Raw genomic sequence first — 226,754 nt, forward strand, 5'->3', positions numbered from 1 at the left:
GACCTGCGGGCCGCATGCGCCGAGCACGGCCTGTGGTACCCGCCGGACCCGGCGAGCGCGCCGTGGTCGACCATCGGCGGCAACGTGGCGACCAACGCGGGCGGCCTGTGCTGCGTGAAGTACGGCGTGACCCGCGACTACGTGCTGGGTCTCCAGGTCGTGACGGGCACGGGCGAGCTGGTGCGGCTGGGCAGGCGCACCGCCAAGGGCGTCGCGGGCTACGACCTCGCCGGGCTCATGGTCGGCTCGGAGGGCACGCTCGGCGTGATCACCGAGGTGACCGTGCGGCTGCGCCCGCTGCGCGACCCCGAGCACACGGTCGCCGGGTACTTCTCCTCGGTCGTCGACGCGGGCCGCGCGGTGTCGGCCGTCGCGGCGGCCGGGCTCACGCCCTCGGCGCTGGAGCTGATCGACAGGCACTGCCTCGCCGCGGTGGACCAGTGGAAGAACATGGGCCTCGCCGTGGACGCCGACGTGGTGCTGCTGGGCCGCACCGACGCGCCCGGCGCCGCGGGTGAGCGCGAGGCCGCCGCGATGCTGGAGTGCTTCGAGCAGGCGGGGGCGAGCTGGGCCGCGCGCTCGACCGACCAGGAGGAGGCCGACGCGCTGTTCGCCGCGCGGCGCCTGGCCTACCCCGCGCTGGAACGGCTCGGCCCGGTGCTCACCGAGGACGTGTGCGTGCCGAAGGCGGCCGTGCCCGAGATGCTCGCGCGCATCGAGGCCGCGGCGACCCGCCACGACACGCTCATAGCCAACATCGCGCACGCCGGAGACGGCAACCTGCATCCGCTGCTCATCACCCCGCCCGGCGACGACGACGCACGCGTGCGCGCACAGCGGGCGTTCCACGAGATCATCGCCGACGCGATCGACCTCGGCGGCACGGTGACCGGCGAGCACGGGGTGGGGCTGCTCAAGCGCGACGGCCTCGCCGGGGAGCTGGCGGAGCCCGTGCTGGACCTGCACCGCGCCGTCAAGGCCGCGCTCGACCCGCACGGCATCCTCAACCCCGGCAAGGTGATCCCCTAGGAGTGGGCTGAACGACCCCGCCCGCAGCGAGCGGCGATCAAGACGGTCGCCCCGTAAGGCGGAGGGAAGCCCTCGTACCGGGTCGTCGGGCTTTCCGGCAACGCGGCGAGGCGCCGTCTGGGCGTCGCGCAGGCAGGGCAGCGGTTGTGCAGCGCGCTCCTAGAACTCGAAGCGGGGCTCGCCGGCGGTCAGCAGCGCCGTTTTCGGTGCCACGCCCCAGATCGCGGTCAGCTCACCGGCGAGCGTGGTGACGAGCCGCGCGACGTCCTCGGCCGCGGTCGGGTGCACGGCCTCGGCGACGATCAGCACCGACGTGGTCGAGTCGCGCACCACCGAAAGCCCGCTCTGCCGGTTGGTCCAGCGTCGCGCGTGCGCGTTGCCCTCGGCGTCGGCGAACGTCACCTCCCCCTCGGCCGGGTGCTCGGGCTGCCCGGACAGCGTCAGGTACCGCTCGCCACCCGTGGCGTGCCGGACCTCCAGCCCGCCGCCGATCGCGGCGCGGTCCAGCACCGCGACGGGGATCGCGAAGGCCATCGACACCGCGTTGCACAGGTCCACCAGCGGATGGATCGCGGGCAGCGCGCCCTCCTTGCGGAGGCGGCGCAGCAGCGACTCCGCCGCACAGCGGTACTGCGTCGGCTTGAGGCCCATCCGCGAGAACGTCCGCCGCCACGCCTGGATCTCGGGCAGGCCTGCCTCCGTGCCCGAGGCCAGCCTGCGGGTCGCCACCGCGGTGTGGGCGGCGACGCGGCCTGCCACGTCGGCGTCGGCCCTGATCCCGTCGGCGACGATCGCTCCGGCGGCGAGCTCCGGGTGCCGGGCCCGGATCTGCGGTGAGTGCTGGAAGTACACGCGGTTCTCGCTAGCGGTCGGTGAGGGCGAGGCTGGTGGCGAGCCCGGCGAAGGAGCCGGCGAAGACGCGACGGGTCCACGTCAGTACGCGCGGCCGGGAGATCACCTGGTCGCGCACGGCCGCCGCGCAGAGCCCGTACGCGGCGAACACGAGGAACGTCATCAGCATGAAGATGCCGCTCAGCTCCAGCAGCGTCGGCAGCGACCGCGGGTCGTCCGGGCTGACGAACTGGGGAAGGAACGCGACGAAGAAGATCGTCAGCTTCGGGTTGAGGACGTTGATGAGGACGGCGGAGGTGATCACCTTCGCTGCGGACTCGCGCGGCGCCTGCTCGCGTACCACGAGCGCGCGTTTGTCGCGCAGCGTCGCCACGGCCAGGTACAGCAGGTACGCCACACCGAGGTAGCGCAGCACCTCGAAGGCGAGCGCACTCGTGTGCAGCAGCGCGGCCAGCCCGGTGAGAGTGGCGACGATGTGCGGGACCACCCCGAGGGTGCAGCCGAACGCCGCGACGAGCCCGGCGCGCCCGCCCCGCGAGACGCCTGCGGAGAGCGTGTAGATCGCGCCGGTGCCGGGGATGGCGGCCACGACGAGCGAGTTCAGCAGGAATGCGGCGTTCATGCCTTCACTGTGCTGCCACAATGGTCCGATGAGTAGGGCCAAAGCGAGCCCATCGAAGGGGTCCATAACGTCGCCGGGCTCCGACTTCCTGCAACTCGACATCGCCGACGCGCCACCGGGCGGCAGGGCGGCGTGGCTCGCCGAGCGGCTGCGGCTCGCGATCGCCGACGGCCGTCTGCCCGTGGGCGGCAGGCTGCCCGCGTCGCGCGTGCTCGCGGCGGACCTGCGCGTGTCGAGGGGCGTCGTCACCGAGGCGTACCAGCGGCTCGCCGAGGACGGTCACGTCGCGGGGCGCGGCAGGGCCGGCACCATCGTCGTGTCGGCCCCGGTGGCGGCGGTGCCGTCGGCACCCCCACCGGAGCCGCCGGCGCCGTTCCCGGTGACGCCCGGCGTCGACGTCTTCGACACGCTGCGCGCCGCGCGAGCGCGAATCGACCTGTCGTCGGGAGTGCCCGATCTCGCCGCGTTCCCGCGTTCGGCGTGGCTGCGCGCGGAACGCGCCGTGCTCGGCCGCCTGGTGCCCGCCGACTTCGGCTACGGCGACCCCAGGGGAACGCCCGTGCTGCGGGCCGCCGTCGCGACGTGGCTCGCCCGCAACCGCGGTATCCGCGTCGACCCGCGCGAGGTCGTGATCGTCGCCGGCGTGTCACAGTCACTCGGCCTGCTCGCACAAGTGTTGCGGGACAACGGGATCACCACCGTCGCCGTGGAGGACCCCTGCTCGCTCGGGGTCCGCCAGCACCTGCGGAACTGGCGGCTGGACACGCCGCCGGTGCGGGTCGACGACGCGGGGCTGTGCGTCGACGAGCTGAGCGCGGCGGGCCATCCGGCGGTGCTGCTGACCCCGGCGCACCAGTTCCCGACCGGCGTCGTGCTCGACGGTGTGCGGCGGCGCGCCCTGCGGGGGTGGGCCGAGGCGGGCGGGCTGATCATCGAGGACGACTACGACGCCGAGCACCGCTACGGCCGCCCGCCCGTGCCCGCGCTGCGGGCGACGCTGGCCGAGCACGTCTGCTACGCCGGAAGCGTGTCGAAGCTGCTCGCGCCCGCGTTGCGAATCGGCTGGCTGCTCGTGCCGGCGCGCTACCGCGAGGCGGTGACGGCGGCCAAGCGCGACGCGGACCTCGGCAACGCCGCGCTGCCGCAGCTGGTGCTGGCCGAGCTGATGTCGTCGGGCGCGTTCGAGCGGCAGCTGCGCCTGCTGCGCCGCCGTCATGTCCGCCGCAGGGACGCCATGATCGCGGCGATCGAGCGGCACCTGCCCGGTGCGGTCGTGCACGGTGCGGCGGCCGGGCTGCATCTGATGGTCACCTTCGCCGGGTCGTTCTCCGACGTCGACCTCGCCGCGGCGGCGTTCGCGCGCGGCGTCAAGGTGCAACCGCTGTCGTGGCACAGCCAGCGCGAAGGGCCGCCGGGCCTGGTGCTCGGCTACGCGGCCAGCGCGGTGGGCGACATCGAGGAGGGCATCGCGGCCGTCGGCGCCGCGTTGCGCGCGCTTTAGGGCTTCTTGCTCATGGCCCACGTCCTCGGCCCGTGGTGGGGCAGCTCGATCTCGGCGACCACGTCGAAGCCGAACCTGCGGTAGAGGGCGACGTTGCTCTCCAGCGAGGTCTCCAGGAACGCGGGCACGCCCTCGGCCTCGGCGGCGCGCAGCCCCGGCTCGATCACGGCCCTGCCGAGGCCGCGGCCCTGCTGTCCTGGCCGCACTCCCACGGTGCCGAGGAACCAGCTGGGCGTGGTGGGCCGGTGTGGTGCCAGCGCTGCCTCGGTGGCCGCCGCGATCGCGGCCCGGTCGCCCGCGATGGCGCCGAGCTCGGGAGCCAGCTCGGTGAACACCCGCTCCAGGCCCGTCGAGGCCGGTGTGGTCCAGACCGCGACGGCTGCGGCGTCGTCGCTCACCCACACGCGGCCGTGGGGCAGGCCGATCCGGGCGAGGAACAGCCGCTGCATCCGGGCGAGCCGGCCGAGGTGGTCGTCGGCGGCGATCGTGTGGCGGGTGAACGGGTAGTCGGCGAACGCGTCGCGCAGGGTCTCGGTGGCGGGATCGATGTCGGCGGAGGTCGCCTCGCGGATCAGGGGTTTCATCACCCCCGACATTACCGGCCCGCGCCGAGTTCGAGCGTCTCCGCGAAGTGCGGCGCCATCGGCAGTTCGCGCGCGTCGCCGCGGGAGAGCCACGCGTGGCCGTCGTGTTCGGCGGGGTTGAGCACCACCTCCGCCCGGCCCGTTTCGCGTGACTCGTAGACGACGGCGTGCACGCGCAGCGCCCGCCCGGTGATGTCCATCCACGTGTACCTGCCGCGCTCGCCGGTCACCGTCACCGCGAGCCCGGTCTCCTCGGCGATCTCACGGACGGCGGCCGACTCGGGGGCCTCGCCCGGCTCGACGGTGCCGCCCGGGAGTTCCCAGTTGCCCCCGAGGAAGGTGCCGGGCGCGCGCCGCAGCAACAGCACCGCTCCCGCGCGTTCGAGCCAGCAGTACACCAGGTGTTTCTCCGCGGTCACGGCCATGCGGCACATTCTCGCGCGGACGTCTGCCGTCAGCGAACAGGCGCCCGTCACGCGCCGATCGCGGCTACTTTCCCAGTATGACCGCAATGATGGAGGCACTCGAGGGGTCCGTGGGCAACGCCGACTCGGTCTACGACCGGCTCCTGGCCGAGCGCATCGTGTTCCTGGGGTCCGAAGTGGACGACGCCGTCGCGAATCGGATCTCCGCGCAGTTGTTGTTGCTGGCGGCGGAGGACCCGGACACCGACATCACGTTCTACATCAACTCGCCTGGCGGGTCGGTGACGGCCGGGATGGCGATCTACGACACCATGCAGCTCATCAAGCCCGACGTCTCGACGTGGGCGCTCGGCTTCGCCGCGTCGATGGGCCAGTTCCTGCTGTCCTCCGGCACGCCGGGCAAGCGGTACGCGCTGCCGAACACGCGGCTGCTCATGCACCAGCCGTCGGCGGGCATCCGGGGTACCGCCACCGACATCAGGATCCAGGCGAGCGTCTTCAGCCAGATGAAGCGGCACGTCGCGGAGCTGACGGCGGCGCAGACCGGCCAGCCGGTGGAGCGCATCGTCGCCGACGCCGACCGCGATCGCTGGTTCACCGCGACGGAGGCGCTGGAGTACGGCCTCATCGACCACGTGGTGGCCAAGACCGTCGCATGAGGACGATTCCTGGCGGTCCTTCGGCAGCACGACGATGCCGCTCGAGGTCGACGGCCAGCCCGAGCTCCATCCGCTGGGTGCCGTAGAGCATCGCCGTGAACTCGTTGACGTAGGTCGTCGCGAGCGGGGTACGCCTGCGCCTGCGGTGTCGATGCCGGACGAGTTCGTACCCGGCCACGGCGACCCAGGATCACCGACCCGGGGATGCTCCACTCGAGCGCCGTTGGGCGAACCGCCACTAGTAGACAAGTCCACTAGTCTGGTGTCATGCTGAGGGCATGGTGCTGGCGCGCGTGATACTCGGCCTGCTCGATCTGTCGCCCATGACCGGATACGAGGTCAAACGGCACTGCGACACGACGATCAGGTACTTCTGGCAGGCCGACAAGGCGCAGATCTACCGGACGCTGTCCCAGCTGACCGGGGACGGCCTCGCCGCGGTCGAGACCGCTCCCGGCGTCGGCGGCCCGGCCCGTCAGGTCCACCACATCACCGACCGGGGACGCGAGGTCCTGAACGACTGGCTGACGTCGAGGCTCGACCCGCAACCGGAACGCGACGTGTTCCTGGCGCGGCTGTTCTTCTCCGGCGGCCTGCCTGAGCCGGAACTGGCGGAACTGCTCGCGACGCGGCGGAAGACCGCCGAGTCCCTGCTGGTGGAGCTGGAGGACATGCGGCGGTCGGCGCCGGATCCGGCCGACCGGCGGGCTCGGCTCCGTCTGGCCACTTTGGACCACGGCATCGCGCAGGTGCGCACGGAGCTCGACTGGCTCACCGAGGTGGAGAAGGAGCTGACGTGACGGGCTTCGCGGAGCTGCACGAGCCGGCCACAGACACGGCGGCCCCTCCGGTGTTGCTGCTGCACGGCAACGCCGCGGCGAGCTGGATGTGGGCGCCGCAGGTGGAGGCATTCGGCGACCGGCTCGTCGTGACGCCCGACCTCCCCGGCTTCGGCGAGCACGCCGGCGAGGTATGGCCTGGCCTGCCGGAGGTCGCCGACCGGGTAGCTGATCGACTCGCGGCACTGGGGATCACCACACCGGTCGACGTCGTCGGGCTCTCGCTGGGCGGGATCGTCGCGCTGCACCTCGCTGCCCGGCATCCAGGACTGGTGCGTTCCCTGTTCGTCACCGGTGCGATGGTGACGCCGCTCGGATCGACAGTGCGGGCGACGGCGAAGCTGCAACTGCTGCTGTGGAACGCTCCCTGGTTCTGGAAGGCGCAGGCCGCGGCGTTCCGGCTGCCCGAGGACGGCAGGAAGACCTATGTGGAACACGGGCTCAGCGTGTCGAGGGAGACGGCCCGGCGCGTGCTCGCCGACGTGACCACGGGCGGAGTTCCCGATGGGCTGAAGCACTTCACGGCTCCGCTGCTGGCCGTGGTCGGCGAGCGGGAACCACGGTCGACGCGTCGCTCGCTCCACGCCGTCCGGGCCGCCGCCCCGCACGCGAAGGTCCACGTGGTCCCGGGGATGCACCACATCTGGAACGTGGAGGACGTGGCCCTGTTCAACGCGACGATGCGACACTGGCTCGACGGCGAAGTGCACCCGCGATTGACCGGGATTCCATGAGGGGTGGAGGTTCAGGTGGCTGGGACGACGGTGGACGAGGTGCTGGCCGAGCTGGCCGCGCTCGAGGACCCGAAGGCACGCGCGGTCAACGAGAGGCACGGTGACGATCACGGCGTGAACCTCGGGAAGCTGCGCGCGCTCGCGAAGCGGCTCAAGACCCAGCAGGACCTCGCGCGCGAGCTGTGGGGGACCGGGGACACCGCGGCGAGGCTGCTGGCGCTCCTGGTCTGCCGGCCGAAGGCGTTCGAGCGCGACGAGCTGGACACCATGCTGCGCGAGGCGCGCACCCCCAAGGTGCACGACTGGCTCGTGAACTACGTCGTGAAGAAGAGCCGGCACTCCGAGGAGCTGCGCCTGGCGTGGTTCGCCGATCCGGACCCGGTGGTCGCGAGCGCGGGTTGGGCCCTGACCACCGAACGCGTGGCGAAGAAACCCGAGGGGCTCGACCTCCCGGGACTGCTCGACGTCATCGAGGCGGAGATGAAGGACGCGCCGGACCGCCTGCAGTGGGCGATGAACCACTGCCTGGCCCAGATCGGGATCGACCACCCCGAATACCGCGCGAGGGCCATCGACATCGGCGAGCGCCTCGAGGTGCTCAAGGACTACCCGACCCCGCCGAACTGCACGTCCCCGTTCGCGCCGGTCTGGATCACGGAGATCGTGCGCAGGCAGGTCGAGACCACCGGCTGAGACTTTAAATGCCGGAGTGATCGGCTTCGGATAACGAGCATTCACGCTCTGTTCGAACTCTTGCGTCACCGATGCGCCCACCTCGACCCGCGTCAAGGACCGGTGGAAGTAAAGGCGCGGTTCCTGGGCGGGGTGAGTACCGGGTCAATGCCTGGGCAGTGAAGATCTTGGTAGGCCGCACTTGGTCACCGGTTCTGAGCGTGTCCAAGCCTTGTCCACGGCTCGCGTCAGCGTGGCCGGGCATTGGCCGGAACTGTCCGTAGATCGCCCGTGTTGGCCGGACGTCGCCGGACAACACGTTAAAGGGCCTCGACCGGCGTTTCCGCTGGTCGAGGCCCTGCACCCGCAAAACGATCTGGGCGCCCTCGGCAGGATTCGAACCTGCGACACCTGCCTCCGGAGGGCAGTGCTCTATCCACTGAGCTACGAGGGCCCATCGCCGTGCGACCGGTGAAGCTTAGCGCACCCGCCCACCCGGGTTCACCGGCGGCCCCGGTTCGAGGGCCGGGAGGGTGCGGATGCCGAACTCCTTGCGCAGGACGGCGCGTGCCGCGTGGTAGCCGGCCATGCCGTGCACGCTCGGGCCCGGGGGCGTCGACGCCGAGCACAGGTACACGCCGGGCAGTGGCGTCGCGTACGGGTTCACGCGCAGCGCCGGCCTGGCCAGCATCTGTGGCACCGTGACCGCTCCGCCCGCGATGTCGCCGCCCACGTAGTTGCGGTTGTAGCTCTCGAACTCCGGCGCGGTGATCGCCCTGCTGGCCAGCACCGTGTCGCGGAAACCGGGCGCGTACCGCTCGATGCGGGCCGTGATGGCTTCCGTCGGGTCCACCGGGTCGCCGTTCGGTACGTGGCAGTACGCCCAGAGCGGTCGCCTGCCGGAGCGGGCCCGGTCCGGGTCGGCCACCGCCGGGTCGACGAGCAGTACGAACGGCTCGCCGCGCCGTTCCCCGCGCTGCACCGCGGACTCGTAGGCGAACACCTCGCGGTCGTCGCCGCCGACGTGCACGGTCGGCGCACTGCCCACTTCAGGGTCGCGCCACGGCACGGGCTCGGAGACGAGGAAGTCGACCTTCGCCGACGCGGGGCCGTGGTCGAACCGGCCGAGGCGGCGCCGGTAGCGATCCGGCAGGCGCGGGCCCGCCAGGGCGAGGAACACCTTCGGGCTCACGTTCAGCAGCACGGCCTTCGCCCGCTCCACCTCGCGCAGGTCCTCGATCGGCGTCGCGGCGTGACACGTGCCGCCGTGCGCCTCGATGTCGGCCACGAGCGCGTCGGCGAGACGCTGGCTGCCGCCCCTGGGCAGCGGCCACCCGCTCGCGTGCGCCAGGTGGCCCAGCAGCATCGCCACGGCACCGCCCGGCAGGCTCGGCAGCCTGCCGAGCGAGTGGGCGGCGACCCCGGCGAGCAGGGCGCGCGCCGTGCGGCTCGCGAGGAGCCTGCTCGTCAGCGGCGATCCGCCCAGCAGGGCTCGCGGCGCGAGCAGCAGGGGAGCGAGCACGTCCCTCGGCAGGTGCCGCTGGTCGGAGAGCACCAGGTCGACGACGCTTTGGCTGTGCTCGACCAGCGGCTCCATGAGCCTGCGCCAGCGTGGGCCGTCGCGGCCCAGCCGTTCGCAGGTGCGCTCCAGGTCGCGGTAGGCGACGCCCGCTTGCGCGCCGTCGAGCGGGTGCGCGTAGCTCGCCTCGGGTACGCACAGCTCCACGCCGCGGGCCTCGAGATCGAACTCGCGGAAGAACCGGGACGCGGCGCCGAGCGGGTGCACCGCCGAGCAGATGTCGTGCACGATCTCGGGGTCGAAGAGCGGCTTCGAGCGCAGCCCGCCGCCGAACGTGTCCCCGGCCTCGAAGACGTGCACGGACAGTCCGGCTCTCGCCAGGACCACCCCGGCGGCCAGTCCGTTCGGTCCGCTTCCGACGATGGCGACATCCACGCGAGGTGACGGTACGCGTCGTTTGCTCCCTCAGGCGCGGGGGAATTCCGCAGTACAGTATGCGAGGTTAGGCTCACCTGTATTGCACTTATGCGCATGTGACTATATGTTTCGTGCGGCGGAACGAAACCGGAGGTGACGCTATGGGGCATGGGCACGGCCACGGGCACGTCGGCCCGGCGAGGTCGGGCAGCGCCTCGGCCCGTCACGTGCGCAGGCTCGCCGCCGCACTCGCCATCGGTGCCGCGTTCATGGTGCTGGAGTTCGTGGTCGGGTTCGCCACGTCCTCGCTGGCCCTCATCTCCGACGCGGCCCACATGTTCACCGACGTGCTCGGCGTCGCGATGGCGCTCGTGGCCGTCGCGCTCGCCCGCCGCAGCGGCCCCACGTACACGCGCACGTTCGGCCTCTACCGGGCCGAGGTGCTCGCCGCGCTCGGCAACGTGCTCCTGCTCTTCGGCGTCGCCGCCTACGTCGTCTACGAGGCGATCGAGCGGATCGGCGATCCGCTCGTGGTGCCCGGCCTGCCGGTGCTGCTCGCGGGGCTCGCGGGGCTCGTCGCCAACCTGGTGGCGTTCTTCCTCCTGCGCTCCGGCGCCAAGGAGAGCCTCAACGTGCGCGGTGCCTACCTGGAGGTGCTGGCCGACCTCGTCGGCTCGGTCGGCGTGCTCGTCAGCGCGGCCGTCACGATGCTCACCGGCTGGCGCTACGCCGACCCGATCGTGGGTGTCGCGATCGGGTTGTGGGTGCTGCCGAGGACCGCGTCGCTCGCCGCGCGCACGCTGCGGATCCTCTTCCAGCACGCCCCTCGCGGCATCGACGTCGCGAAGCTCAGCGGCCAGCTCACCGAGCTCGACGGCGTCGAGGACGTCCACGACCTGCACGTCTGGACGCTCACCTCGGGCATGGAGGTGGCCTCGGCGCACCTCACCGTCGCGCCCGACGCGGAGACCTCGGACGTGCTGGCCGCGGCACAGCGGCTGCTCGCGCAGGAGTACTCGATCGAACACGCGACGCTGCAGATCGAGCCGAGGGAGTCGGCGCGGCGCTGCGAGGAACTGACCTGGTGAGGCTCAGGGGAAGGGCAGGGGCTCGGCGTTCCGCTTCGCGAGCAGCTGCCGCATGAGGTTCGCCTCCGGAACCTGCGACGCGAGGATGCTGTTCGCGAGCGTCCGCACGGCGCCCACCTGGGCGTGCTCCTTGCCGTACTCCGCCATCTCGGTGCCGCCCTGGTGGTGGCGGAGCATGAGCTGCAGGAAGTAGACGTCGAGCTCACGGCCGGACAGCGAACGGAGCTTCTGCAGCTCCTCCTCAGTGGCCATGCCGGGCATGGCGCCACCGGAGTCGTCCTCGCCGGAGGAGCCTCCGTGCTGGTGCCCGCCGGGCTCGGTCATCCACGTCATGTACTCGCCGAGCGGCTCCTCCGGCTGCTGCCACAGCATCAGCCAGCCCTTCATGCGGCCGACCTGCTCGGTCTGGGTGCTGGCGATGTCGAAGGCCAGCTGCTCGATCGCGGGGTCGGTGCTGTGGCTGCGCGCCCAGTTGGCCATCGTGACGGCCTGCAGGTGGTGCACCGACATGTCCTGCGCGAAGCCGACATCGACGGAGCCCGCGGTCGGCACCGGCTGTTCCTCGTCGCCGACCGCCTGGGCGAGTACGAGCCCGATCGTCGCGCCGATCAGCAGCACCGCGAGCGTGGCGGCGCCGAAGATCAGCACGCGCGACCAGCCCGCGGTTTCGGCCTCCTGATCGACGGGCTCGTCGTGCTCGTCGGGTGCCACGGATCAGCCGCCGGTCGGGGCAGCGGACGGGGTGCCGCTCATCGACTGGTCCTGCTGCGCGCCCTCGGAGCCCTGGTAGTTCATGGGCTTCGCGTCGGGACCCGGCTTCGACGGGTCGAACGGCGGCGGGTTGTCCGGGTCGAAGGCGCCGGGGCCGAGCGCGTCGCAGGACGCACCGACCTCGGGGTAGGTGTTCGGGTTGCGCCGCAGCGCCGCGATGAACTGGTCGATGCGCTGGTCCTCGGCGCTCTCGAGCTTGAGCTGATGACCCCACGACTGCAGTGAGATCGGCGTGTCGAGGCCGGGGTAGGGCGACATCATCGTGAACGGCTTGCCCTCGGCGCGCACCCGCAGCTTCTCCAGCTCGTCGCCCTGCACCCGGTCGGGGTTGTAGGCGATCCACACCGCGCCGTGTTCGAGCGAGTGCACCATGTTCTCGGTGCGCACGGCGTTCGGGTAGACGATGCCCGTGCACGCGGCCCAGAAGCCGTCGTGCGGGCCGCCGAAGGGCGGCGTCTTGTCGTAGGCGACGCGCTCGTTGGGCAGCACGTGCGCACCCGCGGCGTACTCGCCGGTGACGACGCCCTCGATGTCCTTCGACGGGTCCGGGTTCTGCTGCGACGGGGCGAAGGCGGCCGCCGCCTCTTCGCGGTCGCGCTGCTCCCGCTGGTCGCTCGAGGCGATCCAGTAGTAGCCGAACACGCCCGCCGCGAGCAGCAGGATCGCGACGACGGAGAAGATCGTCCCCCACGGCGTGTGCTTCTTGGTGACGACCGATCCACGGGCTGCCTTGACCGCGTTCTTCTTCGGGCTGCCCTTTTTCTTCGTGCCGCTGGCCATGGCTCCCGTGTTTCCCTCGAGGACGGACGCGTACCGGCTGTGAAGTGTAGGGAAGAAGATGTGAGGGGCGCGTAGCGCCTCCTTGGGGGTGGTGGTCGGGCTGGCGGGAGGGCGTGAGGGGCGCGTAGCGCCTCCGTGGGGGGTGGTGGTCGGGCTGGCGGGAGGGCGTGAGGGGCGCGTAGCGCCTCCTTCGGGAGCCTTGGGTGGTGGACGGGGCGCGGGGTCTCCGGCCGTACACTCGGCTGGTGACTCCCTCCGCCCTTGCTGACCTGGTGCGTTCGTCCGCGGTAGAAGTGCTGTCGGCGCGTGGCCTCGACCACGGCGTCCTGCCCGACCCGGTCACGGTCGAGCGACCCCGCAACCCCGAGCACGGCGACTACGCGACGAACGTGGCGCTGCAGGTGGCGAAGAAGGTCGGGCTGAAGCCGCGCGAGCTGGCCGAGGCGCTGGCGGAGACGCTCGCGAAGGCCGACGGCGTGGAGGCCGCCGAGGTCGCGGGCCCCGGCTTCCTCAACCTGCGGCTCGCCGCCGACGCGCAGGGTGAGCTCGTGAGCCGCGTGCTGAGCGAGGGTGACGCCTACGGCCGGGGCGACTCGCTGGCCGGTGTCAAGATCAACCTGGAGTTCGTGTCGGCCAACCCGACGGGCCCGATCCACCTCGGCGGCACCCGCTGGGCCGCGGTCGGCGACGCGCTCGGCCGCCTGCTCAGCGCGCAGGGCGCCGACGTGACCCGCGAGTACTACTTCAACGACGCCGGCGCGCAGATCGACCGGTTCGTCCGGTCGATGATCGCCGCCGCGAAGGGCGAGCCCGCGCCCGAGGACGGCTACGCGGGCGCCTACATCAACGACATCGCCGCCGAGGTGATCCGCAAGGAGCCCAGCGCGCTCTCGCTGCCGGAGGACGAGCGGCACGAGCTGTTCCGCCGCATCGGCGTCGGCCTGATGTTCGACGAGATCAAGAAGAGCCTGCACGAGTTCGGCACCGACTTCGACGTGTACTTCCACGAGGACTCGCTGCACAGCTCGGGCGAGGTCGAGAAGGTCGTCGGGGAGCTCAAGGAGTCGGGCAGCCTCTACCACGCCGACAACGCCTGGTGGCTGCGCTCCACCGAGCACGGCGACGACAAGGACCGCGTAGTCATCAAGAGCGACGGCAACCCCGCCTACATCGCGGGCGACCTCGCCTACCTGCGGGACAAGATCGGGCGCGGCTTCGAGCTGTGCATCTACATGCTCGGCGCCGACCACCACGGCTACATCGCCAGGCTCAAGGCCGCCGCCGCCGCGATGGGCCACAGCCCCGACGTGGTCGAGGTGCTGATCGGCCAGATGGTGAACCTGGTCAGTGGCGGCAAGCCCGTGCGGATGAGCAAGCGGGCGGGCACCGTCGTGACGATGGAGGACCTGGTGGAGGCCGTCGGCGTCGACGCGGCCCGCTACGAGCTCACCCGGTACTCCGTGGACTCCTCCCTCGACGTCGACCTCGACCTGCTGCGCAAGCACAGCAACGAGAACCCGGTGTACTACGTGCAGTACGCCCACGCGCGGCTCGCGTCGCTGCAGCGCAACGCCGCCGAGCTGGGCATCGAGCGCGCGGCCGACGTCGAGCTCGGTCTGCTCACCCATCCCAGGGAAGGCGACCTGATCCGCACGATCGGGGAGTTCCCGTCCGTGCTCAAGAAGGCGGCCGAGCTGCGCGAACCGCACCGCGTCGCCCGCTACCTCGAGTCGCTCGCGTCGGCGTACCACAAGTTCTACGACGTGGCTCGGGTGCTGCCCCAGGGCGACGAGGAGGCCACGCCCCTCACCCACGCCCGCCTGGCGCTGTGCGAGGCCGCCCGTCAGGTGTTCGCCAACGGACTGTCGCTGCTCGGGGTCTCCGCCCCGGAACGGATGTAACGATCTAGATGTGTGCTCACCCCGCGGGGCCCCGCCACGCCGAGGTCTACCCGCACGTCGACCAGGCGGGGTTCCCGCCCTCCACCTCGGCCGAGCTGGACAAGCTGTACCCGAAGGTGTGGCCGCGCAACACCTACCGCGCCCCGGACGGCGTCGTGCGCATCGCCGGCGTCGACGTCCGTGAGCTGGCGCGGACGTACGGCACGCCGCTGTTCGTGGTGGACGAGGCCGACTTCAAGGCCCGCTGCGCCGAGTACGCGGAGGCGTTCGACGACCCGGCGCTCGTGCACTACGCGGGCAAGGCGTTCCTGTGCACCGAGGTCGCGCGGTGGGTCGCCGCGCAGGGCCTCAGCCTCGACGTGTGCAGCGGCGGCGAGCTGGCGATCGCGCAGCGCGCCGGGTTCCCGCCGGAGCGGATCACCTTCCACGGCAACAACAAGTCGGTCGCCGAGCTGGAGGCCGCGATCGAGGCCGGGGTCGGCACGGTGGTGCTCGACTCGTTCTACGAGATCGCCCGGCTCGCCGACCTCGCGGCCAAGCACGACGTGGTGCAGAAGGTGCTCGTGCGCGTCACGGTGGGCGTCGAGGCGCACACGCACGAGTTCATCGCGACCGCGCACGAGGACCAGAAGTTCGGTTTCTCGCTCGCAGCGGGCGACGCCGCCGAGGCGGTGCGCAGGGTGCTCAACGCGCCGTCGCTGAGCCTCGTCGGACTGCACAGCCACATCGGCTCGCAGATCTTCGACGCCGACGGCTTCGAGGTGGCCGCGCGCCGCGTGATCGGGCTGCTCGCCGAGTTGCGCAAGGAGCACGGCGCCGACGCGCTCGCCGATTTGTCCATTGTGGACCTCGGTGGCGGGTTCGGCATCGCCTACACCGACAAGGACAACCCGCCGCCGCCCGCGCAGCTGGTCACGCAGATCCGCGACATCGTGCGCAAGGAGTGCGCGTTCGCCGACATCCCGGTGCCGCGCATCGCGGGCGAGCCAGGCCGGGCGATCGCGGGCCCCGGCACGGTCACCCTCTACGAGGTGGGCACCATCAAGGACGTCGCGCTCGGCGACAACGAGACGCGCCGCTACGTGAGCGTCGACGGCGGGATGAGCGACAACATCCGCACCGCCCTCTACGACGCCGCCTACGACGTCCGGCTGGTCTCGCGCTCCAGCGACGACGGCCAGCCGGAGCCCGTGGGCGCCGTGCTGTCCCGAGTCGTGGGAAAGCACTGTGAGTCCGGCGACATCGTGGTCCGCGACTGCTGGTTGCCCGACACCCTGGCACCTGGCGACCTGCTCGCCGTCGCGGCGACCGGCGCCTACTGCTACTCGATGGCCAGCAACTACAACCGGCAGCCCCGGCCGGCGGTGGTCGCCGTGCGCAACGGCAACCACCGGCTGCTGCTGCGGCGGGAGACGAACGAGGACATGTTGCGACTGGAGGTGTCATGAGCGTGGCCACGCTCGACGGGCGGACGGTCCGGGTAGCGCTGCTCGGCTGCGGCACGGTCGGCAGCGAGGTCACGCGCATGCTCATCGACGACGCCGACGAGCTCGCGGCAAGGGTCGGTGCCCCGGTGGAGCTGGCCGGTATCGCGGTGCGCCGTCCCGACAAGCACCCCGAGCTGCCGCAGCACCTGCTCACCGCCGACGCCGGGAAGCTCGTCGAGTCCGATGTGGACGTCGTCGTGGAGCTCATCGGCGGCATCGAACCGGTGCGGGGCTGGCTGCTGACGGCCCTGCGCAAGGGAAAGTCGGTGGTCACCGGCAACAAGGCGCTGCTCTCCGAGTACGCGGCCGAGCTGGCGGAGGCCGCCGACACCTCGGGTGCCGACCTCTACTACGAGGCGTCCGTCGCGGGCGCCATCCCGCTGCTGCGCCCGCTGCGCGAGTCGCTCGCCGGTGACCGCATCACGCGCGTCATGGGCATCGTCAACGGCACCACCAACTTCATCCTGTCCGCAATGGACTCCACCGGCGCGGGTTACGCGGAGACCCTCGACGAGGCGACGCGGCTCGGCTACGCCGAGGCCGACCCCACCGCCGACGTCGACGGCTACGACGCGGCGTCCAAGGCGGCGATCCTCGCGTCGCTGGCCTTCCACAGCAGGGTCACCGCCTCCGACGTGCACCGCGAGGGCATCGCGGGCATCAGCGCGTCGGACATCGGCGCGGCGAAGCTGCTGAACCGCACCGTGAAGCTGCTGGCGATCTGCGAGCGGGTGACCGCCGACGACGGCACCGAGTCGGTGTCGGCGCGCGTGCACCCGGTGATGATCCCGCGCAGCCACCAGCTCGCCGGGGTGGGCGGGGCGTTCAACGCCGTCTACGTCGAGGCCGAGGCCGCGGGTGAGCTGATGTTCTACGGCCAGGGCGCCGGCGGTGCCCCCACGGCGAGCGCGGTGCTCGGCGACCTCGTCGCCGCGGCCCGCAACCGCGTGGCGGGCGGCCGGGGGCCGCGCGAGTCGGCGCACGCGGCGCTGCCGGTGCGGCCGATGGGCCAGACGCCGACGCGCTACCACATCAGCCTCGACGTGGCCGACAAGCCGGGCGTGCTCGCCCAGGTCGCGCAGGTCTTCGCGGTCCACGGCGTCAGCATCGCGGCGGTCCGCCAGCGCGACCGCCTCTCCACGGCGAGCCTGGTGATCGTCACTCACCTGGCCCCGGACGCCGCACTGCAGGCCACGGTGGAAGAGATCAGCAAGCTGGACGTCGTTCGCGAGGTCGTCAGCGTCATGCGGGTGGAAGGCGAGGACTCGTGAACACGGTGAACGCTCCGGTCAAGGCGGGCTGGCCCGGCATCATCAAGGCCTACTCGGCGCGGATCCCCATCCCGGCCGGCGCCGAGGTGGTGACACTGGGCGAGGGCAACACCCCGCTCATGCCCGCGCCGCACCTGTCGGAGCTCACCGGCTGCACGGTGTACCTGAAGGTCGAGGGCGCCAACCCCACCGGCTCGTTCAAGGACCGTGGCATGACCGTCGCGATCACGCACGCGCTCGCGAGCGGGCTGCAGGCCGTGATCTGCGCGTCCACCGGCAACACCTCGGCGTCGGCGTCGGCCTACGCCGCCAGGGCCGGGCTTACCAGCGCCGTGCTGGTGCCGCAGGGCAAGATCGCGCTCGGCAAGATGGCGCAGGCCGTGCTGCACGGCGCCCGCATCCTGCAGGTCGACGGCAACTTCGACGACTGTCTCGAACTCGCCCGCAAGACGGCGGCCGACTACCCGGTGACGCTGGTCAACTCCGTCAACCCGGTGCGGCTCGTGGGCCAGAAGTCCGCCGCGTGGGAGATCTGCGACGTCCTGGGCACCGCGCCCGACATCCACTGCCTCCCGGTGGGCAACGCGGGCAACATCACCGCCTACTGGGCCGGCTACACCGAGTACGCCGCCGACGGTGTGGTGGAGAACACGCCGCGCATGTTCGGCTTCCAGGCCGCGGGCAGCGCGCCGCTCGTGAAGGGCGAACCCGTCGCCGAGCCCGAGACGATCGCGACGGCGATCCGCGTGGGCAGCCCCGCGTCGTGGGACCCCGCGGTGAAGGCGAAGAACGCCAGCGGCGGCCTGTTCGAGGCCGTCACCGACGAGAAGATCCTCGCCGCCTACCGGCTGCTCGCCCGCAAGGAGGGCGTGTTCGTCGAGCCCGCCTCGGCGACCAGCGTCGCGGGCCTGCTGCTGACCGCGGCCGACGGCCGCATCCCGCGCGGCTCCACCGTCGTGTGCACGGTGACCGGGCACGGCCTCAAGGACCCGGCCACGGCGCTGGAGGGCAACGTCGAGGTCGAACCCCTCGCCGTGGACCCGCGCGCCGTCGCCTCCGCGCTCGAACTGTCATGAGGCTGCGGGTCACCGTCCCGGCGTCGACGGCCAACATCGGCTCGGGGTTCGACACCTTCGGCATGGCGCTCGGCCTGTACGACGTCGTCGAGGTCGACGTGACCGAGTCGGGGCTCAAGGTCGAGGTGATCGACGCGGGCGCAGGCGACATGAGCGGCGTGCCCACGGACGAGAACCACCTCGTGGTGCGCGCGCTGCGCACGGCGTGCAGGCACCTCGACGTGCACGTGCCCGGGCTGCATCTGCGGTGCCACAACGCGATTCCGCACTCGCGGGGCCTCGGCTCGTCGGCCGCCGCCGCGGTCGCGGGCATCGCGGCGGGCTATGCGCTCGCCGGCAAGGCGCTGGACGACACCGCGCTGCAGCTGGCCGCCGGGTTCGAGGGACACGCCGACAACGCCGCCGCGAGCCTGTCCGGTGGGTTCGTGATCGCCTGGCAGGCCGATGACCGCTTCCACGCCGAGCGGCTGGAGCCGCATTCCGCCATCCGCCCCGTGGTCGCCGTTCCCGCGACGCGCTCGTCCACCAAGGAGACGAGGGGCCTGCTCCCGGACAGCGTGCCGCTGGCCGACGCGGCGTTCTCCGCCGGCCGCACCGCGCTCGCGGTGCACGCGATCACCGCGAGGCCCGAGCTGCTGCTCGCGGCCACCGACGACCGGCTGCACCAGGGCTACCGGGCGCCCGCCTACCCCGCGACCGCCCGGCTCGTGCGGGAGCTGCGGGAGCGTGGCGTGGCGGCCGCGGTCTCCGGCGCCGGGCCGACCGTGCTCGCGCTCACCACGACGGGAATACTTCCCCAGGGAGTCGGCGTTGATGAGTTCGACGTCTCCGAGCTGGCCGTTGATCTGACCGGGGTCCAGGTGGAAGCCAGGTCACAATAGGCCACAACAGGCACAGTGAGGCACGCCACGCAGGGGGTGGTTGTTGCACCACGACCTCGGGCGGTCTACCCTCGGGGGCGTTCGGTCACCGTGCATTTCCGCACCCGGTGATGGTCCTGGGATCTTTTCCCGGTCGCATCTTCCGTTTATTCGAAGCGGGTTCCCGGTAGACACGGTGGTCGTTCCCACCTCGTGCAGGCGGCTCCGCCGCTGCGACTCGCATGTCTCAGCCGGATCGCTCGCACCAGGTACTACAACGCCGTCTCGCAATTCGGACGCGGGCGGCGGTCCGCTGGTCCACCGTGGAGGCGTGGACCGGTCAGGAAGGACATGTGTGAGCAACACCGATCTTTTGAGCGGCGACGTGAATGCCCAGGCCGAGGCGCCGGGCACCGGGGAGCAGACGCCGCAGGCTGGTGGTGCGGCCGCGGCGCCCAAACGACGTCCGGGCGGACTGTCCGGGATGGTCATCGCCGATCTTCGTGCCCTGGCCGGTGAGCTGGGCATCGGCGACACCACGGGAATGCGCAAGGGCGACCTGATCGCCGCCATCCGCGAGCGTCAGGGCAAGTCCAAGCGCGGCAGGTCCGCCTCGGCCGGTGCCGACACGCTGCCGCTGGACGGCATCAGCGAGGCCAAGGCGCCCGAGAAGGCCCCGGCGGAGAAGCCCGCCAAGGCCGAGAAGGACACGCCCGAGAAGGCGCAGGCGGACAAGGGCGCGCAGAAGGCCCCCGCCAAGCAGGACCAGTCGGACAACGGCTCCGGCGACGCGCCGCAGCAGCAGCCCGACGAGGGTGGCCGCCCGAGCCGCCGTCGCCGTAGCTCCAACCGCCCCGCGGGCAGTCCCGACGGTGGCGGCCAGCAGAAGGGCGACGACGAGTCCGCCCAGCGTGGCGGCGAGCAGCCCTCCTCCGAGCAGCAGCGCGGCGGGGGCAACGCGGGCGACGAAGGCCGCAGGCAGAACAACAACAACCAGCGCGGCCAGCAGCAGAACAACAACAGCAACAACAACGCGGGCGGTGGCCAGGACGACGACGAGCGCGGCGGGCGCCGCGGTCGCCGGTTCCGGGACCGTCGCCGCCGCGGTGGCCGCGGTGAGGGCGGCGGCAACGCCGACACCGAGATCCGTGAGGACGACGTCCTGCTTCCGGTCGCGGGCATCCTCGACGTGCTGGAGAACTACGCGTTCGTCCGCACCTCGGGTTACCTGCCCGGCCCGAACGACGTCTACGTGTCGCTGTCGCTCGTGCGCAAGTACGGCCTTCGCCGCGGTGACGCCATCACCGGTGTGGTGCGCCAGCCGCGTGAGGGCGAGCAGCAGCGCCAGAAGTTCAACCCGCTCGTCCGGGTGGACTCGGTCAACGGCCTCGAGCCGGACGTCGCCAAGAAGCGGCCCGAGTTCACCAAGCTGACCCCGCTCTACCCCAACGAGCGGCTCCGGCTGGAGACCTCGTCGAACAAGCTCACCACACGCGTGATCGACCTGGTGATGCCGGTCGGCAAGGGCCAGCGTGCGCTGATCGTGTCGCCGCCGAAGGCGGGCAAGACCACGATCATGCAGGACATCGCCAACGCGATCACCACCAACAACCCCGAGTGTCACCTGATGGTCGTGCTCGTGGACGAGCGCCCGGAAGAGGTCACCGACATGCAGCGGTCGGTGAAGGGTGAGGTCATCGCCTCGACCTTCGACCGCCCGCCGTCGGACCACACCTCGGTCGCCGAGCTCTCCATCGAGCGCGCGAAGCGGCTCGTGGAGATGGGTCACGACGTGGTGGTGCTGCTCGACTCGATCACCCGCCTCGGCCGTGCCTACAACCTGGCGGCCCCGGCGTCCGGCCGGATCCTCTCCGGTGGTGTCGACTCGACCGCGCTGTTCCCGCCGAAGCGGTTCCTCGGCGCGGCGCGCAACATCGAGGACGGCGGCTCGCTGACGATCTTCGCCACGGCGATGGTCGAGACCGGTTCCACCGGTGACACGGTGATCTTCGAGGAGTTCAAGGGCACGGGTAACGCCGAGCTCAAGCTCGACCGCAAGATCGCGGAGCGCAGGGTCTTCCCCGCGGTGGACGTCAACCCGTCCGGTACCCGCAAGGAGGAGCTGCTGCTCTCGCCGGACGAGCTCGCGGTCACGCACAAGCTGCACCGGGTGCTGCACGCGCTCGACTCGCAGCAGGCGATCGACCTCCTGCTCGACCGACTGCGCAAGACGAAGACCAACATCGAGTTCCTGATGCAGGTCTCCAAGACCGCACCGGGCAACGACGACGACTGAGGTACGGAATAGCCGCCAGGTGGGGCGCGTTCAACCGAGTGCTGCCCCATCTGGCAGAATCATTCCGCTGACGTCCGGCTCCGGTTCACCTCCCAGCGAGGACCCGGCGGCCACCGAGAGAGGACCCCATGAAGAGCGGTATTCACCCCGAGTACGTGGTCACCGAGGTGACCTGCGGTTGTGGCAACACCTTCACCACCCGCAGCACCAAGGGCTCCGGCAAGATCCACGCCGAGATCTGCTCGAACTGCCACCCCTTCTACACCGGTAAGCAGAAGATTCTGGACACCGGTGGCCGGGTCGCGCGGTTCGAGGCTCGCTACGGCAAGCGCAAGAAGAGCGACGCCAAGTAGCTTCACCGACGGCGCCCGCATCTGCCTCACCGGCAGGGCGGGCGCCGTTTGCTTGAGCAGTGTTCGTCCGGCCTCCGGCCGGTTCGCGAGAGGAAGCCAGTGGAATCGAGTGCTCTGCAGGGGCTGCTCGACGAGTACGCCGAGCTGGAGGAACAGCTCGCGGACCCGTCGGTGCACGCCGACCAGGCCCGGGCACGCAAGCTGGGCCGTCGCTACGCCGAGCTGGCTCCCATCGTGAAGGCCCGCAAGGAGCTGGACGGTGCCCGTTCGGACCTCGCGGCGGCGAAGGAGCTCGCGGCCGAGGACCCGGCGTTCGCGGAGGAGGCCGAGGAGCTCGAGGCCCGTATCCCGGCGCTGGAGGCGCGGCTGACCGAACTGCTGCTGCCCCGCGACCCCTACGACGGCTCCGACGTCGTCATGGAGATCAAGTCGGGTGAGGGCGGCGAGGAGTCGGCCCTGTTCGCCGGCGACCTGCTGCGCATGTACCTGCGCTACGCCGAACGGCACAACTGGAAGGCCGAGGTGCTCGACGCCACCGAGTCCGACCTCGGCGGCTACAAGGACGTCACGGTGTCCATCAAGAGCAAGGGCGCCGAGGCCGACGGCGTGTGGTCGCGGCTGAAGTTCGAGGGCGGCGTGCACCGCGTGCAGCGCGTGCCCGCTACGGAGTCACAGGGCCGCATCCACACCTCGGCCGCGGGCGTGCTGATCTACCCGGAGCCGGAGGACGTCGAGGTCGAGATCGACCCGAACGACCTGCGCATCGACGTGTTCCGCTCGTCGGGCCCCGGCGGGCAGAGCGTCAACACCACCGACTCCGCCGTGCGCGTGACCCACCTGCCCACCGGCATCGTGGTGTCCTGCCAGAACGAGAAGTCGCAGATCCAGAACCGGGCGAGGGCGATCCAGGTGCTCCAGGCCCGGCTGCAGGCACTCGCGGAGGAGGAGGCCGCCGCGAAGGCGGCCGACGCCCGCCGCTCGCAGGTCCGCACGGTCGATCGCTCGGAGCGCGTGCGCACGTACAACTTCCCGGAGAACCGGATCTCCGACCACCGCGTGAACTACAAGGCCTACAACCTGGACCAGGTGCTCGACGGGGAGCTGACCGGCGTGCTCGACGCGCTCCGCGACGCCGACCGCGAGGAACGCCTCGCCGCCCAGTCCTGAGCCAACTGCCTTCCAGCCCGCGTGCCTGCTGGCCCGCGTGCCTGACCGCAGTGAAGGCCACCTTCACTGCGTTGGTTGAACACAGCGGCGCGCAGCGTCTCCGTGTGGGTGGTGGTGGGAGACGGGTGGGCGCAGGCATGGTGGCCTTCACTGCGGTCAGGGGTCAGCCGCTCAGGGCGTGCGTGAACTCGCCGAGGCGGGTTCGGGTGCCTTCGGCGGGGCCGAAGTGGACGGCCACCGCGTCGGCTCCCGCCTCGGCGAAGCCGCGCACGTCGGCGACGGCCCTCGCCAGCTCCGCCGCGCCACCCCGCCAGTCAAGGCGGGCGGTGACCCTGATCCGCCGGCCGGTCAGTTCCCGCAGGCGTGACACGCCTCGCGCGAACCCGGCGGGCGTCACGCCCACCGCCTGCCACTCGTCGGCGAACCGCGCCGCCCTCCGCAGCGCGGGCCCCGACACGCCGCCCACCATGATCGGCAGCGGCGCGCGCGGCACCGGTTCGAAGACGCCTCGGGACGGCTCGCCCGCGAACAGGTCCCGCAGCAGTGCGAGCGCCTCGTCCGTACGGGCACCCCTCGTGGAGAAGTCGGCGCCGACCGTGGCGAACTCCGCGCGGTCCCACCCCACGCCGACCCCGAGGGTGAGGCGCTCGCCGGAGAGCCGGTGCAGCGTCGCGGCCTGCTTGGCGACGGCGAACGCGTTGCGCATCGGCAGCACCAGCACCGACGTGCCGAGCCGGATCGCCGACGTCCGCGCGGCCAGGTACGACAGCGTCACGAGCGGCTCGTACACGCCGCCGTAGACCCCGCCGAACGGCCCCGGCGGCAGCAGGTGATCGGGCAGCCACGCCGTGCGGTAGCCCAGCTCCTCCGCGAGCCCGGCGAGCTCCACGAGCGTCGCCGGGTCCATTGTGGGCTCCTCGTCGGGGAGCACGACCTCCAGTTCCACGCTCAGCCCAGCCCGTCGAGGAAGGATCGGATCGCGGCGAGCCACTCGTCGCGCGCCTCGGTGGCGATGTCGTGGCCCGCCTCGATCTCGACGAGCTTCGCGCCGGGGATCCCGTCGGCCAGCTCGCGGGACAGCGACGGCCGAACCAGACCGTCCACAGTGGTCGCGACGACGAGTGTCGGCACCGCGATCGCGGCCAGTTCCGCCCTCGTGTCAACGGATTCGACGAGCGCGACGTGCTCCGGGGTGCCCTCCGGAACGGTGGCCGCGAGCGCGTCGACAGCGGCGTCCAGCTCGGCGGGGGCCAGCGATTCGAGCCGCCGCTCACCCGCCGCCATGAGCAGCAGGAACCTCGCGAGCAGCGTGCGATCGCCCTTCAGCAGGCCGGCCCAGACGCTCGCGGCGAGGCGCAGCCGGTTGTCCGGGTACGCGAACCCGGACGTGAGCACCAGCCCGGTCACCCGGCCGGGATGGCGGGTCGCCGCCCGCACGGCCACGCCCGTGCCGAGCGAGTAGCCGAGCATCGCGAAGCGCTCCAGCCCGGCCTCGGTGGCCGCGTGCACCAGCTCGTCGGCCACCTCGTCCAGCACGAGGGGCTTGCGGCTGCGCGGGGTCGCGCCGGTGCCGGGGTAGTCCGCGCCGACGACGGTGTGGGTGCGCGCGAGATCGTCGAGTATCGGCCCGTAGTTGGCGGCGACGCCGCCACCCCCGCCGTGCGCGAGGAGCAGCCCTGGCCCGCTGCCGAGGACGGTCGTGGCGAAATGTTCGGTCATGCCGCGACGTTAGGAACTGACATCGATGTGAAGGTCAACTTCTGGTGGGGTGCGTCATATGTTGATCGGTGAGCTGTCCGGACGGACCGGGGTGAGCCCGCGGCTCCTGCGCTACTACGAGGAGCAGGGCCTGCTGGCGGCCCGCCGCGGCGGCAACGGCTACCGCGTCTACGACGAGGACGCGGTGACCACCGCGCGCCAGATCCGCGCGCTGCTCGGCGCCGGACTTTCCACGGAGGTGATCCGGGAGGTGCTGCCGTGCGCGGTCGGGGAGCTGCCGAGCTGGGACGTGTGCCCCGAACTGGTTCACACGCTCCGCCAGGAGCTGGCGAGCATGGACGAGAAGATCGACACGTTGCGGCGAACGCGCAGCACGCTGGCGACCTACGTCCCCGGCCAGGGGCAGGGGTTGTGCCAGTCTTGACGTCGTGAAGAGACAGCCGCTGCGCCTCGCGATCCTGGAGGCGACCCGCATCCTCGACCAGGCAGGTGTCGCCTCGCCGAGGACCGACGCCGAGCTCATCGCCGCGCACGTGCTCGGCGTGGAGCGGGGGCGGCTGCCATTGGTGCCGCTGGTGGACCCGTCCGTCGTGGAGGCCATCGGGCAGCTCGTGAGCCAGCGCGCCAAGCGGGTGCCGTTGCAGCACCTCACCGGCTGGGCCGCGCTCGGCGACATCACCGTGTCGGTCGGCACCGGTGTGTTCGTGCCGCGCCCGGAGACCGAGCTGCTCCTCGAATGGGGAGTCAAGCTGCTCAAGGGCAGGGAATACCCGGTGGTGGTCGACCTGTGCACCGGCTCGGGCGCGCTCGCGCTCGCCGTGGCGCACGCGCGACCCGACGCCGTGGTCTACGCCGTGGACAACGACACCAACGCCCTCGCCTGGGCCCGCCACAACGCCGACGCGAGGACCGCGGCGGGGGACACCCCGATCCGGCTCTACTCCGGCGACGTCACCGATCCCACCGTGTTCGCCGAGCTGGACGGGCTCGTGGACCTGGTGCTGTGCAACCCGCCGTACGTGCCGGAGGGCACGCCGGTGCCGCCGGAGGTCGCCGACCACGACCCGCCGCAGGCCGTGTTCGCCGCCGAGGGCGGGATCGACGTGATCCGGCACGTGGTGGCCACGGCGGCGCGGCTGCTGCGGCCCGGCGGGGGCGTGGCGATCGAGCACGACGACACCCACGGAGCGGCGGTGCCGGCCCTGCTGCGCGCGCGCCGCGTGCTCACGGACGTCCGGGACCATCCGGACCTCACCGGACGTCCGCGATTCGTCACAGCGCTGCGGGGCTAAGCTCACGGGCCATGAGCGCGGTGTACGACTGCAGCAATCCGGACACCAGGGCCGACGGCCTGCGCGCGGCGGCCTCCGCGGTGCGGTCGAGCAGGCTCGTGGTCCTGCCCACCGACACCGTCTACGGCATCGGCGCCGACGCGTTCGACGCGGGCGCCGTGCGCTCGCTGTTGCAGGCGAAGCACCGGGGGCCGGACATGCCGGTGGGCGTGCTCGTCGGCTCCTGGTCCACAGTGGACGGGCTCGTGCTCGGGGTTCCCCAGCAGGCCCGCGCGTTGATCGAGGCGTTCTGGCCCGGCGACCTTTCCATCGTGCTGCCGCACGCGCCGAGCCTGAACTGGGACCTCGGCACCACCAGGGGCACCGTGATGCTCCGCATGCCGCTGCACCCGGTGGCGATCGAGCTGCTGCGCGAGGTCGGTCCGATGGCGGTGTCGAGCGCGAACGTGTCCGGGCAGCCGCCGGCGGCCACCGCGCAGGAGGCGAAGGACCAGCTCGGCGAGTCGGTGTCGGTGTACCTCGACGGCGGCCCGAGCGGTGACCCCGTTCCCTCCACGATCGTCGACCTCACGGGCGAGTCGCCGGTCCTGCTGCGGGAGGGGGCCGTGAAGGCCGAGGCGGTGTCGGAGGTTCTCGGCGTCGAGGTCGGCCCCCGCCAGTGACGGGGCCTGGTAACGATAGCGTTGCGCGCTGTGACCCCGCAGCACTTCCTCCGCAGGGGATGAACACCCGATGACCCCCACCGTCTCCGCCGGTCTCCCCATCCGCGAGTACATCCTCGTCGGGCTCGTCTCCGCGGCGCTGACCTTCCTGCTGACCGCCGTCGTCCGGCGGTTCGCGATCAAGGTCGGTGCCGTCGCCGTTCCGCGCAAGCGGGACGTCCACGTGATCCCCATCCCGAGGATGGGCGGGCTCGCGATGTACATCGGCGTGCTCGGCGGCATGGCGATGGCCCACCAGCTGCCGGTGCTGCGCCGCGCGTTCGACTACTCGTACGACCCGGTGGCCGTGCTGATCGGCGGCGCGGTGATCGTGCTGATCGGCGCACTCGACGACCGGTTCGAGCTCGACGCGTGGACCAAGCTCGCCGGGCAGGTCATGTGTGCGGGCATCCTCGTGCTGTTCGGCCTGCAGTGGGTGTCGTTCTGGGTGCCGTGGGGCGGTGACGGCGAGACGCTCGGCCAGGTGCTCATCCTCGACCGTAACCAGGGCGGCCTGCTGGCCGTGCTGCTGGTGGTGGTGATGGTCAACGCGATGAACTTCGTCGACGGCCTCGACGGGCTGGCCGGCGGGCTCGGCCTCATCGCGGCGGCGGCCACGTGCGCGTTCTCGCTCGGCCTGCTCGCGTCGTCCGGCGGCGACGTCGGCACGTACCCGCCCGCGCTCATCGCGGCGACGCTCGCCGGCGCGTGTCTGGGCTTCCTGCCGCACAACTTCCAGCCCGCGAAGATCTTCATGGGCGACTCCGGCTCGATGATGATCGGGCTGATGCTCGCCGCGGCGAGCACGTCCGCGTCGGGCAAGATCAACTACACGTCGTTCGACGCGACCGACGTCGTGGCGTTGCTCTCGCCGCTGTTCGTGGTCGCGGCGGTGCTGTTCCTGCCGCTGCTGGACCTCGTCATGGCCGTCATCCGCAGGACACGGCGCGGCGAGAGCCCGTTCGCGGCCGACAAGATGCACCTGCACCACCGGCTCCTGGAGATCGGGCACTCCCAGCGCAGGGCCGTGCTGCTGATCTACCTCTGGGCAGGGCTGCTCGCGTTCGGGGCCGTCGCGGTGACCCTGTTCGACACCGCGGCTGTGTTCTGGATCACCTGTGCGGGGCTGGTGGTGGCCGCGCTCATCTCGGTGGTCCCTAGACTGAAGTCGCGAAACCAGCAGGGAGCCCCATGAGCGAGCAGGCAGAGACCCGGAACAACAAGCACGCCGAGCAGGTGACGAAGCTGGCCGACGCCATGCTGCGCACCGCGCTGTGGCCTGCCGTCGGCATCGTCGTGATCGGTGCCGTCGTCGGACTGGTGTGGGTCGGCACCGCGGGGCTCTTCGGTGCGTTCGTCGGCGGCGCCGTCGCGTTCGCCTCGTCGCTGGCGACCCTGTTCATGATGCGCAAGTCGGCCGCGATGGACCCGATGGCCGTGATGGCCGTCGCGCTCGGTGGCTACGTCTTCAAGATGCTGGTGATCTTCGGCGTGATGACGCTGCTCCGCGGCGTCGACGCCCTGCACACCCTCTCGCTCGCCATCACGATGATGGCCGTCATCCTCGTCTGGGCCGGTGCCGAGATGGTCGCGTTCAAGCGGACCAAGGTCCCGACCATCATTCCCTGATCCGGGACATGCCTCCCGAGAAGACAGGACCTTCGTCCCGTTAAGGAGTACGGGCGTACGGAGTGAATCGGACGACTGGTATCGTCCGCGCCGTGGAGGCGGCGTCGATCGTGCTCCCCGGTGTGGTGGTCCGTCAGGGCTCCGGGTGGCCCGGTCGAGTCCTACGCAACGTGGTAGCCGCCTCCGAGTACTCGATCTGTATCGGGTACGTTAAGTCCCGATCGTGACGATTCCCCCGGCGGAGTGAACGCCGGCCGGGAGAACCGGAAGGAGCCCAGTTGGGCGCGCTGGTACTGGCCCAAGGCGACGAGTTCGTCGCGCCGGGCGCGAAGGACTTCAACCTCGGTCCTATCTTCGGCGAAGGAACTTTCGTTACCAAGCCGATGGTTCTCGCCGTGCTGGCGGCAGTCATCGTGGGTGCGTTCTTCCTGCTCGCCACGCGCAACCTCAAGATCGTGCCGACCAGGTTCCAGTTCGCGGCCGAATCCATTTACGACTTCGGGCGCAACAACATCGCGCGGGAACAGATCGGCGCCAAGGACTTCCGTCCGTTCGTGCCGCTGATCCTCGCGCTTTTCAGCTTCATCCTGGTGAACAACATTTTCGGGATCATCCCGGTGATCCAGTTCCCCGTGATGTCGCACATCGGCTTCCCGCTCGCGCTGTCGGTGCTGGTGGTCTACCCCGTGTACCACTACGTCGGCTTCAAGCGGCACGGATTCGTCGGCTACCTCAAGAAGGAGACGGTGCCCGCGGGCGCCCCCGGTTTCATCCTTCCGCTGCTGACGCCGATCGAGTTCCTGCAGAAGTTCCTCATCAACCCGGTCACGCTGGCGCTGCGAGTCTTCGCCGCCATGTTCGCGGGTCACCTGCTGCTGCTGGTGTTCACGCTCGGCGGTGAGTACCTGCTGCTCGAGGCGAGTGCGGCGCTCAAGCCGGTGTCGGTGGTGAGCTTCGCCTTCGCGATCATCCTGACTTTCCTGGAAGCACTGATCCAGGTGCTGCAGGCCTACATTTTCGCGCTGCTCTCTGCCAACTACATCGGTGCCGCACTGGCTTCCGAACACTGAGTAAGTAACGCCGGCAACAAACCCAAGCCCCCCGATCCGCGTAGTCGCGGACCGAGTCGAAAGGGAAATCGCAAGTGAGCAACATCGTTCTCGCCCAGGCCGCGGAGGCCGCGTCCAACATCAACCCGGGTCTCGCCGCGATCGGTTACGGTCTCGGCGCCATCGGTCCCGGTATCGGTGTGGGTCTGATCTGGTCCGCGGTCATCAACGGCACGGCCCGCCAGCCCGAGGCCCAGGGCAAGCTCATGGGTATCGCCTGGACGACCTTCGCCCTGGTCGAGGTGCTCGCGCTGTTCGGCATCGTTATCTACTTCATCGCTTCCGGTGGCTGAGTCTTTCCGCTCATCGCTTTAGGGAGAAGCCGTGCTGAACACCCAACTGGTCCTAGCGGCCGAAGGGGCGCCGAACCCGGTCGTCCCGCACATCTCCGAGATCATCCTCGGCTTCGTCGCGTTCCTGCTGCTGTTGTGGGTGCTGCGCAAGTTCGCGGTGCCGCGCTTCGAGAAGCTGTACGAGGAGCGCACCGCGAAGATCGAGGGCGGCATCGAGAAGGCGGAGAAGGCCCAGGCCGAGGCCGAGCAGGCGCTGGAGCAGTACAAGGCGCAGCTCGCCGAGGCGCGGACCGAGGCCGCCAAGATCCGCGACGACGCCCGGCTCGAGGCCGAGCAGATCAAGGAAGAGCTGCGGGCCGACGCCCAGGAAGAGGCCCGTCGCATCGTCGCCCAGGGCGAGGCCCAGCTGCAGGCGCAGCGGGCGCAGATCGTCGCGGAGCTGCGGGCCGAGCTGGGCCGCAACTCCATCGAGCTCGCGAGCCGCATCGTCGGTGAGGCGCTCGAGGACGAGGCCCGCCGTCGCGGCACCGTGGACCGGTTCCTGGCCGAGCTCGAGGCCAGCGGCAACGGTGCGGCCGGAGCCAGGAACTAGGAGTAGTCGTAGATGACGCTGCATGCTGCGAGCCGGGAGGCTCTTGGCTTCGCCGAGAACCGTCTCGACGAGGTGCTCGGCGACGCGGGCAACGACCCGTCCGCCGTCGGGGAAGAGCTGCTCTCCGTGGTGGACCTGTTCGCCAGGGAGGTCGGGTTGCGGCGGGCCGTCGGTGACGGTTCGTCGGACCCCGAGGCCCGTAAGCGGCTCGTCAGGACCTTGCTGCAGGGCAAGGTGTCGGAACCCGCCCTCCAGGTGCTCGACGCCGTGGTGGGCAGCCGCTGGTCCAGCCCTCGCGAACTGCTCGACGGCCTGGAGTCCGTCGGGCGCACCGCGCTGCTGGAGAGTGCCGAGCGAACCGGCAAACTGGACACCGTCCAGGACGAGCTGTTCCGGCTCGCACGTATCGTGGAGGGCGAGCCGGAGCTCGAGCGGACGCTGTCCGACCGGGTGGGGCCCGTCGAGGGCAGGCGGACCCTCGTCCGCAACCTCACCTCGGACAAGGTCGACCCGGTCACCCGGGTGCTGGTCGAGCAGGTCGTGGCGCGGCCTCGCGGCCGGAGCATCGCCTTCGGGATCGACGAGCTGGTCAGGCTGGCCGCCGCGAGGCGTGAGCGCTCGGTGGCCTACGTGACCAGCGCGACCGAGCTGACGAGCGACCAGCGGGACCGGCTCGCCGAGAAGCTCGGGCAGATCTACGGGCGGTCGATCGCACTGCACGTGGAGCTCGATCGCGGGATCGGCGCCGGAATCGTGGTGCGGATCGGCGACGAGGTGATCGACGGAAGCGCGGCCGGGCGCCTCGACGCACTGCGCAGGCAGCTCGCGCGCTGACGCGAGCGCCCACATAACACATACTTTGCACAGTGGCAAGAACGAAGTGAGAGCGGGAACGACATGGCGGAGCTGACGATCTCCTCGGATGAGATCCGCAGTGCGATCGAGAACTACGTCTCGAGTTACTCCCCGGATGTGAGCCGGGAAGAGGTCGGCGTCGTCGTCGACACCGGTGACGGTGTCGCCCACGTCGAAGGCCTGCCGTCGACGATGGCCAACGAGCTGCTGGAGTTCCCCGGCGGCGTCCTCGGCGTCGCGCAGAACCTGGAGCCGCGGCAGATCGGTGTCGTGCTCCTCGGCGACTTCGAGAAGATCGAAGAGGGCCAGGAGGTCAAGCGCACCGGCCGGATCCTCTCGGTCCCCGTCGGCGAGAGCTTCCTCGGCCGCGTCATCGACCCGCTCGGCAACCCGATCGACGGTCTCGGCGAGATCACCGCGGACGAGACGCGTGCCCTCGAGCTGCAGGCCGCCAGTGTGGTCGAGCGCCAGCCGGTGTCCGAGCCGATGCAGACCGGTATCACCGCGATCGACGCGATGACCCCGATCGGCCGCGGCCAGCGCCAGCTGATCATCGGCGACCGCAAGACCGGCAAGACCGCGGTCTGCGTCGACACGATCATCAACCAGAAGTCCAACTGGGAGAGCGGCGACCCGAGCAAGCAGGTCCGCTGCATCTACGTCGCGATCGGCCAGAAGGGCTCCACGATCGCCGCGGTGCGCAAGTCCCTCGAGGACGCAGGCGCGCTCGAGTACACGACGATCGTCGCCGCCCCGGCCTCCGACCCCGCGGGCTTCAAGTGGCTGGCCCCGTACTCCGGCTCCGCCCTCGGCCAGCACTGGATGTACCAGGGCAAGCACGTCCTCATCGTCTTCGACGACCTCAGCAAGCAGGCCGAGGCCTACCGGGCGATCTCGCTGCTGCTGCGCCGCCCGCCGGGCCGCGAGGCGTTCCCCGGCGACGTCTTCTACTTGCACTCCCGCCTGCTGGAGCGCTGCGCGAAGCTGTCCGACGAGCTGGGTGCGGGCTCGCTCACCGGTCTTCCCGTGATCGAGACCAAGGCCAACGACATCTCGGCCTACATCCCCACCAACGTCATCTCGATCACCGACGGCCAGTGCTTCTTCCAGTCGGACCTGTTCAACTCGGGTCAGCGCCCCGCGGTCGACGTCACCACCTCGGTCTCCCGAGTCGGTGGTGACGCGCAGATCAAGGCCATGAAGACGGTCTCCGGCTCGCTGCGTATCGACCTGTCCCAGTACGAGGAGCTCAAGGCGTTCGCCGCCTTCGCCTCCGACCTGGACGCCGCGTCGCGGGCGCAGCTGGACCGCGGTGCCCGGCTGTACGAGCTGCTCAAGCAGCCGCAGTACTCGCCGGTGCCGGTCGAGCAGCAGGTCATCACCGTGTTCCTCGGCACGAACGGCCACTTCGACGAGGTGCCGATCGAGGACACCGCCCGGTTCAACAGCGAGCTGCTGGAGAACCTGCGGCACAAGCACGACGACATCCTCGCCGAGATCCGCGACAAGGGTAAGTGGTCGGACGAGCTGGCCGAGCGCGTCGTGAACGCGGTGGCCGAGTTCAAGAAGGGCTTCACCACCTCGGAGGGTCGCACCCTCGTCGAGGCGGAGGCCGACGCGATGGACGCCGAGAAGGTCGGCCAGGAGTCGGTCAAGGTCCACCGTCCGGCGCCGAAGAAGTAACGGGCGGAGGCCATGGCACAGCTTCGTGAGCTCCGGTCGAAGATCCGGGCGACCAAGTCGATCGGCAAGATCACCAAGGCGATGGAGCTCATCGCCACCTCGCGCATCAGCAAGGCGCAGGCGCGCGTCGAGGCGTCCCGGCCGTACGCCGGTGAGATCACCAACGTGCTCTCGGCGCTCGCGGGCGCGGCGGCCAACCTCGACCACCCGCTGCTCGTCGAGCGTCCCAACCCCGGCAGGGTCGCGGTGCTCGTCGTCACGAGTGACAAGGGGCTGTGCGGCGGCTACAACGCCAACGCGCTGCGGGCCACCGAGGAGCTGCTGTCGCTCCTGCGTGAGCAGGGCAAGGACCCGCAGCTGTACGTGATCGGCGGCAAGGGCGTGAACTACTACCGGTTCCGCGGCCGCGAGATCGCGGGCAGCTGGACCGGGTTCTCCCAGCAGCCGAGGTACGAGAACGCCGCCGAGGTCGGCGAGGCACTGGTCCAGGCGTTCCTCGCGGGCGCGGACGACGAGGGCGCCTCGCCGGGCGCCGACGGCGTGCTCGGGGTCGACGAACTGCACATCGTCTACACCGAGTTCCGCTCGATGCTCACCCAGACGCCGGTCGCCAAGCGCATGGCGCCGCTGGAGGTCGAGTACACCGAGGAGCAGCCCGCCGAGGGCATCCTCCCGGCGTACGACTTCGAGCCCAGCGCCGAGACGCTGCTCGGCGCGCTCCTGCCGAAGTACATCAACACGCGGATCTTCGCGGCGTTGCTGGAGTCGGCGGCCTCCGAGCTCGCGGCGCAGCGCAACGCCATGAAGTCGGCGTCGGACAACGCCAGCGAACTCGTGGAGACCTACACCCGGCTGGCGAACCAGGCCCGCCAGGCCCAGATCACCCAGGAGATCAGCGAAATCGTCGGTGGAGCTGATGCGCTCGCCGCTGTAGGAAGTGATGACTGAGCTATGACTAGCACTGAAGCTGCCATCAAGGGGCGCATCGTCTCCGTGACCGGGCCGGTCGTCGACGTGGAGTTCCCGCGCGGCCACATCCCGGAGCTGAACAACGCGCTGAAGGTGGACATCTCGTTCGCCGAGCTGCAGAAGACCGTGACCCTCGAGGTCGCGCAGCACCTCGGTGACAACCTGGTGCGCACGATCTCGCTGCAGCCGCAGGACGGTCTCGTCCGTGGCGCGGAGGTCACCGACACCGGTTCCGCGATCTCCGTCCCGGTCGGCGACGAGGTCAAGGGCCACGTCTACAACGCACTCGGCGACTGCCTCGACAAGCCGGGCCACGGCGCGGACCTCGAGCGGTGGAGCATCCACCGCAACCCGCCCGCGTTCGACCAGCTGGAAGGCCGCACGCAGGTCCTGGAGACCGGCCTGAAGGTGATCGACCTGCTCACCCCGTACGTGCAGGGTGGCAAGATCGGTCTGTTCGGTGGTGCCGGTGTGGGCAAGACGGTGCTCATCAAGGAGATGATCACCCGCGTCGCCCAGAACTTCGGTGGTACGTCGGTGTTCGCCGGTGTCGGCGAGCGCACCCGTGAGGGCACCGACCTGTTCCTGGAGATGTCCGAGGACGGCGTCATCAACAACACCGCCCTCGTCTTCGGCCAGATGGACGAGCCGCCGGGCACCCGTATGCGCGTCGCCCTGTCCGCGCTGACCATGGCGGAGTACTTCCGCGATGTGCAGAACCAGGACGTGCTGCTGTTCATCGACAACATCTTCCGGTTCACCCAGGCTGGTTCCGAGGTGTCGACCCTGCTGGGCCGCATGCCGTCGGCCGTGGGTTACCAGCCGACGCTGGCCGACGAGATGGGCGTGCTGCAGGAGCGGATCACCTCGACCAAGGGCCGTTCGATCACCTCGATGCAGGCGATCTACGTGCCGGCGGACGACTACACCGACCCGGCCCCCGCGACCACGTTCGCGCACCTCGACGCCACCACCGAGCTCTCGCGGTCGGTGTTCCAGAAGGGCATCTTCCCCGCGGTGGACCCGCTGGCCTCGAGCTCGACGATCCTCGACCCGGCGATCGTCGGCGACGAGCACTACCGCGTGGCCTCCGAGGTCATCCGGATCCTGCAGAAGTACAAGGAGCTGCAGGACATCATCGCGATCCTCGGTATGGACGAGCTGTCGGAAGAGGACAAGCTGACGGTGCAGCGGGCTCGCCGCATCGAGCGCTTCCTCTCGCAGAACATGCTGGTCGCCGAGGTGTTCACCGGTCAGCCCGGTTCGACCGTGCCGGTGGCCGAGACCGTCGAGGCGTTCGACAAGATCGCGAAGGGTGAGTTCGACCACTACCCGGAGCAGGCGTTCCTGGGTATCGGTGGGCTCGACGACCTCGAGAAGAAGTACAAGGAAATCACCGGTAAGTGACTCCTGGTGAGCGACGGGGCCGGTCCATTGTGGATGTGGCCCCGTCGTTCGCTTACTCACACCCTTGACTGACGGCGCGCCTATTACACTGGTGGGACGCGCGATTCGAAGGAGACCTACGTGGCTGAGATGTCCGTCGAGCTGGTGGCCGTCGAGCGTCGTCTGTGGTCCGGTACCGCCTCGTTCGTCGTCGCGCAGACGACCGAGGGTGAGATCGGTGTCATGCCCGGCCACGAGCCGGTGCTCGGCCAGCTGGTCGAGGGCGGCATCGTGAAGGTGACGACCACCGACGGTGACACGATCACGGCCGCGGTGCACGGCGGCTTCCTGTCGATCACGCACGACTCCGTGAGCGTGCTCGCGGAGTCGGCCGAGCTCGGCGAGGAGATCGACATCGAGGCGGCCAAGCAGGCGCTCGGCGCCGAGGACGAGGCCGAGAGGGCGAGAGCGGCCGCGAGGCTCCGGGCGGCAGGCCAGTCGGCCTAGCGGCGACGACGAGCGGGAGCCGGCCATGGACATCGCCCTTGTGGTCCTCGCCCTCCTGCTCGTGCTGCTTGTGGTCGCCGTGATCTACGCGTGGCGCTGGGTGCGCATGCGCCGGCACGGCGGCGTGAGCGTGGCGCTGCGCTGGCAACCGGACCGGGACCGCTCGGGCTGGCACCTCGGCATCGGCCGCTACCAGGGCGAGGAGTTCGTCTGGTACCGCGTGTGGAGCCTGCGCATCGCCCCTGACCGCGTCTTCCGCCGGGACGACCTCGAGATCGCCGACCGGCGCGAGCCCATCGGCACCGAGTCCTACGCCGTCCCGGCGGGCTCGACCGTGCTGCGCTGCGAGCCCGGCCGCCAGGAGGCCATCGAGATCGCGATGGGCCCCGGCGCGCTGACGGGCTTCCTCTCCTGGCTCGAATCGGCCCCTCCCGGCCGCCGGATCCCCCGTAGCTGATCGGCCAGGGCTCGAACGCGGCGTAGCGATCGACAAGGAGCTGCGCCGATGGCTGTGCCACGGGTGGATGCGCGCCGGCTGCGCGAGAATGAGTTGCGGCCTGGAGCTCGGCTCGGCTGGGAGATCGAAGAAGACCTGAACGACGACTTGTCCGCCCTCTTCGGCCGCCCCGTCGATCTCGTGTCCAGAAGGTCACTCCACCCGTTGCTCAGGGACACCGCGGCGGGACGCGCCGACTCTGGAACCTTCGCTACCACAAGAGAGCATCTGCCGGGCCTCGTCAAGGCGCTCCGCGCCGTTCTCGACACGCTCGCGTGACTTGGCCATGCACCAAAGGCGGTCCCCAAGGCCACCTTTGTTGCGCTCAACGCACCAAAGGTGGCCTTGGGGGATGTTGGCTCAGGCTCGGTCGCCGCCGGGCTTCCAGAGGACGTCGCCGTCCGGGTTTGCCAGGCGGGCCAGGATGAACAGCAGGTCCGAGAGGCGGTTGAGGTACTTCACCGCGAGCGGGTTGGTCCGCTCCGCGTCGGCCTCCACCAGCGCCCAGCCGGAGCGTTCCGCACGGCGCGCGACCGTGCGCGCCTGGTGCAGCAGCGCGGCTCCCGCCGTGCCGCCGGGCAGGATGAACGACGTCAGCTTTCCCAGCCGCTCGTTGAATTCGTCACACCAGCCCTCCAGGCGCTCCACGTACGTCTCCGTGATGCGCAGGGGCGGGAACTCCGGGTCCGGCACGATCGGCGCGCACAGGTCCGCTCCGACGTCGAACAGGTCGTTCTGCACGGCGCGCAGCACGTCCGCCACCTCGTCGGTGAGACCACCCAGGGCGATCGCGACGCCGACCACCGAGTTCGTCTCGTCCACGTCGGCGTAGGCGCCGAGCCGTGGGTCCGTTTTGGGCACTCGGGAGCCGTCACCGAGCGCGGTCGTTCCGGTGTCGCCGACCTTGGTGTACACGCGATTGATCCGAACGGGCATGCCCGGAGTCTAGGCCGGATTTCCCTTGCCCGGGATGGGACTCATCGCCGCTGCCTGCCGAGACGTTTCAGCGCGGGCCGGAATTGTGATGGCGCTCAACGGTTGGCGTGCCCCTGCGCGAGTCCGCCGGACCCGGCGGGCATTATTGGCGTCCATGAGCGAGCACTTCGACGTGCATGGCGGCGCGCGGTTGGTCGGTGAGGTCGAGGTTGTCGGCGCGAAGAACAGCGTGCTCAAGCTGATGGCGGCTGCACTGCTCGCCGAGGGCACGACAACCATTACCAACTGCCCGCAGATCCTGGACGTCCCGCTGATGGCCGACGTGCTGCGCAGCGTCGGCTGCGAGGTCAGGCTCGACGGCGACACCGCGCACATCACGACGCCGTCCGAGCTGTCGCACCGCGCGGACTCGCCCGCGATGGGCAAGCTGCGCGCGTCGGTGTGCGTGCTCGGCCCTCTGGTCGGCAGGCTGAAGAAGGCCGTCGTCGCGCTCCCAGGCGGTGACGCGATCGGTTCGCGGCCGCTGGACATGCACCAGAACGGCCTGCGCAAGCTCGGCGCCACCAGCACCATCGAGCACGGTTGCGTGGTCGCGGAGGCCGACGGCCTGCACGGCGCCCAGATCTGGCTCGACTTCCCGAGCGTCGGCGCCACCGAGAACATCCTCATGGCCGCCGTGCTCGCCGAGGGCACCACGGTGATCGACAACGCCGCGCGCGAGCCGGAGATCGTCGACATCTGCACGATGCTCACCGAGATGGGCGCCAAGATCCAGGGCGCGGGCACGTCCACGCTGACCGTCGAGGGCGTCGAGTCGCTGCACCCCACCGAACACCGCGTCATCGGTGACCGCATCGTCGGCGCCACGTGGGCCTTCGCCGCCGCGATGACTCGCGGTGACCTGACGGTGACCGGCGTGAACCCGCACCACCTGGAACTCGTGCTGGAGAAGCTGCGGCTCGCCGGTGCCGACGTCACGACGTTCGACGGCAAGGGCTTCCGCATCGTGCAGCCCGAGCGGCCGCGCTCGGTGGACTTCGTGACCCTGCCGTACCCGGGCTTCGCGACGGACCTCCAGCCGTTCGCGGTGGCGTTGTCGTCGGTGTCCGACGGCACGTCGATGATCACGGAGAACGTGTACGAGGCGCGGTTCCGGTTCATCGAGGAGATGGTGCGGCTGGGCGCGGACGCGCGCACCGACGGCCACCACGCGGTGGTCAGGGGCGTCGACAAGCTCTCCAGCGCCCCGGTCTGGGCCTCCGACATCAGGGCGGGGGCCGGGCTCGTGCTCGCCGGCCTGTGCGCGGACGGCGTCACCGAGGTCTGGGACGTCTTTCACATCGACCGCGGCTACCCGCACTTCGTGGAGAACCTGAACCGGCTGGGCGCGCGCATCGAGCGCGTCGCCACCGAACCGGAACGGGCCTAGCTAAAGCCCGACCGCAGTGAAGGCCACCATCACTGCGTTCAACGCAGTGATGGTGGCCTTCACTGCAGGTGGCGGCTCAGGGCGAGCTAGCCCTCGGCGGCCAGCGCGGCGCCGAAGCCGAACAGCGTGGTGCCGGTGACCGCGTCGAGCGTCCTGCGCACCTTCCTTCGCGCCAGCCAGCCCCGGACCCTGTTGACGAACAGCAGCAGGAGCACCAGCCACAGCGCGCCGAGCACGGCGACGGTGTAGGCGAGCAGCAGCGCGTCGAACGGGGTGCTGCGCACGGGGTCGAGGAACTGCGGCAGCACCGACAGGTACAGCGCGAGCACCTTGGGGTTGGTGACGTTCGACAGGAAGCCCTCGCGGAAGCGGCGGAACCCGCTTGAGCGCGCCCCCAGCTCGTCCAGTGAGCCGTAGTCGCCGCGCCACGCGGCACGGAACGCCTGGAAGCCGAGGTAGCAGAGGTAGGCGACCCCGAGCCAGCGCACCGTGTGGAACACCGGCTGCGACCGCACGATCACGGCCCCGAGCCCGAACGCCACGGCCGTGCCCTGCAGCAGGTTGCCGACGGCGATGCCGGACGCCGCCAGCAGCCCGCCCCGGAACCCGCCCGCGAACGAGTTCTTGAGCGTCACGACCGTGTCCGGCCCTGGCGCCAGCACCACGAGGATCACGAAGACCAGATAGCTGCCGTACGAACTCCACGTCACGTCTACCCACGATATCGGCCGTTGCCGGACGCGGGCTCGCGGTTTTCGGACCTGGCGTCCGGCGCAAGGTAACCCCCCGTGACGTGGTGCGTTACACGTCGCGGGCCTGGTTACCCCAAGTACGCTGAACCATCAGCTGTCCCGAGGAGGTGCATCGGCGTGCCGTACCCGACCGACCGTGAGCGTGACCGGCCGTGGGTGATGCGGACCTACGCGGGGCACTCCTCGGCCGCGGCCTCCAATGAGCTGTACCGGCGCAACCTCGCCAAGGGGCAGACCGGCCTCTCGGTGGCCTTCGACCTGCCGACGCAGACCGGCTACGACCCCGACCACAAGCTCTCCAGGGGCGAGGTCGGCAAGGTCGGCGTGCCCGTGGCCCACATCGGCGACATGCGCAGGCTCTTCGACGGCATCCCGCTCGCCGAGGCCAACACGTCGATGACCATCAACGCGCCGGCGATGTGGCTGCTCGCGCTGTACGTCACCGTGGCGCAGGAGCAGGCCGAGGCCGAGGGCCGCGACCCGGCTGAGGTGCTGGGGAAGCTCACGGGCACGACCCAGAACGACGTGATCAAGGAGTACCTCTCCCGCGGCACCTACATCTTCCCGCCGGGGCCGAGCCTGCGGCTGACCACCGACGTGATCGCGTGGACGGTGAACAACGTCCCGAAGTGGAACCCGATCAACATCTGCAGCTACCACCTGCAGGAGGCGGGCGCGACGCCGACGCAGGAGGTGGCCTACGCGCTCAGCACCGCGATCGCCGTGCTCGACGCCGTGCGCGACTCGGGTCAGGTCGGTCAGGAGGACATGGCGAGGGTCGTCGGCCGCATCTCGTTCTTCGTCAACGCGGGGGTGCGGTTCGTCGAGGAGCTGTGCAAGATGCGCGCGTTCGCGGCGCTGTGGGACGAGCTGACCCGCGAGCGCTACGGCGTCACCGACGCGAAGGCGAGGCGCCTGCGCTACGGCGTGCAGGTGAACTCCCTCGGGCTCACCGAGGCCCAGCCGGAGAACAACGTTCAGCGCATCGTGCTGGAGATGCTCGCGGTGTCGCTCTCGCGTGGCGCGCGGGCACGGGCCATCCAGCTGCCCGCGTGGAACGAGGCGCTCGGCCTGCCGAGGCCGTGGGACCAGCAGTGGGCGCTGCGCATGCAGCAGGTGCTCGCGTTCGAGACCGACCTGCTGGAGTACGAGGACATCTTCGACGGCTCGCACGTCATCGAGTCCAAAGTGGAGGACATCGTCACCGGTGCGCGCGAGGAGATCGCGCGGGTGCAGGACATGGGCGGCGCGGTGGCGGCCGTCGAGAGCGGATACCTCAAGTCGCAGCTCGTGTCGTCGCTCGTGGAGTACCGGCGCAAGGTCGAGTCGGGTGAGCGCGTGCTCGTCGGCGTCAACCGGTTCGAGACCACCGAGCCGAGCCCGTTGCAGGCCGAGGGTGCCAAGGCGATCGAGACGGCCGACCCGGTGGCCGAGAAGCAGGCCATCGCCGCGCTCGAACGGTGGCGGGAGAGCCGCGACGACGAGGCTGTGCGGGCCGCGCTGGAGACGTTGCAGACGCAGGCCGCCACCACCACGAACCTGTTCGAGGCGTCCCTCGCCTGCGCGCGGGCCGGCGTGACGACCGGTGAGTGGGCGGGCGCGCTGCGTGAGGTCTTCGGCGAGTACCGGGCGCCCACCGGGGTGTCGGCGGCGTCCTCGCCCGGCGAGGGTGCCGAGGAGATCGCCCGCGTGGCGGCACGGGTGCGCGCGACGAGCGACGAACTGGGCGAGCGGCTGCGCATCCTCGTCGGCAAGCCGGGACTCGACGGGCACTCCAACGGCGCGGAGCAGGTGGCCGTGCGCGCCCGCGACACCGGGTTCGAGGTCATCTACCAGGGAATCCGGCTCACGCCGGAACAGATCGTGGCCGCGGCGGTGCAGGAGGGCGTCCACGTCGTCGGGCTGTCGGTGCTGTCGGGCTCGCACCTTGAGGTCGTGCCGGAGGTCGTCGACGGGCTGCGGGCCGCGGGAGCCGGCGACGTGCCGGTGATCGTCGGCGGCATCATCCCGGCCGACGACGCCGCCGTGCTGCGGGAACGTGGCATCGCCCGCGTGTTCACGCCCAAGGACTACTCGCTGACGGAGATCATGGCCGAGATCGTGGCCGTGATCAGGCACGCTCGGGGTTTGCCCGAAGACTGACTCCCCCGATCCGGTCAGGTACCGGATCTCATGATCTCGTTATGGTAACAGCCTGTGGTCAGAGTTTTGCGATCCTTTGACCCGACCGGGCGGCACACCTACTTTCGGTGATTACGCCCCTGTGCGCGAGCACGTACCGGGCTTCGCATGGGGATTGACGACGAGGTCAATCGAAATGAGGTGCCGTCATGGCGCACAGCGAGTGGACCCGCAGAGAGTTCTTCAGGCGTTCGGCGGTCATGGGAGCGGTGGCGATCGGGGGGCCGACCTTGTTGTCCGCCTGCGCGGGCACCGGCGACGGCGACACGCTCCAGAGCGCGCGCGATTCCGGCATGATCCGCATCGGCATCGCCAACGAGCAGCCGTACGGCTTCGCCGACGCCTCGGGCAAGGTCACCGGCGAGGCGCCGGAGGTGGCCAGGGCAGTCTTCAACGCGATGGGCATCCGCAACGTGCAGAACAGCGTCGTCACCTTCGACCAGCTGATCCCGGCGCTGAACGCCCGGCAGTACGACGTCGTGTCGGCGGGCATGTTCATCACCCCGGAGCGGTGCAACGCGGCGAGTTTCTCCACACCGGACTACACCGCGCTCGCCGCACTGCTCGTCCCGAGGGGAAATCCCCAGCAGGTCAACACTTTCGAGGACATCGCACAGAAGAACGTGAAGGTCGCGGTGCTCTCCGGCGCGGTGGAGAAGGGCTACGCGACGGCGGCGGGCGTGCCCGAGGACAACATCACGACCCTGGACACGCAGGACAGCATGCTCCGGTCCGTGATCGACGACCGCGTGTACTGCGCCGCGCTGACCGACATCTCGCTGAAGTGGCTGGTCAAGCAGAACCCCGACGCACCCGTCGAGGTCACCGAGAGCTTCCAGCCCGAGGAGGACGGCAAGCCGGTGATCTCCGCGGGTGGCTTCGTCTTCCGGCAGGACGACACGTCCCTGCGCGACGCGTTCAACGAGCAGCTCAAGAAGCTGCACGACAGTGGCGAGTGGGTCCGCATCGTGGAGCCGTTCGGCTTCAGTGAGGTGAACCTGCCCAAGCCCGACGTCACCACCGAAAGTCTCTGCGGCGCGTAATCGGGAGGCGCCGTGTCCGACAACCTCGGCCGGATCATCTCCACGCTCCTCGAGGGAGTTCCGGTCACCATACAGGCGACGCTCGGCGGGATCGCGCTGACGATCGTGCTCGCGCTCATCGCGGGGCTGGCGCTGCTGTCGAAGTCGCGCACTGTCCGGTTCTTCAGCCGGGTCTACGTCGAGGGCTTCCGTGGCACGTCCGAGATGGTGCAGCTGTTCTGGCTCTACTTCGTCCTGCCCGCGCTCGTCGGGCTGCAGATCGTCCCGCTGTTCGCGGGAGTTCTCGTGCTCGGCCTCAACCACGGGGCCTACGGCGCCGAGATCGTGCGCGGTGCCGTGCAGTCGGTGCCCAAGGCGCAGCACGAGGGTGCGGTCGCGCTCAACCTCGGGCCCGTGGACCGGATGAGAAGGGTGATCCTGCCGCAGGCCGTCGTGGAGATGCTGCCGCCGTTCAACAACCTGTTCATCCAGCTGCTGAAGAGCACCGCGCTGCTGTACTTCATCTCCGCGCAGGAGATCACGCAGAAGGGCGAGGAGCTGCGGCCCGCGCTGCCGATGGGTGACCTGACGGTCATCTACGCCGTCGAGCTGATCATCTACCTGTTGCTCGCCATCGCCATCACGATCGTGATGCGGGCTCTGGAGCGGGCAGGCGCCCGCAGGCTCGGTCGCAAACCGCCACCGCGCAGGAAGGTCTTCTCCTCGGCCACGGCGGGAGGTGTGTGATGGATTGGGACTGGGAGTACGCGATCGACTCGCTGCCGCTGCTCGCGGAGGGCATGCTCGTCACCATCGAGCTGACCGTGCTCGGCGCGCTGTTCGCCTACCTGCTCGGGCTCGTGTTCGCCATGATCCGCAGGGTGGGCGTGCCGGTGCTCAGCCAGTTCGTCTACCTGTTCGTGGAGTTCATCCGCAGCACCCCGCTGTTGATCCAGGTGTTCGCGTTCTACTACCTGCTGCAGCCCGCGATCGGGGTGAAGCTGTCGCCGTTCCTCACCGGTGTGATCATGCTCGGGGTCCACTACGCCACCTACACCTCCGAGGTGTACCGGGCCGGCATCGAGGCGATCCCGAAAGGACAGTGGGAAGCGGCGAGGGCGCTGAGCATCCCCCGTAGTCGCGTGTGGACGGGCATCATCCTGCCGCAGGCGGTTCCCCGCGTGCTGCCCGCGCTCGGCAACTACACGATCTCGATGTTCAAGGAGACACCGCTGCTGCTCGCCATCGGCGTCGTGGACGTGCTGAACAGCGCCAAGGAAGCCGGTGCGGAGACCTTCCGGGTCATTGAGCCGTACACGCTGGCCGGCGTGTTCTTCCTACTGGTGAGCTACCCGGCCTCGATCCTCGTCAGAAAGTTGGAGCGCCGTGTCGGAACCGTATAGCAGTCCCTCGTCGGACGTGATGATTCAATTCGACCGGGTGGTCAAGAAGTTCGGCGACCACGTGGTGCTCCGCGAGCTCGACTTCTCCGTCAAGCCGGGCGAGTTCGTGACCCTGATCGGCCCGAGCGGTTCGGGCAAGACCACGATTCTGCGCCTGCTGATGACGCTGGAGCTGGTCGACGGCGGCACGATCCAGGTCGGCGGCGAGTACCTCAGCCACATGGAGCGCGGCGGCAGCCTCGTGCCCGCCGACGAGCGGCATCTGCGCACGCAGCGCAAACGGATCGGCATGGTGTTCCAGCAGTTCAACCTGTTCCCGAACATGAGGGTGCTGCAGAACGTCACCGAGGCACCCGTTCGCGCGCTCGGGTTGTCCAAAGCGGAGGCCGAGCAGCGGGCACGGGAACTACTCGACATGGTCGGGCTTTCCGACAAGGTCGACGCGCACCCCACGCAGCTGTCGGGCGGGCAGCAGCAGCGCGTGGCGATCGCGAGGGCGCTCGCGATGCGGCCTCAGGTGCTGCTGCTCGACGAGGTCACGTCGGCGCTGGACCCCGAGCTGGTGGCCGGAGTGCTGAGCGTGCTCAAGGAGATCGCCCGCACCACGGACATCACGTTCCTGTGCGTGACGCACGAGATGCAGTTCGCGCGGGACGTGTCGGATCGCGTGATGATGTTCGACCAGGGCCAGGTGATCGAGGACGCGCCGCCGGACCAGCTCTTCACGCAGCCCGCGCACGAGCGCACCCGCTCGTTCCTGCATGCCGTGATCGACAGGGCGGTCTGAACCGCCGTCCGTGATCGACACCGCGACTCGCCGATTTAACGTGCATGTCGCCGGTGTTGAATCCGCACGTCGTCGTGGCCGGCGGGGTAGCCGAAGGTGTTGCCGCCGACGGAAATTTTCTGTTCCGATTGCGCCCGAACAGGTGAATTGCCTAGGGTGAGTCCAATCGAGTCCGCGCTGACGCCTTCGCCGCGGACGCGGGTGTCGGCTGACAGGAGCTACGAGTACGTGAACAACTCCAGCCTGAGCAGGCGCGGTTTTCTGCGTGGTGCCACCGGGGTGAGCCTTGGTCTCGCTGTGGGCGGCGGTGCGCTGGCCAGCGGATGCACGTCGATCAGTGTCGCGGCGGGAGGTGAAGGCGGCAACCTGCTCGACCGGCTACGCGACTCGGGCACGGTGCGCATGGGCTTCGCCAACGAGCGCCCATTCGGCTTCATCGACGCCGAGGGCAATCTCACCGGAGAGGCCCCGGAGATCGGCAAGGCCGTTTTCCGCAGGCTCGGCATCGATTCGTTCGAGCCGAAGCTCGCCGACTTCAGCTCTCTCATCCCCGGGCTCAAAGCGGGCCTGTTCGACGTGATCGCCGCCGGGATGTACATCACGCCAGAACGCTGCGCCGAGATCGAGTTCACCAACCCCGACTACAACGCCCCCGCGGCCTTGCTGCTGCGGCAGGGAAACCCGCTCGATCTGTCCGATTTGGACAGCATCGTCGAGAAGCGGGCGCGGATCGGGGTGCTGACCGGTTCGGTGGAGCAGGGCTACGCCGCCGAGGTGGGCGTGCCCAACGGGCGGATCATCGTCTTCCCCGACCAGTCCTCCGGCATCGACGGCGTGCGCGCGGGCCGCGCCGACTGCCTCATGCTGACCCGGCTCTCGCTGGTGTCCGCGCTCGGCGAGCGGCCCGGTTCCGGGTTGGAGATCGGCGAGACGTTCATCCCGGTGGTCAAGGGTGAGAAGCAGTTCGGCGCTGGCGGTTTCGGGTTCCGCAAGGGCGAGACCGCCATCGTCCGCGAGTTCAACCGCGAGCTGGCCGCCATGCAGGACAGCGGCGAGGTGCTGAGGGCCGTCCGTCCGTTCGGGTTCTCCCAGGACGAGATGACCGGCCTCACGGCACAGCAGCTGTGCACGGGTACGGCGGGCTGAGGGGGAGCGGTCGATGTCTTCTGGCTTGATGTCCTATGTCTGGGAGGGACTGGGCAACACCCTCCTGCTCACCGTCTTCGGTGCTCTGCTCGGGCTGGTCTTCGCGTTCATCGCGGGACTCGCGCGGTCGAGCGAGCGCAAGTGGGTCCGCGGGATCGCGATGGTCTACACGGAGGTCTTCCGCGGTTTCCCCTCGCTGGTGCTGCTGTTCGCGCTGATCTTCATCGTCCCGACCTTCGGCTACCAGCTGAACCCGCTGTTCGCCGGCATCCTCGCGCTCGCGCTGAACATCGGCGCCTACGCGGCGGAGGTCGTGCGTGGCGCGGTGAAGGCCGTGCCGCCGGGGCAGATCGAGGCGGCGATCGCGCTGAACTTCACGCCGTTGCAGCGGTTGCGCAAGGTGATCCTGCCGCAGGCGGTGGTCGCGATGATCCCGCCGTTCACCAACAACCTGATCGAGCTGCTCAAGGCGACCTCGCTCGTGTCGCTGGTCTACATCTCGGACCTGACCTTCTCGGCACAGCTCATCCGCGCGTCGACGGGAGAGACCGCGCTCGTGTTCTTCGGTCTGCTCGTCGGCTACGGCGTCATCGCGCTGTTCTTCACCGCGATCATGAAGCTGCTGGAACGGATGGCGGCCCGCGCGCTCGGGCGCACCGTCCCGTCGGGATTCTTCGGGCGTAAGGAGGTCGCGGCGTGAACTTCGAGTGGAGCGGCGTGTGGGACGCGATGCCCACGATGCTCGACGGGCTGCTCGTCGCGCTCGCGGCCACCGGTATCGGCTACGTGATCGCGCTGATCCTGGGGCTCGTGTTCGCCTTCCTGCGGCGAAGCGGCAACCGCTGGGTCAGCATGCCGGTGGGGTTCCTGGTGGAGTTCATCCGCTCGACCCCGTTGCTGGTGCAGCTCTTTTTCTTCTTCTACGTGCTGCCGCTGATCGGGATCAGCGCCTCGCCGCTGGCGACCGGTGCGTTCGCGCTCGGCCTGCACTACGCCACCTACACCTCGGAGGTGTACCGGTCCGGCATCGACGGTGTCCCACCGGGACAGTGGGAGGCGGCGACCGCGCTCAACCTGTCGACGCGGCGCACGTGGACGAACGTGATCCTGCCGCAGGCGATCCCGCGCGTCGTGCCCGCGCTCGGCAACTACGTCATCGCGATGTTCAAGGACACCCCGCAGCTGCTGGCGATCACGGTGGTGGAGATGCTCGGCGGTGCGATCGCCATCGGCTCCGAGACGTTCCGCTACTCCGAGCCGATCGCCGCCGCCGGGCTGGTGTACCTCGTCGTCGCGCTGCTGATGGCCTGGGTCGCTCGCATCGTCGAGCGCCGCTACGGCCAGGTCCGCGTCTGAGACTGCTAGAGAGGAACGACCTTGACCACCACCAACGGTGAGTTCATCACCTTCGACGGGGTGCACAAGAGCTTCGGCAAGAACGTGGTGCTCGACGACCTGTCCTTCTCGGTCGGCGCGGGCGAGCGCGTGACGCTCATCGGGCCGAGTGGCTCGGGCAAGACCACGATCCTGCGGATGCTGATGACGCTGACCCGGCCCGACCGCGGCACGATCGGCGTCGACGGCGACTACCTGTACCACGAGAAGCGCGGCGAGGCGCTCGTCCCGGCGAGCGACGCGCACATCCGCAAGGTGCGCAGCCGGATCACGATGGTGTTCCAGCACTTCAACCTGTTCCCCAACATGAAGGTGCTGCGCAACGTCACCGAGGCGCCGATCCACGTGCTCGGCAAGCCGAAGGACGAGGCCGAGGCCAGGGGCAGGGAACTGCTCGAGATGGTGGGCCTCGGCGACAAGCTCGACGCGCACCCCTCGCAGCTCTCCGGCGGGCAGCAGCAGCGCGTGGCGATCGCGAGGGCGCTGGCCGTCGACCCGGACGTGCTGCTGCTGGACGAGGTCACCTCGGCGCTCGACCCGGAGATCGCGGCCGAGGTGCTCGACGTCCTGCGGGACATCGCGAAGACCACCGACGTGACGATGCTGCTCGTGACCCACGCGATGAAGTTCGCGCGCGACGTCTCGCACCGGGTGCTGATGTTCAACGAGGGCAGGATCATCGAGGACGCCTCGCCCGAACAGCTCTTCAACGAACCCGAACACGAACGCACAAAGAGCTTCCTGCGCTCGGTACTCGACGAGACCTGACGAACGGGGTCCAACAGAGTTACGGTCAGGGGATGGGCGAGTACGAGCATCTCCTGGTCAAGCGAGAGGGCGACACGGTCACCATCACGATGAACCGTGCGTCCCGGCGCAACTCCCTGTCCGAGGATCACCTCAGAGAGCTGCTGGCGGCGTTCGAGGAGGCGGGTGCGTCCGACGCGACCGGCATCGTGCTCGCCGGTGCCGGGCCCGTGTTCTCCGCGGGCCACGACTTCGGTGACGTGGCCGCGCGGGACCTCATGGGCGTGCGCGAGCTGCTGCGCGTGTGCACGGACCTGATGCGGACCATGCACGCGGTGCCCCAGGTGGTGATCGCACGCGTGCACGGCCTTGCCACGGCGGCGGGTTGCCAGCTCGTGGCTTCGTGCGACCTCGCGGTGGCGGCCGAGTCGGCGGGCTTCGCGCTGCCGGGCGGCAAGGGTGGCTGGTTCTGCCACACCCCCGCGGTGCCGGTCGCGCGCTCGGTGGGCCGCAAACGGCTGATGGAAATGGCGCTCACGGGCGACGTGGTGGACGCGGCGACCGCGCTGGACTGGGGCCTGGTCAACCGCGTGGTGCCCGATGCCGAACTGGACGACGCCGTCGCGGAGCTGCTCGGGCGTGCGACGCGGGGGAGCAGGGCGGCGAAGGCGATGGGCAAGCAGACGCTCTACGCCCAGCTCGACCGCCCCGAGGAGGACGCCTACGCCATCGCGATCGAGGTCATGGCGAGCGCGTCCCAGCTGCCGGGCGCCCGCGAAGGCATGGCCGCCTTCCTCGAGAAGCGCAAACCCTCCTGGCCCGACTGATCGCTCCCCAAGGCCACCTCCGAACCGCAGTGAAGGCCACCATGCCTGCGTTCAACGCAGTGAAGGTGGCCTTCACTGCGGGTGGCCGGCGGCGCTCTGCGGTCGGTTAGCGGCGCTCGTGGAGGAGCAGGAGTGCGTAGGCGGCGAGGGACTGGGCGTCGGTGATGTCGCCGTTGGCGACCATCTTCTCGAAGTCCACGCGGGAGAAGGACGCCGTGCGCATGTCCTGCTCCTCGTGCTCACGCTCGTGCGGGCCCGCGCGCAGGTCCGTCGCGAGGTAGGCGGTGCCCCGCTGGCTCGACATCCCCGCCGCGACGTCGAGCACGCCCAGCTCGGCCATCGACCCGGCCTCGAGCCCCGTCTCCTCCCGCAGCTCGCGCGCGGCCAGCTCCAGCGGGTCCGTGTCGGCCCGGCCCGGCGCCGTTCCCTGCGGGAACTCCCATCGCCGCATCCCCAGCGGGTAGCGGAACTGCTCCACCAGGTGCAGGCGGTCACCGTCGAGCGGGACGATCAGGGCGTAGTGCGGTTTGTCGACGACGCCGTAGACGCCGTCGGAGCCGTCGGGCCTGCGAATGGCGTCCTCGCGGACGGTCATCCAGTCGTTGCGGTACACCTCGCGGCTCGACACGCGTTGTATGGGGTCCACCACCCCAGTCTGCCAAGTCCCTTAATCTCACCCCTGTGCGCTTGGTAATCGCTCGCTGCCAGGTCGACTACGCCGGCCGGCTCACCGCCCACCTGCCCATGGCCACGCGGCTGCTGCTCGTCAAGTCCGACGGGTCCGTCTCGGTGCACTCCGACGACCGCGCCTACAAGCCGCTGAACTGGATGAGCCCGCCGTGCTGGCTGATCGAGGACGGCAACCTCTGGATCGTGGAGAACAAGGCGGGCGAAAAGCTCGTGATCACGATCGAGAACGTGATCGACGAGGTGGAGCACGACCTCGGCGCGGAGCCCGGCCTGGTCAAGGACGGCGTCGAGGCGCACCTGCAGGAGCTGCTCGCCGAGCACATCACGACGCTGGGCGAGGGCTACTCGCTCGTGCGCCGTGAGTACCCGACCGCGATCGGTCCGGTCGACATCCTCGCCCGTGACGAGGGTGGCGCCGCGGTGGCCGTCGAGATCAAGCGGCGCGGCGAGATCGACGGCGTCGAGCAGCTGACCCGCTACCTCGAGCTGCTCAACCGGGACCCGCTGCTGGCTCCCGTGCAGGGCGTGTTCGCCGCGCAGCAGATCAAGCCGCAGGCCCGCACGCTCGCCGAGGACCGCGGCATCCGCTGCATCACGCTCGACTACGACGCGCTGCGGGGCATCGAGTCCGACGAGTTCCGTCTGTTCTGACCGCCGCGACCGGCGTCATTCAGTCACCAACCCATGCCGATTTGCCGTGTGGGATTCACCCGCGCGAAATCGTGCGGTAATGTGCGCCCGCAGGTTGATCCCTGATGGGTGTTGTTGACTGGTGTTGATTCCGGAGGTGGGCTGGTGACCGTCCTTGCCCAGGCGGATCTGCGGCTCGATGCGAACGCGATCGACTACGTACTACTGGCCTTCTACTTCCTGCTGGTCCTCGGAATCGGCTACCTGTCGCGAAGGCAGGTGTCGACGAGCCTCGACTTCTTCCTGTCCGGCAGATCGCTTCCGGCGTGGGTGACCGGGCTCGCGTTCATCGCGGCCAACCTCGGTGCCATCGAGGTCATGGGCATGTCGGCCAACGGCGCCCAGTACGGCATGCCCACCGCGCACTACTTCTGGATCGGCGCGGTGCCCGCCATGCTCTTCCTCGGCATCGTGATGATGCCGTTCTACTACGGCTCCAAGGTGCGCAGCGTTCCCGAGTTCATGCTGCGCCGCTTCGGTAAGCCCGCGCACCTCGTCAACGGCATCAGCTTCGCGCTCGCGCAGATCCTCATCGCGGGGGCGAACCTGTTCCTGCTCGCGAGTGTGGTCAACCTGCTCCTGGGCTGGCCCATCTGGGTGTCGATCATCCTCGCAGCCGTGATCGTGCTGTCGTACACGGCGCTCGGCGGGCTCTCGGCCGCGATCTACAACGAGGTGCTCCAGTTCTTCGTGATCGTGGCCGCGCTGCTGCCGCTCACGATCGTCGGCCTCTACAAGGTGGGCGGCTGGGAGGGCCTCGTCGACAAGATCAGCGGCGGCGCCGGGGGTGCCGAGCAGCTCGACTCGTGGCCCGGCAACCAGCTCACCGGATTCGGCAGCAACTTCCTCTCCGTGCTGGGCCTCGTCTTCGGCCTCGGCTTCGTGCTCTCCTTCGGCTACTGGACGACCAACTTCGTCGAGGTCCAGCGCGCGATGGCGTCGAAGAGCATGTCGGCCGCGCGGCGCACCCCGATCATCGGCGCGTTCCCGAAGATCTTCATCCCCTTCATCGTGATCATCCCGGGCATGATCGCAGGCGTCACCGTCACCGAGCTGGCGGGCGAGAACAAGGAAGCGCTGCTCAACGGCGACGCCGCGCCGAGCGGGGCGACGTTCAACGACGCGCTCCTACTGCTCATGCGCGACCTGCTGCCCAACGGCATGCTCGGCATCGCGATCGCCGGTCTGCTCGCGTCGTTCATGGCCGGCATGGCGGCGAACCTCAGCTCGTTCAACACGGTGTTCACCTACGACATCTGGCAGGCGTACCTCAGGAAGGACCGGCCGGACGACTACTACCTGCGTACCGGCCGGGTGGTGACCGCCGCGGCGACCGTGCTCGCGATCGGCACCGCGTTCATCGCGTCCACCTACAGCAACCTGATGGACTACCTGCAGCAGCTGTTCTCGTTCTTCAACGCGCCGCTGTTCGCCACGTTCATCCTCGGTATGTTCTGGAAGCGGATGACGCCCACCGCGGGCTGGACGGGCCTGGTCAGCGGCACCGCGGCGGCGGTGATGGTGTTCCTGCTCGCCGAGACGGGGGTGTGGGACCTGCCCGGCCAGGGCGCCTCGTTCGTGGGCGCCGGCGCGGCCTTCGTGGTCGACATCGTGGTGAGCGTCGTGGTGACCTACGCGACGCAGCCCAAGCCCGAGCCGCAGCTCGTCGGCCTGGTCTACTCGCTGACCCCCAAGGAGAACCTGCGGCACTCGACGACGGGTGAGGACGCGGGCTGGTACCGCAACCCGGGCCTGCTCGCCGGGATCGCCCTGGTGATCACCATCGTGCTGAACTTCATCTTCTAGGAGGAGCGGACCATGGCACACGAGTCGCGCTCGCGCCGCGCGGGCGTCTTCGACATCCGGCTGATCATCGCGCTGCTCATCGGCGTCTACGGAGCGGTGCTCACCGTGCTGGGCATCGGGTTCACCACCGACGAGGACATCGCCAAGGCCGCGAACGTCAACATCAACCTGTGGGCCGGCCTCGCGATGCTCGTGTTCGCCGCCCTGTTCGTGCTCTGGACCTGGCTGCGCCCGCTCCGCGTGCCCGAGGACGTGCAGGCAGCGCAGCAGGAGAGCGCGCAGTAGGAATCGGCTCCCCACTCCGCGAGTCGTGCACTCAGGGCCGCGAGTCGTGCGCTCCGGACCGCGAGTCGTGCGCTGAGGACCGCGAGTTGTGCACTCCGGACCGCGAGTTGTGCGTTCGGGGCCTGGGCCTTCGTTCCGGTCCGCGAGTTGCCGCCCGAAAGCGCACGACTCGTGCCCGGGAATGCACGACTCGCGGTCGGGAATGCACGACTCGCGCGCGGGAGCGCACGACTCGCGGGGAAACGCAGGTTCCGTGCACGGAGTGCGTGGCGTCCGGCTAACGTGCACTCGTGCTGAATCGTGTGTCCCGGCGTCCGGCTTTCGTGCTCGGCATCGTCCTTCTCGGACTCGTGAGCGGGTGTGCGGGCGAGGACCTCTCCCGCTCCAACTACCAGCGCACCACGGTCACCGCCGAGGCGGGCAGCGGGCAGGGCGAGGTCCCCTCGGGGCCGATCACCGACCCCGCGTTCGGGCTCTCCGCGCTGCGCTCGGTGGACCCCTGCGCGCTGCTGTCCGGCGACGTGATCGGCGACCTGGGCACCGTCTCGGACGAGCCGTACGAGTCGGAATGGGGCTCGTGCCGCGTCGACGTGCAGGACGCGGGCGGCAAGACCATCGAGGTGGGCGTCGACCTCGGCGGCTCGCCGATGGGTAGCGACCCGACCGGGGCGATCGAGGGCCTGCCGTTCCTGGAGAACAAGCTCGACGACACCACCTGCTACAGCACCGCGATCTACTCACAGCAGCCGCCGCTCGGCGTGACGGTGCAGACCGGCTACGAGGGTGGCAACCCGTGCGACGTCGGCTACACGACCCTGCAGCAGGTGGTGCGGGCGCTGCGGGCGGAGCCCGCGAAGTACGACGTGCCCGCCGGCTCGCTGCTGGAGGCCGACCCGTGCGCGAGCGCGGACGAGGGCGTGCTCGCGCAGGTGCTCGGCGGCAGCCCGAGCCGGATGGCGATGGGCCTGCACGCGTGCGACCTGTCCTTCGGGACCGACCCCACCATCAGCGTCCGGTTCCGCGCCGGCTACCCCCCGGACACCAGCGACGGCGGCACCGAGGTCGACCTGGGCGGCGGGGTGAAGGCCATCCAGGAGCCCGGCAGCACCGACACGGCCGAGTGCAGTGTCGAGTGGGTGCACCTGCCCGGCGAAGACGACGCGAACGAGCTCGCGACCGTGGACTACTACGACTACAACGACGGGGCGAGCAAGGATGACGCCTGCGCCCGTGCGCTGGAGGTCGCCAAGAGCGTCGCCCCCAAACTCCCCAAGGCTTAGATCTTCCGGGTCTTTCGCCACTTGGCGTCACCCTGCCCCCGGCAAGTAGGTTGAACCTGCTACCCGCACATAGCCGTGGCTGGGAGGTACGCATGAAAAAGATCATCAACGATCCGGGGACCGTGGTCACCGAGTCACTGCGAGGGCTCGCCGCCGCGCATTCCGATCTGCTCCGCGTCGGCTACGACCCCGACCACGTCGTGCGTGCCGACGCGCCCGTGAGCGGCAAGGTCGCGGTCATCTCCGGTGGCGGTTCGGGGCACGAGCCGCTGCACGGCGGGTTCGTCGGACACGGGATGCTGCACGCGGCGGTGCCGGGCGCCGTGTTCACCTCGCCGACCCCGGACGGGGTGCAGGCCGCCATCTCGGCCACCACCGGTGAGGCTGGTGCGCTCCTGATCGTCAAGAACTACACCGGCGACGTGCTCAACTTCGAGACCGCTGCCGAGCTGGCCTCTGCGGAGGAGCTGGACGTGCGCAGCGTCGTGATCGACGACGACGTCGCCGTGGCCGACTCCACGTTCACCGCGGGTAGGCGCGGCGTGGGCGGCACGGTGCTGCTGGAGAAGCTCACCGGCGCCGCCGCCGAGCGCGGCGACCGGCTCGACGACGTGGAGGCGTTGGCGCGCAAGGTGATCGGCCAGGTGCGCTCGATCGGCGTCGCGCTCACGGCGCCCACCGTGCCGCACGTCGGTGAGCCGAGCTTCGACCTCGCCGGCGACGAGATCGAGTTCGGCATCGGCATCCACGGTGAGCCGGGCCGGGAACGCATCAAGGCCGAGCCCGCCGACGCGCTGGTGGAGCGCATGATCTCGGCCGTGGCCGAGGACCTGCCCTACGGCGACGGCGACGAGGTGCTGCTGTTCACCAACTCGATGGGCGCGACCCCGCTCATCGAGCTCTACCTCGCCCACGGCATCGCGGAGCGGCTGCTCGCCGAGCGCGGGATCAGGGTGACGCGCAGACTGGTGGGGCCGTACATCACGAGCCTGGAGATGCAGGGGATCAGCGTGACACTGTTGCGAATGGACGACGAGCTCACCGAGCTGTGGGACGCACCGGTCAACACGCCGGCGCTGCGGTGGGGGATGTGATGGGCTGCGGTGCCGCTGACGTCGCGGCCCTGTTGCGGGCCGGGGCCGCCACGATCGCCGAGCACAGGGTGGAGCTGACCGACCTCGACCGGCCGATCGGCGACGCCGACCACGGCGAGAACCTCAACCGCGGCTTTACGGCCATCGTGTCCACGTTGGACACGGCGGTCCCGGAGACGCCGGGTGGCGTGCTCAAGGTCGCGGCGACAACGCTGATCTCCAAGGTCGGCGGTGCCGCGGGCCCGTTGTACGGCACGGCTTTCCTGCGCGCGGCGACGACGCTGGGCGACAAGTCCGAACTGGACGCCGCCTCCGTGGTCGCCGCGCTGCAGGCCGCGCTCGCCGGGGTGGTCGCGCGGGGCAAGGCCGACGTCGGCGACGCCACGATGGTCGACGCGCTGAGCCCCGCCGCCGCGGCGGCGGAGGCCGGCGAGAACAACGGGATCGCCGGGTTGCTGGCGGCCGCGGCCGACGCCGCCGACCAGGGCGCGCGGTCCACGGTGCCACTCGTCGCGCGCAAGGGCAGGGCGTCCTACCTCGGTGAGCGCAGCATCGGGCACCTCGACCCCGGTGCGCGCTCGACGGCGCTGCTGCTGCGGGCCTTCGCCGAGGCGGTGCGATGAGGGTCGGTCTCGTGATCGTCTCGCACAGCGAGCGGCTGGCCGAGGGCGTGGTGGAGCTGGCGGCGCAGATGGCGCCCGACGTGACGGTGCTGGCCGCCGGCGGCCTGCCCGGCGGCGGTGTCGGCACCGACTTCGACTCCGTGGTCGCCGCCGTGCAGCGCGCGGACGCCGGTGCCGGGGTGGTGCTGCTCTACGACCTCGGCAGCGCGCAGATGACCGCCGAGCTGGCCGTGGAGACCCTGGCCGATCCCGGTTCGGCCGTGGTCGTCGACGCCCCGCTCGTGGAGGGTGCCGTGGCGGCCTCGGTCGCCGCCCAGGGCGGCGCCGATCGCGCCGCGGTCGCCGAGGCCGCCGCCTCGGCGGGGGCACCGCCCGCCGCCGACACGGGGCTCGCCCCCGAAGCGGGCGCCGCGCAGAGCACACGCCTGACCCTGCGCAACGAGGTCGGCCTGCACGCGAGGCCCGCGGCGCTCCTGGTGCGCAGCATCGCCGGGCTCGACGCCGACGTGCGTATCCGGCTCGGCGACGACGAGGCGGACGGGCACAGCGTGCTCGCGCTCATGTCGCTGTCGGCGCGCAAGGACGACACGATCGACGTCAGTGCCACCGGCCCCCAGGCGGGTGAGGCCATCCGGCGGATCGAGGCGCTCGCCGAACGGAACTTCGACGAGTAACGGCAGCCCCGGGGTGCGGAGCCCGGCCTGATTCGATTCGGTACTGCTTCCCCGCGGGAGACGTGGGACCATCGGAAACTCTTACCCATCGGTAACCCTCGTGGAGGCGGCCGTGGCACGTGAGTTCTCGACCGTGGGAGTCGTCGGCCTCGGCACGATGGGCTCGGGCATCGCGGAGGTACTGGCCAGAAGTGGCCTGTCGGTCGTCGCCGTCGAGCTCGACGACGTGAGCCTCGCCAGGGGCCGCGGCCACCTCGAGCACTCCACCGCACGTGCGCTCGCGCGGGGCAAGCTCGACGAGCAGGGCCGCGGCGAGCTGCTGGACCGCGTCCGCTGCACCACGTCCCTGACCGACCTGGCCGAGGCGGACCTGGTGATCGAGGCGATCCCGGAGAGCCTGGAGCTGAAGGCCGACGTGTTCGCCCAGCTGGACAAGATCACCGGCCCCCGCACGATCCTCGCGTCCAACACCTCCTCGCTGTCGGTCACCGAGATCGGCGTGCACACCTCGCGGCCCGGAAAGGTCGTCGGGATGCATTTCTTCAACCCGGCGCCGGTGCTCAAGCTCATCGAGGTGGTGCGCACGGTGGTCACCGAGCCGGACGTGGTGGCCGACGTGGTCGCGTTCGCGCACCGGCTCGGCAAGACGCCCGTGGTGATCGGTGACCGTGCCGGGTTCATCGCCAACGCACTGCTCTTCGGCTACCTCAACCACGCCGTCGAGATGTACGAGCAGCGCTACGCCACGCGCGAGGACCTCGACGCGGCGATGCGGTACGGCTGCGGCTACCCGATGGGCCCGCTCGCGCTGCTCGACCTGATCGGCCTCGACACGGCCTACGAGATCCTCGACACGATGTACCACCAGTCGCGCAACCGGCTGCACGCGCCGGCCCCACTGCTCAAGCAGATGATCACCGCGGGGCTGCTCGGCAGGAAGACCGGGCGCGGCTTCTACACCTACGACAAGCCCGACTCGCCCACGGTCGTCCACGACGGCGCGACCCCCGCATCCTCCACAGTGGACTCCGCGGCGGTGCGGCCGGTGCGGACGGTCGCCGTGATCGGCACGGGCACGATGGCCACCGGCATCGTCGAGGTGTTCGCCAAACGCGGGTACGACGTCGTGCTGCGGGCGCGAAGCCACGAGAAGGCGCAGGTGTCGATCGGTCGCGTGCGCAAGTCACTCGACAAGGCCGTGGTCAAGGGCAGGCTCACCGAGGGCGACGCCGAGGCCGCGCTCGCGCGGATCACGCCCGCCGTGGAGTTCGCGGAACTGGCGCGCGCCGACCTGGTGGTCGAGGCCGTCGCGGAGGAGCTGTCGGTCAAGCAGGCGGTGTTCGCGGCGCTGGACGAGGTGGCCAGGCCCGGCGCGGTGCTCGCCACCACCACGTCGTCACTGCCGGTGGTGGCCTGCGCGGCCGCCACCTCACGGCAGCGCGACGTCGTCGGCCTGCACTTCTTCAACCCGGCACCGGTGATGAGGCTCGTCGAGGTGGTGAGCACGATCGCGACCGCGCCCGACGTGGTGGCCACGGCCCACGCCGTGTGCGCCGACCTCGGCAAGCACCCCGTGCACTGCGGCGACCGCGCGGGCTTCATCGTGAACGCGCTGCTCTTCCCGTACCTCAACGACGCGGTGCGGATGCTGGAGGCCCACTACGCCGAGGCCGACGACATCGACACCGCGATGAAGGTCGGCTGCGGCGTGCCGATGGGGCCGTTCGAACTGCTCGACGTGGTGGGGCTGGACGTGTCGCTGGCCATCCAGCGCACCCTGTACAACGAGTTCCGGGAGGCCGGCTTCGCCCCGGCACCGCTGCTGGAGCACCTGGTGACCGCGGGCAGGCTCGGCCGCAAGACCGGCAAGGGGTTCCGGGACTACACCTGAGCGCCTCGCTCAGCCGCAGCCGCAGGCCCCGCCACAGCAGCCGCCCCCGCCTGCGGGCACGGGCGCGCTCGCCGAACCGGTCAGCGCCACCGTGGTGAGCAGCTTGACCGTGTCGTCGTGCCCCTCGGGGCAGCTCGCCGGTGCGCTGGACTCGCTCATCGGCCGGTTCAGCTCGAAGGTCGACGTGCACTCGCGGCAGCGGTAGGCGTAGGTCGGCATGCGAACGATTATCGCCGCGCGCGCCCGCGGTGGGAAGCTGTCCCGGTGGAGCTTCCGGTCATCGAACACGACACCCCTCACCTGAGCCGGGTCACGCCGTCGCTGCTCGCCGCGCTCGGCGTGCGAGGGTGCGCGGGCTCACTGGACCTGCCGCCGGTCTCGCGCGCGTGCGTGCTGCTGATCGACGGCCTCGGCTGGGAACTGCTCGACGCCCACGCCGGGGACGCGCCCGTGCTCACCGAACTGCGGCGTACCCCGCTGCGCGTCGGCTACCCGGCCACCACCGTCGCCGGGCTCGCCGCGATCGGCACCGGCGTCGCCTCCGGCGAGCACGGCATGGCCGGGTACACCTTCGAGGTGCCGGGCGTCGGGGTGCTCAACGCGCTGCGCTGGTGCCGCCACCCCGAGGGCGGTGACCTGAGCGGGGAGCTGTCCGCCGAGCAGGTGCAGCCGATGCCGACGACGTTCGACCGCGCGGCGGCCGAGGGGGTCGCCACCAGCGTGGTGTCGTCGGCGAAGTTCGCCGACACGGCGCTGACGAAGGCCGTGCTGCGCGGCGGCCGGTACGTCGGCGTGTACGCGCTCGGCGACCTGGCGGCCGCGACACTCGACGCGCTGCGACCCGCGCGTGCGTTCTGCTACGCCTACCACAGCGAGCTCGACATGCTCGGCCACCTGTACGGCCCCGGCTCTCCCGCCTGGCGGATGCAGCTGGCGCAGGTCGACCGCCTCGTCGAGTCCATTGTGGATGGCCTGCCGCCCGGGTCGGTGCTCGCCGTCGTCGCCGACCACGGCATGGTGCGGCTCGACGACACGGTGCTCGACCTCGACGCGGTACCGGCACTGGGCGACGGCGTCCGCGCGCTGGCGGGCGAGGTGCGGGCCCGCCACGTGCACACGCGCAACGGCGCCACGGCCGACGTGCTCGCCACCTGGCGCGAGCTGCTCGGCGACCGGGCGTGGGTCATCGAGCGCGAGGAGGCGATCGAGCAGGGCTGGTTCGGCCCGCGCGTGGCCGACCACGTGCGCCCCCGCATCGGCGACGTGGTCGCCGCCGCCAGGGGCAGCTCGGGCCTGCTGCGCCGCACGGCCGAACCCCTCGAATCGGCGCTCGTCGGCCAGCACGGCTCGTTCACCAGCGCGGAGCAACTCGTGCCGCTGGCGCTCGCCTTCGGGTGAAGCACAACCCGGAGCAGGACACGCCCGCCACCGTCCACCCGGCCGGCCTTCCTCCGGCCCGGTGACACCCGCCGCGCACCCGATACCGTGGCGGTCATGCCCCGACGGAACCGCCAGCGGCGAGACGCGCGCACACTCGGCGCCTCCACCGGCTGGGCGCAGGCTGAGTCGGCGGACGACGGCGACTGGCTCGTGCGCACCGTGCCCGGCTCGCAGGCGACCAAGGTCTACCGGTGCCCCGGCTGCGACCACGAGATCCGGCCGGGTGTTCCCCACGTCGTGGCCTGGCCCGCCGACGAGACCGGCTCGGTCGCCGACCGGCGGCACTGGCACCGCGCGTGCTGGCAGGCGCGCCGGCGGCGCAGGCCGACCCGCATGCGCTGACCCCGTCCCCAGGCTTCGAGCACACCCGTCGATATGCGATTGTCCGGCCCTCACGGCCGGCTGCGGTAGAACTTGGCAGCCACCCCCTCGTAGTAGTCCTCCTTGTACTCGGCGAACCCGAGCTTGTGGGCGATCCGCTGCGCGGGCACGTTGCCGACGTTGGTGACGATCACGACGGGCCGCTCCGGCACCGCCCGGCTCGCCCAGCCGACCACCGCGTTCGCCATCTCCGACGCGTACCCCCTGCCCCACGCCTCCGGCCGGAACCGGTAGTACAGGTTCAGCACCGGCTCGCCCTCGAGGTCCTTGGCCTGCACCCCGCCGACCCCGATGACGCGACCGGACCCCGCCTCCACCACCGCGACGTAGCCGAACCCGTGCTCGGCCCAGTGCCGCTGCCACACCGCCACCAGCGCGCGGGCGTGCTCGGTGGTGGCGGGGAACGCGTCGTGCGGATGCGTCGCCGGGTCGGACTGGATCTCGACGACCGAGGGCAGGTCGGCCTCACGGAAGCGGCGAAGCACGAGCCGCTCCGTCCGGATCTCGCCCAGCTCGGGAGCCATGCGCTGACGCTAGCCGCCACCTCCGACAGAATCCGGGGATGGCAGATCTCCCGCTCGTGCTCCTGCACGCCTATCCCGTCGACGCCCGGATGTGGAACGCCGTCCGCGAACCCCTGGCCGCGAGGACCCGCGTGATCACGCCCGACCAGCGAGGACTCGGCCGGACGCCACTGCCGGACCCGGACCGGGAGCCCAGCCTCGACGACGCCGCCCGCGACGTGCTCGCGCTGCTCGACAAGCTGGAGCTGGAGCGGGTGGTGCTGGGGGGCTGCTCGATGGGCGGCTACGTGACGCTCGCCGTGCTGCGCGCCGCGCCGGAGCGGGTCGGCGGGCTCGTGCTCGTCGACACCAAGGCGACCGCCGACACCGACGAGGCGAGAGCCAACCGGCTGACCGCCGCCGAACGCGCCGAGACCGAGGGCACGGCCGTCTGGCTCGCCGAGGCCATGCTGCCCATCCTCCTCTCCGAGGAGACCCGTTCGTCCCGGCCCGGGGTCGTCGCCACCGTGCGCGAGCTCATCGAGTCGCAGCCGCCCGGGGGCGTGGCGTGGGCGCAGCGGGCGATGGCCGCGCGCCCGGACTCCACCGAGGCACTGCGCGAGGCGCGCGTGCCCACGCTCGTCGTGGTCGGTGAGCACGACACGGTGACCCCACCCGAGGCGGCCAGGGAGATGGCAGAGACCGCGCCGGACGGCACGCTCGTCGTCCTGCCCGGCGCTGGGCACCTGACGCCGCTGGAAGCCCCCGAGGGCGTCGCCACGGCCATCCTGGACTGGCTGCCCGGTCAGGCCAGGTAGGCGGCCAGCGCCTCGCGGGCCTCGCCGAGCCGGTCCGGGAAGCGGCGCGCCACCACGAACCGCCAGCACACCCCGAACAGCCGCCGCAGCTCGGCGAACGGCGCCAGCTCCGCCGGGTCAGGGCGGCCAGGGTAGGCGGCGAGCGCGGCGGCGCCGTCGAGCAGTGACGTCCGCGCCAGCACCGCGAGGTCCCACGCCAGCGGACCACGCCAGGTGTCCTCGAAGTCGGTCCAGAGTGGGCCCTCGTCGGTGAGGAGCAGGTTGCCGGGGTGAGCGTCGCCGTGCAGCGGCTGCACGGGCCCTGTCGCGCGGGCGACCGACCCGGCGACCTCGCCGGCACGGGCGCGCAGCGCGTGCAGCGCGTCGCCGAGATCGCCCGCGAGCAGGCCGAGCATGCGGTGCAGCTCGGCGACGGGGCCGTCCGAGGGCAGCTCGCCGGGGTAGCCGCGCAGGGCCTCGTGGACCTGCGCGAGCGACGTCGCGACCTCCGCCGGAGCCGGGCTGCGCGCGGGATCGTGACGGACGTAACGCCAGAAGGTGAGAGGCAGGCCTTTGCCCAGGTGAGGGCCGGGCGGAGGGTCCGTGCTCGGCGGGACGACCGGTGCGCCGAGCCCGGAGAGGAACGTGGCCAGCCGCACGTCCCGCGCGAGCCAGCCGGCGACGCCGGGCCGGGTCAGCAGGGTCGTCGCGGGCACCCTCGCGACCACGTGACCCAGCCTCACCAGCACATTCGAGCGATCAGCGAGCACGACGGGAGCCACCGAGGGCAGGCCGAGCCCGCGGGCCGTCTCGACGGCGGCGGCCACAGCCCGGGTGACGTATGGATCCCGCACGGGCCGATCTTTGCAGGCGGCTGGCAGGCCCCGAATCGCTCCGGGCTACGATCCCCCTAGCCAACGTGGGTCCCCCGCCCATGGCTGAGGAGCAAGGATCACGGGGTTCGAGAGCAGGAGGCAGGAGTGACGGCCGTAGCCCCCAAGCCGATCGCGACGCGTCCATACCCGGCGCACGAGTCGGCGAAGGGTTCGTACCTGCTGCGGTTGTTCCGCACGACGGACCACAAGCAGATCGGCATCATGTACCTGGTCACGTCGTTCGCCTTCTTCATGGTGGGCGGCGCGATGGCGATGCTGATCCGCACCGAGCTCGCCAGGCCGGGGCAGCAGTTCCTGTCGCAGGAGCAGTACAACCAGCTGTTCACCATGCACGGCACGGTGATGCTGCTGCTGTACGCGACCCCGATCCTCTTCGGCTTCGCCAACTTCGTGCTGCCGCTGCAGATCGGCTCGCCCGACGTGGCGTTCCCGAGGCTGAACGCGTTCTCGTACTGGCTGTACCTCTTCGGCGGGATCATCGTGATCTCCGGCTTCCTCACGCCGGGTGGGGCGGCCGACTTCGGCTGGTTCGCCTACACGCCGCTCTCCGACGCGATCCACTCACCGGGAGCGGGGGCCGATCTCTGGATCTCCGGGCTGATCGTGTCCGGTCTCGGCACCATCCTCGGTGCCGTCAACATGATCACGACGATCGTGTGCCTGCGTGCGCCCGGCATGACGATGTACCGGATGCCGATCTTCACCTGGAACATCCTGGTCACGAGCATCCTGATCCTGCTGGCGTTCCCGATCCTCACGGCCGCGCTCATGGGCCTGCTGGCCGACCGGCACATCGGCGCCCACGTGTTCGACCCCGCCAACGGCGGCGTGATCCTCTGGCAGCACCTGTTCTGGTTCTTCGGCCATCCCGAGGTGTACATCGTCGCGCTGCCGTTCTTCGGCATCGTGTCCGAGATCTTCCCGGTGTTCAGCCGCAAGCCGATCTTCGGCTACAAGGGCCTGGTCTGGGCGACCCTCGGCATCGCGGCGCTGTCCGTGGCGGTGTGGGCGCACCACATGTACGCCACCGGCGCGGTGCTGCTGCCCTTCTTCGCCTTCATGACGTTCCTCATCGCGGTCCCGACCGGTGTGAAGTTCTTCAACTGGATCGGCACGATGTGGAAGGGGCAGCTGTCCTTCGAGACGCCGATGCTGTTCTCGGTCGGCTTCATCGTCACGTTCCTCTTCGGTGGTCTGACCGGCATCCTGCTCGCCGCGCCCGCCATCGACTTCCACGTGTCGGACAGCTACTTCGTGGTCGCGCACTTCCACTATGTGCTCTACGGCACGATCGTGTTCGCCACGTTCGCCGGCATCTACTTCTGGTTCCCGAAGATCACCGGCCGGATGATGGACGAGCCGCTCGGCAAGCTCCACTTCTGGACCACGTTCATCGGCTTCCACGCGACGTTCCTCGTCCAGCACTGGCTGGGTGCCGAGGGCATGCCGCGCCGCTACGCCGACTACCTGGTGACCGACGGCTTCACCACGCTCAACACGATCTCCACGATCGGCGCCTACATCCTCGGTGCCTCGACGCTGCCGTTCATCTGGAACGTCTTCAAGAGCTACCGCTACGGCGAGGTCGTCACCGTGGACGACCCGTGGGGCTACGGCAACTCGCTCGAGTGGGCGACCAGCTGCCCGCCGCCGAGGCACAACTTCACCGAGCTGCCCCGGATCCGGTCCGAGCGCCCGGCGTTCGAGCTGCACTACCCGCACATGATCGAGCGGATGCACAACGAGGGCCACATCACCTTCACGGGTAAGGCGCTGCCGCACCCGGAGGCGAAGGACGCGCCGTCGGAGGTCCTCACCGAGGCCGCTGTCCCGGGACGGCACGACAAGGACAACGCGAGCGAACAGTGAGCGCGACCCCTGTCCTGATCACCGCGACGGGGCCGGACAAGCCTGGCGTCTCCTCGGTCCTGTTCGCCGCGTTGACGCGGCACGGTGTCGAGGTGCTCGACATCGAGCAGGTGGTGATCAGGGGTCAGCTCGTGCTGGGCGTGCTCGTCGGGGTCGACAGCGACCCGGAGGGGCTGCAGGAGGCCGTCGAGCAGGCCATGGCCACGGTGTCGATGAACGTCGAGGTCCGCATCGGCTCGGCGATCGGCACCGACCCGTTCGCACCGGGGCGGCAGGGTTCGACCCACGTCCTGGTGCTGCTCGGCCGCCCGGTGACGGCGCGGGCGTTCACGGAGGTCGCGGGCAGGCTCGCGGCGGTGGGCGCCAACATCGACACCATCCGCAGCATCGCCGACTATCCGGTGACGGGCCTCGAAGTCCACGCCTCGGTCGTGCAGGACACTCCCGAGGCCGACGCGGAACTGCGTTCGATGCTCGCGGACGTGGGCTCGCGCGGCGGTCTGGACGTCTCCATCGAGCGCGCCGGGCTGTCGCGCCGCGCGAAGCGGCTCGTCGTGTTCGACGTGGACTCCACCCTCATCCAGGGTGAGGTGATCGAGATGCTCGCGGCGTACGTGGGCGTCGAGCCGCAGGTGCGGGAGATCACCGAGGCCGCGATGCGCGGGGAGCTGAACTTCACCGAGTCGCTCGAACGCCGGGTGGCCCTGCTCGAAGGGTTGCCCGAGTCCGTGCTCGACGAGGTGGCCGACGCGATCGAGCTGACGCCGGGTGCGCGCACAACTGTGCGGACACTCAAGCGGCTGGGCTTCCGATGCGGTGTCGTGTCCGGTGGGTTCACGCGCATCATCGACCGGCTCGTCGAGGACCTCGGGCTCGACTTCGCCGCGGCCAACGAGCTGGAGGTCGTGGACGGCAAGCTCACGGGGCGGGTCACCGGCGACATCATCGACCGCGCCGGCAAGGCCGTGGCGCTGCGCAAGTTCGCCTCCGGCTACGGGATCCCGGTCGGACAGTGCGTCGCGGTCGGCGACGGCGCCAACGACATCGACATGCTGTCGGCCGCGGGCATGGGCATCGCGTTCAACGCCAAGCCCGCACTGCGCGAGGTGGCCGACGCCGCGCTGTCGTACCCCTACCTCGACGCCGTGCTGTTCATGCTCGGCGTGACCCGTGCGGAGGTGGAGGCGGCCGACGCCGCCGACGGCCTTCCGCTCGTCCGGCCGTGACGTCGATCCTCGAACCACTCGCCGCGCGCTACGCGTCGTGGCTCGGCCTTCCCGCGGAGCAGACCTCCGAGCCGGAAGCCGCCCCCGGCGAAGTGCGGGCGATGCCCGTGGTGCTGCGCATGGAACGCGCCGAACCACCCGCCCGTACACCGATGCTGGAGGCCGCGGCGACCGCCGCGCTGGCCGTGTGCCTCGACGAGCGCGCCGCCGAGGGCGGGGCGTGGCACGAGGCCGTGAGCGCGTGGGTCGGCGGGCACATCCGCAAGGTCGCCAGGAGGGCGCGAGGTGCGCACTGGCAGGCCGTGCAGGAACTGCCCGGCGTGACAGTGACAGTGGACGGTGCGCAGGCGCGCGCGTTGCTGCCCGGCCGGGTCGCGGACGTGCCGAAGGAGGTCGCGCGGCTGCAGATCTCCGGCAGCGACCTGCCTGCCGACGAGCCGGGCGAGCCGCCCGCGGACCTGCCGCTGCTGTTGCTGAACCCCGGCATCACGATGACCGTCGGCAAAGCCGCCGCACAGGTCGGCCACGGCACGATGCTGCTGGCTTCCCTGCTGGGCAAGGAGGAACTCGCGCACTGGCAGGAGCGGGAGTACCGCTGCGCGGTACGCACGGCGACCGAGGCGGAGTGGACGGAGCTGTACCCCCGCGATCCCGCGGCCGCCTGGCGCGACCGTGAGGTGATCGCCGTGCGGGACGCGGGCTTCACCGAGATCGCCCCTGGCACGGTCACCGTGCTCGCCCAGTGGCGAGGCTGAACCAACTGCCCCCAAGGCCACCTTTGTTGCGTTGAGCGCAACAAAGGTGGCCTTGGGGAGCGTTTGTCAGGCGGGCTGCCGATCGCCCCTGAGCGCCCTGGCTGCAGTGAAGGCCACCTTCACTGCGTTCAACGCAGTGAAGGTGGCCTTCACTGCAGTCGCAGGGGCTGCCTACTGCGCGGGCTGGTTGTCGGCCTTCCAGACCACGTAGGCCTCGTCGGCATCGGTGGTCATGGCCTCCACGAACTTGTCGTGGTCGAAACCAGGCAGGGTCTGCAGCCGCTCGATGAGCGCGTTCGCCGCAGGGTCGCCGCTCGGCACCGCGGTGCCCGTTCCGTCGGCCGCGGCCAGCATCAGGAAGACGTCTTCCTTCCACGGGCCTTCCGGGATGACTCTCACCACCACGGCGGTCAGCTCCGACCAGGTGATGGACTCCTCGCTGCCATCGGCGAGCTGGCGGCGCACACCGGTGTCGTCCACGCTGACCGACCGGGATTGCGCGCTGGATGAGTCGGGGAACAAGACTTCTCCCTTGCCTCGGGTTCCGTTCACCGTAGCGCCTTCTTCCCCGGCGCTCAGGACGGGGCGGCGGCGTCCAGCCTGCGCAGGGCGTCCCGTGCGACCTTCGGGTCGTGCGTCGGCCACAGCGGCGGCAGCGACGCGCGCAGGAATCCGCCGTAGCGCGCCGTCGCCAGGCGAGAGTCGAGCACCGCGACGACACCCTTGTCGGTGACGGACCGATGCAGCCGCCCCGTGCCCTGTGCCAGCAACAACGCGGCGTGGGTGGCCGCGACGGTGAGGAAACCGTTGCCGCCACGGGCTTCCACGGCCCGCTGCCGCGCCGACGACACGGGGTCGTCTGGGCGCGGGAAGGGCAGCCGGTCGACGATCACCAGCTGCAGCGAGGGGCCGGGAACGTCGACGCCCTGCCACAGCGAGAGCGTGCCGAACAGGCACGTGCGCGGGTCGTCGGCGAACTTGCCGACCAGCAAGGACGTGGAGTCGTCACCCTGGCAGAGGATCGGGTGCTTGACCCGGTCACGCAGCTCCTCGGTGGCTTGTTTCGCCGCGCGCATGGACGAGAACAGCCCCAGCGCGCGCCCGCCCGCCGCGTCGATCAGCTCGGCGATCTCGTCGAGGGTGCGCTCGCCGAGCCCGTCGCGGCCCGGCGGCGGGAGATGCTTGGCCACGTACAGGATTCCGTGCTTGCGGTAGTCGAACGGCGAGCCCACGTCGAGCCCGCTCCAGCGGGGACCGTCGTTGTCCGACGGCGCGGGCTTGTCCGTGGCTGTGCCCTCCGCCTTGACCGTCGGCTTCGGCGACGGTGGTAGCCCCCACTGCCTCGCCAGCGTGTCGAACGCGCCGCCGAGCGCCAGTGTCGCGGACGTCAGCACCGTGGTGCTGCGCGCGAATACCCGCTCCCGCAGCAGCCCGCCCACCGACAGCGGTGCGACGTGCAGCGCGGGCGGCCGGGGCGAGGCCGAGTACTGATCACCGGAGAGCCACACGACGTCGAGCCGGTGTGCCTGGTCCTCGTCGAAGGCGTCGAGCAACCGCACCGCCGTGTCGTGCACCTCGTCGAGCATCGAGCGGGCGAGCTTGCGCGCCGTGGCCTCCTCGACGTCCTCCTTGCGCTCGGAACCGAGCGCGGTGAGGCACGCGTGCGCGGCGTCGCGGACGACGGTGAGCGCACCGCCCAGCGGCGTCGGCAGCGTGTCCATGCGGCCCGGCGGCAGCTCGTCGAGCACCAGTGCGAGCCCGTCGCCCGCCTCCAGCAACCGGTCGGCGATGTCGGCGTCGATGAGCCTGCCGCAGCGCCGGGTGGCCGCGGAGATCAGCGACGTGGTGAGCTCGGACGTCGCGACGGAGGTCACGCGGTCGACCAGCTCGTGCGCCTCGTCGATCACCACCAGGTCGTGCTCCGGCAGCACCTGGTACTCCTGCAGCGCGTCGATCGCGAGCAGCGCGTGGTTGGTCACCACCACGTCAGCGCGGCCCGCCTCGCCCCGTGCGCGCTCGGCGAAACAGTCGGTGCCGATGGGGCAGCGGGCGACGCCGAGGCATTCGCGGGCCGTCACCGACACCTGCCGCCACGCCTGCTCGGACACACCGGGCACGAGCTCGTCGCGGTCGCCGGTCTCGGTGTCGGACGACCATTCGTGCAGGCGCTTGACCTCCCTGCCGATGCGGGAGACGGCGAACGCGTCGAACAGCCCGGTGTCCTCGGGCTCCTCGGGGGCGCCGGTGTGCACGCGGTGCATGCAGAGGTAGTTGCGCCTGCCCTTGAGGATCGCGAACGTGGGTTCCCTGCCGAGCGGCTTCTTCAGCGCCTTCGCGAGCCTCGGCAGGTCCCGGTCGACGAGCTGGCGCTGCAGCGCGATCGTGGCCGTGGAGACCACCACGGTCGCCTCGTGCTCCACCGCGTACCGGATCGCGGGCACGAGGTACGCCAGCGATTTCCCGGTGCCGGTGCCCGCCTGTACGGCGAGGTGCTCGCCGGTGCGGATCGCTGTGGCGACCGCCTCCGCCATCCGCACCTGGCCCTCGCGCTCGGCTCCGCCCACGGCCTCGACGGCGTGCGAGAGGAGATCGCGGACGCTGGGCAGCGTGGAGATGGAGGTGGGCACGATCGAGACGTTACCGCCCGGGTGCGTCAGTTCCGGGCTCGGTGCGCGCCAACTGGTCGCCCATTGATCACGAACGGTCCATTCACGTCTCATCGATCCTTCGCGAACCGGTCATAACGTCTGCCGGATGAGACGCATCCGATCCCGCATCCTCGCCTGCCTGCTGGCGGTCGCCACGGTCGCCGTCGCGGGCCCGGCCCTGTCCCCGGTCGCCGTCGCCGAGCCCGGCGACGTCGTCGTCGACGAATCCTTCGACGGCACCGCGCTGCCCGACGGCTGGCGGCCCGTGGCGGGGCAGTGGCAGGTCACCGGAGGCCGCCTGGTCAACACCGAGCCCGGCAGCCTGTCGAGGATCACGTTCGGCTCGCACCTGCGCGACTTCCGCGCCGAGGCGACCATCCGGTTCGAGTCCGTCAACAACACGAGCCGCTGGGCCGGTCTCGTGCTCGACACCGACCCGTCCGGCGCCGTGCCGTGGAGCCAGGCGATCATGCGCTCGGCGTCGACCGCGAGCAACGGCGTCGAGTTCGCGGGGCGCACCGAGGGCAACACCTGGAACGTCACCAACGCGGGCGCCGCGCCGTACGACGCGGGCACCGGCCGGGACATCCGGGTGGCCATCGAGGTGCACGGCAGCCGCGCGACGTGGTCGTTCGACGGGCAGACCGTACTCACGTCGACACAGGTGCGGCGCAGCACCGACGGCGTGCTGGGCCTCATCGCCGACGGCGCGCGGATCAGCGTCGACGACGTCAAGGTCACCGAGCTGGAACCGCTGCCCGTGACGCAGCCCGACGGCGCGCTGCCGCTGACCGTCGCCCACCGCGGCTACTCCTCGGTCGCGCCGGAGAACACGCTCGCCGCCGTGGAGGCCGGGATCAGGGCGGGCTCCGAGTACGTCGAGATCGACGCGCAGACCACCGCCGACGGTGTGCCCGTGGTGATGCACGACAACACCGTCGACCGCACCACCGACGGCACCGGCGACATCTCGAAGCTCACCGCCGACCACGTCACCGGTCTCGATGCGGGCTCGTGGTTCTCGCCCGCGTTCGCCGGTCAGCGCGTGCCGACGCTCGGCGAGGTGCTCGACCTCGTCAAGGGCAGCGGTTCGACGCTGCTGCTGGAGGTGAAGGGCCCGGAGACGCGCGCCGAGACCGGGGGCATCCTCGCCGAGGTCACCGAGCGCGGCATGTCCGAGCAGGTGCTGCTGCAGAGCTTCGATGAGCGGGTGCTGCGTGACGCGCGCGAGCTGGCGCCGGAGATCCCGCTCGGCCTGCTGCGGGGAACGCTGGACGCCGATCCGCTCGCCACGGCACGCGACCTCGGCGTGGTCGCCTACAACCCGTCGTCGGCTGCGCTGCTGACCAGGCCCGGCACGGTGGCCACGCTCAATGACGCCGGCATCGCCGTGATGCCGTACACGATCGACGACGCCGGGACCTGGGCGCGGCTGGCGGAGATCGGTGTCGACGCCGTCATCACGAACAAGGCCGGTGAGCATTTCGGCTGGCGGCAGCGGGCCGGGCAGGACACGCCCGCGAAGCCGGCCGTGTCGCTCGTCGCGCCCGCCGACGGCGCGCAGCTGCGGCGCTACTCCACGGCCGTGGTCGCCGTGGACGCCCGCGACGCCGACACCGTGACCGTCACGCTCGACGGCGAGCCCGTCGAGGCGGGCGCCCCGCTGGACCTGCGCGGCCTCGCGGCGGGTGAGCACAAGCTGACCGCCGTCGCCGAAGGGCCCGGTGGCACGGCGGAGACGAGCACGACGTTCGACCTCGTCGTGGACGTCACGGGTGTGCGGGTGCTGGTGGCCGAGGCCGGGATCGCGGCACACGACACCGCCACGATCCTGCGGCACCTCGACGAGGGCCGCTGGCGGCTCGCCGAGCAGGCCGTCCGCAAGGCCGGGTTCACCGACGAGCAGGAGGCGGTGATCCTCGCCGACATCCGCACCCTCTCGCGGCGCTGACCGGCAGGCCGCGGAGTCACACGAGCGAGTGACTCCGCGGCGACCGGGTCAGGTGACGGCGCGGCTCCGCCGATGTCGTGTGCGGGTCAGCAGGCGATCTCGGAAGGAACGCACATGGCGAAGATCAACAGGGCTGTGGTGGTGGCCGTTCTCGCGGCCGGAGCCCTCGCGCTGCCGGGACAGGCTCAGGCGCAGACCGTCTCGACCGCGTCGGCGTCACTCGGCTCGGCGGACCTGGTCGTGAACGGGGAGGTCACCCAGGCGGGGCCGATCGCCGCGTGCGACGTCGCGGGACCGGCGGCCGGCGCCTCGGACGGCGTGGACGTCGGCGCCGACACCGAGTTCGGCAGGGGCGAGACCAGCTGCACGCGCGCCGGCGACGGCGTGTCCAGCGCCAAGGCGACGGGCCAGCGGTTCGAGACGTCCGTGCTCTCGCAGTTCGGCGGGCCGACGATCCGGGTGCGCACGTTCTCGGCCGAGTGCCGCACCACCACCAACGGCAGCAGCGGCTACGTCGAGCTGGGCGGCGTCTCCGGATTCACGCTGCCGCAGGACATTCCGCCGAACCACACCATCACGATCCCCGGCAGGGTGCAGGGCGACCCGCCGCTGGCCGAGCTCGTCCTCAACGAGTTCACCGCGCCGACCCCGCCCGACGGCAGCCTCGCCACGACCGCACTGCGCATCAAGCTGTTCCCGCAGGGCGGGCCCGCCAGCGGTGACATCCGCGTCGGCACGGCGAGCTGCGACCCCTACGGCGGCTAGCGAGGCCGGGAGAGCTGCGTCAGCTCCTCCCGGTCGGGCAGGCCTTGCCAGTCGCCCTCCACGGACAGCGCGAGCGCACGGCACGCGGCGGCCGTGCGCACGCGCCGCTCCGGCGGCGCTCCGGTGAGGAAGTCCGCGAGGTAGCCGGCCACGAACGCGTCGTCGGCGCCGTCGGCGTCGACCGCGCGGACCGGGTAGGAGGGCACGTCGTAGCGCGAGCCGTGCAGCTCCGCGACCGCGCCCCTCGGCCCCAGCCGCACCACCACCTCGTCCGGCCCCAGCCCCGACAGGCTCTCCGCGAGCTCCTCAGCGGTGCCGTCGAAGCCGAGCAGCCGCGCCTCGTCGTCGCCCGCGAACACGATGTCGGCCTTGGCCACCAGGTCCAGCAGCACCGGACGCGCCTCGTCCGGCGACCACAGCGCGTGCCGGTAGCCGAGGTCGAACGACACCGGAACGCCCTCGGCGTTCGCGACCTCGATCGCCGCGAACACCGCCTTGGCCGCGGTGCCGGACAGCGCGGGCGTGATCCCGGACAGGTGCAGCACACCCGCGTCGGCGACGCGGTCCTCGCAGATGTCCTCGGGACACAGGCGGGAACCCGCGCTGCCGTGCCGGTAGTAGGCGACGCGCGGCGAGTCGGGTGTGCGGAAGTCCTTGAGGGCCAGCCCGGTCGGCGCCTCCTGGTCGGTGACGGCCGCCGAGGTGTCCACACCTTCCTCTCGCAGCCGCGAGAGCACCAGCGCTCCCGGCTCGTCGGCGCCGACGCGGCCCGCCCACGCCGACTCGATGCCGAGCCTGGCCACGCCGATGGCCACCGTGGACTCCGACCCCGTGATGCCGACGTCGGCCGTGGTGGCGTGCCGCAGCTTGCCCTCGGAGACGCTGAACCCGGCGAGGCTCTCGCCGAAGGTCAGCAGACCGGGAACGGTCACGAAGCGACCCGGGGACTTCCGCCGACCTCGACGCCCTCCGACTTCAGCTCCGCGAGCGCTTTGTCCACAGTGGACGCCGAGACGCCCGCGGTCAGGTCGGCGAGCACGCGTACGGTGAAGCCCGCCCTCGCCGCGTCGAGCGCCGTGGCACGGACACAGTGGTCGGTCGCGATGCCGGCCACCTCCACCTCGGTCACGTCCCGTTCGCGCAGCCAGTCCGCCAGCTGCTCGCCGGAGTCGGTCGCGCCCTCGAAGCCGGAATAGCCGTCGCTGTACTGGCCCTTCGAGAACACCGCCGTGATGGGGCCGACGTCGAGCTGCGGGTGGAAGCCCGCGCCCGCCGTGCCCGCCACGCAGTGCCGGGGCCACGAGCGCACGAAGTCGGGTTCGTCACTGAAGTGCGCGCCCGGATCGATGTGGTAGTCCCTCGTGGCCACCACGTGCGCGTAGTCGTTGTCGCGCAGGTGCCGCGAGATCGCCTCCGCGACCGCGGCACCGCCGGTCACCGCGAGCGCACCGCCCTCGCAGAAGTCGTTCTGCACGTCCACCACGATCAGCGCGGTCGTCATCTCGTCCTCCTCAGCTGAAGGTCGTGGGGATGGCCGGGTCGCCGCCGGAGAGCTTGAGCCCCTCCCACGGCAGGCTGACCAGCGCGCGCCGCAGCCGTTGCCTTCCGTCCTCAAGGGTGGGCAGCTCGTCCACCGGTTGTCCAGCGCGCATGAGGGGGATGAGCAGCTCGCGGTCGTGCTCGGCCGGCTCCGGCGGCTTCGCGGTCGGGTAGACGACCTCCTCCAGTGCGGTCCCGGTCGGCTTGTGCCTGCGCAACGCCGACTTGCGGCCCCCTCGAGATGCCTTGTGCTCGCTGCGTTTCGCGACCGGCTTGCCGTCGACCTCGACCAGCTTGTACACCATTCCGGCCGTCGGCGCGCCCGAACCGGTGACCACCGACGTGCCCACTCCGTACGCGTCGACGGGTTCGGCCCGCAGCGCGGCGATCGCGTGCTCGTCGAGATCCCCGGACACCACGATCCGGGTGTCCTTGGCGCCGAGGGAGTCGAGCTGCTCGCGGGCCTTGCGGGCGAGCACACCGACATCACCGGAGTCGATGCGGATCGCCCCGAGCTCGGGGCCCGCCACCCGCACGGCCGTCTCGATACCCGCGGTGATGTCGTAGGTGTCCACCAGCAGTGTCGTGTCCACGCCCATCTTCTCGATCTGCGCGCGGAACGCCGCCTCCTCGGTGTCGTGCAGCAACATGAACGCGTGCGCGACCGTACCGCGCGTCGGGATCCCGTAGCGGCGGCCGGCTTCCAGGTTGGACGTCGTCGCGAACCCGGCGAGGTACGCGGCCCGCGCGGCCGCGACGGCGGCCTGCTCGTGGGTGCGCCGCCCGCCCATCTCGATGATCGGCCTGCCGTGTGCCGCGCTGGACATGCGCGCCGCCGCCGAGGCCACCGCACTGTCGTGGTTGAGGATCGAGAGCGCCACCGTCTCCAGCACCACGCATTCGGCGAACGAGCCCCGCACCGTGAGGATCGGGGAGCCGGGGAAGTACAGCTCGCCCTCGGGGTAACCGTCGACGTCGCCGGAGAACTCGTAGTCGGCGAGCCACGACAGCGTGTCGCCGTCCACCACCGCCGTGGTTTCCAACTGGGCGATCTCGGCGTCGGTGAACCGGAAGTCGGTGATCGCGTCGACGACCCTGGCGGTACCGGCGACGACGCCGTACCTGCGGCCCGAGGGAAGCCTGCGTGCGAAGACCTCGAACACACAGTCCCGCTCGCCCGTGCCGTCGGCGAGCGCACTGCCGAGCATGGTCAGTTCGTAGTGGTCGGTCAGCAGCGCTGTGCTGTTGTCGCTGTTGCCGCTCTGTTCGGCCATACCGGGAAGACTATTCACCCACACGGCCCGACCGGTGCCGCACCGCCCCTTCAAGGCGTGACAACATGGAGCCATGACCACGCCTGTCGAGGCCGAAGAGACACTCGGTGCGGACGCCGCAGCCGGGGACAGTCCGTGGCAGACCATCGTCTGGAACGACCCGGTGAACCTGATGTCGTACGTGACGTACGTGTTCCAGAAGCTGTTCGGGTACAGCAGGGACCACGCCACGAAGCTCATGCTCGACGTGCACCACAAGGGAAAGGCCGTCGTGTCGTCCGGTACCAAGGAGAAGGTGGAGGGCGACGTCGCCAAGCTCCACGCGGCAGGCCTGTGGGCCACGATGGAACAGCCGTGAAGGGCTGGCGCCGCAAGGGCGGCAAGGTGCTCGCCGGTTTCGAGCAGCAGGAGGCCGCGGTGCTGCGCGGCCTCGTCAGCCAGGTCGACGACATGCTGCGCGCCCGTGCGCAGGAGGCGCCGGAGGACGAGCTCTCGGAGCTGACCGGCATCAAGACGGGTCCCTCGGAGAGCCCCAACGACCCGGTGCTGTCCCGGTTGCTGCCCGACTTCCACAAGCTGGACCCCGACAATCCCTCGACCGAGGACCTCGACTCGGTCGCCGCGCTGCGCTCGCTGCACGAGCCGGAGGTGCTGGACGCCAAGGTCGGCGTCGCCGCCGTCGTCATGGACACCCTGCCGCCCGAGGGCGGCGACATCCGGCTGACCTACGAGCAGGCCGACGCGTGGCTGTCCGCCCTCAACGACGTGCGGCTCGCGCTCGGCACCGCGCTCGACGTCACCGACGACATGCCGGACGAGCTGCCCGAGGAGGACCCGAGGGCGCCGCACCTGGGCGTCTACCACTGGCTGACCTGGGTGCAGGAGAGCCTCGTGCAGGCGCTCACCGAGTGATGCTGAACGCCATCACGGACGTGCCGGGCGTGCTCGTCGGCCACCACCACCGGGTGGGCGACGGCTGGGCCACGGGCACCACCGTGGTGCTCGTGCCCGGTGAGGCCGTCGCCGCCGTCGACCAGCGGGGCGGCGCGCCCGGCACGCGGGAGACGAACCTGCTGGAGCCGGAGAACCTCGTGCAGCGGGTCAACGCCGTGTGCCTGTCAGGGGGCAGCGCGTACGGGCTCGCCGCCGCGGACGGCGTGATGCGCTGGCTCGGCGAGAATGAGCTGGGCTTTCCCGCCGGCACCGAGCCCCACCAGGTGGTCCCGATCGTGCCAGGGGCCGTGATCTTCGACCTGCCGCGCAGCGCGTGGGGCAACCGGCCCGACGCCTCGTTCGGCTACGCGGCGTGCGAGGCGGCCGCGGACGGCCCCGTCGAGCTGGGCACGGTCGGCGCGGGGGCCGGTGCGCAGGTCGGCTCCCTCAAGGGCGGCGTCGGCACGGCGAGCGAGGTGGTCGACGGGTTCGTGGTGGGCGCGCTCGCGGTGGTGAACGCCTCCGGCGAGGCCGTGCGCCTCGGCACCGGGGAGCCCTTCGCCGCGGATCACGAGGTCGACGGCGAGTTCGGCGTCGCCCGGTGGCCGGGCAGGCCGGGTGACCTTTCCTCGGCGCGGGCGAAGGACCTCAACACCACGATCGGCGTGGTCGCCGTCGACGCGGCGCTGTCGAAGGCGGAGTGCCGCAGGCTCGCCGTCGCCGGTCAGGACGGGCTCGCGCGTGCCGTGCGCCCCGCGCACACCATGTTCGACGGCGACACCGTGTTCGCGCTGGCCACGGGTGAGCGGGAGCTGCCGAGCGAGCGCGGCCGCATCGGCGAGGCGAGCCGCATGGTGTCCCTCGACACGCTCTGTTCCGCCGCCGCGAGGGTGTTCACCCGCGCGATGGTGCGTGGCCTGCTCGCGGCGACCGGCGTCCCCGGCCTGCCCGCGTACCGCGACGTCTGGCCGGAGGCCTTCAAGCCGTAGCCGGCCCGCGAGTCGTGCGTTCCCGTGCCGCGAGTCGTGCGTTCCGGTTCGCGAGTCGTGCGTTCCGGTTCGCGAGTCGTGCGTTCCGGTTCGCGAGTCGTGCGTTGGCGGCGCGGGTACGTGCGGGAACGCACAACTCGGCGTCGGGAACGCACAACTCGCGGTCCTGAGTGCACGACTCGCGGTCCTGAGTGCACGACTCGCGGTCCTGAGTGCACGACTCGCGAGGTGTGACGTTCGTGGCTCGTCTCACGGTGTGAACACCCGGTATCCAGCCCGTAAGATGTTCACCGTGCTTCGGATCCGCCGTGACCTCGTGGACGCGATCGTCGCGCACGCCCGTCGTGACCACCCCGACGAGGCGTGCGGTGTCATCGCAGGCCCCGACGACGGCAGCGACCGTCCCGAGCGGTTCATCCCGATGGTGAACGCCGCGCGCTCGCCGACGTTCTACGAGTTCGACTCCGGTGACCTGCTCAAGCTGTACCGCGAGATGGCCGCCAACGACGAGACGCCCGTCGTGATCTACCACTCGCACACCGCGACCGAGGCGTACCCCTCCCGCACCGACATCAAGCTGGCGCAGGAGCCGTTCGCGCACTACGTGCTGGTGTCGACCAGGGACGCGGACGAGCACGAGTTCCGGTCCTACCGCATCGTCGACGGCGTCGTGACCGAGGAGCCGGTCGAGGTCGTCGAGTCGTACATGTTCGCCAACACCGGTAGCGACGACGTACCCGACGCGTAGGTCACAGGCGGGAATTTCCCCGTCCTCGTGAACGCTTGTCCTGTCATAACCACTTGCGGAGGTAACTCATGGCCGTGACCGTGTCGATCCCGACCATCCTGCGTACGCACACCGGCGGCGAGAAGTCCGTCGAGGCGTCCGGCAAGACGGTGCTGGAGGTCATCGACGACATCGAGGCCAGGCACGGAGGACTCAAGGCTCGCCTGGTCAAGGACGAGAAGCTGCACCGCTTCGTCAACGTCTACGTCAACGACGAGGACGTCCGGTTCTCCGGCGGGCTCGACGCCGAGGTCAAGGACGGGGACACCGTGACGATCCTGCCCGCGGTCGCCGGCGGCGCGCGCTGACCATGGCTCGCTACGAGTCACTGCTCGACGCGCTCGGCGGTACGCCGCTGGTGGGGCTGCCCCGGCTGTCCCCGTCGGACGACGTCCGGCTGTGGGCCAAGCTGGAGGACCGCAACCCCACCGGTTCGATCAAGGACCGGCCCGCGCTGGCCATGATCGAGGCCGCCGAGCGCGACGGCCTGCTGCGCCGCGGCTCCACGATCCTGGAGCCGACCTCGGGCAACACGGGCATCTCGCTCGCGATGGCCGCCAAGCTCAAGGGCTACGGCCTGGTGTGCGTGATGCCGGAGAACACCTCCGCCGAGCGCAAGCAGCTGCTGCAGGCCTACGGCGCGCGCATCGTCTACTCGCCCGCCGCGGGCGGGTCGAACGAGGCCGTGCGCCGCGCGAAGGAGCTGGCCAAGACCAACCCGGACTGGGTGATGCTCTACCAGTACGGCAACCCGGCCAACGCCGACGCGCACTACTACGGCACCGGCCCTGAGCTGCTCAAGGACCTGCCGACGCTGACCCACTTCGTCGGCGGGCTCGGCACCACGGGCACGCTCGTCGGGGTCGGCCGCTATATGCGGGACCACAAGCCGGACGTGCAGATCGTGGCCGCCGAGCCGCGCTACGGCGAGCTGGTGTACGGGCTGCGCAACCTCGACGAGGGGTTCGTGCCCGAGCTGTACGATCCCGACGTGCTGAGCGGCCGGTACTCGGTGGGCGCCTACGACGCGCTGCGCCGGACCAGGGAGCTGCTGGAGCACGAGGGCATCTTCGCGGGCATCTCCACGGGCGCCGTGCTGCACGCCGCACTCGGTATCGCCGAGAAGGCGGTGGCCAAGGGGCAGAAGGCGGACGTGGCGTTCGTCGTCGCCGACGCGGGCTGGAAGTACCTCTCCACCGGCGCCTACAGCGGCTCCCTCGACGAGGCCGCCGAGCGGCTCGACGGTCAGCTCTGGGCCTGACCGGCGAGGAACCGCTCGTGCTGGGCGACCACCGTGCGCCACAGCCGGGCACGTTCCTCGCCGGTGAAGCCGGCCGCCGGGATTCCGAAGACGTCGCCGAGTGCGGCCCACCAGTCGTGCTCGGTCTCCAGCACCGTCCGCGTGCCGGGGGTTCTGGTGAGGGTGAGCGCGCGCAGGACGTCGACGCCGCCCGCGTCGCGGCGCTGCACCGTGCACGTCCGCACGAACCCGGAGTCCGGCGAGGTGGACAGGTACTCGTGGCGGTCGGCGAAGTCGCCCATCTCGGCCGGTCCGGGCGCGAAGTCCAGTGCGAAGAAGCTGCCGCTCGGGTCGTGCGCCATGCGCCAGCCGCCCGGTGCGATCCGTGACGGCTCGAGCCCGTAGGTGAACGGGCCCTGCCGGTAGGTGCCCGTTCGCAGCGGCAACGGCGTGTGCAGGCCGTCGCCGAGCCCGACGTCGGTGAACCACGCCGTCTCGGGATCGCCGGGCAGGGCGTCGACGGTCAGTGCCAGGTGCTCGCGGGTGATCTCCGCACGGTCCGCCGCGGACATCTGCGCGCCGCCGAGGTGCCGGGTGACGCGGTAGCCGAGCTGCCGCAGCAGCGCGGAGAACGCGCCGTTGAGGTGGAAGCAGTACCCGCCGCGGCCCGCGACGATCCGGCGCGCCGATTCGGCCGGATCGAGCGAGGTCGGCCTGCCGAGCTGGATCTCCAGCGTCTCGTACGGCACCCGTTCCACGTGGGCGGCGTGCAGGCGGTGCAGCGCCGCCACGCTCGGCGGTTCGGCCTCCTCGATCCCGAGGCGGGCGAGGTAGGCGGCGACGTCGATCTCGATCACCCGGTCGAACCTAGCGAAAACACACCGCCGGGCCGACCGATTTTGGCACTTGACGAGCCGGGAGTGGACGCTGGGAAAGATTCAGATCACCGCGGGTCACAGCGCTGGCGAATCCCAGGGTTTTTCACCGAGGTGAGCTCCTCCGCCCGCGACGTAGCCTGAAACCGTGAGCACGCAGCCCCAGCCACCCTCCACGCAGGGACCGAAGAAGAGCCCGGCCCGGATCGTGCCGCCGAAACCGCTGGCGGCGGGCATCGTCGCGGTGTCGTTCACGGTGGTGCTCTACCTCGTCGAGCTGCTCGACGTGCTGCTGCCCGCGGATCTCGACCAGGGCGGCATCCGGGCGCGCTCGCTGTCCGGGCTCGACGGCATCGCGTGGGCGCCCGTGCTGCACGACGGCTGGAGCCACCTGTTCGCCAACACCGTCCCGGTGCTGATCTTCGCGTTCCTGGCGATGGCGGGCGGTATCGGACAGTGGATCGCGGTGACGGCCACGATCTGGGTCGTCGGCGGGCTCGGGGTGTGGCTCACGGCGGCGCCGGACGTGGTCACGGTAGGCGCGTCGGGGCTCGCGTTCGGCTGGCTCGCGTTCCTGCTGGTCCGGGGCCTGTTCAACCGCAGCTTCGGGCAGCTGGCCGTGGCGGCCGTGCTGCTGTTCGTCTGGGGCGGGATGCTGTGGGGCGTGCTGCCCGGCAACCCCGGCATCTCCTGGCAGGGGCATCTCTTCGGCGCGCTCGGCGGTGTGTTCGCCGCGTGGCTGGTGGCCAAGTCCGACAACGCCCGCGCCCGCAAGGCGAAGGGCACGCCGGGGGCCGCCGGTACGCTCGGGGCGTGAGTCACGCTGACGCCCCCATCGGAATCTTCGACTCCGGCGTCGGCGGGTTGACCGTCGCTCGCGCCATCGCCGACCAGCTTCCCGGCGAGAGCCTGCGCTATGTCGGCGACACCCGCCATGCCCCGTACGGCCCGCTTCCCATCGCCAGGGCGCGCGAACTCGCGCTGGCGGCGCTGGACGGGCTCGTCGAGGACGGCGTGAAGGCGCTCGTGATCGCCTGCAACACGGCGTCGGCCGCGTGCCTGCGGGACGCGCGAGAGCGTTACGACCTTCCCGTGATCGAGGTGGTGCTGCCCGCGGTGCGCAGGGCCGTCGCCGCCACGCACACCGGGCACATCGGACTGATCGGCACCGAGGGAACCGTGCGATCCCGCGCCTACGACGACGCGTTCGCCGCGGCGAACGGCATCCGCCTCTCCAGCGTCGCCTGCCCCCGGTTCGTCGACTTCGTCGAGCGCGGCATCACCTCGGGCAGGCAGGTGCTGGGGCTCGCGCAGGGCTACCTCGAACCGCTCGTGCGGGCCGACGTCGACACGCTCATCCTCGGCTGCACGCACTATCCGCTGCTCACCGGCGTGCTGCAGATCGTGATGGGTCCCGACGTGACGCTCGTGTCCAGCGCGGAGGAGACCGCGAAGGACGTGGTGCGGGTGCTCACCGAACGGGATCTGCTGGCCGAGCACGGCGAGCCCCGGCACCAGTTCGTCGCCACCGGTCCCGCGGAGCCGTTCGCGAAGCTGGCGAGCCGGTTCATGGGCCTGTCTCCGGGAGTGCTCGCCGCCACGTGACCCTGGGCGCGCGGCGCGCTCGCGTGGCAGGGTGTCGATCGTGCGACTGACCATCCTGGGCTGTTCCGGCAGCATCCCCGGCCCGAACGCCGCCGCGTCCGGTTACCTCGTCGAGGCCGACGGCTTCGTGCTGGGGCTCGAGCTCGGCAACGGCACGCTCGCGCAGCTGCAGGCCGTGCGCGACCCCTTCGATCTCGGCGCGCTCGTCCTGTCGCACCTGCACCCCGATCACTGCGCCGACTTCAGCGCGCTGACCGTGCTGCGCCGCTACCATCCGGCGCCGCCGTACGACGTGACCGCGCACAGGCTTCCCGTGTTCGGCCCGGTGGAGGCGCCCGCGAGGCTGGCCAACGCGTACGCCCCGCACGAGGCCGAGCGTGTGCGGACCGACCTGACCGACGTGTTCGAGTTCCATTCGCTGTCGCACGCCCCGGTGCGGGTGGGCCCGTTCGAGCTGAGCGCCGTGCCGATGGACCATCCGACGGAGGCGTTCGGCCTGCGGCTCTCGCACGGCGGCCACACGCTCGCCTACACCGGTGACACCGGGCCGTGCGAGGCACTCGACAAGCTCGCCGCCGACGCGGACGTGCTGCTGGCGGAGGCGTCCTGGACCGACGCGCCGGACCGGCCAGCGGGCGTGCACCTATCCGGCAGGCAGGCGGGTGAGCTGGCCGCCCGCGCCGGGGCAGGGCGGCTGCTGCTCACCCACATCGCGCCGTGGAGCGACCGGGACGCCATCCTCGCCGAGGCCCGCGCCGCCTTCTCCGGGCCCGCCGACCTCGTCGAGCAGGGCGCCTCCTACGACGTGTGAGCGCAGGAGCAGCCATGCCAGCAGGCCGACGGGGATGATCAGCCAGCACGACAGGAGCCGGTAGACCAGCACCGCCGCCGCGGCGGCCGGCTCGGCGGCTCCCGCGGACACGAGGCCCGTGAGCAGGCCGACCTCGATCACGCCGATGCCGCCGGGCGTCAGCGGGATCTGCCGGACGAGCTGCACGGTCACGTAGATCGTGGCCAGTTCGAACGCGCCGAGCCCGACGCCGAACGCGTTGGCGGCGGCGAGCAGGCACAGCATGTCGGTGAGCCAGTTCGCGACGGCGGCGCCGAGCGCGAGCAGCCAGTGCCGGGGCGCGACCGCGCGGGACGTCGCGGCCGCGTCGGTCAGCGGCGTCACCACCGTGGCGAGCCACGGCCACCGGGGCGGTCTGCGTGGCCGGTTCGGCCTGGCAGGGGTGTGGTGCGCCGCCACCAGCCGGTACGCGATCCAGCCGAGCGCCGCGAGCACCGCGAGCGCGCCCGCCAGGGTGAGCGCCGGGTGGGTGTGCCACGCGCGGGCGAGGTGCACGGCGCCCGTGCTGAGCGCCCCCGACGCCCACAGCAAGGCCAGACCGATCGCGGAGACCACTCCCGAGAGGACCATGACCGCCGTCGCGGCAGCGCGGTCGGCTCCGCCCGCGCGGAACTCGCGGAAGGCGTAGGCCGCCGACACGGCCGACCCGGCGGGCAGGCTGATCGAGATCGCCGAGCGGCTGTAGGCCAGCGCGAGCGCCCTGCGGCGCCGCATGGTGACGCCGAACGCGGTGAGCAGCCTGCGCTGCTGCCTGGCGAACATCGCCATCGAGACGAACTCGGCGAGCCCGGCGGCGAGCAGCCAGCGGGTGTCGGCGTGCCGCAGTGCGCCGAGCACGTCGGCGGGCCGCGGCACCCGGTCGTGCAGGGTCCAGGCCATGAGCGCGAGCACCACCGCCACGGCGCCGACCTGCACGAGCCTGCGCATCGTGACCCCTTAATTCACCCTGGGTTGAATTATGCGCGCGCGAGGAGCTATGTCAACAGATGTTGAATAAGGTCACGCCCTGACGGCGGCCAGGTAGTCGGGTGCCAGGTACACCGCGTAGGCGTGGAGCACGACGAGTCCGCTGCCCAGCCCGCCGGCCGCGTCGAACTCGGCGAGGTCGAGCGCCAGCTCGGCGCCGCGCCGCGCCGGGACCGGGTTGGTGACGTCGGTGAACCAGTCGACGAACGTCAGCTGGAACCGTTCGCCCGGCCGTGCGCCGGGGGAGACCACGTCGAGCAGGGTGGGCCGGTTGCGCAGCACCCACCGGTAGAACTCGGAGTAGGCGAAGAACCGCTGCTCCATGCCCGAGGGTGCGAGGCCGTGCACGCGTTCGGCGACGGTGACGCCGTGGTCGGTCGCCGCCTGCTCGGCCTCGCTCCACGCCCGGTCGTGCGCGGCGCGGCCGGTGAGCTCGCCGTCGCGCAGCCGCATGAGGTAGCTCGCCCACAGGGCCGAGCCAGGGTTGCCGAACGTGTCGGTGCCGCGGCCAGCGGCGATCGCGATCCCGCGCTCGATGCCCTCCAGGATCCCGGCGTCGACGTAGGACACCCACGTGCCCGGCTCACCCATGTCGTGCGCGGCGAAGAAGGTGATGATGCCCGCGATGTTGCCCCAGCGCGGCGCGTAGCCGGGGGCTAGCTCCGCCGCGGGGCCCTCGGACATCGCGGTGAGGAACTCCAGCCGCTCCGGCATGGTCATCAGGTCGATCTCGGCGAGCGGGCAGTCGAGCGTCGCCGCGCACGTGAGCGGGTCACGCGGTTGCCGGGCCGCCGAGGCGGGCGCTGGCACGACGGACAACAGGAACAGAGCCACGATGCCCACGGCGACGGCGCGCATGCGACGGCACGCTAGCAGCACATGACCACGCCGAGCTTCCGCGACGCGGCGCTGGCACTAGGCTCTGCCCTCGTGGTGCGAAAAGACGGCAGGAACGACGACCAGCTCCGCGAGGTGCGGATCACCCGCGGTTTCCAGCAGTGGCCGGCCGGATCGGTGCTCATCGAGTTCGGCAACACCAGGGTGCTGTGCGCCGCGAGCGTCACCGAGGGCGTGCCGCGCTGGCGGCAGGGCTCCGGGCTCGGCTGGGTCACCGCCGAGTACGCGATGCTCCCCTCGGCGACCCACACGCGCAGCGACCGCGAGTCCATCAAGGGCAGGGTCGGCGGCCGTACCCACGAGATCAGCAGGCTGATCGGCCGGTCGCTGCGCTCGTGCATCGACCTCTCGGCGCTCGGCGAGAACACCATCCAGATCGACTGCGACGTCATCCAGGCCGACGGCGGCACCCGCACGGCCGCCATCACGGGCGCCTACGTCGCGCTCGCCGACGCAATCACCTGGCTCGGCGCCGCGGGCAGGCTCGCCGACCCGAAGCCGCTCTCGGCCGCCGTCTCCGCGGTGAGCGTCGGCGTGGTCGACGGGCGCGTGCGCCTCGACCTGCCCTACGAGGAGGACTCCCGCGCTGAGGTCGACATGAACGTCGTCGCCACCGACGTGGGCACGCTCATCGAGGTGCAGGGCACCGGGGAGGGCGCCACGTTCACCCGGTCCACACTGGACAAGATGCTGGACCTCGCACTGGGCGGCTGCGCCGAGCTGGCCCGCAAGCAGGCCGAGGCACTGGAGGCGCCCTACCCGTACGAGCTGCCGACGCCCGCGCCCGACAAGAAGTCGAAGGGCTCCAAGTGACCACCAAGGTCCTGCTCGCCACGCGCAACGCCAAGAAGCTCGAGGAACTGCGCCGGATCCTGCTCAAGCGCGGGCTCGGCGAGATCACGGTGCTCGGCCTGTCCGATGTGGACGAGTTCCCCGAGGCGCCGGAGACCGGGGCGACGTTCGAGGAGAACGCACTCGCGAAGGCCTACGACGCCGCGATGGCGACGGGCCTGCCCTCGGTGGCCGACGACTCCGGGCTCTCCGTCGACGAGCTCAACGGCATGCCGGGCGTGCTGTCCGCCCGCTGGGCGGGACAGCACGGCGACGACGAGGCCAACCTCCGGCTCGTGCTCTCCCAGCTGAGGGACACCCCCGACGAGCGGAGGGGCGCGGCGTTCGTGTGCGCCGCTGCGCTCGTGGTGCCCGACCGTCAGGAGGTGGTGGTGCGCGGCGAGTGGCGCGGCACGATCACCCGGGAACCCCGTGGTACCAACGGATTCGGCTACGACCCGATCTTCGTGCCCGAGGGCGGGCAGCGGACCTCGGCGGAACTGGAGCCCTCGGAGAAGGACGCCGCGTCCCACCGAGGCCGTGCGCTGCGCTCCCTGCTGCCGCACCTGCGCGACCTCGTTCAGGACTGACTCAGGATTGCTCAGGACTGATACAGCCAGTCGACGTACTGGTAGTCGTCCAGCCTGCGGTCGGTCAGCAGCGCGTTGCGGAGGGTGCGGGTGAGCCCGTCGCAGTGCCAGATCTCGCCCCACACCCTCGCCGAGGACTGCACGCGCGCCGTGCGCGCGGTGCGGATGCGCTGGTACGCCTCGAGCGCCCCGGCCCAGTCGCCCTCTCGCTTGCCGGCCTCCGCGGCCAGGCAGTGCGCGTCCTCCAGCGCCTGACACGCGCCCTGTGCCAGGTACTGCAGCATCGGGTGCGCCGCGTCGCCGGTGAGCGCGAGCCTGCCGTCGACCCAGTTGCCGATCGGCAGCCGGTCGAACATCGGCCACCGCCGGTCGCGCCACAGCCACGCCAGCCCGCGCTGTACCGCGGGGCACGTGCCGTCGAACGCGGCGTCGAGCTCGCCGGGCCCGCCCCACTCCTCCTCGCCGCGCGCGTAGGCGGGTGAGGCGAAGACGGCGACCGTGTTGAGCATCTCGCCCTGCCGCAACGGGTACTGCACGAGGTGGCAGCCGGGTCCGAAGTGGACGACGACGTCGGTGAGCGCGTCGGCGTCCACGTCGGTCACCTCGCTCACCGGTAGCGCGCCCCGGTAGGCGACGTAGCCGGAGCACACCGGGCTGTCGTCGCTCACCCTGCCCCGCAGCGGCGACCACAGGCCGTCGGCCGCGAGCGCGATCGCGGCGCGGTGCTTCTCGCCCTTCGCCACCACCACGGCCTCGTCCTCGGCGACGATCACGTCGTCCACCTTGTGGTCGGCGAGCAGCTCGACCCCGGCCCGTTCGCACGCGCGAAACAGGATCGAGAGCAGGTCGCTGCGGTGGATCACCACGTACGGCGCGCCGTAACGCCGCTCGAACGACCCGCCCAGCTCCAGTGAGGTGAGCTCGGCGCCGTCGAGCGCGTCCTTGAAGACGAGCCGTCCCGGCCGGACGCCGTGCTCGATCACCTCGTCCAGCAGGCCCCACTCGCGCAGGATGCGGGTCGCGTTGGGGGCGAGCTGCAGGCCCGCGCCCACCTCCGCGAACGCGGGCGCCCGTTCGAGCACGCGCACCCGGTGGCCCGAGGACGCGAGCGCGAGGGCGTTGGCGAGGCCGCCGATCCCGCCTCCCACCACGGCGACGTCGGTGTCGGTCCTGTCGGTCATGACGGTCCCTTTCTCTACAGCCACGGGCCGAGCGCCGGGGCGGTGTCGCTGCGGCCGGTGAGCCAGCGCACGAGATCCGGCCCGTGCCCCGCCGCGAACCGCTTGCCGAGCACGTCGTCGGCCAGCGCCCGCAGGAGCCCTGCGGGCAGGTCGGTGAAGTCGACGCCCGCGGCGAGGTCCACCGCGTGCACGGCGACCTCGCGCGTGCGCATCCACGGGATCTCGCTGGCGGGAACCCTCCGCCCCTGCGCGGTCACCACCTCGTTGCGCCACGCCTGTTCCGGCAGTGAGTCCAGGTCCTCGGCCAGTGCCCGCGCCGAGCCGTGCACCAGCTCGCGCAGCGTCGCGACCGGCAGCCTGCTGCCCTCCTCGATCTCGGCGTTGCGCTGCTCGGTGCTTGCGTACATCCGGTTCTCGATGCCCGTGTTCGCCCAGCCCACGAGCCGCCGCAACGCCTCCGCGTTGTAGTGCACATGTGCCACCAGGTGCCGCCGCGTCCAGCCCGGCAGCGCGCTCGGTGCGTCGAAGTCGCCGTCGGAGAGCCCGTCCACGGTGCGCAGCAGCAGGTCCGTGCACTCGTCGAGCCATTCCCGCGTGGTCACCACCGCTCGGCCCTCGCCATGTTGTCGAGCCTGCCGATCCCGCTGATCTCGGTGCCCAGCCGCGCGCCGTCCGTCAGGTAGCGGGCCGGCTTGCGGGCGTGGCCGACCCCGCCGGGCGTGCCGGTGGCGATCACGTCGCCAGGTTGCAGCGTGAGGATCGTCGAGGTGTAGCGCACCAGCTCGACCGGGTCGAACACCAGGTCGTCGGTGCCCGCCTTCTGCACCGGCTCACCGTCCACGGTGCACGACAGTTCCAGTGCGGGCCTGGTGCCGCCGGGCAGTTCGTCCGGGGTGACGAGCACCGGACCGAACGGGGTGGTCGCCTCGAACGTCTTGCCCTGCAACCACTGCGGCGAGCGGTACTGCCAGTCGCGCATGGTCACGTCGTTGAGCACGCTGAACCCGGCGATGGCGGCCTCAGCCTCGTCCGCGCTCGCGCGGCGGACCCGCTCGCCGATCACGATCGCCAGCTCCGCCTCCCAGTCCACGGCGCCGGACTCCGGGGCCAGGAGCACGTCGTCGTGCGCCCCGACGAGCGCCTCGGGGAACTTCGCGAACAGCGTCGGGTACTCGGGCAGCTCGCGCCCCATCTCCAGGATGTGGTTGCGGTAGTTCAGCCCGACGCACAGGATCTTGCCCGGCCTCGGCACCACGGGCGCGTAGGTCAGGCCTTCGACGGCCCGGTCCGCGGTGGCGTTCTCGGCGGCGGCCCGCCAGTCCGGCGTGCGCAGCAGCTCACCGACGTCGGCGGCGCCGAGGTCGGCGTAGCGGTCGCCGTCGATCCGGACGGCGCTCGTGCCCGTCGCGGTGCGGATGGTGGCGAGCCTCATGCGTTCTGTCCTTCCACGTGCACGCGGTCCTGCTGCAACCGCTCGAAGATGGGGGTGTCGCTGAACCGGAAGAGGTCCAGCTCGGTCTCGGCGCCGAGCGTCAGCGGGGCCCACGACGGCACCACGAACAGGTCGCCGCGCTCGGCACGCCACTCGTGGTCGCCGACCCGGACCTGGCCCTCGCCCTGGAAGACCTGCCACACGGCGGAGCCGACCTCGCGGCGGGTGGCCGTCCGCGCTCCCGCGCGCAGGCGGTGGAACTCGGCGCGGATCGTCGGCATCACGTCGCCGCCGGTGGCGGGGTTGCTGAACCGGATCGCGGCGTGCCCCGGTTCGACGACGCCGGGGTGGCCCTCGTCCTCCAGCGCGAGCTGGTCGGTGAGCGCGGCGTCGGTGTGCTCCCAGCGGTAGGCCGCGATCGGCGAGCTGGCCGTCGGGCCGGGCTGACTCAGCGGCCGCAGGCCGGGGTGCGCCCACAGGCGCTCGGACCGGGAGCGGTCCGGTGTGCTCGTGTCGGTGACCTGGTCGGGGCCGAACTCGAAGAACGCCGAGCCGGTCTGGTGCACGAACGGGATGTCGAGCCCGTCGAGCCACGCCATCGGCTCGTCGCTCGTGTTGTGGTGGCCGTGGAAGTGCCAGCCGGGGGTGAGCAGGAAGTCGCCGCGGCGCATGGCCACCGGGTCGCCGTCGACGACCGTCCACACGCCCTCGCCCTCGACCACGAAGCGGAACGCGTTCTGGCTGTGCCGGTGCTCGGGCGCGACCTCGCGCGGGCCGAGGTACTGGATCGCGGCCCACAGCGTCGGCGTGGCGTAGGGGGCGCCGCCGAGACCCGGGTTCGCGAGCGCGATCGCGCGGCGTTCACCGCCCCTGCCCACGGGCACGAGGTCACCCGCCCGCTGGGCGAGGGGCAGCAGCCGCTGCCAGCGCCACGCGTGCGGCCGCGCGGCGGGCGTGGGGTGCTTCGGCATCAGGTCGCCGATCTCGGTCCACAGTGGAATCAGCAGCTCGCGTTCGAAGCCGCGGTAGAGCTCGCTCAGCTCGGGCGAAGGGTCGGGCTGGCCGGGTCCGCCGGAATCCACAATGGATACCGGGCTGTCGAGTTGTTCGGTGGTCATCGCGTGGTGACTCCTTCCGGTTGCGGGATCGATGGGGCAGGCGTGCTGGGCCGGGTGAGCAGCAGCGCGCCCGCGACGGCGGCGGCCACCGCGAACACGAGGAAGGCGGCGTCGACGCCCAGCCCGGCGGCGAGCAGCCACCCGCCCGCCTGCGGGGCGAGCACGGCACCGATGCGGCCCGCGCCGAGCGCGAAGCCGAGGGCCGAGCCGCGCAGGTGGGCGGGGTAGTGGTCGGCGACGGCGGCGATGATCAGGCACTGCGTGCCGTGGGTGCCGACCCCGGCGAACACGAGCGCGCAGTAGACCGCGAGCGACGGCGGGTGGACGAGCAGCACGAGCAGTCCAACGGCGGCCGCGGCAGCGGCGAACGCACCCGCCCTCGCGGGGCCGGCGCGCGTGCCGAGCCAGGCGGTGACCAGCGAGCCCGCCACGGCGCCGAGGTTGAGGGCCAGCAGGAACGTCAGCGACGAGCCGAGGTCGAAGCCGCTCTGGCGCATGAGCTGCGGCAGCCACGTGCCCAGCCCGTACCAGGCGAACAGGGTCGCGACGGTCGCCGCCGCGAACAGCATCGTGGCCCTGGTGAACGGCGGGCGCAGCAGCGCGCGGAACCCGCCCGTGGACACCCGCTCGGCCGCCGGCTCCGGCGTGAGGCCGAACCGCTCCTCCAGCGCCAGGGCCTGCGCGTCGCGGCCCTTCGAGCGCAGCCACGCTGGCGACTCGGGCAGCAGCCGCACGCACAGCGGCAGCACGACCACCACGGCCAGCAGGGCGATCGCGAACATCGCCTGCCAGCCGAAACGGGGGAGGACGCCGATCCCGGCGAGCGCGGCGAGGCTGCCGCCGATGGGAACGCCGGACATCATGAGCGTCGCGACGACGGAGCGGTTGCGCGCGCCGACGTACTCCGTGGCCAGCGCGCTCGCCGACGGCACGAGCCCGCCGAGGCCGAGCCCCGCGAGTAGCCGGAACACGCCGAAGACGGCCGGGTTCGGCGCGATCGCGCACAGCGCGGTGAGCACGGAGAACCAGGCCGTGCAGGCGAGGATCGTGCGGCGCCGGCCGAGCGTGTCGGCCAGCCGCCCCGCGAGCAGCGCGCCGACCAGCATCCCGGCGAAGGCGAGGCTGCCGAGCAGGCCCGCGCTGTTCTCGGTGAGGTTCCAGCCGGGCTCGTCGAGCAGCTCGGGCAGGACCGTGCCGTAGACGATCAGGTCGTAGCCGTCGAAGACGACGAGCACCCAGCACAGGCCGGTCACGAGTGGCGCAGCACTGCGCCGCGAGGGCTCGGACATGAGTCACCACGCTAGAAGCGTTCTGCGCTCAGGGACGTAAGATTCTGCTGTGAAGAACAAGCCGCCGTACGCCATCGAGTCGGTCGACCACGCGTTGCACCTGGCGACACTGCTGCAACAGGAGAACTCCCTGGGGGTGGCCGAGGCGGCCGAGCGGCTGGGGGTGTCGCGTTCGACGGCCCACCGCCTGCTGGCGATGCTCGTGTACCGGGACTTCGCGGAGCAGGACGCCGACCGGCGCTACCGGGCCGGGCCCGTGCTGCGGCCCGGTGACGCGACCTCGGCGCCGGTGTCGCTGCTGCGCCGCGCCGCGCTGCCACACCTGGAGGCGCTCGTGGCGAAGCAGCGGGAGACGGCGAACCTCATGGTGCTGGCGGGCACGCAGGCGTTGTTCGTGGCGTCGGTGGAGGGCGACCAGGTGCTGCGGGTCGGCGACCGTGCGGGCAGGGCGCTGCCCGCGCACCTCGCGTCGGGCGGCAAGGCGCTGCTCGCGGCGTTGTCCCCGGGGGAGCTGGCCGAGCGCTACGCCGACGCGGGCGACGCGGTGGATCTGCCGCGGCTGCGGCGGGAGCTGGCGCTGGTCCGCAAACGCGGGTTCGCCCTCAACGACGGGCTCACCGAGGCGGGCCTGACGGCGGTCGGCATGGCCGTGCCCGCCGAGAACGGAGCTCCCGCGGCGGCGGTGTCGCTGGCGATGCCGTCGGCGCGCTTCGACCGCGACCTGCTGCCGAGGTGGGTCGCCGCCCTGTCGGCGACCACCACGGCGATCGAGGAGGCCCTCCGACCGCAGTGAAGGCCACCTTGCCTGCGCTGATCGAACGCAGGGGCGCGCAGCGTCTCCGCTTGGGCGGCGGTGGGAGACGGGTGGGCGCAGTGAAGGTGGCCTTCACTGCGGCTTGGTGACCAGGTTCAGGAGGCGAGGTTCAGGTCCCGCAGGAGTTTGGCGACGTGGCCGGTGGCGCGCACGTTGTAGAGCGCCTTGGCGATCTTGCCCTCGGGGTCGACGATGAACGTCGAGCGGATGACGCCCTGCACCACGCGCCCGTAGTTCTTCTTCTCGCCGAACGCGCCCCACTCCGTCAGCACGGTCTTGTCGGGGTCGGACAGCAGCGGGAACGTCAACTGCTCCTGCTCGACGAACTTGGCGAGCTTCTCCTGCTTGTCGGGCGAGATGCCGAGCACCTGGTAGCCGGCGTCGTTCAGCTCGGCGAGGTTGTCCCGGAAGTCGCACGCCTGCTTCGTGCAGCCGGGAGTGCCCGCGGCGGGGTAGAAGTACACCACCACGGACCGCCCGCGGAAGTCGGCAAGCGAGACCTTGTTGCCCTCGCTGTCGGCGAGGGTGAAGTCAGGTGCCGGATCGCCGGGGGAAAGCCGCTTCTGCTCGGTCATGGCGAAAGCGTAACCGGCCGCGCGGCACCGTCACACGGAGCCGCCGTAGACCGCCGTCGCCGGTGTCGAGACGTCGGGCCGCACGACCAGGCGCACCGGGGTGGACCGGTCGGGCACGACGAAGGCCAGCTGCAGGCGCACGATCTCGCCCGGCGGGATGTCGCGGTCGGCGTCGACGATGCCGTTGTAGCCCTGCGTGGGGTCCACGACCTGCTTGGCCTGCTGGTCGGCGGTCGTGGCGCTGACCGAGAGGCTGGAGAGGCGGTAGGGCTGCTCGGTCTCGTTGTAGACCACCACACCGAAGGCGGCCGCCCTGCCCGCGCGCGGGTACGCGGACTCGCTCGGGCGGAAGATCTTCGGTCCCGTCACGGTGACCACCAGGCCCGACTCGAACCGGTGGTCGGCGCCGAAGACGAGCACGGCGTCGCGGTCGGCTGCGGTGGCCGCCCTGCGCTCCGCGGTGACCGCCTCGGAGGTGTTCGTGGCCGCGCTGTGCCCCGCGGCCGGGGCGGCACAGGAGGTGACGGCCAACAGCACGAGCCCGGCCAGTACGGGCCTCGGCATTCGCACGGCTGCCGCTCCTCTGCTCCGATCGCGGTGGGTAATTACTCCGTTCGGTGGCGGTAGCACGCCACCTCGGTCCACTCTGACGACGCCGCTGGCGGACTGCCAGGCGGATCACGGGGTTGCGGCGGACCTGGTGTACTTCCGTGTCCTAGCCGTGATCGATGGCGTACGGGGAGTGAGCGCGATCACGCCGTCCGGAGGGTTCAGACCGCGAGGGCGAAGAAGAGGATGAACACGGCCAGCCCGGCGAGCCACGTGACCATGAGCCAGCCCCAGTCGCGCCAGGGGTCGACCATGCGGTTGTCCTCACCTGGGACGTAGACGCCGCGCATCTCGAACCAGTCGGCCCAGCGACCGGGCCAGCGCAGCGGGTTGCGCTCGGCCATGCCGTCCACCTCCCGCACCTGCTCGCTCGCGTGCCGTGTGCTTGACGCTACTCCACGTATATCGTGCCTGACGGCTGAGTCAAGGCGACATATCAATCGGACATTCATCGTTCACCGGACGTCGCTGGCGGATCTAGGCTTCAACCCTCGCAAGTCGCACGACAACCAGGGCGGGACTGGCCCCGCCCCCGAGCAGCTGTGCCCGGTCGGCTTCGCCGGTCTGCCGCCCATCATTCTCGGATGACGGGAGCTGTAGTGATGCGAACGTCGATCTTGTGGCGGACCGCCCTGTGCCTCAGCGTGACGGCGCTGGTGGCGACCGCCTGTGGCGATGGTGACGGCGGCGGGGGCGGCGGAGACGGCGACGGCGGCGGAGGTGACGCCCTCAACCTGGGTTACGTGCTTCCGGAGACCGGCCAGCTCGCCTACCTGGGGCCCCCGCAGATCCAGGCGGCCAAATTCGCCATCCGTAACATCAACCAGGCCGGTGGCGTGCTGGGGCAGGACATCCCCGACATCACCGGTTCGGACGAGGGCGGCCAGGAGGCGGTGGCGGTCCAGTCCGCCGACCGCGTGCTCTCCGCGGGCGTCGACGCGATCATCGGCGCGGCGGCGTCGGGCATGTCGCTGGCCTTCATCGACAGCGTCACGGGCTCGGGCGTGGTCCAGTGCTCGGGCTCCAACACGGCGCCGACGTTCACCGACTACGAGGACGGCGGCTTCTACTTCCGCACCGCGCCCAGCGACGCGCTCCAGGGGCCCGTGCTGAGCAAGGTGATCAGGGAGGACGGGCACAACCGCGTCGCGCTCGTCGCACGTGCCGACGACTACGGGCGTGGCCTGATGGAGTCCACGAAGCGCGCACTCGAGGCGGCGGGCGCGCGGGTGGTGCTCTCGCAGACCTATGACCCTGAGGCGACCAACTTCCAGCAGCTCGTGCAGCAGGTCAAGAACTCGAACCCGGACGCGGCCGGCGTGATCGCGTTCGAGGAGGGCACCCAGATCCTGCAGGCCATGATCGAGGCCGGCGTCGGCCCGAGGCAGATCGGCGTCTACGGAGCCGACGGCCTGCGCAGCGAGGAGCTGGCGAGCCTGGTCTCCCCGAACGACCCCGCCGTGCTCAACGGCATGAAGGGCACCGCGCCCGCGTCGGCGGAGAACCAGCAGTTCGTGTCGCAGCTCAGGAAGTTCGCGCCCGACCTGCGTGAGCTGCAGTTCGCGCCCCAGGTGTACGACTGCGTGAACATCATCGCGCTGGCCGCGCAGCAGGCGAACTCCAGCGATCCCGCCGACTTCGCGCCGGAGATCAACGGCGTGACCAAGGACGGCGAGAAGTGCACGTCGTTCCAGCAGTGCAAGAACCTGGTCGAGCAGGGTTCGAACATCGACTACGACGGCGTGAGCGGCCCGCTCGACTTCATCGAACAGGGTGAGCCGGGACAGGCCACGATCGAGGTCTACGCCTACGACCAGTCCGGCAAGCTCCGCACCGTCCGCACCGAAGTGAGCACCGGCGAAGGCTGACCCACCGGCCCCCAAGGCCACCTTTGTTGCGCTCAACGCAACAAAGGTGGCCTTGGGAGCGTTCGGGCAGGCTCAGCGGGCGCGGGCGAGGGTGCCCAGGTAGAGCTCGATCACCTTCTCGTCGTGCAGGAGTTCCAAGCCGGTGCCGGTGTAGGCGTTGGTGCCCTGGTCGAGGACGTAGCCGCGGTCGCAGATCTGCAGGCAGCGGCGGGCGTTCTGCTCCACCATCAGGATCGCCACGCCCGTCGCGTTGATCTCCCTGACCCGCTCGAACACCTGGTCCTGGAAGCGCGGCGACAGGCCGGCCGACGGCTCGTCCAGCAGCAGCACGTCGGGTTCCATCATCAGCGCCCTGCCCATGCTGAGCATCTGCCGCTCCCCGCCGGACATGGAGCTGGCCTTCTGGTTCCTGCGCTGCGCGAGCACGGGGAACAGCTCCTGCACCGCCTCGGCCCGCCGCGTGAACTCCTTCGGCTGCAGGTAGGTGCCCATGCGCAGGTTCTCCTCGACGGTGAGGGTCGGGAAGACGTTCTGCCGCTGCGGCACGTACCCGATGCCCTTCGCGACGAGCTTGTGCGCGGGCTCATTGGTCACGTCCCGGCCCCGGAACGTCACCCGCCCCGTGCGCACCCGCAGCAGGCCGAACATCGCCTTCACGAGGGTGGACTTCCCGGCGCCGTTCGGCCCGATCACGCCCACGAGCTCGCCCTCGTTCAGCAGCAGCCCGCAGCCGGCCAGCACGTCGACACCCCGCACGTAGCCCGCGAAGATCCGCTCCGCGACGAGGAGCGCGGGCTCGTCCAGCTCATCCATCGTCGTACTCCGTTCCCGGTTCGTCGTGGTGCCTGCCGAGGTAGGCGTCGATCACGGCCGGGTTCTGCGCCACCGCCCTCGGCGGACCCTCGGCGACGACCTCACCCTCGGCCATGCACACCACCCAGTCGCTGATGCCCATCACCACGTCCATGTCGTGCTCCACGAAGCACACCGTCATGCCCTCGTCGCGCAGATCCGTGATGTGCGAGAGCAGCGACTGCGTCAGCGCGGGGTTCACGCCGGCCATCGGCTCGTCGAGCAGCACCATCGTCGGCCGCACCATCAGCGCCCTCGCCATCTCGAGCAGCTTGCGCTGCCCGCCGGAGAGCGTGCCCGCGTACTCGTCGCGCATGTGCGCCAGCCGGAACCGTTCGAGCAGCTCGTCCGCGCGCTGTTCGATCGCCCGTTCCTGACCGAGCCACAGCGGCGGCAGCAGCCCCGCGACCAGCCGCTCACCCCGTTGCCCCGTGGCGGCGAGCTTCATGTTCTCCAGCACCGACAGGCGCCCGAGAGTCTTGGTGAGCTGGAAGGTGCGCACGAGCCCCCTGCGCGCCAGCCGGTGCGCCGACCTGCCGGTGACCGGCGCGCCGTCGAACGTCCAACGCCCCGCGTCGGCGCGGTCGAAGCCGCTGAGCACGTTGAACAGGGTGCTCTTGCCCGCACCGTTGGGGCCGATGAGCGCGGTGATGGCGCCGCGCTGGATCTCCAGGTGCTCGACGTGCACGGCGACGAGCCCGCCGAACGCTCTCGTGACGCCGTCGACCACGAGCAGCGGGTCGGGTTTCGGCACTCCCGGATCGGCGGTGAGGCCTGCGAGGTCAGCGTGCATCGAGCAGCATCTCCTTCCTGCTGCCGAGCAGCCCCTGCGGGCGGAAGATCATGAGCAGCACCAGCCCGAGCCCCACAAGTGCGAAGCGCACGGCGCCGACCTCGGGTGCGCTGATCACGCTCGGCGAGACGTACCCGGCGCCGATCGCCTCGCGCAGGGCGCTGTCGAAGAAAGTCAGGATCGCCCAGAACAGGATCGAGCCCACGATCGGCCCGAGCACCCGGCCCGCCCCGCCGAGCACGACGATCGTGTACAGGAAGAACGTCACGACGGGGTCGTAGCTGTCCGGGTTCACCGACTGGTTCTGGATCGCGAGCATCATGCCGGCCATCGAGCCGATCACGCCGCCGAGCACGAGGCTCTGCATCTTGTACGCGTACACGCTCTTGCCGAGGCTGCGCACGGCGTCCTCGTCCTCGCGGATCGCGCGGATCACCCGGCCCCAGGGGCTGTGCACGAGCAGTGCGATCACCACTGCCGCGAGCAGCACCATCGCCCACGCCACGGCGAGCGCCCACAGGTCCAGCGACGTGTACCGCACGAGCCAGAACCCGTACGTGTCGCGGGGAATCGGGCTGACGTCGTAGAACTCGACGGCGAAGCGCTGGAGGCCGAACACGCCGCCCGTCACCGGTTCCGCCCAGCTGGACCGGTAGAACAGGCGCAGGATCTCCCCGGCCGCGATCGTCGCGATCGCGAGGTATTCCGCGCGCAGGCGCAGGGTCGGCAGGCCGAGCAGCAGTGCCAGCACCACCGACGAGCCGAGTCCGATGAGGACACCCACCCACAGCGGAAGGTCGTAGGTGGAGACGGAGGCCGCGACGCCGTACGCGCCGACGAGCATGAACGCGACCTGACCGAAGTTCAGCAGGCCCGTGTAGCCGAAGTGCAGGTTGAGGCCGATCGCGGCGAGCGCGTACACGGCGGCGACCGGGCCGATCCCGGAGCGGATCGCGTCGGAGACGATGACTGCCCAGTCCATTGTGTACCGCCTAGCCCACGCGTTCCCGCTGGCCGAGGATGCCCTGCGGGCGGATCAACAGCACCACGATCAGCGCCAGCAGCGCCCACGCGTTCTGCAGGTCGATCGGGAACCACAGACTCGACATCTGCGCGACGATGCCGATCACGAAGCTGCCGACCATCGCCCCGTAGGCGGAGCCGAGCCCGCCGAGGATGATGCCGGCGAACATGAGCAGCAACAGCCGGAATCCCATGTCCCACGTGATGATCTCGGTCAGCCCGTAGAACACCCCGCCGAGCGCGGCGAGCCCGCCGCCGAGGACCCACACGATCAGCACGACCCGGTTGACGTCGATGCCGGAGGCCTCGGCGAGGTCGGGGTTGCTCGACAGCGCGCGGATCGCGGTGCCTGTGCGCGTGCGCTGGAGCAGGAACGCGACACCGAGCAGCACCAGCACCGACAGCGCGATGATGATCAGATCGCGCGGGGTGATCCCGATCGGCCCGAGGTCCAGCGCCTGCTGGATGTCGTACTCCCGGTACGACTGTGGGCGCGTACCGAAGAACACGAGCACGATGTGCCGCAACAACAGCGACAGCCCGATCGTGATGATGAACAGATTGATGAGGCCGACGCCGCGCTTGCGCAACGGCCGCCACATTCCTCTCTCGATGAGCCCACCGAGCAGTGCGCCGATGACGATCGCGACGGCGGCGGACGGGATCAGGTGCCAGCCGGGCCCCGCCGCGCCGACGTTGAGGAAGAAGGCGACGACGGCGCCGATGGTCACCAGCTCACCGTGCGCGAAGTTGATCAGGTGCGTGGTGCCGAAGATCAGGGAGAGGCCCACCGCGGTGATCGCGATGATGGCCCCGAACTGGATGCCGTCGACCAGCGCCTGCAGCGCGCGATCCAGGAAGCCCGGGCCCTGCGGCACCTCGTCGCCCTGAGCCAAAGCCGTTGCGAGTACCAAATGAACACGCACAGTCACCTCACGTGCGGGCTCGATCCTGGGATCAATCAGTGTAAGTCGCACGTACGGCTGAGAAACCTCAATGTGCGCGATTGTTACGCGACGGGGGCGTCACCATGAGTACGCGCGGCCCGCGGGGCGTCATAACGGGGTGGCCCGTTCGTCTGAGTAGGTAGGCCGTTCGGCCGAACGAGAGAAGGTGGCGTTCCATGAACGAGCAGACGGGCGCGATGGTGGCGGCGCTGGCCGCACTCGGCAACGACCTTCCCGGCGTCATCGAGGGGCTGCGTGCCGGAACGCTCGAAGTGTCCGGCCAGCACGAGTTCGCGGCCCTGCTGATCGAGCTCGGCGAACAGCTCGACGACCACGCCGACGACCAGGCGAGAGCGGGCAACGGTCATTACGGCGGTTACGGGTTCAGCTACGGCGAGAGCGCGCCGCGCGACATCGACGATCTCTGACCGGCTTTCCCGCGCGGAGTGCCGCAGGATGGGGCCATGACCGACATCGATGCCGACGCCGTGATCGCGAAGCTGGGCCTGCGGCCCCTGCCCGTGGAAGGCGGACTGTTCGTCCAGACCTGGCGCAGCGACGACGAGCCCGCGCCGGCGGGGACGGCGACCTACGCGGCGTTCACGCGCGACCCGGACTCGTTCTCGGCCATGCACCGTCTCGCCGCCGACGAGATCTGGCACTTCTATCTCGGCGATCCGGTGGACCTGCTGATCCTGCACCCAAACGGCACGCATTCCACGCCCAGGCTCGGGTCCGATGTGCTCGGTGGCGAGCATCCGCAGCTCACGGTGCCCGCCGGGCACTGGTTCGGCGCGTCGCTGGCCCCCGGCGGCACGTTCGCCCTCTTCGGCAACACGCTCGCGCCCGGCTTCCACAGTGGACTGTACGAGGGCGGGGAGCGCGACGCGCTCGTGGAGAGCTGGCCGCAGGCCGCCGAGCGGATCAGGGCGCTCACCCGGCCCGGCGCGGACCTGGTGCTGCCGCCGGGGTTGTGATCGCGTTCAGCCCCGCTTGCCCTCGATGAGCGCGCCGATGCCGTCGAGCACGCGGCGCAACCCGAACTCGAAGGCGCGCGAGGGGTCCGACGCGGCCTGGTACTCGGCGCCGACCTCGCCACCGACCTCGGCGGCGGTCGGGTACTTCCCGGGGTCGAAGACCTTGTCCAGCAGCGGCGCGTACTCCTCCCACCACTCGAGGTCGGTCCGCCCTGTCTGCTGCCCGGCCTGTGCCGCCTCGACGGCGTTGCGCGCGGCGCCGTGCGTGTAGTCGGTGATGAGCGTGACGACGAGGTCCATCTCCACGGACGTGAGCCCGAGGCCCGCGACCGCGCGTAGCTCGTAGTCGTACTTGGCGATCATGTTCGGGCCGAGCACCGGCCTGCTGCTGGACACCTGGAGCAGCCAGGGATGGCGCAGGCTGAGGTTCCAGTTCTGCCGGGCGACGTGTTCGAGGCGGGCCCGCCAGCCGTCCGGCAGCTCGGCCGATATGTCGACCTCGCCGACGACGCGGTCCACGAGCAGGTCGATCAGTTCCGCCTTGCCCGGCACGTATCCGTACAGCGACATGGCGGTGACGCCGAGATCCGAGGCGACCCGGCGCATCGACACCGCGGCCAGCCCCTCGGCGTCGGCGATGGCGAGCGCCGAGGCCACGACGTCGTCGAGTGTGAAGCGGGGCTTGGGGCCGCGCCGCGGCCGGTCCTCCTGGATGCCCCACAGCAGCTCCAGGCTGCGCTTCGGGTCGCCTCCGCCGCCGTACACCGTCACGGTTGAAAACTCCCTACGCCGTAGAGTATTGTCCTCCCGCTCATCACTCTACGCTGTAGAGAGTTCGGAGAGGATCCCTGAAGATGCCTGCCGAGGAACCGGCCGTCCTGGCCGAGAACCTGCGCAAACGATACGGCGACACCAGAGCGCTCGACGGCTTCGACCTCACCGTCGCCCCAGGCACGGTGCACGGCCTGCTCGGCCCCAACGGAGCAGGCAAGACCACCGCCGTGCGCGTGCTCGCCACCCTGCTGCGGCCCGACTCCGGCACCGCGAGGGTCGCCGGCTTCGACGTGGTCCGCCAGGCCGGGCAAGCGAGGTACCGGCTCGGGCTCGTCGGCCAGCACGCCGCCGTCGACGAGCTGCTCAGCGGGCGGCAGAACCTGGAGATGTTCGGCAGGCTCTACCACCTGAGCGCCGCCGACGCGCGGCGAAGGGCGGGCGAGCTGCTCGAGCGCTTCCGCCTCGCCGGCACCGGCGGCAAGCCCGTCACGCAGTACTCCGGCGGCATGCGCAGGCGGCTCGACCTCGCCGCCGGGCTCATTCTCGCCCCGCCCGTGCTGTTCCTCGACGAGCCGACCACCGGCCTCGACCCCCGCGCCCGCAACGAGGTGTGGGACGCCGTCCGGCGGCTCGCCGCCTCGGGCACGACCGTGCTGCTGACCACGCAGTACCTGGAGGAGGCCGACCAGCTCGCCGACCGCGTCTCCGTGATCGACCACGGCAGGGCCATCGCCGAGGGCACCCCGGACGAGCTCAAGCACCGCCTCGGCGCCGACCGGATCGATGTCGTGCTGCACTCCCTGGCCGACCTCCCCGCCGCGTCGGCCCTGCTGGCCCGCATCGCCGGGGCGGAGGCCGAGACCGACCCCGACCGGCGGCTGGTCAGCGTGCCCGTGCGCGACCGCATGGCCGCGCTCGGCGAGCTGGTGCCCGCGCTGGCCTCGGCGGGGATCACGGCGGAGGACGTCGCGCTGCGCAGGCCCACCCTCGACGAGGTGTTCCTGCACCTCACCGCCGAGCAGAAGGAGGCCGTGGCGTGACCATGACCCTCACCGCGCCGTCGCGCTCCCCGCTCGCGCGGCTGCGCTGGGCGTTCACCGACGGCTGGACCATCACCAGGCGCGACCTGACGCACTGGGCCAACCAGCCCGTGCAGTTCGTGGTGAACCTGCTGTTCTCCGTGATGGTGCTGCTGATGTTCGGCTTCCTCTTCGGCGGCGCCATGTCCGTGCCGGGAGGGGGCGGCTACCAGGACTTCCTGGTGCCCGGGGTGCTCGCGCTGACGATGGTGTTCGGCGTCGAGGCCACGTTCACCGCGGTGAGCACCGACGCGCAGCGCGGCGTCACCGACCGCTTCCGCTCCCTGCCGATGGCGCCGTCGGCGGTGGTGCTCGGCCGCTGCACGGCCGACCTGCTCAACGCGGTGCTGACGCTGGCCGCACTGGTGGTGGCGGGACTGCTCATGGGCTGGCGGTGGCACAACGGCTTCGCCGCGGCACTCGCCGCGTTCGGGCTGCTGTTGCTGCTCCGGCTGGCGATGCTGTGGCTCGGCATCTACCTCGGGCTCGTGACGCGAAGCCCGGAAGCCGTGATGGCGCTGCAGATCCTGGTGTGGCCACTGGGTTTCCTGTCGAACGCGTTCGTGGCGCCCTCGACGATGCCAGGCTGGCTCGGCACGATCGCGGAGTGGAACCCGCTGTCGGCCACGGCCGCGGCGACGAGAGAGCTGTTCGGCAACCCCGGCTGGGGAGGAGAGGGCTGGCTCGCCCAGCATCCGCTGCTGCTCGCGCTGCTGTGGCCCGCGGTGCTGACTGCGGTCTTCTGCCCGCTGGCGATCCGCCGCTACCGCAACCTGAGCCGTTAGGCTGCGGGCACACCCGGCTCGCCGTCAGGAGGCCTCGTGACCGATCCCGCGGAAGGCATCGCGACCTTCGGGTACGAGCTGGGTGTGCTCAAGCGGATCCGGCGGGCGGGGTGGTGGCACGCGGGTGTGCGCGACCCCGAGTCCGTCGCCGAGCACACCATGCGTGTCAGCCAGCTCGCCGCGTTGCTGGCCGCCGAGGAAGGCGCCGATCCCGCGCGCGCCGCGTACCTGGCGCTCTGGCACGACACCCAGGAGACCCGCACCGGCGACCTCCCGCACACCGCGAGGGCCTACCTGGACAAGCCCGATCCGCAGCGCATCACCGAGGACCAGACCACGCCACTGCCGGACGCCGCGCGGGACAGCGTGCGCGGCGCCGTCGCGGAGTACGAGCGGGCGGCCACACCCGAGGCCCGCTGTGCGCGGGACGCGGACAAGCTGGAGATGCTGTTGCAGGCGCTGGAGTACCGCGCGGCCGGGGTGGAGCGGGTCGGGGAGTGGGTCGACAGCGCCACGAACAGTCTCACCACCGGCATCGCCCGACGGGTCGCCGAGGCGGCCCTGCGTACCTCTCCGCTGGCGTGGCGGGACAGCTGAGCGGCCGGACGGCCCGGGTGGACTGTCCGGCCGCCCGTGCCTCAGGGGCGCCAGGCCGGGTCGCGGCCGATGAAGGCCATCAGCCTGTCCTGCGGGGGCGCGTCCTCGGGCACCGGAACGGCGGGGCCGAACTGCCCGCTGTCCCGCAGCAGCTGCTCGATCGGTTTCATGCCGTCCAGTGCGGCCGCACAACGCTCCTGGCCCAGGTCGGGCTCGCGGCCGAGTGCCTTGGCGAGATCCCAGGAGTGCATCCAGACGTCGGCGGTGTAGAACTGGTCGATCGCCTCGTCCACGGGTTTGTCGCCGGTGTTCGGATTGCTCAGCACGCGCCCGGCGGGGTCGTCGAGAATGGCCTGGATGTCGGCGGCGTGCCGGTTCCACGCGGCGGCCGGGTCGGCCTCGACGTCCAGCGCGGGCAACTCGATCCCGGCGCCCTTCAGGAAGCCCCGGGACCACTCGACGAGGTGCTTCACGATGTCGAGCGCCGTCCACTCGGCGACCGGCGAGGGCCGGGCCCAGTCGCCTGCCGAGGCGGACTCGACCAGTGCGGTGAACCGGGCCGCGTCGTCCGCGTGCCGCCGGGCGGGGCCGGTGGGTGCCGATGTCATCGTCAGGCGCCCTTCGCCAGCAGCTCGTCGAGCTTCTCGTAGCCCTCCCTGACCCCGACGTCCATGCCGCTGGACAGGATGCCGTCGCGGGTCTCGAAGTCCTCCACCACGCTCAGCGTCCGCAGCCGCGTGCGCCCGCCCTCGAGCTCCTCGAAGGTCAGGGTCTCCAGCGCGACGCCGTCGGGGTGGCCTTCGTAGGTGAAGGTCCACACGATCCGCTCGTTCGGCCGCACCTCGTGGAAGCTGCCGTAGAAGCTGGCGATCTCCTCGCCGTCCCGGTCGTTGGCGAAGGCCCATTCGCCGCCTCTGCGCGGGTCCCACCTGGTGATCCTCGTGGTCACCGAGCGCGGTCCGATCCACTGTGTGTAGAGCTCGGGGTCCACGTGGGCGCGGAAGACGTGCTCGGGCCTCGCGTCGAACTCCCGGACGATCTCGATCGTCGGGACCTTCTCGTCGGCCTTGATCTCGGTCTGGTGCTTGGTCGTGGTCATGATGCGTCCCTCGTGTCGGTGTGTGTCGGTTGCTCGTCGTCGGCCATCCGGGCCAGCAGGGCGTCGAGGCGGCGGTAGCGCTCCTCTGCTTCCCTTCGGTAGCGCTCGATCCATTTCGTCATCAGGTCGAACACCTCCGCGTCGAGGTGGACCGGCCGGCGCTGGGCGTCCTTGCTGCGGGTCACGAGCCCGGCCTCCTCCAGCACCTTCACGTGCTTGGAAACGGCCTGGAGGCTCATGTCGTAGGGCTCCGCCAACTCGCCCACGGTCGCGTCCTCGCGGGCCAGGCGGGCCACCAGGTCGCGCCGGGTCGGATCGGCCAGCGCCGCGAACGCCCGGTTGAGCCGTTCCGTACTGTCGTCCACCATGCTTCCTCAACTCATCGGTTGAATACGAAGGTAAGTCGCTTGCGCGGCGTTGTCAACCTGTTGGTTGAGGAAGGTGTTGTCCCGGCTCGCGCACCGACGAGTTGTCCGCCCCGCGCGGGTCTGTCCGTTCAGGGCAAGGCCGGGGAAGGGAAGGGGTAGCGATGAGTGAGATCCAGGAACGGATTCAGCGCCATATCGATGCGCGGGTCGGTACCGGTGCGGAGACCGGTGTGCAGGTTGCCGTCTACCGGGATGGCGCGCTGATCGTCGACGCGGTGGCCGGCACTGCCGACCCGGCCACCGGGCGACCGCTCACCTCCGGCACGCCGATCTTCAGCTTTTCCACAGCCAAGAACGTGGTGGCCACGCTCGCGCACCTGCTTGTCGCGCGCGGTTTCCTCGACTACGACAGCCCCGTCGTGGACCTCTGGCCGGAGTTCGGCGTGCACGGCAAGGACAAGGTGACCCTGCGGCACGTGCTGACCCACACCGTCGGTCTGCCGGCCATCCCGCGCGAGATCGGGCCGGGCGAGCTTCCCGACTGGTCCAGGGTGTGTGCGTCGCTGGCCGCCGCCGAGCCGCGCTGGCGGCCGGGCACCGCCGTGGGCTACCACTCCTACACCTTCGGCTACCTCGTCGGCGAGCTGGCCCGCCGTGCGACCGGGCGGCGCATGTGCGAGCTGCTGCGTGAGTGGATCACTACGCCGCTCGGGATCGAGGGGCAGCTCTACTTCGCCGCTCCGCGGGAGTCGTTGCCGCGCTTGGCGCGCCTGGAGCAGCAGGCGCGCCCATGGCCTGGCGACCCGGACGACGGTGACGCGATCCTCGCCCCGTGGGAGAGCCGGCCGAGTGCCGATTTCGGCAATGCCGCTGAGATCCTGTGCGCCGACATACCGTCGGTTGGTATCGCCACCGCGCGCGGCCTTGCCACCATGTTCGACGCCGTGCTCCAGGGCGAGCTCGTGGACGCGGCGCGCCTGACGGACCTGTCCGCGCTCGCGTTCGAGGGGACGGATCAGGTCTTCGGTACCCGGGCGCGGATGGCGCTGGGCTTCCCGATCGGCAGGATCGGCGCACCCGCCGAGGAGAACTCCGGAGCATTCGGATGGCCAGGCGGGGGCGGCAGTTACGCCTACGCCGACCCCGCGCGGAGGGTGGCCTTCGCGCTGACGAAAACCCGGCTCGTCCCGAACTTCGACACCGCGCTGTCGGTTACCACCATCCTGGCCGACCACCTCGCCGGGACCCGCTGAGCATCGTCGTCGCGACGAGTCAGGGAAACCGTGGCGACCGCGTTCGAACAGGCCTATGCCTGGCAGCTGGTTCGCCTCCGCCACCGGTAACGAGTCGCCGCAGGACGGTGTTCGTACAGTGACTGATCTGGTGGGCCCGGTGGGACTCGAACCCACACTGGCACGGACCTAAACCGTGTGCCTCTGCCAATTGGGCTACGGGCCCGACGGATGCAGCCTAGCCGCCCGCCTTCGGCGCCCCGCTCGGCGTGCCCGTGGGATGTGCCCGGCCGGCGTGATCTAGCCTGCTGGCAAGCATGCTGCCGAGGGAGGACACGTGGCTCGCGATCCGGAGACCATCGAACGCGACATCGAGAAGGCCAGGCACGCGCTGGCCTCGACGCTCGACCAGCTCGGTACCAAGGCCAGCCCCAAGCGGCTCGCCGACTCCGCGCGTACGAGCCTGCGGGCGAAGTTCGACGACCCCAAGGTGAAGTTCCCGCTGATCGGCGCCGGTGCGCTGATCGCGGTGCTGCTGGTGCGGAAGCTGATCCGCTGAGCCGGTTCCCGGCTCAGCCGCCCGCGCTCGCCGAGCCTGCCGATCCGGGCAGGCCGGCCGCGGTCGTGCGCACGTAGCGCCCGTCCGCTCCCCGCGGCTTGGTCTCCTTCTCCGCGGCGGGCTGCGGGCTCTTGCTGAGCTCCTTGCGCGGCACGTTCCGCTTGCGCGGTTTCGTCTCCGTGGCCGCGGCATCCTCCTTGGCGGAGGAATCCTTCGGCTCGGCCGGCTTGTCCTTCGGCTCCGCCTTGCTCGCCTCGGCCTTGGCCTCCGGCGCGGACTCCGCGGGCTGCTCGGTGCCCGGCTCGGGACGCGCGAGCCTCGCGGTCATGTACGCCGAGGTGAACTCCAGTGCGCTGCCGTTGAGCAGGTGCACCACGGTCGGGGTGCTGCCCTCTGGGGCGAGCTTCTCGACCAGCTGGTCCGCCCGGTCGCGTGCGGCGATGATGCCCGGCGCCCGGTCGTTGAGCTCCTTGCCGAGCCCGGCGACCGTGACCGCCCAGTCTTCGGCTTCCTGCACGTACCGTGCGGTGATCGCTTGCACCACCAGTCCTCACCCCTCCTCGACGGGTACGGCTCCACAGTGCAAGACCGTTTCGCCACCGTCCTATGACGCCAGTTCGTGAACAACCCGATCGGTTGAGCCCATCAGGCGCGTGTTCAGATTCTGTTACGAAATGATCCACCCAGCAATACGACAATGCGTCAGGAACTACTGAGCGTGAGAACACTCTCAGTATGTCGCTACGACGGGTGATCCATTGTTCTCGGTGCGTTCAGCTAACGGCTCGTTAGCCGCTGCAAACCGCCCCAGAGCAGGTCCATCGCGTACTCGGTGACGGTCTCCGGGGGTAGATCCTCGTACCGTTCGCACCAGATCGCCAATCGTTCGCAGCCGCCCACCACGAACTCCGCGGCCGCCTCGACGCGCACCGTGTCGGAGTCGTCGAAATAGCCGCTCATCAACGTCGCGATGAGGTCGGTCTGCTGTTGCCGGGTCGCCTCGATCTCCTCGGCGGCCGAGGTGCCGACCAGCGTGATCTCGTGGCGCACCAGCGACCACGCCTGCCTGCGATCCCTGATGAACCGGAAGAACGCGTGCAGCCCGGCGCGCATCGCGTCCTCGGCTCCGGCCGCGCCCACCACGGCCTGCTCGGTGACGTGCCGCAGCTCGGCCCTCGCCTCCCTGATGCAGGCGAGGAGCAGGCCTTCCTTGGAGCGGAAGTACTCGTAGAGCATCGGCTTCGAGACGCCGACCCGTTCCGCGATCTCGTCCATCGACGCCGCGGCGTAGCCCCGCTCGGCGAACACGACCTCAGCGACCTCGATCATCTGCCGCTCGCGTTGCGCTCTCGGCATGCGTTTGCGCCGGGCAGGGGCCTTTTCGGTGGTGCTCACGCCGACGACTCTACCGGAAGTAACCTACTGCTGGTAAGGTGGACTCCGGGTAACAGGAACTGCGGCATGGAGGCACGCATGGGCAACCGCACCGAAGCGGGAGTCGTCATCATCGGCACCGGGTTCTCCGGCCTCGGCATGGCGATCCAGCTCCGCAAGGAAGGCCGCGAGGACTTCGTGATCCTGGAGAAGGCCGACGACGTGGGCGGCACCTGGCGCGACAACACCTATCCAGGCTGTGCCTGCGACATCCAGTCGCACATGTACTCGTTCTCCTTCGAGCAGAACCCGGAGTGGTCGCGCTCGTTCTCGCCGCAGCCCGAGATCTACGACTACATGCGGAGGGTCGCGCGGAAGTACGACCTGTACCGCTTCATCCGCTTCGGCCAGGAGATGACCGGCGCGCGCTGGGACGCCGACGAGAACCGCTGGTACGTCTCCACCTCGGGCGGCGACGAGTTCGCCGGCCGCTACCTCGTCGCAGGGGTCGGTGCCCTGCACCTTCCGCAGATTCCGGACCTGCCCGGCATCGAGCGGTTCCAGGGCCGCAGTTTCCACTCCGCCGAGTGGGACCACGACTTCGACCTGCGCGGCAAGCGCGTCGCCGTGATCGGCACGGGAGCGAGCGCGGTGCAGTTCGTGCCACAGATCGCCAAGGACGTCGCCGAGCTGACCCTGTTCCAGCGCACGCCGCCGTGGATCATGCCGAAGCCCGACCACGCGATGCCGGACTGGGCGAAGCGGCTGTTCGCGAAGGTGCCCGGAGCCCAGCGGGCCTACCGCAACCTCCTGTACTGGATGCTCGAGGTGCGCGCCGTCGGCTTCAACGGCAACCCGCGCGTCATGAAGCTCGCGCAGAAGCTCGCCAAGCACAACATCGACAAGCACGTCGACGACCCCGCCCTGCGCGCGAAGCTCACGCCCGACTACGTCATGGGCTGCAAGCGCGTGCTGATCTCCAACGACTACTACCCGGCACTCAACCGGGACAACGTCGACGTGGTGACCGACGGCGTCGCCGAGGTCACCGAGCACGGCGTGATCGACAAGGCCGGCGTCGAGCACGAGGTGGACGCCATCATCTACGGCACCGGCTTCCACGTCACCGACGCCTTCGACGACCTGGACATCATCGGTGTGGACGGCCGCAACCTCGGCAAACTGTGGTCCACCGAGGGCATGCAGACCCACAAGGGCATCACCGTCGCGGGCTTCCCGAACCTGTTCTTCCTGCTCGGTCCCAACACGGGACTCGGCCACAACTCGGTGGTCTTCATGATCGAGCAGCAGATCCGCTACATCTCCGAGGCGATCCGCTTCGTCGAGTCGCGCGGCGCCGAGTCCATCGAGGTGCGTGAGGACGTCCAGGCGCAGTTCAACGACGACATCCAGCGCAAGCTGGAGCGCGGCATCTGGACCCAGGGCGGTTGCAAGAGCTGGTACCTCGACGCCAAGGGCGTCAACCGCACCATCTGGCCGGGCTTCACCTGGCGATACTGGCTGGAGACGCGCAAGCTCCGCCCGAGCGACTTCGAACTGACCCGCTGAAGCCGGGGGAGGCTACCGACCCTGGGCAGGGGGGACCCAGGGGTCAGTAGCCGGGCGGGAGGCCGGACAGCTTCCGGAGGCGGGCGATCAGGTCCTGGGTCTCCATACCGCAGAGCTCCGCCATGCGTTCGAGCGCGCTGAACTCCAGCTGGACGTCGTTGCCGCTCGCCTGCTCGAGCCTGCCGCGGGCCCACCGGCGCAGCGGAAGCAGCTCGGGCTGGTCGTCGGCGACCACCTTGGCCAGGTTCAGCCGCACCCGGCCCGGCTCGTCGCCGAAGACCCGCCGGTGCACGCGCTCGAGCAGGTTCTGCGGTAGCTCGTCCATGGCGAGGCAGATCTCGACCAGGCGCACCACCGAGCACTGCCGGGTGCCCAGCTCGTACGTCGCGAGTGTCTGCAGCGAGATCTCGCTCTGCAGGCGCTCGTTCAGTTCCTTGCGGGTCCATCCTCGTTGCTTGCGGAGCTTGCGTAGTTCCTCGCCAAGCACCCGCTGGTAGGCGTCCGCGTCGATCAGCACTCCAGGTCCCCTGCCCGCACCGCGTGGGATGCCGTGCGCCGGCTCCGCCGACACAGTGCATGCGTTCTTCACGCGAGTGAAAGCCTCTGAGGTCCCTCGCCTTACGCGGCTTCCGTAGAAAACTTGACAAAAGCCCGCCAACTACCCCGAACGGGGTAACAAAAGGCGCCGAATGGGCTCACCCGGATTTCGCGGTCACAGACTGCAGTGAAGGCCACCTTCACTGCGTTCAACGCAGTGAAGGTGGCCTTCACTGCAGCCGGGTGGAGGGGTGCCTAGTTCACGCAGGGGACTCCTTGCGCCGTGATGGGCGGCTCCTCGGTGGGCTCCTGCTTGGCCACGGGTGACGCCTGCTGCTGCATGGCGGGCTCGGCGACGCCCTCGGCGGAGCCGGACTCGTCCGGAGGTGTGTAGTCGGGAGCCAGCAGCACGCGCACGTGCCCGGCCGGCACGGAGGGGTCGGATTCGACGTCCACGTCGCCGCCCAGCGACCCGGCCACCTTCTCGCCCGCCGCCTCCTGGCCCTCGGGCACCTGCACGACCGTGGTGGAGCGCGCCGTGGCGTTGCCGACCTCGCCCGGCACGTAGCCCTCCGCCGTCAGCGACTCCGACACGCTGCCGGCCAGGCCCGTGATGCCGGAGGCGTTGAGCACGTCCACGGTGATCTCGCCCGCGGGCGGAGCGGGTGCCTTCTTCTCCTCCGAAGGCGGGGGGCCCGAGAGGCCCTGCACGAAGTCGCGCACCTCGTCCGGGTCGACCTGGATGGCCTGCCCGTCGTCGGTGTCGTACTCGGTGTCGACGACGGGGATGGTGCGGAACTCGATCTGGCCGCCCGTGAGGCCCTGCATCTGCTGGGCGAAGCCGAGCAGGTCCCAGCCCTGGTTGACCACCACGGACTTCTGGACCGCTCCGACGAGGTCGTTGAGCTTGGCGGGGTCGGCCAGTGTTCCGGCGGAGAGGACCTTGCGCGCCAGCCCGGCCATGAACACCTGCTGGCGCACGACGCGGTCGAGGTCGCCGCGCAGCAGCCCGTGCCGCTGCCGGACGAACGCCAGCGCGTCGAGGCCCGAGATGGTCTGCGGGCCCGCCTCGAAGTTCGCGCCCGAGTAGTCGTCGTCGACGGGCTCGTTGAGGCACACGTCCACACCGCCGATGGCCTTCGTGATGTCGTAGAAGCCGAGCAGGTTGATCGAGGCGTAGTTGTCGATCGTGGACCCGGTGAGGTTCTCGACGGTCTTGATGAGGGTCTTCGCGCCCTCCTGGTTGCTGTCGACCTCGAGCTGCTTCGGGTCGGTGACGCCCTCTTCCTCCAGCTGCGAGCGGGCGGCGGCCTTGCCGCGCGCGTACGCGGAGTTGATCTTGTGCTCGCCGAAGCCGGGGATGTCCACGTAGGAGTCCCGCGGCAGCGAGATCGCGACGGCCTTGCTGCCGTCGTTGGGGATGTGGACGAAGATCAGGGTGTCGGTGTTCAGCTCACCGTCGGAGACACCGGCGCGCAGCTTGGCGAGCATCTCCTCGGACAGCGGGTTGCCCTGCGCGTCCGTGCGGCTGTCCATGCCGACCAGGAGGATGTCGCGGGCGCCGTCGGCGGGGAGTTCGTCGTCGCCGCCCTCGATCACGTCGGCCATGGTCAGCCCGTTGACGAGGCCCTGCATCGCGGCCCACGCGTAGCCCGTCAGGCACATCACGAGCGCGGAGACGACCGCGAGCACGATCTTCGGGCCGCGCAACCTGCGGCCCGCGCGCGAAGGCGGCGCGGGCGGAGCCGGCCTGCGGGGACGCTGTGCCGGCGGACGTCCCTGACCTGCGGCGGGCGGGCGGCGACCCGGCTGCCGCGCTGCCTGTGCCCTGCGCGGGGGAGCCGGCCTCCCGCTGGGGGGCGGCGCCTGCCTGCCCCCGGCGCGGTCCTGCCACGGCCTCGCGGGACCACGGCCTCGCGGGGAGTTCCGCGGCGGGTAGTCCACGCCAACGGCTCCTTTCGGTCGACAGTTCGGTCCGTTGTTGGACGTCCGAACAAAGACACAGGTTGTCGTAGGGTGTCACACCGGTTCACCGATGTGGTTGGTACCACTCCGGCGTGGGCGCTCCGACTACGTCGCGTAACCGCTCGTCGGCCGGGCGGCCCACACCGTAGCCAACGCCGCCGACACGGCCAGCAGCCCTGTGACGCCGTGCACAACGACGCCCAGCGCGAACGTGCTCGGCCCCGCCGTCGCCGACAGCAGCGGCGGTACGCACGCCAGCGCCGTCAGCAGCCACGTCCTCGGCGCGTTGCTGACGCCGGTGCGGACGGTGTGCAGCAGGGACATCCCGAGCAGCAGGTGCACGAGACTCTGGATCGGATCGAGTGGCAACCCCGCCAGCGTGACCTGGCCGGCACCACTGAAGCTGCTCAGCGCGAACCCGAACACACCAAGGGTGGAGTACCCGATTCCGGCGACCGTAGCCGCGTGCGCCAACGCCCGATCGAGTCGTCCTGGCGCGGTCCGCCACGCGGGCAGCGGTGGCGGGCGGTAGCCGAGGTGGCGTTCGAACCACCAGAACACGAGCGCGGCCGGCCCGGTGAGCATCGCGACGGCCAGCAGTACCCGCAGGCTGCCCGCCGCGAGCCGCTCCGGCAGGTAGACCGCCGCGACGACCAGCAGCATGCCGGCGAGGAAGAGCAGATACAGGCTCATCGGCGCGCGGGAGGCGAACCCCGCCGCGCGCAGTACCCGTGGACTGGCCGCCAGCCGGGCGAGCGGCGCTCGGAGCAGCCCGAGCAGGCTGAGCTGCACCAGTCCGAGCGCCAGCACGGGCAGCACGGGGCCGGTGAGCGCGGGCGACTCGGCTGACGAACCGAGCAGGGTCGCCGGCACGAGGCCCGACACCGCACCGGCCGTGAGCGCGCCCGCCCCGGCGAGCCCGGCGACCGCGAGCAGCCACGGTCGCGGCCTCGGCCGGCCGGCGTGGGCGAACGCCAGTTGCTGGGCGAGCAGCGCGAGCACCACCACGCTCAGGTTGCCGAGCACCGGCGAGTCCACCCGGTCGGCGAGCAGCTCCACCCCCGCGAGCGCGGCGACGAGGGCGAGTCCCGCCGGCACCGGCGCGCGGCGGTGCAGCGCCAGCAGTACCGGAGTCGCCGCCAGCGTCACCATGTAGACGCCGAGCAACCACAGCGGATGGAGCGCGATCCTGACCACCACGTCGCTGGTCCCCTCCGGTACCGCGAGCAGCTCCAGCGCCGTGGGCACGGCGAACGCCACCACGGCGAACACCAGCGTCAGGCGGAGCAGCCAGCTCGCCCGGTGCGCGAGGTACTCGCGGTAGCCGCCGCCGTGCCTGCGCACCGTGAGCCAGCCGGTGAGGTTGGAGTGCCCTGCCGCGAAGAAGAACACGAAGGCCAGCTGTGCGAGCCACGTGAACGGCCAGAGCCAGTCCGAGGGCGCACCGGCCCAGCGCGCGAGCGCGACCGAAGCCTCGCCGAGCACGAGTAGCCCGATGCTGCCGACGCCGAGCAGCGTCCAGCGTCCGCCGGGCACGGGTTCCGGCCTGGGCTCCGGTGCGTCGGTCCGGGGCCGGGTGCGCCGCGCGACGAGCCAGCCCCGCAGCCGGAACGCGACGAGGAAGCCGATCACCGCGACGCCGGCGAGCATCGGCACGATCGGCTCGCCGACGGGAGGCCCCCAGCGCTGGTGCCACGAGTTGACGACGAGCCCCGCCGAGTACAGCGACGCGACGCCCTGGCACAGCTGCGGTGAGCCGCTCGGGTTGAGCGCGCACGTGGCGCGCATGTCCGCGGAGAGCCGGTCGTCGAGGGCCCTGCGCACCTCCGGGCCCAGCGGGTGGCCCTTCTTCTCGGCGTAGCGCAGCAGGTCGTAGCCGAGGTCGTGGGCGCGGCACGGGGTGCCGAAGTCCCAGCGGGTGTCGTCGTCGCCCCACGGCGTCGAGCACCCGCCGTCGACGTGCACGGCCCTGACCGTGCCGTCGCGTGCCGTCGCCTCGCCCGGCACCACGCCGGTGACCCGGGTGAAGTCGGCCGGCAGCGAGGCGAGCGCACCGGGGGTGGTGCCGGGGTCGAGCAGCGCGTCGATCGCGCGTTGCGCGGCCGCGACGTCACCCCGCGGCGGGCCCTGGTCGGGCGGTGCCTCCGAACGGGACGCCAGGAACCCGAACCCCGTCACCACCAGGACGAGCAGAACGACCCATGCCGACGTCCCGAGGAGGCCCCGCCCGCGTCTGGACGCGGGCGCTGCGGTCTCCTCGGCTGCTGCGGTCATGGTTCCCCAGGGTGTCAGCGGCAAACGGGAGGCGGCATCCGGGTAACCCCCGGATATCAGCAGTGCAGGTCAGCCTACCCGCCGGCGGCGTCGGCGAAGCGGACTTGGTTTCGCCCGTTCTCCTTCGCCTCGTACACCGCGGCGTCGGCGGCCTGCATCAGTCCCTGCAGCGTGCTCGCGTGCCTCGGATACACGGCGACGCCGATGGAGGTCGTGCGGCCGGTGACCGTGGTCTGGGCCCCGCGCTTGTCGGTGGTGTCGATCTCCAGCGCGGCGATGGTGTTGCGGACGCGCTCCGCGGCGACCTCCGCCGCGGCCGCGTCGGCGTCGGGCAGCAGCACGAGGAACTCCTCGCCGCCGAACCGGCCGACGATGTCGGCGGGCCTCGTGACCTCGCCGAGGGCCTTCGCGATCGCTCCGAGCACGTCGTCGCCCGCCGGGTGCCCGAAGGTGTCGTTGATCCACTTGAAGTGGTCGAGGTCGATCATGAGCATGGCGAGGCTGCCGTCGGCGCGGCGCACGCGCGTGAGCGCCCGCTCCGCGGACTCCGACCAGCCGCGCATGTTGAGCAGCCCGGTCTTGGGATCGGTGACCACGTCGTCCTGCAGCTGGTCGAGCTCGGCGAGCCGGTTGAAGAACACGGTCACCACGGCCATGATCGCGACCGACGGCGGCATGGTCACCACGAGCACGGCCGTGACGGCGCCGAGTCCCGTCGTGATGGCCTCGATGGTGTTGTCGGCCTTGCTGCCGAGGACGTTGCGCAGCGTGGGGTTCGGGTCGCTCAGCGCGAGGATGCCGCCGACGTAGAGCAGTTGGACGCCCTCGTACACGGCGGCGGCGACGAGCACGTAGCCGAACTCGCGCAGCGAGCCGAGCGCGGTGATGGTGTGCCAGTCGTGCGGCCCGAGCGAGCCGTAGACGAGCCCGGCGAGCGCGGCGGCCAGACTGTGCGAAATGGACGAGAACACGAAGTTGTGCGCCGGGCGGCGCGCGGTGAACCAGCGCTGAACGCGGATCAGCACCACGAGCAGGACCGTGAGCGTGGTGGGCAGTACGAGCACCGCGGGGAACACCCACACGGCGATGAGGTCGATGAGGACGGTCTTCGTCCGGTTGCGCCTGCGTTCCTCCTGGCGCTGGGTGAGCTGGATGTGGACCGTCGCGCCCGCCGCGAGTATCGCGAACCGCAGCCAGTCCGTCCCGGTCGGCGAGTGGGCGCCCGCGAACGCGACGGCGAAACCGCCGATCGCCACGAGCTCCATGACGATCAGGAAGACGATGAAGCGTCTCGGCCGCTTCCACAGTGCCCAGTTCCGCGGGCGTAACCGGTGGCGCCGCCGAGCGTGCGCGGGCTCACCGTCGGCGCTCGCGCCGCCGGCCGGCGGCGCCGGACCGGTCACGGCGGCGGCGTCGCCCATGCCGGGCGCACCGTTGCGACCTGCGGCAGCGGGTGCTGGCGGTGGCCGGTCGTGAGGCGTGAGCGGCACTCGCCAAACCTCCCCAAGGTGTGCGTTCCGGCGGTTAAGTACCCTCTGCGAAGTCCGCGAGAGAACGGGGCGCTCTCCACAGCAGGTATCATCTCACCGCGCCAGAACTGCCGTGTAGGCGAGGACGCCGGCATGTAGTCTCGGGGCGCCCCGTCTTCGGCTCAAAGGGCGATCGGAGGTGTTCTCCCTTGCCTGGCCGTGACTTCTGATCTAGAACAAACACATGTTGGTTGATTGCGCTCTCAATGGGAGGTGTCCCGTGGCTGGCCGCGATTTCTGATCCTGTGCGTTGGTGAACTCTGTGAGCAGACGAAGTAAAGGAGGAGTTTCCGGTGACCGGTCGTGATTTCTGAGACACGTGGCGTTCGGGAAAATCGTTAGCGGATGTGAAGGAGGCTGGCTGTGGCCGGGCGTGACTTCTGAGCAAGGGCAGTCGGTAGTGGAGAGTCGAGCCGGGATCGCCGGGGAGGTGTGTGCAAGTGCGTGGCCGTGATTTCTGAACACTCGTAGTCATTATGAGCACTCACAGTGACAATTTTTCTTAATCGCGTTCGAGGAGGAGCCCCCGATGGCCGGCCGTGACTTCTGATTGCCCCTCAATTCTTCTTTCTCCGTTCGTGCCCCTCAGCAGCGGAACTATCCGGCGTAGCTACGGACGCGCGCCCACGAAAGCGCGACCGGCACGGTGAAAACAACTCCCAGTACGCCGGCAAGTGCGATAGCGGTGGTCGCGGAGCCAACCCATTCCGCGAGTACGCCGCCCATCGCCACACCAAGGCCCTGTGCTACCCGCAGCCCGGTGCGGTAGAGCCCTCCCGCTCCTCCGCGTAGTTCGTTGGGAACCCACGTGATGAACGTGGCGCCGACGGTGATGATGTAGGCACCCGCCGCGCCCGCGAGTGCCAGCAGGACCAGTGCGAGCACCAGTCCTGGCTCGAGGGCGAACACGACGAGCACGCCCGCCGCGGCGATCGCGAGCACGCCGACGTACCGTCGCCGGTTCTCCGCGGAGACGAAGCGCGACAGCACGAACGCGCCCAGGATGAACCCGACGGGGTCGGCCGCGAGCAGCCAGCCGACCGCCTGCTCGCCCGCGCCGATCTGGTGGGCCAATGGCGCGGCGAGACCTTCGGGCACGACGGCGAGCCCGACGAGCCACGAGAACGCGAGCAGCACCCGCAGCCTGCGCTGCCCGAACACCCACTGGGCCGCGCCGAACCACGGACCGTCCGGATCGCCTGCCGGGGGCCGCGCGCGTACCTGCCATCGCACGACGGCCGCCGCGACCGCGAACGTGACCGCGTCGATCGCGAGCGCCCACGACGGGCCGAGCGCCGTCACGAGCACGCCACCGGCGGCGAGGCCGGCGAGCATCGCGATGTTGGTGGTGATGCCGCGCAGATCCTGGCTGCGCAGATAGACCTCGTCGTCGTCGAAGATCTCCCTGGTGAGCGCGTTCTGCGCGGCGTTGACCGGTGCGCCGGCCAGCCGCACGCCCACGACGAGCACGCAGAGCAGGGCGAGCGGGGTGCCGGGGATGGCCATGGCGCCCACGAGCACGGCTTGGATCAGTGCGCACGTGACCAGCACGGTCCGGCGGGGGAACCGGTCGGCGAGCTGGGAAAGCCCGAGCCCGCCCGCGAGCGCGGGGAGGAACGTGAGGGCGTAGACCACCGCGGCCCACAGTGCGGAGCCGGTGCGGCCGTAGACCACGATGGCGAGCGCGACCGTGGTGAGGTGGTCCCCGGCCACCGACTGTGCCTCGGCGAGCCACAGCGCGCGAAACTCCGGGTTGCGGATCGCGACGTTCATCCGTGGCGCCGTGCTGGTACCCACCCTTGTCACCTTGTACTGACTCGATTACCCCGTGCAACACACACGACAACGTTAAGTTCTACCCCCGCAACGGGAGGACGAACAGCGAACGTCGCCCGGATGGGACTAACGGCGCTCTCCTTTCGGCCATCTGTCCGAGGTCAAACGTACGGGGCCGCCCGGTCGCCCGGGCGCCCGCCCGGCCCGTCGCCGCTACCGCGCGAAGCAGCCCGGCAGTATCCCGGGACCGATCAGCGCTCACTCGTTCGGCGCAGTGTGGCGGCCGTTCGGCGAGCTCGCCGGGCCGGGAAGGCGACTCTGCCGAAGACTGAGGGAGACGTCGGCTGCACGGGTGGACCGAGCGTGAATCGGTGCCGGCGGGTGGGAGTGGAACGATGAACGAGCTGCTGAGCGGCAAATCGGTGGTGGTGACCGGTGCGGGAAGGGGCCTGGGGGAGGCCTTCGCCGTGCACGCCGCACAGGCGGGCGCCGCGGTCGTCGTGAACGACGTCGACGCGGGCCTGGCCGAGGCCACCGCGGCGAACATCAGGGCACACGGCGGCCGCGCGGTGGCCAGCGGGCACAGCGTCGCGGACCCGGAACAGGCGAAGGCGATCGTCGAGCTGTGCGAGGCGGAATTCGGCCGGGTCGACGGGCTGGTGAACAACGCCGGGGTCAACTACGAGGCTCTGCCGTGGCAGGACGATCCGGCGCAGATCCGCGAGCTGATCGAGACCAACGTCCTCGGTGTCATCTACACGGGCACGGCGGCGGCCGAGGCGATGATGCGTCACGGCGGCGGCTCGATCGTCAACATCTCGTCGGGCGCGTCGCTGGGGCAGCGCAAGCTCTCGACGTACGCGGCGAGCAAGGGCGCGGTCGCGTCGCTGACCTACTCGTGGGCGCTCGACATGGAGGACGTCGGCATCCGCGTCAACGCCGTCTGCCCGCTCGCGCATACGCGCATGGTCTGGAAGTCGGAACGGTCGCTGCGCAACTGCCCGCCGGACCGTACGCCCGCGCGGATCGCGCCGGTGGTGCTGTTCCTGCTCGGCGACGGCTCCCACGGCATCACCGGACAGCTGATCCGGTGCAACGGCCCGCAGCTGCACATCGTCGGCCAGCCGTACCTGAAGGCGCCGATCCTGGAGCGGGACGTGTGGGACTCCGACAGCGTCCAGCGCGCGTTCGACGAGGTCTTCGGCGCCCACCTGGAGCCGTACGGCCTGGAGAAGCGGGTGCCGCCGCGCCTGCGCAAGTGGACGGAAGGCCCCTCGAGCCCGCTGCGCAGCGCCTGACCTGACTGCCCCCAAGGCCACCTTTGTTGCGTTCAACGCAACAAAGGTGGCCTTGGGGGCCGGTGGGCTCAGTCGTAGAGGGCGGCGATGTCGGGTTCGTACCGTTCGGCGATGACGCGGCGCTTGAGCTTCAGCGTCGGCGTGAGCTCTCCGCTCTCGGGGGTCCACGCCTTGGTCAGCAGCTGGTACCGCTTGATCTGCTCGGCCCTGGCGAGGCGTTCGTTGGCCGCTTCGACGGCGCGGTCGATCTCCGCGCGCACGTCGGGGTGGGCGGCCAGAGCGGCCACGTCGGTGTCCTCGATGCCGCGCGCCGCCGCCCACGCGGGGGCGATCTCGTCGTCAAGCACGATCAGCGCGGTCACGTACGGCTTGCCGTCGCCGATCGCCACCGCCTGCCCGATGAGCTGGTGCTCCTTCAGCAGGCCCTCGATCCGGCTCGGTGCGATGTTCTTGCCGCCTGCCGTGATGATGAGCTCCTTCTTGCGGTCGGTGATCGTGACGAACCCGTCGGCGTCGATCGTGCCGATGTCTCCGGTCGCGAACCACCCTTCGGCGTCGGTCGCCGGCTCGATCGACCCGTCCTCCTGGAGGTAGCCGAGGAAGACGATCGGGCCGCGGACGAACAGCTCGCCGTCCTCGCCGGTGCGCACCTCGACGTCGGCGAGCGGCCTGCCGACCGTTCCCGCCTTGAACGCGTTCGCGGTGTTCGACGTGACGGCGCCGGTGGTCTCCGAGAGGCCCCACACCTCCTGGATCTCGATCCCGAGCCCCGCGATGAAGTACAGGACCTCCACCGGAAGCGCCGCGGCGCCGCTGGAGGCGAGCGTGAGCTTGTCGAGGCCGAGCAGCTGCCGTACCGGCGCGAGCACGGTCTCGTCGGTGTCGGCGATGCGCTGGGCGAGGTCGGCGGGTACCTCCTTGCCCGCGCTGCGCAGCTTGTAGCCCTCCTGCAGCAGAGCGTTGGCCTGCAACAGCGCGGTGCGCCGCTCCTCGGGGACGCCCCCGAGCATGTTCTTGAGGCCCGCCACCATCTTCTCCCACACGCGGGGCACGCCGAACAGGACGTCGGGCCGCACCCGGCCGAGCGCGGGGACCAGGTCCTTCGCGTCGGCGAGCGTGTGCACGTGCCCGGCATACACGATCGGCAGGTAGATCGACAGCTCGCGTTCGGCGATGTGCGCCAGCGGCAGGTAGGCGATGTTCGACAGGTGCATCTGGTTGTCGTGCAGCGAATGGACCGCGAGCGCCTCGTGGATGGCGTTGCGGTGGGAGAGCACCACGCCCTTCGGCACACCCGTGGTGCCGGAGGTGTAGATCATCGACAGCGGGTCGTCGGGCTTGATCTCGTCCGTCGCCTGCTCGAACTCGCGCGGCTCCCGTGCGTGCCGGGCGGCGCCGCGCTCGCGCAGGGCGGCGAAGGTGAGGAAGCGGTCGTCGCCTTCCGGCAGCTCGACGGGGTCGAGGACGACGACGTGCTCGAGGTTGGGCAGCTGGTCGAGCACCGGGAGCCAGCGGTCCAGTTCCTCACGGCCGGCGAGCACCGCGATCGGCGCCGCGCTGTGGTTGACGACGTAGGCGATCTGCTCACTGCTCAGCGTCGAGTACGCGGTACACGGGATGGCGGCGATGTTGGTGGCCGCGAGGTCGGCGATCAGGTGCTCGGGGCGGCTCGGCGCCATGATGATCAGCCGCTGGCCCGCCCGCAGGCCGAGGTCGGCGAACCCGGCGGCCACCGAGGCCACCTCCTCGCGCAGCTGTCCCCACGTGAGCGTCGGCGTTCCCTCGGCGTCCAGCGACGTGAGCGCCGGCTTGTCGGCGAACTCGGTGGCGTTGCGGCGCAGCAGCACGGGGATCGTGAGGTTGTCGGTCTGGCTGGCGACCGAAGTCTGGGTGGACGGCAACGGATATCTCCTCGTCTCGCCGGTCGAGAAGCGCCCAGCCTATGTGTTCGAGGTCACTCAGGGAACCATGATCGTTCGTCTCGCCGGTGTCGCGCGGCGGTCACCCGGGTACGCGGGTGGGATGAGCAAAGAGCCCGAGCGCATCGCCGAGCGGCTGTTGGACGTGGCGGGCACGACCTACGCGAGCGAGGCGGGCATCAAGCTCGCGGACACCCCGGCCGCGCTGTACCGGCTGCTGGTGCTTTCCGTGCTGCTGTCCACGCGCATCAAGGCCGACCTCGCCGTCGCCGCCACGCGTGAGCTGGTCAAGGCGGGAGCGGGAACGCCGAGGAAGATGCTGGACACGTCGTGGCAGGAGCGGGTGGACGCGCTCGGCCGCGCGCACTACGTCCGCTACGACGAGAGCACGGCGACCGCGCTCGGCGAGGGTGCGCGGCTGCTGCTCGACGAGTACAAGGGTGACCTGCGGCGGCTGCGCGAGCGGGCGTCGGGCGATGTTGGCGAACTGCGCAACTTGTTGTGTGAACTGCCCAGGCTGGGCGCTGTGGGCGCGGACATCTTCTGTCGTGAGGCGCAGCAGGTGTGGCCCGAACTGCGGCCGTACCTCGACCGCAAGGCGACCTCCGGTGCCGGGCGGATCGGCCTGCCCGAGAAGCCTTCCGAGCTGGCCAAGCTGGTCAAGGACGCCGACCTCGCCCGGTTCTCGGCCGCGCTGGTGCGGGTCGCTCTCGACAAGAAGCTGGCCGCGAGGGTGACCAAGAGCTAGTTGCGCACTCTTTCCAACTTTTTCCTCCGAAGTGCTTGTTTTGAGCGACTGAGTCGGGGCATGATGACGGCTCCGTTCAACGCCAAGGAGGATCACCGTGGATCTTCAGCTGCTGGCTGCGCTCGTACTGGGGATCGGCGCCATCGTGCTGATCGTGCTGCGCACCCGGCTCGACGCTTTCGTCGCGCTGCTCATCGCGGCGCTGCTCACCGGGTTCGTCGCGGGCGCACCGGTGACCGACATCCTGGGCTCGATCACCGACGGGTTCGGTTCGACGATGGGGGCCATCGGCATCGTCATCGGCCTCGGGGTGGGGGTCGGCAAGATCCTGGAGGTCTCGGGCGCGGCCGACGCGCTGGCCAGGGCCTTCGTGCGCGCTCTCGGCAAGGACAGGGAGCCGTGGGCGATGGCGGGCACGGGCGCGCTCGTGTCGATCCCGGTCTTCTGCGACTCCGGCTACGTGATCATGAACCCGCTCGCGCGCTCGATAGCCCGCCGCAAGCGGGCCGGGTACGTGACGCTGGCACTGGCGCTCGGCTGCGGCATGACCCTCACCCACCACCTCGTGCCGCCGACGCCCGGTCCGCTCGGCGTCGCCGGCATCCTCGGCGCCGACGTGGGCGGCATGATCCTCACCGGGCTGATCTTCTCCGTCGTGCTGCTGCCGATCGTGGTGCTGTACGCGAAGTGGATGGGACCGCGGCTGGAGGAGCACGTGCTCCCGAACGTCAAGGCCGAGGTCTACGGCTCCGCCACGTCCCGCAGCACCGTGGTCACGGGCGGGTCGGCGGGCGACGGCGGCTCGGTGGCCGGCGACGAGACCGAAGAGGCCGGGGAACCCCAGCGTAAGCGCATGTCGGCGTGGCTGGCCTCGCTGCCGCTGCTCGTCCCGCTGCTGCTGATCGTGGCCAACACCGTCGCCGAGGCGGTCGACCGCAGCGCCAAGGGCGTGCTCAGCGGTGACGACTACACCCCGTCCGGTGTGGTGGCCGTGCTGTCGTTCGTCGGCAGCCCCGTGGTGGCGCTGCTGATCGGGCTCGTGCTCGCGGTCTACGTCCTGCTGCCCCGGGTGACCACGCGCAACCAGGTGGCGGACTGGCTCTCGCAGGCGGCGTCGTCGGCGGGGCTCATCATCCTCATCACGGGCGCGGGCGGTGCGTTCGGCCAGGTCCTGCGCGACACCGGCGTCGGTGACGCGCTCGCCGAGACCATCGCGTCGTGGAGCCTGCCCGGCGTGCTCGTGCCGTTCCTGATCGCCACGCTGGTGCGGCTCGCCCAGGGCTCCGGGACGGTCGCGATGATCACCGCGGCGTCGGTGACGGCTCCGCTCGTGGCAGGGCTCGGGGTGTCGCCGCTGGCGGCCGCCGTCGCCTGCTGCGCGGGTTCGATGGTGTTCAGTTACTTCAACGACTCGTACTTCTGGGTCGTCACGCGGTTCACTGGTCTCGACGGCGCGGCGGCGATCCGCGGCTGGTCCGGCATCACCACGGCGGTGTGGCTGGGTTCGCTGCCGCTGGTCCTGCTGGCAGGGGCGGTGTTGTGAACTCGGTGAAGGCCCACGTGCTGGTGATCGGCGACGATCTCACCGGCAGCAACGCGACCGGCGCCCGGTTCGCGCGTGCCGGCCTGCGCACGGTGTCGGTCAGCGGCATCGAGCGGGTGCCGTGCGCCCAGGGCGCCGATGTGGTGGTGCTCAACCTCGGCACCCGGCAGTACCCCGCCGGCCGCGCCAGGGAGCTCGTGCGCGAGGCGGTCGGCGCGGTGACGCCGGTGGACCTGATCGCCAAACGTGTGGACACCACCCTGCGCGGCAACGTCGGCGCCGAGGTCGACGCGCTGCTCGGTGTGCTGGAGCCGGGCACGCGGGCGCTCGTGGTGCCCGCCTTCCCCGACGCGGGCCGCACGACGGTCGGCGGACTGCACCTGGTCGACGGCGTTCCACTCGCCGAGACCTCCGCCGCCCGCGACCCGCTCACGCCGGTGCGGGCCTCCCGCGTCGCGACGATCCTGCGCCAGGGCACCGAGCTGCCGATCGCCGAGCTGCCGCTCGACGTCGTGGAGTCCGGTGTGGACGTTCTCGCCGGCAGGCTGGCGGACACCGATGCTCCACTCGTCGTGTGCGACGCGACCACCAACGCGCACCTCGGAACCATCGCCGAGGCGGCGGCGAAAGTCCAGCAGCAGTGGGGAACCCGCTGGGTGTCCGTCGACAGTGGACCTTTCGCGGTGCAGCTGACGGCGGCGCTGGGCATCGGCCCCGGCGTGCACGAGCTGCCGCCGGTGCTCGCCGTGGTCGCCAGCATCACCGGCACCACCCAGGAACAGGTGCTCGAACTCGAACAGATGCTGCGGGCCCGGTTCGTGGACGTGGCGCTCGACGGGCTCGACGCCCGTGTCGTCGCCGACCGCGTTGCCGCGCAGCTGCGGCCGGGCGTGCGGGTGGTGGGCATCCGGACGTCGCCGCCCGCGCCCGGCGAGCGGATCGACCCGGCGACCGCGGAACGCATCCCGAGGGTGCTCGCCGAGGCCGTCTCGATCCTGCTCGCCGAGCACCGGTTCGGCGGCCTCTACGCCACGGGCGGCGACATGGCCGAGGCCACCACCGCCGCGCTCGCGAGCGACGGTTTCGCCATCGACGCCGAGGTGCTGCCGCTCGCCGTCGCGGGCAGGCTCGTCGGCGGCCCGCACGACGGCCTGCCGTTCGCCACGAAGGGCGGGCTGATCGGCGGCCGCGACGCCGCACTCGCCTGCGTCGAGCACCTGATCAGCGTCAGCGCACAACGAGAGAGAGGAACCGCGCAGTGACCGCAGCCAGTACCGACCGTCCCATCCTCGCTGTCACCCTCGGTGACCCGGTGGGCATCGGCCCGGAGATCACCGCCCGCACGCTCGCCGACAAGGAGGCGACCGAGACGGCGCGCCCGCTGGCGGTGGGCGACGCGGCCGTGCTGCGGCGCGCGATCGGCGTGTGCGGGCTCGACGTGGAGGTCAACGCGATCTCGTCGGTGTCGCAGGCCCGGTTCACCCCCGGCGTGCTCGACGTGCTCGACCTCGGCATCGCGCCCGCCGACCTGCCCTGGGGCAAGGTCGACGGCACGGCCGGCCGTTCGGCCGTGGCCGCGATCGAGACCGCGACCAAGGCCGCGCTCGCGGGCGAGGTCGACGCCGTGGTGACCTCGCCGATCAACAAGGAGGCCATCTGGGCGGCCGGGTCCAAGCACCTGGGGCACACCGAGATGCTCGGTGAGCTGACCGGCTCCGACCGCTTCAACACGATGTTCTGGGTGCGCGGCCTGAAGATCTTCTTCGCCACGCGGCACCTCTCGCTGCGCGAGGCGCTCGACCGGATCACCAAGCCGAACATCGAGCACTCGATCCGCGAGGCGTACACGGCGCTGGAGGTGTTCGGCACCAGCGAGCCGAAGCTCGCCGTCGCCGCGCTCAACCCGCACGGCGGGGAGAACGGCAAGTTCGGCGACGAGGAGATCGTCGCCATCGCGCCGGCCGTGGAGGCCGCGCGGGAGGCCGGGCTGGACGTCGTGGGACCGATTCCGGCCGACTCGGTGTTCCATCAGGGGCTCGAGGGCCGCTTCGACGGCGTGCTGTCGCTCTACCACGACCAGGGGCACATCGCGTCGAAGACGGTGGATTTCCACGGCACGGTGTCGGTGACGGTCGGGCTGCCGATCCTGCGGACGTCGGTCGACCACGGCACGGCGTTCGACATCGCGGGCACCGGCCAGGCCGACGCGGGCACGATGCGCGCGGCGTTCCGCGCGGCCGTCGAGCTGGCTCCGTTCGCGGGCAAGCTGCGGGACGTCTACCCGCCCGCGGCGTCGTAAGGTTCGGGCGTGACCGTTCCCCGGCAGACGACGACCCAGCGGCGCACGATGCTGCTCGCCGCCGTGCGCGGCGGTGACAGCAACATCCAGGCGCTGGCCGAGCAGTTCGGGGTGTCGTCGTCGACGATCCGGCGTGACCTGACCGAGCTGGCCAGGGAGGGGCACGTCGTGCGCACCTACGGCGGTGCGCTCGACACCGGGCCCAGTGTCGAGCGCACCCTGCGGGAGAAGGACGCGAGCCACGCCGAGGAGAAGAACGCGGTCGCGCGTACCGCTGCCGGGCTGGTGCGCGACGGCGAGGTGGTGCTGCTCGACGCCGGCACCACCACGGGCAGGCTCGCGCACCACCTGGCCGGCCGGTCGGGGCTGACCGTGGTGACCAACGGGCTCACGGTGCTGCTCGCGCTCGCCGACAGCCCCGACATCGAGGTGGTGGTGCTCGGCGGGCGGCTGCGGCACCCCAACGAGGCCATCCTCGGCCCGACCGTCGAGCGGCAGCTGCGGCACATCGCGCCGGATCGCGTGTTCCTCGGCGCGGACGGGCTGACCGCGCGGCGCGGGCTGTGCGCCCCGACGCTGGAGCAGGCGCAGCTCAAGCACGCGATGCTGCACGCGGGGCTGGAGTCCTATGTGCTCGTCGACCATTCCAAACTGGACAGCGCGCCGTTCTCGTACTGGGCGCCGATGGACCGCGAGCACACGGTGATCGTGGACGATGGCGACCCTGCGGCGCTGGAGCCGTTCGAGTCCGTGCCGGGCTGCGCGCTGCTCCCCGTGCGGGTCTCCGGGGCCGTCAGCGAACCGTGAGCTCGTCGAACGCGGCGTCGACCGCGCGCGGCAGTGCCTCCGGGTCGTCGCCCGCGAGCTGGACGGCCGTGTTGAAGCACGCGAGTGCGAGCTGGGGCGCGAGCGTGGCGACCAGGTCGGTGGCGCCCCGCTCGCGCAGGTTCTCGGTCAGCGTGCCGGTGTAGAGCGCGAACTTGCGCGTGCTCCGGTCGCGTAGTTCGGGGGTCTCGTTGACGAGCCGCAGGTACGCGAGGTAGCGCTCGGGGTCGGCTGTCACGTCCTCGCAGATCGCCACGGTGGCCGCGCGCAGGTGCTCGACCGCCTCGGCGAGGGTCGGCCGCTCCGGTGTCAGTGCGCGGTGGCGCTCGATGATGCCGTCGAGGATGGCCTGCTCGTCGTAGAACACGACCTCCTGCTTGTCGCCGAAGTACCGGAAGAACGTCGTGCGGCCCACCTCGGCGCGCTCGGCGATGTCGGCGACGGTGACGTGCGCGTAGCCGCGCTCGGCGAACAGTTCGAACGCGGCCTTGATGATCTGCTCCCGCACACGCTGCTGTTTGCGCTCGCGCAACGGGACACGATCGGGCATGACCGTCATTGTACGGGGACGGTACCGTGTCTATAGTGGTACTCAGTTCCAGATGGAACTTGATGCCATTGAGAGGGCGACATGGGAACTCTGCTGATGACCGGCGCCAGTCGGGGCCTTGGCCGGGAGGCCGCCGAGCGACTGCTGCGCGACCATCCGGACCAGCACCTCCTGCTCACCGTCCGTGGCGCGAACGGCGACCGGCTCGCCGCCGAGCTGGCCGGGAAGACCGGCAACGCCAACGTGTCCACGGTTCCGGCCGACCTGGCCTCCTTCGCGAGCCTCCACGAGGCGGTCCGGGAGATCGAGCGGCGGATCGATGCCGGGGAGCTGCCCCCGCTGACCGGCTTCCTCGGCAACGCGGGCCTGCAGCTGACCTCGACGGAGCGGGCGACCGAGGACGGGTTCGAGGTCACGTTCGGCGTCAACGTGCTGGCCTACTACCTGCTGCTGCGGCTGCTGTTCGACCGGTTCCAGCCGGGCTCGCGGATCGTCGTGGTGGGCAGCGACGTGCACTTCGGCGACGTCAGGCACAACCTCGGCCTCGTCCCGGCGCCGAGGTGGGCCACGGTGGCCGAGCTGGCCCGGCCGAGGCCGGGCGGCGCGCTCGCGGGCAGGCGGGCCTACGCGACGAGCAAGCTCGGCGTGTTGTACCTGGTGCATGCGCTTGCGCGCCGCCTGCCGGACGGCGTGGACGCCTACACGTACAACCCCGGCCTGGTGCCGGGAACGGGGCTCCTGCGGGATGCTCATCCCGTCACGCGCGCGGTCGCGGGACCGCTGCTGCAGGCGGTGCGGGCGACGCCGTTCGCGATGGGGCCCGTGGCCGCGGGCGGGCTGCTGGCCGAGACCGCGCTGGGCCCGCGGCCCGGCGCGAGCGGGTCGTATCTCGATCGCGGCAAGGTCGCGCCGTCGTCGCCGGAGTCCTACGACGAGGACCGCGAGGAGGAACTGTGGGCCGCGGCGGCACAGCTGTGCGGCCTGCCCGTTGAGGTGCGATAGCGACCCGGACCACCCCGGCGCTTGTCCATTTCGAGAACGTGTTCTAGTTTCGAGGGCAAGCGAACGAGCGGAGGTGGCCGTGGCAGTGCCGGACGTGCGGCAGGACGGTGCCGTCGTGCTGGTGACCGGTGGCGTCCGCGGGGTCGGCGCCGGGATCGCCGGGGTTTTCCGCGAGAACGGCGCGACAGTGGTGACGTGCGCCCGCAACCGGCCCGAGGACGTCGGGCCCGGGTTCATCCGCTGCGACGTGCGCGAGCCCGAGCAGGTCGAGCGCATGATGCAACAGGTTCTCGACGAGCACGGCAGGCTCGACGTGCTCGTCAACAACGCGGGAGGCGCACCGTTCGCGCCCGCGGCCGGAGCCTCACCCCGCTTCCACGACAAGGTCGTCCAGCTCAACCTGCTCGCACCGCTGCTCGTCGCGCAGCACGCGAACGCCGTGATGCAACGGCAGGACACGGGCGGCTCGATCGTGATGATCAGCAGCGTCAGCGGGTGCAGGCCGTCGCCGGGCACCGCCGCGTACGGCGCCGCCAAGGCCGGGCTCCGCAACCTCACGGCCAGCCTCGCCGTCGAGTGGGCGCCGAAGGTGCGCGTCAACGCGCTCGACGTCGGCATGGTCCGCACCGAGAACGGCGAGCTGCACTACGGCAGCGAGGCGGCGGTCGCCGCCGTCGGCAAGACCGTGCCGCTCGGCAGGCTCGCCGAGCCCGAGGAGATCGGCAACTGCGCGCTGTTCCTCGCCTCACCGCTCGCCTCCTACGTCACCGGCGCCACGCTGCTCGTTCACGGTGGCGGCGAGCTGCCCGCCTTCCTCGCCGCCACCGACGTCAACCACGGGGAGCACGCATGAGCAGTGGACTGTGTCAGGGCCGCGTCGTGATCGTCACCGGAGCCGGGCGCGGCATCGGCAGGGCGCACGCGCTCGCGTTCGCGGCCGAGGGCGCGCAGGTGGTGGTCAACGACGTCGGCGTCGCGCTCGACGGCTCCGCCACCGGCGAGGGACCGGCCGCCGAAGTCGTCGCCGAGATCGAGGCACGCGGCGGCAAGGCGGTGGCCAGCACCGACGACGTGGCCGACTTCGCGGGCGCGCAGCGGCTGATCGGCTCCGCACTCGAACACTTCGGACGCCTGGACGTGCTGGTGAACAATGCCGGCGTGGTGCGCGACCGGATGCTCGTCAATCTCGCCGAGGACGAGTGGGACGCCGTGATCCGCGTGCACCTGAAAGGACATTTCGCGCCGCTGCGGCACGCGGCCGCGCACTGGCGGGCCGAGGCGAAGGCGGGCCGGACGCCGAGCGCCCGCGTGATCAACACCAGCTCGGGCGCCGGGCTGCTCGGCAGCGTGGGACAGGGCAACTACGTGGCCGCCAAGGCCGGGATCGCCGGGCTCACCGTGGTGGCGGCCGAGGAACTGGCGCGCTACGGCGTGACCGTCAACGCCATCGCCCCCTCGGCCCGCACCCGCATGACCGAGGAGGTGTTCGCCGACCTGATGGCCGCGCCGCGCGACGGCTTCGACGCGATGGCACCCGAGAACGTCTCGCCGCTCGTGGTGTGGCTCGGCAGCGAGGAGTCCGCTGATGTGACGGGCCGCGTGTTCGAGGTCGAGGGCGGGCAGGTGTCGCTCGCGCAGGGCTGGCGCCACGGCCCAGCCGAGGACAAGGGCGCCCGCTGGGAACCCGCAGAACTGGGGCCCGTCGTGGCCAGGCTGCTGGAGCGCGCACCGGAACCCGAGCCCGTCTACGGGGCGCGCTGATGGGCATCGTCACCAGCAGGCCCGAGAGCCACATCGAGGTCGTCACCGTCGACTTCCCGCCCGTCAACGCCCTGCCCGTGCGGGGCTGGTTCGACCTCGCGGAGGCGATCGAGAACGCGGGCAAGGACCCCGACGTGCACGCCGTGGTGCTGCGCGCCGAGGGCCGCGGGTTCAACGCGGGCGTCGACATCAAGGAGCTCCAGCGCGGCACCGGTTACGAGGCGCTCGTGGGCGCCAACCGCGGCTGCTACGCGGCGTTCGGCGCGGTGTACGACTGCGCGGTGCCGGTGATCGCCGCGGTGCACGGCTTCTGCCTCGGCGGCGGCATCGGGCTCGCCGGCAACGCCGACGTGGTGGTGGCCTCCGACGACGCGACGTTCGGCGTGCCGGAGGTGGAGCGCGGCGCGCTCGGCGCGGCCACCCACCTCGCGCGGCTCGTGCCGCCGCACCTGCTGCGCACCCTGTACTTCACCGCCCGCACCGTCGGTGCGGGTGAGTTGCTCGGCTACGGCTCCGTCTACCGGGTGGTGCCGCGCGCCGAACTCGACGAGGCAGCGCTGGACGTGGCCCGCGACATCGCGAAGAAGGACACGCGGGTGATCAGGGCCGCCAAGGAGGCGCTCAACGGCATCGACCCGCAGGACGTCCACCGCAGCTACCGGTTCGAGCAGGGCTTCACCTTCGAGCTGAACCTGCTGGGCGCCTCCGACGAGGCGCGCCAGAAGTTCCTGGACGACAAGGACACGTGATGGCCGACAAGACCGCCACCGCCGACGAGGTCGTCGCCGGGCTGGAAGACGGCATGACGATCGGCATCGGCGGCTGGGGCTCCCGGCGCAAGCCGATGTCGCTCGTGCGCGCGATCCTGCGCTCCCCGGTGAAGGACCTCACCGTGGTGTCCTACGGCGGACCCGACGTCGGCCTGCTCGCCTCGGCCGGCAAGCTGCGGCGGGTCGTGTTCGGGTTCGTGACCCTCGACTCGATCCCGTTCGACCCGTGGTTCGGGCGCGTGCGCGAGTCCGGCGCCATCGACGTGACCGAGTACGACGAGGGCATGTTCGCCGCGGCGCTGTCGGCGGCCGCGCAGCGGTTGCCGTTCCTGCCGACGCGCGCCGGGCTCGGCTCCGACGTCCTGCGCGTCAACCCCAGCCTGCGGACCGTGCGCTCGCCCTACGCCGACGGGGAGGAGCTGGTCGCGGTGCCCGCGCAGGAACTCGACGTCGCGTTCGTGCACCTCAACCGCGCCGACGCGCGCGGCAACGCCCAGTACCTCGGACCCGACCCGTACTTCGACGACCTGTTCTGCCTGGCCGCGAAACAGCGGATCGTGTCGGTGGAGAAGGTGGTGGACACCGGTGACCTCCTCGCGGAGGGACCCGTGCAGTCGCTGCTGCTCAACCGGTCCACTGTGGACGCCGTGGTCGAGTCGCCGCACGGTGCGCACTTCACCCCGGCCGTGCCCGACTACGGCCGCGACGAGGCGTTCCAGCGGTACTACGCCGAGTGCGCCAAGGATCCGGACCGCTGGCCCGGCTTCGCCGACCGGTTCCTCTCCGGCGACGAGCGGGCGTACCAGAACGAGGTCGCGCGGTTCGCGGAGGAGACGAAGTGAACGACGCGAGCAGGGCCGAGGTGGCGATCGTCGCGGTCGCCGAACTGTTCCGCGGCGACGGTGAGCAGCTGGTGAGCCCGATGGGCCTCGTTCCCTCGCTCGGCGCGCGGCTGGCGAGGCTGACGTTCGAGCCGGAGCTGTTGCTGTCCGACGGCGAGGCGTACCTGCTCGACGCCGGTGGCGTGGTGGAGGGCTGGCAGCCGTTCCGCAAGATGCTGGAGGTGATCGTGCCGCACGGACGGCGGCACGTCGTGATGGGCGCCAACCAGATCGACCGGTACGGCAACCAGAACATCTCCGCCATCGGCGACCACGCGCGGCCCGCCAAACAGCTGCTCGGGGTGCGCGGCGCGCCCGGCAACACCGTCAACCACCGCACCAGCTACTGGGTTCCCCGGCACAGCAGGCGCGTGTTCGTCCCGTCCGTCGACGTCGTGTCCGGGGTCGGGTACGACAACGCCGCGAAGGCCGGCCCCTCGGCGCAGCGGTTCCACGACGTGCACCGCGTGGTGACCAACCTTGGCGTGTTCGACTTCGGCGGGGCCGACCACGCGATGCGGGCGGTGTCACTGCATCCCGGCGTCTCGTCCGGAGAGGTGGCGGAGGCGACGTCGTTCGACATCGAGCTGGACGGCGCGGGCGTGACGCGGCAGCCCTCCACCGAGGAGCTGCGGCTCATCCGCGAAGTGCTCGATCCCTCGGGTTCGCGGGACAGGGAAGTGCGCTCGTGATCGAGACCGCGCTGACGCGCCTGGTGGGTGTGCGGCATCCCGTGGTGCAGACGGGGATGGGCTGGGTGGCCGGTCCGCGGCTCGTGTCGGCGACGGCCGAGGCGGGCGGGCTCGGCATCCTCGCGTCGGCGACGATGACCTACGGCGAGCTGGCCGCGGCGATCGCGGAGACCAAGAAGCGCACCGGCAACCCCTTCGGCGTCAACCTCCGCGCCGACGCCGATGATGCGGGCGAGCGCGTGGAGCTGCTGATCGCCGAGGGGGTGCGGGTGGCGTCGTTCGCGCTCGCGCCGCGTAAGGAGCTGATCGCCAAGCTCAAGGACAACGGCGTCGTCGTGATCCCCTCGGTGGGCGCTGCGCGGCACGCGGAGAAGGTCGCCGGGTGGGGCGCCGACGCCGTGATCGTGCAGGGCGGCGAGGGCGGCGGGCACACGGGCGCGGTGGCGACGACGCTGCTGCTGCCGTCGGTGCTCGATGCCGTGGACATCCCCGTGGTGGCCGCGGGCGGCTTCTATGACGGGCGCGGGCTCGCGGCGGCGCTGGCGTACGGAGCGGCCGGGGTGGCGATGGGCACGCGGTTCCTGCTGACGAAGGACAGCACGGTGCCCGACGACGTCAAGCGGTACTACCTCGGGCAGGGCCTGGCGGGCACGGTGGTGACGAGGCGGGTGGACGGCCTGCCGCACCGCGTGCTCCGGACCGAGCTGGTGGAGCGGCTCGAGTCGGCGGGCCGGCTACGCGCTCTCGGGCAGGCGCTGCGCAACGCGCTCCGTTTTCGTGCGCTGACGGGGCTCTCGCTCCCGGCGATGGTCCGCGAGGGGCTGGCGATGAAGCGCGGCAACGAGCTGACGTGGAGCCAGGTCGTGATGGCCGCGAACACCCCGATGCTCCTGCGCTCGGGGCTCGTGGAGGGGCGAACCGATGCGGGTGTCCTGGCCTCCGGCCAGGTGGTGGGCCTGCTCGACGACCTGCCCACCGTCGCCGAGCTGGTCGACCGCGTAGTCGCCGACGCGGAAACGATCCTGAGCGCCCTGCCGACCCACGTGACCGCTGCGCCCTGACACCCACCTTCGCGAGTCGTGCGCTCAGGCGCGCGAGTCGTGCACTCAGGACGCCGAGTCGTGCGTTCCCGACCGCGAGTCGTGCGTTCGGGACGCCGAGTCGTGCGTTCCCGTGTCCGTGTGGCCGCCGCGGAGCCGTCGAGCGCGATGCCTCGCTCCGTCCGGAGCGCAGAACTCGCGTGCCCGAGTGCATGACTCGCGTGCCCGAGTGCACGACTCGCGGTCTGGAGTGCACGACTCGCGGGCGTCAGAGGCGTTCGATGATGGTGACGTTGGCGGTGCCGCCGCCCTCGCACATGGTCTGCAGGCCGTAACGGCCACCGGTGCGCTCCAGCTCACTCAGCAGGGTCGCCATGAGCTTCGTGCCGGTCGCGCCGATGGGGTGCCCGAGCGCGATCGCGCCGCCGTTGACGTTGACGCGGTCCGGATCGGCTCCGGTCTCGTCGAGCCAGGCGAGCACCACGCTCGCGAACGCCTCGTTGACCTCGAAGAGGTCGATGTCGTCGATGGTGAGTCCCGTCTTGCGCAGCGCGTGGCCGGTCGCGGGGATGGGGCCGGTCAGCATCCACACCGGATCGGCGGCACGCACCGAGATGTGGTGGATCCGCGCCCTCGGCTTCAGCCCGTGCTCGTTCACGAACGGCTCCGACGCCAGCAGCACCGCGCTCGCCGCGTCGGAGAGCTGGCTCGCCACGGCGGCCGTGAGTCGCGAGCCCTCGCTCAACGGCTCCAGCCCGGCCATTTTCTCCGGCGTCGTGTCGGGGCGCGGGCCCTCGTCGACGGCGAACCCCGCGAAGGGCACGATCTCGCGCGCGAACCGGCCCTCCTCGACGGCCGTCAGCGCTCGCTGGTGACTGCGGTAGGCGTACGCTTCCATGTCCTCGCGCGTGATGTCCCAGTGCTCGGCGATCATGTCGGCGCTGCGGAACTGTGACACCTCCACGCTGCCGTACCGTTCCTGCCAGCCCTTCGACCCGGAGAACGGGTCGTCGAACCCGTACTCGCGCCCGGCCAGCATCGCCGCGCTGATCGGGATCCGGCTCATGTTCTGCACCCCGCCCGCCACGACGGCGTCCGCGGTTCCCGACAGCACCGCCTGCGCCGCGAAGTGCACCGCCTGCTGCGACGACCCGCACTGCCGGTCCACGGTCACGCCGGGCACGTGGTCGGGCAGGCCCGCCGCGAGCCACGCCGTGCGCGCGATGTTGCCTGCCTGCGGGCCGAGCGTGTCGGTGCAGCCCAGGATCACGTCGTCCACGAGCGCGGGATCGACGCCGCCACGCTCGACGACCGCGCCGATCACGTGTGCGGCGAGATCCGCGGAGTGCACTGTGGACAATGCGCCGCCCCGCTTGCCGACGGGTGTGCGCAGTGCGTCGATGAGGTAGGCCTCGGGCACGGAGAACTCCTAGGGATGCTGGCTGGACACGGAGACGGTCTCGCCGGTGAGGTAGCTGGCGTAGTCGCTGGCGAGGAAAACCATGACGTTGGCGACCTCCCACGGTTGGGCGGCCCGCCCGAACGCCTCGCGCCGCTCCAGGCGCTCGAGCAGCTCGTCGCTGGTGACCTTGGCGAGGAAGGGGTGCATGGCGAGGCTCGGGGCGACGGCGTTGACGCGGATCCCGTGCTCCGCGGCGTCGATCGCGGCGCAACGCGTGAGCGCCATGACACCCGCCTTCGCCGCCGCGTAGTGCGCCTGCCCGGCTTGCGCCCGCCAGCCCACCACCGACGCGTTGTTGACGATCACGCCACCGCCGCCCTGCTCGACGAACCGGCGCAGCGCGGCTCGGGTGCAGCGGAACGTCCCGCCCAGCGTCACGTCCAGCACCCGTGACCACTCGTCGTCGGTCATGTCCAGAATGGACTTCGTGCCGCCGAGGCCGGCGTTGTTGACGAGCACGTCGATCCGTCCGAAGTGGCCGGACGCGCCGTCGATGAGCGCCTGTACCTGCGTTTCGTCGGTGACGTCGCAGGGGATCGCGTGTACCTTGCCGAGCTCGGCCAGCTCGGCGGCCGTGGCGGCGAGCCGCCGTTCGTGCCGATCGCTGACGACCACGGAGGCGCCCTCCTCGAGCGCGCGGCGCGCGACGGCGGAGCCGATGCCGGTGCCGGCGGCGGCCGTGACCACCACGACCTTGCCCGCCAGCAGGTCCCGCCCCGGTGGGTACTCGGGCATCACGCGCGTGCCTCCTTCGGCAGGCCGAGCACGCGCTCGGCGATGATGTTGCGCTCGATCTCGTCGGAGCCGCCGTAGATGGTGTCGGCGCGGGAGAACAGGAACAGTCGTTGCCACTCGTCGGGCTCACCGTCGTGGACGAGCGACCGCGCGCCCCGCGCGCGCATGCCCAGTTCGCCGAGGCGGCGGTGCCACTGGGCCCACAGCAGCTTGCCCACTGCGACCTCGGGCCCCGCGTCCTCGCCGAGCGTGCGCAGCGCGTGGGCACGCAGCACGCGCAGACCGATCCACGCGCGCGTGAGCTCCGTTCGCAGCACGGGGTCGTCGATCGTGCCCGTGCGCCTGGCCTGCTCGATCACGCCCTCCAGCTCGCGCCGGAAGCCGATCTGCTGGCCGAGGGTGGACACGCCGCGCTCGAAGCCCAGCGTCGCCATCGCCACGCGCCAGCCGTCGCCGGGCTCGCCCACCACCATCGACGCGGGCGTGCGCGCGCCGTCGAAGAACACCTCGTTGAACTCCGAGGTTCCGGTGAGCTGCCGGATCGGCCGCACGGTGACGCCGTCCTGCCGCAGCGGCACGAGCAGGTACGACAGCCCGGAGTGCCGCCGTGAACCGGGTTCGGTGCGCGCGAGCACGAAGCACCAGTCGGCGACGTGGGCGAGCGAGGTCCAGATCTTCTGCCCGGTCACCACCCACTGGTCACCCTCGAGCCGCGCCGATGTCGACACTGCCGCCAGATCCGAGCCCGCTCCCGGCTCGGAGTAGCCCTGGCACCACAACTCCTCGACGGCCACGATCCTCGGCAGGAACCGCTGCCGCTGCTCGGGTGTGCCGTGCGCGATGAGCGTGGGGCCGAGCAGCTGTTCGCCGAGGTGGCCGACACGTGCGGGCGCGCCGGACGCCGCGTACTCCTCGTGGAAGATCACCTGCTCCGCCAGGCTCAGCCCCCGTCCGCCGAACTCGCGCGGCCAGCCGACGCAGGTCCAGCCCGACGCGGCGAGGTGCCGCTCCCAGGCCAGGCGCAGGTCGAACGCCTCGTGCTCGCGGCCGGGACCGCCGAGCCCGCGCAGCGCGGCGAACTCGCCGGTGAGGTTCTCGGCCAGCCAGTCCGCCACCTCGCGGCGGAACAGCTCGTGGTCCTTCACCCTCACCTCCTGCTACGGTTCACTGGCATAATGAGAACACGTTCTAGATTTCGCGTCCAGTGAGGGAGCGAGATGGCAGAGACGCACATCGCGCGGTCGATCCCCGGCGCGGTCAGGGCTGCGGCGGAGCGGTTCGGTTCCCGTGAGGCTGTGGTGGACGGCGACGTGCGCTTGACGTTCGCCGAACTTCTAGAACATGTTCAAATGCTGGCTCGCGTGTTCGCCGCGGGCGGCGTCCGGCCGGGCGACCGCGTGGCGATCAACTCGCCGAACACCCACCACTGGGTCGTGGCGGCGCTCGGCGCTCACTACGCGGGCGCGACGCTCGTGCCCGTCAACACCCGGTTCACCGGGGCCGAGACGGTCGACCTGCTGCGCCGCAGTCGCGCCCGCGCGCTCGTGGTTGCGGGCGACTTCCTCGGCACCGACCGGCTCGCCGGCATCCACGAGGCCGCAGGCGAGGCGGGCCTGCCCGAGCTGGGCACGGTCATCCGCATCCCGGTGCCCGGTCCGCTCGCCCCCGCCGAGGGCGTGCTCGACTGGCCCGACCTGCCCGGCGTCGCCCAGCGCGTACCGCTCACCGAGGTCGAGGCGCGCGCCGACGCGGTGTCGCCGGACGACGTGAGCGACATCCTCTTCACCTCGGGCACCACGGGCCGGAGCAAGGGCGTGCAGTCGGCGCACCGGCAGGCACTCGCCGTGGCACAGGCCTGGGCCGAGTGCGGAGAGGTGACCGAAACCGACCGCTACCTCGTGGTGAACCCCTTCTTCCACAGCTTCGGCTACAAGGCCGGGATCCTGGTCAGCCTGCTCACCGGCGCGACGCTGCTCCCGCAGGCCGTCTTCGACACCCGGTCGCTGCTCGACCTCGTCGAGGCCGAACGGGTGTCGGTGCTGCCAGGAGCGCCCGCGATCTTCCAGAGCCTGCTGCCCGAAGCGCCCGGCCGGGACCTCTCGTCGCTGCGGCTCGCCGTGACCGGAGCCGCCCCGGTTCCGGTGACACTCGTCGAGCGCATGCGCGACGAGCTCGGCTTCCGCACCGTGCTCACCGCGTACGGGCTCACCGAGGCAGTGGTGGCCACGATGTGCCGTCCCGGCGACGACCCGGAGACCGTCTCGCGCACGTCGGGCCGCGCCACCGCGGGGTTCGAGGTCGCGATCGCCGGATCCGGCGAGATCCTGCTGCGCGGCCCGAACGTCATGCTCGGCTACCTCGACGACCCCGGGGCCACGGCTACGGCGATCGACGCCGACGGCTGGCTGCACACCGGCGACGTCGGCGCGCTCGACGCCAACGGAAACCTCACGATCACCGACCGGCTCAAGGACATGTACATCTGCGGCGGCTTCAACGTCTACCCGGCCGAGGTCGAACAGGCACTCCGGCGGCTCGACGGCGTCGAGGACGTCGCCGTCGTCGGCGTGCCGGACGGGCGGCTCGGCGAGGTCGGCAAGGCGTTCGTCGTCTCCGGCGGGCAGCTCTCCGAGGACGACGTGCACGCGTTCTGCCGCGAACGGCTCGCCAACTACAAGCGGCCCCGCTCGGTCGAGTTCGTACCCGAGCTGCCGCGCAACGCCTCGGGCAAGGTGCTGAAACGCCTGCTGGGTAAGGAGGACGCATGACGGACGTGGTCCGCTACGAGTGCCGCGACGGGGTGGCGCTGGTGACGATGAACCGGCCGGAGTACCGCAACGCGCAGAACTCGGCGATGACCTACGCGCTGGACGACGCGTTCACGCGGGCGGTGGACGATCCGGAGGTGCGCGTGATCGTGCTGGCGGGGGAGGGCAAGCACTTCTCGGCGGGCCACGACATCGGCTCTCCCGGCCGGGACGCCGACGAGTCCTTCGACCGCAGGGCCGTGATGTGGTGGGACCACACCACCCGGGAGGGCGGTGACCGGAGGTTCGCCCGCGAGTCCGAGGTGTATCTGGGGATGTGCCGGCGGTGGCGGGAGATCCCGAAGCCGATGATCGCGTCGGTGCAGGGCGCGTGCATCGCGGGTGGGCTGATGCTGGCGTGGGTGTGTGATCTGATCGTGGCCGCCGACGACGCGTTCTTCGCCGATCCCGTGGTGCGGATGGGCATTCCTGGCGTCGAGTACTTCGCGCACCCGTGGGTGCTGGGGCCGAGGGCGGCCAAGGAAGTGTTGTTCACCGGCGAACGCTTCGACGTTCACCAGGCCAGGGAGTGGGGCATGGTGAGCATGGTCGTGCCGCGGGCGGAGCTTGAGCAGCGCACGCTGGAGCTGGCCGGGAAGATCGCCGCGATGCCCTCGTTCGGGCTGGCCCTCGCGAAGAAGGCGGTGAACCAGGCCGAGGACCTGATGGGCCTGCGGTCCGGCATGGACTCCGTGTTCGGCCTGCACCACTTCGCCCACGCCCACAACGCCGAGACCTCCACCGACTCGCTCGGCGGGCAGACCGCCCGGTCGATGCGGGACGGGAACGGGGCCCGCTAGTGGACCTCGACATCGACGAGGCGTCGGCGGCCTTCCGCGACGAGGTGCGCGCATGGCTGGCCGAGCACGTGCCCAGACCCGCGCTGCCCTCGATGGACACCGCCGTGGGCTTCCAGGCGCACCGTGAGTGGGAGGCGACGCTCGCCGACGCGCGCCTGTCCGTGGTGTCCTGGCCGCGCGAGTACGGAGGCCGCGACGCGTCGCTGCTGCAGTGGCTGTTGTTCGAGGAGGAGTACTACGCGGCGGGTGCGCCCGGCCGGGTCGGGCAGAACGGGATCTTCATGCTCGCCCCGACGCTGTTCGCCCACGGCACGCCCGAGCAACGCGAGCGGATCCTGCCGCCGATGGCCCGCGGTGAGCAGGTGTGGGCGCAGGCGTGGTCCGAACCCGAGGCGGGCAGCGACCTCGCCGCGCTGCGCAGCCGGGCCGTGCGCACCGACGGCGGCTGGCTGGCCTCGGGTGCGAAGACGTGGAGCTCGCGGGCCGCGTTCGCCGACCGCGCCTTCGGGCTGTTCCGCACCGACCCGGAGTCGCGGCGCCATCGCGGGCTCACCTACCTGATGCTCGATCTGCGGGCCGAGGGCGTGACGGTGCGGCCGATCCCGCAGCTCGACGGCGAGCCTGGGTTCGCCGAGATCTTCCTGGACAACGTGTTCGTGCCCGACGCCGACGTGATCGGCGAGGCCGGCGAGGGCTGGCGCGTGGCGATGACCACCGCGAACAACGAGCGCGGCCTCTCGCTGCGCAGCCCCGGCCGGTTCCTCGCCGCCGCGGACCGGCTCGCGGCACTGTGGCGGGAGCGGGGTGAGCCGGCGCAGTTCACGGACCGCGTTGCCGACGCGTGGATCGGCGCGCGCGCCTACCAGCTCTACACCTACGCCACGGTGACCAGGCTCGCCGAGGGCGGCGGCCTCGGCCCCGAGTCCAGTGTCAACAAACTGTTCTGGTCGCACCTCGACGTCGCGCTGCACGAGACCGCGCTCGACCTGCTCGGTCCCGAGGGCGAGCTCACCGGCCCGTGGACCGACGGCTACCTGTTCTCCCTCGCCGGGCCCATCTACGGCGGCACCGACCAGATCCAGCGCAACACGATCGCCGAACGCCTGCTCGGCCTGCCCAGGGAGGCACGATGAGGTTTGCCCCCACCGCCGAGCAGCGGCAGTTCGCCGCGAGCCTGCACGATCTGCTGGCCGGAGCCGACACCCCCGCCACCGTCCGCGCCTGGGGCGACGGCAGGCACGAACCCGGCCTCAAGATCTGGCGCGACCTCGCCGACCTCGGGCTACCCGCCCTGCTCGTTCCCGAGCGCGACGGCGGCCTCGGCGGCTCGGCCACCGACCTGGTGGTGGCGTTCGAGGTGCTCGGCTACCACGCGGTGCCGGGACCGCTCGCCGAGTCGGTCGCGGTGGCGCCGAGCCTCGCGCCGCGGGAGTCGCTGCCCGCGCTCGCCTCCGGTGAACTGCTCGCCACCGTCGCGCAGCCCCCGCTCGTGCCGTACGCCCTCGACGCGGACGTCGCCGGGCTCGTACTGCGTGTGCACGACGGCGCCGTCGAGCGGACCGGAGCCGACGGGGAGCCGGTGCGATCGCTCGACGCCGCCCGGCGACTGTTCCCGGTGCGAGCGGGCGAGGTGCTCGGCACCGCACCGGCGGAGGCATTCGAGCTGGGCGTGCTCGCCGTGTCCGCTCAGCTGACCGGTGCCGGGCGGTGGCTGCTGGGGCAGGCGAGCGCGTACGCGAAACAGCGCGAACAGTACGGCCGGGCCATCGGCTCGTTCCAGGCCGTGAAGCACCTGCTCGCCGACGTGGCGACGCGACTGGAGCTCGCGCGCCCCCTCGCGCACGGTGCCGCGGTCACGATGACCGCGCGCGACGTCTCCGCAGCCAAGGTCGCGGCCGGCGAGGCCGCCTACCTCGCCGCTCGCACGGCATTGCAGGTGCACGGCGCCATCGGCTACACCGCCGAGCACGACCTGGGACTGTGGCTCACCAGAGTGAGGGCGCTGACCGGGGCGTGGGGCGGCGCGGCCTGGCATCGCGCGCGGGTGCTGGGCGGGCGCGATGGATGAGACGACCGCGCTACGTCAGGCCGTGCGCGGCCTGCTCGCCAAACGCTCCGAACCGAGGACGGCCGTCGAGACCCCGCTCGGCTACGACCACGAGCTGTGGTCGATCCTGACCGGGCAGATCGGCGTCGCCGCCCTGGCCGTGCCCGAACGCTACGGGGGCGCGGGCGCCACGCTCGCCGAACTGTGCGTCGTGCTCCACGAGCTTGGCCGCACGCTGACCCCGTGCCCGCTGCTCGGCTCCGCGGTCGTGGCGGCGCAGGCGCTGCTCGCGACGGGTGACACCGACGCGTGCGCGCGGCTGCTCCCCGGCATCGCCGAGGGCACCCGCGTCGCCACGCTCGCGTGGAGCGGACCCGACGGCGGCTGGTCCCCGGAGCGGCCCGCCGTGAAGGCCGACGGCTCCACCCTGACCGGAACGGCGTGCTACGTGCTCGACGGCGATCTCGCCGATGTGCTGCTCGTGGCCGCCCGCACCACCGGGGGGACCGGTCTGTTCGAGGTGGACGCCACCGCCGCCGGCGTGCGGCGCGAGCACACCCCTTCGCTCGACCCCGCCCGCAGGCTCGCGATCGTGGACCTTGCCGGGGTGCCCGCGCGCCGCCTCGACCGGGGTGACTACACGCCGTGCCTGCGACACGTCCGGGACGTCGCGCTCGTCGCGCTCGCCGCGGAACAGACCGGGGCGGCCGAGCGGGCGCTGGAGGCCACCGTCGAATACAGCCTGCAACGACACCAGTTCGGCAGGCCCATCGGCGCTTTCCAGGCGCTCAAGCACCGCATGGCGGACGCGTTCGTCCGGCTCGAGCAGGCACGCTCCGCCGTGCACGCGGCGCTGCGCTCCGCTGTCGGCGACACCCCGGAGCTGCCGCTCGACGCCGCGGTCGCGAAGATCGTGTGCGCGGAGGCACTGCGGCACATCGCCGCCGAGATGATCCAGCTCCACGGCGGCATCGCCATCACCTGGGAGCACGACGCGCACCTGTACTTCCGGCGGGCCCACGGCAGCGCGCAGCTCTTCGGTGAACCCGAGGCGCACGTGGCCGCGCTCGCGGTCTGCGGCGTTCCGGGTGGGGGTGTGTGATGCTGGCGGAATGACCGACGAGCTGACGCACGCGGCGGGCCCGGGAGAACCGGAAGGGCTGGCCGGCGTTCTGAGCAAGATCGCTCGCTCGCTCGAACCGGAACCCGACGTCGAGCGCACCGTCGAGCAGATCGTGGCGGCCACGGCGCTGACCGTGCCCGGCGTGGAGCACGCCGGGATCTCCTTCGTGGAACGCGGGGAGATACGTTCGGTCGCGCCGTCGAACGACCTGGTCGCCAAGCTCGACCAGTGGCAGCACGAGCTGCGCGAGGGCCCGTGCGTCGACGCCATCTTCGACGACCCGGTCTACCGCACCGGCGACCTCGCGCTGGACGACCGGTGGCCGAGGTTCGGCGAGCGTGCTAAGGGCGGCGGGATCCGGTCGATGCTGTGTTTCCGCCTGTTCACCAGCAAGACCGTGCTCGGAGCGCTGAACCTGTACTCGTCGGTGCCGGACGCCTTCGACGCCGAATGCGAGCGCATCGGGGAGCTGTTCGCCGCACACGCCGCGATCGCGCTCGCGGGGTCGCGCGGACTCGAACAGCTGCAGGACGCCCTGCGCACCCGCGACGTCATCGGCATGGCCAAGGGCATCCTCATGCAGCGCCACGGCGTCGGCCCCGACCGCGCGTTCGAACTGCTCGTCCAGGCCTCCCAGCACACCAACATCAAGCTCCGCGACGCCGCCGAATGGCTGGTCAACGACAGCGCCCGCGGCCGCTGATCCACCCATCCCGGCCGCAGTGAAGGTGGCCTTCACCGCGGAGGCAGGGTGTTCGTACCTCAGGCCCGGCTCAGCCCTGCCCGGGACGCAGGTGGGCGCTCACCGGCACCACGAGCGGGGTGCCCGCGACCGGGTCGGGCAGCACCTTCGCGTCGAGGTCGAACACATCCGACAGCAGCTGCTCGGACAGCACCTCCGAGGGCGGGCCCTGCGCGACGACCCGCCCCTCGCGCATGGCCACGAGCGTGTCGGCGTAACGCGCCGCGAGGTTGAGGTCGTGCAGCACCATCACGACCGTGGTGCCGCGCTCGGTGTGCAACCGGTGCACGAGGTCGAGCACGTCCACCTGGTGGGCCAGGTCGAGGTAGGTGATCGGCTCGTCGAGCAGGAGCAGGGACGTGTCCTGCGCGAGCGTCATGGAGATCCACGCGCGCTGCCGCTGTCCACCCGACAGCTCGTCGACCACCCGCTCGGCGTGGACGTCCATCCCGGTCAGCGACAGCGCGCGCGACACGGCCTCCTCGTCGCCGGCCGACCACTGGCGGTACCACCGCTGGTGCGGTTGGCGTCCTCGCGACACCAGGTCGGCGACGGTGAGCCCCTCCGGTGCGCTCGGCGTCTGCGGCAGCAGGCCCACGACCGTCGCGACCTCCCGCGTCGGCAGCCGGTCGATGCGCTTGCCGTCGAGCAGCACGGCACCCGAGCGCGGCGCCAGCAGCCGGCCCAGCGCACGCAGCAGCGTGGACTTGCCGCAGCCGTTGGGGCCGATGATCACCGTGATGGAGCCGTCGACCACGTCGAGGTCGAGCTCGTCGACCACCACGCGGTCGCCGTAGCCGAGCCGCACCCCCTCGGCCCGTAGCCGTACCTCGGTCACGCGCGAACCCCCTTGCGAGAGCGGACGAACAGGTAGATCAGGTAGGGCGCGCCGAGCACCGAGGTCAGCACGCCGACGGGCAGATCGGGGGCGAACGTCCGCAGCGCGAGGTCGGCGCCGACGGTGAGCAGCGCGCCCAGCACCATCGCGCCGGCGAGCGGCGGCCGCGGCGTGCGGGCGAGCCGCAGCGCGATCTGGGGCGCAGCGAGCGCGACGAACGTGATCGGGCCTGCCGCGGCGGTCGCCACGGCGGCAAGCCCGGCGGCGAGCAGCAGCAGCGTGCCCCGCGCGGCGTCGACACGGATGCCGAGCCCGCGCGCGGTGTCGTCGCCGAACTGCAGGCCGCCCATCGTGTGCGCGCAGACGAGCGTCGCCGGGACGAGCACGGCGAGTGCGATCGCGACGGGCCCGATGGACTCCCAGCCGACGTCGGCGAGGTTGCCGACGAGCCATGTCGTCGCGCGCGTCGCGTCATCGACGTCGCCGACCGTGAGCAGCCAGTACACGGCGTTGTAGCCGATCGCCGACAGACCGATGCCGACGAGCACCATGCGGTGCCCGTCGATGCCGCGCCGCCACGACAGCGCGTACAACAGCAACCCGGCCACCAGCCCCGCCCCGAGGGCTGCGAGCGGTACGCCCAGCTCGGCCACCACGCCGCTGACCTGCCCCCGGGTTCCGCCCGCGACGATCAGCGCGACCGCGCCGACGGCCGCGCCCCAGGTGACGCCGAGGATGTCTGGGCTGGCCAGCGGGTTGCGCGCGATCGTCTGGAAGATCGCGCCCGCGAGCCCGAACGCCCCGCCCACGAGCACACCGGCGAGCGTGCGCGGGAGGCGCAGGTCGAAGATGATCCCGTTCTCGCGCCGGTCGCCGCCGCCGAGCAACGTGCGCAGGACGTCGAGGACCTCGATGTGCGAGCTGCCCTTGCCGATGTTGAGCGCCGCGACCAGGACCAGCAGCGCGGCGCCGACCACCGGCACGAGCACGATCCTCGGCCGGAACGTCCAGGCGAGCGGGCCCAGCCGCAGCACTTTGCGGCCGGGCACCGCCGCGAGATCATGAACGGTTTTCACAGTCGTGTCAGGCCTTTCCTCCGCACCAGCGCGATGAACATCGGCGCCCCCACGATCGCGAGCATGATGCCCACCTCGAGGCTGTCGCCCGTGAGGACCCGTCCGAGGACGTCGGCGGCGAGCACGAGGATCGCCCCGATGAGGCCCGCGAACGGCACGAGCCAGCGGTAGTCGGGGCCGGTGATCGCCCTGGCCACGTGCGGCACGATCAGCCCCACGAACGCGATCGGCCCGCACGCCGACACGGCCGCGCCCACCAGCAGGGTGATGGCGAGGACGCCGACGACCCGCGTGCGGCGGATGTCGCGGCCCAGCGCCGTCGCGACGTCGTCACCCAGCGAGAGCGCGTTGAGCCCCGGAGTGTTGGCGAGTGCGAGCAACACGCCCACCACCAGGAACGGAGCGATCTGGCCTGCCACGGCGAAGTCCCGGCCCGCGATCGAGCCGACGTGCCAGAACCGGTACGTCTCCATGCCCTGCCGGTCGCCGAGCACGATCGCCGAGATGAGGCCGTAGAGCAAGGCGCTCACCGCGGCGCCGGCCAGCGCGAGCGTCACCGGCGTCGAGCCGCGCCCGCCGACCGCGCCCAGCAGGAACACCACCACCGCGGCGAGCAACGCGCCCGCGAAACCGAACCAGATGAGGCCGTGGATTCCCTGGATCCCGAACACCACCACGGCGAGCACGATCGCGAACGCCGCGCCCTGGTTGACGCCCAGCAGGCCGGGGTCGGCGATCGGGTTGCGCGTGTGGCCCTGCATGAGCGCTCCGCCAACGCCGAGCGCGACCCCGGCGAGGATGCCGATCACCGTGCGCGGGCCGCGCAGGGACCGGACGATGATGTCGTCCTCGGTCCCGGTTGGACCGGTCAGCGCGTGCCACACCGCGTCGAGCGGCACGGGGTGCGCCCCGAAGACGATGCTGAGCGCGGACATCACGGCGAGCAGCCCCACGAGCACGGCCAGTCCGGCGATCCGGCGCCCGCGCGTACGACCACCGCCGTCGCGCACGGTGGCGGGCCGTGTCGCGAGGGGCGTTGCCATGCCGGCTCCTTGTCATCCGCATTACGAAGTCTTTTGCCTGGCGCCCCGGTCGTTTAAGGTCCAGTGGCCGTTAGGAGAGCCTAACCGAACGTGAAAGGTGTCCGATGATTCGCCTGTCCCGACCGTGGCGCGCCGCCTTCGTCGCCGGCGCCGCCGCCTGCCTCGCGCTGACGGCGTGCTCACCCAGCAACGAGGAGCCCTCCGAACAGAGCGGGCAATCCGCCGAGCAGGGCGGTTTCCCGCGCACCGTCCAGCACGCGATGGGTGAGGCGACGCTCGAGAGCCGGCCGCAGACGGTCGCGGCGCTCGACTCCAGCTACGTCGACGCCGCGCTCGCACTGGAGACCAAGGTCGTCGCGTACACCAAGTACCCGTCCTACGACGCGCTGCCGGACTATCTCGGTGACGACGCTCAGTACGGCAAGGACGCGAAGATGATCGGTGAGCTCTCGAGCCCCGACGTCGAGCAGCTCTACGACATCGCGCCGGATCTCATCGTCTCCGCCAAGATCCGGCACGAGGAGATCTACAACGAACTGTCCAATGTGGCCCCCACGGTCTTCAGTGAGACCACGGGCGCCACCTGGAAGGACAACATCCGCCTGCTGGCCAAGGCGCTCGGCAAGGAGGCGCTCGCCGAGCAGAAGATCGGCGCGTACGAGGAGCGGGCGAAGCAGATCGGCGACGCCATCAAGGCCAAGCTCGGCCGCACCCCGACGTACTCACTGGTGCGGTTCATCGAGGGCGAGCCGACCGTGCGGCTCTATGGCAGCGAGTCGTTCCCCGGCATCGTGATGTCGGACGTCGGCCTCGCGCGGCCGAAGGGCCAGCCCGACGCGGAAGGACAGATCGCAACCGACCTCAGCCAGGAGAACATCGGCCAGCTCGACGCCGACAACGTCTACGTCTCCACCTACGCCGACGCGACCCAGGAGGCGGCCGACCCGAAGGCGCAGTTCCAGTCGAACCCGCTGTGGGGCACGCTGAAGGGCAAGATCGCCGACGTCAACGACGACACGTGGTACACGTCGGTGAGCCTCCAGGGCGCCCACGCCATGCTCGACGACATCGCGAAACAATTCGGCGTCGACCCGGCCCGCGCCTGATCCTCACCCCGGCCGGCCGCCGTGAAGGCCACCTTGCCTGCGCCCACCCGTCTCCCACCACCACCCACACGGAGACGCTGCGCGCCGCTGCGTTCAACCAACGCAGTGAAGGTGGCCTTCACTGCACGTGGCTAGCGGGCGTTGAAGGTGTCCGGGTCGGGGCCCGTGCGCTCGCCGCGGTCGAGCCTGGCCAGCTCGGCGAGGTCACCGTCGTCGAGCGAGAAACCGAAAAGGTCGAGGTTCTCGCGCATCCGCGACGGCGTGACCGACTTCGGGATGATCACGTTGCCGAGCTGGAAGTGCCAGCGCAGCACGATCTGGGCGCTCGTGCGGCCGTGCTTCTCTGCCAGCGCCGTCACCGCCGGGTCGGTGAGCAGCTCGCCGCCCTTGGCGAGCGGGCTCCACGCCTCGGTGACGATGCCGTGCTCGGCGTCGTACGCGCTCGCCTCGAGCTGCCGGAGGTATGGATGCAGCTCGATCTGGTTCACCGCGGGCACCACGTCGGACTCGCGCGCGAGCCGCTCGAGGTGGTGCGGCTGGAAGTTCGACACGCCGATGGCCTTCGCCCGGCCCTCGGCGTAGATCTTCTCGAACGCGCGCCACGTGTCGACATAGCGGTCGAACTCCGGTACCGGCCAGTGGATCAGGTACAGGTCCACGTACTCCATGCCGAGCTCGCGCAAGCTGTTGTCGAACGCACGCAGCGTCTCGTCGTAACCCTGGTCGCTGTTCCACAGCTTCGTGGTGATGAACAGCTCCTCACGGGAGACACCCGACTGGGCCACGGCCTTTCCGACGCCCGCCTCGTTGCGGTAGGCAGCCGCGGTGTCGATGCTGCGGTAGCCGGCCTCCAGCGCGGACGTCACGGCCGCCGCCGTCTCGTCGACGGGCACCTGGAAGACCCCGAAGCCGACCTGCGGCAGCTGGACACCGTTGTTGAGGGTCACTGCGGGGACGTCGGTCATCGCTCGTCAGCTCCTTTCGATCACACGCTCGCCCTCGAGTGTCCCCGAGCCGGTTCGCGGGGGCAGCCCGGGTCCGGGCGAACCCAGCCTGCCGGCCTGCGCGCGTCGCCGGTCGGCGAGCCGGTGGGCGACACCCGCGGTCACCGAGGCGGACAGCAGCACCGCCGCGCACCCGAGGACCAGGCCCGGCCAGTCGCCGAGCCCGGGACGACCGGGCGCCTGCGCGGCCCCGGCGAGCACGACCGCGGTCGCCCCGAGCAGCACCACCAGTGCCGCGACCGCGCGGCCCGGCCGGTAGCCGTAGCCGACGAGCCCGCGTTGCAGCCGGCTCCACAACCGCACGACGAACCCGAACAGCAGCAGGTCGTCCGCCAGCGCGGCGTACCGGTACTGATGCTTGCGGGCCAGCACCGTGCGCGCCCTGGTTTCCTCACCGCTCGTGCGCAGTGCCGCCGCGAGCTGGTCGTAAGGACCCGGCTGGTGGAACGCCATTGCCCGGCGCAGCAGGTCGGCGCCCTCGTCGCCGCGCAGCGTGTCCGGCACGCTGACCATGTCGTACCGGAAGTCGAGCAGGCCGATGCCGGCCGTGGCGTGCCACAGCGTCGGCGCGGCACTCAGCAGCCTGCAGCGCGCGCGGCGAAGGTCGACGGTGCCGGTGCGGATCTCGGCGGGCCACAGGACGAACTCGGCGCTCGTGCCGCCGCCCGCGTCGAAGGCGACCCACGGCGCGGTGCCGACGTCGAGCATCGCGCCGGTGAGATCGGTCCGCCTGCTCACGGCCGCGCCGTCGATGGTCACGCCGCTGTCGGCGCTGAACGGCCGGTCGTCCCGGGCCATGAGGAGCAGGTCCCCGCCCACGCGGGCCGAACGCAGGTCCAGCGACCAGTGCGCGTACGGCGCATCGGTGAGCCGCGAACCGCTCAGGTCCACGTCGCCGCCCGCCGTGAACCCCGGCAGCCGCACCGTGCCCGCGATCCGCGCGCACGTGAGCCGAAGGTCCCCGGACACACTGCCCCGCGCGGCCGACAGCACGTCGTGCCCGGGGGCGACGAGGATCGCGCCGGGCAGCCGCACCTCGCCTGCGACGTACACGCCCGTGGCGCGCACCTGACCGAGCACGGCGAGCCGCTGCGCGTCGACGTCACCGCCGACGCGCAGCCTGCACGCCTCGACGATGGGCTCGCCCGGGCTGCCCTTGCCGAGCCGGGCGCGGCGCAGGAGCAGGTCACCTCCCACGTGCGCACCGGTCAGCGACAGCGTGCCGCCGATGCGGGCGCCGGAGGCGTCGAGGTCGCCGCCGGTGCGCAGGCCGCCGAGGCCGACCTCGCCGACGACGTCCAGCCGCTGCGCCGAAACCGAACCGGTGACGGCGAGCCGGTCGGCACGCAGCGCGTGGCCGTCCGGGTGCTGGAGGCGGCTGCCGGTGAGCACCAGCGAGCCGCCCGCCCACGCGTCCGTGAGGTCCACGGCCCCGTCGTCGGCGTCGCCCGCGGTGACCTCACAGCCGAGCAGCCGGATGTCGCCGCGCACGCGCGCGTTGCCGGCCCGCAGTCCAGGCAGCGAACACTCCTCGAAGGCGAGCCCGAGCAGATCCGCGTCACGCAGGTCCGGCGGCTCGTCGAACCGGCAGCGGGTGAACCGCAGCAGCCGGGAAAGACGGCACGCCCGCAGGTCGAGCGCGCCGGTGACGTGGGCGTCGCGGATCTCCACGACCGGCAGGTCGGCGCCAATGGAGCGCACGCGGCAGCGCACCTCGCCGGCGGCCAGCTCCGACCGTGCCGCTGGACCGGCCGCGGTCCCCGGCTCGAACGGCATGCGCACCCCCTCCGCTCGCGACTCCCTTCCCTCAAGGGGACCTCACGGTGCGGCAGGTCGCAAGCGCGCTGAGTAGCCGTGAATGGACGGCGACGGGTGGGGAAACCCCCAGGGCATGAGTGCGAAGCGGAGCAGGACGGGCGGCGAGTACGGACAGCGGGCGCACCGGCCCGGTGAGATCCCGGCGCGCGGCTGGTGGCAGGTGCTGCGCAGGGGAATCAAGGAAGGCAAGGAGGACAACCTCTCCATCCTCGCCGCGGGGGTCGCCTTCTTCGGGTTCCTCGCGTTGTTCCCCGCGCTGATCGCCGCGCTCACCCTCTACGGGCTCGTGGCCGATCCGCAGCAGATCGCGGACCAGACACGGCGGATCACCGACGCAATGCCGGGCTCGGCGGGCCGGCTGATCGGCGAGCAGCTCACCGCGGCGGCGAACGCGGGCGGCGGCGCACTCACCACCGGGCTGGTGATCGCGCTGCTCGCCGCCCTGTGGAGCGCGTCGAGCGGGGTGAGCAACCTGATGACTGCCGTCAACGTGACCTACGACGAGGAGGAGACACGCGGCTTCGTCAAGCTGCGCGCGACCGCGCTCGTGCTCACCCTGGGCGTGATGATCTTCGCGCTGCTGACGCTCGCGCTGGTGGCCGTGGTGCCCGCCGTGTTCAGCGCGCTGGATCTCGGGGTCGCCGGCCGCATCGGTGGCGAGGTGGCGCGCTGGCTGCTGCTGATCGGGCTGTTCACGGTGGCGCTGGCGGTGCTGTACCGCATCGGGCCCGATCGGGCGGCGCCGCGGTGGAGCTGGGCGAGCACCGGCGCAGGGCTGGCGACCGTCCTGTGGATCGTCGCGAGCGTCGGCTTCAGCCTCTACATCAGCTTCTTCGGCAACTACAACAAGACCTACGGGGCGCTGGCCGGTGTGGTGGTGCTGATGCTGTGGCTGTACCTCACCAGCTACCTCGTGCTGCTCGGTGCCGAGATCAACGCCGAGTCCGAGCGCCAGACCGCCGTCGACACCACCACCGGCGACCCGCTGCCTGCCGGTGACCGGGACGCCGTCAGCGCCGATACCCAGGCCCGCGAGGCCCGGGGCCGCACGACCCAGTCCGCGGGCGTGCGGCCGCGCCGAGCCTGACGCCGCCGCGAGTCGTGCGTTCCCGCTCGCGAGTCGTGCGTTCGGGACCGCGAGTCGTGCGTTCGGGACCGCGAGTCTTGCGTTCGGGCGCGGGCGCCGCACGACTTGCCGAACGACAGACGAACCCGGGGTTTTGGGCAGGTGAACTATAATCGGCGGAATTCTGTCCGCTCGAGCCTTGGGATTCGTTGCTGTGCCGAAAGAATCGCGCCCGCCGTCGTTGCACTGGCAAGGAGAGCCGACACGCGGCGAGGTCGCGGCCGTCCTCGCGGCGCTCGAACCCGTGGCCGCGCGCGGATACGAACTGTCGGCCGGCCCCCGGCGCGTGCGTACGGTGACCTACCTCGACACCGTCGACTGGCGGCTGCGCGGCAAGGGCCTCGTGGCCAGTCACGAACGGGCATCCGGCCCCGGCACGTTGACGATCGACGGCGACGGCGTCTCGGGCACCACGCGCCTCGCCGAACCGCCGCAGTGGCCGGCCCGCGCCGAACAACTGCCCGACGGCGAGGCCCGCGACGGCATGGCCCCGGCCATGTGGGTACGCGCGGTCGGACCCGTGCTGCGCAGCCGCACCGTCACCCGCGAGGTCGCGGTGCTCGACGACGAGGGCAAAACCGTCGCGCGCCTCGACTGGGCCGAGGCGACCGGCACCGACCCCGTCACCACTACCCCGCTCGTGCGCGTCTCCCTTCTGCCCCTTCTCGGCTACGGCCGCGACGCCAAGCGTGTGCGCAAGGCGTTGCGCACCGCCGAAGGGTTCGCGGACGCCGACGGTGACCTCTACGACGGCCTGCTGACCGCTGCGGGCATCAAGCCCGACGAGGCTGCCGCTCCTGCGATCACGCGCGGCATGCCCGCCGACGTCGCCGTCGCCACGGCGCTGCACGGCTTCGCCAGGGTGATCGCCGTGAACGTGAACGGGGTGCTCGACGACATCGACACCGAGTTCCTGCACGACCTGCGCGTCGCCGTCCGCAGGACGCGGTCACTGCTCAAGCTCGCCGGCGACATGCTGCCGCCCCCGCTCGTCGCCCGCTACGCGCCAGGCTTCAAATGGCTCGGCGACGTCACTACGCCCACCCGCGACCTCGACGTGTACCTGCTGGAATTCGACGCGCTCGCGGCCATGCTCGTCGCCGGAGAACCGGACGATCTGGCGCCGTTCGGTGAACTCCTCCAGTCGGAACGGGAGAAGGCCCGGCGCACGCTCGCGCGAGCCTTGCGCTCACAGCGGTTCACCCGGCTGATCGAAGGCTGGCAGGCGGCGCTCACCGAGATCATCGAGCGGGAACGGTCCGAAGAGGAACTGTCGGCCGAATCCCTTGCGGGGCAACGGGTTCGGCGCATGGTGAAGAAGGTCGTCCGGCGCGCGCGGTCGATCACGCCGGAGTCACCCGCCGAGGCCGTGCACGACCTGCGCAAGCGCTGCAAGGAACTGCGGTACCTCCTCGAAGTGGTCAAGCCCGTGTGCGACCAGGCCGCTCACCGCGCGGTGATCAAGGACCTCAAGAAGGTGCAGGACATCCTCGGCGCGTTCCAGGACGGCGAGGTGCAGAGCCACTCGCTGCGGGACTACGCCGAGCGGCTGCAAGCCGGAAGCACCCGGCCGCCCGCGGCGACGCTGCTCGCGATGGGCGAGTTGTCGGCGCGTTTCGTCGAAATGCAACTGCGTGCGCGACACGACCTGACGGAGGCGCTGGACCGCTTCCTCGGTCCCGCAACCCACGAGCGCATCGAGGCGCTGCTGCCGTGAAGGTCATCGCCTCGTACAACCTGAAAGGCGGGGTGGGCAAGACGACGGCGGCCGTCAACCTCGCCTACCTCGCGTCGGCACGGGGCAGGCGCACGCTCATCTGGGACCTCGATCCGCAGGGCGCGGCGACGTACCTCTTCCGCGTCAAACCGAAGGTCAAGGGCGGTAGCACGAAGCTCGTGGGCGGCGCCCGGCCGGTCGGCGCCGCGCTGAAAGGCACCGACTTCGCTGGTCTCGACCTGCTGCCCGCCGACTTCACCTATCGCAACATGGACCTCGACCTCGCACGGTCGCAGCACAAAACGGGCAAGGCCGCCCGCGCGCTGGCGCGACTGCTGCGCGAGCTGGCGGACGACTATGACGTCGTGTTCCTCGACACCCCGCCCAGCCTCTCGCTGGTGTCGGAGAACGTGTTGCACGCGGCCGATCTCGTACTTGTGCCGATCATCCCGACCGTGCTGGCTCTGCGCACGTTCGACCAGCTCGCGGAGTTCGTCGACACGTTCGACCACGACCGGCCCAGGCTGCACGCGTTCTTCTCCATGACCGACCGCCGCAAGGCGCTGCACCGCGAGATCATCGCGGAACTGCCCCGGCAGCGTGCGGGCATCAGCCCGACGACGATCCCCGCGCTGGCGGTGATCGAACAGATGGCGGTACGGCGCGCGCCGTTACCCTGCTACGCGCCGAAGAGCGCGGCCACGCGGGCCTTCGAGGCGCTGTGGAGCGAGATCGCGGAGTTGTTGCCAGCCTAAACTGGTGCGGTGACCGATGAGGGCGAGTTGATCGCGGGACGGTACCGGCTCCTGTCGCGGATCGGCCGCGGCGGCATGGGAGTGGTCTGGCACGCGCGCGACGAACGCCTCGACCGCGAGGTGGCGGTCAAGGAACTACTGCTCGACACCGGTGACGGCACGGAGGCGGCCGAGCAGGCCATGCGCCGCGCCACGCGAGAGGGCCGGGTCGCGGCACGACTGCGGCATCCTCACGCGATCATGGTTCACGACGTCGTCGAACACGCGGGGAAACCATGTCTGATCATGGAGTTCCTGCCGTCGCAGAGCCTCGCGGCGGTGCTCGCCGGGCAGGGCCCGCTCCCGGCAGGCGAGGTCGCGCGAATCGGTGAGCAGGCGGCCTCCGCGCTGGCCGCGGCGCACGCGGAAGGCATCGTGCACCGGGACGTGAAGCCGGGCAACGTCCTGCTGACCGACGACAGCACTGCCAAGATCGCCGACTTCGGCATCTCCCGCGCGGTCGGGGAAGCCACCGTGACCGGAGCCGGGCTCATCGCGGGTACCCCGGCCTACCTATCTCCCGAGGTGGCCGCAGGCGGTGAAGCCTCCCCCGCTTCGGACGTCTTCTCCCTCGGGGCCACGCTCTACGCGGCGACGGAAGGTGCGCCACCGTCCGGCGACGACGAGAACCCGATCGCGTTGCTCCGGCGGATCGCGGACGGTGAGCTCGTTCCGCCCCGGCAGGCGGGGCCGTTGACGGAGGTCCTGCATCGGTTGCTGGCAAGGAATCCCGCTGACCGGCCGACCATGGCGCAGGCGCGGGAGGTCCTTGCCGCGGTGTCGGAGGACAGGCCCGTCGAGATGCCGCCGCCCCGGAGCCCGACGTTGCTGTTGCCCGCGCGCCGCGTGCGCAGGCGCACCGTCGTGGCTGGAGCACTGGCGACGGCATTGCTCGCGGCCGGAGTCCTCATCGGTGTACTGATCAGTGGCCCCGGGGAGCCCTCCGCACAAGGCGATCGTCCTGCGGTCACGACCTCGGCGTCCGCTGATCCTGGTTGTTCCGCACGGTATGTCGTCACCAACTCCTGGCCCGGCGGCTATCAGGCCGAGGTGACCGTGCGCGGTGCGGGAGCGGAGCAGCTGACCGGCTGGGCCGTGACCTGGGAGCTTCCCGCCGGGCACCGGGTGGAACAGGTGTGGAACGGTGCGCTCTCCCGCGACGGTTCGACAGTGACGGTGCGCAGTGCCGACTGGAACACCGTTGTGCGGCCAGGAGATTCGGCGAGTTTCGGGTTCATCGGTGCCGCCGAGTCCGATGGTTCAGCCGAACCCGGGTTGGTGTGCGAGCCGGACTAGGGAACTGCTCCGGGGCGGGAGCGACGTGAAATGTCCATTCGCGACCGATTCACTCATGTGGGTTTGCGTAGAGGACTACTCCGGACGGTATGGTGTGGCACATGGGGGAAATCACCGAAATAATCGCGCTCGAACGACAACGCGCGAGAACCGAAGCATTGCAGTACCAGGCCATAGCCGCGCTCGCCGAGCAACGGGACGACGTTGCCGAGGAGCTGGCGCTGGTCCTGTCCGTCACCGTCCACAAAGCACAGAGGATGGTCGCGCTCGCGATCATGCTCGCCCATCGGCTACCGGCGACCTTCGCCGCGATGAGGCGTGGAGACATCGACTCGGCCAAGGCCACTGCCATCGCCGAGCCGACCGCGTCGCTGAGCGACGAGCACGCCCGGCAGGTCGACGCGCTGATGGCTGAACGCTTGGAAGGAAAGAACCCCGGGCAGCTGCGCCGAGCCGTCGCACGGCTGGTGCACAGGGTCGATCCCGACGGCGCGGCGGCCCGGGCACAGGCCCGGCGCCGCGAGCGAAAGGTCGAGCTGCTGCCCGGCTACGACAGCATGTCCACGCTTGTCGCGGACCTGCCCGCCGAGGCCGCATCGGCCGCCTACGCCCGGGTGGACCGCCTCGCCCGCCAGCTCCGCGGCCGCGACGAACCCCGCACGCTCGACCAGCTGCGGGCCGACGTCCTCGCCGATCTCCTCCTCGACTCGCCCGGTGGTGGCGGTGCGAAAGCGGAGATCTTCGTCTACGTCGACGCCAAGACCCTCGCCGGAGCCGACGATCAGCCCGCCGAGCTCGCCGGGTACGGGCCCATCCCCGGATGGCTCGCGCGGCAGATCGCCCACGACCCCGGCTCCACCTGGCGGCGCATCGTCACCGACCCGCTCAATGGCCAGCCCATCGACGTGGGGCGGCAGCGTTACCGGCCTCCCGCTGCCACCGACCGGTTCGTGCGGGTGCGCGACCGCGAATGCCGTTTTCCCGGATGCCATCGGCCCGCCCAGCTCGGCGACAACGACCACCACACCCCGTGGGACCACCACGGTCACACCGACACCGACCAGCTCATCAACTACTGCCGCCGGCACCACCGGCTCAAAGACAAAACCGGCTGGCGCTACGACCTCGACATCGAGACCGGAGTCCTGACCGTCACCACACCCTCAGGGATGCGTTACCACAGCACACCGGATGCGTTGGCTGATCATACCTCGATAGGGTGATCACCGAGGGGGCGCCGGACGCAACGAGGAGAGCGCATGTCGCAGAACGAGCCCGATTTCGCGCCAGAAGGCGTGGATCTCGACCGCCCGAATCCCGCGCGGATCTACGACTGGTACCTCGGGGGCACCACCAACTGGGCCATCGACCGCGAGTTCGGGGCGAAGGCCGTCGAGACGTTCCCGATGGTGCGGACGTTGGCGAGGGTGGGCAGGGAATTCCTCGGCCGGGGCGTGCAGTTCATCGCCAAGCAGGGCGTGACCCAGTTCCTCGACCTCGGCTCCGGGGTTCCGACCGCGGGCAACGTGCACGAGATCGCCGACTCGGTGAACGCGCGCAGCCGGTGCGTCTACGTCGACAACGAGCCCGTGGCGGTCGCGCACTCTCGCGTCCTGCTGGAGCGGGAGGGTGACCTGACGCGGCACGCGGTGCTACACGGTGATCTGCGCAAGGTGGAGGACATCTGGGAGCGCGCGATGGACACGGGCGTGCTCAACCCGACGCAGCCGATCGGGCTGATCATGTCGGGGGTCCTGTACTTCTTCGGGCCCGACGACGATCCGCACGGCATCGTGGCGCGGTACCGCGACCTGCTGCCGTCCGGCTCGTACCTGCTGGCGTCGCACATGACGGTGGACGGCGTGCCGGAGGAGGGCGAGGTCAAGCGCGAAGAGGTGCGCAAGCAGTACGAGCGATCCAGTTCGCAACTCTTCGTGCGCAGCAGGGAAGAGGTGACCCGCTTCTTCGACGGCTTCGAGCTGGTCGACCCGGGCGTGGTGTGGATTCCGCAGTGGAGGCCGGATGAGCGGCCCTCCCCGGCGACGGAGGAGTACCGCGACAACCCGGCAGCGAGCAGCGCGTTCGCCGCACTGGGCAAGAAGCCCTGAGGCTCTGCGGCTCACGCCCTCCGTTGACGCCGGCGCGGCGCCGTACGAGCCCGTGGGCTCGTGCCGGCGTCGCGCGCGTAGTTCACTGGGCCGCGTAGCCCCCGTCTACGAGGTGATAGCTGCCGGTGATGAAGGTAGCCGCGTCGCTGGACAGGAAGGCGACCAGTCCGGCGACCTCCTCGGGTGTGCCGAGCCTGCCGATCGCGTGCTTCGCGGCGAGCGCCGCCTTGGTCTCCTGATCGAGATTGGCCTCCAGCAGCGGCGTGGTGATGAAACCGGGGCCGACGGCCGTGACGCGCACACCCTGGTCGGCGTACTCCAGCGCGGCGTTCTTGGTGAGTCCCAGCAGCGCGTGCTTGGTGGTCACGTAGGCCGACGAGGTGGGGTAGCCGACGCTGCCCAGTACCGAGGCCATGTTCACGATGGCGCCGCCGCCGTTGGCCGCGATCGCGGGCACCTGCTCGCGCAGCGCATAGAACACGGCGTCGAGGTTCACCGAGAGCACTCGGCGCCAGTCGTCGGGCGAGACCTCCGCGGTCGGCTTCGCCTCTCCGCTGACACCCGCGTTGTTGACGGCGATGCGCAGCGGAGCCAGCTCCTGGGCGGCGATGATGCTGCGCCGCACGGTGTCGAGGTCACTGACGTCGCCGACGAAGGGCGCGGCCTTGCCGCCCTTGGCGACGATCTCGTCCGCCACCCCCTTGGCGAGGGCCTCGTTGAGGTCGAACACGAGCACCGCGGCGCCGCTGGCCGCGAGTTCCTGCGCCACCGCCCTGCCGATACCGGACCCGCCGCCGGTCACGATCGCGGACCGGTCCGCCACGTCGTAGACAGCCATTGAACTGCTCCGTTTCTTGCTGGTGGGTACACCAGTATTTTAGTTCAACTTTATATTTCTTGCCTGCGAGCGACTCGTAGATCACAGTGGTGGACAGGCCTCTGCCAGCTAATCTGGCGTCGTACACGTACGCATCCCGGGAGGCTCGTTGTCCGGCTTTCGGCTGATGTCCACCTCGCTGACCGGTCCGGTGACCCGGAGTCTCATTCACGAGCTGAACGCCGAGCTCGCGGCGGCGTATCCCGAGGAGGGCGCGAACCACTTCCGGCTCGATCCCGATGAGGTCGGCCCAGGTAGGGGCGCGTTCATCGTGGCGACCGACGATCGGACGGGCATGCCGCTCGGCTGCGGTGCCGTCCGGCTGCTGGAGCCGGAACTAGCGGAGATCAAGCGGATGTACGTGCGGCCCTCGGCGCGGGGGCGAGGAGTCAGTCGTGGACTGCTGACGGAGCTGGAGAAACGTGCCGTCGCACTCGGAGCCCGGCGGCTCGTGCTCGAGACCGGCACGCGGCAGGCCCCCGCGATCGGTCTGTACTTGAGCTCTGGCTTCAGCGACATCGAGCACTACGGCGAGTACGTCGGTTCCCCGCTCAGCCGGTGTATGGCGAAAGCCCTCGTCTGACGGGCTCCCCCTGGGCGCGAAGGCTCGCCACCGCGTCCCGGCCCGCTTAGACTTCGTCTCCTACGCGTCTCCCCGAGAAAGCGATGGGTCGCGCACGAGTGCAGCCGGGAGGTGATGCGCGTGTCATCCTCACCTGCCGAATCGCCCTCTCCGGAACCCGCACAGGTGCGGCTGCTCCTGGTCGAGGACCACTCCATGGTCGCGATGGCGCTCGGGTCGGCCTTCGAAGCGGTCGACGATATCGAGCTCATCGGCCACGTGGCGTCCATCAAGCAGGCGGTCGCCGCGATCGAGCGTGAACGACCCGACGTGGTGCTGCTGGACCGCAGGCTGCCGGACGGCGACGGGATCGACGCGATCGGCAGCCTGCGCGACCGGTCACCGGAGAGCCGGGTGCTGGTTTTCACCGGCGTCGCCGACCGGGAGGTCGCCGACCGCGTGGCCGAGGCAGGGGGTGCCGGGCTGTTGCTGAAGGCCGGGCTGCTGGAGGACCTGCTCGACACGATTCGTCGGGTGGCCGCCGGGCAGCAGGTCTTCGACGTCGACTCACCGGGGTGGCCGGGAGGCCGATAGCCGCACTGGCGTGAAGGAAGAGGCGCAGATGGCTCAGCGATCGCCCGGACAGGCCCAGCCGGCCAGGGACAAGGTGGCACACGACAACGAGCGGCTCCAGCAGCTGTTGGACGGGCTCAAGGCCGTGCGCGACGGAGACTTCAGCACCAGGCTCCCGCAGGTCGGCGACGTATTGCTCGACGAGATCTCGACCGTGTTCAACGGCATGGTCGACCAGCTTTCGCTGTTCACCTCGGAGGTCACGCGCGTGGCGCGCGAGGTCGGTACGGACGGCAAGCTCGGGGGTCAGGCGGCGATCCCGGGAGTGTCCGGTACGTGGAAGGACCTGACCGAGTCCGTCAACGCGATGGCCAGCAACCTCACCGCGCAGGTGCGCGACATCGCCGGCGTCGCGACCGCCGTCGCCAACGGAGACCTTTCGCAGAAGATCACCGTGCAGGTCAAAGGTGAGCTGCTGGAGTTGAAGAACACGATCAACACGATGGTGGACCAGTTGTCGTCGTTCGCCGACGAGGTGACGCGGGTGGCGCGCGAGGTCGGCAGCGAGGGCAGGCTCGGTGGGCAGGCCGAGGTGCACGGCGTGGCCGGGACGTGGCGGGATCTGACGACGTCGGTGAACTTCATGGCGGGGAACCTGACGGCGCAGGTGCGCTCCATCGCCGAGGTCACCACCGCGGTGGCGCGAGGCGACCTTTCGCAGAAGATCACGGTCGACGCCCGGGGCGAGATCCTCGAGCTGAAGAACACGATCAACACGATGGTGGATCAGTTATCGTCGTTCGCCGACGAGGTGACGCGGGTGGCGCGCGAGGTCGGCACCGAGGGCGCGCTCGGTGGACAGGCCCAGGTGCCGGGCGTCGCGGGGACGTGGCGGGATCTGACGACGTCGGTGAACTTCATGGCGGGGAACCTGACGGCGCAGGTGCGCTCCATCGCCCAGGTCGCCACCGCGGTGGCACGGGGCGACCTTTCGCAGAAGATCACGGTCGACGCCCGGGGCGAGATCCTCGAGCTGAAGAACACGATCAACACGATGGTGGATCAGTTGTCGTCGTTCGCGGATGAGGTGACGCGGGTGGCGCGGGAGGTCGGTACGGAGGGCCGGCTGGGTGGTCAGGCGGATGTGAAGGGTGTGTCGGGTACGTGGAAGGGCCTGACGGAGTCGGTGAACGTGATGGCCGACAACCTGACCGACCAGGTGCGTTCCATCGCCGAGGTCACCACGTCCGTGGCGCGGGGTGACCTTTCGCAGAAGATCACCGTGGATGCGCGGGGCGAGATTCTGGAGTTGAAGAACACGATCAACACAATGGTGGATCAGTTGTCGTCGTTCGCGGATGAGGTGACGCGGGTGGCGCGGGAGGTCGGTACGGAGGGCCGGCTGGGTGGTCAGGCGGATGTGAAGGGTGTGTCGGGTACGTGGAAGGGCCTGACGGAGTCGGTGAACGTGATGGCCGACAACCTGACCGACCAGGTGCGCTCCATCGCCGAGGTCACCACGTCCGTGGCGCGGGGTGACCTTTCGCAGAAGATCACCGTGGATGCGCGGGGCGAGATTCTGGAGTTGAAGAACACGATCAACACAATGGTGGATCAGTTGTCGTCGTTCGCGGATGAGGTGACGCGGGTGGCGCGGGAGGTCGGTACGGAGGGCCGGCTGGGTGGTCAGGCGGATGTGAAGGGTGTGTCGGGTACGTGGAAGGGCCTGACGGAGTCGGTGAACGTGATGGCCGACAACCTGACCGACCAGGTGCGCTCCATCGCCCAGGTCGCCACCGCCGTGGCGCGGGGTGACCTCTCCCAGAAGATCACCGTCGAGGCCAAGGGCGAGGTCGCGGCGCTGGCGCAGACCATCAACACGATGGTCGACACGCTCTCCGCGTTCGCCGACGAGGTCACGCGCGTCGCCCGCGAGGTCGGCACCGAGGGCATTCTCGGCGGCCAGGCCCGCGTGGCGAACGTCGCCGGCACGTGGAAGGACCTCACCGACAACGTCAACTCGATGGCGAACAACCTCACCGGCCAGGTCCGCTCGATCGCCCAGGTGACCACCGCGGTGGCGCGTGGGGACCTCTCGCAGAAGATCGACGTGGACGCCCGCGGCGAGATCCTGGAGCTGAAGACGACCATCAACACGATGGTCGACACGCTGTCGTCGTTCGCCGCCGAGGTCACGCGCGTGGCCCGCGAGGTCGGCAAGGAAGGCCAGCTGGGTGGCCAGGCCGAGGTGGAGGGCGTCTCGGGCACCTGGAAGCGGCTGACCGAGAACGTCAACGAGCTCGCCGAGAACCTGACCCGCCAGGTGCGGGCCATTGCCGAGGTCACCAGCGCCGTCGCGACCGGAGATCTCACGCGGTCGATTTCCGTCGAGGCCAAGGGCGAGGTGTCCGAGCTCAAGGACAACATCAACGCGATGGTGCAGTCGCTGCGCGAGACCACGCGGGCCAACCAGGATCAGGACTGGCTCAACACCAACCTCGCACGGATCTCCGGGCTCCTGCAGGGACACCGCGACATGCGGGCCGTCACCCAGCTGATCATGAACGAGCTGACGCCGCTCGTCGGCGCGCAGTACGGCACGTTCTTCCTGATGGATCCCGGCGAGTACGGCTCGAAGCTGCGGCTCATCGCGAGCTACGGTCGCGTCGCCGACGGTTCGGCTCCGCTGGAGTTCGATCTCGGCCAGTCGCTCATCGGCCAGGTGGCGCACACCCGAAGACCGCTCGTGGTCGACCAGACCCCGCCCGGCTACGTGCGCATCTCCTCCAGCCTCGGCGAAGCCCCTCCGGTGAACCTCATCGTGCTGCCGATCCTGTTCGAGGACCAGGTGCTCGGCGTCATCGAGCTCGCGTCCTTCAACCGCTTCACCCCGGTACAGCGCGATTTCCTCGAACAGCTGATGGAGTCCATCGGCGTCAACGTCAACACGATCATCGCCAACGGCCGCACCGACGCGCTGCTGGAGGAGTCGCAGCGGCTGGCGGGTGAGCTGCAGGCCCGCTCGGAGGAACTGCAGGCACAGCAGGTGAAGCTGCGGCAGTCCAACGCCGAACTGGAGGAGAAGGCCGAGCTGCTGGCCCAGCAGAACCGCGACATCGAGGTGAAGAACTTCGAGATCGAGCAGGCGCGGCAGGAGATCGAGGAACGCGCGCAGCAGCTCGCACTCGCGTCGAAGTACAAGTCCGAGTTCCTCGCCAACATGTCGCACGAGCTGCGCACACCGCTGACGAGCCTGCTAATCCTCGCCGGGGTGCTGGCGCAGAACTCGACGCAGAACCTGACGCCGAAGCAGGTCGAGTTCGCCAAGGTGATCGAGTCCGCGGGCACCGACCTGCTGCAGCTCATCAACGACATCCTCGACCTCTCGAAGGTCGAGGCCGGGAAGATGGACATCCATCCCGAGCTGGTGCCGCTGCCGCAGCTGCTGGCCTACGTGCAGACGACCTTCCGCCCGCTCACCGCGGACAGGGGCCTGGAGTTCGACGTCATCGTCGACCCCGGCGTGCCGGAGCAGCTCTACACCGACGAGCAGCGCCTGCGGCAGGTGCTGCGCAACCTGCTGTCCAACGCGGTCAAGTTCACCGAGCGCGGCCGCGTCGAGCTGCGGGTGCGGCTGGAGAACGCCGAGTCGAACGGGCAGGAGCCGCACGTCGCGTTCTCGGTGATCGACACCGGGATCGGCATCGCGCAGGAGAACCTGAGCACGATCTTCAGCGCGTTTCAGCAGGCCGACGGGACCACCAGCAGGCGCTACGGCGGGACCGGGCTCGGGTTGTCGATCAGCCGTCAGGTCGCGAACCTGCTCGGCGGTGAGCTGAGGGCGGAAAGCCAGCTGGGCAAGGGCAGTACGTTCACGCTGCACCTGCCCGTCACGCCGAGGTTCGAGCTGGGGGCGGAGCCGAGGACGCGGCTGGAGATCGAGGGGGGCTCCGGGGTGCTCGTGCTGGAGGCCGACGAGGACCGGCTGCTCACGCTGCTCGTGCGTGGGTTCGCCGCCGACCTGCCCGGCTACGGCGACGCGCTGCGCATCGACTCGGTGGTGACGCCCGACGAGGCCGTCGAGGCGCTGTCGAACCGGTCGTACCAGTTCGTGGTGCTCGACGCGAGCCTTCCCGGCGCGGCCGCGCTCACGTTCCTGCAGCGGCTCGGCGAGGGCGGCGACCGGGCGACCGTGCCGGTGCTGGCGCATCCGACGCGCAAGCTCAGTCCGGCGCAGACGCGGCTGCTCGAGGCCAGGGCGCGCAACCAGCCCGTGGAGCTGCTGTCGTCGATGGACGAGCTGAGAGAGCGGTTCACCATGCTGCTTTCGCAGGCGGCGACCGCGGAGGCCGCGGAGACCGCGGAGACCGCCGCACCGGCGTCCGTCGCGGAGCCGGAGCCGGAGCCCGCCGCCGACGGTGGCGGACTGTCGGGCCTGCACGGGCGCAAGGTGCTGCTCATCGACGACGACGCCCGTAACGTGCTCGCGATCGCGGAGATGCTGAAGCTGTACGGGATCTCCGTGAGTCACGCGCCGAACGGGCGCAAGGGCATCGAGGCGCTGCGGCAGAGCCCGGACGTCGATCTCATCCTGATGGACGTGATGATGCCGGAGATGGACGGCTACGCCACGACGGCGGCGATCCGCAAGATGTCGAACTTCGTGAGCCTGCCGATCATCATGGTCACCGCCAAGGCGATGGCGGGTGACCGGGAGAAGAGCCTCGCGTCGGGGGCGAGCGACTACGTGACCAAGCCCGTCGACCCCGACGAGCTGCTGGCCTGCATCAGCCGCTGGCTCAGCGACTGAGCTCGACCCGGACAACCGCAGTGAAGGCCACCTTGCCTGCGTTGATCGAACGCAGGGGCGCGCAGCGTCTCCGTGTGGGTGGTGGTGGGAGACAGGTGGGCGCAGTGAAGGCCACCTTGCCTGCGGTCAACGCAGTGAAGGTGGCCTTCACTGCGTGGTGGTGAGCTGGTTCGCCACGGCGTCCGGTGAGGGCATCGCCGCGATCTCGCGTTGTACCTCGGCGGCGGCGTTCGCGAGCGTGGGATCTGTGACGAGCGTGGTGAGCAGCGCCGGGGTGACGTCCTTCGCCGCGGCGGCGAGGCCGGCTCCCCGCGCGGCGACGAGCCGTGCGTGCCGTGCCCGGTCGCCCGCGCCGGGCTCGATGAGCTGCGGCACGCCCGCCGCGAGTGCCGCGAGCAGGGTGCCGGCGCCGCCGTGGTGGACGATCGCGGAGCACGTCGGCAGGACCTCGGGGATCGGGATCCAGCCGGTGACGCGCACGTTGGGTGGCAGCGGTGTGCGGGCCAGCCGCTCCGGCGGGCGGACCAGGACGAACTCGGCGTCGACGTGTGCGGCCGCCCTGGCGACGGCCGCCATCGTCCTCGCCCCTCCCGGACCGGCGACCGTGCTGCGGCTGACGAGGACCCTCGGCAGGTCCGGACGGCGCCGGAGCTCCTCCGGCACCGGGCCCTCGCCGCTGAAGGGAACCGGGCGCAGCGGCAGCTCCGCGATCGATGTGAGGCCAACGCCACCTTCGGCGCGGCAACGCCGGCCCTGGGGCCGGTCGGCGGGAGTGTGCTCCGGCTCCACGCAAACGGGAGTAAAGCTCCCTTGCTCCCCGAAGGCGGCCAGGCTGGGTGGGGCGGTGCGCAGGACGGCGGAGGGCGGGGGCGGCGAGTGGCCCATTCGCGACACCGTCGCCGCCGTCAGCTCGGCACCGTCGTAGAGGGACGTGTCGTGCACGATCGAGGGAACCCCCTGCCGGGCGGCCGCGAGCGCAGCGGCGGCGGCGAGCGGTTCGTGCACCACCAGGTCCGGTTTCCAGCCGCGCGCCACCGACAGCACCTCGCCCAGCATGCGCTCGCCCACGGCGGCGAAGAGGCGCGAGACGAACTCCAGTCCGCCCTCACCCGCGGCCTCGGCTCTCGCCAGCCGCGGACGCGTGAGGGCGATCCGCAGCGCCGAGCGCCCGAACCGGACGGACGAGCCCACCTCGGCGACGTCCACGCCGGCGTCGCGCACCGCCAGCGCCGGACCGCCGGTGGCCACCAGCACGTCATGCCCGGCAGCGCGCAGCGCACGCGCCAGCGGCACCAGGGGGAAGGCGTGCCCGAGCAGAGGCGCGGACACCAGCAGCACACGCATGACACCGAGGGTACTACGGATGTAGTAAAAACACTACGGAAGTAGTGGTTCAGCGGTCGGGGACCACGATCCCGTACTCGTGGATCTTGCGGTAGATCGTGGCGCGCGAGATGCCGAGCAGCTTCGCGGCCCTCGCCTTGTTGCCGTCGGCGTCCTCGAGCCCGCGCACGATCGCGTCCCGCTCCACCGTCTCGAACCGGTTCAGCGGCCTGCGCGTGATCGTGTGGTACTCGGCCGGCAGGTCGCTCGGCTGGATCGACCCCGTGCGGCGGCGCTTCGCCACCTGCTTGAGCACGCGGTACAGCTGCGCGGTGTTGCCCGGCCAGTCCGCGCGCATCAGCAGGTGCATCGCCGCGGGCGAGCACGTCAGGTGCCCGCCGTGGGAGAGCCTGCTCAGCAACAGCGGCACAAGCTCGCTCAGGTCCTCGACGTGGCGGCGCAGCGGCGGCACGGTGACGGTCCGCGGGAACAGCCGCAGCAACCCCGCCAGCTCCGGCTTCGACTCCGACTCGGGATCCAGCGTGATCGTCACCCACGGAGCGTTCACGCCGTAGCGCGAACGGACCTCGTCCAGCACGGTCACCAGCGTGTCCAGGTCGCCCTCGGCGAGCCGGTCGGCGTGCCGGACGACGAGCGTGTCCACCGGGTCGTCGAGCAGCTCCCGGCGCAGGTCCTCCTCCCACCCCGGCCCGGCGTGCCCGGCGTCGAGCGTGTGCAGCCTGCCCGCGGGGTTGCGCCGCAGGTGCACGCCACGCGCGAGCGTCGCCCTGCCGGTGCCCGGCTCGCCCGCGAGCGCGAGCCAGTCGCCGCGCCCGTACCCGGCGTCGACGTCGTGGGCGCAGCGCAACCACGGCGGGGCCGAGCCGACCACGCCGGGCAGGAACATCGGCAGCATCGGCAGGCTTACTCCTGCGCGCTCGTCGTCGGCGTCGAGCAGCTTCACCGACAGCACCCCGCCGGCGGTGTTGCCCTCGCGGTGCCCCGGCACGCGCCTGCAGTACAGCTTCACCTTGCCGCCGCTGGTCAGCGACACCGTCGCCGTCGCCCTGCGCGCCTGCGCGAGCTCCTGCGCCGCACGCCCCAGCAGCACCGACTGGTCGGCCGGATCGAGCAGCTGCCGCGCACCGTCGTTCATCATCACCACGTCGTCGTTGAACGCGAGCACGACGCCCGTGGTCCGCCTGCACGCCTGCAGGTACGCCTGGAACAGCACCAGCTCCCGCAGGTTGCTGTGGGTCAGCAGCGCCTGCCGGATCTGCTCCGCCGTCGTCCGCGCGAGCGCCACCAGCAGCCCGCCCGCGTCCTTGCGCCAGCACGTGAGGTCCACCGCGCCGATCGTCTTGCCCGAGATCGGATGCTGGATGGGCACGCCCGCGCACGCCAGGTTCTCGAGGTTCTCCGCGTAGTGCTCGTGGCCGAAGACGTGGGTGGGCCTGCCGTCCTCCAGCGCCGTGCCGATGCCGTTAGTGCCGACGAACCGTTCGCCGTAGCTGAATCCGGGGGCCAGCTCCACGCTCTCCAGGTGCCGGTGCAGGTCCGTGTCACCCGTGCGCTGCGAGAGCACCACCCCGGTCTGGTCGGTGAGGATCAGGCTGATCGGCTGCCCCTCCAGCTGGTCGCCGAGCCGTTCCAGCACCGGCGCGGCCCCCCGGATCAGCGGCGTGTCGAGGTCCTGGTCGGCCACATAGGGCAGGTCGATGTGGTCGGCGGGCACCCGGAACTCCTTCGAGCGCCACCACGACGCGAGGATCGCCTCCCGCACCTGGTCGGCCTCGACGGTCTCGGAGGTGAGGAATTTGACCCTCGTGCGGGCCAGCCCCTCGTCGTCGGGCAGGACCGGGACACGGGCTGGGGGCGCGATGTTCACCACGGTGACCTCCTCCGCCACACCGTTGTGCCGCGCGTTCCAGCGTAGGTGAGCGGCCCCTGAACCGGTGTCTCAAATTGAGACACGCCACCGCGGTCGAACGGGGTTTCCATAGGAGGTCAGGCACCCGCGCGGAGGTGTTGTGCCATGACGGATCCCGCACCGTCGAGCGAGACCTACAACCCGTGGACCGTGGTGAACGTCGTGTTCCACCACCTCGTCGCCGAGGGCCTGCACCCGACGCTCGGGGAGAGTGGCCACCCGGGAGAGCCGGCCGCCGAACTGTTGCGCGCCCTGGGCATCCGTCCCGCGGCCGAAGGCAACAACCGAATCAACGACGACATTCAGCGGCAGTTGGCCGACCTGCGTTCGACGATGCTGGATCAGCCGGACGAACAGCACTGAAAAAGGATTTCCGTGCTGTCTCATATTGAGACCCGCGACGGGCTCGTTCCGGCTTGTAATCGTCGGCGTAGGACGTGTGCCCACGCAAGGAGTGATCAATGAGCCGCCAGAGCGTGGCGAAAGCCCACCAGAAGATCCAGGAGCTTTCCTGGGAGCCGGCGTATCACGAGCCGGTATCGCAGTACGGAACGGACTACACGTTCCGGAAGGCCAAGAAGAAGGACCCACTCAAGCAGGTTCTTCGGTCCTACTTCCCCATGCAGGAGGAAAAAGACCACCGCGTGTACGGCGCGGAGGACGGCGCGATTCGCGGGAACATGTTCCGTCAGGTCCAGGAGCGGTGGCTGGAATGGCAGAAATTGTTCCTCAGCATCATTCCGCTGCCGGAGATCTCCGCGGCCCGCGCCATGCCGCTGCTGTTCCGGACGGTGCCGAACCCGGAGCTGCACAACGGCCAGGCCATCCAGATGATCGACGAGGTCAGGCACTCGACGATCCAGCAGAACCTCAAGCGCCTGTACATGCAGAATTACATCGACCCGGCCGGCTTCAACTCGAGCCTGCGCAACTTCCAGAACGACTACTGCGGCACGATCGGCCGCCAGTTCGCGGAGGGCTTCATCACCGGTGACGCCATCACCGCCGCGAGCATCTACCTGACGATCGTGGCCGAGACGGCGTTCACCAACACGTTGTTCGTCGCCATGCCCGCGGAGGCCGCCGCCAACGGGGACTACCTGCTGCCCACGGTGTTCCACTCCGTGCAGTCCGACGAGTCGCGGCACATCAGCAACGGCTACGCGACCCTGCTGATGGCGCTGTCCGACGAAGGCAACCACCAGCTCCTCGAACGCGACCTGCGGTACGCGTGGTGGAACAACCACGCCGTCGTCGACGCCGCGATCGGCACGTTCATCGAGTACGGCACCAAGGACCGCCGCAAGGACCGCGAGAGCTACGCGGAGATGTGGCGCCGGTGGATCTACGACGACTACTACCGCAGCTACCTCGTTCCGCTGGAGAAGTACGGCCTCGTGATCCCGCACGACCTGATCGAGGAGGCGTGGAACCGGATCTGGAACAAGGGTTACGTGCACGAGGTGGCGCAGTTCTTCGCCACGGGCTGGCTGGCCAACTACTGGCGGATCGACCCGATGACCGACGAGGACTTCGAGTGGTTCGAGCACAAGTACCCGGGCTGGTACGACAAGTACGGGAAGTGGTGGGAGAACTACAACCGCCTGTCCGTGCCGAACGGGCACCACCCGATCGTCGCCGAGGACGTCGACTACGTGTACCCGCACCGGTGCTGGACGTGCATGGTGCCGTGCCTCATCCGCGAGGACATGGTCATGGACAAGGTCGACGGGCAGTGGCGGACCTACTGCTCCGAGCCGTGCCGCTGGACCGACGCCGAGGCGTTCCGGCCGGTCTACCAGGGCCGCCAGACGCCGAACATGGGCCAGCTCGTCGGCGCCCGCGAGTGGGAAACGCTCTACCACGGCTGGAACTGGGCCGACGTGGTGTCGGACATGGGCTTCGTCCGCGACGACGGCAAGACGATGGTCGCCCAGCCGCACCTCGACCTCGACCCGAAGAAGATGTGGACGCTCGACCACCTGCGCCGCATGCCCGAGGTGCAGAGCCCGAACGTGCTGCTCAACCAGATGTCCGACGACGAGAGGGCCGCCTTCCAGGCCGACTACAACCGCCAGGGTCCCGCGGGGCGTCCAGCACCCGCACAGCCGGCGCAGGGCTGACGGCGCGCCGGGTCGTGGTGAGGCAGCCATGGGAGACAAGCATCTGGTGCGCTTCGAGCCGGTGGGCATCGAGATCGAGGCCGACGAGGAGCAGACGATCCTCCGCGCGGCGGCCGAGCAGGGCGTCATGCTCATGCACGGCTGCAAGGAGGGTCAGTGCGCCTCATGCAAGTCCTTCATCCTCGACGGCGACGACGTCGAGCACGATCGCTACTCCACGTTCGCGTTGCCCGACTTCGAGAAGGAGGAGGGTTTCACGCTGCTGTGCAGGGCACACGCGTACGAGGACCTGACGATCGAGCTGCTGAACTACGACGAGGAGATGATCCACTCCGGACTGCCGATCCAGCAGGCGGTGGTCGAGGTGGTGGCGAACGAGCGGGTCACGCACGACCTGCGGCACCTCGTCGTGCGCCTGGTCGAGCCGGAGACGCTGAAGTTCTTTCCCGGCCAGTACGTGGACTTCGGCATCCCCGGCACCGACGAGACCCGCTCGTTCTCCATGGCCAACACCTCCTGCCGGGACGGTGGGCTACTGGAGTTCGTCATCAAGATCTACCCCGGCGGCCTGTTCTCCGGCTTCCTGGACACCGAGGTCGCGGTCGGTGACCGGCTGGACATCAGCGGGCCGTTCGGGGTGTTCACGCTGCGCGACGCACCGGACGCGCCACTGGTCTTCGTCGGTGGCGGTGCCGGGATGGCGCCGATATTGGCGCTGCTGCGCTCGATGGCCGAGCGCGGCATCGACCGCAAGGCCACCTTCTACTACGGCGCCAGGGCGAAGCGGGACCTCTGCTTCGAGGAGGAGCTGCGCGCGCTGGAGGAGAAGCTGCCCGGATTCCGTTACGTGCCCGCGCTCTCCGAGGCCGCCGCCGACGACGGGTGGACCGGGGAGACCGGGCTGATCACCGACGTCGTGCGGCGGCTGGAGCAGAACCTCAGGGGCGCCGACGCCTACGTGTGCGGGCCCCCGCCCATGGTCGAGGCGGCACTGGAGCTGCTGCCAGAGCTGGGCGTGGCGGAGCGGCGCGTCTTCTACGACAAGTTCACGACAACCGGGGAAGGGACGACCCCATGACAACCACGCAACCACGCAGCGTGCCGAAGCCCGTCTTCACCGACGCGGAGGCGGGCGCGAAGGTGTTCCCCGACTCGGGGCTGCGCCGGTTCAACTACTTCACACCGCAGAAGCGGAAGCAGAGCCACTACGAGGACGTCACCGTCGAGGTACAGCCCGACCCGAGGCACTACCTGACGCAGGGCTGGCTCTACGCCTTCGCCGACGGCAGAGGCGGCTATCCGCTGGAGTGGACGAAGCTCAAGGCATGGGGGCAGGACCGGCCGGAGCCGGTGCGCGGGCCCGGCTCGGGCGGCAAGGGCTACGACTGGCCGGCCCACGGCTGGCACGAGTTCCGTGACCCCAACGAGGAATGGGAACTGACCCTCTACCGCTACAACGCGAACGTGGTGCGCCAGCTCAACCAGAACGTCGAGGCCGCGCGGCAGGCGAAGGCGTTCGAGCAGTGGAACCGCAACTGGGTGCACTTCGTCGCGCAGCACGTCGGCGCGTGGATGCACGTGGACCACGGCCTCGGCCTGTACCTGTTCGCCAACGCCAACCGCAGGGCGCCGACGAACATGCACAACAACGCGATCTCGGTCAACAGCATGCACCGGATCAGGGCGGCGCAGGACCTCGCGCTCTACAACCTCACCCTCTCCGAGGAGATCGAGGACTTCGACGGCACGGCGCACCTGTCGACGTGGAACGAGGACCCGGCCTGGCAGGGCGTCCGCGAGGTCTCCGAGCGGCTGACCGGCATCGACGACTGGTGCGAGGCGGTCTTCGCCGCGAACGTCGTGTTCGAACCGCTCGTCGGCGAGCTGTTCCGCAGCAACCTGGTGCAGCAGGCCGCTCCGGCCAACGGCGACTTCGTGACGCCGACGCTCATCGGCGCCGAGGAGTTCGACTACTCGGAACGCGACCTCCGGTACACGCGCGTGATGTTCGACCTGCTCGTGAACGACCGCGAGTTCGCCGACCACAACCGCGGCATCCTCCAGGAATGGCTGTCGGACTGGGTACCGCGCTGCATCACCGCCGCGCGCACGCTGCAGCCGCTGTGGTCGCAGCCCGACGCCAAGCCGCCGCGGTTCGAGGACGGTCTCGACCGTGCCAAGAGCCGCTTCGGCGGCATCCTGTCCGACCTGGGACTGCAAGCACCGAAGGAGCTGGGCCAGTGACCACGTTCAAGACCGCGGAAAGCCCGTTCAAGTCCGACAACACCGCGTCGAACAAATGCGGCTTCACGTTGATGAACAACCAGGTCGGCGTGATCGTGGCCGAGGTGATGGGCCAGAAGGACAACGTCGTCATCACCCACCTGCCCTCGATGATCCGGGTCGACGCGACCGGCCGGATGGACGTCGTCTACAGCGAGATCGACGAGGCCGCGGGCGAGGAGGAGGGCTGGTTCAACTCGGCCGAGTTCGAGGAGAGCATGTCCACCCACTACGGCCGCATGGTGCACCTCGACGACCGCACGATCATGTTCGCCAATCCCGAGGACGCCGCCGAGTACCTCGACTTCGACCTCAAACCGCTCAGCTAGGAGTGAGGCATGTACACAAAGGATGGTGAGAAGTACTTCGTCGTCGACGGGCACACGCACTTCTGGGACGCGAGCCCCGAGAACTGGGTGCCCGGCCAGGAGGAGTACGCGAAGGGCTGGATCGAGTGCTTCCACGCCTACCAGGGACTCGGACCCGCCGACACGCACTGGCCGCTCGACCGGTTCCAGAAGTACTCCGAGGAGCTGATGATGCACGACCTCTTCGAGGTCGGGCACGTCGACGTCGCGATCTTCCAGCCGACGAACCTGCGGCAGTGGTACACCAACGGCTTCAACACCACCGAGGCCAACGCGGCGTTGTCCGAGAAGCATCCCGGCAAGTTCCGCGTGAACACCTACTTCGACCCGCGCGAGGGAGACGCGGGGATGAGGGCGTTCGAGGAACGGGTCAAGCGCTACGGCTGCAAGGGCGTCAAGCTCTACACCGCCGAGTGGCGCGGTGACTCGCGGGGCTGGAGCCTCAAGGACCCGGAGGCCGCGAAGTACCTCGAAAAGTGCGAAGAGCTGGGCGTGAAGAACATCCACGTCCACAAGGGACCGACGATCTGGCCGCTGGACAAGGACGCCTTCGACGTCTCCGACATCGACTACGTGGCGACCAACTTCCAGGGGCTCAACTTCATCGTGGAGCACGTCGGCCTGCCCAGGATCGAGGACTTCTGCTTCATGGCGACGCAGGAGCGCAACGTCTACGCCGGCCTCGCGGTCGTCGTCGGCGGGCTCATGCACGCCCGGCCGAAGTTCTTCGCGAAGGTCATGGGCGAGCTGATGTTCTGGCTCGGCGAGGACAAGCTGATCTTCGGAGCCGACTACGCCATCTGGGAGCCCCGGTGGCAGGTCGAGGGCTTCGTCGACTGGCAGATGCCGAAGGACGAGGAGCTGTCGGACTTCGCGCCGCTCACCGTGACGCAGAAGAAGAAGATCCTCGGCCTGAACGCGGCGCGGCTCTACGACATCGAGGTGCCCGCCGACCTGCGGCTCGACGAGGCGCCGGTGGTGGAACCGGTCGGCGTGCCGGGACCATGACCACGGTCGAGTACCAGGGGGCCGGTGCCGGCCGGACCGCCGCCGTCACCTCGGCGGTCTGGTCGGCACTGGGCACCGTGCGCGACCCCGAACTGGACGAACCGCTCACCGATCTGGGGTTCGTCTCCCGCGCCGAGGTGAACCCGGCGGGCAGAGCCGTGGTGCGGCTGCGGCTGCCCACGTACTTCTGCGCGCCCAACTTCGCCTTCCTCATGGTGGCCGACGCCTACGACGCCGTGTCGGCCGTCGCGGGGGTCACCGAGACCGACGTCGCGCTCGACGACCACTTCGCCGCGGCCGCCATCAACCGCGGCGTCGCCGCGCGAGCGGGGTTCGTCGCCTCGTTCGAGGGCGAGGCGGTGGACGAGCTCGACGCACTGCGCGCCGACTTCGTCCGCAAGGCCGTGCTCGCCGGCACCGACCGGGTGTGCCGGGCACTGCTCGCGAACGGTGTCGAACGGGAGCGGCTGCCGGGGCTCACCCTCGGGGACGCACCCGAGGGCGCCGACCGCGAGCGCCTGCGGGCGCGCAGACGGGAGCTGAGCCTGCCCGCCGACGACGGCGACCCGCTGCTCGTCGACCCGGTCACGGGCGCGGCGGTGCGGCCGGAGCAACTCGCCCGGCACCTCGGGCTCGCGCGGCTCACCCGCACCAGCCAGGAGGCCAACTCCGGCGTCTGCCGGGGCATGTTGCACGCGCGCTATCCGCACATCGACACACGGGAGGGCGAGGGATGAAAGCCGTCCGGTTGCATGCCTACCACAGGCAGCCCGTCGTCGAGGAGGTGCCGGAGCCCACCGCCTCGGGGCCGTTCGACGTCGTGGTGAAGATCGGCGGGGCCGGGGTGTGCCGCACCGATCTGCACATCATCGAGGAACAGTGGGCCGAGAAGTCCGGCGTGACCCTGCCCTACACGATCGGGCACGAGAACGCGGGCTGGGTGCACGAGGTGGGCCCTGCGGTGTCCAATGTGGCCGTCGGCGACACCGTGATCCTGCACCCCACGCCGACGTGCGGGCTCTGCCACGCCTGCCGCGCCGGTGACGACATGCACTGCACCGACAGCACGTTCCCCGGCATCAACACCGACGGCGGCATGGCCGAGTACCTGCGCACCTCCGCCAGGGCGTGCATCAAGCTCGACCCGGCGACGAAACCGGAGGACGTCGCCGCGCTCGCCGACGCGGGCATCACCGCCTACCACGCGGTGCGCAAGGCCGTCCCGCTGCTCTTCCCCGGCACCGTGTGCGTGGTCAACGGCGCGGGCGGGCTCGGGCACATCGGCATCCAGTCGCTGAAGGCGATGACGGCGGCCACCGTGGTGGTGGTCGACCGCAACGCCGAGGCGCTGGAACTGGCCACCACGCTCGGCGCCGACCACACCGTGCTCGCCGACGGCAAGCAGGTGGAGTCCGTGCTCGACCTCACCGGCGGCAACGGCGCCGAGGTGGTGCTCGACTTCGTCGCCGAGCAGGGCGCGCAGCAGGACGCGTTCGCCATGACCCGCAGGGCGGGTTCGCACTTCGTGATCGGCTACGGCAGCAACATCGACATCCCGACCATCGACATCATCTCCACCGAACGCAACGTCGTGGGCAACCTCGTGGGGACCTACAACGACCTCGTGGAGCTGATGGTGCTCGCCCAGGCGGGCAAGGTCACCCTGCACACCAGGAAGTACCCGCTCGACGACGCACTGGACGCGCTGGCCGATCTCGACGCTGGCCGCGTCCGGGGCCGCGCGATCCTCACCCCCTGACGAGCTCTGCGAGGAGACCCACGATGGCCAAGGAACTGCGCTACGGTCCGGAAGCGCGTGAGCTGCTACTGTCCGGTGTGGACAAGCTGGCGGACGCGGTGAAGTCGACGCTGGGACCCAAGGGCCGCAACGTGATCATCGAGAAGATCACCGGCTCGCCCGTGGTCACCAACGATGGCGTCACGATCGCCAGGGAGATCCACCTCAAGAACCAGTTCGAGAACATGGGCGCCCAGCTGGTCAAGGAAGCGGCGATCAAGACCAACGACGTGGTGGGCGACGGCACCACCACGGCCACGGTCATCGCGCAGGCCATCGTGCGGGAGGGCCTCCGCGCGATCGCCGAGGGCGGCAACCCGGTGCTGGTCAAACGCGGGATCGACCACGCGGTGGGCAGGCTCGTGGAGCACCTGGAGAAGTCGGCGCACCCGGTGTCCACCGAGTACGACTACGCCAGGGTGGCCGCGATCTCGGCCAACGACGACGACGCCGTGGGCGCCGTCATCGCGAGGGCACTGCACACCGTCGGCGACGGCGGTGTCGTCACGGTGGAGGAGACGCCGGCGATCGGGATGACCGTGGACTTCGTCGAGGGCTTCGAGTTCGACAACGGCTACCTCTCGCCGTACCTCGTCACCGATCCCGGCAGGCTCGAGGCGGTGCTCGACGACCCGTACATCCTGCTGTGCGCCGAGAAGGTCACCAAGGTCCAGCAGCTGATGCCCGTGCTGGACAAGATCATGCGGGCGCCCCGCCCGCTCGTGCTGATCGCGGAGAACGTCGAGGGGCCCGCGCTCAGCATGCTGGTGCACAACCACGTCAACGGAACCTTCCAGTCGGTGGCCGTGCGGGCGCCCGGGTTCGGTGACCGCAGGCTGCACAAGCTGGAGGACCTCGCCGCCGTGGTCGGCGGGTCGGTGCTCTCGCGTCAGTCCGGGTTCACGATGGAGACGATGACGCTGGAGCACCTGGGCAGGGCGAAGCAGGTGCGGGTCACCGAGAACACCACCACGATCGTCGGCGGCGCCGGAGGGGCCGACAGGGTGGAGTTCCGGGTCGGCCAGCTGCGGGCGGAGCTGGCCAGGGCGCAGTTCGGCATCGACGAGGACGTGCTGACCGAGCGGATCGGCGCGCTCACCGGCAAGGTGGCGGTGATCCGGGTCGGCGCGGCCACACCCGCCGAGCTGAAGGAACTGCAGCACCGGGTCGAGGACGCGCTGTCCGCGACGCGGGCCGCGATGGCCGAGGGCATCGTGGCGGGCGGCGGGGCCGCCCTGCTGCACGCGGAGAAGGTGCTCGCCGACACGGGGCTGGACGGTGACTACGCCACCGGCGCCGACATCGTCAGGAGGGCACTCGCCGAACCGGCGTTCCTCATCGCGGGCAACGCGGGCTACCCCGCGCACGAGGTGGTGGAGCGGACACGCGGGCTCGGCGACGACGACGGGTTCGACGCGCTGCTCGACCGCTACGGCAACATGATCGAGCTGGGCATCATCGACCCGCTGCGGGTGTGCCGGTCGGCGCTGCAGAACGGCGCCTCGGTGGCGGGGCTGTTGCTGACGACGGACTCCCTGATCGCCGAGGAACAGACGCCGTGGGGCGGCAGTCCGGCACTGATGACCGAGTTCGGTCCGCTGGACGAGGGCCTGCACCAGCCGTCCCCCGACGCCAGCACCCCGCAGTCGCTGGGGATGGGGCCCTCCGTGGGCTGAGTCCCCCCTGCTTTCGGGAACAGAGGTTGATCGCAATGACACACATGGGGCACGAGAACATCACGGTGCCCGAGTCGCCCGAGGCGCTCGGACGTCCCGGCCTGCCGCCCGCGATGGCCGAGGAGCCGAAGCCCACCGGTGTGGTCGTCGGCGCGGGCGGTGACCCGCTCATCGTCGGCCTGCCGATCTTCGCGGTCGGCTCGCTCGTACTGGGCATCGTGCTCATCGGCGCGGTGCTGCCCGTGACCGCGCTCGGCGCGGCGGTGCCCGTCGTACTGGCGGCGACGGGGCTCTTCCTGGTGGTGGTCACCGTCTGGGCGGCGGCGCTCGGGCAGACGATGGTGGCGGGGATCTGCGGGACCTTCGCCGGGTTCTGGCTCAGCCTCGGCGCCCTGCTGCTGGGGTTGCAGCACGACTGGTACGGCATCCCCGCGGACCAGGTCGCGGGCACCCAGGAGGTGTTCTTCATCGCCTGGGGCGCGTTGTTCCTGTTCCTGCTCGTGCCCACGTTGCGGCTGCCCGCGGTCTACCCGGCGATCGTGGCCCTCGTGGTGGCGGCGCTCGGGCTCGCCGCGGCGTCGGCGCACACCGGCAACACCACCGTGCTCAACGTCGCCGGCTACTTCGTGCTCGGTTTCGCGTTCCTCGGCTTCTGCGCGTTCGTCAACGTCGCGCTCACGGCCCTTGGCGCGAAGCGCCCGGTCCCACCACTGGGCAAACCGCTCCTCTCCTGACCCCTTCAAGGGAGACTCAGCTGCCCCCAAGGCCACCTTTGTTGCGTTGAACGCAACAAAGGTGGCCTTGGGGGCCGATCGGAGGGGGCGCTAGCGTGGCGGCGTGAGAACGTGCGTGAGCCGCGCTGTCGCCGCCGTGGTGCTGGTGGGCATCGTGGCGGCGTGCGCGTCCCCGGCCGGGGCACCGGGCCGCGAGCCCTTTCCGGCCGGGGCCCGGTTCGACTACCAGGTCGGCGCGGCCTACCCGCCCCCGGGTGGCGTGACGCTCGTCGTGCGCGACAGCACCGCCCCGCCGGCGCCCGGTGTCTACAACGTCTGCTACGTCAACGGTTTCCAGACCCAGCCGCAGGAGCGGGAGCGCTGGCTCGCCGAGCGGCGCGATCTCGTATTGTCCGGAAAGGACGGCCAGCCGGTGACCGATCCCGGCTGGCCGGACGAGCTCCTCCTCGACACCTCGACGGAGGCCAAGCGTGAACGCATCGCCGCGATCGTCGGCGACGTCATCGCGGGCTGTGCGCGGGCGGGCTTCGCCGCTGTCGAGATCGACAACCTCGACTCCTACACACGCTCGCACGGCGCACTCGACGTCGAGGACAACCTCGCGCTCGCCGCCGAACTGGCGCGGCGCGCGCACGGGCACGGCGTGCTCATCGGCCAGAAGAACGCGGCCGAGCTCGGCGAGCGTGGCCGGACCGAGGCCGGGTTCGACTTCGCCGTTGCCGAGGAATGCGTGCGCTGGGCCGAATGCGCGAGCTACACCGATGTCTACGGCGACGCCGTGCTCGACATCGAGTACACCGACGACCTCGCGGGCCCGTTCGCCGCCTCGTGCGACCGGCGGGACACCCCGGTGTCGACGATCCTGCGCGACCGCGACCTCGCCGGCCCGGGCGAGGACGGCTACGCCTACGAGGCGTGCTGAGTACCCGTCACGACCTCGCGGACCAGTGGCACGCCGGGGCGGTAGGCGAGGTGCAGGTACGAGGGCGCGTCGAGTACCGCGAAGTCGGCCCTGTGCCCCGGCGTGAGGCGCCCGACGTCGGTGCGCCGCAGCGCGGCCGCCCCGCCCGCCGTCGCCGACCACAGCGCCTCCGCGGGCGTGAATCCCATGTCCCGCACGGCGAGCGCGATACAGAAGGCCATGCTGGAGGTGTAGGAGGTACCGGGGTTGCAGTCCGTCGCCAGCGCGACGGTGACCCCCGCGTCGAGCAGGCGCCGCGCGTCCGGCCACGGTGAGCGGGTGGAGAACTCGACGCCCGGCAGCAGCGTCGCGACCGTGGTCCCCGCCGCGAGCGCCTCGACGTCGGCGTCGGTGGTGTACGTGCAGTGGTCCACCGACGCCGCACCCAGCTCCACCGCGAGCCGGATACCGGGCCCCGGCCCGAGCTGTCCCGCGTGCAGGCGGGGCACCAGCCCGGCCGCCATCCCTGCCGCCAGCACGGTCCTCGCCTCGTCGACATCGAACGCGCCCCGGTCGCAGAACACGTCCACCCACCGCGCGAGCGGCGCGCACGCTGCCAGCATCGGGCCCGCGACCAGCTCGACGTACTCCTCGCGGCGGCCCCGGTACTCGGGCGGCACCACGTGCGCGCCGAGGAACGTCGTCTCCGGCGTCAGCTTCGCGGCCACGGCGAGCGAGCGCGCCTCGTGCTCCACCGAGAGCCCGTAGCCGCTCTTGCACTCGAACGTGGTGATGCCGCCGCGCCGCATCTCCCGGGCGAGCCGCGCGAGCCCGTGCGCGAGCGTCGCGTCGCCGGCCTGCCGCGTGGCCGCCACCGTGGTCGCGATCCCGCCCGCGGCGTAGGGTTGCCCGCTCATCCGCGCGGCGAACTCCTCCGCGCGGTCACCGGCGAACACGAGGTGCGCGTGGCTGTCGACGAATCCGGGCACCACGGCGGAGCCTCCCAGGTCCCGGCGCTCGTCGGCGGCGGGAGCGGCACGCCGCTCGCCGACCCACACGACGCTGCCGTCCTCGACCACGAGCGCCGCGTCGGTGAGGACACCAAGCCTGCTGCCGTCGCCCTGCGCGGGGTCGTTCGTCACCAGCTCCCCGATGCCGGTGTGGAGCACGGTCGTCATCGCAGCACCTCCCGGATCACGGCGTCCAGCTCGGCGGCGGTGTCCCCGAACGTCACGTGCCTGCGTCCTTCCACCACGACCCGCCCGTCCACGACCACGTCGGTGACGTCGCACGCCGACGCGGCGAAGACCGCGTTCTCGGCCGTGGCCCCGCCGCCCGCCGTCCGCACCGAGCCGAGGTCCACGGCGACGAAGTCGGCGCGCTGCCCGGCCCGCAGCTGTCCCGCGTCGGTCCAGCCCAGACAACGATGACCGTCCACTGTGGCCGAACGAAGCAGCCGGGCGGCGGTGATGCTGCCGCGCCGGTGACCGGCGAGGCGCTCGTTCAGCTCCACGGCCCTGGCCTCCTCGAACAGGTCGATCACCGCGTGACTGTCGGAGCCGAGCGAGAACGGCCCGTTCCCGGCCAGCAACGCGGGCGCAGGGCCGATGCCGTCACCGAGATCGCGTTCCGTGGTGGGGCAGAAGCACACCCCCGTCGCCGTGCCGGTCAGGTCGCGCACGTCGGCGCCGGTGAGGTGCGTGACGTGCACCGCGGTGGTCCCGGGCCCCAGCACCCCGGCGTCGCGCAGCAGCGCGGTCGGGGTCCGGTCGTGCACGGCGAGGCATTGCTCCACCTCGGTGACCTGCTCGGAACAGTGGACGTGCAACGGCGCGTGCCGCGCCCCGGCCCATTCGGCGACCGTGCCCAGGTGCTCGAACGGCACCGCACGCACCGAATGCACCGCGGCCCCGATCCGCACCCCGGCGCGGCCCTTGGCCTGGCGGTGCAAGTCCTCCGCGCGTTCGGCCCACCGCTGCCCGTCGCCGTCGCCGAACCGCTGCTGCGTCCCCTCGGCCAGCGGTGTCCCGTCGACCGACGCGCTGAGGTAGCACGTGTCGAGCAGCGTCAGCCGCACCCCGGCCTCGGCGGCGGCCTCCACGAGGGCCAGCCCCATCGCGTTCGGCTCCGCGTACGGCCGCCCACCGCGATCGTGGTGCAGGTAGTGGAACTCGCCGACGACCGTGACCCCGGCCAGTGCCATCTCGGCGTAGACGGCCCGCGCGAGCCGGTGGTACAGCCCGGGGTCGAGCCGTTCGGCGGCCCGGTACATCAGCTCCCGCCACGTCCAGAACGAACCGCTCCCGCGCTGCGTGCGGGACCGCAGCGCGCGGTGGAAGGCGTGCGAGTGCGCGTTCGCCAGTCCCGGCAGAACGAGCCCGTGCAGCCGCCGCGCGGACGGCGGTGGCGGCACTCCGATGTGGACGCTGCCGATCCGCCCGTTCGTCACGGAGCAGTGCACCCCCGACTCGACGCGGTCCCCGCCGAGCCAGGCGTGTTCACACCAGAAGTCGCCGCCGCTCATGCCGTGACCCAGTCGGCGAGCACGTCGGCGAGGGCCCGCGCGCCGTGCTCGCAGTCGGCCTCCTCGGCGTGCTCGGCGGGGGAGTGCGACACCCCGGTGGGGTTGCGCACGAACAGCATCGCCGTGGGCACGAGCGCCGAGAGCACGCCCGCGTCGTGCCCGGCGGCGGTCGGCAGCTCCGGCACGTCGCCGAGCACCCGGCGCAGGCGCTGTCGGGGCTCCGCGGGGAACTCGACGACGGGGCTGCGAGATTCGGCCGCGATGTCCACAAAGGTGCCGTCGGATCCGGCGTGTGCCTTGGCCTCGGTCGTGATGTCCTCGAGGAGCGAGGCCAGCACCTCCTCGCTCGGAGCCCGCGCGTCGAGCCAGGCGTACACGTCGGAGGCGATCGCGTTGGTGCCGTTGGGTTCCACCCGCACCCGGCCGAACGTCGCGACCGCGCGATGCCGCTCGGCGCTCTGGCGAGCGGCGAAGACCGCCAACGCGTAGGTGAGCATCGGGTCCCTCCGGTCGGCCATGCGGGTGGTGCCCGCGTGGTTGGCCTCACCGGTGAAGGAGAACCGCCAGCGTCCGTGCGGCCAGATCGCCGAGCCGATCGCGAGTGGCTGTCCCACCGGCCCGAGTGCGCGGCCCTGCTCCACGTGCAGCTCCACGAACACGCCGACGCGCTCGCGCAGTGCCGGGTCGGGACCGAGCGCGGCGGGGTCCCTGCCGGCACGGGTCAGCGCCTCGGCGAGGGTGTGGCCGTCGTGGTCGCGCAGCGCGAGCGCCCGTTCGGGCGCCAGTGTCCCGGCCGAGAGCCGGGAGCCCGCGCACGCGACACCGAAGCGGGCGCCTTCCTCGTCGGAGAACGCCACGACGCCGACGGGCACCGACGGCACGACGCCGCGTTCTCGCGCGAGGTCCACGGCCGCGAAGCCCGACACGACGCCGAGCGGGCCGTCGAACGCGCCGCCGTCCGGCACCGAGTCCAGGTGCGACCCGGTGACGAACGCGCCGCGCGGGTCGCCCGTCCAGCCCGGCGGCAGCCACCACGCCCACAGGTTGCCGTTGCGGTCCTCCTCGGTGTCCATCCCGCGCCGCCGCGCGCAGTCGGTGAACCATTCGCGCAGGGTCAGGTCCACGTCGGTCCACGCGTAGCGGCGGTAGCCCCCGGTCCTCGGATGCCTGCCGACGTCGAGCAGCGTGGGCCACAGCGCGGCGAAGGGACTCACCCGTCCTCCCGCATGGGAACGCGCACGCCGCGCTCGGCGGCGACGGCGGTGGCGTGCTCGTACCCGGCGTCGGCGTGCCGCAGCACCCCCATGCCGGGGTCGTTGGTCAGCACGCGTTCCAGCTTGCGGGCGGCCTCGGGAGTCCCGTCGGCGACGCACACCTGGCCCGCGTGGATCGAACGGCCCATGCCGACACCGCCGCCGTGGTGGATCGACACCCACGACGCCCCCGACGCCGTGTTCACGAGCGCGTTGAGCAGCGGCCAGTCGGCGACCGCGTCGGAGCCGTCGAGCATCGCCTCGGTCTCCCGGTAGGGCGAGGCGACCGAGCCGGAGTCGAGGTGGTCGCGGCCGATCACGATCGGCGCCGACAGCTCGCCGGAGGCGACCAGCTCGTTGAACCGCAGCCCGGCGAGGTGCCGTTCGCCGTAGCCGAGCCAGCAGATGCGGGCGGGCAGGCCCTGGAAGGCGACCTTCTCCCCGGCCATCGTGAGCCAGCGCCGCAGGTGCGCGTTGTCAGGGAACAGCTCCAGCACCGCACGGTCGGTGACGGCGATGTCGGCGGGATCGCCGGAGAGCGCCACCCAGCGGAACGGGCCGAGGCCCTCCTCGAACTGCGGCCGGATGTAGGCGGGCACGAAGCCGGGGAAGTCGAACGCCCGCGCGCAGCCGCCCTTGCGGGCCTCGTCGCGGATCGAGTTGCCATAGTCGAAGACCTCGGCGCCGCGGTCGAGGAAGCCCACCATCGCCTCGACGTGCGCGGCCATCGACGCCCGCGCCTCCTCCGTGAACTGGGCGGGATCCTTCTCCGACGCGCGGCGCAGCTCCTCGAACGCCATGCCCCGCGGCAGATACGTGAGCGGGTCGTGCGCGGAGGTCTGGTCGGTCACCACGTCGATCGGCGCGTCACGGGCGAGCAGCTCGGGGAAGACGTCGGCGGCGTTGCCGAGCACACCGATCGACAGCGGGCACCGCGCGTCACGGGCCTCGACGGCCAGCCGCAGCGCCTCGTCGACGTCGCCCGCGCGCGTGTCCAGGTAGCGGTGGGCGAGGCGCCGCTCGATCCGGCTCGGGTCGCAGTCGACGCAGATCGCGACGCCCTCGTTCATCGTGATCGCCAGCGGCTGCGCGCCGCCCATGCCGCCCAGTCCCGCGGTGAGCGTGATCGTGCCGGCCAGCGTGCCGCCGAACCGTTTGCGGGCCACGGCGCCGAACGTCTCGAACGTGCCCTGCAGGATGCCCTGCGTTCCGATGTAGATCCAGGAGCCCGCCGTCATCTGGCCGTACATCATCAATCCGGCCGCGTCGAGCCTGCGGAACTCCTCCCACGTGGCCCAGTCGCCGACGAGGTTGGAGTTCGCCAGCAGCACGCGAGGCGCCCACTCGTGGGTGCGCAGCACGCCGACGGGCTTGCCGCTCTGGATCAGCAGCGTCTCGTCGGCCTCGAGCGTGCGCAGGGTGCGCACGATCGCGTCGAACGCGGCCCAGTTCCGGGCGGCGCGCCCGGTGCCGCCGTAGACGACGAGGTCGTCGGGATGCTCGGCGACCTCGGGATCGAGGTTGTTCATCAGCATCCGCAGCGCCGCCTCCTGCGGCCAGCCCTTGCAGGAGAGGGCGCTGCCGCGAGCCGCGCGCACCGGCCGTGGACCAGGGTTGGAAGCCATGTGACCCAGTAGGCCGCAGGGCGCGGAACGGCTCCAGCACCCGATCCCGGATTGAGTCTCGGATCCGAGACGGTGGGGTCAGTCCACGTCGCCCGGGGGAATCGCGGGCACGGTCGCCGAGATGGCCGTGCCCCCACCGGGTTCCGACTCGATCACCAGCCTGCCCGCGAGGCGCCGCACCCGTTGGCGCATGCCGGCGAGCCCGAAACCCCCGTCCGCGGAACCGTTGGCGCGCCTGACGTCCGGGTCGAAGCCCACCCCGTCGTCCCGGACGTCGAGGGTCACCACGTCCGCCATGTACGACAGCGTCAGCCCCACGCGGTTCGCCCCCGCGTGCTTGGCCACGTTGGTGAGCGCCTCCTGCGCGGTCCGCAGCAACGCCACCTCGACGTCGGCGTGCAGCGGTCGCGCGTCGCCCGTGGTGGTGAGCGCCGCGTCGACGTGGTTGACCTCCGCCCAGCGCCTCGCCACGTCGCCGATCGCGTCCGGGAGCCTCGCCTCGGCCAGCACCGCGGGTTCCACCGCGTGCACCGTCCGCCTTGCCTCGGTGAGGCTCTCGCGGGCCAGGTCCATCGCGTTGGTGACGTGCCTGCGGGGTCCTGGCGCCTCGCCAAGGCCCTGCTCGGCGGCCTGGAGCTGGGCCAGGATCCCGGCGAGCCCCTGGGCGAGCGTGTCGTGGATCTCGCGGGCCATCCGCTGCCGCTCGTCGAGCACCCCGGCCTCGCGGGCCTGGGCCAGCAGCTGCGCGTGCAGGCCGGCGTTCTCCTCCAGCGCCGCCTCCAGCCTGACGTTGGCCTCGTGCAGTTCGGCGAGCGCGCGCTTCTGCCGGTGGTTGCGCTGGTCGGTCAGTTCGGCGAAGTGGAACAACGTGCCGGCGATCAGGACGCTGATCAGGCTGATCGCGAGCCACTCCAGCGTCGCGTCGAGCGTGACCGTGTCCATGCCGCCCATGTACGCCACCGCCGAGATCAGGGCCGTCGCGGCGACGCCGGCGTAACGCCAGTGCCCCTTCAGGTAGACGAACGCCTGGGGGTAGCCGGCGAACGCGAAGAAGCCGAACCACGGCGTGATCCACACGAGTACGGCGGTCAGTGCCGTCAGCACCGCGTAGTACAGGGCCATCAACGGGGTGTTGCCGTGCCAGTCCGGGTGGAGCGTGTGGAACCAGAGCAGCCAGAGCGTGGTCGCGACCGTGAGGGCGACGACCGTCGGGACGTGCACCGGCACGCCCCACGCCGGCTGCGACAGCGTGACGAGGGTACTGATCGCGAGGAGGAAGTACGGCAGCAGCTGGAAGACGGCGGCCTCGCCGCGCTCCCAGCGGTCGAACTCCTCCCGCAGCTCGGCCTCGATGCTGTGCTTCATACCAGCAGCGTGCCATCCGCGCCGGTCGCGCGAATCGACCGCGCGGCGAGGACCGGTGCGGCAACGCGGTGGGTCCGCCGGTCCACCGATCGGTGGATGGTCAGTGGCGCGGCCGGAAACCGGTGCACAGGACGTCGGCGAGGTGGCGGCGGGTCCCGGCGTCGGCGCCCAGCCAGTCTCCGGCCGTGAGCACGCCCAGAAGCAGTGCCTTGATCTGCGTGACGGTGATGTCCTCGCGCACGGTGCCCGCCCGCTGGGCGCGCTCGAGCAGCTCTCCGAACGCGTCCAGCAGCTCGCGGAAGAACAGCTCGAGGGCCTCGCCGGGGTCGTCCCGCGCCGCGAGCGCTCGCGCCCGCTCCGTCCGCTCGCGGAGGTAGTCCGACACGATCGCGGCGCAGACGCCTCCTTGGTGGGGAAGTGCCGGTGCGCGGTCCCGGCGCCGACGCCGGCGCGGCGGGCGATCTCGTCGAGCGGCACGGTGAGCCTTCGCTGGCGAACGCCTCCCGTGCCGCCGCCAGCACTCGCTCCCGGTTGCGCCGGGCGTCGGCTCGCCGCGGTCGTGCGCTCATCTCGGGCGGCTCCAAAGCGGTAGCTAAGCGGGGAGGAGTTCTCGATGAGTGCCAATCTAGCGGTCCGGCAGGCCCGCGAACGCCTCGGGCGAGTCGGTGCCGGGCTCGCGTTCCCGCCGCTACCAGCGGAAACCTGGCGAGACGTGGCCCGGAGGATCGAGCGGCGCGGATACCGCTCGGTCTGGACGAACGAGGGCATCGGCGGCAAGGAGAGCCTGGTCCAGCTCGGCATCGGCCTGGCCGCCACGGAGACGCTGGTGTTCGCCTCCGGCGTCGCCAACATCTGGGCCCGGCACGCCGCGACCATGCCGGCGGCGGCCACGCTGGCGGAGGCGTACCCGGGACGGTTCGTGCTCGGCGGCGGCGTCAGCGACCGGCCGATGGTCGAGGCCAGCGGTCAGGTTTTCGGCAGGCCGCTCGCGGCCCAGCGGGACTACCTGGAGCGGATGCGGGAGTCCTCGGCACTCACCCTCCAGCCCGCGACGCCGTTTCCCACGCTCGTCGGCGCGCTCGGGCCGAAGATGCTCGATCTCGCCCGCGACCACGCGGACGGCGCGATGCCCGCGAATCTGCCCGTCGCGCACACGGCGCACGCCCGCGAGCGGCTGGGTCCCGGCAAGCTGCTCGTGGTCGGCGTTTCCGCGGCTCGCACCCGCCGTCGTCGGCGAACCGGCGCACCTGGGTTGACCGGGTCCGGTGTGGACTCGTGGGTGCGTCACCGGCCTCCGCGGTCGCGGGGGAACCGTGCGACCGGTGACGCACCGGCTCGTCGCGGTGCAGGGAGCGGGTACGCGCCGCGACTTCCGGACCGCCCGCTGGAGATCCCACCTCAACGGCCCGCCGAGGCCCGGTGTCAGACCTCGTGCCAGGAAGTCGCAGCCGCGCCCTCGGCGTTACACCCGTTCACGATCGAGTGACGCCCTGGCGGACGTGTACCCGGGCCGCGAGGCGCCGTACGAGCCGCGGGCTGTGGATCGCTGCCGGACTGCTGGGCGCGGTAGCCCTGACCGGCGGTATCACCAAGACGTTCGTGCCCAAGGAAAAACTGTCCTCAAGACCCTCGGTGTGCTCGAACTGCTGGCCGCGGCAGGCCTGATCCTGCCCGCGGTGGTGGGCATCGCGCCGGTTCTGGTGCGGTGACCGCCGTCTGCTGGGTCGCGCTGATGGTGGGTGCGATGATCACCCACCGCCGGCTCGGCGAGTCCGAACTCGTGCTGCTGAACCTGGGTTGTCTCGCGCTCGCGGCCTTCATCGCGTGGGGCCGCTTCGGTCCGGAGTCCTTCACCGGCTGAACCGGCAGGACGGCGACCACCGCTGCGCGCCTTTGACGCGACGACGCCGGCACCCGCGCCCGGTAGGGGCGACGGGTGCCGGCGCTTCGCTGTGGCCTAGCGGTTACCGGCGAGGGCCTTCTCGTCACGCTCGTCGCCGGCCTTCTCGGCGGTGAGGGCGGAGCCCTCCACGTCGAGGACCGGGAGCCAGCGCAGCCAGCCCGGCAGCCACCACGCGCGGTCGCCGAGCAGGGCGAGCGCCGCGGGGACGATCACCATCCTGACCACGAACGCGTCCACCAGGATCCCCATCGCCAGCGCGAAGGCGATCGACTTGATCGTCGCGTCGCCCGCGGGGACGAAGCCGGCGAACACCGAGAACATGATCAGCGCCGCGGCCACGACCACCGGGGCGGCCTGCCGGAAGCCGGTGGCGATGGCCTCCCTCGGCGACCGGCCGTGGTGGTAGGCCTCGTGCATCCGGGACACCAGGAACACCTGGTAGTCCATCGCGAGGCCGAACAGGATGCCGATCACGACGATCGGGGTCAGGCTGATCAGCGGACCGGTCGAGTCGAGGTTCACCGCGTCGGCCAGCCAGCCCCACTGGAAGACCGCGACGGTGGCGCCGAGCGAGGCGCCGATCGTGAGCAGGAAGCCCAGCACGCCGATCAGCGGCACGAGTAGCGACCGGAACACCAGCACCAGCAGCACGAGCGCCAGGCCCACGACCACCACCAGGTACACCGGCAGCGCCTCGTCGACGGTGCGGGACACGTCCACGCTCACGGCGGTGGAGCCGGTGACGTAGGTCGTGACTCCATCCACATCGGACAGTTGTGCGCGCAGGTCGGTGACGAGCTGCTGGGTCTCCTGGGTCGTCGGCCCCGACTTCGGGATCACGTTGAGCAGGGCCGCGGTGTTGTCGGCGTTCGGTGTCGCGGGAGCGACGAGCGCGACGTCGTCCAGCGCGGCGATCGCGCCGGAGACCTGCGTGGCGGCCTGCGAGGCGTTGTCACCCTCGAACAGTACGATGAGCGGCCCGTTGAAGCCCTCGCCGAAACCGTCGGCGAGCAGCTGCTCCGCGCGGGCCTGAGTGGTGCCCTCCGCGGGCGTCGGCACGAGCGTGGTCTGCATCGAGGCCACCGGGATCGCGACGGCGCCCAGCGCGAGCACCGACACCAGCAGCGACACCACACGGCCCCGGGTGACGCCGCCGACCCAGCCGCGGTAGAAGCCGCGCTCGGAGGGCTCCGCCTGCTTGGCCGCGGCCTCGCGCTGCCTGCGGGGCAGGACGCGGTGGCCGAGGTAGCTGAGCACCGCGGGCACGAGCGTGATCGCGATGAGCACGGCGACCACGATGGTCGCGGCGGCGGCGATACCCATCTGCGTCAGGAACGGGATGCCCGCGACGGCGAGGCCGGCGAGCGCGATGACCACCGTGATGCCCGCGGTGACGACGGCCGAGCCCGCGGTGCCCACCGCGGTGCCGATGGCGGTGCCGACGTCGGAGCCCCGGCGCAGCTCCTGGCGGTAGCGGTTGATGATGAACAGGGCGTAGTCGATGCCGACCGCGAGCCCCAGCATGGTCGCGAGGATCGGGGTCGTCGAGTTCAGCTCCACGAAGCCGGTGACGATCGTGATGCCCAGTACGCCGATGCCGACACCGATGGCCGCGGTCAGCAGGTTCATCCCGGCCGTGATGAGCGTGCCGTAGGTCAGCGCCAGCACCAGCAGCGCGACGACGACGCCGATGATCTCCGAGGTGCCCCCGATCTCAGGGGCCTGCTGGGAGATGTCACCGCCGACCTCCACCGTCAGGCCGCCGGTCCTGGCGTCGGCCACCGCCGCGGTCAGCGCGTCGCGCTGCTCGTCGGTGAGCTCTCCCGGGCTCACGTCGTAGGTGACGGTGCTGTAGGCGGTGTCCTGTCCTGGGTTGACGGCCGGGGCGTTCGGGTCGAGCGGGTTGGTCGCCGACGCCACGCCCGGCAGGGAGTTGAGCTGGGTCACCAGGTCGCCGATCCGCGCCGCGTTGGGCGGTGCGGTCAGCGTCTGACCCTCGGGCGCGTGCACGACCACGCGAGCCGTGGCGCCGCCGCCGGAGCCGAACTCCTGCTCGATCTTCTCCAGCGCGGTGGTCGATTCCTGGCCGGGGATGGAGAACTGGTTGGACGTCTCCCCGGCGAGCGTCGCCGCGCCGAGCGCCGAGCCGGCCAGCACGATGAGCCAGACGAGGACGACGACCAGCCTGCGCCGGTGGGCGCCCATGCCGAGCCGGTACAACAGTCTTGCCATGCGAATCAGGCCTCCACCTGAACGTGGTCGGTTGACGGGAGGCCCGGACGACGGTGGCCGAGCGTGTCGAGACAGGTCGCGATGATGTGCCGCCGCCACGTGGTCTTGTCCCCCAGATGGTGGGCGGCGAGGATGAGCACGGCCAGGGCACCGAGCATGCCGAGCACCCTGGTGACCCGTTCGGGGTCGTCCGTTTCGGGGTTGATGCCGAAGACGCCGAAGGCGAACTCCCCGGCCCCTTCCGCGGGGTCGGGCTCTTCGCTGCCGAGCGTGGTGATCGACCGCGACGCCAGCGCCACCAGTCCCGGGCGCTCGAGCGCGAAGTCGACCAGCAGCTCCACGGCCTGCCGATCGCGCTCCGGTCCCAGGGGCAGCTCGGTCACCGGGTCGAACAGCGCCCGGCCCCGCACCTGCCACATGTTCATCGCGGCCTGGTAGAGAGCGTCCTTGCTCGGAAAGTGGTGCAGGAGCCCGGGCTTGGACAGCCCGACGGCGTCCGCGAGGGACTGCAGGGACGTGTGCGCGAAGCCCCGCTGCGCGAACAACGCCGCCGCGCGATCGAGGATCCGCTCGTCCACGTCCTCCCGGAACGTTCGTGCCATGTTCTCGACGGTACCGACGCTACCGACCAGTTTGGTAGGTATTCCGACCGAACTGGTCGGTGGCGTTCGTCACGTTAAGTACTCGCCTTCGTCTGTCGTCACTCCTCCATCGGGTGATGACAGGTGTCAATGTCGATCGGTGACTGCTCGCACTGGGCGTGCCGCGCCATGATCGAGACACTGGGCTCATGGTTCTCCTGGGCTCGGCGACGCGACCGGCGTGGCGGTCGGCTGTCGCGATCGGACTGTCCATAGTGGTCACAACAGCACCAGTACCGGTCGTCGCCGCGGTAGCGCAGACGCCGGTGGAAACCGCACTGCGGTCCGTTGTTCACGCCGGAGCGCCGGGATCCTACGCCGTGGCGGTGTCCGAAGGGGACATCGAACGGTCGGTCGCCGGGGTCGCCGATCCGGGCTCCACCCGCGCGCCGGACCCGGAGGGACGGTTCCGCGCCGCGAGCGTCACCAAGACGTTCGTCGCCACCGTGGTGCTCCAGCTCGTCGCGGAAGGCGAGGTGGGACTGGACGACCCGGTGGCAGTGCACCTGCCGGGGCTGCTGCCGTACCCGGAACCGATCACCGTTCGCCAGCTGCTGGGCCACACCAGCGGGCTGCCGAGCGACATCGCCCACTGGAACACGGCCGAGGACGTCGACACGCGCCGCTGGCAGCGGTTCACCCCGGAGCAGCTCGTCCGGCAGGCGACCGACGGCGTACCCCTGCGGTTCGCGCCCGGCACGTCGTTCGGCTACTCCAACACCGGCTACACCGTGCTCGGCCTGCTCGTCGAGCGGGTCACGGGCCGGCCGCTGGACACCGAGCTCACCCGGCGCATCATCGCCCCACTCCGCCTGCGCGACACCGCGTTCCCCAGCGGACAGCCGTCATTGCTGCGGCCCGCCGCGCGCGGCCACGAGTACCTGCACGGCGACGCCGCCCCGCCGACCGACGTCACTACCTACGTCATGTCCCGCGTCTGGGCGTCGGGCAACCTCGTCAGCTCGGCGGACGACCTCAACCGGTTCTTCGCTGCGCTGCTCGGCGGTGACCTGCTGCCCGAAGCGCAGCTGAGCGAGATGAAGAAGGTCCGCCACGGCGCGCTCGGGAGCTTCGACTACGGGCTGGGGCTCATGTCGGCGGCCAGCCCCTGCGGCGGCCCCCGCTGGTGGGGCCACGGCGGCGACTGGCCCGGCTACAACACCTGGAGCCTGCACACCGAGGATACGAGCAGGCAGCTCACCGCGGGCATGAACCGCGACCTCACCGCGCCCGTCGAGGCGCACTCGGCGATGCTCACCGAGGTGCTCCCGGCCGGGTTGTGCGACGGCCCGGCCCCCCGCGCCACGCCGGCGCTCGAGAAGCCGGACCTGCGCTGAGCGAGGCGGCCGCTTTCCCGAGTCCACTGTGGACCGGCTACGGCGTTCCTGGTGCGCCGGGGGATTCGGCGTGGACCGCGGCGGCGAGTCCGCCGAAGTCGCATTCGCGCGGGGCATGCCGGAGCAGGCTCGTCAGCCTGATCGACTTCTGTTCTCCGACCGCGTCGTTCAGCCGGTCCGTGGACATGACGTAGAAGTCCCACTGGTCCAGGTCGAGCGGGTCGGCGACGGCCCGGTCAGTGGCGGTGAAGACCGAGAAGACGTACACGTCGGCCTGCCGCTTGCGTTCAGTGGCGAAGGTGTTCGTCGTCGCGTCCCAGCCGGTGGTGGGCCTGATGTCGAACACGAGCGTCGACGGGCGCCGCTGCTGCCAGCTCTGCAGGTAGGCCGACGACTTCACCTCCACCCGGATCCCGTCCCGCGTGCGCAGGTCGGCGGCATCCCATTCCTGACGGGGCCCGCCGTGGAGGCAGCCCAGCGCCAGCCCGACGACGTACTCGGCGAGCACGCCGCGCATCGCGTTGCCGATCAGGTCGGAACTGGCCCAGCTCCAGAACTCCCGAAGGTCCGGACCAAGTCGCCGGCCCCCGTGGAGGAACGGCTCGTCGCCGGTCTTCGCCCTCGGACTCCGTGGTTCGCCGTCGCTGAAGGGCACGGCGTTCCTTACCGGGTCGCCGTGGCGGAGTGGTCCACCACGGCGAGGCCGTCGCGGCTGATCCGATTCGTTCCCCATTCGCCCAGCGGGGCGAGCGCGGCGTTGAGGGACCGGCCGTGGTCGGTCAGCGAGTACTCCACTCGCGGCGGCACCTCGGCGAAGACCTCGCGGCGCACCAGCCCGTCCTGCTCCATCTCCCGAAGATGCTGCGTCAGCATCTTCTCGCTCACTCCCGGCAGCCCTCGGCGCAGCTGAGCGAACCTCCGCGTGCCGTGCGCCTCCAGCTCCCAGAGGATCAGCGCCTTCCATTTGCCGCCCAGCACGTCCAGGGCGGCGTCGATGCCACAGAAGTACGGGCCGGACCTCGGCGCGCCGCTCATGGTGCCCCCCTTACCGATTGGTGCGTACCCCAGATTTTAGTGCGTACTTCCGCGTTCCCCGCGGCTGAGCCGAGGATGGCGGTACGACGAAAGGAACCACCATGCCCCAAGAGAGAGTGACGGTCCTCGGGCTCGGCGCGATGGGCGGCGTGCTCGCGGGCTCGCTGCTCGACGCCGGACACGCGGTGACGGTCTGGAACCGTACCGCCCGGCGTGCCGAGCCGCTCGTGCACCGCGGAGCCAGCGGCGCGGCGACGGTCCGGGACGCCGTCACCGCGAGCCCGGTCGTGGTCGCGTGCCTCTTCGACCACGCCTCGGTGCACGACACGCTCGAGCCCGTGGTGGACGGGCTGGCCGGGCGCACGCTGATCAACCTCACCACCACGACCCCGAGCGAGGCCAGGGAGCTGGCCGGCTGGGCCAAGCGGCACGGCATCGACTACCTCGACGGCGCGATCATGGCCACGCCGCCGATGATCGGCGCCCGCGAGGCGTCGATCCTCTACAGCGGGTCGCGGGACGTCTTCGACCGGAACCAGCCGATCCTCGACGGCTGGGCGACCAGCACCTACGACGGTGACGACCCCGGGATCGCGTCGCTGTACGACCTGGCCCTCCTCTCCGGGATGTACCAGATGTTCACCGGTTTCCTGCACGGTGCCGCGATGGTCCGGTCGGCGGGGGTGAGCTCCGCCGAGTTCGCCCGCCGCGCCACGCCGTTCCTCGGCGCCATGACGGCGGCGTTCGCGGCGCAGGCCGAGGTGCTCGACGCCGGTGACTACTCGGATCCGCCGCAGAGCCTGACCTGGACGGCGACCGCCCTGGACACCATCGCGCGGGCCAGCCGCGAGAGCGGGGCCGATCCGGCACCGATCACGGTGATCCGGAAGCTCGTCACCGACCAGATCGAGGCGGGACACGGCGACGAGGATCTCGACCGGATCTTCGAGGGCCTCCGCACAGGCTGAGTGAGGGGAGCCGCCACGGTCGGCGGCTCCCGCTCACAGCCAGTCGCGTTTGCGGGCGTAGCGCGCCGCCCCGTGGCGGGTCGCGGAGACGTCCGGGTCGATCCATCGCCTGCCCTGTGCAGTGTGGCGATCATCGTGGCGATGTGGGCCGGTTCCGCCGACTTGCCTGGTCCGGCGGCGTGCGGCGGATCCGCGCGACGGCGCGCGACCGGGAGTTGAGCGAGACTCCGCTGCCCGACGCGGTGCGCGACCATCGTGCCGCGGTCTGGTACTCGTTCGTGCTGTCCGCCATCTACTACCTGGTGGGCTACTTCCCGACGTTCCTTCAGCTCACCGCGGGCCTGAGCCGGGTCGACGCGCTCACCGCCAACGGTCTCGCGCTCGTCGTGTTCATCGTCGCGATCTGCGCCGCGGGAACCGCGGGAGACCGCATCGGACGGCGCACGATGATCAGGATCGGCGCCTGCCTCCTGGTGCTGGCGGCGGTGCCCGCCTTCCTGCTCGCCTCGTCCGGGTCGATCGGCGGTGCCATCGCCGGGCAGGCCCTCGTCGCGCTGTCGCTCGGCGTGTTCGGCGGGGGCAGCTACCCGGCGCTGCTCGAGGTGCTACCGACCCGCACCCGGCTCTCCGGTGCCTCGCTCGGCTACAACCGGCTCGCCAGCTGCCGGGCGAACCACCGCGTGAGCACCTCGTCCACCGCCTTGGCGACAGGCAGCTGGGGAGCCGGTTCCAGGCCCGGCTCCCCGGCCAGCGGGTGCGCCAGGTCCGGCACGGAGACCAGCTCGACCTCCTCGGGCCGCGCGTACCGGGCGCGCAGGGCGCCGACCAGGTCGGCGGCGTCCGCGCGCAGCGCGGGATGGTCCTGCTCCCCGGAGACGAGCAGCAGGGGCGGTTGCCCCGTGAGATCTCCGGCGCGGGCCACGAAGTCCAGTTCCTCGGCGGTCCGGTGGGCTTCCTCGGTCCACCGGTACGGGTGCCCGGCGATGCCCTCGACGAGCCCGACGGCGGAGCGCACCCGCACCGCGGGGTTGACGAGCGCGGCCGCCCTGACCGGGATCCGCTGCGTGGTCAGCACCCGCAGCGCGACGGCATCGCCGAGCGAGGCGCCGAGCACGCCGACCGGTCCGTCGTCCACCGGAAGCTGTTCACGCAGCGCGGCCAGTGCCGCCGGGAACTCCTCGGCGGCCTGCCGGGTGAACGGAGCCAGGAAGGACAGCAACGCGTCCTCGCGGGCCAGCTCGAGCACGGCGTCGACGCGGCCGTCGACCATCCGTGCGCCGCACATCGGCATGCCGAGGTGGACCCGCCAGGCGGGTACGCCGGACATCGGCAGCGCGGCCGCGAACGCCGCGTCCGTGCGCGGCGCGTCCAGCATGTGCCACGTCACGAGCAACGGTGCGCGACCGTCGTCCGCCCCCTCCGGTGGGAGCGCCGTGAACGGCACCCCGGCCGCCGTGCCAGTGATCGTCTTCATGCCGCCTCCTCGGTTCCGGACCAGAACCGTAAGCGGCACAACGGTTGCCGCGACAGCGCTTTCGCCACCGGCGAAAGGGCTCAGCGAATGGTGTAGCCGCCGTCGACGGCGAGGGTGTGCCCGGTGACGAGCGCGGCCTCGTCGCTCAGCAGGTACGCCACCGCGTCCGCGATCTCCCTCGGTTCGCCGAAGCGGCCGACGGGGATGCGCGAGAGCAGCTCGGCCGCCCACTCCGGGCGGCTGAGCGTGGACTCGGTCAGCTCGGTGCGCACGAACGTGGGCGCCACGGCGTTGACGCGGATGCCCGCCCGCGCCCATTCGAGCGCGAGCAGCTTCGTCACGTGGATCAGGCCCGCCTTGCTCGCGCCGTAGGCGGCCCGCTCCTCGATCGCGACCAGGCCCGCCTGCGAGGCGACGTTCACGATCGCGGCGGGCGTTCCGGTGCGCAGCCAGTGCTTCGCGAACGCGGTCGAGAGGAAGAACGCACCCGTGAGGTTGGCCCCGAGCACCGTGTTCCAGTCCGAGGGGGTGACCTCGACGGCGGGTTTGGGGATGTTCACGCCCGCGTTGTTGACCAGCAGGTGGATGCCGCCACTGGCGGCCGTGACGTCCTCGGCGAACGACGCGAAGCTCTCCACGTCGTTCAGCTCCAGCCGCAGCGGCGCGGTGCCGTAGCGGCGGCCGATCTCCTCGGCGCCCCCGGCGTCGCGGCTCGTGCCGTACACCGTGGCGCCGAGCTCCGCGAGACGGTCGGCGATGGCCCTGCCGAGCCCGCGCGTGGCCCCGGTGACGAGGGCGTTCTTTCCGGTCAGGTCGAAGCTCATCGGCTCTCCGCAACGGTTTCGGGCGCGGCGTCACCGATCTCGTCGAGTTCGAGGTGGCGACGGTCGGGGGCGAACGCGATCGCCACCATCGCGATCAGCGTGGTCCCGATGGCGAACGCGATCACCATCCAGAGGCTACCTCCCGCCCACAGCACCATCGCGCTCGCCAGCGCGGGGGTGAAGCTCGCGAGGATGATCGACGCCATCTGGTAGCCGATCGAGATGCCCGAGTACCGCACCGAAGTCGGGAACATCTCGCAGTACAGCGCGGGCAGGGGAGCGTAGACGAGCGCGTGGCCCAGTGCCAGGAACAGCACCACGCCGAGCACGATGCCCCACAGCTCGCCGGTTTCGATCAACGCGAACACCGGCCACGTGGTGACGACGATGAGCGCGCCGCCGAGCAGGAACGTCCGCACGCGACCGATCCGGTCGGACAGCGCGCCGAACACCGGGATCATGACGATGTTCACCGCCGCGCCGATCATCGACGCCGTCAGGCCGTGGGACTCGGGGACGCCGAGCGTGCCGGTGACGTAGGACAGCACGAACGTGGTGAACAGGTAGTAGTTCCCGGCCTCGGCGAACCGGCCGAAGATCGTGATCAGCAGCGGCCTGCGGTGGTGGCGGAACAGGATGGCGGCCGGTGCCTTGCGGCGCTCCAGCTCGGCGTCCATCTTCTCCTTCTCGGCGAGGAATGCCGGGCTTTCGGTGGCCCGCAGCCGGATGAAGAACCCGACGGACGCGAGCAGGATGCTGAGCAGGAACGGCACCCGCCAGCCCCACTGGTCGAACGCGTCACCGGAGATCCACGACGAGAACGACACGGCGGCCGTCCCCAGCAGCAGCCCGGCGGAAACCCCGATCTGGGGCCAGGAACCGAAGTAGCCGCGCCGTGCCCGGGGAGCGTTCTCCACGGCGACGATCGCCGCCCCGCCCCACTCGCCGCCGACGGCGAAGCCTTGCGCCAGCCGCAGCACGCACAACAGCAGTGGCGCGGCGACCCCGATCTGGTCGTAGGTCGGCATGAGTCCGATCGCCGCGGTCGCCACGGTCATGATCGAGAACGTGAGGATCAGCGTGGACTTGCGGCCGATCCGGTCACCAAGGTGCCCGGCGACGAACGCGCCGAGTGGCCGGGCGAGGAAGCCCACGCCGAACGACGCGAGCGAGACGATCTGACCGATGCCGGGGGAGAGGTTCGGGAAGAACAGGTGCCCGAACACGAGGGCGGCGGCGACCCCGTAGATCGTGTACTCGTACCACTCGACGATCGCGCCGATGGTGCCGGACTGCAGCGAACGACGGCGGACCTGCTCCGGGGTCAGGGTGGCGGCGGTGGACATGGCGGGATCTCCGTTGATCGGACTCGGGGACGGGACGGCGGGATCGTCAGGCCGAGACGGTCCGGTAGTGGTCGGTCCAGGGCAGTTCGGCGCCGGCGTACTTGGCCGCCCTGACGTCGCCGGAGCGGGCGTGCCCCTCGAACAGCTCGACCCTGGCCGCGCGGCCGCACAGCACGCCGAGGTCGGCCGACGCCTGCCGGTCGCGCACCTCCTGGTAGGTGACCGTGCGCAGGTACATGCCCACCCACAGGCCGCCGGTGTAGCGGGCGGCGCCGCGGGTCGGCAGCACGTGGTTGGTGCCGATCACCTTGTCCCCATAGGACACACACGTGCCCTCGCCGAGGAACAGCGCGCCGTAGGCCCGCATCTTGTCCAGCGCCTCCCCGGGGTTCCCGGTGAGGATCTGCACGTGCTCGTAGGCGAACTCGTCGGCGACGCGGTAGGCCTCGTCGAGGTCGTCCACCAGGATGACCTGGCCGTGGTCGCGCCAGGCCGGGCCCGCGATGTCCGCAGTGGACATTCCGGGCAGGATCTCCTCGATGTGCCGCTGCACCTCGGTGGCGAGCTGCTCGCTGGTGGTGACGAGCACGGCGGGGGAGTCGGGCCCGTGCTCGGCCTGCGAGAGCAGGTCCACGGCGACGACGAACGGGTCGGCCCGCTCGTCGGCGACGATCAGGATCTCGGTGGGCCCGGCGAACAGGTCGATGCCGACCTCGCCGAAGAGCTGGCGCTTGGCCTCGGCCACGTAGGCGTTGCCGGGACCGGCCAGCATGTCGACCTTGTCGATGGTCTCGGTGCCGACGCTCATCGCGGCGATCGCCTGCACGCCGCCGAGGAGGTAGATCTCGTCGGCTCCGGCGAGCCGCATCGCGGCGACGGTCGCGGCGGGGATCTCGCCGCGGATCGGCGGCGTGCACGCGACCACGCGCGGCACGCCCGCGGCCTTGGCGGTCACGATCGTCATGTGCGCCGAGGCCGTGAGGGGGTAGCGGCCGCCGGGGATGTACGCGCCGACGGACTGGATGGGCACGTGCCGGTGGCCGAGGAACACACCGGGCGCGGTCTCCACCTCGATCTCGGACATCGACGCCAGCTGCGCCTCGGCGAAGCGGCGGACGTTGGCCTGCACGGTCTCGATGTCGGCGATCACCTGCGGGTCGAGCGTGCCGACGATCTCGTCGAGCTGCTCTTCGCTCAGGCGGAACGACTCGGGCTCCCAGCGGTCGAAGCGCGCCGACAGCTCGCGCACCGCCTCGTCGCCGCGCGTGCGGATGTCCGCGATGAGGTCACGGACGGTCTGGGCGACGGCGTCGTTCCCGGACGGTGCGGAGGACGCGGTGGTGGCGGCTTTGATCGTGCGGGGCACGCTCGGCTCCTTTGCTCGGCACTGCTGTGGATACGTATCCAATGGATACGTATCCACACGATGGGCCACCGGTATGGCCGTGGTCAAGGAGTGTGATCGGTGCCTCAGGCGGGAGCGGTGGTCGAGCGCTCGACGAACTCGACGGGAAGCACCTCGTGCCGGTACGGCGCGTCCGGTTCGGCGAGCCTGCCGAGCAGCAGCTCCACCCCCACCTCCGCGATGCGCTCCAGCGGCTGGCGAACCGTGGTGAGGTCGATGCGCTCCCACGCCGACAGCGGCACGTCGTCGCAGCCCAGCACGCTCAGCTCGCGGGGCACCGCCACGCCGCACGCCGCCGCGGCGTTGAGCGCCGCGTAGGCCATGACGTCGTTCTGGCAGAACAGCGCCGTGGGTGGCGAGTGCTCCGACAGCAGTGCGCGGACCGCCGTGTAGGTGGCCGCGTAGTCGTAGGAACCGTCGACCTCGGTGAGCACCGCGTCCCCGGCCTCCGCGGCCCGCTCGCGGAAGCCACGGCCCCGCTGCGCGGCCGTGCTCGCCCCGGCCAGTCCGCGCACCATCGCGATGCGGCGGTGGCCGAGCGACAGCACGTGCTCGGCCGCCAGCCGCCCCGCGGTGACGTTGTCGGCCTCCACCTGGTCGGCGGGGAACCCCGCCAGCGTGCGATGGCAGAGCACCAGCGGGATGCCGTGGCCGGCGATGCGGTGCGCCAGCGGGTCGTCGGCCACGGCCGAGGTGAACACGACGCCGTCCACGCCCTCCCGCCGCAGCAGGGCCAGCCCCTCGTCCGCGGTCAGCACGTCGGTGACGAGCGTGAGGCGCAGGCCCTGCGCGTGCAGCACGCGCTCCATCGCCTTGATCATCACGGGGTAGAAGGGGTTGGTCAGGTCGCGGATCACCACGCCGATGAGCCCCGAGCGGGCACCCACGAGGCTGCGCGCCGCCTGGCTCGGCTGGAAGTCGTACTTCGCCAGCACCTCCAGCACCCGGCGCCGCGTGCCGGGCGCGACGCTCCCGCCGTTGAGCACCCGGGACACCGTCGACTGGGCAACACCCGCCTCACGAGCGATCTGGACGCTCGTGACCGCCGGGCGCCGTGCCATGTCCCTCACCTCCGGTTGTGCCGGAGGTCAGGATATGGCGTGCCCGGCGGCCCCCGGTCACTCCGGCGGCACGCCGAGCCGCTCCGCCCACTGCCGCAGTTCCCGCACGGTCCCGTCGTCGACCTTCAGCGGGGTGTGCGGGTCGACGTTCTCGGGCAGCACCCGGTCGCGGCCGGGCAGCCTGCCGCCCGCGTCCTCGACCGACGCAGCCAGCCGGTCGAGCCGCTTCGCCGCCGCCTCGCCGCCGCCGGCGAAGCGGGCCGGGTCGAGTGTGATCAGGACGTGGCCGATGCGCTGCGGATTCGGGGCGTCGGACTCGGTGAACATGTCCGGCACGTCCGCGGACAGGTTGGGGCCGGCCAGCCCGCCAGCCAGCGACTCCACCAGGAGCGCCAGCGCGAAGCCCTTCGCCCCGCCCAGCGGCGAGAGCATGCCGTAGAGCGCCTCCTGCGGGTCGGTCGTCGGGGTGCCGTCCGCCGCGAGCGCCCACCCTTCGGGCAACTGCGTGCCGCGGCGTGCGTGCGCCGCGATCTTGCCTCGGGCCACCGCACTGGTGGCCATGTCGATGATCGCGGGCCGGGGCCGGGCAGGGATCCCGGCGGCCAGCGGCGACGTAGACAGCAGCGGCTTGGCTCCGCCCCACGGCGGCATCACGGCGGGCCCGTTGGAGAACGCGAGGGTCAGCAGGCCCTCGCGGAGCCCGGGAACCGTGTAGAGCCCCAGTGCGCCGCAATGCCCGGAGTCGGCGACGGCGACCGCGCCGATGCCGTACCGGCGGCACCGGGACACGGCGAGCCCCGCCGCCTCCCAGAGCTGCCAGTGCCCGAGCCCGCCGCCCCCGGTGGCCGACACGACCGGCCCGGTGTCGTCCACCACCCGCAGCTCGGCGTCCGGGGGATACCCGCCCGCCGCCATGCGCTGCAGGTAGTACGGCAGCCGCATCAGGCCGTGCGAGCCGATGCCCCACACGTCGGCCATCACGATGCAGCGCGCGGACGTGCGCGCGTTCCCGGGGTCCATGCCCGCCGCCGTGAGCAGGCCGCTCGCCAGTGCCTCGGCGGAGGCCACCGTCTCCGTCACGACCGGGCCTCCTTCGCCGTGCCCACCGCGGAGCTGGCGCGCCCACCGCCGAGCACCGCGTCGATGTCCTCGGCGAGCGTGCGCGCGATGCGCGCCTGGCTCTGGGCCGTGATGCCCGCGACGTGCGGCGTGAGCACCACGTTGTCCAGCTTCTCCAACCGCCCGGTTTCCGGCGGCTCGCTCGCCCGCACGTCGAGTGCCGCCCCGCCGAGCGCGCCCGACTCCAGCGCGTCGGCGAGCGCGTCCTCGTCCACCACCTCGCCGCGCCCGACGTTGACGAACAGGGCCGAGGGCCGCATCCGGCCCAGCAGCGCGGCGTTCACCAGGCCGGTGGTGTCCGGGGTGGCGGGCAGATGGCAGGAGAGCACGTCGGCCCCGGCCACGACCTCCTCCAGCGGTGCCAGCTCGATCCCGGCGCGCGCCAGCTCCGGGTGGGCCGGGTCGAGGTACGGGTCGTGGGCCAGCACTCGCATGCCCAGCGACCCGGCCAGCTCCCCGCACGCCCTGGCGGTGGCCCCGCAACCGAGCAGGCCCCAGGTGCCCCCGCGCAGCTCCCGTCCGGGTGCGCGGTTCCAGCCGCCCTTGCGGCAGTCGGCGTCGAGCCGCACGATGCCCCGCGCCAGGGTCAGCGCCAGCCCGATCGTGTGCTCGGCGACGCTCACCGCGTTGGCGCCGAGGGGCGCCGTCACCACCACGCCCGCCTCGTCGGCGGCGGGCAGGTCGATGTTGTCCAGGCCCACGCCTGCGCGCGCCACGACGGTCAGCCGCTCGCCCGCGGTGAGCAGCGCCCGGTCCACCTGGGTCCGGTTGCGGACCACGAGCGCCCTGCTGCGCCGCACCGCCTCGGTCAGCAGCTCCGGCTCCTTCCAGTACCCGGCCTCGCGCACCACCCGGTAGCGCGTGGCCAGCTCCTCGAAGGCGGTTCCCCACACGTCCTCGCTGACCAGGACGTCGATCGGCTCACTCATCGGCGGTCTCGTTCCCGGCGGAGCCCAGCAGGCGGCCCTGCGGGTCGAGCACCTTCGCCACGGCCACCGCGTCCTCCCCGCCGTGCCCGTGGGCGATGGCCGAGAGGAGCTGCGCGAGCCCCTGGGCCGCCACCGGGGAGGCGATGCCCTGCCGCGCGCCGGCGTCGAGGGCGAGCCGCACGTCCTTCGCGGCGAGCTCGACCCCGAACCGCGCCTCGAAGTCGCCGGCGACCAGCCACGGCAGCCGCACCTGGGACTGGAACGAGCTGGCGCCGGTGTCGGCGAGCGCGGCGCTGAACTGCTCTGGCGTGATGCCCGCGGCCCTGGCGAGCACGTAGCCCTCGGCGAGCACGGCGACGTTGGTCATGCCGATGAGGTTCGAGATGAGCTTGAACATCGCGGCGGCGCCCGCGCTCTCGAACTCGTGGGTCGTCTCGCCGATGCGCTCGAACAGGGGGCGCAGCGCGGACACGGCCTCGCCCGGCCCGCCGACGAACAGCGGGATCGCGCCGTCCTCCGCCGCGGCCGGTGTCTTGCCGAGCGCGCACGTGACGAACGGGTGGCCGTACTCGCCCACGGCCGCGGCCGCCTGCTCGACGGTCCCCGGGTCGATGGTGGAGACGTCCACGGCGCTCGCCCCCTCGGCGAGCTCGGGGGCGAGCCGGGTCCACGTGGTGAGCACGTGCTCGGGCATCGGCAGGCTGGTGAACACCACCTCGGCGTCCTTCACGGCCGCCGAGGCGGATCCGGCGGCGACCGCCCCGGCGTCCACGCAGCGCTGCACGGCGGCGGGGTCGAGGTCGTGGACGTGCACCTCGAAGCCGCCCGTGGCGAGCCTGCGGGCGACGGCCCCTCCCATCTTGCCCGCGCCGATGAAACCGAGCTTTCCGAACATCACTTCTCCTTGCCGATCAGGTGGTTGGGTGCGGGAGCGGGTTCACCGGCGTCCTCGGCGTCGACGTCGACACCGACGGGCTCCCACCGGATGAGCGCCAGCACGATGAGTCCCAGCACGGGCGCCGCGGCGACGGCGAAGTAGACGCCGGTGCCCAGTGAGGCGCTGAGCGTCGGGAACCACAGCAGCGAGAGCATCGAGCCGACCCGCAGGACGGCCTGGCCGAAGCCGCCGCCCACCCCGCGCAACGAGGTCGGGTAGCTCAGGGTCGCCATCGTCATGCCCTGTGCGCCCGGCCCGTAGGAGTGGAAGAACACGAACACACCGAGCAGCAGACCGGACAGCGCGAGCGGCCACGTGCCCTCGGGCGTGCCGAGCAGGCCGAGGCAGACGAGTGCCACGAGGCAGATCGCGAAACCGCTGGCCGAGAGCTTCCAGGAGCCGAGCCGGTTCGCCAGCCGCACGCCCAGGAGCCCGCCGAGCACACCGAACACGAGGTTGAACACGAGCGGACCGAGGATCGAGGTCAGCCGGTCCTGGTGCAGGAACCCGGAGATGATCACGGGCAGCGCGAAGCCGACCGCGTAGTACTGGATCGACTGGCAGAAGCTGACCGTGGCGGCCAGTATCGTGCGCGCCCGGTAGCGGGGGCTGAACAGCCTGCCGAACTCGGCCAGCACGTCACCCAGCCCGCGCCGGTCCTGCTTGGCCTGCTGCTGTGGTTGCTCGACCCGGACGTCGATCCCGTAGGAGCGGCGCAGGATCCCAGCGGCGCGGTGCAGGTCGCCCTGGCTGGCTGCCCAGCTCGGGGACTCGTCCATGTACTTGTGCCGCACGAGCATCACGGCCAGCGCGGGCACCGCGCCGAACCCGACGGCCCACCGCCACAGCTGGTCGTGGGCGTCTTCGGGAATGAGGAAGTACAGCGGCAGCAGCACGAGGAAGGCCGACCCGGTGGCGAGGTACCACATCGGCTGCCACAGCGACACCTTGCTGCCCTTGCCGCGAAAGGCGTTGAACTCGGCGATGAACGCCAGCGCGACCGGGAAGTCGATGCCGATGCCGATGCCCATCAGCAGTCTGGCGCCGGTGAGCGTCTCGAAGTTCGGCGCGACCGCGCACGCGATCGCGGCGACCACGAAGAACAGCATGTCGGCCATGAACAGCTTGTAGCGGCCGAGCCGGTCGACGAGGTACCCGCCGACCAGCGCTCCCAGCAGCGCGCCGATCATGATGGAGGCGGCGACCGCGCCCTCCTCGAACGCGGTGAGCTGGAAGCTTTCGGTGATGTCCTTGAGTCCGAACGCGATGGAGGAGAAGTCGTAGGCGTCGATGAAGATGCCGCCGAGCGCGATGAACGTGATCGCGCCGGACTTCCCTCCCTTCGCGCGTCCTGAGTTGATCAGATCGTTGACGTCTTGCTGTGAGCGGATGACGGGCGTGGTGCCCGGCGGCTCTGCCATGGCGGCGGGGTCCTCTCGTGCGGTGGCGGCGTCGGCACCGGTGGGTCAGATGCCCAGTGACAGGTACCTGGTCTCTTCGAATTCCTCCAGTCCCAGCTCGGCTCCCTCCCGGCCGAGCCCGGACTGCTTGCTGCCGCCCATCGGGGCGAACGCGACACTGGGCAGCGCGTTGTTGATGCCGACGATCCCGGCGTCGAGCTGCTCGGCCATCCGCCACGTCCGGGAGTTGTCGCGGGTGTAGAAGTAGGCGGCCAGGCCCATCTCGGTGGCGTTGGCCTCGGCCACCACCTCGTCCTCGTCGCGGAAGGAGAAGATCCCCGCCGCGGGGCCGAAGACCTCCTCGCGCGCGAGCGCGGTGTCGCGCGGCACGTCCACGAGCAGGGCGGGCGCGGCGAAGGACCCCGAGGGCAGCTGCCGCTCCTTGGTCACCAGCTTGGCGCCGGCGGCGAGCGCCTCGTCGACCATGCCGGTCACGGCGGCCACGCGCGCGTCGTCGATGCACGGGCCGAGGTCCGGCACGGGGCTGGCGAGGCCGTCGCCGATCGACATCGCGTCCACGGCCTCGGCGAAGCGGGTGGTGAACTCCTGGTGCACCTCCGTGTGCACGTAGAAGCGGTTGGCCCCGATGCAGGACTGGCCGGTGTTGCGGAACTTGGCGAGCAGCGCACCCTCCACGGCGGCGTCGAGGTCGGCGTCGGGGAAGACGATGAACGGCGCGTTGCCGCCCAGCTCCAGCAGGGGACGCACGACGCGCTCGGCCGCCTTCGCCATGATCGACCGGCCCACGCCGGTGGAACCGGTGAACGACACGACCCGCACCTCGGGGTGGCCGAGGTAGGCGTCGGTGATCGCGGCCGAGGGCCCGTGCACGAGGTTGACCACCCCGTCGGGAAGGCCCGCGTCGGTCAGGCAGCGAACCATCTCCGTGGCCGCGAGCGGCGCCTTCTCCGAGACCCTGGCCACCACGGTGCACCCGGCGGCCAGCGCGGGTGCCAGCTTGCGCGCCTGGATCGAGCACGGGAAGTTCCACGGCGTCAGGCTCGCGACCACGCCCGCGGGCCTGCGGATGGTCAGGTGCCTGCGGCCGGGGGCCTCGTGCGGGCGCACCTCACCGCTGGGGCGGCGGCACTGCTCGGCGAACCAGCGGAAGTACTCGGCGGAGAAGCGCAGCTCCCCGATCGCCTCCGGGGCTCTCTTGCCCGCCTCCGCGGCGAGCAGGGTGCCGATCTCCTCGGCGCGCTGGGCGATCAGCTCGGCGGCGCGCAGCAGCAGGTCGGCGCGGGCGCGGGCGGGGGTGTGCGACCACGCGCCGAACGCCGTGGCCGCCGCGTCCGCCGCGGCGCGCGCCTGCTCGGGGCCGCTGTAGTCGACCGTGCCGACCACGGAGCCGTCCACGGGATTGCGGATCTCCCGTGGTGTGCCCGCCGAGTGCCATTCGCCGGCGATGAGTGTCGAGGCCACCTGTGGCATCGTCTGTCCTCTCGAGACGGTTTGGGGAACCGGGTCGCCGGGCCGGGCTGGCCCGGCGACCGCGGTGGTTTCGCTCAGGCGCTGGGGTAGAGCCTGGTGAGCACGAACTCGCGGTGGCCGAGCGACTCGGCGCACGTGAGCCTGCCGTTGATCGTGCGGTCGATGACCTCCATCAGCTGGTCACCCGCCGTGGTCAGGTTGTACTCCTGGCGCAGCAGCCCCGAGCAGTCCAGATCGATGTGCTCCGACATCGTCTCGGTGGTGAGCGGGTTGGCGCTGAGCTTGACCACCGGCTCGATGGGGTTGCCGATCACGTTGCCCTGTCCGGTCGGGAACAGGTGGATCACCGCGCCCGCGGCGGCCATCAGCGTCACGCATTCGGCGGCGGCCGACGAGGTGTCCATGAAGTACAGACCGGGGCCGGAGGCGGGAGCCTCGGCCGAGTCGAGCGCGCCGACCACCGGCTTGCTGCCGGTCTTGGCGATGTTGCCCATCGCCTTCTCCTCGATGGTCGACAGGCCACCGCGGATGTTGCCCTGCGTGGGCTGCGAGCCGAGCAGGTTCGCCCCGGTGCGCTCGATCATCTCGATGTAGTTGTCGTAGATCTCCTGGAACCGGGCGCGCACCGAGTCGTTGACGCAGCGCTGGGCGATCAGGTGCTCGCCGCCCGTGAGCTCGCTGGTCTCGCCGAACAGCACCGTGCCGCCCGCGTCGACCCAGCGGTCCACGGCCTCGGAGGTGGTCGGGCACGAGCCGAGTCCGCTGGTGGTGTCGGACTCGCCGCACTTGATCGACAGCATCACCTCGTGCCGCTGCACGGCCTCCCGCTGCTTTTCGGAATCGTCGCGGAGGAACTCCGCCGCGGCGCGCGCCGCGGCCTCGATCGTGCGGAGGTCGCCGTGGCGTTCGATGGAGAACGCGCGCACCTTCTTGCCGGTCTTGGCGATGCCGTGGGCGACCTTGTCCGTCCAGTTCGGCTCGATCCCGATCACCACGACCGACGCGACGTTGGGGTTGCACCCGGTGCCGATGAGCGTGCGGAAGGTCAGGTCGAGATCGGGTCCGAACTGCAGCCTGCCGTACGCGTGCGGCAGCGCGAGCGTGCCCGGTACGACGGCGGCGACCGCCTCGGCGGCGGCGTTCGACAGGTCGTCGACGGGCAGGATGATGGTGTGGTTCCGGATGCCGACCGCGCCGTTCTCCCGGCGGAACCCGGTCAGGCCACGCTGTTCTGCCACCGCGCGCTCCTCACGTTGTGTACATGGACGTACCCGCCCTTGGGGATGTCGGCGGTCGCGATGCCGACCCGGTGTCCGTACTCGATGACGTCCTGGCCCTCGGCGATGTCGGTGAGCGCCAGTTTGTGCCCCAGTGGCACCGGTTCGAGCAGTTCGATCGTCACGTTCTCCGGACCGCGAAGGTATCCGCCCTCGACCGGACCCGGCTCCAGGTCGCGTACCGCGACCGCCACCAGGTCTCCGTCGTGGTGGGCGAGATAGCCCGGCAAGCCGGTTGCCTGCGCCATGTCTCTCCCTTGGCTAGAGGTCTTACCATTTTCCCGGACGAAGGTAACTCGCCGGAGCGCGCCGGACAAGGGGGTCTTCGCGCCTGGATCGCAACAGAGGTAAAGTGGTCTTACCAAAGAGGTTACTTGTGGGGAGCAGCTTGTGGGCACTGACGCGAAGATGTGGACGCCGTTGGACCGGGGCATGGTGTCGGACCGGATCTCCGGGCAGATTCTCGAGGTCATCGCCGATGAGCGCCTGCGGCCCGGCGACCGCCTGCCGCCGGAGCGGGAGCTGGCCGCGCTGCTCGGCGTCAGCAGGCCGTCGCTGCGCGAGGCCCTGCGCTCGCTCAAGGCGCAGGGGCACGTCGAGGTCCGGCACGGCGCCGGCGTCTTCGTGGCCGACCCCGCGACCACGCGGACGCTGCGCCAGGCGATGCTCACCGAGGAGATGAGCCTCGCCGAGCTGTTCGACATGCGTGAGGTGCTGGAGCTGCCCGCGGCTGCCTGGGCGGCGAGCAACGGCGACGCCGCGAAGCTCGCCGCGGTGAGGGAGACCTACGAGCGGCTCGACGCCGCGACCCGCGAGGACCCGGTCGACTGGGGCAAGCTGCAGGAGCTCGACGCCGCGTTCCACATGCGCATCGTCGAGGCGGCGGGCAACCGGTTCATGATGCGGACGCTCACGGTGCTGCAGGAGATCCTGGCGCGCGGCATGGAGACCACGCTGCGGGTGCCGGGCAGGCTGGAGAAGTCCAGGGTCGACCACCGCCGCATCCTCGACGCACTGCTGGCAGGCGACCCCGTGGCGGCGCGGCGCGCCGTCAAGGCGCACATCAACGGCGCCCGCAAGGCCGCCATGTCCAGGCTGCACGACGAGCAGCCCGATCCACAGAGGACTGAGCGAACGAAATAGTTCTTCGTTTCCGCACCTCAGCCCGCGCGCGGGCGCCGGAGAACGCTGAGCGAGGCTTGTCACCGCCGAGCCCGGCAGGGTAGAACCCTCAGTGGTACGACCTCTTACCACGAGGGAGGCTCGGATGACCGCGGTACAACGAGGTTCCGCAGGCCCACGGATTCGCTCGCGCTGGCGAGCCCTGTCCCGTCAGCTGTACTTCTGGGTTCTCGTCGCCGTGCTCGCCGGCGCGCTGCTCGGGCTCCTGGCGCCGGGCGTCGGCGAGGCGCTCAAGCCGGCGGGCGACATCTTCATCAGCCTGATCAAGATGATCATCACGCCCATCGTGTTCGTCACGGTGGTGCTGGGTATCTCCTCGGCGACCAGCCTGCGCAAGGTGGGCAGGGTCGGGGTCAAGGCGCTCGTCTACTTCCAATGCATGACGCTGCTCGCGCTGACGCTCGGGCTGGTGGTCGCCGACGTGTTCCAGCCAGGCGCGGGCCTGAACATCGACCCGGCGACCCTGAGCGGGCAGGACCTTCCGCCCGCCGACGAGACACCGAGCGGTGTGGGCGGCCTGCTGGAGAGCATCGTCCCGGACAGCGTCGTCGGCGCCTTCGCCGACGGGAACATCCTGCAGGTGCTGGTGTTCGCGATCCTGTTCGGCGTGGCGCTGACCCTGCTCGGCGAGCGGGGCGCGACGCTGCGCACCGGGCTGGAGTCCGTGCAGCACGTCTTCTTCACGATCCTGCGCGTGGTCATGTACTTCGCGCCCGTCGGCGCGTTCGGCGCGGTCGCGTTCACCACCGGCAAGTACGGAGCCGAGACACTGGGCAGGCTCGGCGCGCTCATGGCGTGCTTCTACCTCACCTGTGTGCTGTTCGTGTTCGGCGGGCTGGCACTCGTGCTGCGGCTCTGCGGGATCTCGCTGTGGCGGCTGCTGCGGTACTTCCGCCAGGAGCTGCTCGTGGTGCTCGCCACGACGTCCACGGAAACCGTGCTGCCACAGTCGATGGACAAGCTGCAACGGATCGGGTGTGGACGGTCGGTGGTCAACCTGACCATCCCGTCCGGATACTCGTTCAACCTCGACGGCGCCGCGATCTACCTGACCATGACCTCGCTGTTCATCGCGCAGGCGCTCGACATCCCGCTCACGCTCGGCGACCAGCTGCTGCTGCTCGGCGTGCTGGTCATCTCGGCGAAGGGCGGCGCGGGAGTGGCGGGCGCCGCGCTCGCGGTGCTCGCGGCCACGCTGTCGGCAGTGCCCACCATCCCGGTGGCCGGGATCGCGCTGATCATCGGCATCGACCGGTTCATGAACGAGGCGCGCGCACTGACCAACCTGATCGGAAACCTCGTCGCCACCATCGTGGTCTCCCGGTGGGAGCGCGACTTCGACGTCCAGCGGGCCAGGGCCGTGCTGTCGGGCGCCCGGCCGGGAGAGGTGTGAGCGATGCCCATCGAACTCGTCGCGCTGATCGGTCTGCTGGTGGTCTTCGCGATCACCACCGTGCTCGACGTCAACATGGGCGCGGTGGCGTTCGTCGCCGCGTTCGCCGTCGGCACCCTCGTCGCCGGTGTCCCGGTGGACGAGGTGATCACCGAGGGCTTCCCCGCCGAGCTGTTCCTCACCCTGGTCGGCGTCACGTACCTGTTCGCCATCGCCCGCGACAACGGCACGATCACGTGGCTCACCTCGGCGGGGGTGCGGATGGTGCGGGGACGGCTCGTGCTCGTGCCGTGGGTGATGTTCGTGGTCACCGGGCTGCTGGCGATGGCGGGCGCTCCGCTGGTCGCCGTGATCGCCGTGCTGGCTCCCGTGGCGCTGGAGTTCGCGCGCCGCTACGACATCAAACCCCTGCTCATGGGGTTGATGGTGGTCAACGGCGGCGCGGCGGGCGGGCTCGCGCCCAGCAGCGTGCTCGGCAGCCTCAGCAACGCCGTCGTCGAGAGCAACGGCCTCGCCATCGACCCGGTGCTGCTGTTCGCGGGCTCGCTGGCCTTCAACCTCGCACTCGGGGTGACCGGTTTCGTCCTCTTCGGCGGGCTGCGGCTCATCGGCGTGCGGACGGCGGTGCCCGCACGCGTCGGCGTCACCGGGCGTGGTGGTGTGGCGGTGGCCGAGCCCCCGGACGAACCCGAAGCCGACGCCGGGCTGGACCGGCACCGCGTGGCCACCCTCACCGGCCTGGTCGTGCTCGCCGTCGGCGCGCTCGCGTTCGAGGTGAACATCGGCGTGCTGGCGATGACGGTGGCGGTGGCGCTGTCGGTCGCGAGGCCGTCGGTGGGCAGGCAGGCCGTGCACCAGGTCGCGTGGCCGACCGTGCTGCTCGTCTGCGGCACGCTGACCTACGTCAACCTGCTGCAGACGCTCGGCACGCTCGACTACCTCGGGCGCGGGGTCGCCGCCGTCGGCGTGCCGATACTCGGCGCGCTGATCATCTGCGGCATCGGCGCGCTCGGCTCGGCCTTCGCCTCGACCATCGGCATGCTGGGCGCCCTCATCCCGCTGGCGGTGCCGCTGCTCGGTGACAGCACGCTCAGCGCGACGGCGCTGATCACCGCGCTGGCGATCTCGTCGCTGGTGGTGGACGCGAGCCCGCTGTCGTCCACGGGCGCGCTCGTCGTGGCCAACACGCCGGCGCCGCAGCGCGACCGCGTCTTCCGGCAGCTGCTGGTGTGGGGCTTCTCGCTCATCGTGATCGCCCCAGTCGTGACCTGCCTCGCGTTCGTGCTGCCGACGTCGTGAGACGGGTGAGGCGCGGTGGCACCTTGTTTGCAGTCGCTTGCCGGGGTCACCTCCGACCGGCGACCGTGGATGCCGTCACCGAGGGGCGCTGAGGCACGGCCGCACGGTGGGCCTGTTCGGCACGCACCGCCGCCGCGGGTTCGTCGCGACAGCTCGCGATGGTCGCGTTCGCTGTCGAGAGGAGACACCGATGTGGCACACCCCGGAACCGCGAGGTGGCACCCGCATGAGGGCGCCTCATGTCCGGACCGGACTGCGCACGGCCCTGCTGGTACTGGAGGCCGCCGTGACAGCCCTGAAGGACGACGAGCCCCTTGCCGTGGTGGCAAGGGCGCTCGTCGTGGCGGGTGACATGATCGCCGGCGCCGGAGAGCACAAGCGATCATGACACCGGGTCCGGCCGTCCGCGGGCGGCCGGACCTCACCCTTCAGGGAACAGCACGAACCGGATCCAGCCAAGAGCGGCCCGCGTGCCGCTATCGTTCGAGCGACACGAACCCGTTTCGTTCGCCGTTCTGCTTCGGGAGGGTGACCGTCTCCGTGACCGGCCGAACCGACACCTGCCCGGTCTGCCACGGTCCCCTGCCGGGGAACGCCGAGGTGGGCAGGCGGCGGAAGTACTGCTCGGACAGGTGCCGGTCGCGCGCACACCGCCTTCCACCCGAAGGAGCTCATGGCCCGGCTGCGCGGGGTGATCCATCGCCGTGGTCCCGGCGGCGAGCCGGAACGCTACGACGACGGCGTGTTGCGGCTGGACCTCCTGGCGCGGGAGGCTCAGGTCGCCGGTGTGCCGGTGAGGCTGACGGCCCCGGAGTTCCGGCTGCTCGCACTGCTCACCCGCTCGGCGGGCACGGCCCAGCCGGTCACGAGGATCGCCGTCCACGTGTGGGGTGAGGCGGATCGGGACGACTCCCTGGTCCGGGTCCGGATCCTCGTCACGAGGCTGCGGCGGAAGCTGGACCTGACCGGCCTCGGCGGTGAGGTGATCGTCTCCGCGCGAGGCCAGGGCTACTTCTACGCCCCACCGGACCGCGCCGCCCCACCGCGCGCGACGCGAGCGGAGCCGTCACCGGGCGGCTACGGTCACGCGAGCCGGCTGCTCGGCACGTGAGCGCCCGCCGGCCGCAGGGGTGTCCCTTGTGGACGGCGAGGGTGTTCCCGGGCAGGCGACGCGGGCCGGCGGGCTGAGGCGTCACCCCTGGAGCAGGGCCGTCAGCTCGGTGACCTCGGCACGCTGCCGGTCGGCGATGTTCTGGGCGAAGAGCTTCGCCAGCGAGTCGCTGCCATCCCTGAGCTGGGCCTCGGCCAGCTCGACGGCGTTCTCGTGGTGCTCGGCCATCGACCGCAGCCACAGCTCGTCGAACTCCGCGCCCGTCGCCTGCCGCAGCTGCTGGAACGTTTCCTCGCTCATCAGGTTCGAATGGTCGTGCCCGCCGTCGCCGCCGGTCACCTCCACGTCCTCACCCCACATCCGCAGCAGGTCCATGATCTGCCTCTTCTCCGGACCCTGCGTGGCCTTGATCCGTTCCGCGAGACCCCGGACCCCGGGATCGGAGGCACGCTCCAGCGCGAGCTCGGCGACCACCTCGGCCTGCGCGTGATGCGCGACCATCTCCCTGGCGAACTCGAGGTCGCTCTCGTTGTGGTCCGGTGTGGTCTCGGTCGCACCGGTGCTCGGCTGCGTCGCCGCCGGCCTGCCCTGGCTCTCCGCGGGTGCGGCGTCCTGGCCGGTGCCGTCGCAGGCGGCGGTGAGCAGCAGCCCGGCAGCGGCACAGATCCCCAGGAGTCGCTCGCGCATCGGTTTCGTTCCTCCTGGTCGCGTCTCGATGGCCGGGCGCCTGAGCACCACCGGCACGGGCGCCCGGAACTGTACACAACGCGCCCGCGGAGGCCCAGCGGGCTTGACACGGTGGAACGGGCCTGGTTACGTTGCCGGCGAACACAACCGAATATCGCGTTACTAGAGACTGAGAGAACAGTAACCCCTTGACCCGCGGGGAATACTGTTCTCTTTTTTTGTGCCCGGAATCCCACGGCGAGGTGGTTTGCGTTGAGCGGTGTGCGGAGGTGGCTGAGCTACCTGCTGTTGTGCGTGTCCGGGGGGATCATCTTCCAGGTCGCCTACATCCGGTTCGTCTTCCTGGAACCGACCTATCAGGCGCTCGGGCTGACCGCGCAGGAGTACGGCGGCATCATGTCGGTGTTCGGCGCGGTCGCCGCCGTCATGTACTTCGCGGGCGGCTGGTTCGCAGACCGGTTCTCCCCGCGCGCGCTCATCGTGGCCGCATTGGCGATCACCGGCGTCGCCGACCTGGCACTGACCGTCTCGCCCGGCTACGTCACGACACTGCTCGCGCACATCGCGATGGCCTTCGCCGGAATGGCGCTCTACTGGCCCGCGCTGGTGAAGGCGGTGGGCTCCTTCGGCCCCACCGAGCAGCAGGGCAGGCTTTTCGGTTTCCTGGAGGCGATCCGCGGCGTCACCTCGACGGTGATCAGCGCGGTCGGCGTGCTGCTGGTCGGCACCCTGCTCGCCCCGACGACCGGCGTGCTCGCCCTCATCGCGATCTACGGGATGCTGTGCCTGGTGCTGGCCGCGCTGATCTGGTTCACGTTGCGGGGCCGGGCCGACCGCGTCCCCAGCGGTGAGCGTTCGGCCCTCTCGCTGCGCCAGCTGGCGGCGGCCGCGCGGAACAAGTACACGTGGCTGCTCGGCGGCTCGATCATGCTGATGTACTGCTTCTACACCACGCTCGGCTACTTCTCCCCGTTGCTGCAGCACGACTTCGGCGTCACGGCCGCGCTGGTCGGGGTCCTCGGCGTGGTGCGCAGCTACGTCTTCCAGTTCGTGGCGGGCCCGGTCGGCGGGCTCGCCGTGGACAAGCTGACCCGGTCGACGCCGCGGTTCCTGCGGCTGGCGTTCGCCTGCGCCACGGTGTGTGTCGCCCTGCTGCTCGTGCTGCCGGCGACACCCGCGCTGAAGTGGGTGGCGATCACGCTCATGTTCGTGCTGTCGTTCGCCGTCTTCGCCAGCCGCGGGGTGTACTGGGCGAGTGTCACCGAAGCACGCATCCCGGCCGAGCAGCGCGGGGGTGTGATCGGCCTCGCCTCGGGACTGGCCTACCTGCCCGACGCGTTCCTGCCCGGGCTCGTCGCCTGGTGGATCGGCGACCCGGCCGCCGGCATCGCGCCGCACGGCGGCTACGGCATGCTGTTCGGCTTCCTCACCGCCGCGGGTGCGCTCGGTCTGGTGCTCACGTCGCTGACGTTGTGGGTGCAGCGGCGCGAGCGGGCCGCCGGGCCGCGGCCGAGCGCCGCCGCACTGACCTGAAACACGAAGCCGAAGAAAGGTTCCTCCTTGGACATCCAGGACTTCTCCCTCGACCTGTTCTCACTGCGCGGTCGCAACGCCATCGTCACGGGCGGCAACACGGGCCTCGGCCGCGCGTTCACCGTGGCGCTGGCCAAGGCGGGCGCCGACGTGTTCGCGCCGACCGTCGTCGACGACGGCGGTGAGACCCGGCGCATGGTCGAGGACGCGGGCGCCCGGCTCGAGACCGCGAAGGTCGACCTCACCGAACCGGGCGCACCGGCGTACGTCGTGGAGTCCTGTGTGGACACACTGGGCTCTGTTGACATCCTCGTCAACTCCGCCGGCATCGCGAACCTGGCTCCCGCGGCGGAGTTCGGCCGCGAACAGTGGGACCCGATGGTGGCGTTGAACTTGACCGCACCGTTCGAGCTCGGCTGGTGCGCGGGAAGGCGCATGGTGGAGCAGGGGCGCGGCAAGATCATCAACATCGCCTCGCTGTTCTCCTTCCTCGGCGGGCAGCACTCACCCGCCTACGCGGCGACCAAGCACGGCATCGTGGGATTCACCAAGGCCTACTGCGACGAGCTCGGAGCCCACAACGTGCAGTGCAACGCCATCGCCCCCGGCTACTTCGCCACGCCCATCACCGAGCGGACCCGCTCGAACCCGGTGACCAGCCAGCGCGTCCTCGACCACATCCCGGCGGGCCGGTGGGGCGAGCCGGGTGACCTGATGGGCGCGGTGGTGTTCCTGGCCGGCCGGGCCTCCGACTACGTGAACGGGCACGTCCTCACCGTCGACGGCGGCTACCTCACCCGATGAACCGAAAACCGAACGGAGCGCACGACATCATGGACACGACCGCCATCATCGACCGGCTGCGGGAGATCGCGGGCCCGGAGCGGGTGGACACCGACGAGCGGCTGCTGCGCGAGGCGAGCGTCGACCGGTTCAAGAAGTACACCGCCGTCCACGGCATCTACGACGGCCCGTTCCCGATCGCGATCGTGCGAACGGGCAGCGCCGAGCAGGTGGCCGCCGTGCTCGCCTTCGCCAACACCCACGGCGTCAACATCGTCCCCAGGACCGGCCGCACCGGCACCGAGGGCGGGCTGGAGACCAGCTTCGACCGCACCGTGGTGCTCGACGGATCCGAACTGGACCAGATCGTGCACGTCGACCCGGTCGACATGCAGGCCACGGCGCAGTGCGGCGTCCCGCTGCGGGTGCTCGAGGACCGGGTGCGCGAACTCGGGCTCACCACCGGCCACTCGCCGCAGTCCAAGCCGCTCGCACAGCTGGGCGGCCTGGTCGCGACCCGGTCGATCGGCCAGTTCTCGACGCTCTACGGCGGGATCGAGGACATGGTCGTGGGCCTGGAGGCGGTGTTCCCCGACGGCACGATCAGCCGCATCAAGAACGTGCCCCGCCGCGCCGCGGGCCCGGACATCCGCCACGTCGTGATCGGCAACGAGGGCGCGCTGTGCTTCGTCACCGAGGTCACGGTGAAGCTGTTCCGGTACCAGCCGGAGAACAACCGGTTCCACGGCTACCTGCTCGACGACGTGCGCACCGGCATCGAGATCCTGCGCGAGATCGTCACCAACGGCTACCGCCCCTCGGTCGCCCGCGTCTACTCCGAACAGGACGCCGCACAGCACTTCTCGCACTTCGCGGGCGGCAAATGCGTCGCGGTGTTCCTGGCCGAGGGGCCCGCACCACTCGCCGACGCGACGAGCGCGGAGATCGAGCGCGTCGTCGGCAGGCACCGGCACGAGAAGGTCGACCCCGAGCTGATCCGCGAGTGGTTCGACGACCTCAACTGGGGGCCGGACAAGATCCGCGCCGAACAGGAGACCATGCTCGCCGAGCAGCGCCTCGGCTACACCACGGAGGTCTCCGCGAACTGGTCGGTGATCGGCGACATCTACGACGCCGTGATCGCCAGGATCACCAAGGAGTACCCGCACGCGGACGACATCACCATGCTCGGAGGGCACTCCTCGCACAGTTACCAGACGGGCACCAACATGTACTTCGTGTACGACTACCGCATCGACTGCGAGCCCCGCGAGGAGATCACGAAGTACCACATCCCGATCAACGCGATCATCGTCGAGGAGACGCTGGCCCGCGGTGGCTCGATGGTGCACCACCACGGCATCGGCAAGTACCGGGCGCCGTGGACCGAGCAGGAGCACGGCAGCGCCTACCCGATCCTGCGCAAGCTGAAGGACGTCTACGACCCCAACGGGATCATGAATCCCGGCACCATCTTCCCCGCCGGAGACCGGTGATGGCGGGGTACCTGCTCGGCATCGACAACGGGTCGCAGAGCACCAAGGCCACCGTGTTCGACGAGCACGGCGCCGTGCACGCCCGGGCCCGCGTTCCGTTGCGCCCCAACGACACGCCCCGCCCGGGCGTCGTCGAGCACCCGGACGACGACCTGTGGGACTCGATCGGCGCGGCCACTCGTGCCGCGCTGGACGCGTTCGACGGTGAGCCGGGCGAGCTCCTCGGCGTCGGCCTGTGCACGATCCGCTTCTGCCGCGCCCTGCTGCGGGCCGACGGCACACTCGCCCAGCCGGTGCTCAGCTGGATGGACGAGCGGGTCTCCCGGCCGTACGAGCACACGAACCCCGACGTCCGTTACGTCACCACCTCCTCGGGCTACATCACGGCGCGCATGACCGGCCGGTTCCGCGACACCGCGGCCAACTACCAGGGCGTGTGGCCGATCGACACCGACACGTGGGCGTGGGCCGCCGATCCCGACGTCCCCCGCGACATGCTGTTCGAGCTGGTGTACCCGGGGGAGCGGCTCGGCACGGTCACCGCGGAGGCGGCCGCGCACACCGGGCTGCCGGAAGGGCTGCCCGTGTTCGCCACCGCCAACGACAAGGCGGTCGAGGCCCTCGGCGCGGGGCTCGCCGACGACCGGACCCTGCTGCTGTCACTCGGGACCTACATCGCGGGTATGACCACCGGCTCGCACAACGTCCACGACGCCAAGGCGTTCTGGACCAACTTCGCGTGCCGGCCGCGCGAGTACCTCTACGAGAGCCACGGCATCCGCCGTGGCATGTGGACGGTCAGCTGGCTGCGGGACCTGCTCGGCGATGAGGAATGGCTCAACGCGGGCGCGGCGACCGTACCGCCGGGGTGCGACGGGCTGGTCGCGGTGCTCGACTGGCTGGCCCCGGTCGACGCGCCGTTCCGCAGGGGTGCCTTTCTCGGATTCGACGGCAGGCAGGGGCCGTTCCACCTGTACCGAGCCGTGCTCGAGGCCATCGCCTTGACTCTGTACGCCAACGGCGCCGCGATGGCCGACGAACTGGGCACCGGGTTCGATCGGGTGCTGGTGTCCGGCGGCGGAGCCGGATCGGACGTGCTCATGCGGATCGTCGCCGACGTCTTCGACCGGCCCGCACGACGGGCCCAGGGCGGGGCGGAGCTCGGCGCGGCGATCTGCGCGGGCGTCGGGCTCGGCCTGTTCGCCGGCTTCGACGAGGCGGTGACGGCGATGGTCACGCCGGGCACGGAGTTCCGGCCCGACCAGGCGACCCACGAACGCTACCGGCGACTGGCGGAGGTGTACCGGGAGCTGCCCGGTTACACCGACCCGCTGTTCACCTGGCTGTCCTCGGCGACGGAGTGAGCCCTCACATCGACCAGACGTCTACATTGGACGACGCGATGGCGGTGGCACCCGCGGCCAGCGCCGCCAGCACGTCGTCCTTGTCGCACACCAGCCCGCCCGCGATGATCGGCACGTCCGTGTCGGCGCGCAGCCACGTGATCACCCGGGGCACGCACCCCGGCAGGATCTCGATGTAGTCGGGCCGCGAGATCGCCAGCTGCCTGCCGAGGTTGTGGTAGGAGAACGAGTCGACCAGGAAGAAGCGGTGCACGGCGAGCAGGCCGCGGGCCTTGGCCGCTTTCACGATGCCCGCCTTGGTGCTGAGCACGCCGTCCGCCTTCGTGCGTTCGGCCACGAAGTCCACGGCGATGTCCCGGCTCTCCAGGCCCTCGACCAGGTCGACGTTCACCAGCACGGTCTTGCCCGCGGCGTGCAGCCGGTCGACGAGCCCGGGCAGGGTCAGGATCGAACCGAAGAGCAGGAAGACCACCGGCGGTTCCAGCTCCGTGACGGCATGGAGCCCGGCCTCGTCCTTGACGCTCGCCACCACCGGCTGGTCCAGCAGGAGTTCATGCACCATTCCACTATGACACAGGTATCCGGGTTTCCGGCTCCCCGAAGGTCCACAATGGAAGCACGCCGTGACCGGCGGTGTCGTGGTGAGGTGCGCCAGTCACCGCGGCCGCCGAGACCTCCCGCCCTTCCGCTGCCCCGTCGGCCGGCCGATGGCATGCGGCGGGTCGAATACCTGAACCTTGTTGACCCGGGGCGATCAGTGTTCCTGGTGCTGGCGGACCAGCAGGTACCCCGAGCGGAACCGTTCGCCGTCGTGAGGCTCGCGCAGCACCCGGCCGAGCTCGGCGAACCCGGCTTCGCGCAACGGTTTCGCGAGACTGTCGGGCGACCACCGGTAGGCGAGCGTGACCTTGTGGTCGGCTTCCCGCGGCCGCGGATCGTCGCCCGCGAGGAAGCCGAGCAGCAGGTGGCCGCCCGGCGCCAGCACGCGCCGGAACTCGGCGAACACGGCCGGCAGTTCCGGTGGTGGCGTGTGGATGGTGGAGAAGAACGCGAGGATCCCGCCGAGAACGCCGTCGGCGACGTCGAGGCCGGTCATCGACCCCTCGTCGAACCGCAGGTGCGGATGGGCTCGCCGGGCCAGTGCGACCATCTCGGGAGACACGTCGACACCGAACGTGCTCAGCCCGAGTGCGTGCAGGTGCGCCGTCACGTGGCCGGGGCCGCATCCGAGGTCGGCGACCGGTCCGGCGTCGTGAGCCAGCACGAGTTCGGCGAACGCGGCCAGCAGCGCCCGCTCCAGCGGCAGGGTCTCGAGCACGTCGCTGAACAACTCGGCGTAGAGGGTCGCGACGGCGTCGTAGGCAGCCCGGGTGTCGCGCACGACGGAGGATTCGGCCACGGCGGAACCCTAGCCCATGTCGGGTGCCGCGAGCCCTCAGCGGGCGGACCTCCCGGCGCGCTGCCGAAGGCGCCGGTCAAGCCTGGCGAGGGCGCGGCCGCGGTCGATCAGCGCCTCGACCTCGCCCGCGAGCTCCGCTGTGCGGGACCCGTCGGCCGTCGTGATCTCGGGCAGCAGCTCGGTGTAGTCGGCGACCAGCTTGCGGTACTTGTTCAGGAACTGTCGTTGCTCGCTGGTCGCCGTTCCGGTCTTCACGGCACGGCTCAGCCGCGCGTACTCGCTGTCGAGGTCGATGATCTGCTGGGCGAGCACGGCGGCGCTGGCGCTGAGGAGGCTCCGCGCGTCGCCGGCGGCGTCCCGGCTTTCCCGGCGCCCGGCCTCCAGCTTCCCTGCCTTCCGCGCACCGAAGTAGAGCACCGAGGCGCCGGCGACCACGGCGCCGATCGCGGCAGCGGCAACGAGGTAGCGGGGCAGCGACGGGCTGATCGTGCGCGCACCGTCGGGAACCAGTTCCGCCTTGACGAGCTGGTCGTAGTTCACCGCCATGACCTTCAGCGCCTCGAGCGGCTCATCGCGGAACTGGTCGATGCCACGAACGATCACCGACTCGATGACCATGCCGGTGCCGAGATCGTCGGTGGTGTGGGTGCACGGGTAGCCGTCGTACTCGTCGGCTGCCCTGCTGAGCGGCACCAGCACGGTGCCGTTCGCGGCGTTGCCGGTGCTGTGACAGGCCTCGCGCAGATCGGCACCCGGTTCGAGGAAGGCCACGGTGAGCCTGCGGTTGCCGATGATCCGCTCCGCGGCGGCCTCGTCGAGTTCGACACCGGGCGCGACGTACACCGAGGAGCCGCGAAGTTCCCTCGCGACAGCGCCGTCGAACACACCGCCCGTCCACAGCGCCCACCCCGCGAGCACGGTGCAGCCGAGCACGGCCATCCCGAACAACGTGCTGAAGAACCGGCCGAGTCGTCTCATCCGAGCCTGCCCTCGAGGTAGTTGCGCGGCCGGTAGTCACGGCGGCCGAGCAGCCGAGCGGTGTCGTCGAGCTCGTTCTCGGCGTCGTCGAGCAGGGTGCGCACCTGCGCCGGCGGCAGGCCGGACTCGAGTGCCTCGGTGGCCGCCCGCAGCTTGCCGATGCCGCGCGTCAGCGGGGGATCACTGCGCTCACCGCTCAGCCCCGACACCTCGATGGCCAGCGCGGTGAGCCCTGCCAGGCGGGAGTAGTGCCGTGAGTCGCGCGCCGCCTGGGGCCGTCTGAGCGACCGCGCCGACAGTGCGAGGAACCCCGCCACGCAGGCCGCGAACAGCCACGGCAGCGCGGGCATCGTCACCTTCACCGGATCGAACGGCAGGTAGGGGAGCGGCCGGTCGAACAGGCCGGCGTAGCGGACGTCGGTGACGCGGTTGAGCCACGCGTTCAGGACGTTGCCCTGAGGGTAGTCGTAGGTGGCGAGGCGAGTGCCGAACTGGGCGTAGAACATGGCGCTCACCAGCTCGGCGAAGTCCGCCGCGCCGGGGCCGTCGTACTCGATCCACGAGCCGTACACGACCACGATCGGCCGGTCGGGAAAGGTCCGCGCCAGCGCGGGACCGTACCGGGGAACCGGCTGGCCGAACGGCTGCCGCGGCAACGCGACGTAGAGCGCCTCAGCGTCGGGGAAGGCCTTCTCCGACGCCTCGGGCACGCCCTCCAGCGTCGCGCCCTCCGCGACGTGCGACCCGTTCGCGCGCAGCTCGGCGGTGACGGTGTCGAGTTCGGCCGCGGTGGGTTCCCGCCAGCGGAAGGAGGCGTCGACGGCAGGTGACTCCCGCTCCTGGAGATGCCGAATCATCGGCACCAGCAACGTGGTGACGTCGCCGGAAGCGAACTGGGCCCGCCACTCGGGAATCGCATCGGCGGTGGCCTCGTACACCCCGCCGCTGACCTTGGTACCGACGATGGTGATCGTCGCGCGTTCGACCTCGCGGACCCTGCCCCGCTCGGCTTCGTCCAGCCCCGGTGGCGCCACGAGGATGCGGATGTCGCTGTCACCGATCGCCTCGCGCACGACCCGCTCGTTCCACCGCGCGATCGAGCCCGGCAGCCGGACGACCGGTTCGGCGTCGATCATCGCGGTCATCGCCTCGACCGAGGGCACGGTGGCCTCGCTCAGCTCACCGGCCTCGCCCTCCACGACCGCGTCCGGCGACGACGGTGACTGCCCGTAGCTGACCTCGATCTGCTGGCGCTGGGACATCAGGAACACGACGAGCAGCACCACGGCCGTGCCGAGCAACGACCAGCGCACCCACTCCCTCGTCCGACGTCGTCCGCGCTCAGCCACGGCGGGCCGCCCGCCAGAGCCGGTCGGCCCGCTCGGCGCACCTGGCCGCCTCCTCGGCCGCGAGGACGCCGCCGCGGTCGGCGGCGATCGACTCCGCGCGGGCCAGCAACCGTTCGGCCTCGGCAACCCGGGTGGCGCACGCGTCCCGGCTCACGGCGGCGCTGTCGATCGCCGCCCGCGCGGTGGACCACGCGACACGGCGACGCACCCCGCGAGCACGCAACCGCGGCACCAGCGTGCTTCCCACGCCCGCGGCGGCCAGTAGGACGCCACCGACGAGCCAGACCGACCACGACGCGGACAAGTAGCGTCACTCCCCCCAAGCGCACGAGCACCCGGAACGAGCGCTGCCTCACCCGCAGATTCTGCATGATCGGCCGCTCCCGGATTCCGCCCACCCACGATGGGGTGGCCGTGGAAATGGCACCTAGCCATTGCCGAACAGGGACCAGATAGTCCACGGTGGACAGTGGCTGGCGCGGCGGCGCTCGGTGTTCACCCCGCGCGCGTTCAGGCGGGCTGACGCGAGTCCGGTCACAGACGTGCCGCCCGCGCAGGAAGGGAGCGATCTGCTGGGCCGTTCTCGAGTGTCGCAAAACACACCTAGGTGGGCCGCAGCCCGGCCTTGGGCACCATGATCAAAAAGAAACAACCCCAGGTGCTCTGACCTGGGGTGGAAGTGCGCCATCAGGGACTCGAACCCCGAACCCGCTGATTAAGAGTCAGCTGCTCTGCCAATTGAGCTAATGGCGCGTGTCGTGCGGTCTGGAACCAGTGTTCGTGGTCCCCCTCAGCGACGAGAGAAACAGTAGCACGGCGCCTCCTTGCCCCTGTCGAGCACCCCCGCCGACACGACTGAGCACGACTTGGCAACAGCCGCACACGCTGTGCGACAAATGGGGCAGACTTGGGCACGCAACTGGGGTAATAGAACACGAAAGTGATGGTCGCCGATGAAACGTCGGGGTGTGCGCGGCCCGTTTCCGGGGGTTCGGCTGGTTTCGATCGTGGCGCTGGCGGGTGCGCTGCTCGCGGGCTGCACGTCCGCGGCGAGCGACGAGCGGTCCTCGGGCCGCGATCCGGCACCTTCGAAGACCACCGCACCCCCTGAGCCCGTCTCGCTCAGCCTGTCGATCGCCGAGGGCGCGCAGAACGTGGAGCCGGGGCAGCCGATCACCGCGAACGCCACGAACGGCACGATCACGGAGGCGTCCCTGGTCGGCGCCCACGGCACGGTCGTGAAAGGCGCCCTCACGCCGGACGGTACGGCGTGGCAGTCCGCGGAGCCGCTCGGTTACGGCAAGACCTACACGCTGACGGCCAAGGCGACGGGCGCGGACGGCAAGCCCACCACCGCCACGTCGACGTTCACGACGGCCACCCCCGCGCAGACGGTCAGCGTCTCGATGAACGTCCAGGACGGCCAGACGGTCGGCGTCGGCATGCCGCTCATCTTCACGTTCTCCGGCGACATCCCGGACAAGGCGGCGGCCGAGAAGGCGTTGCGGATCACCACGCAGCCGCAGACCGAGGGCGCCTTCCACTGGTTCAGCGACGACCAGGCCACCTGGCGGCCGAAGGAGTACTGGCAGCCGGGAACCACGGTGTCGGTCGACGCCGGCATCTACGGCAGGAACCTCGGTGACGGCACCTACGGCGCCGAGGACGAGGCCGCGGACCTCACGATCGGGGACAAGCTGGTCGCGATCGCCGACGGTGCGACGCACCACATGAAGGTGTACGTCAACGACCAGGAGGTCAGGACGATGCCGATCTCGATGGGCAAGTCGTCGAGCTCGACCCCGAACGGCACGTACACCGTCATGAGCGAGCACAACGGCTACACGATGGACTCCAGCACCTACGGCGTCGCGGTGGACAGCAGCCAGGGCTACCGGCTGTGGGTCGAGTACGCGGTGCGGCTGTCCTACAGCGGGATCTTCTACCACTCCGCGCCCTGGTCGGTCGGCTACCAGGGCAACACCAACACCAGCCACGGCTGCATCAACCTCTCCACGGAGAACGCCGCGTGGCTGATGGAGACCTCGAAGCCCGGCGACGTCGTGACCGTGCAGAACGCGGGCGAGCAGATCCTCGAGCCCACCGACGGCTGGAGCGTCTGGCAGCTGTCGTGGGAGCAGTGGCTCGCCGGCTCGGAGGAATAGGGCCTGGATACGACTGTGGCGGCCGCCCAATGAGGGGCGGCCGCCACAGTCTGTTCTGGGGTGAGTAACGGGACTTGAACCCGCGACCCCCTGGACCACAACCAGGTGCTCTACCGACTGAGCTATACCCACCATGCGAGGAGCCTGCTGAGCACCTCGGCTGGAATATCGTAGCGTGTCGCCTCAGCGACCATGAACCGGGTTGCTCAAGACCGTGTGCGCAGCACGTCGTCGGCGGCGGCCCTGGCCTGTTCGGTGCTCGGGCCGGGCTGGGCGACGAAGGCGGTCCTGCGGTAGTACTCCAGCTCGCCGATGGACTCCTTGATGTCGGCGAGGGCGCGGTGGGCGAGGCCCTTCTCCGGCTTGGCGTAGTAGATCCGCGGGTACCAGCGGCGCACGAGCTCCTTGACGGACGACACGTCCACCATGCGGTAGTGCAGGTAGGCGTCGAGCTCGGGCATGTCCCGGGCGATGAAGCCGCGGTCGGTGCCGATCGAGTTGCCCGCCAGCGGCGCCGTCTGGGCGTCGGGCACGTGCGCGCGGACGTAGTCGAGCACCTTGCGCTCGGCTTCCTCGAGCGTGACCGTCGAGCGGCGCACCTCCTCGGTGAGTCCCGAACGGGCGTGCATGTCGCGCACCACGTCCGGCATGTTCGCCAGCGCCTCGTCATCGGCGTGGATGACCAGGTCGAGGCCCTCACCGAGTACTCGCAGCTCGGCGTCGGTCACGAGTACGGCGATCTCGATGAGGGCGTCCTTCGCCAGGTCGAGCCCCGTCATTTCACAATCGATCCAGACAAGACGGTCGGTCACCCGGCCACACTAACGTGACGTGCCCCTGGGCGCTTGTCACGCTCCGTTCTCGATGTTGTCGATGATCGTTTTCGCGTCGTTGACGGGGATGGCGAAGCCGATGCCGACGCTGCCCGAGCCCGACGGCGAGTACATCGCGGAGTTGATGCCGATGACCTCGCCTGCCGAGTTGACTAGCGGACCACCCGAGTTGCCGTGGTTGATCGAGGCGTCGGTCTGGATCGCGGTGTAGCTCGGCGAGGCCGATGTCTGGTCGTACGCCTGCTGGCCGAAGGGCGACTGCGGTTCCTGCCCGGAGAGGTCGGAGAGCTTGCGGTCGACGGCGCTCACGATGCCCGACGTGACGGTGTTCTGCAGGCCGGCGGGCGAGCCGATCGCGACGACCTCCTGCCCGACCTTCACTGAATCCGAGTCGCCCAGGGTGGCCGGGGTCAGGCCGCTCGCGCCCTTGGCCTGCAGCACGGCGATGTCCGCCTTCTCGTCGGAGCCGAGCACGCTCGCCTGGTAGGTCGTGCCGTCCGACAGCGTGACGGTGACGTCTCCGACCGCGTCGCTCACCACATGTGCGTTGGTGAGGATCCGGCCGTCCTTGCTGAGGATGACCCCGGAGCCGAGGGACTGGCCTCCGGGGACCGGCGCCTCGATCTGCACGACGCTCGGCAGCACCTTCTCGGCGACCCCGCTCACGTCCGCCGAGCCGGTGGAGACCTGCTGGCCGGTGGCCGACCCCACCGCGCTCGTCGACGTCGGGGTGCCCGTGCCGTCGTGCGTCGCCGTGACGAGCGCGGCGCCTCCCGCCCCGCCGACGAGGGCGGCGACCACGGCCGCGGACGTCGCGAGCACGCCGACGCGGCCGGAGCTGGTCCGTTTCCTCGGCGGTTCCGGGTACGGCGGAGAGGCCGGCTGCGGAGGCGGCGGGCCCGGCTGGTGCGTGAACAGCGGGTTGGTGTGCTGCTGCGGAGCCTGCGGGTTCTCGGTCATGGTCCCAGCGTGGGACCGGTTCGTGAGAGCAGGCTGAGGGTCAGCGCGTACTTGCCTGAGAGTTGAGCGAGATCGCCAGTGCCGCCCACTGCCGGGGCTGCACCGACCCTGCCGGTGCGGCCGGGTCGATGCCGCAGGACGTGAGCGCACGGTGTGGTTTCCTGCCGGTCCGCTCGGTGACGGCCGCTCTGACACTGCGCCCCGGCGCGCGGTAGGCGGTCTCGAGCAACGCCTGCAGCGCCCGTTCCGCACCGCGGCCGAGCCCGGCTCTGCGCCGGATGGTCAGCTGGGCGGAGTCCACAGTGGGCGCGGGCCGGAAACAGCGGGCCGGGATGCGGCGTTCGAGTACCAGGTCGAAGCGCGCAGCCCACCACGCCAGCTCCCTGTTCCTCGGCACGGAGGCGGTGAGGCGTTTGGCGAAGCCCCATTCCACGATGAGCGCGGCGCGGCGCAGGGTCGTCATTTTCGGGGTGAGCAGCCTGCGCAGCAGCGCGGTCGAGATGGAATACGGGATGCTCGCCACCACGAGGAAGTCCTTGCGAGGCAACGGGAAACTGCGGGCATCGGCTGCGACCACCCGCACGTTGGGGTGTTCGGAGACCCGTTTGCTGAGCTTACGGACGAAGGCGGGATCACGTTCGACGGCGATCACCCGTGCGCCGGTTCTCGCCAGTGGCGCGGTGATCGCGCCGAACCCCGCACCGAAGTCCACCACCAGGTCGGCGGGGCCGGGCGAGCACGCGCTGATCAGGTTTTCGGCGACGCGGTGCGAGGCGAGAAAATGGACACCGGATGGGTTGGGGCCCGGTTTCCGGGCAGGGGAATGGCCGGATTGCGGCATGGTGCGACTCCGTCATGACAGCGGGAAACGCGCCGAGGGAGGCGCGTGCGGACGTCATGGCGCAGCGACCGAAGCCGGCCGGAAAGGGCTCAGAAGAAGGGCACGGCGAACCGCCCGTCAGTTCAGTCGGGCGAATGCGCAGGGTGCCTGAAGTGGACTCGCAGCCGCTGCGTTCAGGCGTGGCGCGGCCGGGGCCGGAAGAACGCCACGCAGCGGTTGCACAAAGTTCCCATGCGAGCAACGTAGCAAGGCGCGCAACCGATTTTCGCGCGGTGGTGTGGTGAGGGCTCCGTTCGCGGCGTTTTCGGCTTGCTCCAGGTGCGAACGGATCCGTTGGCACACTTGGTACTCCCGCGTGGTCGTGGTGTGGTCCTACGGTCGGGGCATCACGTTCGGACCGAACCACCGAGAGGTGCACGATGCTGACCACCGCCACCAGAACCGCCCGCCCGTCTACCGTCGAGATCGAGGTGTGCGGCGACTTCGACCTCGCCCGGTGCGCGGCCTTCCCCGCGGATCTGTCTCCGGGTGGGCTCGACGGCGACGAACCGGGGACGCTGCGCGTGGCGTTTCCTCTCGAGGGCACGGGCGAACACGTGGGTGCGCTCGTGCGGCAACGGGCGCCCGATGTCGTGAGCGTCGACGTGACGGCAGTGCGTGCGGCCGCGCCCGCGGTCGCCGGGCAGGTGTGCCGGATGCTGTCGCTCGACGTCGACGGCAGCGGGTTCGCCGACGCGGTCGCGGCCGATCCGGTCATGCGCACTCTCCGGGAACGACATCCGGGCCTGCGCCCGGTGCTCTTTCCTTCTCCGTACGAGGCGGCGTGCTGGGCGGTGATCTGTGCCCGGCTCCGGGTGGCCCAGGCGGCGCAGCTGAAACAGCGACTGGCCACCCGGCTGGGCTGCCCGGTCACCGTCGGCGGGCGAACCGTCGCGTCGTTCCCCTCGCCCGAGCAGCTGTGCGCTCTCGACGAGCAGCCGGGGCTGTCGGCACAGAAGCGGCAGCGGCTCGTCGCGATCGCCGGAGCCGCGCGGGAGGGGCTGCTCGACGCGGGGAGCCTGCGGGCGATGCCCGTGGAGGACGCGCTGGAGCGGGCGCGGGGCCTGCCGGGGATCGGGCCGTTCTCCGCGGAGCTGATCGTGGTGCGCGGGGCAGGCCACCCCGATGTCTTCCCGAGTCATGAGCTGCGCCTGCACACGGTGATGGCCGCCGCCTACGGCGCCGGGACGGTCGGCGAGCTGGAGGACATCGCGCAGCGATGGCAGCCGTTCCGGAGCTGGGGTGCGTTCCTGTTGAGGTCTGTCGGCGTCTCGGCGATCACCGGAAGCCGGTAGGGCGGCGAGGAACGATAGCGCGGTGCGGTGCGACGCACCGGGGAAGGGGGTAACGGAGAGCAGACCGGCGCTGTGGTGAGCTGGCGGCGTGCAGTTGGCCGTCCAAGACAGCGAGATCTGGCGCGCGTTCGACCTGGACGCGGCCACGACCGGCACCATCGCGCTCGCCACGGGTGTGGTGGCGTTGCTCGTCGTACTGCTGCGGCCACCGTGGCGGCTCGCGCGCAACGTCATGACGATCGTGCACGAGGCCGGGCACGCGGCCGTGGCGGTGCTGGCCGGCAGGCGCCTGCAGGGAATCCGGCTGCACTCGGACACCTCGGGCGTCACGGTGTCGCGGGGCAAGCCCGAGGGGCCCGGCATGGTGCTCACCACGCTCGCGGGCTATCCGGCGCCCGCCCTGCTGGGGCTGGCCTTCGCGGGGCTGGTGTCGGGCGAGAACCTGAGCGCGGTGCTCGGCATCGCGGCGGTGCTGCTGCTGGGCGTGCTGGTGATGGTGCGCAACGCCTACGGGGTGTTCGCCGTGCTCGTGTCGGCGGCGGTGCTGGGCGCGATCGCGTGGCTGGCCGGGCCGGGTGTGCAGGCGGCATTCGTCTACCTGATGACGTGGTTCCTGCTGATCGGCTCGGTGCGGCCGGTGTTCGAGCTGCAGGCCAAGCGCCGCCGGGGCGCCGCGCGCGACTCGGACGCCGACCAGCTCGCGCGTCTCACGGGGCTGCCCGCCGCGATCTGGCTGCTCGTGCTCGGGGTGCTGACGATCACCTGTCTCGTGGCCGGCGGAATGCTGCTGGTGGAGCCCGCCGTGCCGGGGCCGCTGTGAACCCGGCGCCGGGTGCGCTCAAGCAGGACCAGCCCGGCAGTCTCGCCACGCCGTGCGGCACACTGGGGTGCTGACACCGGTTGGGGTCGAGAGGCTGTTGTGAGTCGCGCGTCGCGACGAGCGGTTGAGAGGGCTGTGCTGTGACGGACGAGGTCGCCAAGGCTGTCGAGGAGTGCGCGCGTGCGGCGAAGGGGGCCGCTCCGTCCCTCGCCGCGGCGTCGGACGAGGCGATCGACACCGCACTGCGGGGCATGGCGCAGCGCCTGCTCGACCACCGCGGTGAGGTGCTCGAGGCCAACGTCGCCGATGTCGAGCGGTCCAGGGCCGACGGCATGAGCGCCGGCCTGCTCGACCGGCTCACGATCACCGACGAGCGGCTCACCGGCATGGCCGAGCAGCTGCGCCTGCTGGCCGGTGCTCCGCACCAGGAGCGCTCCGTCGAGGTGTCCACACTCGACGGTGGCCTGCGCCTGGTGGAGCGGCGGCGGCCGGTCGGCGTCATCGGCGCCAACTACGAGGCCAGGCCGAACGTGACGGTCGACGTGGCGTCGCAGCTGGTGAAGTCGCGCAACGCCGGGGTGCTGCGCACCGGCTCGGCCGCGCTGGGCTCGGCGCAGCGGCTGGTCGAGGTGGTCATCGCTCCCGCGCTGGCCGAGGCGGGCATCGATGCCGACGTGATCCAGCTCGTGCCGCGTGTCGAGCGGGAAGCCGCCGCCGCGCTGGTGAGCCTGCCGGGCCTGGTGCCGCTGGTCATCCTGCGCGGCAGCGGGGACAGCACCCGCGCGCTGGCCACCGAGGCGGCCACGCATGGCGTGCGGACGCTCGCCCACGCCGACGGTGGTGGCGTGCTGTACGTGGACGCGGCCGCGGACGCCGAGACGGTGCGTTCGCTCGTCGGTGCGAGCCTCGACCGGCTCGGCGTCTGCAACCGGCTGAACCTGCTGCTGATCAACGACGCGGTCTACGACGAACTGTGGCCGCTGGTGTCGGAGGCGTTCGCCGGGCGGGACGTGAGCCCGTCGCTGCCGCCGTACGAGCACGCCATCGGCTACGAGTGGGCGCTGGACTCCGACCGGGAGGCCACGGTCACCGTCGCACGGGTCGCCGACCTCGCCGAGGCGGTGGCGATCGCCAACGAGCAGACGTCCGGGCTGGCCGCCGGCATCGCGACGGAGGACGCGGCCGCCGCGGAGGCGTTCTTCGACGGCTACCAGGGCACCGGCGTGTTCTGGAACGCGCCGACCCGGCTGCTCGACGGCTTCAAGCTGCTCGGCGTGCCCGAGACCGGCATCAACCTGGACAGGGTGCCGGGGCCGCGTGGTCCCGTCACCTACACCGACCTGTACGTCCGCCAGTACGCGGTACTGCCCGCAGGGCGCTGAACGCATCGACACCGGTTCGGCCAGTACCGTCGATGGTTGTCCCTGCCTGGGGAAGTCACGGGCGTGGCGTCGCCGAAACCCGTTCCCTGGATCAGGAGGTCCACCATGACTGACAACGACTCGGATACCGTGGCGAGCTTCGCCGACCTCCAGCTGCGCCAGGAGCTGCTCGACGCGCTCGCCGGCCTCGGCTACGAGGAGCCGACGCCCATCCAGCGGGCGGCCATCCCGCCGCTGCTCGAGGGCCGCGACCTCGTCGGCCAGGCCGCCACCGGCACCGGCAAGACCGCCGCGTTCGCGCTGCCGATCCTGCAGCGGATCACCGGGCATGGCGAGGGCGTCAAGCCCAAGGCGCTCGTGCTCGCGCCC

Annotated in this window: 223 protein-coding genes, 4 tRNA genes and 5 pseudogenes (2 of these 232 running past the window's edge); 137 read left to right on the forward strand and 95 right to left on the reverse strand. The window is 70.9% G+C overall.

The genetic code is table 11. The features are described from left to right. Positions 1-1,029, forward strand: partial view of an FAD-binding oxidoreductase gene (locus BA062_RS17055; protein ID WP_110337783.1) — the 3' portion only. 339 nt of this gene lie to the left of the window's left edge; 1,029 of the gene's 1,368 nt are visible here — the last part of the coding sequence; the start codon falls outside the window, past its left edge; its stop codon occupies positions 1,027-1,029. Between the two features lie 159 nt (positions 1,030-1,188). Here BA062_RS17055 and BA062_RS17060 read toward each other — a convergent pair whose 3' ends face one another. Together BA062_RS17060 and BA062_RS17065 are read right to left on the reverse strand one after the other, a co-directional pair. Beyond that, entirely contained in the window at positions 1,189-1,881 is a 693-nt protein-coding gene (locus BA062_RS17060; RefSeq protein ID WP_110337785.1) for a B3/B4 domain-containing protein, read from the reverse strand. A gap of 10 nt (positions 1,882-1,891) precedes the next feature. Further along, positions 1,892-2,503, reverse strand: a complete 612-nt coding sequence (locus BA062_RS17065) for a LysE family translocator (protein ID WP_110337787.1) — start codon at positions 2,501-2,503, stop codon at positions 1,892-1,894. A gap of 28 nt (positions 2,504-2,531) precedes the next feature. Here BA062_RS17065 and pdxR point away from each other — a divergent pair, with 28 nt between their 5' ends. After that, positions 2,532-4,004 (forward strand): MocR-like pyridoxine biosynthesis transcription factor PdxR, encoded by a 1,473-nt coding sequence (gene pdxR / locus BA062_RS17070; RefSeq protein ID WP_210406907.1) that lies wholly within the window; start codon positions 2,532-2,534, stop codon positions 4,002-4,004. Here the strand turns inward: pdxR and BA062_RS17075 are convergent. Continuing rightward, the gene (locus BA062_RS17075) at positions 4,001-4,588 is read right to left on the reverse strand and encodes a GNAT family N-acetyltransferase (protein WP_245959865.1); all 588 of its coding nucleotides are present in this window, start codon (positions 4,586-4,588) and stop codon (positions 4,001-4,003) included. The genes pdxR and BA062_RS17075 overlap by 4 nt on opposite strands. 11 nt (positions 4,589-4,599) lie before the next feature. Beyond that, positions 4,600-5,013, reverse strand: a complete 414-nt coding sequence (locus BA062_RS17080) for an NUDIX hydrolase (RefSeq protein ID WP_110337789.1) — start codon at positions 5,011-5,013, stop codon at positions 4,600-4,602. Between the two features lie 86 nt (positions 5,014-5,099). Here BA062_RS17080 and BA062_RS17085 point away from each other — a divergent pair, with 86 nt between their 5' ends. The 4 genes from BA062_RS17085 to BA062_RS17100 all read left to right on the forward strand — a co-directional run bounded on the left by BA062_RS17085 (position 5,100) and on the right by BA062_RS17100 (position 7,938). Then, entirely contained in the window at positions 5,100-5,672 is a 573-nt protein-coding gene (locus BA062_RS17085; RefSeq protein WP_281271644.1) for an ATP-dependent Clp protease proteolytic subunit, read from the forward strand. Positions 5,673-5,950: 278 nt separating this feature from the next. Then, a complete protein-coding gene (locus tag BA062_RS17090) occupies positions 5,951-6,472 on the forward strand; it encodes a PadR family transcriptional regulator (RefSeq protein WP_110337793.1) in 522 nt (173 codons plus the stop codon). Further along, a complete protein-coding gene (locus BA062_RS17095) occupies positions 6,469-7,245 on the forward strand; it encodes an alpha/beta fold hydrolase (protein ID WP_110337795.1) in 777 nt (258 codons plus the stop codon). Before BA062_RS17090 ends, BA062_RS17095 begins: the two co-directional genes overlap by 4 nt. A gap of 15 nt (positions 7,246-7,260) precedes the next feature. After that, positions 7,261-7,938, forward strand: coding sequence for a DNA alkylation repair protein (locus BA062_RS17100; RefSeq protein WP_110337797.1), 678 nt, complete (start codon positions 7,261-7,263; stop codon positions 7,936-7,938). A gap of 360 nt (positions 7,939-8,298) precedes the next feature. Here BA062_RS17100 and BA062_RS17105 read toward each other — a convergent pair. Together BA062_RS17105 and BA062_RS17110 are read right to left on the reverse strand one after the other, a co-directional pair. After that, positions 8,299-8,371 (reverse strand) — tRNA-Arg (locus tag BA062_RS17105). A gap of 24 nt (positions 8,372-8,395) precedes the next feature. Then, positions 8,396-9,871 carry a phytoene desaturase family protein gene (locus tag BA062_RS17110; RefSeq protein ID WP_110337799.1) on the reverse strand — a complete coding sequence of 492 codons (1,476 nt, stop codon included), beginning with the start codon at positions 9,869-9,871 and terminating at the stop codon, positions 8,396-8,398. A 143-nt stretch (positions 9,872-10,014) separates the two neighbouring features. Here BA062_RS17110 and BA062_RS17115 point away from each other — a divergent pair, with 143 nt between their 5' ends. After that, on the forward strand, positions 10,015-10,941 hold the full coding sequence (locus BA062_RS17115; protein WP_110337800.1) for a cation diffusion facilitator family transporter: 927 nt from the start codon (positions 10,015-10,017) through the stop codon (positions 10,939-10,941). A 3-nt stretch (positions 10,942-10,944) separates the two neighbouring features. Here the strand turns inward: BA062_RS17115 and BA062_RS17120 are convergent, their stop codons facing one another. Both BA062_RS17120 and BA062_RS17125 read right to left on the reverse strand, forming a co-directional pair. Then, a complete protein-coding gene (locus BA062_RS17120; RefSeq protein WP_110337802.1) occupies positions 10,945-11,652 on the reverse strand; it encodes a DUF305 domain-containing protein in 708 nt (235 codons plus the stop codon). Positions 11,653-11,655: 3 nt separating this feature from the next. Further along, the gene (locus BA062_RS17125) at positions 11,656-12,492 is read right to left on the reverse strand and encodes a thioredoxin-like domain-containing protein (RefSeq protein WP_110337804.1); all 837 of its coding nucleotides are present in this window, start codon (positions 12,490-12,492) and stop codon (positions 11,656-11,658) included. A gap of 245 nt (positions 12,493-12,737) precedes the next feature. Between BA062_RS17125 and argS the strand changes: the two genes are divergently transcribed. The 8 genes from argS to prfA all read left to right on the forward strand — a co-directional run bounded on the left by argS (position 12,738) and on the right by prfA (position 22,903). After that, positions 12,738-14,393: an arginine--tRNA ligase gene (argS, locus tag BA062_RS17130; protein ID WP_110337806.1), complete on the forward strand. Its 1,656-nt coding sequence runs from the start codon at positions 12,738-12,740 to the stop codon at positions 14,391-14,393. Positions 14,394-14,401: 8 nt separating this feature from the next. Further along, on the forward strand, positions 14,402-15,841 hold the full coding sequence (gene lysA, locus BA062_RS17135) for a diaminopimelate decarboxylase (protein ID WP_110337808.1): 1,440 nt from the start codon (positions 14,402-14,404) through the stop codon (positions 15,839-15,841). Then, a complete protein-coding gene (locus tag BA062_RS17140) occupies positions 15,838-17,151 on the forward strand; it encodes a homoserine dehydrogenase (protein ID WP_110337810.1) in 1,314 nt (437 codons plus the stop codon). The genes lysA and BA062_RS17140 overlap by 4 nt, the downstream gene beginning before the upstream one ends. Further along, on the forward strand, positions 17,148-18,227 hold the full coding sequence (gene thrC / locus BA062_RS17145; RefSeq protein ID WP_110337812.1) for a threonine synthase: 1,080 nt from the start codon (positions 17,148-17,150) through the stop codon (positions 18,225-18,227). The genes BA062_RS17140 and thrC overlap by 4 nt, the downstream gene beginning before the upstream one ends. After that, complete coding sequence (gene thrB / locus BA062_RS17150; protein WP_110337814.1) at positions 18,224-19,108, forward strand: homoserine kinase; 885 nt, start codon at positions 18,224-18,226, stop codon at positions 19,106-19,108. The genes thrC and thrB overlap by 4 nt, the downstream gene beginning before the upstream one ends. A gap of 334 nt (positions 19,109-19,442) precedes the next feature. After that, positions 19,443-21,383 (forward strand): transcription termination factor Rho, encoded by a 1,941-nt coding sequence (gene rho, locus BA062_RS17155; protein ID WP_110337816.1) that lies wholly within the window; start codon positions 19,443-19,445, stop codon positions 21,381-21,383. Between the two features lie 128 nt (positions 21,384-21,511). Next, a complete protein-coding gene (rpmE, locus tag BA062_RS17160; RefSeq protein WP_110337818.1) occupies positions 21,512-21,736 on the forward strand; it encodes a 50S ribosomal protein L31 in 225 nt (74 codons plus the stop codon). 99 nt (positions 21,737-21,835) lie between these two features. Continuing rightward, entirely contained in the window at positions 21,836-22,903 is a 1,068-nt protein-coding gene (gene prfA / locus BA062_RS17165; RefSeq protein WP_110337820.1) for a peptide chain release factor 1, read from the forward strand. 163 nt (positions 22,904-23,066) lie between these two features. Here the strand turns inward: prfA and BA062_RS17170 are convergent, their stop codons facing one another. Both BA062_RS17170 and BA062_RS17175 read right to left on the reverse strand, forming a co-directional pair. Beyond that, on the reverse strand, positions 23,067-23,849 hold the full coding sequence (locus BA062_RS17170) for a TIGR03619 family F420-dependent LLM class oxidoreductase (RefSeq protein WP_210406909.1): 783 nt from the start codon (positions 23,847-23,849) through the stop codon (positions 23,067-23,069). A gap of 2 nt (positions 23,850-23,851) precedes the next feature. Beyond that, entirely contained in the window at positions 23,852-24,622 is a 771-nt protein-coding gene (locus tag BA062_RS17175) for an alpha/beta fold hydrolase (protein ID WP_110337822.1), read from the reverse strand. A 58-nt stretch (positions 24,623-24,680) separates the two neighbouring features. Between BA062_RS17175 and BA062_RS17180 the strand changes: the two genes are divergently transcribed. The 15 genes from BA062_RS17180 to BA062_RS40230 all read left to right on the forward strand — a co-directional run bounded on the left by BA062_RS17180 (position 24,681) and on the right by BA062_RS40230 (position 36,413). Continuing rightward, entirely contained in the window at positions 24,681-25,046 is a 366-nt protein-coding gene (locus BA062_RS17180) for a MerR family transcriptional regulator (protein WP_110337823.1), read from the forward strand. A gap of 4 nt (positions 25,047-25,050) precedes the next feature. Continuing rightward, the gene (gene prmC / locus BA062_RS17185; protein WP_110337825.1) at positions 25,051-25,914 is read left to right on the forward strand and encodes a peptide chain release factor N(5)-glutamine methyltransferase; all 864 of its coding nucleotides are present in this window, start codon (positions 25,051-25,053) and stop codon (positions 25,912-25,914) included. Between the two features lie 11 nt (positions 25,915-25,925). Beyond that, entirely contained in the window at positions 25,926-26,576 is a 651-nt protein-coding gene (locus tag BA062_RS17190; protein ID WP_110337827.1) for an L-threonylcarbamoyladenylate synthase, read from the forward strand. Between the two features lie 70 nt (positions 26,577-26,646). Beyond that, positions 26,647-27,810 (forward strand): glycosyltransferase family 4 protein, encoded by a 1,164-nt coding sequence (locus BA062_RS17195; protein WP_110337829.1) that lies wholly within the window; start codon positions 26,647-26,649, stop codon positions 27,808-27,810. Next, positions 27,807-28,244 carry a Cg1360 family ATP-synthase-associated protein gene (locus BA062_RS17200; RefSeq protein WP_110337831.1) on the forward strand — a complete coding sequence of 146 codons (438 nt, stop codon included), beginning with the start codon at positions 27,807-27,809 and terminating at the stop codon, positions 28,242-28,244. The genes BA062_RS17195 and BA062_RS17200 overlap by 4 nt, the downstream gene beginning before the upstream one ends. A 278-nt stretch (positions 28,245-28,522) precedes the next feature. Beyond that, positions 28,523-29,314 (forward strand): F0F1 ATP synthase subunit A, encoded by a 792-nt coding sequence (gene atpB, locus BA062_RS17205; protein WP_110337833.1) that lies wholly within the window; start codon positions 28,523-28,525, stop codon positions 29,312-29,314. Between the two features lie 74 nt (positions 29,315-29,388). Continuing rightward, positions 29,389-29,646 carry an ATP synthase subunit c family protein gene (locus tag BA062_RS17210; protein WP_110337835.1) on the forward strand — a complete coding sequence of 86 codons (258 nt, stop codon included), beginning with the start codon at positions 29,389-29,391 and terminating at the stop codon, positions 29,644-29,646. Positions 29,647-29,677: 31 nt separating this feature from the next. After that, positions 29,678-30,238 carry a F0F1 ATP synthase subunit B gene (locus BA062_RS17215; protein WP_110337837.1) on the forward strand — a complete coding sequence of 187 codons (561 nt, stop codon included), beginning with the start codon at positions 29,678-29,680 and terminating at the stop codon, positions 30,236-30,238. Between the two features lie 12 nt (positions 30,239-30,250). After that, complete coding sequence (locus BA062_RS17220; protein WP_110337839.1) at positions 30,251-31,072, forward strand: F0F1 ATP synthase subunit delta; 822 nt, start codon at positions 30,251-30,253, stop codon at positions 31,070-31,072. A 63-nt stretch (positions 31,073-31,135) separates the two neighbouring features. Then, positions 31,136-32,776: a F0F1 ATP synthase subunit alpha gene (gene atpA, locus BA062_RS17225; RefSeq protein ID WP_110337841.1), complete on the forward strand. Its 1,641-nt coding sequence runs from the start codon at positions 31,136-31,138 to the stop codon at positions 32,774-32,776. A 12-nt stretch (positions 32,777-32,788) separates the two neighbouring features. Further along, a complete protein-coding gene (locus BA062_RS17230; RefSeq protein WP_110337843.1) occupies positions 32,789-33,724 on the forward strand; it encodes a F0F1 ATP synthase subunit gamma in 936 nt (311 codons plus the stop codon). A gap of 3 nt (positions 33,725-33,727) precedes the next feature. Then, positions 33,728-35,152 (forward strand): F0F1 ATP synthase subunit beta, encoded by a 1,425-nt coding sequence (gene atpD / locus BA062_RS17235; protein WP_110337845.1) that lies wholly within the window; start codon positions 33,728-33,730, stop codon positions 35,150-35,152. 120 nt (positions 35,153-35,272) lie between these two features. Next, complete coding sequence (locus BA062_RS17240; RefSeq protein WP_110337847.1) at positions 35,273-35,638, forward strand: F0F1 ATP synthase subunit epsilon; 366 nt, start codon at positions 35,273-35,275, stop codon at positions 35,636-35,638. 25 nt (positions 35,639-35,663) lie between these two features. Further along, on the forward strand, positions 35,664-36,095 hold the full coding sequence (locus tag BA062_RS17245) for a DUF2550 domain-containing protein (RefSeq protein ID WP_110337849.1): 432 nt from the start codon (positions 35,664-35,666) through the stop codon (positions 36,093-36,095). Between the two features lie 48 nt (positions 36,096-36,143). Continuing rightward, complete coding sequence (locus BA062_RS40230; RefSeq protein WP_210406910.1) at positions 36,144-36,413, forward strand: hypothetical protein; 270 nt, start codon at positions 36,144-36,146, stop codon at positions 36,411-36,413. 81 nt (positions 36,414-36,494) lie between these two features. Here BA062_RS40230 and BA062_RS17255 read toward each other — a convergent pair whose 3' ends face one another. Further along, complete coding sequence (locus BA062_RS17255) at positions 36,495-37,070, reverse strand: cob(I)yrinic acid a,c-diamide adenosyltransferase (protein ID WP_110337851.1); 576 nt, start codon at positions 37,068-37,070, stop codon at positions 36,495-36,497. 154 nt (positions 37,071-37,224) lie between these two features. Between BA062_RS17255 and murA the strand changes: the two genes are divergently transcribed. Further along, complete coding sequence (gene murA, locus BA062_RS17260) at positions 37,225-38,499, forward strand: UDP-N-acetylglucosamine 1-carboxyvinyltransferase (protein ID WP_110337853.1); 1,275 nt, start codon at positions 37,225-37,227, stop codon at positions 38,497-38,499. Between the two features lie 86 nt (positions 38,500-38,585). Here murA and BA062_RS17265 read toward each other — a convergent pair whose 3' ends face one another. Further along, positions 38,586-39,209 (reverse strand): LysE family translocator, encoded by a 624-nt coding sequence (locus BA062_RS17265; protein ID WP_110337855.1) that lies wholly within the window; start codon positions 39,207-39,209, stop codon positions 38,586-38,588. 159 nt (positions 39,210-39,368) lie between these two features. Here BA062_RS17265 and BA062_RS17270 point away from each other — a divergent pair, with 159 nt between their 5' ends. The 10 genes from BA062_RS17270 to BA062_RS17315 all read left to right on the forward strand — a co-directional run bounded on the left by BA062_RS17270 (position 39,369) and on the right by BA062_RS17315 (position 48,759). Further along, entirely contained in the window at positions 39,369-41,393 is a 2,025-nt protein-coding gene (locus BA062_RS17270) for a protein meaA (RefSeq protein ID WP_110337857.1), read from the forward strand. A 188-nt stretch (positions 41,394-41,581) separates the two neighbouring features. Beyond that, positions 41,582-42,475 carry an ectoine/hydroxyectoine ABC transporter substrate-binding protein EhuB gene (ehuB, locus tag BA062_RS17275; RefSeq protein WP_110337859.1) on the forward strand — a complete coding sequence of 298 codons (894 nt, stop codon included), beginning with the start codon at positions 41,582-41,584 and terminating at the stop codon, positions 42,473-42,475. A 12-nt stretch (positions 42,476-42,487) separates the two neighbouring features. Further along, the gene (ehuC, locus tag BA062_RS17280) at positions 42,488-43,201 is read left to right on the forward strand and encodes an ectoine/hydroxyectoine ABC transporter permease subunit EhuC (protein ID WP_110337861.1); all 714 of its coding nucleotides are present in this window, start codon (positions 42,488-42,490) and stop codon (positions 43,199-43,201) included. Continuing rightward, a complete protein-coding gene (ehuD, locus tag BA062_RS17285; RefSeq protein WP_110337863.1) occupies positions 43,201-43,857 on the forward strand; it encodes an ectoine/hydroxyectoine ABC transporter permease subunit EhuD in 657 nt (218 codons plus the stop codon). Before ehuC (BA062_RS17280) ends, ehuD (BA062_RS17285) begins: the two co-directional genes overlap by 1 nt. A gap of 19 nt (positions 43,858-43,876) precedes the next feature. Further along, positions 43,877-44,644 (forward strand): ectoine/hydroxyectoine ABC transporter ATP-binding protein EhuA, encoded by a 768-nt coding sequence (gene ehuA, locus BA062_RS17290; protein WP_110337865.1) that lies wholly within the window; start codon positions 43,877-43,879, stop codon positions 44,642-44,644. Between the two features lie 228 nt (positions 44,645-44,872). Further along, positions 44,873-45,790, forward strand: a complete 918-nt coding sequence (gene ehuB, locus BA062_RS17295) for an ectoine/hydroxyectoine ABC transporter substrate-binding protein EhuB (RefSeq protein WP_245959866.1) — start codon at positions 44,873-44,875, stop codon at positions 45,788-45,790. A 13-nt stretch (positions 45,791-45,803) separates the two neighbouring features. Beyond that, positions 45,804-46,490, forward strand: coding sequence for an ectoine/hydroxyectoine ABC transporter permease subunit EhuC (gene ehuC / locus BA062_RS17300; RefSeq protein WP_110337867.1), 687 nt, complete (start codon positions 45,804-45,806; stop codon positions 46,488-46,490). Further along, positions 46,487-47,146 (forward strand): ectoine/hydroxyectoine ABC transporter permease subunit EhuD, encoded by a 660-nt coding sequence (ehuD, locus tag BA062_RS17305; RefSeq protein WP_110337869.1) that lies wholly within the window; start codon positions 46,487-46,489, stop codon positions 47,144-47,146. Before ehuC (BA062_RS17300) ends, ehuD (BA062_RS17305) begins: the two co-directional genes overlap by 4 nt. A 21-nt stretch (positions 47,147-47,167) precedes the next feature. Next, positions 47,168-47,953: an ectoine/hydroxyectoine ABC transporter ATP-binding protein EhuA gene (gene ehuA, locus BA062_RS17310; protein ID WP_110337871.1), complete on the forward strand. Its 786-nt coding sequence runs from the start codon at positions 47,168-47,170 to the stop codon at positions 47,951-47,953. 32 nt (positions 47,954-47,985) lie between these two features. Beyond that, positions 47,986-48,759: an enoyl-CoA hydratase-related protein gene (locus BA062_RS17315; protein WP_110337873.1), complete on the forward strand. Its 774-nt coding sequence runs from the start codon at positions 47,986-47,988 to the stop codon at positions 48,757-48,759. Between the two features lie 106 nt (positions 48,760-48,865). Here the strand turns inward: BA062_RS17315 and BA062_RS17320 are convergent, their stop codons facing one another. Next, positions 48,866-49,405: an NUDIX domain-containing protein gene (locus BA062_RS17320; RefSeq protein WP_110338334.1), complete on the reverse strand. Its 540-nt coding sequence runs from the start codon at positions 49,403-49,405 to the stop codon at positions 48,866-48,868. A 35-nt stretch (positions 49,406-49,440) separates the two neighbouring features. Between BA062_RS17320 and nucS the strand changes: the two genes are divergently transcribed. The 8 genes from nucS (at position 49,441) to BA062_RS17360 (ending at position 57,792) form a co-directional block, all read left to right on the forward strand. Beyond that, a complete protein-coding gene (gene nucS, locus BA062_RS17325; RefSeq protein ID WP_110337875.1) occupies positions 49,441-50,100 on the forward strand; it encodes an endonuclease NucS in 660 nt (219 codons plus the stop codon). Positions 50,101-50,244: 144 nt separating this feature from the next. Then, positions 50,245-51,945, forward strand: a complete 1,701-nt coding sequence (locus tag BA062_RS17330; RefSeq protein ID WP_110337877.1) for a sodium:solute symporter family protein — start codon at positions 50,245-50,247, stop codon at positions 51,943-51,945. A gap of 12 nt (positions 51,946-51,957) precedes the next feature. Continuing rightward, positions 51,958-52,230 (forward strand): hypothetical protein, encoded by a 273-nt coding sequence (locus BA062_RS17335; RefSeq protein WP_110337879.1) that lies wholly within the window; start codon positions 51,958-51,960, stop codon positions 52,228-52,230. 290 nt (positions 52,231-52,520) lie between these two features. Beyond that, positions 52,521-53,510 carry a hypothetical protein gene (locus tag BA062_RS17340; RefSeq protein ID WP_110337881.1) on the forward strand — a complete coding sequence of 330 codons (990 nt, stop codon included), beginning with the start codon at positions 52,521-52,523 and terminating at the stop codon, positions 53,508-53,510. A 92-nt stretch (positions 53,511-53,602) separates the two neighbouring features. After that, entirely contained in the window at positions 53,603-54,604 is a 1,002-nt protein-coding gene (gene dhaK / locus BA062_RS17345) for a dihydroxyacetone kinase subunit DhaK (protein WP_110337883.1), read from the forward strand. Continuing rightward, on the forward strand, positions 54,604-55,227 hold the full coding sequence (gene dhaL, locus BA062_RS17350; RefSeq protein ID WP_110337885.1) for a dihydroxyacetone kinase subunit DhaL: 624 nt from the start codon (positions 54,604-54,606) through the stop codon (positions 55,225-55,227). Before dhaK ends, dhaL begins: the two co-directional genes overlap by 1 nt. Next, entirely contained in the window at positions 55,224-55,901 is a 678-nt protein-coding gene (gene dhaM / locus BA062_RS17355; protein ID WP_110337887.1) for a dihydroxyacetone kinase phosphoryl donor subunit DhaM, read from the forward strand. Before dhaL ends, dhaM begins: the two co-directional genes overlap by 4 nt. 112 nt (positions 55,902-56,013) lie before the next feature. Beyond that, entirely contained in the window at positions 56,014-57,792 is a 1,779-nt protein-coding gene (locus BA062_RS17360) for a 3-hydroxyacyl-CoA dehydrogenase family protein (protein ID WP_110337889.1), read from the forward strand. Positions 57,793-57,801: 9 nt separating this feature from the next. Here BA062_RS17360 and BA062_RS17365 read toward each other — a convergent pair whose 3' ends face one another. Further along, positions 57,802-58,011 (reverse strand): FmdB family zinc ribbon protein, encoded by a 210-nt coding sequence (locus tag BA062_RS17365; protein ID WP_110337891.1) that lies wholly within the window; start codon positions 58,009-58,011, stop codon positions 57,802-57,804. 45 nt (positions 58,012-58,056) lie between these two features. Here BA062_RS17365 and BA062_RS17370 point away from each other — a divergent pair, with 45 nt between their 5' ends. Both BA062_RS17370 and BA062_RS17375 read left to right on the forward strand, forming a co-directional pair. Then, positions 58,057-59,190 (forward strand): alkaline phosphatase family protein, encoded by a 1,134-nt coding sequence (locus BA062_RS17370; protein WP_110337893.1) that lies wholly within the window; start codon positions 58,057-58,059, stop codon positions 59,188-59,190. A gap of 96 nt (positions 59,191-59,286) precedes the next feature. Then, positions 59,287-59,574, forward strand: a complete 288-nt coding sequence (locus BA062_RS17375) for a hypothetical protein (RefSeq protein ID WP_110337895.1) — start codon at positions 59,287-59,289, stop codon at positions 59,572-59,574. Between the two features lie 50 nt (positions 59,575-59,624). Here BA062_RS17375 and BA062_RS17380 read toward each other — a convergent pair whose 3' ends face one another. Continuing rightward, entirely contained in the window at positions 59,625-60,137 is a 513-nt protein-coding gene (locus tag BA062_RS17380; RefSeq protein WP_110337897.1) for a GNAT family N-acetyltransferase, read from the reverse strand. Between the two features lie 38 nt (positions 60,138-60,175). Between BA062_RS17380 and BA062_RS17385 the strand changes: the two genes are divergently transcribed. Next, the gene (locus tag BA062_RS17385) at positions 60,176-60,934 is read left to right on the forward strand and encodes an alpha/beta fold hydrolase (RefSeq protein ID WP_110337899.1); all 759 of its coding nucleotides are present in this window, start codon (positions 60,176-60,178) and stop codon (positions 60,932-60,934) included. Here the strand turns inward: BA062_RS17385 and BA062_RS17390 are convergent. Then, complete coding sequence (locus BA062_RS17390) at positions 60,922-61,767, reverse strand: phosphotransferase family protein (protein ID WP_110337901.1); 846 nt, start codon at positions 61,765-61,767, stop codon at positions 60,922-60,924. The genes BA062_RS17385 and BA062_RS17390 overlap by 13 nt on opposite strands. A gap of 126 nt (positions 61,768-61,893) precedes the next feature. Between BA062_RS17390 and ctaD the strand changes: the two genes are divergently transcribed. Genes ctaD through BA062_RS17405 form a run of 3 tightly spaced genes read left to right on the forward strand, consistent with a single transcriptional unit; the run spans position 61,894 to position 65,659 of the window. Then, positions 61,894-63,678, forward strand: coding sequence for an aa3-type cytochrome oxidase subunit I (gene ctaD, locus BA062_RS17395; protein ID WP_110337903.1), 1,785 nt, complete (start codon positions 61,894-61,896; stop codon positions 63,676-63,678). Beyond that, on the forward strand, positions 63,675-64,904 hold the full coding sequence (gene serB / locus BA062_RS17400) for a phosphoserine phosphatase SerB (protein WP_110337905.1): 1,230 nt from the start codon (positions 63,675-63,677) through the stop codon (positions 64,902-64,904). The genes ctaD and serB overlap by 4 nt, the downstream gene beginning before the upstream one ends. After that, positions 64,901-65,659, forward strand: coding sequence for a peptidyl-tRNA hydrolase (locus tag BA062_RS17405; protein ID WP_110337907.1), 759 nt, complete (start codon positions 64,901-64,903; stop codon positions 65,657-65,659). Before serB ends, BA062_RS17405 begins: the two co-directional genes overlap by 4 nt. Before the next feature lie 171 nt (positions 65,660-65,830). Here the strand turns inward: BA062_RS17405 and BA062_RS17410 are convergent, their stop codons facing one another. Both BA062_RS17410 and BA062_RS17415 read right to left on the reverse strand, forming a co-directional pair. Beyond that, positions 65,831-66,181, reverse strand: coding sequence for a hypothetical protein (locus BA062_RS17410; RefSeq protein WP_110337909.1), 351 nt, complete (start codon positions 66,179-66,181; stop codon positions 65,831-65,833). Positions 66,182-66,234: 53 nt separating this feature from the next. Then, the gene (locus BA062_RS17415; protein ID WP_245959867.1) at positions 66,235-68,286 is read right to left on the reverse strand and encodes an ATP-dependent DNA helicase; all 2,052 of its coding nucleotides are present in this window, start codon (positions 68,284-68,286) and stop codon (positions 66,235-66,237) included. A gap of 127 nt (positions 68,287-68,413) precedes the next feature. Here BA062_RS17415 and BA062_RS17420 point away from each other — a divergent pair, with 127 nt between their 5' ends. Beyond that, positions 68,414-70,258, forward strand: coding sequence for a glycerophosphodiester phosphodiesterase (locus BA062_RS17420; protein WP_110337913.1), 1,845 nt, complete (start codon positions 68,414-68,416; stop codon positions 70,256-70,258). Between the two features lie 114 nt (positions 70,259-70,372). Next, the gene (locus BA062_RS17425; RefSeq protein WP_110337915.1) at positions 70,373-71,023 is read left to right on the forward strand and encodes a hypothetical protein; all 651 of its coding nucleotides are present in this window, start codon (positions 70,373-70,375) and stop codon (positions 71,021-71,023) included. On the opposite strand, the gene BA062_RS17430 is transcribed toward BA062_RS17425, so the two are convergent. Genes BA062_RS17430 through BA062_RS17440 form a run of 3 tightly spaced genes read right to left on the reverse strand, consistent with a single transcriptional unit; the run spans position 71,020 to position 73,836 of the window. Continuing rightward, a complete protein-coding gene (locus BA062_RS17430; RefSeq protein WP_110337917.1) occupies positions 71,020-71,955 on the reverse strand; it encodes a sugar kinase in 936 nt (311 codons plus the stop codon). The two genes, BA062_RS17425 and BA062_RS17430, sit on opposite strands and share 4 nt — an antisense overlap. Beyond that, positions 71,952-72,524, reverse strand: a complete 573-nt coding sequence (locus BA062_RS17435; protein ID WP_110337919.1) for a nicotinamidase — start codon at positions 72,522-72,524, stop codon at positions 71,952-71,954. Before BA062_RS17435 ends, BA062_RS17430 begins: the two co-directional genes overlap by 4 nt. Positions 72,525-72,534: 10 nt before the next feature. Next, positions 72,535-73,836, reverse strand: coding sequence for a nicotinate phosphoribosyltransferase (locus BA062_RS17440; RefSeq protein ID WP_110337921.1), 1,302 nt, complete (start codon positions 73,834-73,836; stop codon positions 72,535-72,537). 73 nt (positions 73,837-73,909) lie between these two features. Between BA062_RS17440 and clpS the strand changes: the two genes are divergently transcribed. The 6 genes from clpS (at position 73,910) to BA062_RS17470 (ending at position 77,806) form a co-directional block, all read left to right on the forward strand. Then, on the forward strand, positions 73,910-74,194 hold the full coding sequence (clpS, locus tag BA062_RS17445) for an ATP-dependent Clp protease adapter ClpS (protein ID WP_110337923.1): 285 nt from the start codon (positions 73,910-73,912) through the stop codon (positions 74,192-74,194). Next, a complete protein-coding gene (locus BA062_RS17450) occupies positions 74,191-74,748 on the forward strand; it encodes a DUF2017 domain-containing protein (protein WP_110337925.1) in 558 nt (185 codons plus the stop codon). The genes clpS and BA062_RS17450 overlap by 4 nt, the downstream gene beginning before the upstream one ends. Further along, positions 74,748-75,758, forward strand: coding sequence for a P1 family peptidase (locus tag BA062_RS17455; RefSeq protein ID WP_110337927.1), 1,011 nt, complete (start codon positions 74,748-74,750; stop codon positions 75,756-75,758). The genes BA062_RS17450 and BA062_RS17455 overlap by 1 nt, the downstream gene beginning before the upstream one ends. Positions 75,759-76,041: 283 nt before the next feature. Beyond that, positions 76,042-76,506 (forward strand): M67 family metallopeptidase, encoded by a 465-nt coding sequence (locus BA062_RS17460; RefSeq protein ID WP_110337929.1) that lies wholly within the window; start codon positions 76,042-76,044, stop codon positions 76,504-76,506. A gap of 68 nt (positions 76,507-76,574) precedes the next feature. Next, a complete protein-coding gene (locus BA062_RS17465) occupies positions 76,575-76,853 on the forward strand; it encodes a MoaD/ThiS family protein (protein ID WP_110337931.1) in 279 nt (92 codons plus the stop codon). A gap of 2 nt (positions 76,854-76,855) precedes the next feature. Further along, a complete protein-coding gene (locus tag BA062_RS17470; protein WP_110337933.1) occupies positions 76,856-77,806 on the forward strand; it encodes a PLP-dependent cysteine synthase family protein in 951 nt (316 codons plus the stop codon). Here the strand turns inward: BA062_RS17470 and BA062_RS17475 are convergent. Then, a complete protein-coding gene (locus BA062_RS17475; protein ID WP_110337935.1) occupies positions 77,791-78,642 on the reverse strand; it encodes an arylamine N-acetyltransferase family protein in 852 nt (283 codons plus the stop codon). The genes BA062_RS17470 and BA062_RS17475 overlap by 16 nt on opposite strands. Before the next feature lie 223 nt (positions 78,643-78,865). Between BA062_RS17475 and BA062_RS17480 the strand changes: the two genes are divergently transcribed. The 3 genes from BA062_RS17480 to BA062_RS40525 are packed head-to-tail and all read left to right on the forward strand — an operon-like array spanning position 78,866 to position 81,076. Beyond that, a complete protein-coding gene (locus tag BA062_RS17480) occupies positions 78,866-79,477 on the forward strand; it encodes a rhomboid family intramembrane serine protease (protein ID WP_110338336.1) in 612 nt (203 codons plus the stop codon). Beyond that, entirely contained in the window at positions 79,474-80,265 is a 792-nt protein-coding gene (gene murI, locus BA062_RS17485; RefSeq protein WP_110337937.1) for a glutamate racemase, read from the forward strand. Before BA062_RS17480 ends, murI begins: the two co-directional genes overlap by 4 nt. Positions 80,266-80,305: 40 nt before the next feature. After that, positions 80,306-81,076 carry an MBL fold metallo-hydrolase gene (locus BA062_RS40525; protein WP_146240049.1) on the forward strand — a complete coding sequence of 257 codons (771 nt, stop codon included), beginning with the start codon at positions 80,306-80,308 and terminating at the stop codon, positions 81,074-81,076. 15 nt (positions 81,077-81,091) lie between these two features. Here BA062_RS40525 and BA062_RS17495 read toward each other — a convergent pair. Both BA062_RS17495 and BA062_RS17500 read right to left on the reverse strand, forming a co-directional pair. Continuing rightward, a pseudogene (locus BA062_RS17495) lies at positions 81,092-82,042 on the reverse strand (lysylphosphatidylglycerol synthase transmembrane domain-containing protein); the annotation flags it as partial. 72 nt (positions 82,043-82,114) lie between these two features. Further along, on the reverse strand, positions 82,115-82,939 hold the full coding sequence (locus BA062_RS17500) for a hypothetical protein (RefSeq protein WP_110337944.1): 825 nt from the start codon (positions 82,937-82,939) through the stop codon (positions 82,115-82,117). A 72-nt stretch (positions 82,940-83,011) separates the two neighbouring features. Between BA062_RS17500 and rph the strand changes: the two genes are divergently transcribed. Then, entirely contained in the window at positions 83,012-83,791 is a 780-nt protein-coding gene (rph, locus tag BA062_RS17505; protein ID WP_110338338.1) for a ribonuclease PH, read from the forward strand. Beyond that, positions 83,788-84,399 carry an RdgB/HAM1 family non-canonical purine NTP pyrophosphatase gene (gene rdgB, locus BA062_RS17510; protein WP_110337946.1) on the forward strand — a complete coding sequence of 204 codons (612 nt, stop codon included), beginning with the start codon at positions 83,788-83,790 and terminating at the stop codon, positions 84,397-84,399. The genes rph and rdgB overlap by 4 nt, the downstream gene beginning before the upstream one ends. Positions 84,400-84,410: 11 nt before the next feature. On the opposite strand, the gene BA062_RS17515 is transcribed toward rdgB, so the two are convergent. The 5 genes from BA062_RS17515 to BA062_RS17535 are packed head-to-tail and all read right to left on the reverse strand — an operon-like array spanning position 84,411 to position 89,419. Further along, positions 84,411-85,580: an FAD-dependent monooxygenase gene (locus tag BA062_RS17515; protein WP_110337948.1), complete on the reverse strand. Its 1,170-nt coding sequence runs from the start codon at positions 85,578-85,580 to the stop codon at positions 84,411-84,413. A gap of 14 nt (positions 85,581-85,594) precedes the next feature. Then, positions 85,595-86,182 carry a maleylpyruvate isomerase N-terminal domain-containing protein gene (locus BA062_RS17520; RefSeq protein WP_110338340.1) on the reverse strand — a complete coding sequence of 196 codons (588 nt, stop codon included), beginning with the start codon at positions 86,180-86,182 and terminating at the stop codon, positions 85,595-85,597. Then, on the reverse strand, positions 86,179-87,012 hold the full coding sequence (locus BA062_RS17525) for a fumarylacetoacetate hydrolase family protein (protein ID WP_110337950.1): 834 nt from the start codon (positions 87,010-87,012) through the stop codon (positions 86,179-86,181). The genes BA062_RS17520 and BA062_RS17525 overlap by 4 nt, the downstream gene beginning before the upstream one ends. After that, the gene (locus BA062_RS17530; protein ID WP_110337952.1) at positions 87,009-88,130 is read right to left on the reverse strand and encodes a cupin domain-containing protein; all 1,122 of its coding nucleotides are present in this window, start codon (positions 88,128-88,130) and stop codon (positions 87,009-87,011) included. The genes BA062_RS17525 and BA062_RS17530 overlap by 4 nt, the downstream gene beginning before the upstream one ends. After that, complete coding sequence (locus BA062_RS17535; protein ID WP_110337954.1) at positions 88,127-89,419, reverse strand: MFS transporter; 1,293 nt, start codon at positions 89,417-89,419, stop codon at positions 88,127-88,129. Before BA062_RS17535 ends, BA062_RS17530 begins: the two co-directional genes overlap by 4 nt. Positions 89,420-89,468: 49 nt before the next feature. Between BA062_RS17535 and BA062_RS17540 the strand changes: the two genes are divergently transcribed. Continuing rightward, positions 89,469-90,212, forward strand: a complete 744-nt coding sequence (locus tag BA062_RS17540; RefSeq protein ID WP_110337956.1) for an IclR family transcriptional regulator — start codon at positions 89,469-89,471, stop codon at positions 90,210-90,212. 116 nt (positions 90,213-90,328) lie between these two features. On the opposite strand, the gene bcp is transcribed toward BA062_RS17540, so the two are convergent. The 3 genes from bcp to BA062_RS17555 form a co-directional block, all read right to left on the reverse strand. Further along, positions 90,329-90,808, reverse strand: a complete 480-nt coding sequence (bcp, locus tag BA062_RS17545; protein ID WP_110337958.1) for a thioredoxin-dependent thiol peroxidase — start codon at positions 90,806-90,808, stop codon at positions 90,329-90,331. 30 nt (positions 90,809-90,838) lie between these two features. Then, positions 90,839-91,372, reverse strand: a complete 534-nt coding sequence (locus BA062_RS17550; RefSeq protein WP_245959886.1) for a DUF4352 domain-containing protein — start codon at positions 91,370-91,372, stop codon at positions 90,839-90,841. Between the two features lie 206 nt (positions 91,373-91,578). Next, the gene (locus BA062_RS17555; RefSeq protein ID WP_110338342.1) at positions 91,579-91,761 is read right to left on the reverse strand and encodes a hypothetical protein; all 183 of its coding nucleotides are present in this window, start codon (positions 91,759-91,761) and stop codon (positions 91,579-91,581) included. Between the two features lie 258 nt (positions 91,762-92,019). Here BA062_RS17555 and BA062_RS17560 point away from each other — a divergent pair, with 258 nt between their 5' ends. Next, complete coding sequence (locus BA062_RS17560) at positions 92,020-93,285, forward strand: ABC transporter substrate-binding protein (protein WP_110337962.1); 1,266 nt, start codon at positions 92,020-92,022, stop codon at positions 93,283-93,285. A gap of 72 nt (positions 93,286-93,357) precedes the next feature. On the opposite strand, the gene BA062_RS17565 is transcribed toward BA062_RS17560, so the two are convergent. Genes BA062_RS17565 through BA062_RS17580 form a run of 4 tightly spaced genes read right to left on the reverse strand, consistent with a single transcriptional unit; the run spans position 93,358 to position 96,849 of the window. Continuing rightward, a complete protein-coding gene (locus tag BA062_RS17565) occupies positions 93,358-94,098 on the reverse strand; it encodes an ABC transporter ATP-binding protein (protein WP_245959868.1) in 741 nt (246 codons plus the stop codon). After that, positions 94,091-94,930 (reverse strand): ABC transporter ATP-binding protein, encoded by an 840-nt coding sequence (locus BA062_RS17570; RefSeq protein WP_110337964.1) that lies wholly within the window; start codon positions 94,928-94,930, stop codon positions 94,091-94,093. The genes BA062_RS17565 and BA062_RS17570 overlap by 8 nt, the downstream gene beginning before the upstream one ends. Continuing rightward, positions 94,920-95,912 (reverse strand): branched-chain amino acid ABC transporter permease, encoded by a 993-nt coding sequence (locus BA062_RS17575; RefSeq protein ID WP_110337966.1) that lies wholly within the window; start codon positions 95,910-95,912, stop codon positions 94,920-94,922. Before BA062_RS17575 ends, BA062_RS17570 begins: the two co-directional genes overlap by 11 nt. A 10-nt stretch (positions 95,913-95,922) precedes the next feature. Continuing rightward, on the reverse strand, positions 95,923-96,849 hold the full coding sequence (locus BA062_RS17580) for a branched-chain amino acid ABC transporter permease (protein ID WP_245959869.1): 927 nt from the start codon (positions 96,847-96,849) through the stop codon (positions 95,923-95,925). A gap of 227 nt (positions 96,850-97,076) precedes the next feature. On the opposite strand from BA062_RS17580, the gene BA062_RS17585 reads away from it, so the two are divergent. Both BA062_RS17585 and BA062_RS17590 read left to right on the forward strand, forming a co-directional pair. Further along, positions 97,077-97,328: a hypothetical protein gene (locus BA062_RS17585; RefSeq protein WP_110337968.1), complete on the forward strand. Its 252-nt coding sequence runs from the start codon at positions 97,077-97,079 to the stop codon at positions 97,326-97,328. 36 nt (positions 97,329-97,364) lie between these two features. Continuing rightward, a complete protein-coding gene (locus tag BA062_RS17590; protein WP_110337970.1) occupies positions 97,365-97,877 on the forward strand; it encodes a cupin domain-containing protein in 513 nt (170 codons plus the stop codon). Between the two features lie 6 nt (positions 97,878-97,883). On the opposite strand, the gene BA062_RS17595 is transcribed toward BA062_RS17590, so the two are convergent. Further along, positions 97,884-98,648, reverse strand: coding sequence for a TetR/AcrR family transcriptional regulator (locus tag BA062_RS17595; RefSeq protein ID WP_391358173.1), 765 nt, complete (start codon positions 98,646-98,648; stop codon positions 97,884-97,886). Positions 98,649-98,731: 83 nt separating this feature from the next. Between BA062_RS17595 and BA062_RS17600 the strand changes: the two genes are divergently transcribed. From BA062_RS17600 to BA062_RS17610, 3 genes are read left to right on the forward strand one after another with little or no spacing between them, the layout of a single operon-like run. Beyond that, entirely contained in the window at positions 98,732-99,691 is a 960-nt protein-coding gene (locus BA062_RS17600; RefSeq protein ID WP_110337972.1) for an ATP-binding cassette domain-containing protein, read from the forward strand. Positions 99,692-99,693: 2 nt separating this feature from the next. Next, positions 99,694-100,515 (forward strand): ABC transporter permease, encoded by an 822-nt coding sequence (locus tag BA062_RS17605; protein WP_110337974.1) that lies wholly within the window; start codon positions 99,694-99,696, stop codon positions 100,513-100,515. A gap of 36 nt (positions 100,516-100,551) precedes the next feature. Further along, a complete protein-coding gene (locus BA062_RS17610; RefSeq protein WP_110337976.1) occupies positions 100,552-101,112 on the forward strand; it encodes an HD domain-containing protein in 561 nt (186 codons plus the stop codon). Positions 101,113-101,153: 41 nt separating this feature from the next. On the opposite strand, the gene BA062_RS17615 is transcribed toward BA062_RS17610, so the two are convergent. Genes BA062_RS17615 through BA062_RS17625 form a run of 3 tightly spaced genes read right to left on the reverse strand, consistent with a single transcriptional unit; the run spans position 101,154 to position 102,576 of the window. Then, entirely contained in the window at positions 101,154-101,720 is a 567-nt protein-coding gene (locus tag BA062_RS17615) for a TIGR03086 family metal-binding protein (RefSeq protein ID WP_110337978.1), read from the reverse strand. Positions 101,721-101,722: 2 nt separating this feature from the next. Further along, positions 101,723-102,211: an SRPBCC family protein gene (locus tag BA062_RS17620; RefSeq protein WP_110337980.1), complete on the reverse strand. Its 489-nt coding sequence runs from the start codon at positions 102,209-102,211 to the stop codon at positions 101,723-101,725. Beyond that, positions 102,208-102,576 (reverse strand): ArsR/SmtB family transcription factor, encoded by a 369-nt coding sequence (locus BA062_RS17625; RefSeq protein WP_110338350.1) that lies wholly within the window; start codon positions 102,574-102,576, stop codon positions 102,208-102,210. Before BA062_RS17625 ends, BA062_RS17620 begins: the two co-directional genes overlap by 4 nt. Before the next feature lie 164 nt (positions 102,577-102,740). Between BA062_RS17625 and BA062_RS17630 the strand changes: the two genes are divergently transcribed. Continuing rightward, entirely contained in the window at positions 102,741-103,832 is a 1,092-nt protein-coding gene (locus tag BA062_RS17630; protein WP_110337982.1) for a serine hydrolase domain-containing protein, read from the forward strand. Between the two features lie 128 nt (positions 103,833-103,960). Here the strand turns inward: BA062_RS17630 and BA062_RS17635 are convergent. Beyond that, positions 103,961-104,037, reverse strand: a tRNA-Leu gene (locus BA062_RS17635). Between the two features lie 111 nt (positions 104,038-104,148). Between BA062_RS17635 and BA062_RS17640 the strand changes: the two genes are divergently transcribed. After that, a complete protein-coding gene (locus BA062_RS17640; RefSeq protein WP_110337984.1) occupies positions 104,149-104,370 on the forward strand; it encodes a DUF3618 domain-containing protein in 222 nt (73 codons plus the stop codon). A 301-nt stretch (positions 104,371-104,671) separates the two neighbouring features. Here the strand turns inward: BA062_RS17640 and BA062_RS41325 are convergent. Continuing rightward, positions 104,672-104,911: pseudogene (locus tag BA062_RS41325) on the reverse strand (hypothetical protein); the annotation flags it as partial. Positions 104,912-105,147: 236 nt separating this feature from the next. Then, the gene (locus tag BA062_RS17650; protein ID WP_110337986.1) at positions 105,148-105,726 is read right to left on the reverse strand and encodes a TetR/AcrR family transcriptional regulator; all 579 of its coding nucleotides are present in this window, start codon (positions 105,724-105,726) and stop codon (positions 105,148-105,150) included. Between the two features lie 117 nt (positions 105,727-105,843). Between BA062_RS17650 and BA062_RS17655 the strand changes: the two genes are divergently transcribed. Then, complete coding sequence (locus BA062_RS17655) at positions 105,844-107,313, forward strand: flavin-containing monooxygenase (RefSeq protein ID WP_110338352.1); 1,470 nt, start codon at positions 105,844-105,846, stop codon at positions 107,311-107,313. 43 nt (positions 107,314-107,356) lie between these two features. Here the strand turns inward: BA062_RS17655 and BA062_RS17660 are convergent, their stop codons facing one another. From BA062_RS17660 to BA062_RS17680, 5 genes are all read right to left on the reverse strand, one after another. After that, positions 107,357-107,830: a helix-turn-helix transcriptional regulator gene (locus BA062_RS17660; protein WP_110337988.1), complete on the reverse strand. Its 474-nt coding sequence runs from the start codon at positions 107,828-107,830 to the stop codon at positions 107,357-107,359. 275 nt (positions 107,831-108,105) lie between these two features. Beyond that, positions 108,106-109,794 carry an LCP family protein gene (locus BA062_RS17665; RefSeq protein ID WP_245959870.1) on the reverse strand — a complete coding sequence of 563 codons (1,689 nt, stop codon included), beginning with the start codon at positions 109,792-109,794 and terminating at the stop codon, positions 108,106-108,108. A 126-nt stretch (positions 109,795-109,920) separates the two neighbouring features. Continuing rightward, positions 109,921-112,089, reverse strand: coding sequence for a phospholipase A2 (locus BA062_RS17670; protein WP_110337990.1), 2,169 nt, complete (start codon positions 112,087-112,089; stop codon positions 109,921-109,923). A gap of 74 nt (positions 112,090-112,163) precedes the next feature. Then, a complete protein-coding gene (locus BA062_RS17675) occupies positions 112,164-113,354 on the reverse strand; it encodes a GGDEF domain-containing protein (protein WP_391362507.1) in 1,191 nt (396 codons plus the stop codon). Between the two features lie 861 nt (positions 113,355-114,215). After that, entirely contained in the window at positions 114,216-115,391 is a 1,176-nt protein-coding gene (locus BA062_RS17680; protein WP_110337994.1) for an MFS transporter, read from the reverse strand. Positions 115,392-115,789: 398 nt separating this feature from the next. Between BA062_RS17680 and BA062_RS17685 the strand changes: the two genes are divergently transcribed. Continuing rightward, positions 115,790-116,692, forward strand: a complete 903-nt coding sequence (locus tag BA062_RS17685) for an SDR family NAD(P)-dependent oxidoreductase (protein WP_110337996.1) — start codon at positions 115,790-115,792, stop codon at positions 116,690-116,692. Between the two features lie 68 nt (positions 116,693-116,760). On the opposite strand, the gene BA062_RS17690 is transcribed toward BA062_RS17685, so the two are convergent. Beyond that, the gene (locus BA062_RS17690; protein ID WP_110337998.1) at positions 116,761-118,593 is read right to left on the reverse strand and encodes an AMP-dependent synthetase/ligase; all 1,833 of its coding nucleotides are present in this window, start codon (positions 118,591-118,593) and stop codon (positions 116,761-116,763) included. Between the two features lie 121 nt (positions 118,594-118,714). Between BA062_RS17690 and BA062_RS17695 the strand changes: the two genes are divergently transcribed. The 5 genes from BA062_RS17695 (at position 118,715) to BA062_RS17715 (ending at position 124,008) form a co-directional block, all read left to right on the forward strand. Then, positions 118,715-119,359 (forward strand): endonuclease, encoded by a 645-nt coding sequence (locus BA062_RS17695; RefSeq protein WP_110338356.1) that lies wholly within the window; start codon positions 118,715-118,717, stop codon positions 119,357-119,359. Between the two features lie 97 nt (positions 119,360-119,456). Then, positions 119,457-120,902: a GntP family permease gene (locus tag BA062_RS17700; RefSeq protein ID WP_210406911.1), complete on the forward strand. Its 1,446-nt coding sequence runs from the start codon at positions 119,457-119,459 to the stop codon at positions 120,900-120,902. Continuing rightward, a complete protein-coding gene (locus tag BA062_RS17705) occupies positions 120,899-122,164 on the forward strand; it encodes a four-carbon acid sugar kinase family protein (protein ID WP_245959871.1) in 1,266 nt (421 codons plus the stop codon). Before BA062_RS17700 ends, BA062_RS17705 begins: the two co-directional genes overlap by 4 nt. After that, positions 122,161-123,201, forward strand: coding sequence for a 4-hydroxythreonine-4-phosphate dehydrogenase PdxA (gene pdxA / locus BA062_RS17710; protein WP_110338000.1), 1,041 nt, complete (start codon positions 122,161-122,163; stop codon positions 123,199-123,201). The genes BA062_RS17705 and pdxA overlap by 4 nt, the downstream gene beginning before the upstream one ends. A 9-nt stretch (positions 123,202-123,210) precedes the next feature. Further along, a complete protein-coding gene (locus BA062_RS17715) occupies positions 123,211-124,008 on the forward strand; it encodes a DeoR/GlpR family DNA-binding transcription regulator (RefSeq protein WP_110338002.1) in 798 nt (265 codons plus the stop codon). Here BA062_RS17715 and BA062_RS17720 read toward each other — a convergent pair. Continuing rightward, complete coding sequence (locus tag BA062_RS17720) at positions 123,995-124,576, reverse strand: TetR/AcrR family transcriptional regulator (protein WP_110338362.1); 582 nt, start codon at positions 124,574-124,576, stop codon at positions 123,995-123,997. The two genes, BA062_RS17715 and BA062_RS17720, sit on opposite strands and share 14 nt — an antisense overlap. Positions 124,577-124,657: 81 nt before the next feature. On the opposite strand from BA062_RS17720, the gene BA062_RS17725 reads away from it, so the two are divergent. The 7 genes from BA062_RS17725 (at position 124,658) to BA062_RS17755 (ending at position 130,743) form a co-directional block, all read left to right on the forward strand. After that, complete coding sequence (locus BA062_RS17725; RefSeq protein WP_110338004.1) at positions 124,658-125,578, forward strand: SDR family NAD(P)-dependent oxidoreductase; 921 nt, start codon at positions 124,658-124,660, stop codon at positions 125,576-125,578. 85 nt (positions 125,579-125,663) lie between these two features. Next, entirely contained in the window at positions 125,664-126,431 is a 768-nt protein-coding gene (locus BA062_RS17730) for an SDR family oxidoreductase (RefSeq protein ID WP_110338364.1), read from the forward strand. Further along, on the forward strand, positions 126,428-127,339 hold the full coding sequence (locus tag BA062_RS17735; protein ID WP_110338006.1) for an SDR family oxidoreductase: 912 nt from the start codon (positions 126,428-126,430) through the stop codon (positions 127,337-127,339). Before BA062_RS17730 ends, BA062_RS17735 begins: the two co-directional genes overlap by 4 nt. Continuing rightward, the gene (locus tag BA062_RS17740) at positions 127,339-128,088 is read left to right on the forward strand and encodes an enoyl-CoA hydratase family protein (RefSeq protein WP_110338008.1); all 750 of its coding nucleotides are present in this window, start codon (positions 127,339-127,341) and stop codon (positions 128,086-128,088) included. The genes BA062_RS17735 and BA062_RS17740 overlap by 1 nt, the downstream gene beginning before the upstream one ends. After that, a complete protein-coding gene (locus tag BA062_RS17745) occupies positions 128,088-128,951 on the forward strand; it encodes a CoA transferase subunit A (RefSeq protein WP_110338010.1) in 864 nt (287 codons plus the stop codon). The genes BA062_RS17740 and BA062_RS17745 overlap by 1 nt, the downstream gene beginning before the upstream one ends. Continuing rightward, positions 128,948-129,682, forward strand: coding sequence for a CoA-transferase subunit beta (locus tag BA062_RS17750; protein WP_110338012.1), 735 nt, complete (start codon positions 128,948-128,950; stop codon positions 129,680-129,682). The genes BA062_RS17745 and BA062_RS17750 overlap by 4 nt, the downstream gene beginning before the upstream one ends. Then, a complete protein-coding gene (locus tag BA062_RS17755; RefSeq protein WP_110338366.1) occupies positions 129,682-130,743 on the forward strand; it encodes an NAD(P)H-dependent flavin oxidoreductase in 1,062 nt (353 codons plus the stop codon). The genes BA062_RS17750 and BA062_RS17755 overlap by 1 nt, the downstream gene beginning before the upstream one ends. A 247-nt stretch (positions 130,744-130,990) precedes the next feature. Here BA062_RS17755 and BA062_RS17760 read toward each other — a convergent pair whose 3' ends face one another. Genes BA062_RS17760 through BA062_RS17770 form a run of 3 tightly spaced genes read right to left on the reverse strand, consistent with a single transcriptional unit; the run spans position 130,991 to position 134,064 of the window. Next, a complete protein-coding gene (locus tag BA062_RS17760; RefSeq protein WP_110338014.1) occupies positions 130,991-132,142 on the reverse strand; it encodes an acetyl-CoA C-acetyltransferase in 1,152 nt (383 codons plus the stop codon). A gap of 9 nt (positions 132,143-132,151) precedes the next feature. After that, positions 132,152-132,919 carry an SDR family oxidoreductase gene (locus BA062_RS17765; protein WP_168214003.1) on the reverse strand — a complete coding sequence of 256 codons (768 nt, stop codon included), beginning with the start codon at positions 132,917-132,919 and terminating at the stop codon, positions 132,152-132,154. Next, a complete protein-coding gene (locus tag BA062_RS17770; protein WP_168214004.1) occupies positions 132,919-134,064 on the reverse strand; it encodes an acyl-CoA dehydrogenase family protein in 1,146 nt (381 codons plus the stop codon). The genes BA062_RS17765 and BA062_RS17770 overlap by 1 nt, the downstream gene beginning before the upstream one ends. 72 nt (positions 134,065-134,136) lie before the next feature. Here BA062_RS17770 and BA062_RS17775 point away from each other — a divergent pair, with 72 nt between their 5' ends. The 6 genes from BA062_RS17775 to BA062_RS17800 are packed head-to-tail and all read left to right on the forward strand — an operon-like array spanning position 134,137 to position 140,399. Continuing rightward, positions 134,137-135,687 carry a FadD3 family acyl-CoA ligase gene (locus BA062_RS17775; protein ID WP_110338018.1) on the forward strand — a complete coding sequence of 517 codons (1,551 nt, stop codon included), beginning with the start codon at positions 134,137-134,139 and terminating at the stop codon, positions 135,685-135,687. Then, positions 135,684-136,526 carry an enoyl-CoA hydratase gene (locus tag BA062_RS17780; RefSeq protein ID WP_110338020.1) on the forward strand — a complete coding sequence of 281 codons (843 nt, stop codon included), beginning with the start codon at positions 135,684-135,686 and terminating at the stop codon, positions 136,524-136,526. Before BA062_RS17775 ends, BA062_RS17780 begins: the two co-directional genes overlap by 4 nt. Beyond that, a complete protein-coding gene (locus BA062_RS17785) occupies positions 136,526-137,659 on the forward strand; it encodes an acyl-CoA dehydrogenase family protein (RefSeq protein WP_110338022.1) in 1,134 nt (377 codons plus the stop codon). The genes BA062_RS17780 and BA062_RS17785 overlap by 1 nt, the downstream gene beginning before the upstream one ends. Next, positions 137,656-138,594, forward strand: coding sequence for an acyl-CoA dehydrogenase family protein (locus BA062_RS17790; RefSeq protein ID WP_110338024.1), 939 nt, complete (start codon positions 137,656-137,658; stop codon positions 138,592-138,594). Before BA062_RS17785 ends, BA062_RS17790 begins: the two co-directional genes overlap by 4 nt. After that, the gene (locus tag BA062_RS17795) at positions 138,587-139,675 is read left to right on the forward strand and encodes an acyl-CoA dehydrogenase family protein (RefSeq protein WP_110338026.1); all 1,089 of its coding nucleotides are present in this window, start codon (positions 138,587-138,589) and stop codon (positions 139,673-139,675) included. The genes BA062_RS17790 and BA062_RS17795 overlap by 8 nt, the downstream gene beginning before the upstream one ends. Before the next feature lie 10 nt (positions 139,676-139,685). Continuing rightward, positions 139,686-140,399 carry a GAF and ANTAR domain-containing protein gene (locus BA062_RS17800; protein WP_110338028.1) on the forward strand — a complete coding sequence of 238 codons (714 nt, stop codon included), beginning with the start codon at positions 139,686-139,688 and terminating at the stop codon, positions 140,397-140,399. Positions 140,400-140,469: 70 nt separating this feature from the next. On the opposite strand, the gene BA062_RS17805 is transcribed toward BA062_RS17800, so the two are convergent. From BA062_RS17805 to BA062_RS17815, 3 genes are read right to left on the reverse strand one after another with little or no spacing between them, the layout of a single operon-like run. Next, complete coding sequence (locus BA062_RS17805) at positions 140,470-141,276, reverse strand: ABC transporter ATP-binding protein (RefSeq protein ID WP_110338030.1); 807 nt, start codon at positions 141,274-141,276, stop codon at positions 140,470-140,472. Beyond that, positions 141,273-142,325 carry a FecCD family ABC transporter permease gene (locus tag BA062_RS17810; RefSeq protein WP_245959872.1) on the reverse strand — a complete coding sequence of 351 codons (1,053 nt, stop codon included), beginning with the start codon at positions 142,323-142,325 and terminating at the stop codon, positions 141,273-141,275. Before BA062_RS17810 ends, BA062_RS17805 begins: the two co-directional genes overlap by 4 nt. 23 nt (positions 142,326-142,348) lie before the next feature. Further along, positions 142,349-143,395: a FecCD family ABC transporter permease gene (locus BA062_RS17815; RefSeq protein WP_110338034.1), complete on the reverse strand. Its 1,047-nt coding sequence runs from the start codon at positions 143,393-143,395 to the stop codon at positions 142,349-142,351. Between the two features lie 104 nt (positions 143,396-143,499). Between BA062_RS17815 and BA062_RS17820 the strand changes: the two genes are divergently transcribed. Next, positions 143,500-144,501: an ABC transporter substrate-binding protein gene (locus tag BA062_RS17820; RefSeq protein WP_110338036.1), complete on the forward strand. Its 1,002-nt coding sequence runs from the start codon at positions 143,500-143,502 to the stop codon at positions 144,499-144,501. Between the two features lie 131 nt (positions 144,502-144,632). On the opposite strand, the gene BA062_RS17825 is transcribed toward BA062_RS17820, so the two are convergent. Together BA062_RS17825 and BA062_RS17830 are read right to left on the reverse strand one after the other, a co-directional pair. Beyond that, the gene (locus tag BA062_RS17825; protein WP_110338038.1) at positions 144,633-145,466 is read right to left on the reverse strand and encodes an aldo/keto reductase; all 834 of its coding nucleotides are present in this window, start codon (positions 145,464-145,466) and stop codon (positions 144,633-144,635) included. Between the two features lie 6 nt (positions 145,467-145,472). Continuing rightward, positions 145,473-147,281: a pentapeptide repeat-containing protein gene (locus BA062_RS17830; RefSeq protein ID WP_110338040.1), complete on the reverse strand. Its 1,809-nt coding sequence runs from the start codon at positions 147,279-147,281 to the stop codon at positions 145,473-145,475. Between the two features lie 115 nt (positions 147,282-147,396). Between BA062_RS17830 and BA062_RS17835 the strand changes: the two genes are divergently transcribed. The 6 genes from BA062_RS17835 to BA062_RS17860 all read left to right on the forward strand — a co-directional run bounded on the left by BA062_RS17835 (position 147,397) and on the right by BA062_RS17860 (position 154,364). Further along, positions 147,397-148,410, forward strand: a complete 1,014-nt coding sequence (locus tag BA062_RS17835) for a YihY/virulence factor BrkB family protein (protein ID WP_110338042.1) — start codon at positions 147,397-147,399, stop codon at positions 148,408-148,410. 193 nt (positions 148,411-148,603) lie between these two features. Continuing rightward, complete coding sequence (locus BA062_RS17840) at positions 148,604-150,166, forward strand: CHAD domain-containing protein (RefSeq protein ID WP_110338044.1); 1,563 nt, start codon at positions 148,604-148,606, stop codon at positions 150,164-150,166. Then, entirely contained in the window at positions 150,163-150,921 is a 759-nt protein-coding gene (locus BA062_RS17845; RefSeq protein ID WP_110338046.1) for a ParA family protein, read from the forward strand. The genes BA062_RS17840 and BA062_RS17845 overlap by 4 nt, the downstream gene beginning before the upstream one ends. Before the next feature lie 9 nt (positions 150,922-150,930). Beyond that, positions 150,931-152,256 carry a protein kinase domain-containing protein gene (locus BA062_RS17850; protein WP_110338048.1) on the forward strand — a complete coding sequence of 442 codons (1,326 nt, stop codon included), beginning with the start codon at positions 150,931-150,933 and terminating at the stop codon, positions 152,254-152,256. 101 nt (positions 152,257-152,357) lie between these two features. Further along, positions 152,358-153,479: an HNH endonuclease signature motif containing protein gene (locus BA062_RS17855; RefSeq protein ID WP_168214005.1), complete on the forward strand. Its 1,122-nt coding sequence runs from the start codon at positions 152,358-152,360 to the stop codon at positions 153,477-153,479. Positions 153,480-153,515: 36 nt separating this feature from the next. Then, positions 153,516-154,364, forward strand: coding sequence for an SAM-dependent methyltransferase (locus BA062_RS17860; RefSeq protein WP_110338052.1), 849 nt, complete (start codon positions 153,516-153,518; stop codon positions 154,362-154,364). 82 nt (positions 154,365-154,446) lie between these two features. On the opposite strand, the gene BA062_RS17865 is transcribed toward BA062_RS17860, so the two are convergent. After that, entirely contained in the window at positions 154,447-155,202 is a 756-nt protein-coding gene (locus BA062_RS17865) for an SDR family NAD(P)-dependent oxidoreductase (RefSeq protein WP_110338054.1), read from the reverse strand. Between the two features lie 148 nt (positions 155,203-155,350). On the opposite strand from BA062_RS17865, the gene BA062_RS17870 reads away from it, so the two are divergent. The 3 genes from BA062_RS17870 to BA062_RS17880 all read left to right on the forward strand — a co-directional run bounded on the left by BA062_RS17870 (position 155,351) and on the right by BA062_RS17880 (position 161,186). Beyond that, positions 155,351-155,824 carry a GNAT family N-acetyltransferase gene (locus BA062_RS17870; RefSeq protein ID WP_245959873.1) on the forward strand — a complete coding sequence of 158 codons (474 nt, stop codon included), beginning with the start codon at positions 155,351-155,353 and terminating at the stop codon, positions 155,822-155,824. 120 nt (positions 155,825-155,944) lie between these two features. Further along, the gene (locus BA062_RS17875) at positions 155,945-156,397 is read left to right on the forward strand and encodes a response regulator (RefSeq protein WP_168214006.1); all 453 of its coding nucleotides are present in this window, start codon (positions 155,945-155,947) and stop codon (positions 156,395-156,397) included. 28 nt (positions 156,398-156,425) lie between these two features. After that, entirely contained in the window at positions 156,426-161,186 is a 4,761-nt protein-coding gene (locus BA062_RS17880; RefSeq protein WP_110338060.1) for a HAMP domain-containing protein, read from the forward strand. A gap of 147 nt (positions 161,187-161,333) precedes the next feature. On the opposite strand, the gene BA062_RS17885 is transcribed toward BA062_RS17880, so the two are convergent. After that, entirely contained in the window at positions 161,334-162,530 is a 1,197-nt protein-coding gene (locus tag BA062_RS17885) for a nucleotide disphospho-sugar-binding domain-containing protein (RefSeq protein ID WP_110338062.1), read from the reverse strand. A gap of 49 nt (positions 162,531-162,579) precedes the next feature. Next, on the reverse strand, positions 162,580-164,400 hold the full coding sequence (locus BA062_RS17890) for a sigma-54-dependent Fis family transcriptional regulator (RefSeq protein WP_245959874.1): 1,821 nt from the start codon (positions 164,398-164,400) through the stop codon (positions 162,580-162,582). A 144-nt stretch (positions 164,401-164,544) separates the two neighbouring features. On the opposite strand from BA062_RS17890, the gene BA062_RS17895 reads away from it, so the two are divergent. The 11 genes from BA062_RS17895 to BA062_RS17945 all read left to right on the forward strand — a co-directional run bounded on the left by BA062_RS17895 (position 164,545) and on the right by BA062_RS17945 (position 175,351). Beyond that, positions 164,545-164,802, forward strand: coding sequence for a hypothetical protein (locus BA062_RS17895; RefSeq protein WP_110338064.1), 258 nt, complete (start codon positions 164,545-164,547; stop codon positions 164,800-164,802). 98 nt (positions 164,803-164,900) lie between these two features. Continuing rightward, on the forward strand, positions 164,901-166,562 hold the full coding sequence (locus BA062_RS17900) for a ferritin family protein (protein WP_110338066.1): 1,662 nt from the start codon (positions 164,901-164,903) through the stop codon (positions 166,560-166,562). A gap of 28 nt (positions 166,563-166,590) precedes the next feature. Further along, complete coding sequence (locus tag BA062_RS17905) at positions 166,591-167,640, forward strand: FAD-binding oxidoreductase (RefSeq protein ID WP_110338068.1); 1,050 nt, start codon at positions 166,591-166,593, stop codon at positions 167,638-167,640. Continuing rightward, positions 167,637-168,806 (forward strand): ferritin family protein, encoded by a 1,170-nt coding sequence (locus BA062_RS17910; RefSeq protein ID WP_110338070.1) that lies wholly within the window; start codon positions 167,637-167,639, stop codon positions 168,804-168,806. The genes BA062_RS17905 and BA062_RS17910 overlap by 4 nt, the downstream gene beginning before the upstream one ends. Further along, the gene (gene mimD / locus BA062_RS17915; protein WP_110338072.1) at positions 168,803-169,174 is read left to right on the forward strand and encodes a propane 2-monooxygenase effector subunit MimD; all 372 of its coding nucleotides are present in this window, start codon (positions 168,803-168,805) and stop codon (positions 169,172-169,174) included. Before BA062_RS17910 ends, mimD begins: the two co-directional genes overlap by 4 nt. A gap of 9 nt (positions 169,175-169,183) precedes the next feature. Then, on the forward strand, positions 169,184-170,221 hold the full coding sequence (locus tag BA062_RS17920; protein WP_110338074.1) for an amidohydrolase family protein: 1,038 nt from the start codon (positions 169,184-169,186) through the stop codon (positions 170,219-170,221). Then, the gene (locus BA062_RS17925; protein WP_110338076.1) at positions 170,218-170,958 is read left to right on the forward strand and encodes an iron-sulfur cluster assembly protein; all 741 of its coding nucleotides are present in this window, start codon (positions 170,218-170,220) and stop codon (positions 170,956-170,958) included. The genes BA062_RS17920 and BA062_RS17925 overlap by 4 nt, the downstream gene beginning before the upstream one ends. After that, a complete protein-coding gene (locus BA062_RS17930) occupies positions 170,955-171,980 on the forward strand; it encodes an NAD(P)-dependent alcohol dehydrogenase (protein ID WP_110338077.1) in 1,026 nt (341 codons plus the stop codon). The genes BA062_RS17925 and BA062_RS17930 overlap by 4 nt, the downstream gene beginning before the upstream one ends. Before the next feature lie 23 nt (positions 171,981-172,003). Continuing rightward, a complete protein-coding gene (gene groL, locus BA062_RS17935; RefSeq protein WP_110338079.1) occupies positions 172,004-173,695 on the forward strand; it encodes a chaperonin GroEL in 1,692 nt (563 codons plus the stop codon). A 35-nt stretch (positions 173,696-173,730) separates the two neighbouring features. Further along, positions 173,731-174,429 carry a GPR1/FUN34/YaaH family transporter gene (locus BA062_RS17940; RefSeq protein WP_245959875.1) on the forward strand — a complete coding sequence of 233 codons (699 nt, stop codon included), beginning with the start codon at positions 173,731-173,733 and terminating at the stop codon, positions 174,427-174,429. Between the two features lie 103 nt (positions 174,430-174,532). Then, on the forward strand, positions 174,533-175,351 hold the full coding sequence (locus BA062_RS17945) for an endo alpha-1,4 polygalactosaminidase (RefSeq protein WP_110338083.1): 819 nt from the start codon (positions 174,533-174,535) through the stop codon (positions 175,349-175,351). On the opposite strand, the gene hutI is transcribed toward BA062_RS17945, so the two are convergent. The 7 genes and pseudogenes from hutI to BA062_RS41180 form a co-directional block, all read right to left on the reverse strand. Further along, complete coding sequence (gene hutI / locus BA062_RS17950) at positions 175,336-176,508, reverse strand: imidazolonepropionase (protein WP_110338084.1); 1,173 nt, start codon at positions 176,506-176,508, stop codon at positions 175,336-175,338. The two genes, BA062_RS17945 and hutI, sit on opposite strands and share 16 nt — an antisense overlap. After that, on the reverse strand, positions 176,505-177,854 hold the full coding sequence (locus BA062_RS17955; protein WP_110338086.1) for a formimidoylglutamate deiminase: 1,350 nt from the start codon (positions 177,852-177,854) through the stop codon (positions 176,505-176,507). The genes hutI and BA062_RS17955 overlap by 4 nt, the downstream gene beginning before the upstream one ends. Further along, positions 177,851-179,068 (reverse strand): allantoate amidohydrolase, encoded by a 1,218-nt coding sequence (locus tag BA062_RS17960; RefSeq protein WP_110338088.1) that lies wholly within the window; start codon positions 179,066-179,068, stop codon positions 177,851-177,853. The genes BA062_RS17955 and BA062_RS17960 overlap by 4 nt, the downstream gene beginning before the upstream one ends. Then, entirely contained in the window at positions 179,065-180,732 is a 1,668-nt protein-coding gene (gene hutU, locus BA062_RS17965) for a urocanate hydratase (RefSeq protein WP_110338090.1), read from the reverse strand. Before hutU ends, BA062_RS17960 begins: the two co-directional genes overlap by 4 nt. Positions 180,733-180,810: 78 nt before the next feature. Next, a complete protein-coding gene (locus tag BA062_RS17970) occupies positions 180,811-182,097 on the reverse strand; it encodes a sensor histidine kinase (RefSeq protein ID WP_110338092.1) in 1,287 nt (428 codons plus the stop codon). A gap of 100 nt (positions 182,098-182,197) precedes the next feature. Then, a complete protein-coding gene (locus BA062_RS41175; protein ID WP_342768927.1) occupies positions 182,198-182,482 on the reverse strand; it encodes an SbtR family transcriptional regulator in 285 nt (94 codons plus the stop codon). Between the two features lie 47 nt (positions 182,483-182,529). Next, positions 182,530-182,574, reverse strand: a pseudogene (locus BA062_RS41180) (hypothetical protein); the annotation flags it as partial. A gap of 136 nt (positions 182,575-182,710) precedes the next feature. On the opposite strand from BA062_RS41180, the gene BA062_RS17980 reads away from it, so the two are divergent. Together BA062_RS17980 and BA062_RS41330 are read left to right on the forward strand one after the other, a co-directional pair. Next, positions 182,711-183,583: an LLM class flavin-dependent oxidoreductase gene (locus BA062_RS17980; protein ID WP_110338094.1), complete on the forward strand. Its 873-nt coding sequence runs from the start codon at positions 182,711-182,713 to the stop codon at positions 183,581-183,583. Positions 183,584-183,633: 50 nt separating this feature from the next. Next, a pseudogene (locus BA062_RS41330) lies at positions 183,634-183,958 on the forward strand (DoxX family protein). A gap of 96 nt (positions 183,959-184,054) precedes the next feature. Here the strand turns inward: BA062_RS41330 and BA062_RS17990 are convergent. Beyond that, the gene (locus BA062_RS17990; protein ID WP_110338096.1) at positions 184,055-186,232 is read right to left on the reverse strand and encodes an MMPL family transporter; all 2,178 of its coding nucleotides are present in this window, start codon (positions 186,230-186,232) and stop codon (positions 184,055-184,057) included. A 5-nt stretch (positions 186,233-186,237) separates the two neighbouring features. Beyond that, the gene (locus tag BA062_RS17995) at positions 186,238-186,834 is read right to left on the reverse strand and encodes a TetR/AcrR family transcriptional regulator (RefSeq protein WP_110338098.1); all 597 of its coding nucleotides are present in this window, start codon (positions 186,832-186,834) and stop codon (positions 186,238-186,240) included. Between the two features lie 188 nt (positions 186,835-187,022). Between BA062_RS17995 and BA062_RS18000 the strand changes: the two genes are divergently transcribed. Further along, positions 187,023-188,210: a serine hydrolase domain-containing protein gene (locus BA062_RS18000; RefSeq protein WP_110338100.1), complete on the forward strand. Its 1,188-nt coding sequence runs from the start codon at positions 187,023-187,025 to the stop codon at positions 188,208-188,210. Between the two features lie 37 nt (positions 188,211-188,247). Here the strand turns inward: BA062_RS18000 and BA062_RS18005 are convergent, their stop codons facing one another. Both BA062_RS18005 and BA062_RS18010 read right to left on the reverse strand, forming a co-directional pair. Beyond that, positions 188,248-188,865: a hypothetical protein gene (locus BA062_RS18005; RefSeq protein ID WP_110338102.1), complete on the reverse strand. Its 618-nt coding sequence runs from the start codon at positions 188,863-188,865 to the stop codon at positions 188,248-188,250. Positions 188,866-188,873: 8 nt separating this feature from the next. Further along, positions 188,874-189,245: a winged helix-turn-helix transcriptional regulator gene (locus tag BA062_RS18010; protein ID WP_110338104.1), complete on the reverse strand. Its 372-nt coding sequence runs from the start codon at positions 189,243-189,245 to the stop codon at positions 188,874-188,876. 101 nt (positions 189,246-189,346) lie between these two features. Here BA062_RS18010 and BA062_RS18015 point away from each other — a divergent pair, with 101 nt between their 5' ends. Together BA062_RS18015 and BA062_RS41335 are read left to right on the forward strand one after the other, a co-directional pair. Then, positions 189,347-190,213, forward strand: coding sequence for an NAD(P)-dependent oxidoreductase (locus BA062_RS18015; RefSeq protein ID WP_110338106.1), 867 nt, complete (start codon positions 189,347-189,349; stop codon positions 190,211-190,213). A 278-nt stretch (positions 190,214-190,491) separates the two neighbouring features. Continuing rightward, a pseudogene (locus BA062_RS41335) lies at positions 190,492-190,815 on the forward strand (MFS transporter); the annotation flags it as partial. A gap of 41 nt (positions 190,816-190,856) precedes the next feature. Here the strand turns inward: BA062_RS41335 and BA062_RS40535 are convergent. From BA062_RS40535 to BA062_RS18075, 12 genes are all read right to left on the reverse strand, one after another. Next, a complete protein-coding gene (locus BA062_RS40535) occupies positions 190,857-191,687 on the reverse strand; it encodes an alpha/beta hydrolase family protein (RefSeq protein ID WP_245959878.1) in 831 nt (276 codons plus the stop codon). An 80-nt stretch (positions 191,688-191,767) separates the two neighbouring features. After that, positions 191,768-192,511 carry an SDR family NAD(P)-dependent oxidoreductase gene (locus BA062_RS18025; RefSeq protein ID WP_110338110.1) on the reverse strand — a complete coding sequence of 248 codons (744 nt, stop codon included), beginning with the start codon at positions 192,509-192,511 and terminating at the stop codon, positions 191,768-191,770. After that, on the reverse strand, positions 192,508-193,857 hold the full coding sequence (locus BA062_RS18030) for an MFS transporter (RefSeq protein ID WP_110338112.1): 1,350 nt from the start codon (positions 193,855-193,857) through the stop codon (positions 192,508-192,510). The genes BA062_RS18025 and BA062_RS18030 overlap by 4 nt, the downstream gene beginning before the upstream one ends. A gap of 46 nt (positions 193,858-193,903) precedes the next feature. Next, positions 193,904-195,223 carry a histidinol dehydrogenase gene (gene hisD, locus BA062_RS18035; RefSeq protein WP_110338114.1) on the reverse strand — a complete coding sequence of 440 codons (1,320 nt, stop codon included), beginning with the start codon at positions 195,221-195,223 and terminating at the stop codon, positions 193,904-193,906. Between the two features lie 104 nt (positions 195,224-195,327). Then, entirely contained in the window at positions 195,328-196,323 is a 996-nt protein-coding gene (locus BA062_RS18040; RefSeq protein ID WP_110338116.1) for a LacI family DNA-binding transcriptional regulator, read from the reverse strand. A gap of 57 nt (positions 196,324-196,380) precedes the next feature. Continuing rightward, a complete protein-coding gene (locus BA062_RS18045) occupies positions 196,381-197,403 on the reverse strand; it encodes an Ldh family oxidoreductase (RefSeq protein ID WP_110338118.1) in 1,023 nt (340 codons plus the stop codon). Next, positions 197,400-198,371, reverse strand: a complete 972-nt coding sequence (locus tag BA062_RS18050; RefSeq protein WP_110338120.1) for a hydroxyacid dehydrogenase — start codon at positions 198,369-198,371, stop codon at positions 197,400-197,402. Before BA062_RS18050 ends, BA062_RS18045 begins: the two co-directional genes overlap by 4 nt. Then, the gene (locus BA062_RS18055) at positions 198,364-199,266 is read right to left on the reverse strand and encodes an NAD(P)-dependent oxidoreductase (protein ID WP_110338122.1); all 903 of its coding nucleotides are present in this window, start codon (positions 199,264-199,266) and stop codon (positions 198,364-198,366) included. The genes BA062_RS18050 and BA062_RS18055 overlap by 8 nt, the downstream gene beginning before the upstream one ends. Then, positions 199,266-200,729, reverse strand: coding sequence for an MFS transporter (locus BA062_RS18060; RefSeq protein WP_110338124.1), 1,464 nt, complete (start codon positions 200,727-200,729; stop codon positions 199,266-199,268). Before BA062_RS18060 ends, BA062_RS18055 begins: the two co-directional genes overlap by 1 nt. A gap of 45 nt (positions 200,730-200,774) precedes the next feature. After that, entirely contained in the window at positions 200,775-202,190 is a 1,416-nt protein-coding gene (locus tag BA062_RS18065; RefSeq protein WP_210406912.1) for an NAD-dependent succinate-semialdehyde dehydrogenase, read from the reverse strand. An 83-nt stretch (positions 202,191-202,273) separates the two neighbouring features. After that, positions 202,274-203,437 carry a UxaA family hydrolase gene (locus BA062_RS18070; protein ID WP_110338128.1) on the reverse strand — a complete coding sequence of 388 codons (1,164 nt, stop codon included), beginning with the start codon at positions 203,435-203,437 and terminating at the stop codon, positions 202,274-202,276. Then, positions 203,416-203,724, reverse strand: a complete 309-nt coding sequence (locus BA062_RS18075) for a UxaA family hydrolase (protein ID WP_110338130.1) — start codon at positions 203,722-203,724, stop codon at positions 203,416-203,418. Before BA062_RS18075 ends, BA062_RS18070 begins: the two co-directional genes overlap by 22 nt. 142 nt (positions 203,725-203,866) lie before the next feature. Here BA062_RS18075 and BA062_RS18080 point away from each other — a divergent pair, with 142 nt between their 5' ends. From BA062_RS18080 to BA062_RS18095, 5 genes are all read left to right on the forward strand, one after another. Further along, positions 203,867-204,619: a FadR/GntR family transcriptional regulator gene (locus BA062_RS18080; RefSeq protein ID WP_245959879.1), complete on the forward strand. Its 753-nt coding sequence runs from the start codon at positions 203,867-203,869 to the stop codon at positions 204,617-204,619. Positions 204,620-204,743: 124 nt separating this feature from the next. Then, on the forward strand, positions 204,744-206,051 hold the full coding sequence (dctA, locus tag BA062_RS18085) for a C4-dicarboxylate transporter DctA (RefSeq protein WP_110338132.1): 1,308 nt from the start codon (positions 204,744-204,746) through the stop codon (positions 206,049-206,051). Between the two features lie 3 nt (positions 206,052-206,054). After that, positions 206,055-207,350 (forward strand): SLC13 family permease, encoded by a 1,296-nt coding sequence (locus BA062_RS18090; RefSeq protein ID WP_110338134.1) that lies wholly within the window; start codon positions 206,055-206,057, stop codon positions 207,348-207,350. A gap of 226 nt (positions 207,351-207,576) precedes the next feature. Then, positions 207,577-207,738: a hypothetical protein gene (locus BA062_RS39870; protein WP_168214008.1), complete on the forward strand. Its 162-nt coding sequence runs from the start codon at positions 207,577-207,579 to the stop codon at positions 207,736-207,738. A 285-nt stretch (positions 207,739-208,023) separates the two neighbouring features. After that, a complete protein-coding gene (locus BA062_RS18095; protein ID WP_110338136.1) occupies positions 208,024-208,461 on the forward strand; it encodes a winged helix-turn-helix domain-containing protein in 438 nt (145 codons plus the stop codon). An 81-nt stretch (positions 208,462-208,542) separates the two neighbouring features. Here the strand turns inward: BA062_RS18095 and BA062_RS18100 are convergent, their stop codons facing one another. Beyond that, complete coding sequence (locus BA062_RS18100; protein WP_110338138.1) at positions 208,543-209,148, reverse strand: DUF305 domain-containing protein; 606 nt, start codon at positions 209,146-209,148, stop codon at positions 208,543-208,545. 261 nt (positions 209,149-209,409) lie between these two features. Between BA062_RS18100 and BA062_RS18105 the strand changes: the two genes are divergently transcribed. Genes BA062_RS18105 through BA062_RS18120 form a run of 4 tightly spaced genes read left to right on the forward strand, consistent with a single transcriptional unit; the run spans position 209,410 to position 214,324 of the window. After that, the gene (locus BA062_RS18105) at positions 209,410-210,681 is read left to right on the forward strand and encodes an MFS transporter (protein WP_245959888.1); all 1,272 of its coding nucleotides are present in this window, start codon (positions 209,410-209,412) and stop codon (positions 210,679-210,681) included. A 27-nt stretch (positions 210,682-210,708) separates the two neighbouring features. Further along, positions 210,709-211,485: an SDR family oxidoreductase gene (locus BA062_RS18110; RefSeq protein WP_110338141.1), complete on the forward strand. Its 777-nt coding sequence runs from the start codon at positions 210,709-210,711 to the stop codon at positions 211,483-211,485. Between the two features lie 29 nt (positions 211,486-211,514). After that, positions 211,515-212,960, forward strand: a complete 1,446-nt coding sequence (locus BA062_RS18115) for an FAD-binding oxidoreductase (protein WP_110338143.1) — start codon at positions 211,515-211,517, stop codon at positions 212,958-212,960. Further along, a complete protein-coding gene (locus BA062_RS18120; RefSeq protein WP_110338145.1) occupies positions 212,960-214,324 on the forward strand; it encodes an FGGY-family carbohydrate kinase in 1,365 nt (454 codons plus the stop codon). Before BA062_RS18115 ends, BA062_RS18120 begins: the two co-directional genes overlap by 1 nt. Before the next feature lie 4 nt (positions 214,325-214,328). Here the strand turns inward: BA062_RS18120 and BA062_RS18125 are convergent, their stop codons facing one another. The 6 genes from BA062_RS18125 to BA062_RS18150 all read right to left on the reverse strand — a co-directional run bounded on the left by BA062_RS18125 (position 214,329) and on the right by BA062_RS18150 (position 218,803). Continuing rightward, entirely contained in the window at positions 214,329-214,886 is a 558-nt protein-coding gene (locus BA062_RS18125; protein ID WP_110338147.1) for a glycerol-3-phosphate responsive antiterminator, read from the reverse strand. A gap of 192 nt (positions 214,887-215,078) precedes the next feature. Next, the gene (locus BA062_RS18130; protein ID WP_110338149.1) at positions 215,079-215,723 is read right to left on the reverse strand and encodes a class I SAM-dependent DNA methyltransferase; all 645 of its coding nucleotides are present in this window, start codon (positions 215,721-215,723) and stop codon (positions 215,079-215,081) included. Positions 215,724-215,759: 36 nt separating this feature from the next. After that, positions 215,760-216,701, reverse strand: a complete 942-nt coding sequence (locus BA062_RS18135; protein ID WP_110338151.1) for a hypothetical protein — start codon at positions 216,699-216,701, stop codon at positions 215,760-215,762. Next, a complete protein-coding gene (locus tag BA062_RS18140; RefSeq protein WP_245959880.1) occupies positions 216,698-218,014 on the reverse strand; it encodes a hypothetical protein in 1,317 nt (438 codons plus the stop codon). Before BA062_RS18140 ends, BA062_RS18135 begins: the two co-directional genes overlap by 4 nt. A 28-nt stretch (positions 218,015-218,042) precedes the next feature. Next, on the reverse strand, positions 218,043-218,354 hold the full coding sequence (locus BA062_RS18145) for a DUF6403 family protein (RefSeq protein ID WP_110338156.1): 312 nt from the start codon (positions 218,352-218,354) through the stop codon (positions 218,043-218,045). Between the two features lie 376 nt (positions 218,355-218,730). Continuing rightward, positions 218,731-218,803 (reverse strand) — tRNA-Lys (locus BA062_RS18150). A 200-nt stretch (positions 218,804-219,003) separates the two neighbouring features. On the opposite strand from BA062_RS18150, the gene BA062_RS18155 reads away from it, so the two are divergent. Next, positions 219,004-220,215, forward strand: a complete 1,212-nt coding sequence (locus BA062_RS18155; RefSeq protein ID WP_110338158.1) for a L,D-transpeptidase — start codon at positions 219,004-219,006, stop codon at positions 220,213-220,215. Positions 220,216-220,271: 56 nt separating this feature from the next. On the opposite strand, the gene BA062_RS18160 is transcribed toward BA062_RS18155, so the two are convergent. The 4 genes from BA062_RS18160 to BA062_RS18175 form a co-directional block, all read right to left on the reverse strand. Beyond that, positions 220,272-220,347: transfer RNA gene (locus BA062_RS18160), tRNA-His, on the reverse strand. Positions 220,348-220,421: 74 nt separating this feature from the next. Beyond that, complete coding sequence (orn, locus tag BA062_RS18165) at positions 220,422-221,027, reverse strand: oligoribonuclease (protein WP_110338160.1); 606 nt, start codon at positions 221,025-221,027, stop codon at positions 220,422-220,424. Positions 221,028-221,063: 36 nt separating this feature from the next. Continuing rightward, positions 221,064-222,008 (reverse strand): S1C family serine protease, encoded by a 945-nt coding sequence (locus tag BA062_RS18170; protein WP_110338162.1) that lies wholly within the window; start codon positions 222,006-222,008, stop codon positions 221,064-221,066. Between the two features lie 40 nt (positions 222,009-222,048). Beyond that, entirely contained in the window at positions 222,049-222,849 is an 801-nt protein-coding gene (locus tag BA062_RS18175; protein ID WP_110338164.1) for a ribosomal RNA small subunit methyltransferase A, read from the reverse strand. A 419-nt stretch (positions 222,850-223,268) separates the two neighbouring features. Between BA062_RS18175 and BA062_RS18180 the strand changes: the two genes are divergently transcribed. The 4 genes from BA062_RS18180 to BA062_RS18195 form a co-directional block, all read left to right on the forward strand. After that, positions 223,269-224,183 carry a DNA-3-methyladenine glycosylase family protein gene (locus BA062_RS18180; protein WP_110338166.1) on the forward strand — a complete coding sequence of 305 codons (915 nt, stop codon included), beginning with the start codon at positions 223,269-223,271 and terminating at the stop codon, positions 224,181-224,183. 88 nt (positions 224,184-224,271) lie between these two features. Next, a complete protein-coding gene (locus BA062_RS18185) occupies positions 224,272-225,003 on the forward strand; it encodes a M50 family metallopeptidase (protein WP_110338168.1) in 732 nt (243 codons plus the stop codon). Between the two features lie 140 nt (positions 225,004-225,143). Further along, positions 225,144-226,385, forward strand: a complete 1,242-nt coding sequence (locus BA062_RS18190) for an aldehyde dehydrogenase family protein (protein WP_110338170.1) — start codon at positions 225,144-225,146, stop codon at positions 226,383-226,385. Between the two features lie 105 nt (positions 226,386-226,490). Then, positions 226,491-226,754, forward strand: the start of a protein-coding gene (locus tag BA062_RS18195) for a DEAD/DEAH box helicase (protein WP_110338172.1). The gene runs 1,434 nt beyond the window's last position; only the first 264 of its 1,698 coding nucleotides appear in the window; the start codon lies at positions 226,491-226,493; the stop codon falls past the right edge of the window.

Origin of the sequence: Prauserella flavalba (genome assembly GCF_003202235.1) — a bacterium.
GTDB lineage: Bacteria > Actinomycetota > Actinomycetes > Mycobacteriales > Pseudonocardiaceae > Prauserella_A > Prauserella_A flavalba.

Bases quoted from the DNA above. Each gene is read 5' to 3' on its own strand.
- BA062_RS17990 (WP_110338096.1), bottom strand. From the start codon at position 186,232: ATGGCAAGACTGTTGTACCGGCTCGGCATGGGCGCCCACCGGCGCAGG.
- BA062_RS17455 (WP_110337927.1), top strand. From the start codon at position 74,748: ATGCTGAACGCCATCACGGACGTGCCGGGCGTGCTCGTCGGCCACCAC.
- atpA (WP_110337841.1), top strand. From the start codon at position 31,136: ATGGCGGAGCTGACGATCTCCTCGGATGAGATCCGCAGTGCGATCGAG.
- BA062_RS17600 (WP_110337972.1), top strand. From the start codon at position 98,732: ATGCCTGCCGAGGAACCGGCCGTCCTGGCCGAGAACCTGCGCAAACGA.
- BA062_RS17460 (WP_110337929.1), top strand. From the start codon at position 76,042: ATGTTCACCGTGCTTCGGATCCGCCGTGACCTCGTGGACGCGATCGTC.
- BA062_RS17375 (WP_110337895.1), top strand. From the start codon at position 59,287: ATGCCCCGACGGAACCGCCAGCGGCGAGACGCGCGCACACTCGGCGCC.
- BA062_RS18125 (WP_110338147.1), bottom strand. From the start codon at position 214,886: ATGGTGCATGAACTCCTGCTGGACCAGCCGGTGGTGGCGAGCGTCAAG.
- dhaL (WP_110337885.1), top strand. From the start codon at position 54,604: ATGGGCTGCGGTGCCGCTGACGTCGCGGCCCTGTTGCGGGCCGGGGCC.
- ehuA (WP_110337865.1), top strand. From the start codon at position 43,877: ATGATTCAATTCGACCGGGTGGTCAAGAAGTTCGGCGACCACGTGGTG.
- BA062_RS17530 (WP_110337952.1), bottom strand. From the start codon at position 88,130: ATGACCACCGAACAACTCGACAGCCCGGTATCCATTGTGGATTCCGGC.
- BA062_RS17230 (WP_110337843.1), top strand. From the start codon at position 32,789: ATGGCACAGCTTCGTGAGCTCCGGTCGAAGATCCGGGCGACCAAGTCG.
- BA062_RS18175 (WP_110338164.1), bottom strand. From the start codon at position 222,849: ATGCCGCAATCCGGCCATTCCCCTGCCCGGAAACCGGGCCCCAACCCA.
- BA062_RS17080 (WP_110337789.1), bottom strand. From the start codon at position 5,013: ATGGCCGTGACCGCGGAGAAACACCTGGTGTACTGCTGGCTCGAACGC.
- BA062_RS17335 (WP_110337879.1), top strand. From the start codon at position 51,958: ATGGCACACGAGTCGCGCTCGCGCCGCGCGGGCGTCTTCGACATCCGG.
- BA062_RS17575 (WP_110337966.1), bottom strand. From the start codon at position 95,912: ATGGACTGGGCAGTCATCGTCTCCGACGCGATCCGCTCCGGGATCGGC.
- dhaK (WP_110337883.1), top strand. From the start codon at position 53,603: ATGAAAAAGATCATCAACGATCCGGGGACCGTGGTCACCGAGTCACTG.
- atpD (WP_110337845.1), top strand. From the start codon at position 33,728: ATGACTAGCACTGAAGCTGCCATCAAGGGGCGCATCGTCTCCGTGACC.
- groL (WP_110338079.1), top strand. From the start codon at position 172,004: ATGGCCAAGGAACTGCGCTACGGTCCGGAAGCGCGTGAGCTGCTACTG.
- BA062_RS40230 (WP_210406910.1), top strand. From the start codon at position 36,144: ATGGCTGTGCCACGGGTGGATGCGCGCCGGCTGCGCGAGAATGAGTTG.
- hutU (WP_110338090.1), bottom strand. From the start codon at position 180,732: ATGGCTTCCAACCCTGGTCCACGGCCGGTGCGCGCGGCTCGCGGCAGC.
- BA062_RS17620 (WP_110337980.1), bottom strand. From the start codon at position 102,211: ATGACCACGACCAAGCACCAGACCGAGATCAAGGCCGACGAGAAGGTC.
- BA062_RS17175 (WP_110337822.1), bottom strand. From the start codon at position 24,622: ATGACCGAACATTTCGCCACGACCGTCCTCGGCAGCGGGCCAGGGCTG.
- BA062_RS17535 (WP_110337954.1), bottom strand. From the start codon at position 89,419: ATGTCCGAGCCCTCGCGGCGCAGTGCTGCGCCACTCGTGACCGGCCTG.
- BA062_RS17140 (WP_110337810.1), top strand. From the start codon at position 15,838: ATGAGCGTGGCCACGCTCGACGGGCGGACGGTCCGGGTAGCGCTGCTC.
- BA062_RS17515 (WP_110337948.1), bottom strand. From the start codon at position 85,580: ATGACCGACAGGACCGACACCGACGTCGCCGTGGTGGGAGGCGGGATC.
- pdxR (WP_210406907.1), top strand. From the start codon at position 2,532: ATGAGTAGGGCCAAAGCGAGCCCATCGAAGGGGTCCATAACGTCGCCG.
- BA062_RS17180 (WP_110337823.1), top strand. From the start codon at position 24,681: ATGTTGATCGGTGAGCTGTCCGGACGGACCGGGGTGAGCCCGCGGCTC.
- ehuB (WP_110337859.1), top strand. From the start codon at position 41,582: ATGGCGCACAGCGAGTGGACCCGCAGAGAGTTCTTCAGGCGTTCGGCG.
- BA062_RS17885 (WP_110338062.1), bottom strand. From the start codon at position 162,530: ATGCGTGTGCTGCTGGTGTCCGCGCCTCTGCTCGGGCACGCCTTCCCC.
- BA062_RS17670 (WP_110337990.1), bottom strand. From the start codon at position 112,089: ATGACCGCAGCAGCCGAGGAGACCGCAGCGCCCGCGTCCAGACGCGGG.
- BA062_RS17745 (WP_110338010.1), top strand. From the start codon at position 128,088: ATGGCCGACAAGACCGCCACCGCCGACGAGGTCGTCGCCGGGCTGGAA.
- BA062_RS18180 (WP_110338166.1), top strand. From the start codon at position 223,269: ATGCTGACCACCGCCACCAGAACCGCCCGCCCGTCTACCGTCGAGATC.
- hutI (WP_110338084.1), bottom strand. From the start codon at position 176,508: ATGACGACCGTGCTCCACACCGGCATCGGGGAGCTGGTGACGAACGAC.
- BA062_RS17860 (WP_110338052.1), top strand. From the start codon at position 153,516: ATGTCGCAGAACGAGCCCGATTTCGCGCCAGAAGGCGTGGATCTCGAC.
- BA062_RS40535 (WP_245959878.1), bottom strand. From the start codon at position 191,687: ATGAAGACGATCACTGGCACGGCGGCCGGGGTGCCGTTCACGGCGCTC.
- BA062_RS18015 (WP_110338106.1), top strand. From the start codon at position 189,347: ATGCCCCAAGAGAGAGTGACGGTCCTCGGGCTCGGCGCGATGGGCGGC.
- BA062_RS17800 (WP_110338028.1), top strand. From the start codon at position 139,686: ATGACCGACGAGCTGACGCACGCGGCGGGCCCGGGAGAACCGGAAGGG.
- BA062_RS17435 (WP_110337919.1), bottom strand. From the start codon at position 72,524: ATGACGACCGCGCTGATCGTGGTGGACGTGCAGAACGACTTCTGCGAG.
- BA062_RS17740 (WP_110338008.1), top strand. From the start codon at position 127,339: ATGGGCATCGTCACCAGCAGGCCCGAGAGCCACATCGAGGTCGTCACC.
- BA062_RS18050 (WP_110338120.1), bottom strand. From the start codon at position 198,371: ATGAGTGAGCCGATCGACGTCCTGGTCAGCGAGGACGTGTGGGGAACC.
- BA062_RS17905 (WP_110338068.1), top strand. From the start codon at position 166,591: ATGGGAGACAAGCATCTGGTGCGCTTCGAGCCGGTGGGCATCGAGATC.
- BA062_RS17765 (WP_168214003.1), bottom strand. From the start codon at position 132,919: ATGCCCGAGTACCCACCGGGGCGGGACCTGCTGGCGGGCAAGGTCGTG.
- BA062_RS17470 (WP_110337933.1), top strand. From the start codon at position 76,856: ATGGCTCGCTACGAGTCACTGCTCGACGCGCTCGGCGGTACGCCGCTG.
- BA062_RS18040 (WP_110338116.1), bottom strand. From the start codon at position 196,323: ATGGCACGGCGCCCGGCGGTCACGAGCGTCCAGATCGCTCGTGAGGCG.
- BA062_RS18000 (WP_110338100.1), top strand. From the start codon at position 187,023: ATGGTTCTCCTGGGCTCGGCGACGCGACCGGCGTGGCGGTCGGCTGTC.
- BA062_RS17195 (WP_110337829.1), top strand. From the start codon at position 26,647: ATGACCCCCACCGTCTCCGCCGGTCTCCCCATCCGCGAGTACATCCTC.
- BA062_RS17830 (WP_110338040.1), bottom strand. From the start codon at position 147,281: ATGCCGTTCGAGCCGGGGACCGCGGCCGGTCCAGCGGCACGGTCGGAG.
- BA062_RS17685 (WP_110337996.1), top strand. From the start codon at position 115,790: ATGAACGAGCTGCTGAGCGGCAAATCGGTGGTGGTGACCGGTGCGGGA.
- BA062_RS17790 (WP_110338024.1), top strand. From the start codon at position 137,656: ATGAGGTTTGCCCCCACCGCCGAGCAGCGGCAGTTCGCCGCGAGCCTG.
- BA062_RS17555 (WP_110338342.1), bottom strand. From the start codon at position 91,761: ATGGCCGAGCGCAACCCGCTGCGCTGGCCCGGTCGCTGGGCCGACTGG.
- BA062_RS18115 (WP_110338143.1), top strand. From the start codon at position 211,515: ATGGACACGACCGCCATCATCGACCGGCTGCGGGAGATCGCGGGCCCG.
- BA062_RS18155 (WP_110338158.1), top strand. From the start codon at position 219,004: ATGAAACGTCGGGGTGTGCGCGGCCCGTTTCCGGGGGTTCGGCTGGTT.
- BA062_RS17245 (WP_110337849.1), top strand. From the start codon at position 35,664: ATGGACATCGCCCTTGTGGTCCTCGCCCTCCTGCTCGTGCTGCTTGTG.
- BA062_RS17900 (WP_110338066.1), top strand. From the start codon at position 164,901: ATGAGCCGCCAGAGCGTGGCGAAAGCCCACCAGAAGATCCAGGAGCTT.
- BA062_RS17940 (WP_245959875.1), top strand. From the start codon at position 173,731: ATGACACACATGGGGCACGAGAACATCACGGTGCCCGAGTCGCCCGAG.
- BA062_RS18095 (WP_110338136.1), top strand. From the start codon at position 208,024: ATGGCCCGGCTGCGCGGGGTGATCCATCGCCGTGGTCCCGGCGGCGAG.
- BA062_RS17125 (WP_110337804.1), bottom strand. From the start codon at position 12,492: ATGGCCAGCGGCACGAAGAAAAAGGGCAGCCCGAAGAAGAACGCGGTC.
- BA062_RS17565 (WP_245959868.1), bottom strand. From the start codon at position 94,098: ATGGATGAGCTGGACGAGCCCGCGCTCCTCGTCGCGGAGCGGATCTTC.
- BA062_RS18075 (WP_110338130.1), bottom strand. From the start codon at position 203,724: ATGGCGCAGGCAACCGGCTTGCCGGGCTATCTCGCCCACCACGACGGA.
- ehuD (WP_110337863.1), top strand. From the start codon at position 43,201: ATGGATTGGGACTGGGAGTACGCGATCGACTCGCTGCCGCTGCTCGCG.
- BA062_RS17255 (WP_110337851.1), bottom strand. From the start codon at position 37,070: ATGCCCGTTCGGATCAATCGCGTGTACACCAAGGTCGGCGACACCGGA.
- BA062_RS17825 (WP_110338038.1), bottom strand. From the start codon at position 145,466: ATGACCGACGTCCCCGCAGTGACCCTCAACAACGGTGTCCAGCTGCCG.
- BA062_RS17980 (WP_110338094.1), top strand. From the start codon at position 182,711: ATGAGTGCCAATCTAGCGGTCCGGCAGGCCCGCGAACGCCTCGGGCGA.
- BA062_RS17780 (WP_110338020.1), top strand. From the start codon at position 135,684: ATGACGGACGTGGTCCGCTACGAGTGCCGCGACGGGGTGGCGCTGGTG.
- BA062_RS17590 (WP_110337970.1), top strand. From the start codon at position 97,365: ATGACCGACATCGATGCCGACGCCGTGATCGCGAAGCTGGGCCTGCGG.
- BA062_RS17075 (WP_245959865.1), bottom strand. From the start codon at position 4,588: ATGAAACCCCTGATCCGCGAGGCGACCTCCGCCGACATCGATCCCGCC.
- BA062_RS17925 (WP_110338076.1), top strand. From the start codon at position 170,218: ATGACCACGGTCGAGTACCAGGGGGCCGGTGCCGGCCGGACCGCCGCC.
- BA062_RS17365 (WP_110337891.1), bottom strand. From the start codon at position 58,011: ATGCCGACCTACGCCTACCGCTGCCGCGAGTGCACGTCGACCTTCGAG.
- BA062_RS17465 (WP_110337931.1), top strand. From the start codon at position 76,575: ATGGCCGTGACCGTGTCGATCCCGACCATCCTGCGTACGCACACCGGC.
- BA062_RS18010 (WP_110338104.1), bottom strand. From the start codon at position 189,245: ATGAGCGGCGCGCCGAGGTCCGGCCCGTACTTCTGTGGCATCGACGCC.
- BA062_RS17930 (WP_110338077.1), top strand. From the start codon at position 170,955: ATGAAAGCCGTCCGGTTGCATGCCTACCACAGGCAGCCCGTCGTCGAG.
- dhaM (WP_110337887.1), top strand. From the start codon at position 55,224: ATGAGGGTCGGTCTCGTGATCGTCTCGCACAGCGAGCGGCTGGCCGAG.
- ehuC (WP_110337867.1), top strand. From the start codon at position 45,804: ATGTCTTCTGGCTTGATGTCCTATGTCTGGGAGGGACTGGGCAACACC.
- BA062_RS17090 (WP_110337793.1), top strand. From the start codon at position 5,951: ATGGTGCTGGCGCGCGTGATACTCGGCCTGCTCGATCTGTCGCCCATG.
- BA062_RS18135 (WP_110338151.1), bottom strand. From the start codon at position 216,701: ATGAGACGACTCGGCCGGTTCTTCAGCACGTTGTTCGGGATGGCCGTG.
- BA062_RS17725 (WP_110338004.1), top strand. From the start codon at position 124,658: ATGGGAACTCTGCTGATGACCGGCGCCAGTCGGGGCCTTGGCCGGGAG.
- BA062_RS17065 (WP_110337787.1), bottom strand. From the start codon at position 2,503: ATGAACGCCGCATTCCTGCTGAACTCGCTCGTCGTGGCCGCCATCCCC.
- BA062_RS17615 (WP_110337978.1), bottom strand. From the start codon at position 101,720: ATGACATCGGCACCCACCGGCCCCGCCCGGCGGCACGCGGACGACGCG.
- BA062_RS17775 (WP_110338018.1), top strand. From the start codon at position 134,137: ATGGCAGAGACGCACATCGCGCGGTCGATCCCCGGCGCGGTCAGGGCT.
- BA062_RS17820 (WP_110338036.1), top strand. From the start codon at position 143,500: ATGATTCGCCTGTCCCGACCGTGGCGCGCCGCCTTCGTCGCCGGCGCC.
- BA062_RS17855 (WP_168214005.1), top strand. From the start codon at position 152,358: ATGGGGGAAATCACCGAAATAATCGCGCTCGAACGACAACGCGCGAGA.
- BA062_RS17680 (WP_110337994.1), bottom strand. From the start codon at position 115,391: ATGAACGTCGCGATCCGCAACCCGGAGTTTCGCGCGCTGTGGCTCGCC.
- lysA (WP_110337808.1), top strand. From the start codon at position 14,402: ATGTGTGCTCACCCCGCGGGGCCCCGCCACGCCGAGGTCTACCCGCAC.
- BA062_RS17560 (WP_110337962.1), top strand. From the start codon at position 92,020: ATGCGAACGTCGATCTTGTGGCGGACCGCCCTGTGCCTCAGCGTGACG.
- BA062_RS17220 (WP_110337839.1), top strand. From the start codon at position 30,251: ATGACGCTGCATGCTGCGAGCCGGGAGGCTCTTGGCTTCGCCGAGAAC.
- BA062_RS18100 (WP_110338138.1), bottom strand. From the start codon at position 209,148: ATGCGCGAGCGACTCCTGGGGATCTGTGCCGCTGCCGGGCTGCTGCTC.
- BA062_RS17085 (WP_281271644.1), top strand. From the start codon at position 5,100: ATGATGGAGGCACTCGAGGGGTCCGTGGGCAACGCCGACTCGGTCTAC.
- BA062_RS17720 (WP_110338362.1), bottom strand. From the start codon at position 124,576: ATGCCCGATCGTGTCCCGTTGCGCGAGCGCAAACAGCAGCGTGTGCGG.
- BA062_RS17420 (WP_110337913.1), top strand. From the start codon at position 68,414: ATGAGACGCATCCGATCCCGCATCCTCGCCTGCCTGCTGGCGGTCGCC.
- BA062_RS17585 (WP_110337968.1), top strand. From the start codon at position 97,077: ATGAACGAGCAGACGGGCGCGATGGTGGCGGCGCTGGCCGCACTCGGC.
- thrB (WP_110337814.1), top strand. From the start codon at position 18,224: ATGAGGCTGCGGGTCACCGTCCCGGCGTCGACGGCCAACATCGGCTCG.
- BA062_RS17795 (WP_110338026.1), top strand. From the start codon at position 138,587: ATGGATGAGACGACCGCGCTACGTCAGGCCGTGCGCGGCCTGCTCGCC.
- BA062_RS17650 (WP_110337986.1), bottom strand. From the start codon at position 105,726: ATGCCGAGAGCGCAACGCGAGCGGCAGATGATCGAGGTCGCTGAGGTC.
- BA062_RS17910 (WP_110338070.1), top strand. From the start codon at position 167,637: ATGACAACCACGCAACCACGCAGCGTGCCGAAGCCCGTCTTCACCGAC.
- BA062_RS17525 (WP_110337950.1), bottom strand. From the start codon at position 87,012: ATGAGGCTCGCCACCATCCGCACCGCGACGGGCACGAGCGCCGTCCGG.
- BA062_RS17550 (WP_245959886.1), bottom strand. From the start codon at position 91,372: ATGCCGAGGCCCGTACTGGCCGGGCTCGTGCTGTTGGCCGTCACCTCC.
- BA062_RS18030 (WP_110338112.1), bottom strand. From the start codon at position 193,857: ATGTCCACCGCCGCCACCCTGACCCCGGAGCAGGTCCGCCGTCGTTCG.
- BA062_RS18025 (WP_110338110.1), bottom strand. From the start codon at position 192,511: ATGAGCTTCGACCTGACCGGAAAGAACGCCCTCGTCACCGGGGCCACG.
- BA062_RS17190 (WP_110337827.1), top strand. From the start codon at position 25,926: ATGAGCGCGGTGTACGACTGCAGCAATCCGGACACCAGGGCCGACGGC.
- BA062_RS18055 (WP_110338122.1), bottom strand. From the start codon at position 199,266: ATGTTCGGAAAGCTCGGTTTCATCGGCGCGGGCAAGATGGGAGGGGCC.
- BA062_RS17385 (WP_110337899.1), top strand. From the start codon at position 60,176: ATGGCAGATCTCCCGCTCGTGCTCCTGCACGCCTATCCCGTCGACGCC.
- BA062_RS17425 (WP_110337915.1), top strand. From the start codon at position 70,373: ATGGCGAAGATCAACAGGGCTGTGGTGGTGGCCGTTCTCGCGGCCGGA.
- BA062_RS17380 (WP_110337897.1), bottom strand. From the start codon at position 60,137: ATGGCTCCCGAGCTGGGCGAGATCCGGACGGAGCGGCTCGTGCTTCGC.
- rpmE (WP_110337818.1), top strand. From the start codon at position 21,512: ATGAAGAGCGGTATTCACCCCGAGTACGTGGTCACCGAGGTGACCTGC.
- BA062_RS17735 (WP_110338006.1), top strand. From the start codon at position 126,428: ATGAGCAGTGGACTGTGTCAGGGCCGCGTCGTGATCGTCACCGGAGCC.
- BA062_RS18060 (WP_110338124.1), bottom strand. From the start codon at position 200,729: ATGGCAGAGCCGCCGGGCACCACGCCCGTCATCCGCTCACAGCAAGAC.
- BA062_RS17675 (WP_391362507.1), bottom strand. From the start codon at position 113,354: ATGGAGCTCGTGGCGATCGGCGGTTTCGCCGTCGCGTTCGCGGGCGCC.
- BA062_RS18090 (WP_110338134.1), top strand. From the start codon at position 206,055: ATGCCCATCGAACTCGTCGCGCTGATCGGTCTGCTGGTGGTCTTCGCG.
- BA062_RS17440 (WP_110337921.1), bottom strand. From the start codon at position 73,836: ATGGCCGAACAGAGCGGCAACAGCGACAACAGCACAGCGCTGCTGACC.
- BA062_RS17835 (WP_110338042.1), top strand. From the start codon at position 147,397: ATGAGTGCGAAGCGGAGCAGGACGGGCGGCGAGTACGGACAGCGGGCG.
- BA062_RS17955 (WP_110338086.1), bottom strand. From the start codon at position 177,854: ATGAGCGGCGGCGACTTCTGGTGTGAACACGCCTGGCTCGGCGGGGAC.
- BA062_RS17655 (WP_110338352.1), top strand. From the start codon at position 105,844: ATGGGCAACCGCACCGAAGCGGGAGTCGTCATCATCGGCACCGGGTTC.
- BA062_RS17815 (WP_110338034.1), bottom strand. From the start codon at position 143,395: ATGGCAACGCCCCTCGCGACACGGCCCGCCACCGTGCGCGACGGCGGT.
- BA062_RS17865 (WP_110338054.1), bottom strand. From the start codon at position 155,202: ATGGCTGTCTACGACGTGGCGGACCGGTCCGCGATCGTGACCGGCGGC.
- BA062_RS17115 (WP_110337800.1), top strand. From the start codon at position 10,015: ATGGGGCATGGGCACGGCCACGGGCACGTCGGCCCGGCGAGGTCGGGC.
- BA062_RS17315 (WP_110337873.1), top strand. From the start codon at position 47,986: ATGGGCGAGTACGAGCATCTCCTGGTCAAGCGAGAGGGCGACACGGTC.
- clpS (WP_110337923.1), top strand. From the start codon at position 73,910: ATGACCACGCCTGTCGAGGCCGAAGAGACACTCGGTGCGGACGCCGCA.
- BA062_RS17570 (WP_110337964.1), bottom strand. From the start codon at position 94,930: ATGCACGCTGACCTCGCAGGCCTCACCGCCGATCCGGGAGTGCCGAAA.
- dctA (WP_110338132.1), top strand. From the start codon at position 204,744: ATGACCGCGGTACAACGAGGTTCCGCAGGCCCACGGATTCGCTCGCGC.
- BA062_RS18120 (WP_110338145.1), top strand. From the start codon at position 212,960: ATGGCGGGGTACCTGCTCGGCATCGACAACGGGTCGCAGAGCACCAAG.
- BA062_RS17500 (WP_110337944.1), bottom strand. From the start codon at position 82,939: ATGCGCGCCGTCGCCGTGGGCATCGTGGCTCTGTTCCTGTTGTCCGTC.
- BA062_RS17200 (WP_110337831.1), top strand. From the start codon at position 27,807: ATGAGCGAGCAGGCAGAGACCCGGAACAACAAGCACGCCGAGCAGGTG.
- BA062_RS18170 (WP_110338162.1), bottom strand. From the start codon at position 222,008: ATGACCGAGAACCCGCAGGCTCCGCAGCAGCACACCAACCCGCTGTTC.
- BA062_RS17920 (WP_110338074.1), top strand. From the start codon at position 169,184: ATGTACACAAAGGATGGTGAGAAGTACTTCGTCGTCGACGGGCACACG.
- BA062_RS17895 (WP_110338064.1), top strand. From the start codon at position 164,545: ATGACGGATCCCGCACCGTCGAGCGAGACCTACAACCCGTGGACCGTG.
- BA062_RS17970 (WP_110338092.1), bottom strand. From the start codon at position 182,097: ATGAAGCACAGCATCGAGGCCGAGCTGCGGGAGGAGTTCGACCGCTGG.
- BA062_RS17630 (WP_110337982.1), top strand. From the start codon at position 102,741: ATGAGTGAGATCCAGGAACGGATTCAGCGCCATATCGATGCGCGGGTC.
- BA062_RS17995 (WP_110338098.1), bottom strand. From the start codon at position 186,834: ATGGCACGAACGTTCCGGGAGGACGTGGACGAGCGGATCCTCGATCGC.
- BA062_RS17880 (WP_110338060.1), top strand. From the start codon at position 156,426: ATGGCTCAGCGATCGCCCGGACAGGCCCAGCCGGCCAGGGACAAGGTG.
- murA (WP_110337853.1), top strand. From the start codon at position 37,225: ATGAGCGAGCACTTCGACGTGCATGGCGGCGCGCGGTTGGTCGGTGAG.
- BA062_RS39870 (WP_168214008.1), top strand. From the start codon at position 207,577: ATGAGGGCGCCTCATGTCCGGACCGGACTGCGCACGGCCCTGCTGGTA.
- BA062_RS17695 (WP_110338356.1), top strand. From the start codon at position 118,715: ATGAGCAAAGAGCCCGAGCGCATCGCCGAGCGGCTGTTGGACGTGGCG.
- BA062_RS17605 (WP_110337974.1), top strand. From the start codon at position 99,694: ATGACCCTCACCGCGCCGTCGCGCTCCCCGCTCGCGCGGCTGCGCTGG.
- bcp (WP_110337958.1), bottom strand. From the start codon at position 90,808: ATGACCGAGCAGAAGCGGCTTTCCCCCGGCGATCCGGCACCTGACTTC.